Below are 226,519 nucleotides of genomic sequence, written 5' to 3'. Positions count from 1 at the left end.
GGTGGGCGGTCCTTCCGGGCACCGCCCTGATGGCGGTCCGCGTGCGCATTCGGGTGATGCGCCTGCGGCATCGCCGCGTCTGACGTCCCATAGACGGCCCAGAGTCATGAACGTGGCCCCCACCCGCGAAGAAATCGCAGGTGGGGGCCTTGATCACGCGTAGGGCTACTTCTTGCCCTGGTTCTTGACCGCCTCGATGGCCGATGCCGCGGCCTCCGGGTCGAGGTAGGTGCCGCCCGGGTTCAGGGGCTTGAAGTTTTCGTCCAGTTCGTATGCGAGCGGGATGCCCGTCGGGATGTTGAGGCCCGCGATGTCCGCGTCCGAGATGCCGTCCAGGTGCTTCACCAGGGCGCGGAGGCTGTTGCCGTGGGCGGCGACCAGGACCGTGCGGCCGGTGAGGAGGTCCGGGACGATCGCGTCGTACCAGTACGGGAGCATCCGCTCCACGACGTCCTTCAGGCACTCCGTGCGCGGGCGCAGCTCCGGCGGGATCGTCGCGTAGCGCGGGTCGTGCGCCTGCGAGTACTCGCTGTCGTCCGAGAGCGCCGGCGGCGGGGTGTCGTACGAGCGGCGCCACAGCATGAACTGCTCCTCGCCGAACTCGGCGAGCGTCTGCGCCTTGTCCTTGCCCTGGAGCGCGCCGTAGTGGCGCTCGTTGAGGCGCCAGGAGCGGTGGACCGGGATCCAGTGGCGGTCCGCGGACTCCAGCGAGAGCTGGGCGGTGCGGATGGCGCGCTTCTGGAGGGAGGTGTGCAGCACGTCGGGCAGCAGGCCGGCGTCCTTGAGCAGCTCGCCGCCGCGCGTCGCCTCCTTCTCGCCCTTCGCGGTGAGGTTCACGTCCACCCAACCGGTGAACAGATTCTTCTCGTTCCACTCGCTCTCGCCATGGCGGAGGAGGATCAGCTTGTACGGTGCGTCGGCCATGCGTACGAGCCTAATGGACCTCTGACGATTGACGCGCGCAGTCAATTCGCTGGCGTCCGGCACATGAGATGCGTAAGTTACGACTGCCGTCAGTGGGACTTACATATTCAGGGGGCCTGCCACACATGTCCATCGACTCGCTCAGACGATCAGCCCGCGAGACGGTCTCCGGGCTCCCGCAGGGCTTCTGGTGGCTCTGGCTGTCGACCTTGGTCAACAGGACCGGGGCTTTCGTCCTGACTTTCCTCTCCCTCTATCTGACGGTCGAGCTCGGGCACTCCGCCTGGTTCGCCGGACTCGTCGTCGCCCTCCACGGCCTCGGCGGCGTCGCGGGATCCCCGCTCGGCGGCGCGCTCACCGACCGCTGGGGCCGCCGCCCCACCATGATCACCATGCACCTCGCGGCCGCCGCCAGCGCCGCCGCCCTCGCCGTCGTCACCAGCGCCTGGGCCATCGCGACCGTCGTCCTCCTGATGGGCGTCGCCATGCAGGCCGTCCGCCCCTCCATCAACGCCACCATCGCCGACATGGTCCCCGCCCACGAGGTGCGCCGGGCGTACGCCCTCAACTACTGGGCCCTCAACCTCGGCTTCGCCATCGCCTCCATCGGCGGCGGCGCCGCGATCTTCCTCGGCTACCGCACCCTCTTCGTCGTCGACGCCGTCGCCACCACGCTGTGCGCGGTCATCGTCTTCCTCCGGCTCCCCGAGACCCGCCCCGAGGCCCGCACCGACACGGCCGGCGAGCCCGTCGTCGAGGCGAAGGTCAGCATGCTCACCGTGCTGCGCGACGCCCCCTTCCGCACGCTCGTCCTGCTCAACCTCCTCGTCTGCCTCGTCTTCACCGCCCCCTGGATCGGTCTGCCGCTCACCATGGCGGACCAGGGCCTCTCCCCCTCCTCGTACGGCGTCGTCATCGCCGTCAACGGCATCGTGATCGTCGGCTTCCAGCTGCTCGTCAACCGGCTCACCGACAAGCGCTCCCCGGTCGTCCTGCTCACCCTCTCCTCCCTCCTCTTCGCCCTCGGCACCGGCGCCACCGCCCTCGCGGGCTCCTCCGTGGTGGCCTTCGCCGCGACCGTCGTCGTCTGGACCGTCGGCGAGATGATCCACGTCCCCACCAACGCCGCCGCCACCGCCCGGCTCGCCCCCGAGCACGCCCGCGGCCGCTACCAGGGCGTCATGGGGATGTCCTGGGCCGTCGCCGGTTTCGTCGCCCCGATCGGCGCGGGCGCGATCGTCGGCGGTCCCGGCCCGACCGTCCTCTGGGCGGCGACCTTCGCCATCGGCGTCATCGCCGCCGTCGGGTACTCCATCCGACTGCGCAAGGCCCTCTGCGAGGAGACGGCCACCGGAGCCGACACCGTCACCGCCGCTGACACCACCGACGCCACCGGCACCACCACCGCAGACACCACCAGCGCCACCAGCGCCACCAGCGCCGAGCAGCCGGTCGCTCCCGTCAGCGCCTGAGTGCCCGCTGCGCCTCGTACAGGTTCCCCGGCCGTACCGATCCCGGGCTTCCGTACGCCTCCACGCGCGCGTGGAGGTCTCCGGAGAAGTCCGGGACGTCGGTCTGGTCGAATTCGCGGACCTCGCTGATGCCCACCGTCGCGCTGTACGGCGCGACGGTGTCGATCTTCACCAGACCGGCCCTGCCGTTGGTCACCCTCACGTTCCAGTGGACGAACCGGGCCCCGTACAGCGGGCCCGCCGATCCGTCCCCGCCGTGCCGGCCGTTGTTCTCGACCGTGATCTCGGTCCGTACGTTCGCGAACGGCATGCCCCGGTGGGTGTCGAAGGTGCCCATCTCCATCACCCCGCGCGACCACACGTTGTGGCTGGACAGGCCCTCGACGTTGATGCCGTGGAGCTGGGTGCCGGCCGGCGCCGGGACCGTACGGGCGACGACACGGAAGTCCTCGACCAGGTTGTCGTGGGCGCCCTCCCGGCAGAAGTACGGGTGGTGCGAGCCGCGTCCCTCCACCCGCGTCCGGCGCAGGGTGCAGGCGGAGGCGGCGACGAGCCCGAAGCCGTTGTCGACATGCCGGACCACCACGTCCTCCGCCCAGCAGTCGTACGCGCACTGGAAGACGACCCCGTTGTAGCCCTTGTCGAGCAGATGGGGTGACTGCGGGGTCTCGACCGCCTCCAGGGTCAGGCCGACCACCCCGGAGTGGGTGAGCGGTACCACCCCGGAGACGAGTCGGGGGTCCCACTCGGGGCGTACATCGAGGGGCAGCGGACGTTCCAGGGTGACCTTCCCGCCGCGTACGGCGGTGATCCTCACGGGCCACTCGTAGGGGACGTAGCTGGTCAGCTTCGTCTTGTCGTCCCAGGTGTACGCCTCCGCTCCCGGACCGCCGCCCGCCATGTGCTCCAGGAGGGTGTGGCCGGCGTCGTCGGCCAGCCGGAGGACGACCAGTTGACCGCACGTCAGGGCGGAAGGGTCCTCGACGGTCACCGAGCGGTCGCCCCGGCGGGCCGGACGGACGGCGGTGAGCGTGGTCCACTCGTCGCGCCGGTTGCCCGTCCAGCCCTCGAAGGGCCAGGCCCGGTCCCGTACCGCGGCGACCAGGGAGGCGTGCCGGGCCTGCGGCGACAGCCAGATCAGGCCGCCGGCCCAGGACCAGGACGACTTGTCGCCGCCGTACCGGGACCCGTAGGGGCCGATCAGTTCCGTGAGACTGCGGGTGGCGATCAGCCTCGTGCGGCCGGAGCCCGCACCCCGCAGGACGACACCGCTGTGCCCGATCCGCAGGTAGTCGTCGATCCGGTACGTGCCCGGCGGCAGGAGGACCGTGCCGCCGCCGCGCTCCCCGGCCTCCGCGAGGGCCCGGTTGACCGCGGGGGCGGAGTCACCGGAGCCGTCGGGGGTCGCCCCGTAGGTGACGGCGTTCGCCACGACCGGCGGGCGGGGTGCGCGGCGGGCCCCGGCGTGGGCGCCGGCCCGTCCCACGTAGGGGATCTGGGGGTGGGTGCAGGGGGCCGACTCGAACTCCCGCCAGAGGGGGGTAGGGAGGGGGAAGCCGGTGGGGCTGATGCGGCGCGTGGGATCGGTGGGGCCTGTGGGGCCTGTGGGATCGGCGGGGCCTGTGGGGAGGGTGAAACCGGTCGTGCCCGCCGCTCCCGCCACCGCCGCCGCGCCGCCGACGAACTGCCTTCTGCTGAGTGCCATGAACCTGAGCCCTTTCACATGTATGAACGGTGTTCAGATCTGCGTTGGGCGAGAGCATGGCAGCAGAAGCCCCTTGCGGGAAGGGACGCGGAAGAGGGGAGCCGGAAGAGGAGAGCGGGAAGAAGGAGACCCGAAGCGGTCAGCCCCCTGGCTGCTCGGACGGCTCCTGGGACGGCTTCTGGGTCAGGTTCTTGAACGCGTCGAGGTTCCGGGTCGACTCGCCGCGCGAGACCCGCCACTCGTACTCGCGCCGGATCGCCGAAGCGAACCCCAGCTCCAGGAGCGTGTTGAAGTCGCCGTCCGCCGCCTCCAGGACCGAGCCGAGCAGCCGGTCGAGTTCCTCGGGCGTGACGGCGGAGAGCGGCAGCTTGCCGGCGAGGTAGACGTCGCCGAGGCCGTCGACCGCGTAACCCACCCCGTACAGCTTGAGGTTGCGTTCGAGCAGCCAGCGGTGGACGCCCGCCTCGTTCTCGTCCGGGTGGCGGATGACGAAGGCGTTGAGGGAGAGGGAGTGGCGGCCCGCCCGGAGCGAGAGCGTGGTGAACAGCTTGCGCGTGCCCGGGAGCTTCACGACGTACGAGCCGGGCTCCGGGGACTCCCAGTCCAGCTCCGCGTCGTTGAAGGTGTCCTCGATGATCCGCCGAACGTCCTCAGCCATGGTGGGAGCGTACGCGACGGCGGTTCTCCCGCAGCCGATGGTCGTGCATGGCGGCCGTGTACACGTCCGCCGTCCCCGAGGCCGCCGTGTCCCAGCCGAAGGACCCCGCGTGCAGGGCCGCCGCCGCGCCCATCCGGTCCACGAGCGACGGGTCGGCCACGAACCGGCCGAGCGCGCGGGCGTAGTCCGCCGGGTCGTGCCCCTGGACGAGGAAACCGGTCGAGTCGTCCCGTACGGCCACGGGCAGACCGCCGACCGAGGCCGCGACCACCGGGGTGCCGGCCGCCTGCGCCTCGATGGCGACCAGGCCGAAGGACTCGCTGTACGAGGGCATGACGAGGACGCTCGCCGCGCGGAACCAGTCCGCGAGCCGGTCCTGCCCGACCGGCGGGTGGAAGCGCACGACGTCCGCGATGCCGAGCCGGGCGGCCAGCTTCTGCAGGCCCTCCGGCTTCGCGAGGCCGCTGCCGCTCGGACCGCCGACCACCGGCACCACCATGCGCGAGCGCAGCGACGGGTCCTGGTCGACAAGCAGCGCGGCGGCCCGGAGCAGGATGTCCGGCGCCTTCAGCGGCTGTATCCGCCCGGCGAAGACCGGGATGAAGGCGTCCTGCGGCAGCCCGAGCCGGGCACGGGCGGCGGCGCGGCCGTCGGCGGGGCGGAATCGGTCGAGGTTGACGCCCGGGTGGACGACCGCGATCTTGCCGGGGTCGGCCTCGTAGAAACGGGCCAGCTCGTCGGCCTCCTCGGCCGTGTTCGCGATCAGCCGGTCGGCGGCGGAGACGATCTGCGTCTCCCCGATCACCCGGGCCGCGGGCTCGGGGGTGTCGCCCTCGGCGAGCGCCGCGTTCTTGACCTTCGCCATGGTGTGCATGGCGTGGACGAGCGGGACGCCCCAGCGCTCGGCGGCGAGCCAGCCGACGTGGCCGGAGAGCCAGTAGTGGGAGTGGACGAGGTCGTAGTGGCCGGGGCGGTGACCCGCCCACGCCTGCATCACGCCGTGCGTGAAGGCGCAGAGCTGCGCGGGCAGCTCCTCCTTGGCCAGGCCCTCGTAGGGGCCGGCGTCGACGTGCCGGACGAGGACGCCGGGGGTCAGCTCGACGACCGGGGGCAGCCCGCCGGTCGTGGCCCGGGTGAAGATCTCGACCTCGATGTCGATGGCGGCGAGTCGTTTCGCCAGTTCGACGATGTAGACGTTCATGCCGCCCGCGTCGCCCGTGCCCGGCTGGTGCAGCGGGGAGGTGTGGACGCTGAGCATGGCCACGCGGCGCGGGGTGCGGTTCCGGCCGGGGAGCCGGAGCCGGGTCGGCGCCGGATGCCGGTGCCGGGTTCCGGCGAACCGGGACACGTACTGGCTCACGTCGGCGGTCCTTCCGCTCGGGGGCTGAACATGTCGGCCTCTCTGAGGCCGAACACGTCGTCCTTGACATGTCGGGGCGGTGCTCGGGCGCCGCGGGCATGACGGCGGGAGGGCGTAGTACGCCCTCCGGCCCCTTCAACACCGGAATGGGTCCCTTCATTTCCTCCACCGGTGCCGCTTTGCCAATTAATTACCGGGGTGCGCCGCCCCCGACCCCCACCCCGTAACCTTTTCGGCATGGCCCCGCGCACCACCCGCCCCGTCGGCAACCCGACCCGCGGGACCACCAACCCCAACCGGCTGCGCCGCATGGACCGCTGGATCGCCGCCGTCCACGGCCCCGCCCTGCGCCGCTCCCCCGAGCCGCCGCTCGCCGTCGACCTCGGTTACGGGGCCGCCCCCTGGACCGCCGTCGAACTCCTGGCCCGGCTGCGCACCGCCGAACCCCGTACCCGCCTCTACGGCATCGAGATCGAACCCGCCCGGGTCGAGGCCGCGAAGCCGTACGAGCACGAGGGCCTCTCCTTCCTGCACGGCGGCTTCGAGGTGCCGGTGCCCGGCCGGGTCGCCCTGATCCGGGCGGCGAACGTGCTGCGCCAGTACGACGAGGAGCAGGTCGCGGCCGTCTGGCGGCGGCTGTGCGGGCGGCTCGCGCCCGGCGGACTCCTCGTCGAGGGGACCTGCGACGAGATCGGGCGCCGGCACGTGTGGGTGGCGCTCGACGCCGACGGACCCCGGACGGTGACCTTCGCGACCCGCCTCGGCTCGCTGGAGCGCCCCTCGGACCTGGCGGAGCGGCTGCCGAAGGCGCTCATCCACCGCAACGTGCCGGGCGAGCCGGTGCACGCGTTCCTGCGGGACTTCGACCGGGCGTGGGCGGCGGCGGCCCCGTACGCCTCGCTCGGCGCGCGGCAACGGTGGATCCGCTCGGTCCGCGACCTGGCGGCGGACTGGCCGCTGACGGACGGGCCGCGGCGGTGGCGGCAGGGAGAGGTGTCGGTGCGGTGGGAGGCGCTGGCGCCTCGGTGACGTCCGCTTTCCCGATCGCGGGTCCGGTGACCCCGGCTCGGGGGCGTTTCCCGTTCGCCGCTCCCTTCCCCTTTCTTTCCCCAACTCCCGCTGAATTCCCCGTACGTCGGGAACGCCACGCGCGCACCACTCGTCCCCCGTGAGGGAAGCAGGCCGACAGGCCCCGGTTTCCCCTGTTGCTTTGCGGTTTCGCATGGCACTATCGCCAAGGTCACCGTCAAGTTACTGACGGTAAATCAGATCTGGTCACTCGAGGGGGAGCTCGTGAACCGACGCCGCCACGCCACCGCCGCGATCACCGTGATCTGCGCCCTGACCGTGCTGGCCTCTCCCGCACTGACTCTCCAGGCCTCGGCCGCACCGCTGCCGCCTCCGCCGCCGAAGAAGAGCCTGGAGGAGGTGCGCAAGGAGATCGAGGTCCTGTACCGGCAGGCCGCCGTCGCCACCGACGCGTACAACCTCGCGGAGGAGAAGACCAGGGAGCAGTCCGCCGAGATCGTCCGGGTCGCCCGGATGATCGTCGAGGGCCGCGAGAAGATCGAGGACCTCAAGGCCAAGGCCGGCGCCGCCGCCCGCGCCCAGTACCGCAACGGCGGGCTCCCCGAGGGCGCGCAGCTCGTCCTCACCAACGACCCGCAGCTCTTCCTCGACACCGCGGGACGGCTCAAGGCCGGGGCGAAGGCCACCACGGACCTCCTCGGCGAGATGGACCGCACCCAGGCCCAGTTGGACGTGTACGCCAAGGACGCGGGCGTCAACTGGACCAAGCTGGAGGCCAACCGCGTCCGGCAGGCCCAGGCCAAGAAGCAGATCAACGACAGGATCGAAGCGGCGAAGAAGCTGGAGTCCACGCTCGCCGCCGAGGAGCGGGAGCGGCTGCGCCGCCTTGAGGAGCAGGCGCAGTACCGGGCCCAGACGACCTGGCTCGGCACGGGCGTCCTCGCCGGCCTGAAGGCCGACACGACGCCGGAGGCCAAGAAGGCGATCGAGTTCGCCACGGCCCAGATCGGCAAGCCGTACGGGTGGGGGGACGAGGGCCCGAGCTCGTACGACTGCTCGGGGCTGACCCAGAGCGCCTGGGGATCGGCCGGCCGGCCGATCCCCCGCACCTCGCAGGAGCAGTGGCGCCTGCTGCCGCACGTGAACATCAAGGACATGCGGCCGGGCGACCTGATCGTCTACTTCAAGGACGCGAGCCACATCGGGATGTACGTCGGCAACGGCGCGATCGTGCACGCACCGCGCCCCGGACGGAACGTGACGATCGCGGGAGCGGGCTCGATGGAGATCCTGGGAGTCGTACGCCCGATGTGACGGACGGGGGCGCGGGCCGATGGACGGGCCGCGCGTGTCGATGGACGGGTGCGCGTGTCGATGGACGGGCGCGCGTGCCGATGGACGGGCGCGCGTGCAGACGGGCGGGGGGCCGACGGCCGGGCGAGGTGACATGCGCCCGGCCGCTGCTGTCGTGGAGCACGCACCCGCCGGGCCGCGTTCGTGGAGCACGTACCCGCCGGGCCGCGTTCGTGGAGCACGTACCCACCGGGCCGCGTTCGTGGAGCCCGTACTCACCCGGCCGCGTTGGCCGAGCCCGTACCCGTCCCGGTCTCCGTCGCAGACCCCGTACCCGCCCCGGCGTGACGTTTCTCATTGGGTTCGGGGTGGCCCGGCGGCCCCGCGGGGGCAAGTACCTCCCCTTCCGCGGCATATGCCAAGCCCGGCCCGGCCGTCGGTCGGCTGGTCACCATTCCGCTGCGCACCGCCCTACCGCTATGGTCCGGGACGGGCGGGGCGCCACCCGGCGCACCGCGCACCTCGGGGGGAGGGAAGGAAACCCGGACCGATGCCCGTATCCGTACCGCGTCAGAGAAACGTCTCTGCCGTTGCGGGACCCGGCGACGTCACCGTCACGGACGCCACCGCCATGGACGCCACCGCTATGACAGGCACAGTCACAGGCACCGACCGCACCGACCTCACTCTCCTGGTCGTCGAGGACGACCCGGCGGGTGCCCTCGCCGTACCCGAACTGCTCGACGCGGCCGACGCCGCCGGCACCCGGGTCCGCATCCGGACCGCGCGCAACCTGACCGAGGCCGAGCGGCTCCTCACCGACGACGTCCACTGCGTGCTGGTCGACCTCTCCCTGCCCGGCCCCCGCGCCGCCGCCGGCGACGACCCGCTCGCCCCGCTGCGGCACATCCTGCGCCTCGCCCCGCGCCACGCCGTGCTCGCGCTCGCGGCCTCCGCCGACGCGGAGCTGGCGGCCGAGGCGGTACGCGTCGGGGCCCAGGACCACCTGTTCCGCGAGGAGCTCGACGGGCGGCTGCTGAGCCGGGCCATCCGGTACGCGGTCGAGCGCAAGCGGGCCGACGCCGTACAGGTCAAGCTGGCCGAGTCACGGCTGCGCGCGCAGGAGAACGCCCGCCTGGAGCGCGGACTGCTCCCGACCCCCCTGCTGGACGGCTCCGACCTGCGGTTCGCCGCCCACTACCGGCCGGGCCGCTCGCGCGCCCTGCTCGGCGGCGACTTCTACGACACCGTGCGCACCCCCGACGGCACCGTCCACGCCATGATCGGCGACGTCTGCGGGCACGGCCCCGACGAGGCCGCGCTCGGCGTCGAGCTGCGCATCGCCTGGCGGGCCCTGACCTTCGCGGGACTGTGCGGGGACGAGCTGCTCTCGACGATGCAGCAGGTCCTGGAGCACGAGCGGGAGAGCGACGAGATCTTCGCGACGCTCTGCACCGTCGACATCGCACCCGACGGACGCCGCGCGGGCCTGTGCCTGGCCGGCCACCCGTCCCCGCTGATCGCCCGGCAGGGGCGGGCCGCCCGGCTGCTCCCGTACGAGGACGGCGGCCCGGCCCTCGGACTGCTGCCGCGCGCCCGCTGGCCGCGCCGGCAGGTCGAGCTGGGCGGGGCGTGGAGCCTGCTGATGTACACGGACGGGCTGATCGAAGGCCGCTCGGCGGGCCCCGGTTCGCCCCGGCTCGGCCAGGACGGGATGGTCGGGATGATCAACCGGCAGCTGGCGGCGGGGCTGCGGGGCGAGGAACTGCTGGAGGCGGCGGTCACGGAGGTCCGCTCGCTGAACGGCGGAGAGCTGACCGACGACGTCGCGGTGCTGGCCCTGGAAAGGGACAGGACCCGGGGGTAGTGATCCCCTCGGGCCCTGTGTCCGGCTGGTTCTGTGTCCGGCCGGCGGTTCTGCGTCCGGCCGGCTGGTTCTGCGTCCGGCTGCTAGCGGCCGCCGTTGTAGGGGCCGTACGGTCCGTCGCTGCTTGAGCCGCCGCCACGGCGGCCACCACGGCCGCCGCCCGAGACCTGCGCGAGCGCGGGACGGACGTCCACCATGAAGACGATGGCGGCGATCAGACCGGCGATCTGCAGGAACAGCATCGGCAGCAGCAGGTTCAGGACGAGGTTGATGCCCAGGATGATCAGCCAGAACTTCTTCGTCTGCTTCTCGGCGGCGCGGTAGGCGTCCTCGCGCGCCATGGCGGCGAAGACGAGCGCGGCGACGGCGAAGCCTGTGAAGACCAGGAAGATCACCAGGGAGAGGAGGGAGTCGAATCCCGCGCGCAACATGCTGAGCACCGCCTAGTGAAGAGGGGAAGAGCGCCTCGCGGTCAAGGTACCCGGTTCAACGCACCGGGTACCCGTAATGGTGCCCGGAGCTACTCCGTCTCGGCGGTGACGCCCGCCTTCTTGGCGGGGGCCTTGCGCGCGGTGGCCTTCTTGGCGGGCGCCTTCCCGGCTGCCACGGGCTCGTCGCCGGCGGCGGCTTCGTCGGCCTCGGCCTTCGTCTCCTCCGGCTCCACGACGACGGCGATCTCGACGATCTCGTCGGCGGCCTCGCCGCGCCAGGCCTTGACGGCCTCCTCGCCGTGGGCGGCGACCTCCTCGTACTTCTCGCGCGCCTTGACCGCGTACTCGGCGGCGACGCCGACCCCGCGCAGAGCGAGGTCCTGAGCGGTCTCACCGAGCTTCTTGAGGTCCGTGTCGAGACCGCCGACGACATCGGCGAACTTCGACTGCACGGTGGCCTGGGCCTCCTTGGCCTGCGTGGTCACCTTCTCCTGCACGGCCTTCGGGTCGGCCTTCCGAACGGCCTCGATCCGCGCGGGCGCCTCGGCGGCGAGCTGCTCGATCAGGCCGGGAACCTTCTTGGCCTGCTGGGCGACGAGGTCGGCGGTGCCGGCGGCGAAGTAGAGAGGGGTACGCAGTTCGTCGATGATGGCCATGCTGGTGGTCCTCCCGGTGGTGACGTACGAGCGAGGGTCTGGGGTCACTGGCTAGCTCTGGGGCGAGGGGGCGTCGGGCGCGGCGGCTTCGGCCGGTGCGGCTGTCGCGTCCGCGTCGGCCTGGGCGGCTATCACTTCCGCTTCCGCTTCCGCCGCCGCTGCGGCTGTTGCGGCGGCGGCCTCGGCGGCGTTCTCCTTGCGGAAGGAGTCGTAGATCTGGAGCAGCACCTGCTTCTGCCGCTCGTTGATCGAGGGGTCGGCCAGGATGACGGCGCGCGTCTCCAGCTCGTCCCGCTCCTTCTCGTCGAGGATTCCGGCCCGTACGTAGAGCGTCTCGGCGGAGATCCGCAGCGCCTTGGCGACCTGCTGCAGCACCTCGGCGCTGGGCTTCCGCAGCCCGCGCTCGATCTGGCTCAGATACGGATTCGACACCCCGGCGGCGTCGGCGAGCTGCCGCAGGGACAACTGCGCGGTCCGCCGCTGCTCGCGGAGGTACTCACCGAGGTTGCCGAGATTGCCGACGTTGAGCGATGCCATGCTCCGACCATGCCAGCCTTTGCTAACTATTGCAAGCAGCCGCTTGCAAGAGTCGCCCTGGTCCCCGCGCGGACCTGTCGGCCGGGACCGGTGTCAGTGGCAGCACGTACGGTCTGCGCATGATCGACAAGTGGGCAGGGGTACGGGAACGGGTCGGGAGGCTGGGCACTCGGCCGGCGCGCGGTCAGGTCTTCGGGGCGTACGGGCACCGGTGGGCCTTGGAGGAGCCGCTCACCGAGGTGGAGCTCGCCGGACTCGAGGACCAGATAGGTGTGCGGCTGCCGGAGGAGTACCGGACCTTCCTCCTCCATGTCGCCGCGGGCGGCGCGGGGCCGGCCTACGGCCTCTTTCCCGTGCGGCGCGTACAGGACCGGTGGCGCTGGGAAGGCGACGGAGCCGACCTGGCGGACCTCTCCAAGCTCGCGGATCCCTTCCCCGCACAGGGACCGGACCCCAAGAGCCTCGACGAGCTTCTCGCCCGGCGCCCCGAGGAAGAGGACTTCGAGGAGATCGAGGAGTTCGACGACGCCATCGAAGCGTGGGACGAGCAGTGGTACGCCCTCGTGTACGCCCCGGAACGCACCGCCGGCGCCATCGCGATCTCTCATCTGGGCTGTGCGCTGCGGGAGTGGCTGGTCCTCAGTGGCGTACACCGGGGCACGATCTGGTCCGACCTCCGGGCGGACGACGGCGACGTGACGCCGCTCCTCGACGGTGACGGGAAGCCGGTGACGTTCGCCCGCTGGTACACCGCCTGGCTGGAGGAAGCCGAGCGTCTCGCGGCGGCGGCTCCGTCGGAGGCCTGAGACCTGATCCGAGGCCTGCGGCGAGCGGGACGGGACCGGTCGGGTCGCGCGCATGTGGGTGGGACTGGACGCGGTCGGCTGGGCCGGGCTGAAGCACAACTACGGGTCCGCCGAGGACATACCCGGTCTGCTCCGCCGGTGCGGCGGGGCGGACGCGGGCGGTGCGGGCGATACGGGCGATACGGGCGACCCTGGCGAGACGGGCGACCCTCGTGAGACAGGCCGCCCCGGCGAGACAGGCCACCCTCGCGAGACGGGCAGCGCGGCCGATACGAGTGCTCCGGGCGATACGGGTTCTCCGAGCGATACGGGTTCTCCCGACGATGCCCACCACGCGGCGTCCGATCTGCTCAACCAGCTCTTCCACCAGGGCGGCTGGATCTGTTCCGCCGCCCCGGCCGCGCTGCCCTTCCTCATGCGCCTGGCCACGACGCCGCAGGTGCCGACCCGCTGCGCGATGCTGGAGCTGGTGGCGATGCTGGCGGCGGAGGCCCGTCGCGTCGAGGTCCGGTTCCTCGATCCCGGCTGGGCGCCCGCGTGGGAACGGGCCCTGCCCGAGGTGCTCGGCCTGCTGGACGATCCCGATCCGCACATCCGGCGGGCCGCCGCCGACGTGCTCGGCGTCTGCGAGAGCCCCGGCGCATCGGTTCTGCCCGGACTGCTGCGGTGCTGGGAGACCGAGGGCGATCCGGCGACCCGCCTTGAGCTGGCCCTCTCCCTGGGCAAGGCCGCCCTGCGCGCGCCCGTCGGCGAGCACGGCACCGAGGCCTTCGCGCTGCTCCACGGTCTGCTCGACTCCCCGCACCCCCAGCTCCGGCTGGCCGCGGTGCACGCGCTCGCCCCGAACGACCCGGGCCTGCCCGCCCGCGAGCTCGGCCCCGTACTCGAAGCGCTCCGCGACCCCACCGTCGAGCTGTGGCGGAACACCAGCTCGGTGTGCACCGGCGTACGGGGTGTCCACCACTGGACCGCAGCGCTGATGACCGGCCCCGCCCCCGCGTTCACGCTCGGACTGCTGGCCGACCACCACGACCCCGAACAGCGCGTCGGCTCCCTGGCCCAGGCGGGCACGCTGCCGAAGTCCGGTTCCGGGCGGCCGAACTGCTGGCCTGCCTCGGCCCGGCCGCCGCCGCCGCCCACGCCGCCCCCCTCGCGGACCGGTTCAGGGCCTTGGCCGCCTCCGACACCCACCCCTGGACCCGTACCGAGGCGGCACACGCCCTCTGGGCGGCGACCGGCGACACCGAGACCGCCGTCCCCGTCCTCGTGGCCTCCGTCCGGGAACTCGCCACCGGCAGCCACCGGCCCGTCATGCTCCCTGCCGTACGCCATCTGGCCCGCATGGGCCGCGCCGCCCGGCCCGCCGCCGACCTGTTGCGCGAGGCACCCGCCCTTGACCAGCGGTTTCGCAGCCGCGGCGGCTGGCGCGGCTTCACCGGCGACGAGGACATCCGCACCGCCGTCGGAGAGCTGCTCATCGCCTGCGGCTGACGTACGGCGCGCCGCCCCGCGTGCCATCCTGGGAGCGTGACGCTGGAGGATCTCGTACGGCTACGCCGGGCGCGGGACGTGATGGACCGCGATTACGCGCTGCCGCTCGACGTGCCCGCGCTCGCCTCCGTCGCCCTGATGTCGACCGGGCACTTCGCCCGCAGCTTCCGGGCGGCTTTCGGCGAGACGCCGTACAGCTATCTGATGACCCGCCGCGTCGAGCGCGCGAAGGCGTTGCTCCGGCGGGGTGATCTGAGCGTGACGGACGTCTGCTTCGCCGTGGGGTGCACCTCGCTCGGGTCCTTCAGTTCCCGTTTCACGGAGCTCGTCGGCGAGTCGCCGTCGGCCTACCGGGCCCGTCGGCACGACGACGGCGCCGCGATCCCGGCCTGCGTCGCGAAGGTCCGTACCCGGCCGGTACGAAAGCCGTGATCCGCGCGCCTCGTACGGCCCCGTAACCCCCTCCCTTCCTCCCCCCATCGGTCAGGATCGGAGAAGCGGAATCTGCTGTTGCGCCGTAGCTTCGATCGCATGAACGTCAAGCTCTCGCAGTGCTTCATCGCCGTCGACGACCATGACAAGGCCCTCGCCTTCTACCGCGACGCCCTCGGTCTGGAGGTGCGCAACGACGTCGGTTTCGAGGGGATGCGCTGGGTGACCGTCGGGTCTCCCGCGCAGCCCGACGTCGAGATCGTCCTCGAACCGCCGCTCGCGGACCCCAACGCCTCCCCCGCCGACCGCCAGGCCGTGGCCGAGCTGCTCGCCAAGGGCATGCTGCGCGGCGTGATCTTCTCCACGGAGGACGTCGACGCGACCTTCGAGCACGTCCGCGCGGCCGGTGGCGAGGTCCTCCAGGAGCCGGTCGACCAGCCGTACGGCGTCCGCGACTGCGCCTTCCGTGACCCCGCCGGCAACATGCTCCGGTTCACGCAGCCCCGCGCGACCTCGTAACCCACCTGCCCGGCGACCCTCCCTCGTGGCAGCATGTGAGCCGGTCCAACAGGGAGGGTCCACATGACAGTTGTACGCATCCGGCGGGGTGCTCCGTACGCCGCCCGGTCCGCCGGCTCCGCCCAGGACCGGTCGTGGTGAGCCCCCCGCCCCGGCGTCGCGCGGATGTCCTCGACGAGGACGAGCCCGGCGGTACGGCGGTCCCGGACCCGCGATTCTCAGGGCCGGCGACCGGGGACGAGCGGCAGATGCTCGCGACGTTCCTGGCGGACCAGCGGACGACCCTGGTCCTGAAGTGCGCGGGCCTCGAAGGGGAGGGGGAGCCGATCGCCCGGCGGGCCGCCGAACCGTCGACGCTCTCGCTGCTCGGCCTCGTCCGGCACCTCACCGACGTCGAACGCCACTGGTTCGGGCAGGTGCTGGCCGGACGGGACGACGCAGGCGCCCTGTACTCCTCGGCCGACGACCCGGACGGCGACTTCGACGGCGCGACGCCCGACCCGTCGGCCGTCACCGACGCCTGGAAGGCCTGGCACGAGGCGGTGGACTTCGCCGAACGCTACGCCGCCGAGGCACCGGACCTCGACGTATCGGGCCACGACTCCTGGCGCGGCCACGTCTCGCTCCGCTGGGTCCTCATCCACATGATCGAGGAGTACGCACGCCACAACGGCCACGCGGACATCCTCCGCGAACGAATCGACGGAACACGGGGTCTGTGACGACGACGCGGGCGGGATGAGAGGGGCGGAAGAGGCGCGACCGGACGGCCACCTCACCCCACCGGGCCCGCCGGACCCACCGGACCCACCGGACCCACCCCACTCACCCACCCCGCAAGCGCCTCGAAGTCCGCCGCCCCGAGCCCCCGGCCGGGGTCCACCCGATGGAGCAGCGCCCGCCCGGGATGGTGGTCGGCGACCCAGGCCCGGTCCGCCGCACCGATCTCGTCGTCCACCCAGGCGAACGGCCGCCCGGCCGCCCACGCCACGAGCGCGGGCGTCTTCCAGTGCAGGCCCGCCCGGCCGGGTGCGGGGTCCTCGTCCGGCCAGGGGACGAGAGGCAGCGCGGGCAGCCCGAGGCGCGGGGCCACCCAGGCGTTCGCCTCCTCCTCCCAGGTCGTCGCCCACACCAGCTCGTACGGCAGCGCCGCGAGCCGAGGCCCCTGCGCGGGATCGAGCCGCGCGAGGAGAGGGCTGACGGAGGCGGGCACCGCGGGCGGGTACGTCGGGTACGTCCCGCCCGCCGCCCCGAAGGGGATCAGCGGTCCGTCCACATCCAGGAACAGCAAGGGCTGAGGCAGAGGCAGCGGGCCCTCGCCACCCGTACCGCGCGCCCTCTCCCCCTCGTACGCCCCCGCCACGTACGCCCCCGGCCCGTACACCTTCGCGCTCGTCATGCCTCCATCCTGACCCCCACCCCTCGGCTACGGAGCCGCCGCGACCGGTCTCGCGATGCTCCCCGCCGCCGCCGTCATCGGCGCCGTCCCGCTCGGCGTCTCGGCCCGCCTCATCGCCCGCTTCGGCGAGCGGAACGTCCTGCTCACCGGCCTGCTGATGCTCGTCGGCGTCCTCGGCCTGCTGGTCCGCGTCCCCGTCCACGCCTCCTACGTGACGGACCTCCTCCCCGTGATGGTGCTCGCCGCCGGCTTCGGCCTGGCGCTCCCCGCCCTCACCTCGCTCGCCATGTCCGGCGCCGAGGAGGCCGACGCGGGCCTCGCCTCCGGGCTCTTCCACACCACCCAGCAGATCGGCATGGCGCTCGGCATCGCCGTCCTCTCCACCCTCGCCGCCTCCCGCACCGAGTCCCTCACCGCCGCCGGCCGGCCCGCCGCCGAGGCCCTGACCAGCGGCTACCACCTCGCCTTCGCCGTCGGCACCGCACTCCTCCTCGCCGCCCTGGCCCTCGCCCTCACCGTCCTGCGCCGCCGCCCCGAACAGGTGTCCGCGCCCCTCACAATGGCGGCATGAGAGCCGATCGACTCGTCGCCGCCCTGCTCTTCCTCCAGACCCGGCAGCGCGTCACCGCCGCCGAACTCGCCGCCGAACTGGCGGTGTCCGAGCGCACCGCACGCCGGGATCTCGAAGCTCTCGCGAGCTCCGGGATCCCGGTGTACTCGCAGGCGGGCCAGGGCGGCGGCTGGTCGCTCGTCGGCGGAGCCCGTACCGACCTGACCGGTCTGACCGCCCCCGAGATCCGCGAACTCTTCCTGCTCACCGGCCCGGACGCCGAGGCGAGCCCGCAGACCCGGACCGCCCTGCGGAAGCTCGTACGGGCCCTCCCCGCGCCCCTCCGGGAGGGCGCCGAGGCCGCCGCCCGCGCGGGGATCTCCGACGCCACCGACTGGTCGGGCGCGGGGACGGAGGAGCCCCGACTCGCCCCGCTCCAGCGGGCGGTGGTCGAGTCGAAGGAGGTCAGGATCGGGTACGCGCGCCCCGGCCGCGAGCCGAGCGAACGGACCGTCCACCCGCTGGGGATCGCCGCGAAGGCCGGGGTCCGCTACCTCGTCGCGGACACCGAGCACGGTCTGCGCACCTTCCGGGTCGGCCGCGTCACCTCCGTGACGGAGACCGGCGCCCCCGCCGTACGGCCCGAGGGCTTCGACCTGGCCACCGCGTGGCGGGCACTCGCCGCCCGGATGGAGGACCGGCTGATCGCCGCGACGGTACGGGGCCGGGCCGCGCCCGGCACGGAACAGGTCCTGGAGGGCCTGCTCAACGGGCGCGTACGGTACGGGGAACGCGCCCCCGACGGCTGGACCCCCATCGAGGCCGACGGCCCCTCACCCGAGGTGATCGCCGCGCGGCTGGCGGGCCTGGGGGCCCGGGTGGAACTCCTGTCCCCACCGGAGGCCCGTACGGCCCTGGCCCGCATCGGCACGGAACTCACGGCGATGTACGGGCGGGCGGAGGCCGAGGAGAGGCCGGGGCCGACGACCGGTCCGCAGACCCCGCCGACCGCTACCCCGTCAGCCACTCCGGCAACTCCTCCTCGTGCACAAGGGTCAGCCGGGACACCGCGCGGGTGAGCACCACGTACAGCCGGTTCGCGCCCCGCGCCTCGGCCGCCACGATCGCGGCCGGTTCGACCGCCACGACGTGGTCGAACTCCAGCCCCTTGACCGCACTCGCCGGCAGCACGGTCACCCGCTCCCCGGCCTTCCCCGCCGCCTGCCCCAGCGCCGCCAGACACTCCGTCACCGCACGCCCCACCTCCTCGACCAGCCCCTCCGCCGTGATCACCCCCACCGAGCCCTCCGCCGCCAGCGCCGCGCGTACCGCCTCGCCGGCCGCCGTGCGGAGGTCCGTCGTCCGGTGGACCGTCACCTCGCCGTCCTTCCTCACCGACCGGCCCGCCGGCACGTCCGCGCCCAGGTGCGGAAGGAGCCGGTTCGCGAGGTCCACGATCGCCGCCGGCACCCGGTAGCCGAGGGTCAGCGGCACCACGGGCGCCCCGGGCCTGCCGAGGTGGGCGAGCTGTTCCCGCCAGTCGCGGGCCGCCCACGGGGTGGTGCCCTGAGCCAGGTCGCCGAGGACGGTGAGCGAGCCGAACTCGGTGCGGCGGGCGATCGCCCGGCACTCCATGGGCGAGAGGTCCTGGGCCTCGTCGACGACGACATGGCCGTAGCTCTCGGGCCGTTCGATCAGGCCCGCGAGCTCGTCGAGGAGGACGAGGTCGGCGGCGGTCCAGCGCGCCGAACGGTACGAGCGCGGCGGCCGCTCCCAGCGGATCGCCGCCCGCTCGGCCTCGGTCAGCGCCGGGTCGGCGGGATCCGCGAGGAGGCCCGCGAGGACCTCCTCGGGCGTGGTCCTCGGCCAGCACGCGTCGAGGAACGCGGTGACCGCCCGCGCCCGTTCGATCCGCCGCGCCCAGGCCGCGCCCATGGGCCCCCAGCGGCGTTCGGCACGCAGCTGGAGATCCCGAACGATCCGGGCGCGGACCCGCTCGCGGCCCGTCGCGTAGGGCGGCGCCTCCTCCCGTACCGCCGCGACGATCTCCGAGAGCCGCGCGGCCGGCAGCCTCCAGTGGTACGAGCCGTCCGGCACCGCGAGGTCGTCCGCCGGAGCCGGGTCGACCCGCCCGTACAGCGCGCGGTGCAGCACCTGCGCCATCCGGGCGTCGTGCTTGACCAGCGCCGCCGCCCCGCCGTCCTCGGCGCGTACCGGATGGCGCGCGATCTCGTCGTCGAGGGTGGCCTGCCGGATGCCGGTCTCGCCGAGCGAGGGCAGCACCTCGGAGATGTACGAGAGGAACGCCCGGTGCGGGCCGAGGACGAGGAGGCCGGAACGGCGGATCCGCTGCGGATGCGTGTAGAGCAGGTACGCGGCCCGGTGCAGCCCCACCGCGGTCTTGCCGGTGCCGGGCGCGCCCTGCACGCACAGGGAGGCGGCCGGGTCGGAGCGTACGAGGTCGTCCTGCTCGGGCTGGATGGTGGCGGTGATGTCCCGCATGGGCCCCACCCGGGGGCGCTCGATCTCCCCGGCGAGGAGGGCGCTCACCGTCACCGCCCCGCCGGCCGTGAGCTGTTCGTCCTCCAGGGCGGTCAGATCCTCCGACGCGCCCCGGCTGTACGGGGCCCAGCCGAAGCGGCGGCGACGGAGGACGCCCTGCGGATCGTGGGCGCCCGCCTGGTAGTAGGCGCGGGAGACGGGGGCGCGCCAGTCGACGACGAGGGGCGGGGCGGCGTGGTCCTCGGCGATGCGGCGGCGGCCGATGTGGTGGGTCTGGCCGTCCTCGCGGTCGAGGCGCGCGAAGAACAGCGGTCCCGGCGGCTGCTCCCGCATCTCCTTGGCGCGGCTGCGGAGGTGACGGCCGAGCGCCTCGGCGTCGGCGCCGGAGGCGGCGGTGTCCTCGCCGGTGACGACCTGCCCGGCGACGTCCTCGGTCATACGGATCAGGGCGGCACGGCAGGCGTCGTGGTGGGAGCGTTCGCGGGCGAGCTCAAGGTCCAGTGACGTCATTCCGACAAGCCTAACGGAAAACGTTACTGGGTTACATTTTTTACTCGTCTATGAATGCTCGCCCGCGGGGATCACCCCGTACGGGCTCTTCAGTACGGGCCCTTCAGTACGGGCCCCTCAGTACGGGCCCTTCAGTACGGGAGCCCCTCCCGCAGCGCCCGGAAGGCCAGCCCGGCGGCGGCCACCGCGTCGGCCTCCACCTGCCCGGCCGTCTCCCCGGCCGCGATCCGGGCCGTGTTCTCCTCGGCCAGGACGCGGAGCACGGCCACGATCTGGCCGGCGGCGAGCCGCGCGCCCAGGGGGTCGCCGCCGAGCGCGCCCGCGAGGACCGCCTCCGACCTCCGCTGGTACGCCTGCATGCGCGCCGCCAGGGCCGGGGTGTCGTACAGGAGCCGGAGGTACGCGAGGACCGCCGGATGGTCGCAGAGTCCGGTGACCGGGTCGCGCCGGGAAAGCCCGTCGAGGAAGTGGGCGTGGAGTGCGTCGAGCGGGGCGGTCCCGGCCCGGCGCCCGGCGGTCACCACCCGGGCCGACTCGTCCTCGTGGTCCGCGAACCGGTGCAGGACCAGGTCTTCCTTGGCGGGGAAGTAGCGGAAGAGGGTCGGCTTGGAGACCTCGGCGGCGGCGGCCACCTCGGCGACGGAGACGGCGTCGAAGCCCCGCTCGAGGAACAGCGCGATGGCGGCCTCCGAAAGGGCCTGCCGGGTCCGCTCCTTCTTCCGCTCACGCAGACCGGGCGCGGACGCACCACCCGAAGCGGACGTATCCGCAGACTCCGAGGTCACGACATACCCCTTTCCACCTGCGGCCATCCTAGTGAGGCGGCCGTACGGGGCTCAGAAGATGTCGGGCGAGAAGGCCCGCAGCGGGGTGCGGAACAGCAGGTCGGCGCGGGCCGCCGCGCCCGCCGTCAGCTCGTCCACGCGCCCCAGCCGGGAGAGCCGTACCGCCGACTCGTCACCGAAGGCGAGCACGCCCAGCTCGGCGATGTCGAAGGCGAGATCGGCGGACTCGGTGGTACGGGCACAGGAGACGCCGTCCGGGGAGGCGTCGAGGCGGTAGCGCCCGCCGGCGAATCCGCCCGCGTCCCGCACGTCGAGCACGAGACCGTCCGTCACCGGGTACGTACGGGTCTCCAGGACGCGGACGACGTCCAGGACGCGGACCCACAGCATGTCCGCATGCGTCACGACCTTCGCGGCGCGCGGGTCCGGCAGCAGCATCGGCAGCGGGTCGTCGGGCGCGCGGAAGCCGGAGCGGACGGTGGTGATCCAGTCGATGGAGCAGACGTAGGTCCAGAGGGCGCGCTCGGCGGCCGGGGTGCAGGCGATCAGGTCGCGCACCTTCGCGGTGTTCACCGGCTGCTTGGCGTCGTCCCACTTCCCGTCGGAGCCGTAGGCCACGTATCCCTCGGCCTCACCGGACTCGTTGCGGTAGAGCGCGTAGTACGGCTCCGTCCAGGGCTCGGTCTGTACGCCGAGGCCGGTGCCGAACTCCCAGTCGCGGGTGCTGCGGTGGGTGACCCCGGCGCGGAGGCCGGCGAGCCGGCGGTGCACCTCGGGGCCGGTCTTGCGGATCTCGTCGGCGTCGGTGAGGTCGATCCGGCCGCCGTCCTCCGGGCGGCCCGAGCGGCGCGGGTCGAGGCCCGCGCGGCGCAGGTCGACGCTCCACTCGGTGGCCCAGCTCGCCGGGCCGAAGCCGAACCGCCCGTAGATCGGGTACTCGGCGGCGATCAGGGTCGCGATGGCGTCGCCGCGCTCCCGGGCGGCGCCGAGGTCGTCGCCCATCATCCGGCCGAGCAGTCCGCGCCTGCGGTGCGTCGGGGAGACGGTGACCTGGGTGATGGCGTCGGCGGTGAGGGTGCCTCCGCCGACCGTGCCGACCTCCTGCCGGAACGACCGGAAGGTGGCGACGACGCGGTCACGGTCGAAGGCGGCGAGCGTCCGCGCGAGGTCGGCGTGGGCCAGCCGGTCGGCGGCCTCCGCGTCGGACACGACGGGCGGGCGGAGGAACCCGGTGCGCAGGGCCCGAAGCCAGTCGGGGAACTCGGACTCCGCCACCGTGCGTACGTCGACAGTCATCCCTCGACCCTATGCACGGCCCGGGCACGACCGCACCCGACTTTTCCGGGGGTACGCGCACGGGGGGGGCGGGCGAACAGGCACTCCGCCCGCGCCCCGTTCCCCACCTCCCGGCCTCCCCGCCCACCGGCCTCCCGGCCTCAGGCCAGCAGGTCGTCGACCTGGGCCTCGCCCTCGCGGTAGCGGCGGGCGATCTCCGCGCTGCATCCGTCGGCGGTCCGCTGGAGGTGCTGGCGGCGCCGCGAGATCTGCTGCTCGTACCCGGCGAGCCGCCCCATCCCCGCGTGCAGCTCGTCGTCCGTGCGGGCCGTCAGGTCCGACAGCTCGACCTCCGACAGCATCTCGGCCGCGAGCCGCCGGTACTCCTCGCTGCGGGGCGTCGACAGGGTCACGTGCCGGGCCGAGCTGCGGTGCCGCGAGGGCACGTCGGCGAGGATCTCGGAGAGCCGGTCGAGGACCGGGGCCTCCGGGTCGGTCCGCCGCGCCAGCTCGGCGCGCAGGATGTCGATCCGGCCCTGGAGCATCCGGCGTACGTAGCTCAGGTCGGCCTCGTCGCTCTGGGCGTCCCGGCGCAGCGCGCGCAGTTCGGGCAGCCGCAGTGCGCCGAAGTCCGGTTCGGCCCGGTCCGGCAGGGCCGGTTCGGCGGTCCGCTGCACGGGTGGGCGTGTGACGGGGCCGGCGCCCGCTCCTCCGCCCCGGGTTCCGGTGCGGATCAGCGGTACGGGGCCGGACGGCGTCGGCCCGGTGCCAGGTGCACTCATGAGAATCGTCCCCTCGACCGGTGCGGAGCCGCACCGCCTGACACGCATGGTGCCACTCCTGTACGCGCACGTGCAGGCGCTCTGCACCCGTTCGGCCCCTCATCCGTCGGACTGGGGGCGGATCGGTAGGTTGGGGCGTATGCGTGCAGTGGTGCAGAGGGTGGACGGCGCGAGCGTCGTCGTCGCAGGGGAGACCGTCGGTGAGATCACCGGGGAGGGCTTGTGCGTGCTCGTCGGGGTGACGCATGACGACACCCCGGAGAAGGCGGCCCAATTGGCCAGAAAGCTCTGGTCCGTCCGGGTACTGGACGGCGAGAAGTCATGCTCGGACGTGAACGCGCCGCTGCTCGTCGTCTCCCAGTTCACCCTCTACGGAGACGCCCGCAAGGGCCGCCGCCCCACCTGGAACGCGGCGGCCCCCGGCCCGGTCGCCGAACCCCTCGTGGACGAGGTGGTGGCAAGACTGCGCGACCTGGGCGCCCACGTGGAAACGGGCCGCTTCGGAGCGGACATGCGCGTCTCACTCACGAACCACGGCCCGTTCACGGTACTGATCGAGGTGTGAGGGCCCGAGCCGCCCGGGGTCCGACAGCCCCGCGCGCGGGGCGCCGGGGCCGTCGTACGGGCGCGGGCCACGCACCCGGAAAGACAGCCCCCGGCGCGGCCACGCCCGACCGCCCTACGGCTCGACCACCGTCTCCTGTGCCGCCGCCGTCGTCCCCGCGATCAGCGGTGCGTCCACCGGGACGTTGCGCTTCACCAGGGCCAGGGCGATCGGGCCCAGTTCGTGGTGGCGGACCGCCGTCGTCACGAAGCCGAGCTGGCGGCCCTCCTCGCCGTCGGACGCCAGGCGGAGCGGGGTGCCGTGGGCCGGGAGCAGGACCTCGCTGCCGTCCAGGTGCAGGAAGACCAGGCGGCGCGGCGGCTTCCCCAGGTTCTGCACCCGGGCGACGGTCTCCTGGCCCCGGTAGCAGCCCTTCTGGAGGTGGACGGCGCTGCCGATGAGGCCGACCTCGTGCGGGATGGTCCGGTGATCGGTCTCGAAGCCGAGCCTCGGGCGGTGCGCCTCGACGCGCAGCGCCTCGTACGCGAGGATGCCGGCGGCCGGCCCGTGGGAGGCGGCGAAGGACTCCAGGTCGGCACGGGGCAGGAACAGTTCGCGGCCGTGCGGGGTCTCCCGTACGACGGCGCCCTCGGGCACCTCGGCGATGGAGCCGGCCGGGAGGTGGACGACGGCGATGTCCTCCGTACGGTCGGCGACCTCGACGCGGTAGTAGAACTTCATCGACTCCAGGTACGCGACGAGTTCCTCCCGCGTCCCCGGCTCGACGTGCGCCCACAGCGTCTCGCCGTCGTCGACGAGGTACAGGGCGTGCTCGATGTGCCCGTTCCCGGACAGGATCAGCGCCTCGGTGGCCCGGCCGGGCGCCAGGTCCGTCATGTACTGGGTGACGAGCAGGTGCAGCCAGCTCAGCCGGTCGTCACCGGTGACGGCGACGACACCGCGGTGCGAGAGGTCGACGAAACCGTGTCCGTCGGCGAGGGAGCGCTGCTCGCGGAACAGGTCGCCGTAGTGCGCGGCGACACCTTCGTCGCGGCCTTCGGCGGCGACGGCACCGGGCAGGGACAGCAGAGGGCTCTTCATGAGAAAAGCCTACGACTCGGAGGCCCGGTCCCTCAGGGCGCGGTCCCCGTCGCCCCGGACGCGGTCTCCTCTTCCTGCCGGGCGCGGTCCTCCGCCGCCTTCTTCGTGCAGTCCGCGCAGCGGCCGAAGATGGCGAAGTGCTTCATGTCCGTCTCGAAGCCGAAGGTCTCCCGGAGCTTCCCGGTGAACTCGGCGGCGACCTCGACGTCCGCCTCGATCACCCCGGAGCAGTCACGGCACACCAGGTGCAGATGGTGGTGCCGGTCGGCGAGGTGGTACGTCGGAGCCCCGTGCCCCAGATGGGCGTGGCTCACCAGCCCGAGCTCCTCAAGGAGCTCCAGGGTCCGGTAGACGGTGGAGATGTTCACCCCGGAGGCCGTCCTGCGGACCTCCACCAGGATGTCGTCGGGCGTCGCGTGCTCCAGCGCGTCGACGGCCTCCAGGACGAGCTGACGCTGCGGCGTCAGCCGGTAACCGCGCTGCCGCAGGTCGCTTTTCCAGTCGGTGCTCACCACGCCCCCCAGTGTAGGAGGGCGCGGCGCGCCGCCCCAGACTTCCTAGCGGAAGAAGGCGATGCCGTCGTCGGGCATGTCGGGAAGGTTGCGGGCCATCTCCGCGACCTCTTCCGGCGTGACGACCTTCTTGAGGTGCGCCGACATGTACGGCCGCAGCGGGACCTCGGGGGTCGCCTTCTCGCCCACCCACATCAGGTCGCTCTTGACGTAGCCGTAGAGGCGCTTGCCGCCGGAGTACGGGCCCGAGGCCGCCGTCCGGGCGACGGCGTCCGTCGCCAGGTCGATCTGCGGCTTCTGGTCGGCGAGCTCGCCGTACCAGATCTCGACGATGCCCTGGTCGCGGACCATGACGATCTCGACCTGGCGGTCCTTGTCGATCCGCCAGTAGCCGCTCTCGCTCTCCAGCGGGCGGACCTTGTTGCCCTCGGCGTTCAGGACCCAGGAGTGGGACGTGTACTCCAGGAAGTCCCGGCCGTCGTGGCTGAACGTCACGGACTGGCCGAAGTTGCACTTCTCGGCGCCGGGGAAGTCGGCGACGCCCGCGCCCTCCCACGTGCCGAGCAGGAACGCGAGGGGGACGAGGCCCGGGTTGAGGTCGGAGGGGATCTCGATCATGAGCGGCTCTGGCGTTCTCTAGGAAGTGGTTGGCGAGAAGGGGGTTAGCGCTGGCCCTGGTACAGCTTCTTCACGGCCAGACCGGTGAAGGCGAGCACGCCCACGCAGACCAGGACCAGCAGTGTTTCGAAGAAAAAGATCACGGGGTGCTCCTCGACTGAGCGGTGAAGGCGGAACGGGCCGGACCCCAGCTTAGTGGGCGGGGGCCCGGCCCACTCGGTGAGGTGGGTCTAGCGGGGTACGGCTACCCGAGCAGCTGGTTCTGCAGCGTGACCGTCTGCTGGAACGGCACGCCGAGCGCCTCGCCCTTGCGGGTCTGGGTGATCAGCGCGAGGGTGTCGCCCGCCTGGACGTAGGCCCAGCGGACCTGCTCGGGTCCGTAGGGCTTCTTCTCCCGGAAGGCGTACGCGCGCGTCTCAGGTACCTCGATGTCGTCCGCGAAGGTCTCCGGGACGACGTTCTCGACTCCGTCCGGCAGCGCCTTCGGGCCGTCCGTGAAGTCGATCTGCAGGGCCTCGTCCTGGTACGCCTCGGCGTACGCGACGGAGCTGAACCGGAGCAGATGGATGGTGGTCCGGGTGCCGTCCGGGGTCGTCCACCCCCGGGCGGCGACATGCCGCAGGGTGGAGTCCGCCAGGCCCTGCCGGAGGGCGCCGCGGAACTCCTTCCCGTAGAGGGAGAGGTACGCCTCCGTGGACACGAACCCGCCGTCCAGCTTCGGGTCGGGCGTCGCCCCGGCCGGCGGGGGCAGCAGCAGTTCGCGCACGTCGGCGTAGTGGATCTCGCCGTCGTTGGCCGCGGTGAACGGGCGGGGCCGGTCGGCCGGCAGCGCCGGGAGGCGGAGCTTCGGGTACTCCCAGCGCCCGTCGCCCTCGGTCGCGAGTCCGGGAACCTCGTCCCGGTCGAGCCCGGTGATCCCCAGGGCCGTACCCGCGCCGACGCCGCCGCACACGACGACGGCGGCCGTCCACCGGGCGACGGCCCACAGGACGCGCCGGGCCCGCCGGGGGGCGGGAGCGGCGGCGGCTTCCACGACAGGGTCCGGGGCGGCGTCGGGGGCGGCTGCCGGGGCGGCGTCGTCCACGACAGGGTGCGGGGCGGGCCGCACCGCTTCCGCGGCAGGCTCCACCACGTCGGCCACCACGTCGGCCTCCGCCTCGGCCGTCTCGGCCGTCTCGGCCGTCTGCTTCGTCGACTGCTCGGTCATATGTACTCCCCCGGGGACTCGATGTGGCGGAGCTGCTTCTCGACGAGGGCCGCCACGGCCTTGGTGCCGAGGGGCGGGACGCCGTACGCCGTGACGGAGACCATGACCTCGCCGTCGTACGCCACGCAGATCACCGCCCGGAGATCGGGGGTCCGCTCCTCGCCGTCGTCCTCGGGCTTCTCGGGTTCGGGGCTCAGGTGGCAGAAGGCGTTCCGCGCGTGGCCCTCGATCTTCGGGCCCTTGTCCAGGTCGAGCAGCTCGGCCAGGTCCTTGCGGATCTCGAAGAACTTCCGGACCGCCTTCTTGTCCTTCATCCGCAGGATGGACACCTCCGCCTGGAGGCTGTTGTCCACCCGGGCGTACGAGCGGACCGCCATGCCCTGGATGCCCAGCGCGTCGACCGCCTTCTCGTACGTCCGGCGCTCCTTGCCGTAGACGCCCTTGCTGCTCTTCTTGAAGAGGGCCGCGGCCTGCTTGGCGCCCAGTTCGTCGTCGTTGCCGTAGCCGGCGAGGTCCGCGCCGAGCACGTAACCGTCGGGTACGGGCAGCAGGAGCTTGCTCATCGACGTGGAGGCGCGGCCCTTGTCGACGGATGCCGCGGGGTCCTCGGGGGTGGCGGTCGCGGAGGGCTCCCGCCACCCGACGGTGGGCGCCGTGCGGTCGGCCCCGTCGACGGTGGTGGCGGTGTACGCGACCCCGCCGCCCACCGCTCCGAGCACGAGCACGGCGGACAGCACGTTCTTCAGGAGGCGGCGAGCGCGGCCCCCGGACTTCTCGGTCACAGGCGCCCCAGCTGCCGCTCGGCCAGGGAACGGATCTCGTCCCCGGAGATCTTCCGCGTGTCGGAGATGATGATGGTGATGGCGATGTCACCGCGCTGGATGAAGGCGCGGGCGTCGTAGTCGTCCAGGTAGCCGGCCCTGCGGTCCACCGGGTAGACGAAGTAGCGCCCGTTCCCCGAGCCCTTCACCGGCTCCCCGATGGAACCGGACTTGCCCTCGCTCATGGCGATGCCCTGTTGCATCCGCACGTGCTCGTACGCGCCCATCCCGGAGTTCGAGCGGTACTGGGTCAGTTCGATCTTGACCCACCGGTGCTCGCCCGACTGCCAGGTGCGCACGGCGGCCCGCCGGAAGCCCTGTTCGAGCTGGAAGTCCAGCGCCGCGTCGGGCCGGGTGAAGTCGTTGGCGTACTCGACCAGCGACTGCCAGCCGTCCTCCTCGGCGGCCCGCGCGCCCGCGGGCCGGGGCAGCAGCAGCTTCCGCAAGTCGCCCTCGGTCTTCAGCTGCCGGTCCTCCTTCGCCGACAGCGCCTCCGGTTCCTGCCCCTTGGGGAGCGGCTTGGCCGGGTAGGCCAGGCCGGGCTGGTTCAGCGGCGGGAGCGCGACCGGCTCGCGGTCGGCCTGGACGCGGTAGCCGACGGCCGTGCCGCCGACGAGGCCGAGGACGGCGGCGACGGCGATCAGTCCGACGGTACGGAGGACACGGCGGCGCGGTCGTACGGGCGACGGCTCCGTCGGCGGTGTGTCCGGGGACACAGCCGGTGCCGCGTCCGGCAAAGCGACCGGAGGCGCGGTTTCCGTCGCCGCCTCCGGGTCCGGCGGTGGTGCCGTATCCGTATTTTGGATACTTTCTTCGATGCTCAAGAGTCCCCCCACGAGACCTGAAGCGCGGATTCCGTCACCCGCGCACACAGCTGACACATGAGGGGCGCGGGGGGTTGCACCGCCGCGCATTACAGTTCGGCATATGGCGAAGAAGCTCGTGATCAAGGTGACCGCGGGGGCCGACGCCCCCGAACGCTGCTCCCAGGCCTTCACGGTGGCCGCCGTCGCCGTCGCCAGCGGCGTCGAGGTGTCGCTCTGGCTGACCGGCGAGTCCTCGTGGTTCGGGCTCCCGGGCCGGGCGGCGGAGTTCGAGCTTCCGCACGCCGCGCCGCTGCCGGACCTGATCGACTCGATCCTGGCGTCCGGGGGCCTCATCACGGTGTGCACCCAGTGCGCGGCCCGCCGTGAGATCGAGGAGAAGGACCTGCTGGAGGGCGTCCGCATCGCCGGCGCGCAGGTCTTCGTCCAGGAGGCCATGGCCGACGAGACCCAGGCCCTCGTCTACTGACCCCTGACGGCCTCCGGCCCACCCCTGGCCGGCCTCCGGCGCCTCAGCGCTCCCTGGGGCGCTTCTTGCCGTCGAGTTCGTCCCACCACTCGTCCGACTTCGGGTCCCCCGAGGGGTCGTCCCACCAGCGGTCCTCGGGGCCCCGCCGGTTCGCGACCATCGCGGCGACCGGGGGGATGACCATGGCCACCACGCACATGCCGATCGCCACCGGCATCGAGAAGAGCCGCACGACGGCCCAGGCGCCCACGAAGAGGACCAGGCAGGCGCCCATCATCCAGAAGTAGACGTGCCTACGGCGTGCGTACACACCTCCAGCGTACGACCGGGGGCGCCGCCCGTCACCGGCACGGGAGCGGGAGCGGGCAGACCGAAGGGCCGTGCCTCTAGTCCTGGAAATGGCGTCCAACCCCCCAGGAGGCACGGCCCTTCGGCCGGTTCAGCGGTGCGGGATCACACCGCGATGGCGACCTCGGCGAGGCCACCCTGCTGCGCGACGACCTGGCGGTCGGCGGTGCCGCCGGGGACCAGGGCGCGGACGGTCCACGTGCCCTCGGCCGCGTAGAAACGGAACTGGCCGGTGGCGGAGGTCGGGACCTCGGCCGTGAACTCGCCGGTCGAGTCCAGGAGGCGGACGTAACCGGTGACGGGCTGGCCGTCCTTGGTCACGAAGCCCTGGATGGTGGTCTCACCGGGCTTGATCGTCGAGGCGTCGGGGCCGCCGGGCTGCGCTCCACACATGTCGTTCTGTCCTTACGGTCGAGGGGTCCGGAGGAGGGAGGGTCCGGGGTTACTTGTTGGCGCCGAGCTCGATCGGCACGCCGACGAGGGAGCCGTACTCGGTCCACGAGCCGTCGTAGTTCTTGACGTTCGTGACCTCGAGCAGCTCGTGCAGGACGAACCAGGTGAGCGCGGAGCGCTCGCCGATGCGGCAGTAGGCGATGGTGTCCTTCGCCAGGTCGACCTGCTCGGCCTCGTAGAGGGCCTTGAGCTCGTCGTCCGACTTGAAGGTGCCGTCGTCGTTGGCGTTCTTCGACCACGGGATGTTGCGGGCGCTCGGCACGTGGCCGGGGCGCTGCGACTGCTCCTGCGGGAGGTGCGCCGGGGCGAGCAGCTTGCCGGAGAACTCGTCGGGCGAGCGGACGTCGACCAGGTTCTGGGCGCCGATCGCGGCCACGACGTCGTCGCGGAAGGCGCGGATCGAGTTGTCCAGGGCCTGGGCCTTGTACGCGGTGGCCGGGCGGGCCGGGATCTCGGAGCCGTCGACCAGGTCGCGGGAGTCGAGCTCCCACTTCTTGCGGCCGCCGTCGAGGAGCTTCACGTCCTGGTGGCCGTAGAGCTTGAAGTACCAGTAGGCGTACGAGGCGAACCAGTTGTTGTTGCCGCCGTAGAGGACGACCGTGGTGTCGTTCGCGATGCCCTTGGCCGAGAGGAGCTTCTCGAAGCCCTCCTGGTCGATGAAGTCGCGGCGGACCGGGTCCTGGAGGTCCTTGGTCCAGTCGATCCGGATGGCGTTGCGGATGTGGTTCTTCTCGTAGGCCGAGGTGTCCTCGTCGACCTCGACGAGGGCGACCTGCGGGTTGTCGAGGTTGGCCTCGACCCAGTCCGCGTCGACCAGGACGTCGCTGCGAGCCATGCTGTTCTCCTCCGGGGCAGTGTGCGGCGGTGTGGTGCGGGTGTGGCTGCGTACGCGCCATCGCGTGCATGAGGGACGTGCGTGACGGACATGCGTACGGCTTGCACGGGCGGCCCCGACCTCGGTCGGAGGGCCTGAGGAATACGGGAGTGGTGGGTCCCGCTCAGACGGAACGACAGAGCATGGCGGCGACGCGGCACAGGTCCACTGCCCGCCGCTTCGTGAGATCCGCCTGTCGCTTCATGCCCTCGATCGTAGGGACGGACAGGCGGCCGTGTCACCGGTGTGTCGTATTTTGAGACGCGATCGTCCGAGATGCGAGACGCGATCACCGTACGGGTCGGCTCCGGACGCCTCCGTACCGAGGCGTCCGGTTCTGTTTCTGCGGATCGGACAGCTGTGTCTCAGCATGTGACCAACGAGTACGTTCGGGGGTGTCCGGGCCCCCAAAAAGCGCCGGGCCTCAGCCCGCCAGGACTATGTTCTTGCCGGTCACCGTCACGGCCAGGCCCTCGGGGCGCGGCTCGACCTTCTCCACCTTCATGCCGGCGATGTCGCCGATCGGGCGCTCGAAGTCGGTGCGGGCGCGGACCAGGCCCTCGATGCCGGGGATGCCCTCGCCGGGCACCTCGTCGGCCCGGACCTTGAGGGTGTCGCCGTTCACCACGGTCACCGTCGAGAGGACGGTGCGGGTCAGGGTGCGGCCCATGACCTTCACTCCGCCGGTGACCTTCACCTTGCCGTTCCCGCCGTAGGCGACGGTGGCCTGCCGGTCGGAGGCGGCCGTGAGGTCCGCGTACGAGACGAGGGCCGTCCCGCTCGCGGAACCCGCCTTCGCGCCCGCCCAGTCGCCGGTCACGGTGACGTCCCGCAGCGCCACGGTCAGCTCGCCGACCCGGATGCGCTTGTCGCCCGCCGTCGCCCGGACGCCGGACGCCTTCACCTCGACCTCGTCGAGGTGCTTGCCCGCGACCTGGGTGAGGAAGGGGAAGCCCTTGATGTCGACCTCTATGGAGTCGCTGTCCACGGCGGCGAGCTTCACCCGGCCCGCCGCCTCGTCCTCGGCCCACGCCACGGCCAGCCGGTCGATCCCCACCAGGACCCCGCCCAGCACGACGGCCACGATCAACAGAATCCGCAGTGCTCGCATGGGTTGTGCGTCCCCCCGATGGAAGTGGATATGCGTTCGGCCCCCCGACACGAAGATCGACGTGCCGAGGGGCCGGTTGGTTCCCGTGCCCCGCCCGGATCAGGGTCCGGTCAGGGCCGTGTCAGGGCGGCGTCGGGGTCAGGCCAGGGCCCGGCCCAGCAGGTAGACGGCGGGCGCCGCGGCCGTCAGCGGCAGCGCGACCCCGGCCGTCATGTGCACGAAGCGCGACGGGTAGTCGTAGCTCGCCACCCGCAGGCCGATCAGGGCGCACCCCCCGGCCCCGAGGCCGAGCAGCGCCCCCGAACCGCCCAGGCCGGTGAGGCCGCCGGCCGCGATCCCCGCGCCCGCCGAGGCGAGCAGGGCGACGACCGCGGAGACGGCGCCGGGCAGCGGCAGCGCCCGCGCGAGGACGGCGGCGGCGACCGCGACCCCGCCGACGACCACCGCGTCCGGATCGGCGCCGAGGTGCCCGGTGGCGACGACGGTGAGCGCCGCCGAGGCGATGGTGGCCATCAGGCCGTACATCCGCTCGTCCGGGTCGGCGTGGCTGCGGAGCTGGAGGACCAGGCAGAGCAGCACCCAGACGCCGAGCGTGCCGAGGATCGCGGCGGCGGCGTGCTCCCGGCCGGTGGCGAGCAGGGCCGCGTCGGCGGCGAGACCGCCGGCGAAGGCCAGCGCGATGCCCTGCCGGGCGGGCCACATGCCGTTGAGCCGGAACCAGCCGGCGGCGGTGACCGCCTGGAGCAGCACGAGCGGCACGAGCAGCCCGTACGTGCCGAGCGCGGCGCCACCGGCGAGCAGCAGCCCGAGCAGGGCGGTCAGCGCGGCGGGCCGCATGCCGGGCTCGATGATCGGGGACCGGCCCTCGGCACGCGCGCGCTGGGCGTCGGTGATCCGGGTGTTCCCGGAGGTGGTGGGCGAGGACCAGCCGGGACCGGCCTCGGCCTCGACGGCGGGAGCCTGCACCGGAGCGTGCGCGGGAGCGGGAGCGGAGACCGGGGCCTGCGCGTGCGCCGGGGCTTGCGGCTCGGCGTAGTACGCCTGCTGCGGCTCGTACCCCTGGTGCTGCTGGTGCTGCTGGTACGCCTGAGGCTCGGCGTACGGCTGCTGCTGAGGCTCGGCGTAAGGCTGCGGCTGCGGCTGCGGTTCCGCGTAGGACTGCTGGTACCCGTCCTGCGGCGCGTTTCCCTGCTGCGGCGCGTATCCCTGCTGCTGCCCGCCCCCCGCCCGTGCCGCCCGCGCCTGGTCGTACGTGACGGCCGGCTGGTACGTGGTGTCCCAGGTCTGGCCCTCCCACGTCTGCGTGACGTCGGCGGCCTGCGGCGACTGCGGTACCTGCTGTCCCTGCCCGTTCGCGTACGGGTCGTACTGCTGACCGCCGTAGTACTGGTCATTGCTCATGCTCTGGGGTTCACCCTCCTGCGAACGGGGGGAGCACCTCGACGGTGCCGCCCTCGGCAAGCCGTACCGTCTCATGGCTCCGGGTCCCGACGGGGTCGCCGTCGACCAGGAACGAGCACCGCCGGAGGACCTGGACCAGCTCGCCCGGGTGCTCCGCGCGGACCGCGTCGAGCGCCTCCGCCAGGTGCTCGGCGGTGTACGGCTCCTCCGCGACACCGGCGGCGGCCTTGGCCGCGGCCCAGTAGCGGATGGTTCCCGCTGCCATAGCGGCGCTCCCTTCGTTCGTGTGCGCGCCGCCCCCCATGATGGGCTATGCGCGCGTGAGCCAGTCCCCGAGCCGGGCGAGCAGCTCGGCCCCGGCCGCGTTCTCGGCGTGGCCCATGCCCCGCTCCAGCCACAGTTCCGCGTCCGAGGCCCCGGCGAGCATCCGCGGGTGGTCGAGCGGGAAGTACGGGTCCCGGTCGCCGTGCACGATCAGCAGCGGTGTCGGCGCGATCAGCGGCACCGCGGCCACCGGCGAGAGCGGTACGGGGTCCCAGGCGCGGCTCTCGATCCGGGTGCGGAGCCCGTACCGCCCGACGAGGCGGCCCGCCGGGCGGGTGACCACCCAGTGGAGGCGGCGCATCGGGGCAGTCCCCCGGTAGTACCAGCGGGCCGGCGCGGAGACGGCGGCCACCCGGTCGGCGTACCCCGCTCCTTCCCGGTCGAGGGCCGCGTGGCGCAGGACCACGGACCCGCCCATGGAGAAGCCGACCGTCGCCACGCGCGCGTGGCCGAGCTCACGGGCCCAGCGGACGGCGGCGGACAGGTCGAGGACCTCCCGGTCGCCGACGGTCGAGCGGCCCCCGGAGCCGCCGTGGCCGCGGAAGGAGAAGGTCACGACGGCGGCGGCGCCGCGCTCCGCGAAGGCGCGGGCGGCGCGCCGGACGGCGGGCCGGTCGGCCGACCCGGTGAACCCGTGCGCGACGACCACGGCCGTATCGGTGACACTTGCCTTGGACGGTTCGTAAACCGCCTCGATCCGGACATCGTCATCCGTACGCAACATGGCCCGCCGGGAGCCGGAAGTGATCAGAGAGACATCCGCCATATGAAATCCGCCCTCTCCCTCTGAACTCATGTGGGCTATTCTCCTGTGCAGAGGATCCGGGCGACGCAGCCCCCGGGTCCTTTTGCGTTTTCCGACCGTTGTTACGGACGGATGAACAAAAGCTCTCAGGGCGCGAGAGCCGGCAGTGAGCTGTACGGAACGACGTACGAAGCAGTGCCACGTCCTCGCAGGGACCGAGGAGGAACCGAACGATGAGCGAGCGAACGAAGCACGACCGACCGGTGGCAGGAGGAGCACGATGAGCTCCCTGCTGCTCCTGACCAACGCCCTCCAGCCTTCCACCGAGGTGCTTCCCGCCCTCGGTCTGCTGCTCCACAGCGTCCGGGTCGCCCCGGCGGAGGGCCCCGCCCTCGTGGACACCCCCGGCGCGGACGTCATCCTCGTGGACGGGCGGCGCGACCTCCCCCAGGTGCGCTCGCTCTGTCAGCTGCTGCGCTCCACCGGGCTCGGCAGTCCGCTGATCCTCGTCGTCACCGAGGGCGGCCTCGCGGCCGTCACCGCCGACTGGGGCATCGACGACGTCCTCCTCGACACCGCCGGTCCGGCCGAGGTCGAGGCGCGGCTGCGGCTCGCGACCGGCCGCCGGCAGATCGTCGCGGACGACTCCCCCATGGAGATCCGCAACGGCGACCTGTCGGTCGACGAGGCGACGTACAGCGCGAAGCTCAAGGGCCGGGTCCTGGACCTGACCTTCAAGGAGTTCGAGCTCCTGAAGTACCTGGCGCAGCACCCCGGGCGGGTGTTCACCCGCGCGCAGCTCCTCCAGGAGGTGTGGGGGTACGACTACTTCGGCGGCACCCGGACGGTCGACGTCCATGTGCGGCGGCTGCGGGCCAAGCTGGGCCCGGAGCACGAGTCGCTCATCGGAACCGTCCGTAACGTCGGCTACCGCTTCGTCACCCCCGAGAAGGTCGAGCGGGCCGCCGAGGAGGCCCGCGCGAAGGAGGAGGCCCGCGCCCAGGCGGCCAGGGACGGCGCCGACGTCAAGGACGCCACGAGGGATGTCACCCACCTGGAGGACAGGAACGTGGCGGATGCCACAGTGCGACCTGCCGGTAGGTAGGTCACCCCGCGTAGACTGCCGCGCGTGGCCAAGGTGACGCGGGATGACGTAGCTCGACTGGCGGGTACATCGACCGCGGTCGTGAGCTACGTCATCAACAACGGACCCCGGCCGGTCGCCCCGGCCACGCGCGAGCGTGTCCTCGCCGCGATCAAGGAACTGGGCTACCGCCCGGACCGGGTCGCCCAGGCGATGGCGTCGCGGCGCACGGACCTCATAGGCATGATCGTCCCCGACGCCCGGCAGCCGTTCTTCGCCGAGATGGCGCACGCCGTCGAACAGGCCGCCGCCGAGCGCGGGAAAATGGTCCTCGTCGGCAACTCCGACTACCGGACCGAGCGCGAGGTCCACTACCTGCGCGCGTTCCTCGGCATGCGGGTCTCGGGACTGATCCTGGTCAGCCAGGGCATGAGCGAGCAGGCCGCGAGCGAGATCGAGGCCTGGGACGCGCGCGTGGTGCTGCTCCACGAGCGGCCCGAGGCGATGGACGACGTCGCCGTCGTCACCGACGACATCGGCGGCGCCCAGCTCGCCACCCGGCACCTCCTGGAGCACGGCCACCCGTACGTGGCGTGCCTCGGCGGCGTGCCGAACACCCCGGCCGTCGGCGACCCCGTCGCCGACCACGTCGAGGGCTGGCGGCGCGCCATGCTGGAGGCGGGCCGGCCGGTCGAGGGACGCCTCTTCGAGGCCCCGTACAACCGTTACGACGCCTACCAGGTGGCCCTGAAGCTGCTCGCCGGGCCCGACCGCCCGCCGGCCATCTTCTGCTCCACCGACGACCAGGCCTTCGGTGTGCTCAGGGCGGCGCGCGAGCTGCGCATCGAGGTGCCCTCCGAGCTGGCGGTCGCGGGCTTCGACGACGTCAAGGAGGCGGCGCTCACCGACCCGCCGCTGACGACGATCTCCTCGGACCGGCCGGCGATGGCGCGGGCGGCCGTGGACCTGGTCCTCGACGACTCGCTCCGGGTGACGGGCTCGCGCCGCGAGCGCGTGAAGCTCTTCCCTTCGGGCCTGGTCGTCCGCCGCTCGTGCGGCTGCCACGAGTAGCAGCGCGGGACCACTGCCCTGAGGAGCGGCGCGGGACCTCTGCCCTGAAGAGCAGCGCGGGATCGCCGCCCTGAGGAGCAGCGCGGGACCTCTGCCCTGAGGAGCCGCGCAGGACCCGCCCTTATATCGGGCATACAGGCTTCTGTCGGGCTTCTCAGCCGGTCCTCAGACGGTTCTCATGTACGGCTCCGAGAGTCGTACCCATGACGGACTTCCAGCAGCAGCCGCAGCAGCCTCACCACCCGCCGAGGCCGCCGTACGACCCGGCGCAGCCGATCACCACCGAGCCCGGCACCACGGTCTGGCCGTCCGGTGGGCAGGTGCCGCCGCCGGCCGGACCCCCCGTCGCCGCCCCGGCCGGCGGCGCCCCCGGCGCCCGGCACCGTGCCAAGCGCGGGGTCGGTCTCCTGGTCGCCGTGGCCATCGCCGCCGCCGCGGTCGGCGGCGGTACGGCGACGCTGGTCCAGCAGCTCGGCTCCGACACCCCCGCCGCCGCCTCCTCCGCCGTGAGCGGCACCAACGTCTCCGCCGGCAACACGGGCACGGTCGCCGGGGTCGCCCAGGCGGTCTCCCCCTCGATCGTCGAGATCTCCGCGAGCTCGAACGCCGGCAAGTCCACCGGCTCGGGCGTGATCATCACCTCCGACGGCGAGATCGTCACCAACAACCACGTGGTGTCCGGCGCCTCCGAGATCACCGTGCAGCTCAGCGACGGGAAGTCCTACCCGGCCTCGGTGGTCGGCACCGACCCCGACAAGGACCTGGCGCTCATCAAACTGCGGGGCGCCTCCGGCCTCAAGGCCGCCACCCTCGGCTCCTCGAAGGACGTCAGGGTCGGCGACCAGGTCGTCGCCATCGGCTCCCCCGAGGGCCTGACCGGGACCGTCACCAGCGGCATCGTCTCCGCGCTCGACCGGGACGTGACCGTCGCCAAGGACGGGAACGGCCAGGACCAGCAGCAGGGGCAGGGGCAGGGGCAGCAGTACGACCCGCGGCAGGGCTGGCCGTTCGAGTTCGGCGGTCAGCAGTTCAACGGCGACACCGGCTCGTCGAAGACGACGTACAAGGCGATCCAGACCGACGCCTCGCTCAATCCGGGGAATTCCGGCGGCGCGCTGATCAATATGAACGGCGAGATCATCGGAATCAATTCGGCCATGTATTCGCCCAGTTCTTCGAGCGGTTCGACGGCCGGCAGCGTCGGTCTCGGATTCGCGATCCCGGTCGACACCGTGAAGGCCGACCTGGACGGTCTGCGGGCGGGCGGCGGCAACTGAACGCCGTACCCGCCGTCGAACGGGCCGCGTGCGACGCTGAGCCCATGACCGACCAGCGACACGAAGCCGAACGCATCCTGATCGTCGACGACGAGCCCGCCGTACGGGAGGCCCTGCGCCGCAGCCTCGCCTTCGAGGGGTACGGGACGCAGGACGCCGTCGACGGCCTGGACGCGCTCGCCCGGATGGAGTCGTACGCCCCCGACCTCGTCGTCCTCGACGTCCAGATGCCCCGGATGGACGGGCTGACCGCGGCCCGCCGCATCCGGGCCTCCGGCTCCACCGTGCCGATCCTGATGCTGACCGCCCGCGACACCGTCGGCGACCGCGTCACCGGACTCGACGCGGGCGCGGACGACTACCTCGTGAAGCCCTTCGAGCTGGACGAGCTGTTCGCCCGGATCAGGGCGCTGCTGCGGCGCAGCTCGTACGCCTCCGCCCGGTCCGGCGGCCCGGCCGACGCCGACGTGCTGTCCTTCGAGGACCTGCGGATGGACCTGGCCACCCGCGAGGTGACCCGGGGCGGGCGGACCGTGGAGCTGACGCGGACCGAGTTCACGCTCCTGGAGATGTTCCTCGCGCACCCGCGCCAGGTGCTCACCCGCGAGCAGATCCTCAAGGCCGTGTGGGGCTTCGACTTCGAACCGAGCTCGAACTCACTGGACGTGTACGTGATGTACCTGCGGCGCAAGACGGAGGCCGGCGGCGAGCCGCGCCTCGTGCACACGGTGCGGGGCGTCGGGTACGCGCTGCGCGGAGGAGGCGGGGAGTGACCGGTCCCCTGACGTGGTTCCGTTCCCGGCCGCTGCGCTCGCGGCTCGCGCTGCTCACGGCGGTCGCGGTGGCCGTCGCGGTGGCGGCGGTGTCGCTGGCCTGCTGGTTCGTCACCCGGGCGCAGCTGGAGGCCGAGATGGACTCCTCGCTGCGCGGCACCCGGCTCGACCCGAACGGGGTGCAGAGCCTGCTCGCGCTGTGCCGGCAGGGCACCACGCCGCCGCCGGTGGCGGGCTCGTACACCGTGCAGGTGATCCTCGCCGACGGCAGCGTGTGCACCTCGGGGAAGGCCGCGATCCCGGCCGGGGCCGGTGACCTGGCGGTGGCGCGGGGGCAGCTGGGGTACGTGCTGCACACCGTCAAGGACGACGCCGGACGGGAGATGCGGGTCTACACCTACCCGCAGGAGGGCCCGATCGGGCTCGCGGTCTCCGTGGCCCGCCCCCTCGACGAGATCGACAACTCGATGTCCACCCTGCGCTGGGTGCTGTTCCTGGTCTCCGGGATCGGGGTCGTCGGCGCGGGCGCGGCCGGGCTCTGGGTGGCGCGGACCGGTCTGGAGCCGGTGAACCGGCTCACCGGGGCCGTCGAGCACGTGGCCGCGACCGAGGACCTGACCGTCCGCATCCCGGTGGAGGGCGAGGACGAGATCGCCCGGCTCTCGCGCTCCTTCAACGCGATGACGGCGGCGCTCGCGACCTCCCGGGACCGGCAGGCCCAGCTCATCGCGGACGCCGGCCACGAACTCCGTACGCCCCTGACCTCCCTGCGCACCAACGTCGAGCTGCTCGCGCGCAGCGAGGAGACCGGCCGGGCCATCCCGCCGGAGGACCGGCGGGCCCTGATGGCCTCGGTGAAGGCGCAGATGACGGAGCTGGCCGCGCTGATCGGCGACCTCCAGGAACTGGCCCGCCCGGACACGGCCGAGCCGGGGCCGCTCGCGGTGGTCCCCTTCCACACGATCCTGCGGACGGCCCTGGACCGCGCGCGGCTGCGCGGCCCTGAGCTCACCTTCGTCACGGACCTGGCGCCGTGGTACGTACGGGCGGACGCGGCGGCGCTGGAACGGGCCCTGGTCAACGTCCTGGACAACGCGGTGAAGTTCTCGCCGCCCCGGGGCACGGTCGAGGTGACCCTGATGCGCGGCGAACTGACGGTCCGCGACCAGGGCCCCGGCATCCCCCCGGACGAACTCCCGCACGTCTTCGAACGCTTCTGGCGCTCCCCGTCGGCCCGCAGCCTCCCGGGCTCGGGCCTGGGCCTGTCGATCGTGGCCCGCACGATCGACCACGCGGGCGGCACGGTGACCCTGGCCCCGGCACAGGGCGGCGGGACGGTGGCGACGGTACGACTGCCGGGGGCGCCCACACCGCCGCCGGAGTACTGAGGGGTCGGCGGGCATCGGGGTCCCACGGCCGCGGATGTCCCGGGAGCCACCGACCTGAGCCGGGCGGCCGGCCCGAGGCGAAGGCCCGAGCAGCCGTCCTGAGCCGTGCGGGCAGCCGGTCGCGCCCGCCCCGAGCCGCTAGTTGTGCCGGAGGAGGGCCTCCACGAGGCCCGTGCGGGTGTTGGGGAAGTCCATCGGGACGATTCCCAGGCCCGTCCGGCCGGCCATCTCGGCGCCGTCGAGGAAGCCGTGCACGCGCGGGTTGAGGCGGTCGGAGTTCCAGCGGGGCGGCAGGGAGGCGGAGGTGCTGACGAAGTTCACGTAGAGCCGGCCGGGCTGTGCGACGGCCGTGTGGAAGTGCGCCTCGATCTTCGGGTACTTGGCGTCGGGCAGCGCGTTCCAGTCGTCCTGGATGGCGAGGGTGGAGCCGTCGCCCCAGCGCAGTCCGCCGGGAAGCCCGCCGTTGTCGGCGATCAGGACGACCTTGCCGCGGGCCTCGCCGAGCAGCGGCACCCCGTTGCCGATCCGGAAGAGGGAGCGCCAGCCGCGTCCGTCGAGGTAGTCGTCGAAGACCGCGCGGAAGGTGGCGTCGGACTCCTCCGAGTACTCCTGCTTGACCCGCATGAGGACGGTCTCGGAGGGGTGGGCGGCGAGGAAGTCCCGGCAGGCGACGAGGACGTCGCCGAACATCATGTTCTGGTACGAGGGGCCGTGGTGGATGGCGAAGGAGCCGCCGGTCACCCGGCACCGGACGTCCAGGAACCGGATGCCGCTGTCCAGCTGCTGGCCGATGGTGGTGTTCTGGCACTCCGACCAGGGTCCGCCGAACCGGGCGCCGGAGTCGTGCGTACCGGGGATGGTGAGCCGCTGGAGGGGGGTGCCGTCTCCGTGCGCCCCCATCCACGCGCGTACATCCACGGCCGAGGCGGCGGGCGCCCCGAGCATCACTCCGGCCCCCGCGGCGAGGGCCCCCACGAGAAAACTTCGTCGCTCCATGCGCCGCAGCATGACAGGTCCAGATCAAAACAGGGAAGGGGGCGACGGCCCGCCGAATCCGGCGGTCCGCCACCCCCCTTCCCCGGGGTGCCCCTCGGTCCTTGACCGGGAGGGCTACTTCACGACCGTGATGCGGTCCGCCGCCGGGACCGGCAGCGGGGCGGTCGCCGAGGAACGGCCCGCCAGGTAGGCGTTGAAGACATCCAGGTCCGAGGCGCCGACCAGCTTGTTCGTGCCGGTGGCCAGGGCCCCGAAGCCGTCGCCGCCGCCCGCGAGGAACTCGTTCATCGCGACGCGGTAGGTCTTCGACGGGTCGATCGCCTCACCGTTCAGCTTGATCGTGCCGTCGACGACGCGGTCCGCGCCCGTCTTCGTCATGTCGAGCGTGTAGGTGAGGCCCTTCGAGATCTGGAGGATCTTGACGGAGTTCAGGTTCGAACCGCTGACCTGCTGCTTCAGCGCGGTGATCAGGTTCGCGCCGGTCAGGTCGACCACGTTCATCATGTTGGTGAAGGGCTGCACGGTGAAGGACTCGCCGTACGTCACCACACCGTCGCCCTCGGCGCCGGACGCCTTGAAGACGAGGTCGGAGCGGATGCCGCCCGGGTTCATCAGGGCCAGCTGCGCGCCGCCCTTGTCCGCCGGGGCCAGGCCCTCCAGCTGCGCGTCGGCGATCAGGTCGCCGAGCGGCTTCTCGTACGCCGTGGAGCCGCGGCCGTTGATGTCGGCGGCGATGAAGCCCTGCGGACGGTTCGCGACCGGGGCGGCGATCGTCTGCCAGTCCTGGATCAGCTTCGTGACGTCCGCGGCCTTCGGCACGTCACGCGTGACGACGTGGTTGGCCGAGGCGACGGCGGTCCGCACGATGTCCTTGGTGGCGCGGTCGTACGTCAGCGTCGTGTCGGTGTACAGCTTGCCGAACGAGGACGCCGAGGTGACCAGGCGCGGCTTGCCCGCCGGGTCCGGGATGCTGCACACGTACGCCTGGTGGGTGTGGCCGGTGACCAGCGCGTCGACCTGCGGCGAGACGTTCTTCGCGATGTCGACGATCGCGCCGGAGACGCCCTCGCCCGCACCGTCGCCGTCACCGTCGCAGTCGTAGTTGTACGAGCCGGAGGCCGGCATGCCGCCCTCGTGGACCAGGGCGACGATGGACTTGACGCCCTTGCGCTCCAGGACCTTCGTGTACTTGTTGATCGTCTCGACCTCGTCGCCGAACTTGAGGCCCTTGACGCCCTCGGCGGTGACGACGTTCGGGGTGCCCTCCAGGGTCACGCCGATGAAGCCGATCCGGACGCCGTCCTTCTCCCAGATGAAGTACGGGTCGAGCACCGGCTTGCCGGTCTTCTCGTTCGTCACGTTGGCCGCGAGGTACGGGAAGTCGGCGCCCTCGAACTCCTTGCCCTTGACGAAGCAGCCGGCGGTCGGGTGACAGCCGCCGTTCTGCATCCGGGCCAGCTCGACGGCACCTTCGTCGAACTCGTGGTTGCCCACCGAGGTGACGTCCAGGTCCAGCTTGTTCAGGGCGCCGATGGTCGGCTCATCGTGGAAGAGCCCGGAGAGCAGGGGCGAGGCACCGATGAGGTCACCGGCCGCCGCCGTCACGGAGTAACGATTCCCCTCACGCGCCTGGCGCAGGTGCGTGGCCAGGTACTCGACGCCGCCCGCGTCGATCTTCTCGGTGGTGCCGTCCTCCTTGGTCCGGGTGACCTGGCCGGACGAACCGGCCGGCGGCTCCAGGTTGCCGTGCAGGTCGTTGAAGGACAGCAGCTGGACGTCGACCATCCGGCCCCAGCCCTTGCCGTTGCCGTGCCCGGCGGCGAAGGCGTCGCCGGCGGCTCCGGCCGACGGCATCGTGGCGACGAGCGCCCCGACCGTCGCAAGTCCCGCCCCAGCGGCCAGAACACGCCGCACGGTCTTGTTCTTCCTCGGTGTCGCCATCTCTCCCACTCGCCCCTTGCCCCTTTTGTGGCGTTGACATACTCCCCCGTCTGCCGGTGCAGCCTAGAGTCAACGCGCGTAGCGCAACAGGGGTAGCGGGTTACAAGACAGTTGCCGCCGCCTTTCCCCGGGGCGGCGACGTGTCGCCGTAAGGTCGTGCCCATGACTTCCGACGCGGCGCCGGCCCTCGAACCGGGACGGCAGATCCACACGTATGACGAGCTCACGCCCGAGCAGATCCAGGACGTACTGGACCTGCTGGAGGCCTCGGACAGCGCCGACGGCGTCCACGCGGTCTCCGAACAGGGGCGGCTCTACCTCCGTCACGGCAGCCGCGAAGGCGTCCGCCACTTCCTGCTCACCGTCGGCACCCACCTCTACGGCTACGCCCAGCTGGAGGAGACCGACCCCATCGAGGCCCCCGCCGCCGAGCTGGTCGTCCACCCGTCGCACCGCGGCCGCGGCCACGGCCGGGCGCTCGGCACCGCCCTGCTCGCCGCCTCCGGCAAGCGGCTGCGCGTCTGGGCGCACGGCGGGAAGTCGGCGGCCCGGCACCTCGCGCAGGTGCTCGGCCTGACGCTCTTCCGCGAACTGCGGCAGCTGCGGAGGCCACTGGCCCCGCTCGACATCCCGGAGCCGGCGCTTCCCGAGGGCGTCACCGTCCGCACCTTCGTGCCCGGCCAGGACGACACGGCCTGGCTCGCGGTCAACGCCACCGCGTTCGCCCACCACCCGGAGCAGGGCTCGCTCACCCAGCGGGACCTGGCCGACCGGATGGCGGAGCCCTGGTTCGACCCGAAGGGCTTCTTCCTGGCGGAGAAGGACGACAAGCTGGTCGGCTTCCACTGGACGAAGACGCACGGCGAGGAGCAGCTCGGGGAGGTGTACGTGGTCGGCATCCTGCCGTCCGCCCAGGGCGGCGGCCTCGGCAAGGCGCTCACGGCGATCGGGCTGCGGTACCTGGCGGCGCAGGGGCTGCCGACGGCGATGCTGTACGTGGACGCGGACAACACGGCGGCGGTGACGGTGTACGAACGGCTCGGCTTCGTCACGCACGAGGTGGACCTGATGTACCGCACGGAGTCGTAGACCCGTAAGTCCGGTTCGCAGGGGGGCGGTTGACACCGCCCCCTTCTTTCCACCACCATTCCACTACTTGATTAGTGAAAGGGTGGTGGAAGGGATCGTGGTCGAGTTCCGCATCGACCGGCGCAGTGGCGTCGCCACCTACCTCCAGATCGTCCAGCAGACGAAACAGGCCCTCCGGATGGGCCTCCTGGAGCCCGGCGACCGACTGCCCACCGCACGCGAGGTCGTCGAAGCGACGGCCATCAACCCCAACACGGTCCTCAAGGCCTACCGCGAACTCGAACGCGAAGGCCTGGTCGAGGCCCGCCGAGGCCTCGGCACCTTCGTCCGCGCCACGCTCGGCACGAACCCGGCCGACTCGCCCCTACGCGGCGAACTCACGGCCTGGGCCCACCGGGCACGAGCGGCGGGACTGGAGCGGGAGGACGTGGCCGCGCTCTTCACATCCGTACTGAGGGAACAATTCGAGGGGGACGAATGACGAGAGACGGCATCGCACTGGAGGCCGGCCTCCTGGGCAAGAAATACGGGGGGAGAGGCCGCGGCTGGGCCCTCAGGGAGTGCGACTTCGCCCTCCCCGCCGGGCGGATCTGCGCCCTCGTCGGCCCCAACGGCGCCGGCAAGTCCACCCTCCTCGCCCTCGCCGCGGGGCTCCTTCGCCCCACCGAGGGCACCATCCAGGCCCCCGCGCGCGAACACCTCGCGTACGTCGCCCAGGACAAGCCGCTCCACCCCCGGCTCAGCATCGCCGACACCCTGCGCATGGGCCGCGAGCTCAACCCCGGCCGCTGGGACGAGAGCGCCGCCCTGCGGGTCATCGCCGACGAACTCGACCCGCGCGCCCTCGTACGCGACCTCTCCGGCGGCCAGCGCACCCGCGTCGCCCTCGCGCTCGCCCTCGGGAAGCGCGCCGAACTGCTCCTCCTCGACGAGCCGATGGCCGACCTCGACCCGCTCGCCCGGCACCAGTTGATGGGCCTGCTCATGGCCGATGCCGCCGAGCGCGGCACGACCGTCGTCCTGTCCTCCCACATCCTCACCGAGCTGGAGGGCGCCTGCGACCACCTCCTCCTGCTGCACGGCGGCCGGATCCGGCTCGACGGACCCGTCGACGAACTCCTCGCCGCCCACACCCTGCTCACCGGCCCGGTCGCCGACCTCGCCCCGCACACGGTCGTCGAGTCCCGCACGACAGGCCGTCAGCTCACCGCCCTGATCCGCCACGAAGGCGCGGTCGAAGGCCCCTGGGAGACGACGGAACCCTCCCTGGAGGAACTCCTCCTGGCCCACCTCCGCGCCCCCGAAGGAGCCCCGGCATGAGCACCCTCGCACTGAAGGGCCCCTACTGGGTGACGGTCCGCCAGTACAGGCGGACGCTGTGGCTGGCAGGGGTCCTGGTAATCCTGGCCCTGGCGGCGATCGGCGGGCTGCGGATCTGGGACGCGCAGACCCCGGACACGTACGTACAGGGCGGGTACGTGGTCCCCTCCGACGAGAACCACGGCTACGGGATGCTCCGCTGGGCCATGGAGTACTTCTCCATCGGCATGGTCTTCCTGCCACTCCTCGTCGGGGCCTTCGTGGCCGGCCCTCTGGTCGCCCGCGAGCTGGAATCGGGGACGTACAAGCTCTCCCTCACCCAGTCGATCAGCCCGGCCCGCTGGCTCGGCTCGAAGCTGGTGACCGCGGGGGCCGCGGCCCTCGCGACCATGCTCGCGCTGACGGCGATCTTCTGGGTCGGCTGGGCCCGTGTCGGCGGCCACTCCCAGCTCCACTGGGCAGACCGAGGGGTCTACGAGGTCGTCGGTACGGCGCTCACCGCGTATGTCCTCCTCGGCGTCGCGGTCGGCGCCCTCGTCGGCCAGCTGATCCGCCGCACGCTCGTGGCCATGGCGGCGACGGGCGGCATCGTCGGCATCGTCCTGCTCGCGCTCGGCGCCCTCCGCTGGGACTTCCTCTCGGTCGTGACGATCACCGGCCCCGCCCAGGTGAACGCCTCCGTCCCGCACATGCCGGACCACGACCTGATCATGGGGGCCGGGCTCCTCACCGACACGGGACAGAGGCTGCCCGGCTGGTTCTGCGCCCCCGACGGCCCCCGGGCCGACTGCGGCACCGACGAGAAGATCGTCGGCCGGTACCTCGACTACCACCCCCAGTCCCACTTCTGGCCCACCCAGCTCATCGAGTCCGGCATCGTCCTCGCCCTCGCCGCCCTCGCGCTGTTCCTCGCCTTCCGCGTCCTGCGCACCCGGCACCCGTAGAAAACCCGTACGAATCCAAGGGCCGCGGGGCCCGCACACGGCCCCGCCCCCGATTCCCGTACGACATGTCGTCGTTACCGGCCATTCAGACGCGCTTGCGACGCTCACGCAATGAAGCGCTCCGTGTCCGCCCTCCCCAAGGGGAGACTTCCCTCCCCCACGGCCCGCTCCGACGCGCCCGACCACCCCTTCGCGCGGAAGAATGGGGCCATGAGCCAGCAGCCCGCCGAGGTCCCGGTCCAGTCCTCCGCCACGTCGTCCGCCCCGTCGTCCGGAACGGCCTCCGCGCCGTCCCTGGGTTCCATAACCGCGCATCGCGCGCAGATCGTGAACGGCACCGTCGTCACCGATCTCGACGCCGACCTCGACGCGGATCCCGACACCTACAAGGACGACGGCGCCCTCGGCGACGAGCTGCCGCAGGGGCGTTTCCTCGACCGCGAGCGCAGCTGGCTCGCCTTCAACGAGCGCGTCCTCGAACTCGCCGAGGACCCGACGACCCCCCTCCTCGAACGGGCGAACTTCCTCGCGATCTTCGCCTCGAACCTCGACGAGTTCTTCATGGTCCGGGTCGCCGGCCTCAAGCGCCGCATCGCCACCGGCGTCGCCACCCGCTCCGCCTCCGGCCTCCAGCCCCGCGAGGTCCTGGAGCTGATCTGGACGCGTTCGCGCGAGCTCATGGCCCGGCACGCCGCCTGCTACCAGCAGGACGTCTCCCCGGCCCTGGCCGACGAGGGCATCCACCTCATCCGCTGGCCCGAGCTCACCGAGAAGGAGCAGGCGCGGCTCTTCACCCTGTTCCGGCAGCAGATCTTCCCGGTGCTCACCCCGCTGGCCGTGGACCCGGCGCACCCCTTCCCGTACATCTCCGGCCTGAGCCTCAACCTCGCCGTGGTCGTACGCAATCCGGTCAGCGGCCACCGCCACTTCGCGCGCGTGAAGGTGCCCCCGCTGCTCTCCCGCTTCCTGGAGGCCTCCCCTCAGCGGTACGTCCCCCTGGAGGACGTGATCGCGGCGCACCTGGAGGAGCTGTTCCCCGGCATGGAGGTGCTGGCGCACCACATGTTCCGGGTGACCAGGAACGAGGACCTTGAGGTCGAGGAGGACGACGCCGAGAACCTGCTCCAGGCCCTGGAGAAGGAGCTGATGCGGCGCCGCTTCGGCCCGCCGGTGCGTCTGGAGGTCGAGGAGTCCATCGACCCCTACGTCCTCGACCTGCTGGTCCGCGAGCTGAAGATCTCCGACGCCGAGGTCTACCCGCTGCCCGGCCCGCTGGACCTGACCGGGCTCTTCGGGATCTCCGGACAGGACCGGCCGGAACTGAAGTACCCGAAGTTCGTGGCCGGCACCCACCGCGACCTCGCCGAGGTCGAGTCCGCGTCCGCGCCGGACATCTTCGCGGCGCTGCGCGAGCGGGACGTCCTGCTCCACCACCCGTACGACTCGTTCTCGACGTCCGTGCAGGCCTTCCTGGAGCAGGCCGCCGCCGACCCGGACGTCCTCGCGATCAAGCAGACGCTGTACCGGACCTCCGGCGACTCCCCGATAGTGGACGCCCTCATCGACGCCGCCGAGTCCGGCAAGCAGGTCCTCGTCCTCGTCGAGCTCAAGGCCCGCTTCGACGAGCAGGCCAACATCAAGTGGGCCCGCAAGCTGGAGGAGGCCGGCTGCCACGTCGTGTACGGCCTCGTCGGCCTGAAGACCCACTGCAAGCTGTCGCTGGTCGTCCGGCAGGAGGGCGAGCTGCTGCGCCGCTACTCCCACGTCGGCACCGGCAACTACCACCCGAAGACGGCCCGCCTCTACGAGGACCTGGGCCTGCTGACCGCCGACCCGCAGGTCGGCGCGGACCTGTCCGACCTGTTCAACCGGCTCTCCGGCTACTCCCGCCGCGAGACGTACCGGCGTCTGCTCACCGCGCCGAAGTCGCTGCGGGACGGGCTGGTCTCCCGGATCACCAAGGAGATCGCCCACCACCGCGCCGGCCGGCCCGCGTATGTGCGGATCAAGGTCAACTCGATGGTCGACGAAGCGATCATCGACGCCTGCTACCAGGCCTCCCGGGCCGGAGTCCCCGTCGACATCTGGGTCCGCGGCATCTGCGCCGTACGCCCCGGCGTCACCGGGCTCTCGGAGAACATCCGGGTCCGCTCGATCCTCGGCCGCTTCCTGGAGCACTCCCGGGTCTTCGCCTTCGGCAACGGCGGCGAACCCGAGGTCTGGTTCGGCAGCGCCGACATGATGCACCGCAATCTGGACCGCCGGATCGAGGCCCTCGTACGGGTCTCCGACCCGGCGCACCGGGCGGCGCTCACCCGGCTCCTGGAGACCGGGATGTCCGACACCACCTCCTCCTGGCACCTCGGCCCCGACGGGAACTGGACGCGGCACGCGACCGACCCCGAGGGCCGCCCCCTACGGCACGTCCAGGAGATGCTCATCGACGCGCGGAGGCGCCGGCGTGCACAACCCTGACCACTCGCAGGACGTCTCGGCGGGCGAGGTCCTGGCCCCCTACCTGCACGCCCGTGCCGCGGACTTCCTCCGCGGCCTGCGGCTCCACGGCGAGAGCGGCTCGGACACGGCCGGGGCCGAGGAGGCGGCCCGCACCCTGCGCGGCGCCGCCCGCCGGATCAGCGGCACCCTCCACACGTTCCGGCCGCTGCTGGACACGGCCTGGGCGGACCAGCTCCGCACCGAGCTGGTCTGGCTGTCGGGCACGCTGGCCGTGGAGCAGGCCTGCACGTCCCGGCTGTTCCGCCTGGTGGACGCGCTGTCCCGCCTGTCGAACGGCACGGGAGGCCCGTCACCGGTCATCGGTACGACCTCGGGCAGGGGCGCGTCCAAGGGGGCGGGCGGCGGCGGCACCGTCACCCGCCCCGCCAGCGGCGCCATCGGCGCCCCCGGCGCGGGCCCCGCCCCCGGCCCCGTCCCCGCCGCCCGCGGCAGCGAGTCCGCCGGGCTCACCGTGGGCGCGGCACGGGCCGGCGCCCTCCTGGAGCGCCAGCTCACCCTGGCCCGGACGCGCGCCCACTCGGCGTCCCTCCAGGCGCTGGGCTCGGCCCGGTTCCACGCCGTCGCCGACGCCGTCGCGCTCCTCGCCTCCGAGGTGCCGCTCGGCCCCGTCGGCACCGCGCCCGCCGTCGAGGTCCTGGACGGGCCCGCCGAGCTCGCGGAGCGGCGCCTCCTGGACGCGGTGGCCGCGCTGCCCCTGACCCGCGCGGCCCACCCGTACAACGCGGAGGCGCTCGCGCTCGCCGCCGGGGAGGGCCAGGACGCGCCCTGGCACCACACCCGGCTCCTGCTCCGGCTGCACCGGTACGCCACCGAGGCCCTGCACACCGGCGGCGAACCCGACTCGGTCCTGTACGAGGCCGCCCGCGCCCTGGACCGGCACCGCGACGCCGCGGAAGCCGCCTCGGCCGCCGCCGCCGCGGCCCGCACCCCGCGCATCGCCCCGGCGACCGCGTACGCCCTGGGAGTCCTCCACGCCGACCAGCGCCACGAGGTCGAAGCGGCCCGCTTCGCCTTCCAGCGCGCCTGGCGAAGAACAACGGCACCGGTCCCGTGACGCAGCCGCGCCGGGAACCGGTCCTTGCCGCCGGGTGCGTGCTCTGGCGCCCGGCGCCCACCGGTCACGGCATCGAGATCGCGCTCGTACACCGGCCGAAGTACGACGACTGGTCGCACCCCAAGGGGAAGCGGAAGCGCGCCGAGACGGCGGAGGCGTGCGCGCTGCGCGAGGTGTACGAGGAGACGGGGCAGCGCTGTGCCCTGGGCCCCCGGCTGCCGACGGCCCACTACATGGTGGACGGCCGCCCCAAGGAGGTCGACTACTGGGCGGCCCGTACCCTCGGCGGCGCCTTCGTCCCGAGCCACGAGGTCGACGCCCTCGTCTGGCTGCCCCCGGTCCAGGCCCGCACCCGCCTCACCCAGCCCCGGGACCGCGAACTCCTGGACGCGGCGATCGCGACGAACCACCGCTGGGCCGGGCGCGACCCCCACCACTGAGCAAGGCTCGACGCCCACCACCGAACCGGCACGGCGCCCACAGCCGCGCCCGCCCGACGCGTACCCTCGCTGAGCCCCGCCGGCCCCGCCCACCACTGGGCCCCACCGGCGTGCCCGCCCACCGCCGCCCCGGCCTGATCCATCCCCTCGAAGCCCTCCCTCGGCCCCCTCCCGCCGCCCGCCCGAGGGCCCCGCACCCGGGCTTCCGGCACGGTTCACTTTCCGTTCACTCTCCTCGGTCGACCGCTTCACCTGATCTGCCTAATTTCGGCCTTACACGGTGCACAGAGCACAGCGACGCACCACCAACCGACACACGCCGCCGTAGAACGTTCAGGACACTCGGTCCGCGACAGGGCGGCTTCTGGAAGGAACACCCGAAAGTGAAGCTTTCGCGCAAGAACGGGCTTCGCGCCTCCGCGATCGGTGCCCTCGTCGTCTCCGGCGCCTTCGTCCTCTCGGCGTGTGGCTCGGACAACAACGCGGAGACGCCGGCCAAGGAAAACGGCACCAAGACCTCCGCCGCGGCGTCGAACATCAAGTGCGACGGCGCCAAGGGCCAGCTGCTCGCCGCGGGCTCCAGCGCCCAGGAGAACGCGGTCGACCTCTGGGTCAAGAACTTCCAGGCGGCCTGCTCGGGCGTCGAGGTCAACTACCAGGGCATCGGCTCCGGTGGCGGCATCACCAAGTTCAACCAGGGCCAGGTCGCCTTCGCGGGCTCCGACTCCGCCCTGAAGGACGAAGAGGTCGCCGAGTCCAAGAAGATCTGCAAGGGCGGCACCGGCATCAACCTGCCCATGGTCGGCGGCCCCATCGCCATCGGCTACAAGCTGGACGGCGTGGACAACCTGGTCCTGGACGCCCCCACCATCGCCAAGATCTTCGACACGAAGATCACCAAGTGGAACGACCCGGCGATCGCCAAGCTGAACCCGGGCGCCAAGCTTCCCGACTCCACCATCCAGGCGTTCCACCGCTCGGACGAGTCCGGCACCACCCAGAACCTGGGCAAGTACCTCTCGACCGCCGCCGCGGCCGACTGGAAGTACGACCCGAAGACCAAGTCGTGGCCCGCCCCGGGTGGCCAGGCCGCCAACGGCTCCTCCGGTGTCGCCCAGGCGGTCAAGAACGCCGAGGGCTCCATCGGCTACTTCGAGCTCTCCCACGCCACCGCTAACAAGATCTCCACGGTCAGCGTCAACACCGGCGCCTCCGCCCCGGTCGCCGCCACCTCGGAGAACGCCTCCAAGGCCATCGCCGCCGCCAAGATCAAGGGCACCGGCAACGACGTCGCCCTCTCCCTCGACTACACCACCAAGGCCGAGGGCGCCTACCCGCTGGTCCTCGTCACCTACGAGATCGCCTGCGACAAGGGCAACAAGGCGGAGACCCTGCCGACCCTGAAGGCGTTCCTCAACTACGCGATCAGCGAGGAGGGCCAGAAGGTCCTCACCGACGCCGACTACGCGCCGATGCCGGCCGAGATCGCGGCCAAGGTCCGCGCCATCGTCCCGACCCTGTCCTGACCCCCGACCGGGGGCGGCCCCTCACCTCCCGCGGAGGAGGCCGCCCCCGGCATCCGGTGCACCGCCGCCAGGAGCCGCAAGGCTCCGCAGACCGGAGAAACCGATGGTTACCACGACACCACCCGCCATAGAGAAGGACAGGAGCCGGCGCGCCAAGAGCGCGGCCCGCCCCGGGGACCGCATCTTCAGCGGCCTCTCCAAGGGCTCCGGCATCACCCTGCTCGTCATCATGGCCGCGATCGCGGCCTTCCTGACCTACCGCGCCGTCCTCGCCATCTCGAAGGACGAGGCCAACTTCTTCACCACCTTCGAGTGGAACCCGGCCGGCCACCCGCCGGTCTTCGGCATCGCCGTCCTCGCCTTCGGCACGATCGTGTCCTCGGTCATCGCCATGGCGATCGCCGTACCGGTCGCGATCGGCATCGCGCTGTTCATCTCGCACTACGCCCCGCGCAAGCTGGCCAAGCCGCTCGCGTACGTGGTCGACCTGCTCGCCGCCGTGCCCAGCATCATCTACGGCCTCTGGGGCGCGATCTTCCTGGTCCCGTACCTGGACGGCCTCAACCAGTGGCTCGACCAGTACATGGGCTGGACGTACATCTTCGACAAGTCCGCCGACGGCGTCGCCCGCAACCTCTTCACCGTGGGCATCCTGCTGGCGATCATGATCCTTCCGATCATCACCAACGTCACCCGCGAGGTCTTCCTCCAGGCCCCGAAGATGCACGAGGAAGCCGCCCTCGCCCTCGGCGCCACGCGCTGGGAGGTCATCCGCATGTCGGTGCTGCCCTTCGGCCGCTCCGGCATCATCTCCGCCTCCATGCTGGGCCTCGGCCGCGCACTCGGCGAGACCATGGCCGTCGCCGTGGTCCTCTCCCCCAGCTTCGTCCTCTCGGGCCACCTGCTCGACCCGGGCGGCGGCACCTTCGCGCAGAACATCGCCGCCAAGTTCAACGAGGCCAACGAGTTCGGCCGGGACGCGCTGATCGCCTCCGGTCTCGTCCTCTTCGTCATCACCCTGCTGGTCAACGGCGCCGCCCGCTGGATCATCGGCCGGCGCAAGGAGTACTCGGGGGCCGCGGCATGAGCCACGCCATACAGGAACGTCCGACCGCGGTGGCCGCACGCCCCGGGTCCCTCTCCCACGCCAGGCTCCCGCGCTGGACCCCGCTCGCCGTCGCCGCCGGATCCGTCGCCGCGGGCGCCGGGATCGGCCTCGCCGCCGGCTGGCACAGCAAGGTCCAGTGGGGTCTGATCGCCGCGCTGCTCTTCGTCCTCGTCACCTTCACCGTGACCACCAAGGTCGAGGGCCGCCGCCAGGCCAAGGACCGCGTCGCCACCAGCCTCGTCTGGGTGTGCTTCGTCCTCGCCGTCATCCCGCTGCTCTCCCTCGGCTGGGTCACGATCAGCAAGGGCGCGCAGGTCCTCGACGTCTACTTCCTGACCCACTCGATGAACGGCGTCCTCGACACCGAGGCCGGCGGCGGTGTCTACCACGCGCTGCTCGGCACCATCGAGCAGGTCGCCATCGCGACCGTGATCGCCGCGCCGATCGGCCTCCTCACCGCCGTCTACCTCGTCGAGTACGGCGGCGGCAAGCTCGCCCAGGCCGTCACCTTCTTCGTCGACGTCATGACGGGCATCCCGTCGATCGTCGCCGGCCTCTTCGTCCTCGCCACCTGGAACCTGATGCTGGGCTTCGGCCCCTCCGGTTTCGCCGGCGCGATGGCCCTCGCCATCCTGATGATGCCGGTCGTGGTCCGCTCCACCGAGGAGATGCTCAAGCTCGTCCCGAACGAGCTCCGCGAGGCCTCCCTCGCCCTCGGCATCCCCAAGTGGCGCACCATCCTGAAGGTGGTCCTGCCCACCGCGATCGGCGGCATCACCACGGGCGTCATGCTCGCGGTCGCCCGTATCACCGGTGAGACGGCCCCGGTCCTGCTCCTCGTGTTCGGTACGAAGCTCATCAACCCGAACCCCTTCGAAGGCGCTCAGTCCTCCCTGCCGCTCTACGTGTACGAGCAGTACGCGGTCGGCACCGACGCAGCCGTGGCCCGCGCCTGGGCCGCAGCGCTCGTCCTGATCGCCTTCGTCATGATCCTCAACATGGTGGCCCGCGGCATCGCCCGCTGGAAGGCCCCCAAGACCGGCCGCTAGGCCTCGACATTCGGCTCCGCCGAGCGGGGCCACCCGGGAAGTGAATTGATATGGCCAAGCGAATCGACGTCAGCGGCCTCTCCGCCTACTACGGCGCCCACAAGGCGATCGACGACATCTCGATGACCGTCGAGCCCCGCTCCGTGACGGCCTTCATCGGCCCCTCCGGCTGCGGCAAGTCCACCTTCCTCCGCACCCTCAACCGGATGCACGAGGTCACCCCCGGCGGCCGTGTCGAGGGCAAGGTGATGCTGGACGACGAGAACCTGTACGGCACCAACGTCGACCCCGTCGCCGTGCGCCGCACGGTCGGCATGGTCTTCCAGCGCCCCAACCCCTTCCCCACCATGTCGATCTTCGACAACGTGGCGGCGGGCCTGCGGCTCAACGGCAAGTACAAGAAGTCCCAGCTCAACGAGATCGTCGAGAAGTCCCTCAAGGGCGCCAACCTCTGGAACGAGGTCAAGGACCGCCTCAACAAGCCGGGCTCCGGCCTCTCCGGCGGTCAGCAGCAGCGTCTGTGCATCGCCCGCGCCATCGCGGTCGAGCCCGACGTCCTGCTGATGGACGAGCCCTGCTCGGCCCTCGACCCGATCTCGACGCTGGCGATCGAGGACCTGATCGGCGAGCTGAAGGAGCGCTTCACGATCGTCATCGTGACGCACAACATGCAGCAGGCCGCCCGCGTCTCGGACCGTACGGCCTTCTTCAACCTGGCGGCCGTCGGCCAGCCCGGCAAGCTGATCGAGCTCGACGACACCGAGCGGATCTTCTCCAACCCGAGCGTCCAGGCGACCGAGGACTACATCTCCGGCCGCTTCGGATAAAGACTCGTCTGCGGTGCTGCATGGCGGTGCCACCGTACGACGAAGGGCCCGGCTCCCCCACAGGGGAGCCGGGCCCGACCATTTGCCTCAGCCGCTCAGCCGAAGAACAGCTGCACCACGTAGTAGCTCGCGGCGGCGACGATCGCCGCCGCCGGCATCGTGATGAACCAGCCCATCACGATGTTCTTGGCGACGCCCCAGCGGACCGCGTTGACGCGCTTCGTCGCGCCCACGCCCATGATCGCGGAGGTGATGACATGAGTCGTGGAGATCGGCGCGCCGAACATCAGGCCGGCGCCGAACATGATCGACGCACCGGTGGTCTCCGCCGCGAAACCCTGCGGCGGGTCCAGCTCGATGATCTTGCGGCCGAGGGTCCGCATGATGCGCCAGCCGCCCGCGTACGTACCCAGCGAGAGCATCATGGCGCAGACGATCTTCACCCACACCGGGATCGGGGCGTCGGCCCCCTGGACGTCCGCGATGACCAGGGCCATCACCACGATGCCCATCGTCTTCTGCGCGTCCTGGAGACCGTGGCCGAGGGCCATGCCGGCCGCGGACACGGTCTGCGCGATACGGAAGCCGCGCTTGGCCTTGTGCGGGTTGGACTTGCGGAAGAGCCACAGGATCGCGCACATGACCAGGTAACCGACGATCAGACCGATGACCGGCGAGACGAACATCGGGATGACGACCTTGTCGAGGACACCCGACCAGATGACCTCCGTGCCACCCGCGAGCGCCGCGCCCACCATGCCGCCGAACAGGGCGTGCGAGGAGGACGAGGGAAGACCGAAGTACCAGGTGACCAGGTTCCAGACGATCGCGCCGAGCAGTGCGGCGAAGAGGATGCCCATCCCCTTGTCGCCGGTGGGCGTCTCGATGATGCCCTTGCTGACGGTGTGCGCGACCCCCTGGCCCATGAAGGCACCCGCGAGGTTCATCACCGCCGCCATGGCGAGCGCCGCCCGCGGGGTCAGCGCACGCGTCGACACCGAGGTGGCGATGGCGTTGGCGGAGTCGTGAAAGCCGTTCGTATATGTGAAGCCGAGCGCGACACCGATGGTCACGATCAGAGCAAAGGTGTCCACGAAGCCTCAGGACTCCTTGACCGCGATGGTCTCCACCGTGTTGGCCACCTTCTCGAAGGCGTCGGCCGCCTCTTCCAGCACATCCACGATCTGCTTGAGCTTCAGCACCTCGATGGCGTCGTACTTGCCGTTGAAGAGCGTCGCGAGCAGCTTGCGGTGGATCTGGTCCGCCTGGTTCTCCAGCCGGTTGACCTCGATCCAGTACTCGGTGAGGTTGGCCATGGTCCGCAGGTTCGGCATGGCCTCGGCGGTCAGCTCCGCCGCCCGCGCCAGCACCTCGATCTGCTGCTCGACACCCTTGGGGAGCTCCTCGACGTTGTAGAGGACGACCAGGTCGACGGCCTCCTCCATGAAGTCCATGATGTCGTCGAGGGAGGACGCCAGGTTGTAGATGTCCTCACGGTCGAACGGCGTGATGAAGGAGGAGTTCAGCTGGTGGAAGATGGCATGGGTCGCGTCGTCGCCGGCGTGCTCCGCTGCCCGCATCCGCTCCGCGATCTCGGCCCGGGCGGAAGGCTCCGCTCCGAGCAGTTCCATCAGGAGCTTGGAGCCCGTGACGATGTTGTCCGCGGACGCGGCAAACATGTCGTAGAAGCTCGTCTCCCTGGGGGTCAGACGAAATCGCACGTGAGGTCCTCGGGGTGCTGGGTTTCGGTCAGGCTGATGCTAGGCGCATCATCCGGCCACGGCTAACCGGCGTCTCTCAGTGTCGCGCATCAGGCACAGTGAACAGCACGGACCCCCGCCCGGATCGGCGGGGATCGGTACCATATACCCACGAGGGGTATACACCCCCTTAATGGACAACGGGAGGACGCGATGACGACCACCGAGGCGGACCAGGTCACCCCCGAGACCGTCGAGGCCGTCGAGGCGGCCGACCACGGGCACGGTGTGCACGGCTACCACAAGCAGAAGGACGAGCACCTCAAGCGGCTCCGCCGGATCGAGGGCCAGATCCGCGGTCTCCAGCGGATGGTCGACGAGGACGTCTACTGCATCGACATACTCACGCAGGTCTCCGCCTCGACGAAGGCGCTCCAGTCCTTCGCGCTCCAGCTCCTGGAGGAGCACCTGCGGCACTGCGTCGCGGACGCCGCGACCAAGGGCGGCGAGGGCATCGACGCCAAGGTCGAGGAGGCCACCAAGGCCATCGCCCGCATGATGCGCACCTGAGCCGTTCCCCGTGCCGGCCGGCGTGGGCGGGGCCGTACCGTCAGTGGTCCTCCGCGGCCCGCTCCGCCGCCACCCGCAGCACCTCGTCGATGCGGTCGGCACTGAGCCGCTCCCCGTCCGCGGCCGAGGCCGCGATGATCAGCTCGCCGCACAGTTCTATCTCGGCGAGGGCGACGCGGTCCGGGTCTGCTGGCACGGTCGCTGTACCGGGCGGGGCCACGCGCATCCACCTCTTCCTGCCGGCGTCGGTCTCCCAGCGGTCTCCCAGCGTAGGGACGGCGACACACACCGCGCATGACACGTCCGGACCATTTGCCGATGGTCCCGGCGGCGGCGGCCCAGGTCAGGCCTTGATCTTCCCGGCGTAGATGTCACGGCGGTCCGGCAGCGTCACCTCGACGGGGATGCCGAAGCCGTAGAGCAGGGTGGTCGACGCGACCGCGACCGTACGCCCCCGGTTGCTGAAGCTGAACTGGTGGCGCACCTTCCGCAGCCGCCCCTCCCCGTCGAAGTACGCGTCGAAGGGCACGGTGTCCTCGGCGAACCCTTTCGCCGCCGCGGCGAGCGCCCCCCGCAGCTGCGGCGAGGCGAACCGGGCGGCACGGGCGATGTCCGTGACCCCCCGGTAGTGGCTGACTTTCACCCCTGCCAGATCGACCTCGCCGAGGTACGCGACCTCCCGGACGCCCCGCAGCAGCTCGGCGGCGGCGGCCGGATCGGTGGCCCCGCCGGTGACCAGGTTCCCGTCGTCGAGGGTCGTGGTGTCCACCCGGACCCACTTGTCGGCGGGCACCCCCGCCCCCCGGTTCTTCATGTAGAGGGCGCCGGGGGTGAGCAGTTCGGTGATCGGCCGGTGCTCGCTCGTCCCTGCCGCGTCCTTCGGCAGCACCACCTGGAGCCGGCCGGTACGGCGCCGGAAGTCGTAGCCGCCCTCGCCCCGGATGGTGACCCGGGTCCCGCCCGCGGCCATCTCCATGGAGGTGCTGGCCTTGGAGGTGCCGGCCCTCGTCAGCACCTCTGCCGCGTTCCGTACGACGAGGGCGGGGTCGCCCGTCGGCTTCGGGTCCTCGGGGGCCGCGCACCCCGTGACCGCCCCGGCCCCCACCAGGGAACCGACCAGGACGGCGGTGACGGCGAACGCCCCGCTGCCACGACCGTGCGGACGCCCGTACCGATGCACCACCATCGTCTGCCAACCCCCAACGCCTCACCGCTGTTTGGCCGGGACCCCCCTCCCCACGGGCCCCGCGGGTCCGGGGGCACCCGATCCCATAACGACGGTCCGGGCGCACCGTCACGCGCAGTACGGTGGTGGGGTGCACGCGCAGTCCTCCCTCCACCAAACGACGACGACGGAACGCGGCTCGTTCGCGCTGGCACGCTGCAGCTGCGGCTGGACGGGTCCGGCGCGAAGATCCAGGGACCGCGCCCGCACGGACGCGGCGGACCACCTGCGCACGACGGCGGGCGACGAGGTCTGAGCGGGGCGCGCGGGCGACGAGGTCCGAGCCTGCCCGCGCGGGCGACGAGGTCCGGGGCGGCGGCGGGCGACGAGGTCCGGGCGGGGCGGCGGGCGACGACGCCCGATCCGGGACCCGCTACCTACGCCGCGAGGTCGTTCCGGCCGTTGTCCGGCCCCGCGGCCGGGCCGTTGACGCGCGGCTCCGGGATGCCGACCGTCTCCGGGCGCCGCGGCCCCTCGGCCCGGCGGGAGCGGACCAGCCGGGCGCCGCGCCCCGAGCGGGCGACGGCGGAGAGCAGCGGGTTGAGCAGCGCCAGGGCGAGCGGCGCGAGGAGCAGCGCCACCGCCGTACCCAGGGCGAGGCCGCCGATGACGTCGGTCGGGTAGTGCACCCCCATGTAGACACGCGCGAAGCCCTCGGCGAGGGCCAGGCCGATGGCGACGAGCCCGAACCTGCGGTGGGCGACGAAGACCCCGACGCCGAGGGCCATCGCGAGGGTGGCGTGGTCGCTGACGAAGGAGAAGTCGGTCTTCCCCTCGACGAGGACCTCAAGGCCCTGGTGTTCCCTGAACGGCCGGGGGCGCTCGACGAAGCCGCGGATGGGGATGTTGACCAGGAGCGCGATGCCGGCGGCCAGCGGGGCCCAGACGAGGCCGGCGACGGCGGAGACGGAGTCGGCGAGGGTGCCGCGCCGACGGACGCTCCACCAGCACCACAGCATCACGAGCACCATCGCGAGCATGATCCCGTACTCGCCGACGAACTCCATGACACGGTCGAACCAGGGCGGGGCGGCCTTCGCCAGCCCGTTGATGTCGTAGAGCAGGCCGACATCGGGGTTCGAACCGTCCGATGCGAGTCCAGCCATCTGCTGCGGCCCCTTGCTCTCGTGTCTGTGTGTCTGGTTTCCAACCCCCGTGGCCAGAGCGCTCGGATCAGGGAACGAGTCGCCCGAGGCGCACGTTCCGTCTCTCCGGTGGATCATGACGACGTTATCGAAGAGTGACGGTTCTCCGCAGCTCAGGGCCCGTGCATGACGGAGAGTTCCGGCCATGTCCGGTACGGCCCCGACGGTCCGTCTCCTCCGCTCAGGCCTCCGGGAGATGGGTCGACAGCGCCGCCGCACCCTCCTTGGTGACCCGGGTCGCCCCGAAGTAGTCCGGGGTGTCGATCCGGTCGAAGCGGATCACCGCCCCGGTGCGCGGCGCGTCGATCATGTACCCGCCGCCGACGTAGATGCCGACGTGCCGGATGGCCCGCGAGTCGGTCAGGTCGTCGGAGAAGAAGACCAGGTCGCCGGGGAGCAGTTCGTCACGCGAGGGGTGCGGCCCGGCGTTGTACTGGTCGTTGGCGACGCGCGGCAGCTGGACGCCGACGCTGTCGAACGCGGCCAGGGTGAGGCCGGAGCAGTCGAACCGGCCGTTCTGCGAGGCCGTCCCGGTGCCGCCCCAGAGGTACGGGGTGCCGAGCTTCTGCTGCGCGTAGTGGATCGCGCCCGCCGCCTGCCGGGACGGATCGACCCGGCCCAGCGGCCGGGCGAAGCTCTTCTCCAGGGACCGGATGATCCGCACGTAGTTCTGGGTCTCGCTGATGGGCGGGACCCCGCCGTTCCTGATGACCCGGTACGCGCCCGCGTTGTACGCCGCCAGCATGTTGTTCGCCGGGTCCCCGGGCACGTCCTTCACATAGCCGGCCAGCTCGCAGTCGTACGAGGCCGCCGAAGGAATCGCGTCCTTGGGGTCCCAGATGTCCCGGTCCCCGTCCCCGTCGCCGTCCACGCCGTGACCGGCCCAGGTGCTGGGGATGAACTGGGCGATGCCCCGGGCGTCCGCCGAGGAGACGGCCCGCGGGTTCCAGCCGCTCTCCTGGTACAGCTGGGCGGCGAGCAGCGCCGGGTTGATGGCGGGGCAGAGATTCCCCCACCGCTGCACGAGCCCCTGGTAGAGCGCCGGTACGGAACCCTTGGCGAGGGCCACGGTCCCGTTCTTCGTACCTCCGGCGCCGCCGACGAGACCGGCGGCCGCCGAGTACGTACCGACGACGATCAGGACGACGAAGCCGAGACAGACCCCGAACGCCCCACCGCCCACCAGCCACGCCTTGCCGGCCCTACGCACCGTCAACCACCCCTCGGCTCATGGCAGTACGCCCCCGAGGGACAGTCTAGGCCGCGCGGCGCCCGCCGGGGCCGCTTGCGCGACACCCCCCGGTCACCCCGCCCCCTGACGCCGCCCCAAGAGTGCAACAACGACAATCATTGCCCGGAGTCACTCTCCGTGATACACAGAGTGACCATACGCTTCCTTGCGTAGAAACCGGCCGCACCACCGCAGGTCAAGACGGTCAAGTCGGTCAGATGTGCGGGGATCGGGTAAAGAGAGCCGCCAAGCCGTCACACGCGGGCGGTTTCATCAGCGAAGATAGGGCGATGACCCATGCCGTCCGGCAGGGCCAACCAACTACCCCACAGGGGCGGTGAGTTACATGTACCTGGCGGCTGAAAAAGGCGACATCACCACCATCATCGGTGGAATCGCCCCGAACTGGGGGCCTTTCGGGAGCCTGGGCAACGAGGCCAAGGTGATGATCGAGGTCGTGATGGCCGTGGCCATCCTGCTCTGCCTCGGCATCGCCATCTGGGGAGCGGCCAAGCAGCGCATCGGCGCGACCGCCCTCCGGGACACGTTCAGCGCGGAACAGGGCAAGGGCCTGATCGTGGCCGGCCTGACCGGAGTCTTCATCATCGGCTCACTGGGGACGCTGTTCACCATCGTGTACGGGATGGCCGTCTGATTCCCCGTCGGACCCCGCCCTCCTGAGAATGCGTTCCTGATGTCCAGTCATGTTGCAGCACTGCCCGTACCGCGAACCAGTGAGGGGGCGTACCCGGCATGAGTCCCGGTGACGAGCACGACAGCTTCGGCGGCGTGGGCGGCTCGGGCCAGACCCGGACCCGCCTGCCCGAGGGCAACAGCGGCGACGTCTACGGCGGCGCCCGCCGCCCCGTCCGCAGCTCCCGTTCACTCATCACGGTCGTGGGCGTGGTCGTCGTCCTCGTCGCGGCCATCGCCTTCGCCAACCGCGGCGGCGGCGACCCGGCCGACGCGGCGGGCCCCTCCGGCACCACCAACGCCAAAGCGGCCCCCACGGCGGCGACGGGCGTCCGCCCGGTCACCGGCAAGAACGGCCGAATCCCCACGGGCTACCCCCACGACGACCAGGGCGCCCAGAGCGCGGCGACGAACTACGCGGTGGCGCTGGGGTCGGCGGAGATGTTCACGACCGCCGGCCGGAACGAGATCGTGCGCGCCACCCACGACCCCGCCGTCACCGACGACCTGGTGAAGCGCCTCGACGCCTCCTACACGGCCGGCTTCCTGACCGGCATCGGACTCGAGGCGAACGGAACCGCGCCCTCCGGCCTGACCTTCGTCTCCCGCACCATCCCGGTCGGCGCCAAGGTCCGGGACTACACCGACACCTCCGCGACGGTCGACGTCTGGTGCACCGGCCTGGTCGGCCTGGCCGGCGCCGGCTCGACCAAGCCCGTCACGTCCACCTGGTTCACCCTCACGCAGAAGCTCACCTGGGTCGGCGGCGACTGGCGCATCAGCTCGTCCAGCCAGACCGAGGGCCCGACCCCGGTCAACGGGGACAACCGCGCGTCCATGGCCGACGAGATCGCCGAGGCCGTCGAGGGATACGGAGGCTTCACCTATGCCCGCTAGCCGCAGCCTGGCGGGCCGTGCGACGGCCACGCTCACCGCCACGTTCCTCGCCGCGCCGTTCCTCTTCTCCTCGTACGCCCAGGCGGCACCCACGCCGACCCCGTCGGGGCCCACACCGAGCCCGAGCGCCACGGACAACGGCTGCGGCCTCATCGTGGGCCAGGCCAGGGAGCTGTGCGAGCGAGGCCAGCCCGGCGGCGCCGACAAGGCCCCCGCCACCGACCCCACCGCCGCCCTCGACCCCCTCTCCTCCCTCGCCCGCGGCTGCGCCGACGCCGCCATCGAGATCGTCGACAAGCTCTCCCAGGCCGTCAAAGCGACCGCCGACGTCGACTTCACCAACCCCGAGTTCCTCGGCCGCTACGCCATCGTCTTCGCCGCCTCGACCTTCCTCACGCTCCTCCTCTGGCTCCTCGCCGTCGCGAAGCGCGCCATCCGGGGCGTGCCCCTCACCACCGCCTTCTCCGAGGCCATCGGCTTCCTCTGGCTGACGGTCCTCGCCTCCGCGTTCACCCCGCTGATCCTCTACACCGTGGTCAACGCCACCGACGCCGTCACCGAGGTCGTCGCCTCCGGCACCGGGCAGCAGACCGACGTCTTCTTCGGCAGCTTCAAGCAGGCCCTCCAGAAGGGCGACAGCATCGGTGGCGGCCCCATCATGCTGATCATCGTGTCGCTGGTGACCGTCCTCGCCGCCGGCGTTCTCTACCTGGAGCTGTTCCTCCGCGCCGTGATGCTGTACGTCGGCGCCCTCCTCGGCGTCGTCGTCTACTCGGGGCTCGTCGACAAGAACATGTGGGGCCACGTCCGCCGCTGGGCGGGCATCATGATCGCGATCATTATGGTCAAACCGGTCATCGTCATCGTCCTCGGACTGGCCGGCGCACTCTCCTCCGGCACCGGCCCCGACTCGTTCTCCGCCGTCGTGTCCGGCCTCGCGATCATCCTGCTCGCGATCTTCGCCTCCGGGATGATCTACCGCTTCGTCCCCGGTTTCGGCGACGAGATCGCCGCCTCCCGCAACAACCGCCTGCACCGCGCCGGCGAGAACGCGGCCGCGGCCGTCATCTCCTCCCCCGCGTCCCTCGTCTCCCAGGGCATCAAGACGCACAGCTCCCGCGGCGACGGCGGCGGCCAGTCCTCCCAGCCCGCCCGCGCCGCGAACCCGATGTCCGGCGGCATGGCCGCCCACAGCAGCCGCGGCGGCAGCGGTGGCGGCGGCGGCGCGACTCCCCCGCCCCCGCCCCGTAGCAGCAGTCCCACCGCGGGTACCCCGCACAGCAACCGCAAGAACTCTGGAGGTGCAGGGCGTTGACGACCCAGTCCCAGCCGGTCGCGCCCCGCCGTACGTATCTCGTGGGCCGCGCCCGGCCGAACGCGATCGTCGGCAAGAACCGCGAGACCGGCGAGATCGCCCTGATCATCGCCGGCGCCTTCCTCGGCATGATGAGCGGACTCCTCGTCCCCCTCCTCCCCCTGCGGATCGCACTCCTCGCCGGCCTGCCCATGGTCGCGATCGCCGCCGTGTACCTGCCGTACAAGCACCGCACGTTCTACAAATGGTTCGAGATCAACCGCAGCTACAAGCGGATGCTCAAGCGCGGCACCGCCTACCGCTCCGTCGTCACCGAGGCCGGCACCCGCCTCGACGGCCGCGAGGTCGAGGTCGGCCCGCCGCCCGGCATCGGCCGCGTCGGCTGGCTCGCCGCCCCCTTCGGCCCCGACGAGATCGCGGTCCTCCTGCACGCCGACCGCCGCACCGTCACCGCCGCCATCGAGATCGAGGGCCCCGGCGTCGGCCTGCGCGACAGCGAGGACCAGGAGGCCCTGGTCGACCGCTTCGGCACCCTCCTCAAGCACGTCGCCAACGGCGACGGTTTCGTGACCCGCCTCCAGATGCTGGCCCGTACGCTCCCCGCCGACCCCGACGCGCACGCCAAGGACGTCGGCCAGCGCGGCGACCCGCACGCGCCCGTGTGGCTCATGGAGTCGTACGACCAGCTCCAGTCGATGGTCTCCACCTCCAGCGAGCAGCACCGCGCCTACCTCGTCGCCTGCATGCACTACACGCGCGAACTCGCCGCCGAGGCCAACGCCATGGCCCGCGCCGCCCGGCACGCCTCCGGCGCCCGCAAGCTCGACCGCGACGCCGGCCTCGCCGTCGTCATGGCCCGCGAGCTCACCGACATCTGCGCCCGTCTCGCCGAGGCCGACATCCGCGTCCGCCAGCCCCTCGGCCAGTCCCGGCTGTCCTCCCTCGTGCACTCCATGTACGACCCGGACCACCCCATCGACCACATCCAGGCCATGACGAAACGAAACGCTTGGCCGGCCGAACTCGACGCGATGGAAGCGACGTACCTCCAGGCCAAGACCCGCGAGTCCTCCACCCGCGCCCCCTGGTGCCACGCCACGGCCTGGGTGAAGGAGTGGCCGATGACCCCGGTAGGCGTCAACTTCCTCGCCCCGCTCCTCGTCCACACCCCGGACGTCATCCGCACGGTCGCCGTGACCATGGACCTGGAGCCCACCGAGGTCGCCATCGAGCGGATGCTCACCGAGAAGACCAACGACGAGGCCGACGCCAGCCGCGCCGCCAAGATGAACCGCACGGTCGACCCGCGCGACATCGCCGCCCACGGCCGGCTCGACCAGCGGGGTGAAGATCTCGCCAGTGGCGCGGCAGGGGTGAACCTCGTCGGGTACATCACGGTGTCGTCGCGTTCGCCCGAGGCCCTGGCCCGGGACAAGCGCACGATCAGGGCCTCCGCCGGCAAGTCGTATCTGAAGCTGGAGTGGTGCGACCGCGAGCACCACCGGGCCTTTGTGAACACCTTGCCGTTCGCGACCGGCATCCGCCGCTAGGGCCGAAGGGGCACAGACCGATGCGAGATCCGCTGTCCGTCCTCACCGATGCCTTCACCTCCTTCGTCCTCGGGAAGGTGGAGACGACCCGCCTGCCCGTCCGCACCTCCACCGGGCAGGCCCAGGCCGTCTACCTGCCGACGGCCGCACCCGGCCTCGGCGACTCCGGCGTCATCATCGGCCGCGAGGTCTACAGCGGGAAGGGGTACATCTACGACCCCTTCCAGCTGTACGGGCAGCAACTGCCCGCCCCGCACTGGCTGGTCCTCGGCGAGTCCGGCAACGGCAAGTCGGCGCTGGAGAAGACGTACGTGCTCCGCCAGCTCCGCTTCCGCGACCGGCAGGTCGTGGTCCTCGACGCGCAGGGCGAGGACGGCGTCGGCGAATGGAACCTCATCGCCCAGGAGCTGGGGATAACCCCCATCCGCCTGGACCCGATGGTCGCCAACGACTCCGGTATCCGTCTGAACCCGCTCGACCCGTCGATCACGACCACGGGTCAGCTCGCGCTGCTCCGTACGATCATCGAGGTGGCGATGGGCCACGGCCTCGACGAGCGCTCCGGCTTCGCGCTCAAGGTCGCCCATGCCTACGTCATCGAGCACACCACCGACCGGCAGCCGATCCTCACCGACATCGTCGAGCGCCTGCGCCACCCCGAGGCCGAGTCCGCCGAGGCGATGAACGTCGACATAGACGACGTACGGGCCTGGGGCCTGGACGTCGCCCTCGTCCTGGACCGGCTGGTCGACGGTGACCTCCGGGGCATGTTCGACGGCCCGACGACCGTCGGCATCGACCTCGACGCACCCCTGATCGTCTTCGACCTGTCCCATATCGACCGCAACTCCATCGCCATGCCGATCCTGATGGCGATCGTCGGCGTCTGGCTGGAGCACACCTGGATCCGCCCCGACCGGAAGAAGCGCATCTTCCTGGTCGAGGAGGCCTGGCACATCATCAACAGCCCGTTCGTGGCCCAGCTGTTCCAGCGGCTGCTGAAGTTCGGCCGCCGCCTCGGCCTGTCCTTCGTCGCCGTCGTCCACCACCTCTCCGACGTCGTCGACGGAGCGGCGGCCAAGGAGGCGGCGGCGATCCTCAAGATGGCCTCCACCCGGACCATCTACGCCCAGAAGGCCGACGAGGCACGCAACACCGGCCGGGTCCTCGGCCTGCCACGGTGGGCGGTCGAGATCATCCCGACCCTCACCCCCGGCATCGCGGTCTGGGACGTCAACGGCAATGTGCAGGTGGTCAAACACCTCATCACCGAACGGGAACGCCCGCTGGTCTACACGGACCGCGCCATGACCGAGTCCTCCGTCTCCGATCCGGAACTGGAGTGGGAGACGGAGCAGCGCGCGATCCTCATCGAGCAGCAGGTGAACGGCACTTCGCAGTCGACGGTGGCATAAATGGAATCGGCACGAAAGGGAGGGGGCGGAGGCGGAGGAATCTCCGACGGGCTGCTGCTCAGCCTCTTCGCCCTCCTCCTCTGCTTCACGGTCCTGGTGTGGACGGCGACCGGGCTCTCGGGGCTCTTCTCCCACGGGGCCTGGCCGCAGGGCGTCGCCTTCACGGGCACCCCTTCGGCACTGCGCTCCCTGGCGACGGCCCCGACGGACCTCCAGGCGGCCTGGCCGTCCACCCCGCCGGGCCATCTGTCGGGGTACGGCCTGTTCTGGGGCCTGCTGATCGGCGAGGCGATGATCCTCCTCGTCCTGGCGGTCTTCGCCCTGGGCACGGTGACCCGCTGGCGAGCGGTCCGCGCCAACAGGAAGGCGGGGGCGTACGGGACGACCCGGCAGCCGGCACGGGCGGAGCCCGTAAGGGAGTTCTCGGAGCCCGTACGGGAGTCTCCGGGGCCCGCACCCGAGGACCCCCTGAGGAAGCCTCAGGCACCCCTACGGAAGCCCGAGGAGCCCGAGGAGCCCGAGGAGCCCGTACGGGAAGAACAGCCCCTACGGGAGCCCGCACCCCCGGCCCCACGCCGCCCGGCGGCAGAGCACCCCCCGACCCCGACTCAGGCCCCGGCCCCCACGGGAACCCCCCGCACCCTCTACGGCCCCCCGGAAGCCCGTCGCCCCGCCGCCGTGCAGGCCATCCGGGACGCCGAGGGCGCGGTCCTGGTCGTCACCTCCGACCCCACCGTCTGGTCCGCCACCAAGGACGCGCGCGGCAAGCTCGGCCCGGTCCTCGTCCACGACCCCGGCCACCTCTGCGACACCCCGGCCCGGCTCCACTGGTCGCCGTCCGAGCACTGCGAGGACCCGGCCGTGGCCAAGGAACGGGCGGTCGCCCTGCTGGCCCCCGTACGGCCCCACGCCCGCCTGGACGCGGCCACCGCCGACACCGCCGAAACGCTCCTGCACTGCTGGCTGCACGCCGCCGCCGTCGACGGACGCCCCTTCCGCCAGGTCCACCGCTGGGCACAGGGCGCCGGCGCCCACGAGCCGGTACGCATCCTCCGCAGCCACCCGAAGGCGGCCTCGGGCCACGCGGGCCTGCTCGAATCGGCGCTCACCGCGCACCCGGAAAGCCGCCGCCTGGCGCAGGAACTGACGGCCCGTGCACTGGGGGCACTCTCCTCGATCCACATCAGGGAAGCCTGCACCCCGAACCGAACGGATTCGCTGGCCCTGGCATCTTTCCTCCCCGAAGGGGGCACCCTCTACGTGGTGGGGGAACCGATCGAGGATCCCCGCACCCACCCCGGCGCGATGCCGCTCCTCACCGCGCTCGCCGCAAGCGTGGTCGAGCACGGCCGCCGCATGGCCGCACGGTCATCCGACGGTCGGCTCGACCCACCAATGACGCTCGTCCTCGACGACGTCGCCGCCGTGGCCCCGCTCCCCCAGCTCCCCGAGCTGCTCGCCACCGGCCACACCCAGGGCCTCCCGACCCTGGCCCTGCTCCGCTCCCGCGAACAGGCCCGGTCCCGCTGGCCGGAGTACGCGCCGAACACCGTCTGAGAAACCGGGCCGGCCGAGCCGCGCGAGCGGCCGGCCCGGCACGACACCCGCCGGCCTCAGACCGGCCGCCGCAGCTCGTGCTCCAGTTCCCGCGGCTCGCCCGAGCCCAGCGTGTCCGCCCGGCCGCCCGTCGGCACGAACCCGAACCGGCGGTAGACGGCCGCCGCCCGCGCGTTCTCCTCGTGCACGAACAGCCGGACCCGCTCCACCAGCGGCGCCGGCCGCGCCCACGACCACTCCACGGCCACCCGCAGCAGCGCGTCCACCAGACCGTCGCCACGCGCCTCCGGACGCACATACACACCCACGACATCGGTCTGCGGCACCGTCACCACATCGCCGAAGAGCGTCCGCCCGTCCTCCGGCCGCTCCACCAGCACCGTCACCGTGCCGGCCCAGCGCCCGTCGGCCGCCTCGGCCACGAACTGCCGGATCCACGTGCCCCGGTCCACCGAACCGCCCTCGGCCCGCTCCTGCCAGAAGGCGTCCGGCCGGGCCTCCGCCTCCTCGTACGACTCCACGAACGCCACGGCCGCCACCGGGTCCCGCAGGGCCGCGAGCCGCAGTTCCCGCACCCGCTCCCACTCGTCGGAACGGATCGCCCGCAGCGCGTACTCCCCGTGCCGGGCGACCGGCCGCCACAGCTCGTACTCGACCTCCATCACCCTGTCCTGCCCCGGCACCGGCACCCGCACGCCCGAGGCCGTGAACCCGAACCGCCGGTAGAAGGCGTCCGCCCGCGCGTTGTCCTCGTGCACGTACAGCCGCACCCGCTCGACCGGCTCCGGCAGCGCCCAGGACCACTCCACCGCCGTCCGGAACAGCTCGTCGATCACACCCGTCCCACGGACCTCAGGACGTACGTAGACCCCGACGATGTGCGTCTGGTCGGCATTCGGCAGCGGCCCGAACGGCAGCTCGGCCCCGGTCCGTTCCACCAGGACCGATACGGTGCCGACCCAGCGCCCGTCCGGGGTCTCGGCCACGAACTGCCGCACCTTCCCGTCGCCGTCCTCCGACGCGCCCACGGCCCGCTCCCGCCAGAACTCGTCCGGGCGCTCGACGGCCGCCTCGTACGTGTCGAGGAACGCGAGATGGGCGACCGGATCCCGCAGGGCCGCCAGGCGGATTTCACGGGTCCGCTCCCACTCGTCGGCGCGGATGACACGTATCGAAAGATCCATGGCCAGATCCTCCGACGCCCCCACCCCCACCGACAAGGCCTTTTCCCCGTGGTACCCCGGTACTACGCCCGCCGCCCCGCTCCCGCCTCCGGTCGGACGCCCGGCCGCCGCCCGCTCCCTAGCGTCGAAGGCATGATCCGAGCAGAGAACCTCACCAAGAGGTACGGCGACACCACCGTCGTCCGGGACCTCAGCTTCACCGTCCACCCCGGCACCGTCACCGGCTTCCTCGGCCCCAACGGCGCCGGAAAGTCCACCACCCTCCGCATGATCCTCGGCCTCGACGCCCCCACCCGCGGCCACGCCACCGTCGACGGCCTCCCCTACGCCCGGCACGGCGCCCCGCTCACCCGTGTCGGCGCCCTCCTCGAAGCCCGCTCCGTGCACCCCGGCCGCACCGCCCACCACCACCTCACCGCCCTCGCCCACACCCACGGCATCCCCGGGGCGCGAGTCGAGCGGGTGCTCGCCCTGACCGGCCTCACCCAGGTCGCCCACAAGCGCGTGAAGGGCTTCTCGCTCGGCATGGGCCAGCGCCTCGGCATCGCCGCCGCCCTCCTCGGCGACCCGGCCACCGTCGTCCTCGACGAACCGGTCAACGGCCTCGACCCCGAGGGCGTCCTCTGGATCCGCACCCTCCTCAGGTCGCTGGCCGCCGAGGGCCGTACCGTCCTCGTCTCCTCGCACCTGATGAGCGAAATGGCCCTGACCGCCGACCACCTGATCGTCATCGGCAAGGGCCGGCTCCTCGCCGACACCACGGTCGACGCACTCGTCCGCACCTCCGGCGGCACCTCCGTCAGGGTCGTCACCCCCGAGGCCGACCGGCTGCGCGCCCTGCTGCCGGGCGCCGGAATCACCGTCGATGCCCCCGACACCCTTCTCGTCACCGGCCCGGACGCCCCGGAGATCGGCCGCACGGCCGCCGCCCACGGCGTCCCCCTCCATGAACTCACCCCGCAGGCACCGTCCCTGGAGCAGGCGTTCATGGCCCTCACCCACGACTCCGTCGAGTACCAGGGAGCCCCCGCATGACGACCACCGCCAACCCCGAGGTCACCCCCGGAACCACCCCGACGTCCCCCGGCACCGGGACCGGGACCGTCACGCTCGCCCGCGTCGTCCACTCCGAGTGGCACAAACTCCGGACCCTCCGCTCCACCTGGATCACGGTCCTCACCGCCGCCGCCCTCGTCCTCGGCGTCGGCATCCTCATGGGCACCACCTACACCTCAGACGGCGGCGACTCCGACGTCGACACCGTCGTCCTCACCCTCTACGGCTCCCAGCTCGGCGCCATCGCCCTCGCCGTCCTCGGCATCCTCGTCACGGCCGGCGAGTACGCGACCGGCACGATCCGCGCCACCCTCACCGCCGTCCCCACCCGGCTGCCCGTCCTGTGGGCGAAGGCCGCCGTCTTCACCGGCGCCGTCCTCACCGTCACCTTCGTCACCAACCTGCTGACCTTCCTCACCGCACAGCTCTTCCTCTCCGACACCGACCAGGCCGCCTCCCTCACCGACGACGGCGTCCTCGCCGCCCTCGCGGGCAACGCCGCAGGCCTCACCCTCCTCGGCATCGTCGCCCTCGGCCTCGGCGCGGCCCTCCGCTCGGTCCCGGGCGCGATCGGCGCCTTCGTCGGCGGGGTCCTGATCGTCCCCGAGATCCTCGGGATGCTCCCCTACGGGGCGATGGAGACGGCCGTCCGGTACTTCCCCACCCAGGCGGCCGGCGTCCTCGGCTCCGCCACCCCGCTGCCGGACGCCCCCTCCCCCGGCGCCGCACTCCTCGCCCTGCTCCTGTGGGCGGCGGCGGCACTCGCGGTCCCCGCGCTGTTGCTCAAGCGCCGCGACGTATGAGGATGATGACGGGGTGACCACGCACACCACGGGAGCCACGGGCCTCAGCGGACGCGTCCAGCACCTGCTCACCCGGGTCCGCGCCGCCGACGCCCGCCGCCCCTGGGTCTGGGACGCCGCCCTGACCCTCTTCTGGACAGGGGCGGCGCTCGTGGACGCGTCCGGCGGCTGGCGGAACACCGCCCCCGACCCGACCGTCCCCGCCTGGCAGGTGGTCGTCCTCAGTCTGGGGCTCGCCCTCCCCCTCTGCCTGCGCCGCCGCCGGCCCATGGCCGCCCTCACCGTGATGGCCTGCGCGGCCCTCGGCAGCGCCGTCTCGGGCGCCTTCCTCCAGGCCGTGTACCTCCAGCTGATTCCGCTCTTCCACCTCGCGCTGGTACGCCGGCCCCGCACCCTGCTCCGGGCCCTGGCCCTGCTCCTGCCGCCGCTCGTGACGGGCGCCCTCCTGTACCCGCGCGGCAGCTGGGACCAGCACGTCGTCCCCACCCTGTCGACCTACGCGCTCGTCTCCCTCCTCGGCATCGTCGTCCGCTCCCGCAGGGACCACAACGCCGGTCTCGTCGACCGGGCCCGCCGTCTGGAGATCGAACGCGACCAGGAGGTCCGGCTCGCGGCGGCGGCCGAACGCACCCGTATCGCCCGCGAGATGCACGACATCATCGGCCACAACCTCTCGGTCATCACCGGCCTCGCGGACGGCGGCCGCTACGCGGCGGCCAAGAACCCCGAGCGTGCTGCCCAGGCCCTCGACGCCATCGGCACGACGAGCCGCGAGGCCCTCGCCGAACTCCGCCGCCTGCTCGGCGTCCTGCGCGACGACGAGCAGGAGGCGGCCCGCGACCCCCAGCCGACCCTCGCCGCCCTCGACACCCTGATCACGGGCGTACGCAAGGCAGGCCTGCCGGTCCGGTACGAGGTCCACGACGACGAGCCGACCGCCCGACTCCTCACACCAGGCGCCCAGCTGACGGTCTACCGGGTCGTCCAGGAGGCCCTGACCAATACTCTGAAACACGCGGGCGGTGGCGCGAGGGCGACCGTTCTGCTGACGTACACCGCACGGGAGGCAAGGGTGGAGATCACGAACACGGGCACGCACCCGACCACTCCGGCAGCCGCGGTCTCCTCACCGGGCCAGGGGCTCACGGGCATGCGGGAACGCGCGGCCCTCTACGACGGCACACTCGACAGCGGCCCGCTGCCGACCGGCGGCTGGCAGGTCAGACTCCGGCTCCCCCGGGAGGAATCCCCCTCGTGACGACCGTTCTCATCGCCGACGACCAGCCGATGCAGCGCTTCGGCTTCCGCATGCTGCTGGAGAGCCAGGACGACATGACGGTCGTCGGGGAGGCCTCGAACGGCACCGAGGCGATCCGTCTGGTCGACCGGCACCACCCCGACGTCGTCCTCATGGACGTCCGGATGCCCGGCCTCGACGGCATCGAGGCCACCCGCCGCATCATCGCGACCGGCGCCCGCAGCCGAATCCTGATCGTCACGACCTTCGACCTCGACGAGTACGCCTACGACGGCCTGCGCGCCGGCGCCAGCGGCTTCCTGGTGAAGGACGCCGAGCCGGAAGAGCTGCTGGCCGGCATCCGCGCGGTGGCGAGCGGGGACGCGGTCGTCGCCCCGAGCCTCACCCGGCGCCTCCTGGACGCGTACATCCACCACCTGCCGCAGTCCCCCACGGCGGATCCCCGCCCGGAGGACCCCCGTCTCGTCTCCCTGACGGAGCGGGAACGCGAGATCCTCACGGTCATCGGCCAGGGCTGGACGAACACGGAGATCGCCGAACGTCTCCATCTCGCGGAATCGACGGTGAAGACCCATGTGGGCCGCATCCTGTCGAAGACGGGCGCCCGGGACCGGGTCCAAGCGGTGATCCTGGCCTACGACACCGAGCTGGTCACGCCGGCCTGACCCGATGGGGTTCCGGCCCGTAAACGCAGAAAAGCCCCGCACCATAAGGTGCGGGGCTTTCCCACAATGATTGTTCGGCGGCGTCCTACTCTCCCACAGGGTCCCCCCTGCAGTACCATCGGCGCTGAAAGGCTTAGCTTCCGGGTTCGGAATGTAACCGGGCGTTTCCCTAACGCTATGACCACCGAAACTCTATGAAGTTAACCAACCGGATATCGGCACAGTTCGTTACTTCAGAACTAACACAGTGGACGCGAGCAACTGAGGACAAGCCCTCGGCCTATTAGTACCGGTCAGCTCCACCCATTACTGGGCTTCCACATCCGGCCTATCAACCCAGTCGTCTACTGGGAGCCTTACCCTCTCAAGGAGGTGGGAATACTCATCTCGAAGCAGGCTTCCCGCTTAGATGCTTTCAGCGGTTATCCCTCCCGAACGTAGCCAACCAGCCATGCCCTTGGCAGGACAACTGGCACACCAGAGGTTCGTCCGTCCCGGTCCTCTCGTACTAGGGACAGCCCTTCTCAATATTCCTACGCGCGCAGCGGATAGGGACCGAACTGTCTCACGACGTTCTAAACCCAGCTCGCGTACCGCTTTAATGGGCGAACAGCCCAACCCTTGGGACCGACTCCAGCCCCAGGATGCGACGAGCCGACATCGAGGTGCCAAACCATCCCGTCGATATGGACTCTTGGGGAAGATCAGCCTGTTATCCCCGGGGTACCTTTTATCCGTTGAGCGACGGCGCTTCCACAAGCCACCGCCGGATCACTAGTCCCGACTTTCGTCCCTGCTCGACCCGTCGGTCTCACAGTCAAGCTCCCTTGTGCACTTACACTCAACACCTGATTGCCAACCAGGCTGAGGGAACCTTTGGGCGCCTCCGTTACCCTTTGGGAGGCAACCGCCCCAGTTAAACTACCCATCAGACACTGTCCCTGATCCGGATCACGGACCGAGGTTAGACATCCAGCACGACCAGAGTGGTATTTCAACGGCGACTCCACAACCACTGGCGTGGCTGCTTCAAAGTCTCCCACCTATCCTACACAAGCCGAACCGAACACCAATATCAAACTGTAGTAAAGGTCCCGGGGTCTTTCCGTCCTGCTGCGCGAAACGAGCATCTTTACTCGTAGTGCAATTTCACCGGGCCTATGGTTGAGACAGTCGAGAAGTCGTTACGCCATTCGTGCAGGTCGGAACTTACCCGACAAGGAATTTCGCTACCTTAGGATGGTTATAGTTACCACCGCCGTTTACTGGCGCTTAAGTTCTCAGCTTCGCCACACCGAAATGTGACTAACCGGTCCCCTTAACGTTCCAGCACCGGGCAGGCGTCAGTCCGTATACATCGCCTTACGGCTTCGCACGGACCTGTGTTTTTAGTAAACAGTCGCTTCTCGCTGGTCTCTGCGGCCACCCCCAGCTCAGAGTGCAAGACTCATCACCAGACGTGGCCCCCCTTCTCCCGAAGTTACGGGGGCATTTTGCCGAGTTCCTTAACCATAGTTCACCCGAACGCCTCGGTATTCTCTACCTGACCACCTGAGTCGGTTTAGGGTACGGGCCGCCATGAAACTCGCTAGAGGCTTTTCTCGACAGCATAGGATCATCCACTTCACCACAATCGGCTCGGCATCAGGTCTCAGGCTATGTGCTGTCCGGATTTACCTGGACAACGCCCTACACCCTTACCCCGGGACTACCACCGCCCGGGCTGGACTACCTTCCTGCGTCACCCCATCGCTTACCTACTACCACCTTGGATCAGCGGCTCCACCACTTTCCTTTCCCCGAAGGGTCCGGAACGGCTTCACGGCCTTAGCATTAATGGATTCGATACTGGGCGTTTCAAAGCGGGTACCGGAATATCAACCGGTTGTCCATCGACTACGCCTGTCGGCCTCGCCTTAGGTCCCGACTTACCCTGGGCAGATCAGCTTGACCCAGGAACCCTTAGTCAATCGGCGCACACGTTTCTCACGTGTGTATCGCTACTCATGCCTGCATTCTCACTCGTGAACCGTCCACAACTCGCTTCCGCGGCTGCTTCACCCGGCACACGACGCTCCCCTACCCATCACAGCGCCCGTTGGGGCTCATGCTGCAATGACACGACTTCGGCGGTACGCTTGAGCCCCGCTACATTGTCGGCGCGGAATCACTTGACCAGTGAGCTATTACGCACTCTTTCAAGGGTGGCTGCTTCTAAGCCAACCTCCTGGTTGTCTCTGCGACTCCACATCCTTTCCCACTTAGCGTACGCTTAGGGGCCTTAGTCGATGCTCTGGGCTGTTTCCCTCTCGACCATGGAGCTTATCCCCCACAGTCTCACTGCCGTGCTCTCACTTACCGGCATTCGGAGTTTGGCTAAGGTCAGTAACCCGGTAGGGCCCATCGCCTATCCAGTGCTCTACCTCCGGCAAGAAACACACGACGCTGCACCTAAATGCATTTCGGGGAGAACCAGCTATCACGGAGTTTGATTGGCCTTTCACCCCTAACCACAGGTCATCCCCCAGGTTTTCAACCCTGGTGGGTTCGGTCCTCCACGAAGTCTTACCTCCGCTTCAACCTGCCCATGGCTAGATCACTCCGCTTCGGGTCTTGAGCGCGCTACTGAATCGCCCTGTTCGGACTCGCTTTCGCTACGGCTTCCCCACACGGGTTAACCTCGCAACGCACCGCAAACTCGCAGGCTCATTCTTCAAAAGGCACGCAGTCACGACCCATTGAGTAAACTCAATGAGCGACGCTCCCACGGCTTGTAGGCACACGGTTTCAGGTACTATTTCACTCCGCTCCCGCGGTACTTTTCACCATTCCCTCACGGTACTATCCGCTATCGGTCACCAGGGAATATTTAGGCTTAGCGGGTGGTCCCGCCAGATTCACACGGGATTTCTCGGGCCCCGTGCTACTTGGGTGTCTCTCAAACGAGCCGTTAATGTTTCAGCTACGGGGGTCTTACCCTCTACGCCGGACCTTTCGCATGTCCTTCGCCTACATCAACGGTTTCTGACTCGTCTCACAGCCGGCAGACTGTGAAAGAGAGATCCCACAACCCCGCATGCGCAACCCCTGCCGGGTATCACACGCATACGGTTTGGCCTCATCCGGTTTCGCTCGCCACTACTCCCGGAATCACGGTTGTTTTCTCTTCCTGAGGGTACTGAGATGTTTCACTTCCCCTCGTTCCCTCCACATGCCCTATGTGTTCAGGCATGGGTGACAGCCCATGACGACTGCCGGGTTTCCCCATTCGGAAACCCCCGGATCAAAGCCTGGTTGACGGCTCCCCGGGGACTATCGTGGCCTCCCACGTCCTTCATCGGTTCCTGGTGCCAAGGCATCCACCGTGCGCCCTTAAAAACTTGGCCACAGATGCTCGCGTCCACTGTGTAGTTCTCAAGCAACGACCAGCCACCCATCACCCTGATCCATAAGAACCAAGTTCACTGGGGCCGGCATCGCGAAGATACAAACCTTACGGCCGTACCCTCAGATACCCAACAACGTGCCAAGCACGACCCGTCGCATCATCATCACGTTCCACGCCGAAGCAGTACTTGTGAGGTGATCCTCGAGATCGTGCCAACTAATCAACGTTCCACCCATGAGCTGACCGTGCAGAACGTTTGTCTGCAATCGGTACTGTGCTCCTTAGAAAGGAGGTGATCCAGCCGCACCTTCCGGTACGGCTACCTTGTTACGACTTCGTCCCAATCGCCAGTCCCACCTTCGACAGCTCCCTCCCACAAGGGGTTGGGCCACCGGCTTCGGGTGTTACCGACTTTCGTGACGTGACGGGCGGTGTGTACAAGGCCCGGGAACGTATTCACCGCAGCAATGCTGATCTGCGATTACTAGCAACTCCGACTTCATGGGGTCGAGTTGCAGACCCCAATCCGAACTGAGACCGGCTTTTTGAGATTCGCTCCGCCTCGCGGCATCGCAGCTCTTTGTACCGGCCATTGTAGCACGTGTGCAGCCCAAGACATAAGGGGCATGATGACTTGACGTCGTCCCCACCTTCCTCCGAGTTGACCCCGGCGGTCTCCTGTGAGTCCCCATCACCCCGAAGGGCATGCTGGCAACACAGGACAAGGGTTGCGCTCGTTGCGGGACTTAACCCAACATCTCACGACACGAGCTGACGACAGCCATGCACCACCTGTATACCGACCACAAGGGGGGCACTATCTCTAATGCTTTCCGGTATATGTCAAGCCTTGGTAAGGTTCTTCGCGTTGCGTCGAATTAAGCCACATGCTCCGCTGCTTGTGCGGGCCCCCGTCAATTCCTTTGAGTTTTAGCCTTGCGGCCGTACTCCCCAGGCGGGGAACTTAATGCGTTAGCTGCGGCACCGACGACGTGGAATGTCGCCAACACCTAGTTCCCAACGTTTACGGCGTGGACTACCAGGGTATCTAATCCTGTTCGCTCCCCACGCTTTCGCTCCTCAGCGTCAGTAATGGCCCAGAGATCCGCCTTCGCCACCGGTGTTCCTCCTGATATCTGCGCATTTCACCGCTACACCAGGAATTCCGATCTCCCCTACCACACTCTAGCCTGCCCGTATCGGATGCAGACCCGGGGTTAAGCCCCGGGCTTTCACACCCGACGTGACAAGCCGCCTACGAGCTCTTTACGCCCAATAATTCCGGACAACGCTTGCGCCCTACGTATTACCGCGGCTGCTGGCACGTAGTTAGCCGGCGCTTCTTCTGCAGGTACCGTCACTTTCGCTTCTTCCCTGCTGAAAGAGGTTTACAACCCGAAGGCCGTCATCCCTCACGCGGCGTCGCTGCATCAGGCTTTCGCCCATTGTGCAATATTCCCCACTGCTGCCTCCCGTAGGAGTCTGGGCCGTGTCTCAGTCCCAGTGTGGCCGGTCGCCCTCTCAGGCCGGCTACCCGTCGTCGCCTTGGTAGGCCATTACCCCACCAACAAGCTGATAGGCCGCGGGCTCATCCTTCACCGCCGGAGCTTTTAACCAGCTCCCATGCAGGAGCCGGTGTTATCCGGTATTAGACCCCGTTTCCAGGGCTTGTCCCAGAGTGAAGGGCAGATTGCCCACGTGTTACTCACCCGTTCGCCACTAATCCACCCCGAAGGGCTTCATCGTTCGACTTGCATGTGTTAAGCACGCCGCCAGCGTTCGTCCTGAGCCAGGATCAAACTCTCCGTGAATGTTTACCCGTAATCGGGTCACACTCGCGTTGAGCGGGACAGTCAGGCCGGAATAAGGCCGACTGTCCACAGCGTCCTCGCTGTGTATGTTGCCTGCTGACCACGAGGGCCGGCAGGACTTTCAAAGGAACCCTGCCATCCGAAGATGGACGGGGTATCAACTAATCTGGCGTTGATTTTTGGCACGCTGTTGAGTTCTCAAGGAACGGACGCTTCCTTTGTACTCACCCTCGCGGGCTTTCCTCCGGGCTTCCCTTCGGTCTTGCGTTTCCGACTCTATCAGATCTTTCCGATCCGATTTCCTCGGTGCTTTCCGGTCCCTTTTGCTTTCGCTCCGGGCCCTTCCGGCGGTTCCGACTCTATCAGATCCTTTCGGCGTCTGATTCCCAGTCAGCGGGGTTTGTCTTTCCGGCTGTTGGGCCGTTCCGACGTCTCAAACTCTAGCGGATTTCCCCGGCGACTCATAATCGAGCCATTCGAAATGAATTTCGGCATGCCGAAATTCGTCCCGGTGGGGAGATCGTGCGGAGTAGAGGTGCCGCTATCAGCGGCGGAGTGGTTGTCGAAGAACCGTTCCGGCTCTGTGACAACTCGGAGAACACTACGCATCCGGCAGGGGTGTGTCAACCCCCTGCCGGTGAGGGCCCGAGGGCTCAGTCCAGGTCGGTCAGCCGGCCGCCGGCGTCCGGCTGCGTCAGCTCCACGCGGCGGAGGAGACGGATGAGGACTTCGCCGAGGACTGCCTTCTCCTCGCCCGTGAGGTCCTGGAGCAGGTCCTCCTCGAAGTCCGTGGCCATGCGCATGGCCTCCAGCCACTTCGAGCGGCCCTCGTCGGTCAGCTCGACGATCACGCGGACGCGGTTGTTCTCGTCGCGGTCGCGGGTGACCAGGCCTTCGCCCGCCATCCGGTCGATGCGGTGGGTCATCGCGGCCGGGGTGAGGCCCAGCCGCTTGGCCAGCTCGCCGGGGCCGAGCCGATAGGGCTCGCCGGCCAGGACCAGGGTCTTGAGGACTTCCCACTCCGCGTTGCTGATGCCGAGGTCGACGAGCTGGCGTCCGTACGCCACGTTCATCCGCCGGTTCAGCCGCCCGAGGGCGGAGACGACCTTCTCGACCTGGGGGTCGAGGTCGCGGAACTCGCGCTGATAGGCGGCGATCTGCTCGTCGAGGCTCGGCTCCTGGAGGGCCTGCGGGCCGGACCGCTCGGGGTTGTCGGACATGCAGGCGAGTATCCCACGGGCCCCGTTGGCATTGAAGTCCTTCGGTGTGTACTGTTAAGGGTCGAACTTTAGTGTTGAAGTCTTCAAGGTTCAGGGGTACACCTCTGAACCTGCGACCGAAGTGGGTGAGTGTGACCAAGGCGAGGGGCGCAGCGATGCGCCGTATTCAGGCAGGCAGCGCGCTGAGCGCGTTCGGACTCGGCTTCACCGTGCCGTACCTCTATGTGTACGTGGCGCAGGTGCGGGATCTGGGCGCCGCGACGGCGGGCATCGTCCTGGCCGTCTTCGCCATGGCCGCCCTGGTGGTGCTGCCCTTCAGCGGGCGGACCATCGACCGGCGCGGGCCCGTTCCGGTGCTGCTGGTGGCCTCGGTGGTCGCCGCCGTCGGCGCGGTGGCGATGGGCTTCGCGTCCAGCGTGCCCGCGGCCGTGGGTGCGGCGGCGCTGCTCGGTGCCGGTACGGCCGTGCTCCAGCCGGCCCTCGCCACGATGATCGTCTGGTGCTCGACGCCCGTCGGCCGCACCCGGGCGTTCGCCATGCAGTTCTTCCTGCAGAACCTGGGGCTCGGTGTCGGTGGTCTGATCGGCGGTCTGCTGGTCGACACGAGCCGGCCGGGCAGCTTCATCCTGCTGTTCTCGATCGAGGCGGCGATGTTCCTGGTCCTGGCGGCGATCGTCGGGACCGTGCGGATGCCGGGGTCCCCCGCGCTCCAGGGCGCCCGTCCCGCCGAGGGCGGCAAGGGCGGCGGCGTCCGCGCGCTGCTCCAGCACAAGGCGATGGTGCAGCTCTGCGTCCTCGGCTTCGTCCTCTTCTTCGCCTGTTACGGACAGTTCGAGTCGGGTCTCGCCGCTTACGGCACCGAGGCCGCCGGCATCCAGCCGTCGACGCTCGGGATCGCGCTCGCCGCCAACACCGCGGTGATCGTCGCCGCCCAGTTCCTGGTGCTGAAGTTCGTCGAGCGCAGGAAGCGGAGCCGGGTGATCGCGGCCGTGGGTCTGATCTGGACCGTGGCCTGGCTGATCGCCGGGTACGCGGGTCTCGGGCACGGCAGCCAGGCCATGGCGACGGCGGCCTTCGTCTCCACGTACGCCCTCTTCGGGCTCGGTGAGGCGATGCTGTCGCCGACCGTCGCGCCGCTGGTGGCCGATCTGGCGCCGGAGTCGATGGTCGGGCAGTACAACTCGGCGTTCGCGCTGGTCAAGCAGCTGGCGCTGGCCGTCGGTCCGGCGGTGGGCGGGCCCATGGGGGCCGCGCTGCACGGTCCGTACATCGTGACCTTCGTGCTCTTCTCGCTCGGCATCACGTTCCTCGCCGTGCGGCTGGGCAAGCAGCTGACCCCGGAGCAGAACCAGCCCTCGCTGGCCCTCAAGCCGTCGAAGGTGGTCGCCCGGCACGAGCCGGTCCGCGAGAGCGAGACCGCCTCCGCCTAGGGCCTGATCCCGAGGACCGGCCCTAGGCCTGGGCCGGCTGGGCCGGCAGGGCGAACTCGCACCAGACCGCTTTGCCGCCGCCCGGTGTGCGGCGGCTCCCCCAGGACGAGGCGATCGTCGCGATGATCGAGATCCCGCGACCCGCCTCGTCCTCCGTTTCCGCCCTGCGGCGGCGCGGCAGGTGGTCGTCGCCGTCCGTCACCTCGATGATCAGGCGGCGGTCGGTGCGGCGCAGCCGCAGCCGCATCGGCGGGGTGCCGTGCTGGAGTGAGTTCGCCACCAGCTCGCTGGTGGCGAGGACGCCCAGGTCACGCAGTTCCACGGGGAAGCGCCAGGACGACAGGACCCCGGAGGCGAAGGCACGCGCGCGTGGCGCGGCCTCGACCCCGCCGAGGAGTTCCAGGGCGGCGTTGTGGAAGAGCTCCGCGTCCGCTCCCTCTCGGGAGGGGTGCTGGACCACCAGGACGGCCACGTCGTCGTCGTGCTCGGCGGTGACCCCCAGCGAGCGCAGCAGCCGGTCGCAGACCACCTGCGGGGTGCCGCTGGCGCCCGAGAGGGCGCGGGCGAGCGCGGCGACGCCCTCGTCGATGTCCTCGTGGCGCCGCTCCACCAGGCCGTCGGTGTAGAGGACGGCGGTCGAGCCGGGCGGCAGGGCGATCGAGCCCGAGGCGTGCAGCCAGCCGCCGGTACCGAGCGGCGGGCCGGTCGGGTCCTCGGCGCGGCGGACGCTGCCGTCCTCGTCCCTGACGAGGAACGGGAGGTGGCCGGCGGAGGCGTAGACCAGCTTTCCCTCGCTGGGGTCGTGGATCGCGTACACACAGGTGGCGATCTGGCTGGCGTCGATCTCGGCGGCCAGGCCGTCGAGGAGCTGGAGCACCTCGTGCGGGGGCAGGTCCAGGCGCGCGTAGGCCCGGACGGCGGTGCGGAGCTGGCCCATGACGGCGGCGGCGCGCACCCCTCGGCCCATCACGTCCCCGATGACGAGCGCGGTGCGTCCCGCGCCGAGGGTGATCACGTCGTACCAGTCGCCGCCGACGGCCGCGTCGGTGCCGCCGGGCTGGTAGGTGGCGGCGATCCGCAGGTCGTCGGGCTGTTCGAGTTCCTGCGGGAGCAGGGAGCGCTGGAGGGTGACCGCGGTCTCGCGGTGGCGGCGCTCGCTGGTCCGCAGCCGCTCGGCGGCCTCGGCGTGGTCGGTGACGTCGGCGGCGTGGACGAGGACCCCTCCGCCGTCGAGGTGGGGGCTCTCCACGGGCAGGCACGTGACCGTGTACGAGCCGCCTTCCTGGGTGCGGCGGGACTTCACCGTGCGGGGCTTGCCGCTGCGCAGCACCTGGTCCATGAGGGGCAGCAGGCCGAGCTCCTCCGCCTCCGGGCAGGTGTCGGCGACGACGGCGCCCGCGGGGCGCGGGCCGAAGGCCGCGGCGTAGGCGTCGTTCACGTACGCGATGCGGTGCTCCGGGCCGTACACCAGGGCGACCAGGCCGGGGAGGCGGCCGAGCAGCTCCCGTACGGAGAAGTCCTCCAGGGCGGGGACGCCGACGGCCCCGTCGGGGTCGGCGGCCTCGCCCAACTCGGCGGTCCCGCCGGTCCCGGCCGCGTCGGCGGCGTCGCTGATGAGTCGCCCCAGCTGCCGCGCGTACTCACCGCGGGCGGCGGGCACTGAGCCTTCGGTCGCCCGCGCCGCGCGGCGCTGTGTGCCGGGGAGCCGGGCGCTCCAACGGGTGAAGTTCACGGATCTCTATGCCTCGTGGTGTCGGTGCCGTGCAGAGTCACGCTGTGCAGGTATGAGCCCACCTATGGTCACACGTCCAGTGGGGACGAGTGCACTGACAGTGATGTCAGGACGACGGCTTGTCGCCGGGGCCCGGTGGTGGTGCAGCGGCGAGTTCGAATTCGGCGCGGGGGTGTTCCAGCGAGCCGAGGGAGACGATCTCCCGTTTGAACAGGCCGGACAGGGTCCATTCGGCGAGCACCCGGGCCTTGCGGTTGAAGGTGGGCACCCGGCTGAGGTGATAGGCGCGGTGTATGAGCCAGGCCGGATATCCCTTGAGTTTCCGTCCGTAGACGTGGGCGACGCCCTTGTGCAGGCCGAGGGAGGCGACGGAGCCGGCGTACGCGTGCGCGTACTCCTTGGCCGGGCGGCCTCTCAGCGAGGCGGCGACGTTCTCGGCGAGGGCCTTGGCCTGGCGGACGGCGTGCTGGGCGTTGGGGGCGCACTCCCTGCCGGCCACGTCCGAGGTGAGGTCGGGGACGGCGGCGGCGTCGCCGGCCGCCCAGGCGTGCTCGACGCCCTCGACGGAGAGCCGGGCGGTGCAGCGGAGCCGGCCGCGCTCGTTCAGCGGGAGGTCGGTCGCGGCGAGGACGGGGGCGGGCCTGACCCCGGCGGTCCACACGACGGTTCGGGTGGGCAGGCGGGTGCCGTCGCTGAGGACGGCGACCCGGTCCTCGCAGGATTCGAGGCGGGTCTCCAGGCGTACGTCGATGTTGCGGCCCCGCAGCTCGCGCACGGCGTACCGGCCCATCTCCTCGCCCACCTCGGGCAGGATGCGGTCCGAGGCCTCGACGAGGATCCATCGCAGGTCCTCGGGCTTGACGTTGTGGTGGTACCGCGCCGTGTACCGGGCCATGTCCTCCAACTCGGCGAGCGCCTCCACGCCCGCGTACCCCCCGCCGACGAAGACGAAGGTGAGGGCGGCGTCGCGGAGCGCGGGGTCCCGGGTCGAGGAGGCGATGTCCATCTGTTCGATGACGTGGTTGCGCAGCCCGATGGCCTCCTCGACGGTCTTGAACCCGATGCCGTGGTCGAGGAGGCCGGGGACCGGGAGGGTGCGGGAGACCGAGCCGGGCGCGAGGACCAGCTCGTCGTACGTGAGGTCGATGGTGCCGGTGCCCTCCTCGGCGCTCGCGAGGGTGGTGAGGGTCGCGGTGCGCTTGGCGTGGTCGACGGACAGGACCTCGCCGATGACGATCCGGCAGCGGTCCAGGACCCGGCGGAGCGGCACCACGACATGGCGCGGGGAGATCGAGCCGGCCGCGGCCTCGGGCAGGAACGGCTGGTACGTCATGTACGGCTCGGGGGTGACCACCACGATCTCGACGGCGGCGGCTCTGAGCTCGGCCCTGAGCTGCCGCTGGAGGCGCAGCGCGGTGTACATGCCGACGTAGCCACCGCCGACCACGAGAATGCGCGCAGGTTCGGTCACTGTCCCATGACGCACCTCCGTCCGTTGTTTGTCCACAGGCTCGGCAAATTGTGTGACCGGAGAGGTACGGAGGCGTGGGGTGGCGCGCGAACCGGGTGCGGAGACAACCCCGCAGGTCACAGCGGGTGCGGGGGTCCGGGTGGGGGGTCGGAATCGGGAGTGATCCGGTCCTTGCTCCGATCGGGGGGCGCACCGTACGGAACTTCCCCTTCTGAATTGACTCCGACTCAACTATGTTCGTACTTCGTCGGGGTGTCGGATGGGAGCGCGTGGACCGCTGCGCTCGTCGGCCGAAAAACCCCGTTTTCAGGGCGGGGAGTCTCCGGGGGGAGACATCATGAGCGGGGGAACGCTTATGCAGATTCAGGATTCACGCTGGCAGTCGGGCGCCGGGACGGCGACCGTCGACGACGGGCTCCACGCGGGCACCGGCGGCGCCGAGGCGCGCAACGGCGCGGTGCTCGGCAGTCGGTCGGCGCCGCTGCGGGTGGACGCCCAGCGCAATCTGGAGCACGTCCTGCGCGCCGCCCGCGAGGTGTTCGGCGAGCTGGGCTACGGGGCTCCGATGGAGGACGTGGCGCGCCGCGCCCGTGTCGGCGTCGGCACCGTCTACCGGCGCTTCCCCAGCAAGGACGTGCTGGTGCGACGGATAGCCGAGGAGGAGACCTCCCGGCTGACCGAGCAGGCGCGGGCCGCGCTGGGCCAGGAGGACGAGCCGTGGTCGGCGCTCTCCCGGTTCCTGCGGACCTCGGTGGCCTCGGGCGCGGGGCGTCTCCTGCCGCCGCAGGTACTGCGGGTGCGCGTGGACGACGCCGTGGTGCTGCCCTTCGGTGAGGACCAGGACGACGCCGCGCGGGTTCCGTCCCAGCGGGGTCTCGCCGAGCAGGCCGACGCGCGCGTGGTCGCGCCGCGGGCCGTACCGGCCGAGGAGCGGGACGACGCGGGCGCCTCGGAACTCCTGGAGGTCGTGGGCCGGCTCGTCGACCGGGCGCGTGAGGCGGGTGAGCTGCGGGCCGATGTGACCGTGGCGGACGTCCTCCTCGTCATCGCCACCGCCGCGCCGGCGCTGCCGGACGCGGTGCAGCAGGCGGCGGCCTCGACGCGACTCCTCGATATCCTTCTCGAGGGGCTGCGCTCCCGGTAGGCACCTGTGGCCCGGGCTTCGGCTCGGGGCCGCGGCTTCGGCCCGTGACCCCGGCTTCGCCCGGGGCCGCGCTCCCCTGGTCCGGGCGAACCAACGAGCATGACACGAACGTGTGAGCGGTTACGCCCGGATACACGAAGTCGCCCCGGACGAGTGGTAAGTGCACGCGGCGCTTCGGCGTGCCCGCGCTCTGTGGCAGGCTTGGCCAGTGTTCGGGTCTGGGCGTGCGTACGGGGGCTTCCGCGATGAGCGGTGACGGGCGGGACGATCCGCTGGGCAGCGGCGGCGGCGCGGAGACCGGAGGCCTGCCTTCCCGGCAGGTGCCGAGCCAGGGCGGTCCGGGCGGTTCGCCCGGGCAGGTCGAGGCGCCCGATCCCAGCGTGCCCCCGCAGCGTGAGGGCAAGGCCGGCGGGTTGGCCGCCGGACGTGGAGCGGGCCTCGGGGCCGACACCGCGTACGGGAGCGAGAACGCTCCCGGGGGCGATGCCTTCCCCGTGGATGCCGAGGGCGACGAGCCCGACACGGTGCTTCCGCCGCCCGTCGAGCTGCCGCCCTCCGACTCCGAGCTCGTCCAGCTCATGCGGGACGGCGACGACTCCGCGTACGAGGAACTGTTCCGGCGCCACTCCGACGCCGTACGCCGGTACGCCAAGACCTGCTGCCGGGACGCGCACACCGCCGACGACCTGACCGCCGAGGTCTTCGCCCGCACCCTCCAGGCCGTCCGGGGCGGAGCCGGGCCCGAACAGGCCGTCCGCGCCTATCTGATGACCACCGTCCGGCGGGTCGCCGCGAACTGGGCCAGGACCCAGAAGCGGGAACACCTCGTCGAGGACTTCGCCGTGTTCGCCGCGGACGCCGCCCGCTCCTCCGAGGTCTCCGACCAGACCGCGTCCTTCGGGGCCGGCCTCGACCTCGGCGCCGACGTCCTGGCCATGCACGAGGCCGAGCAGTCGCTCGCCATGCAGGCCTTCCGCTCCCTGCCCGAGCGCTGGCAGGCCGTGCTGTGGCACACCACCGTCGAGGAGGAGTCGCCCAGCGAGGTCGCCCCGCTCTTCGGCCTCACCGCCAACGCCACGGCCGTACTCGCCAGCCGGGCCCGCGAAGGCCTCAAGCAGGCCTACCTCCAGGCCCATGTCAGCCAGTCCCTGACCGCCGGCGGCGACTGCGCCCGGTACGCGGACCGGCTCGGCGCCTACTCCCGCGGCGGCCTGCGGATGCGGGCCGAGCGCGGCCTGCGCAAGCACCTGGACGAGTGCGCCAAGTGCCGGCTCGCCGCGGGTGAACTGGCCCACGTCAACGCCGGCATCCCCGCGCTGCTGCCGGTCGCCGTCATCGGCTGGTTCGCCGCCGGGTACTCCCTCAAGGCGGCCGGTGTCGTCGCGGGTGGGACCGTCGCCGCGGCCGGTGCGGGCGCGGCGGCAGCCGCCACCGGCTCCTCCGGGGGCGCCGCGTCGGGCGGCGCCGCCGCCGAGGGGCTCGGGGTGCCCGCGAAGGCCGGCATCGCGGCGGCCATCGCGGTCGCCGCCGCCGCCGGGCTCGTCTGGGCCATGGCCGGCGACCCGCAGCCCGTCGCCGCGCCCCGGCCCACCCAGCCGGTCGTCACCCCCGTCGCACCGGCGGAGCCCCCGCCGCCGCCGAAGGCCTCGCCGAAGCCCGTACCGCCGCCCCCGCCCGCACCGTCGGAGCCGCCCGCGCCCACGCCGACGCCGAGCCCGGAGAAGCCGTCCCCGAAGCCGAAGCCGACGCCGCCCCCGCCGAAGCCGACACCGCCGCCGCCCAGCCCCACGCCGCCGCCTCCGCCCAAGCCGACGCCGACCCCGACGCCGACCCCGACTCCCGAGAAGCCCTCGCCGAAGCCGACACCGCCGCCGCCCGCGCCTCCGAGCGTCTACCAGGTCAACGAGCTGGAGTACGGCATCTTCGGCGACGGCACCAAGCCGGAGGTCGACCTCTCCGACAGCAGCTGGATGTGGCAGCGCGGCGGACTCTCCATCGGCGACACCCCGTACGCGCACGGGGTCAGCGTCCACGCGCCGTCGTCCCTGCTCATCAACCTCAACCGGCAGTGCACGAACTACGACGCGATCGTCGGCATCGACGACCTGAGCGCCCTGCTCGGCGTCGGCGGCGTCCGCTTCTCCGTGTACGGGGACGACGAGCGGCTCTGGCGCTCCGACGTGGTCCGGCCCGGCGACCCGCCGCTCCCGGTGCACGTCGACATCTCCGGCCGCAGCACGATCCGGCTCGTGGTCGAGGAACACACGCCGTTCGGGCGGGCCGCGGTCGCCGACTGGGCGGAGTCCCGGATCAGCTGCTCCTGAGGGCGGGCCCGCCGGGGGCCGGGTCCGGGTCCGTCGTGGTGACGGCGTCGGGGTCCGGCCCGGCGGCCCCGGGCTCCGGGCTCGCCGTCGGTGTCGGTGTCGACGTCGCCGTGGGTACGGTCGCCTCCGCCACGGTCAGTACATCGTCGATCCCGAGGCCCCTCCCCGCCGCCTGCTCGGCGGCCACGCCCGGTGCGCCGAGTTCCGCGAGCGCCCGGGACGCCACCTCCTCGGCGTCCCGGATACCCGGCACCGAGCGCGGCACCCGGCCCGGCCAGCCTTCGACGGCCGCCATGATCCGTACCGCCAGGGCCGGTTTCCCCGCCTCCGACAGGACGACCGCGAGGCCCTCCGCCAGGCTCGTGGTGACGAAGTCCGCGCACTGCGCGTCCCGCGCGGTGCGCAGCGCGGACACGGCCGTCACGACGGCGTCGGCGCTCCGGCCCTCCTGCGACTCCACGCGCGCGATGAGCCCGACCATCACCGCCGCGAAGTGCGGCGGGGGCGCGCCGGTGGCGACCGTGGTGCCCGCCTTCTCCAACTGGGCGCGGGCCTCCGCCGTCTCACCCCGGTACAGGGCGAGGCAGGCCCGCAGGAAGCAGACGTACACGCTGCTGTCGCGCACGTGGTAGCGCTCCGCCTCCCGTGAGGCCTCGTCGATCCCCTTCTCGGCGGCCTCCATGTCGCCCGCGCGGAAGGAGAGTTCGGCCAGGCGGGCGACGAGGAACGGGGACTCCGCGTGCGCGCCGACCTCGCGGGCCAGGGCGAGGGCCTCCTCGTACGCCGCTCCGGCCTCCTCCCGTCGGCCGCGCATCATATGGGCCTCGGCCGCCGCGCTCGCGATCTGCGCGCCCATCCAGCGGTCGCCCACGCGCCGGGCGAGGAGGCGGAGTTCGGCCAGGTCCTCGTCGATGCCGGGCAGGCCGCCGGGCATGTCGACGACCATGTGCGTACGGAACATCAGGCTGACGCCGATCTCCCAGTCGCCTCCGTACCGACGGCAGTTCGCGACGGCGACGTCGAGGAGTGTCCGGACCACGGCCGGCTCCTCGGTGAGGTACGAGGTGAACGGCCACAGCAGGCCGGGGAAGCGGGCTGCCTCGGGGCCCGGGTCCGTGCCGAACGCCTCCCGTACGCGCCGGACGAGCGCGATCGTCTCCGGCTGCTGGAAGTCGCTCATCGTGTGGCTCTCGACGGAGAGGAAGAACTGCAGCATGCGCAGACGCATGCGCGGCCAGTAGCGGGGGTCCCCGGAGTCCTCCGGGTCCTCGCCGAGCGCCACCGCGCGCTCGACCCAGGCCAGGCCCTCGGGGCGGTAGTTGCGCAGCCACCAGAACCAGCCCATGGCGAAGACCAGCCGGTGGGCGCCGGGCTCGTCGGGGTCTGTGACGAGGGTGCGGTGCAGGGCGGCGCGGATGTTGTCGAGGTCGCGCTCGATCCGCTCGATCCACGGCAGCTGGTCCGCGGAACGGAGCCGCGGCTCCGCGGCCTCCGCGAGGGCCGTGAAGTGGGCGGTGTGGACGGCCTCGGCGGCGGCCGGCGTCGCCGGGGTCTCGGCGGCGCGCTCGACCGCGTACTCGTGGATCGTCTCCAGGAGCCGGTAGCGCATCTCCCCGCCCTCGGTGGGGGTGGCGACCACGAGGGACTTGTCGACCAGGGCGCCGAGGGATTCGGCGGCGCGCGGGGAGAGCGCCTCGGCCGCGGCCAGGTCCCAGCCTCCGGCGAAGACCGAGACCTGGCGGAGCAGGGTGCGCTCGTCGGGGTCGAGCAGGTCCCAGGACCAGTCGACGACCGCGCGCAGGGTCTGCTGGCGGGGCAGCACCGTGCGGGAACCGGAGGTGAGGAGACGGAAGCGGTCGTCGAGGCGGTCGGCGATCTGGCGCGGCGTGAGCAGGCGCAGCCGGGCCGCGGCCAGTTCGATCGCGAGCGGCAGGCCGTCGAGGCGGCGGCAGATCTCGTCGACGGCCTCCCCGCCGTCCCGGGCGAGGTCGAAGGAGGGGCGTACGGCACGGGCGCGCTCGACGAACAGGCGGTGCGCGGGGTCGGGCGGCAGGGGTTCGACGGGGCGGACCGACTCGCCGGGGACGCCGAGGGGTTCGCGGCTGGTGGCGAGGACGCGGAGCTGCGGGCAGTGGGTGAGGAGAGTCTCGGCGAGGGCGGCGGCGGCGTCGATCACGTGCTCGCAGTTGTCGAGGACGAGGAGGAACGGGCGGCGGGCGAGGTGCTCGACGAGGTGGGCGGTGGGGTCGCCCTGGGGAGGCGCGCCGTCGCGGGTGATCAGGGTGACCTCGCGGAGGCGGAGCGCCGAGAGGACGGCGCCGGGGAGGGCGTCGGGGTCGTCGAGCGGGGCGAGCTCGGCGATCCAGGCGGCCGGGCCCTCGGCCCGCAGCGCGGCCTCCTCCGCGAGCCGCGTCTTGCCGGAGCCGCCGGGGCCGGTGAGCGTGACGAGCCGGGAGCCGGTCAGGTCCGTGCGGAGCGCGGCGAGCTCGGGCTCACGGCCGACGAAGGAGGTGAGACGGGGGCGGATGTTGCCGGGCTCGGGGGTGGGGGGCGCGGGCGGGGACGCGGCGGGGGCCGCCCCGGGCGCGTGGGTGGCCCGGGGCGCGTGGGGCGGCGCGGGCGGGCCCGCGGCCGTGCCCGTGAGGAGTTCGTGGTGGAGGGCGGTGAGTTCGGGGCCCGGGTCGGTGCCGAGCCCGTCCGCGAGGGTACGGCGGGCCGACTCGTACGCGGTGAGGGCGTCGGCGTGGCGGCCCTCGGCCCGCAGGGCCCGGATGAGGTGCGCGCGGAAGGCCTCGTCGTACGGGTACGTGGTGGTCAGCTCGGTCAGTTCCGGTACGAGTCCGTCGGTGGCGCCCCGGCGCAGATCGGCCTCGACGCGCTGCCGGAGCGCCGCGAGCCGCTGCGCCTCGGGCCGGACGCCCGCCGGGTCGGGCAGGTCGGCGAGGGCGGGTCCCCGGAAGAGGCCGAGGGCCTCGCGGAGGAGGGCGGCGGCGGTGTCGGGGTCGCCGGAGTCGAGGCGGGCGGCGCCGTCCCCGGCCTTGCGCTGGAAGACGTACAGGTCGATGTCGTCGGGACCGGCGGCGAGCCGGTAGCCGGGGCCGGGGGTGGAGGCGACGGCCTCCCTGCCGAGGATCCGGCGGAGGCGGCCGACCAGAGCCTGGAGGGCGGCGGGGGCGTCCTGCGGCGGGTCGTCCCCGTACACGTCGTCGGCCAGCTCACCGACGGAGACGGCCCGTCCGCCGCGCAGCGCCAGCGCGGCGAGCAGCGCACGCAGCCGGGCACCGCCGAGGGGAAGCGGGGAGCCGTCGGGACGAAGGGCCTCGGTGGTACCGAGGATGAGATACCGCACCGGCCCATTGTGTCGGGCGGCCGGGGCGTGCGCCTCGGGGTTTACCCCGGTGGATCCCTTGGATCCACCGTCGTCATGGCGGCGTTCCCTTGCCGCCTCGGGGCCTCAGGCCGGCAAGGAGCGCGACGCCGGGATCAGGGGGCCCTGGACCGCGCGGTGGGATCGGGGTTCTGTCGTGTTGGTCCAGCAGGAGCCGCGGCGGGACAGGAGGCGGCGGAGCCAGAGTTCGGTGGAGACGAGGTCGGCCAGGCCGTCGAGGGGGACGGGTGCGCCGTCGGCCGCCGTACGGAGGGCCTCGCGGACGACCCGGGCCTCGATCAGGCCCGCGTCGGCGAGGAGCGGCGCGTCGAAGAGGGAGATCAGGTGCGGGAGCGCCGCGCGCAGGCCCGCGCGCGTGGCGGCGGCCGGGACCGCCGGGTGGGGGGCGCCCCAGCCCGGGGGCAGGTCGTGGACGCCCGCGCCCGCGAGGACCGTGCGGAGCACGCCCGCGCGTGCGTCCGGCTGGACCCGGAGCGATTCGGGCAGGTCGCGGCAGGCCCGTACGACCTGGTTGTCGAGGAACGGCGCGTGCAGACGCTGGCCGCGGATCTCGGCGGCCTGTTCCAGGACCCGGTGGTCGGCCGCCGCTCGGGAGAGGGCGGCACGCGCGCGTGCCTCACCCGGGCGCTGGACGGAGGCCGGCAGGGTCGCCGCCCGGTTGAGGCGAACCGACACTTCGGCCAGCGCCTCCCCGGTCAGCCAGCGCGCCGCGGGACCCGGCCTCGACCAGGCGAGCGCGGACAGCGACGCCTCCAGCGGGCCGAAGCCGTCCGGTGCCGTCCGGTTCGCCTCCAGGACCCGCCGGGCCGCGGCCTCCAGGCCCGTCCGGTACGGGGTACGGGCCAGCTTCCGGGCCGCCCGGTACACGGTCAGCGGCACCAGGAGCGAGCCCGCCGACGGCCCCGCGGCCTTCGCGAGGGCCGCCACGGGCCGGACCAGGGAGCGGCGCCTGCGGTCCATCAGGAGGTCCGCGAGACGGGCCGGGTGCGCGTCGAGGACCTGCTTGGCGCCCATACCGGTGAAGTGGTCGGCGCTGCCGCCCGCGAGCCGCCGCCGGTGCCGCTCGGCGGTGACGAGCGCGGGCCCCGGCTCGTCGGTGAGCGGCCCGTCCAGGGCGGCGTACGGAAGCGCCTCCTCGCCCCCCGCGACGACCACATGGTGCAGCCGCGGGTCGGCCGCGAGTTCCCCTGCCCGCTTCAGTTCCTCCTCGCGGCCCGAACCCGCGCGCGTGGCCAGGTCGTTGAAGGTGACGGCGAGCAGCCGCTCCCCCGCGCCGGTGCCGTGCCCGGTGATCGTGCCCGGCACCCCCGGGAGCCCGGCCGCGAGCAGGGCGAGCGTGCCCGAGGCGCTGCCGCCGGACAGGTCGGCGCCGATGCCGGGCGCCGGGCCCGCGCCCCGGGCCGCGCGCCGGTCGGCGGGCCCCATGCCCGGGACCGGGCCGGGGTCGGCCGGCGGGGTCTCGGGGGCGTGCCGGGGTGCGGTGAGCCGGGCCCGTACGGCTTCCACCAGGGCGTCCCTGACGCCTTCGACGGCCTGTCGGGGGTCCGTCTGGGCCGCCGCGACCGCGAGCGAGGCGACCTGTTCGTACCCGGTGATCTCGCGCGAGCCCTCCCGCAGGATCAGGGCGTGCCCCGGCGGGACCCGCCTGACCCCTTCGTACGGGGTGGAGTCGCGCAGCGCCTCGGGGGTCTCCGGGCAGGCGAGGAGCGCGGCGAGGTGGCCGATGTCGAGCTGGGCCTCGACGAGGTCGGCGAGCGGCAGGGCGGCGGTGGCGTACGCGGTGCCGCCGGCCCACGGGGTGTGGAACACCGGCCGGGCGCCCGCGAGATCACCGGTGACGGTGACCCGGCGGCCGGCCTTGACGACCGCCGTGTAGCTGCCGGGCCAGGCGGTGAGGTGCCGCAACGCGCCCCCGCGCGCGGTGAGCAGGCCGATCCGCAGTTCCTCGTCGCTGGCGGCGCAGCAGCCGAGGACGGCGAGGCGGGTGTGGTCGTCGACGGCCACCACCCGGACCTCGTCGGGCCGCCAGTCGCCGACCGCCCACAGCGGATCGGGGTCGCCCCACAGGAGTTGTGCGCCCACCGGCTGCACCGTGCGCCCCTCGGTGGCGGCGGCCCGGCCGGAGCCGGTGGCCTGGGCGGTGCCGTAGCGGTCGCCTGCGCCGTAACCGTTCCCGTATCCGGTCCCGTTGCCGTTCCCGTAACCGTTCCCGGTCCCGTAGCCGTTTCCGGAGCCGTAACCGCTCCCGTAGGCGCCGCTCACCGAGCCCGCGCGTGCCGCGGCCGTCGTGGCGGTGTTCGCGGCGACACTGCTCCAGCCCACCAGCCATCGCATCGGCGCCTCCACGTCCGTTTCGGTGGGAGACATGCTGCCACGACAACGGCGCACGGGGCGGAGTCCGGGTGCACGCGCGGGAAAGCCGAATGCGCCCCTGGCATGGGCCAGTTGGCCACAGGCGTCATTCGGCCAAATATCGCCCCTGCCCCGGGGGCGTGGACGGCGTCCGGGCAGCCGCCCGCGCGCGTACCGCCGCTCACCCGTCCTCGGCTGTCCGGGAGGCGCTCGCGCCCCCCGGAGCCGTTCGCCGCCCGCGGGGAATGGGGCGGCGGTGTCCCCCGGCCCACTGGTCCGGGACACCCTTCCCGGCCGATCGGGCCGACCCACGCGATACTCATGGAAGCGCCGCTCCGGCCGCCCCGGCGAGAGCGCACGGCCGGGCGCACGGCCACACGGCGGGAGCACGGGCCGGGCGGCCGGGACCGATCGTCGGTCGTTCACACAACAATCTCGCCATACGGAACACCGCCCCTTAACGGTAGGGATGCGGCGAACTACGCTGTGCTTACGAATGCCGCACGCCTATGCCCGGCGTCGTGGCGGCCGTCTGGGTTGTCGAGGGGTGGCGTCATGTCCAGGGAGCAACGCGGGCCGAACGAAAAGCTCGGCACGGTTCTCGCCCTCGCGGGAATCAGCAACGCCGGGCTGGCCCGGCGCGTCAACGACCTCGGTGCGCAGCGGGGTCTGACGCTTCGCTACGACAAGACCTCGGTCGCCCGGTGGGTGGCCAAGGGCATGGTGCCGCAGGGCGCCGCACCGCATCTGATCGCCGCCGCGATCGGCCAGAAGCTCGGCCGGCCCGTGCCGCTGCACGAGATCGGTCTCGCGGACGCCGACCCGGCGCCCGAGGTGGGTCTCGCCTTCCCGCGTGACGTGGGCGAGGCGGTCCGCTCGGCGACCGATCTGTACCGGCTCGATCTCGCCGGCCGACGGGCCGGGGGCGGTGGCATCTGGCAGTCGCTCGCCGGGTCGTTCGCGGTGAGCGCCTACGCGACGCCCGCGTCCCGCTGGCTGATAACCCCCGCCGACCCCTCGGTCGAGCGCGAGGCCCCGCACCCCGCGGGCGCCCCGGGCAGGACGACGGGCGCGGCGGGCCCCACAGGCGCGGGGGCGGCGGCTGTCGCCGCGGAGCACGCGCGCGTGGGGCACAGCGATGTCGCCAAGCTCCGCGAGGCGGCCGAGGACGCGCGGCGCTGGGACTCCAAGTACGGCGGCGGGGACTGGCGTTCGTCCATGGTCCCCGAGTGCTTACGTGTGGACGCGGCCCCGCTGCTCCTCGGTTCGTACTCGGACGAGGTCGGCAGGGCCCTCTTCGGCGCGACCGCCGAGCTGACCCGGCTCGCCGGTTGGATGGCCTTCGACACCGGGCAGCAGGAGGCCGCCCAGCGCTACTACATCCAGGCGCTGCGGCTCGCCCGCGCCGCCGCCGACGTGCCCCTCGGCGGCTACGTCCTGGCGTCCATGTCCCTCCAGGCCACCTACCGGGGCTTCGCCGACGAGGGCGTCGACCTCGCCCAGGCGGCGCTGGAGCGGAACCGGGGGCTCGCCACCGCCCGCACCATGTCCTTCTTCCGGCTCGTCGAGGCACGCGCGCACGCGAAGGCCGGCGACGGGCCGGCCGCGGCGGCGGCGCTCAAGTCCGCCGAGGGCTGGCTGGAGCGTTCCCGGGTCGGCGACGGCGACCCGACCTGGCTGGGCTTCTACTCGTACGACCGGTTCTGCGCCGACGCCGCCGAGTGCTACCGCGATCTGAAGGCGCCCCGCGAGGTGCGCCGCTTCACCGAGCAGGCGCTCTCGCAGCCGACGGAGGAGTTCGTCCGCTCGCACGGGCTGCGGCTCGTGGTCTCCGCCGTCGCGGAGCTGGAGTCGGGCAACCTGGACGCGGCCTGCGCGGCCGGCACGCGCGCGGTGGAGGTGGCCGGGCGGATCTCGTCGGCGCGGACGACGGAGTACGTACGGGACCTGCTGCACCGGCTCGAACCGTACGGGGACGAACCACGCGTGGTGGAGCTGCGGGAGCGGGCCAGACCGCTGCTCGTCGCCCCGGCGTGACACGCGTCCCACGGCGGGGGCGTTTAACGGCGTTGTCAGTGGGCCAGTGCACTATCGGGGGTGGGAGGTGGCTCTGGTGTTTGACTGTGACGTGCTGGTGATCGGCGGCGGGATCGTCGGTCTGTCGACGGCGTACGCGCTGACGCGCGCCGCTCCCGGCACCCGGGTCACGGTCCTGGAGAAGGAGAACGCCCTCGCGCGCCACCAGACCGGGCGCAACAGCGGGGTGATCCACAGCGGGATCTACTACCGGCCGGGCTCGCTCAAGGCCCGGTTCGCCGTCGAGGGCGCGGCCGAAATGGTCAAGTTCTGCGCGGAGTGGGGCATTCCGTACGAGGTGACGGGGAAGCTCGTCGTCGCCACCGCGCGCGAGGAGCTGCCCCGGCTGCACGCGCTCGTGCAGCGCGGCAGGGAGAACGGCATCCCGGTGCGCGAGCTGGGCCCGGCGCAGATCAGCGAGTACGAGCCCCGGGTGCGCGGACTGGCCGCGATCCACGTCGGCACGACCGGCATCTGCGACTACGGAGCGGTGTCCGCCCGGCTCGCCGAGTCCTCCGGTGCCCGCATCCTGTACGGCGCGGAGGTGGTCCAGGTCGACCGGCGGCCGTGGGGCGTCGCCGTGCGCACGGCGGACGGCCGGGTGGTGCGGGCGCGGGTCCTGGTGAACTGCGCGGGGCTGCACTGCGACCGGATCGCCCGGCTCGCTGGCGACGACCCGGGCATGCGGATCGTCCCCTTCCGGGGGGAGTACTACGAGCTGGCCGACCCCTCCCTCGTACAGGGCCTGGTCTATCCGGTCCCGGACCCGGCGTTCCCCTTCCTCGGGGTGCACCTGACCCGGGGCATCGACGGCGGCGTCCACATCGGGCCGAACGCCGTCCCGGCGCTCGCCCGCGAGGGGTACGGCTGGTCGGTCGTCCGCCCGCGCGAGCTGGCCGGCACCCTGGCCTGGCCCGGCTCCTGGGCCATCGCCCGCGCGCACTGGCGGTACGGGGCGGGGGAACTGCGCCGGTCGGTGTCGAAGCGCGCCTTCACCGAGGCCGTACGGCGGCTCCTGCCGGTGGTGGAGGAGTCGGACCTGCGCCGCGCGGCACCGGGCGTACGGGCGCAGGCGGTGCTGCGGGACGGGACGCTCGTCGACGACTTCCTGATCCGCGAGGCGGCCCGCACGGTCCACGTGCTGAACGCGCCTTCGCCCGCGGCGACGGCGTCCCTGCCGATCGGCAGAGAGGTGGCGGGCCGCGCGCTGGCGCTGCTGTAGCCGCGCACATGGCCGGTGGGCGGTCGTAGAATCAGGGCATTGTGTCTGAGCAGCCAGAGAACACCCCGCAGCCCGCCGCCGCGCCCGCCGAAGCCGTACAGCCCGTCGCGCGGCGGGGCAGTCGGATGTTCGCCCCCGGCGAGGGCCCCCTGCCCGATCCCGCCGGGGCGCACCACGAGCGCCGCATCCGGAGCTTCCAGCCGCGCCGCAGCCGCGTCACCTACGGGCAGGCCGAGGCGATGCTCAAGCGGTGGCCCGACTGGGGCCTCGACATCGACGGCAAGCGGATCCTCGACCTCGGCGAGATGTTCGACGGTCTCCCGGTCGTCCTGGAGATCGGCTTCGGCATGGGCGAGGCGACCGCGCAGATGGCCGCCGCCGACCCCGGCACCGGCATCCTCGCCGTCGACGTCCACACTCCCGGCCAGGGCAATCTGCTCGGCCTCGCCGACCGCAACGGCCTGACGAACGTCCGGGTCGCCAACGGCGACGCGATCATCCTGCTCCGCGAGATGCTCGACAAGGACTCCCTCGACGGCTGCCGGGTCTACTTCCCGGACCCGTGGCCCAAGGCCCGCCACCACAAGCGGCGGCTGATCCAGCCCGAGTTCCTCGGCCTCCTCGCGACCCGGCTGAAGCCCGGCGGCGTGCTGCACTGCGCCACGGACTGGGAGGAGTACGCGGAGCAGATGCTGGAGGTGCTCTCCGCGCACCCGGACTTCGAGAACACCCAGGCCGACGGCGGTTACGCGCCCCGGCCCGACTTCCGTCCGGTCACCCGCTTCGAGGGACAGGGCCTGGACAAGGGCCATGTCGTGCACGACCTGCTCTTCCGGAGGAAGTGACCGGGACGACAGGGCGGGGTCCCGGTCACGAACATGACCGGGTCCCGTAACTGCCTCGCCCACTGTCGGTGCGGGTCGTTAGGGTCGCTCACGTGTCGAACCCCGCTCCCGGCGAAACCACAGCCGGCCCCGAGGCCGCTCCCGTCCCCCACCGGGACACCGAGGAGCCGGCCTTCCCTGCCGTCGCCGACCGGTCCCAGTGGCGCTACCGGCCCCGCAGGGACTTCTGGCGCAGCCGGGTCTTCCGGGCCGTCACCCTGATCACCGTGCTCGCGATCTGCGCCCTGGTCATCCTGGCGCTGGTCCGCGAGCAGACCGGCACCGAGGGCTTCCTCGTCGGCCTGGGCCTCGCCGTGTTCCCCGTACCGCTGCTGATGGCCGCGTTCCGCTGGCTCGACCGGGTCGAGCCGGGGCCCTGGAAGAACCTGCTCTTCGCGTTCGCGTGGGGAGCCTTCGCCGCCGCGCTCGTCGCGATCCTGGCGAACTCCTTCGCCGTCCGCTGGATCGCGACGGCCACCGCCGACCCCGCGTCGGCGGACACCCTGGGAGCGACGGTGGTCGCGCCCGTGGTGGAGGAGAGCGCCAAGGCGGCGGCGGTGCTGCTGCTCTTCCTCTTCCGGCGGCGGCACTTCGGCGGGCTCGTCGACGGGGTCGTGATCGCCGGATTCACCGCGACCGGCTTCGCGTTCACCGAGAACATCCTGTACCTCGGCAACGCCTTCGGCGAGGACCAGGAGTTCGGCGCCTCCGGCCTCGGCTCGGTGACCGCCGCGACCTTCTTCGTACGGGTCGTGATGTCGCCGTTCGCGCACCCGCTCTTCACCGTGCTCACCGGTATCGGCTTCGGCCTCGCCGCGCTCGCGCCGCGCGGCAAGCGGCTCCGCAAGGTGCTGCTGCCGATCGCCGGGCTGCTGCTCGCCATGGGGCTGCACGCCGCGTGGAACGGCTCGGCCACGTTCGGCGGCCCGCTGGCCTTCTTCGCGGTGTACGGGGCGCTCATGGTCCCGGCCTTCGGCCTGCTGACCTGGCTCGCGGTGTGGAGCCGGCAGTGGGAGCTGCGCACGATATCCGGGGAGCTCCCGGCGTACGCGGCGGCCGGCTGGATCTCCCCCGCCGAGCCGCTCGCGCTCTCCTCGATGCGCGCTCGCCGGCTGGCCCGGGCCTTCGCCGCGCGCACGTACGGGCCGCCGGCCTCGCGGGCGGTCGGCGAGTACGAGTCCTTCGCGACGACCCTGGCGTTCCTGCGGAACCGGGCCCGGCGCGGCACGGCGGGCCCCGACTTCCCGGCCCGTGAGCAGGAGCTGCTGCACCATCTGTGGCAGCGCAGGGAGGTCGCGTCCCCCGCGCTCACGTACGCGGCGCGGGCGACGGGCCGGGCGTGGGCGCCGCCGCAGTACCTGGACTACGGCGGCTACAACCCGTACCGCAGCTAGGGCCTGTCGTCAGGCCGAGGCCTCGGTCAGGAGGGTCAGCTCGGCCTCCGTGAGGGTGAGGCCGGCGGCGGCGACGAGCGCCGGGACCTGCTCGACCGTACGCGCCGAGGCGATCGGCGCGGCGACCGTCGGGCGGGCGGCGAGCCAGGCGAGGGCGACGGTGGCGAGTTCCGCGCCGTGCGCCTCGGCGACCGTGTCGAGCGCGGAGAGCACGGCCCTGCCCCGCTCGGTGTCCAGGTGCCCGCCGGCCCCGGCGGCGCGGACGCTGTCGACGGTGGTGCCGGGGCGGTACTTGCCGGTGAGGAAACCGGCCGCGAGGCCGTAGTACGGGACGGCGGAGAGCCCGGCCCGCTCGACGGTCTCCAGGAGGGGGCCCTCGTAGGTGTCGCGGGAGACCAGGTTGTAGTGCGGCTGGAGGGCCACATAACGGGCCAGACCCTCGGACTCGGCGAAGTCGAGGGAGGCGCGCAGCCGCTCCGGGGAGATGTTGGAGGCGGCGACGGCGCGCACCTTGCCGTCCTTCACCAGCTGGTCGAGCGCGGTGACGATCTCCTCCACGGGCACCGACTCGTCGTCGAAGTGCGTGTAGTAGAGGTCGATGTGATCGGTGCCGAGGCGGCGCAGCGACTCCTCCGCACCGGCCTTGATGGTGGTGGCGGAGAGCCCCTTGAAGTGGGGGTGGGCGCCGACCTTGGTGGCGACGACGATGTCCTCGCGGTTGCCGCGGGAGGCGAGCCAGCGGCCGATGACCGTCTCGGACTCGCCGCCCTCGTTGCCCTCGGCCCAGGCGGAGTAGACATCGGCGGAGTCGACGAAGTTGCCGCCCGCGGCGGCGTAGGCGTCGAGGACGGCGAAGGACTGCGCCTCGTCGGCGGTCCAGCCGAAGACGTTGCCGCCCAGGGCGAGGGGGAAGACGTGCAGGTCGGAGCTGCCCAGCGGGCGGAGAGAGGTCATGATCGGTCAACCTTCCGCGCCGCCGGGCGTATTCCGTACGGGCTCCGGGGCGCATTCCGTAGGGGATGCGCCCCGGGCCCCTACGGGGTCCCCGACCTCAGAGGGTGAGGCCCTTGGAGCGGAGCCAGTCCGCCGGGTCGATGCCGTCGCCGCCGGGCGTGTGCACCTCCATGTGGAGGTGGGCGCCGGTGACGTTGCCGGTGGCGCCGACGCGGCCGATGGTCTCGCCGGTGCCCACGGTCTGGCCCACGCCGACCGTCATGGACGAGAGGTGGCAGTACCAGACCTCGGTGCCGTCCGACAGCTCCAGGACGATCCGGTAGCCGTACGAGCCGGACCAGCCCGCGGACTTCACGGTCGCGCCGTGCACCGCCTTGAGCGGGGTGCCGGTGGGAGCGGCGAAGTCGAGGCCGGTGTGGTGGCCGGAGGACCACATCGAGCCGGACTGCATGTACGTGGCGGTGAGGGTGTAGGAGGAGACGGGCAGCGAGTAGCTCGCGGCCAGCGCGGCAAGCCGCTCGGCCTCCGCCTTCGCCCTGGCCGCCGCCTCCGCCTTGGCCTTCGCTTCCGCCTCGGCCTTCGCCTTGGCCTCGGCCGCCGCCTTCTCCGCCGCGTCGGCCTTGGCCGCCGCCTCGGCCGCGGCCTTCTCGGCCGCCGCCTTCTCCGCCGCGGCCATGTCGGCCGCGTCGGCGGAGGCCTGCTGCTGCTCGGCCTGCTGGAGGATGCGGGCGCGCAGGGCCTCGCCCGCGTCGCCGGTGCCGACCGCGGTCCTGTCGAGCTGCTCGGCCCCCGCACCCTGCTGGGTGTCGGCGCCCTGCTGCTCGTCGAGGGTGGTGTACGTGGCGGCGGTCAGCGGGTTCGGGTTGGCGCGGGCCGCGCTGACCGTCTCGGGGGTCTCGTCGGGGAGGAGGTCGCCGACGCCCGGGAGGTCGTGGGCGTCCGGGAGTCCGAGGTCCGGGAGGTCGGGAAGGTCCGGAAGCGAGATCGCGACCGGGGGCTTCTCCTGCGCGGTGGCGAGGCCGCCGGCGCCGACGGCGGCGATGACACCGACGCCGAGGACGGTGGAGGAACGGGCGAAGTTGGAGCGCTGCTTGACGACCCGGTGCCGGCCGCCGGCGCGGAGGGATCCCTCGGTGGGGTTCCACTCGGTGTCCGGGGCGGCGGGACCCGCACCACCACCGAAGGCATCGAAGGGGGCTTCGGGTACGGGAGTGTTGGACGCCACGAAGGCGCGCTCCTTTCCTTCCTTCTCGCCTACCGGGTTAGCTGACGGGTTCGGAGCAGGAAGGTCTCCTACGGGCACGCTCGCACAGGTGCGAAAGGCCCGATTCACCCCAAGTAGTGGTTCCCCGGTTCCTCTTCAGGATTCGGCGCGCGCGCACGGTGCCGCCTCTTGCGACGGCTGAAACGACCGCGCTGCGTTATCGAACGTTAATAGACAGGGGCTCCCGATTCCAAGCCGTCCCTCTTGATCATTCATTGAAATGGTAGAGAATGGCCCGAGTTGACCCCGCTTCAGAAAGGGGCCGCGGAAGCCGAGCGATCTGACGTTATGTCAATTGTTATCGCAGCGACACCCCGCGACTACGAGCGGTGACCGGGCCCGCCCGGCGGCACCACCGGCATCGTCCGCCGCCGCCCCTGCTGCCCCTCCGACGGACGGCTCACCGCGAGCAGCGCCATGTCGTCCGTCGACCCGCCGCCCGTGTGCAGCCGTACGTCGTCCGCGAGCGCGTCGAGCAGTTCCTCGGGACCCGGGAAGATCCGGCCGGCGAGCCGCGACACCGGGTCGTAGAAGACGCCCGCAGCGTCCCGCGCCTCGGAGAGGCCGTCGGTGTAGAAGAGCAGCGTCGCGCCCGGCGGGAACGGCCGCGCCTCGGCCCGGTCCGGCCACCCCGCGAGATCGCCCATGCCCAGCGGCAGCGCGGGCTCGCCCGGCTCCAGCGAGTCGAGCCGCCCGTCGCCGTACAGCATCAGCGGGGGCGGGTGGCCGCGGTTGACCACCCGTACGAAACCGCCGAAGGTGCCGCTGCCGTCACCGCGCGGGATCTCGGCGAGGACGGCGGTGGTGAACCCCTCGAAGGCGTCGAGCCCGTCCCTGCGGGTGCCCTCCCGGGTCAGCGCCCGTTCGAGGCGCTGCGCCACGCCCTCCAGGTTCCGTTCCTGCTCGGCCGCCTCCCGGAACGCCCCGATGACGACGGCGACCGCCTCGACCGCCTCCATGCCCTTGCCCCTGACGTCCCCGAGGACGAGCCGCACCCCGTAGGGGGTGTCCTGGACGGCGAACAGGTCGCCGCCGATGAACGCGTCCGCGTGCGCCGCCTCGTAACGCGCCGCGCACTGCAGCCCGCCGATCCGCTCGGCGGGCGTCGGCAGCACCGCCTTCTGCGCGGCCTCGGCGATGACCCGCGCCGAGGCGAGCCGTTCGCCGCTGCGGCGCACGACCCGGTTGATGAGGAGGGCGAGCGCGGAGACGGTGACGACGGTCAGGGTCTCGGTGAGGGCCGGCACATCGTCCGCGGTGCCGTTGGAGAGGTGCAGCCCGACGGAGGCGAGGACGGCGGCGATCCCGGTGAGCAGCGTCGTGAGCATCGAGAAGAAGGGCGCGGCAATCAGCGGGGCGGCGGCGAGCATCGGCGAGGCGGTGTACGGATCCGGCGTCGCCACGTCGAACACGACACCGCCCACGATGAGCAGCGGGGGCAGCGCGCGGATGAACCGCCGGGCACCGCCGTACTCGGGACGGCCCTCGCCGCCCCGCCGCCTGCCGCCCGCCGCTCCTAGGGGGTGCCCCACCTGTGGTCTCCTGCCCGGTCCGTACCCGGCCGCGGTCCGCACCGCGCCCTCCCAGGGTGGCCGCCGCCCCGGAGGGCGGCGACTTCCACGGGGCCGACTGGCGTACGGACGGGGCGGCGGGCGGGCGGGGTGGACGCTCAGACCCTCGGCCCCGCTGCTCAGTCCGCCGGGGCGGGTTCCTCCGCCAGGCGCCCGCCCCGGGCGAGCAGCGCCATCGCCCCCGCGCACCCCAGGCCCACCGCGCACAGCGCGAGCCACGGCAGCGCCGACCACCCGGTCACGTCGAGCAGCGCGCCCGTGCCCAGGTTCCCGAGAGTGATCCCGATCCCGCACACCGTGTTGTAGAGCCCGTAGTGGGTGGCCACCCAGCGCCCCCGGGACAGCGCGACGACGGTGTCCATCTCGTAGGGGTAGAGCACCGCGTTCGCCACCGCCAGGACCGCCGCGCACAGCAGCAGCCCCACCGGCCCCCGGCCGAGCGCGGCCGGGACCAGGAACGCGCCGCCCATCAGGGCGAGCCCGAGGACCAGACACCGTTCCCGGCTCAGCCGCCGCTTGCACCAGGCGGTGATCCGCAGCTGCCCGGCGAGCGCGACCAGCGCCGAGACGACGAAGAGCGCGGTCGTGGGGCCCGTCCCGCCGGCCGCGAGCGGCAGCGCCAGATAGACCTGGAAGGACAGCACGTACGAGCCGGTCATCGCGAGCGAGAACAGCCAGAAGGTGCGGTGGGCGAGGACCGTGCGGAACTGCCCCCGCGCCTCCCCGGCCCGCGCCGCCTTCCCCGCCCTTACGGGCATGTACCGGAGCTGTACGAGGGTCAGCCCGGCGAAGAGGACCGCCGCCACCACGCACGTCAGCCGGAACGACACCCCTGTCAGGGCCACCCCGACGAGCGGCCCGAGGAGGATGCCCGCCTGGTAGTAGACGTTGAACAGCGCGAAGGCCTCCACCCGGCGCTCCTCCCCCGCCTCCGCCGCGAGGCAGGCCCGTACGGCGGGGTTGAACAGCGCCCCGGCGAGCCCGGTCGCCAGCGAGGCGGCGATCAGCATCGGCAGCGACTGCGCGAAGGCGAGCGCCCCGAAGCCGACCGTCCGCAGCGCGCAGCCCGCCACGATGAGCGGTTTGAAGCCGAGCCGGTCGGCGAGCGCCCCGCCGACGAGGAACATGCCCTGCTGGGAGAGGTTGCGGGCGCCGAGCACGAGCCCGACCGCCCAGGCCGCCATGCCGAGCCCGTCCGCGAGGTGCGCGGCCAGATACGGCATCAGCATGTAGAAGCCGAGGTTGATGGTGAGCTGGTTGAGGAAGAGGAGCCGGACGGCCGGCTCGAAGGTACGGCTCTGCTTCCAGACGCCGCCCCTGGACTTCGCGGGTGCGGTCGCCGTCGTCACCGGACACGCTCCATGGCCTTGCGGGTCCAGCCGTCGACCGGCACGCCGGTCTCGTACCCCGCCGGGTCCTCCCGTACGGGCCCGTCGAGAAGACCGTGCGCCGCGCAGAACTCGTCGTTGAAGACGGTGTCGAAGTACCGCTGCGGCCCGTCCGGGAAGACGGCCGCGATCCGCGTCCCGCGCGGCCGGGTGCGGGCCAGCCAGCCGGCGACCAGCGCGACCGCGCCCACGCTCCAGCCACCGGTCGCGAACTGACGCGAGGCCAGGCGGCGGGCCGCCCGTACCGCCTCGGCCGGCCCCACCCAGTGGACCTCGTCGAAGGCCCCGTGGTCCACGTTCCCCGGGTGGATCGAGGAGCCGAGGCCGCGCATCAGCCGCTCCCCGGCGGGCAGTCCGAAGACGGTGGAGCCGATGGAGTCCACGCCGACCAGTTCGAGCGCGGGGCTGCTGGTGGCGCGCAGCGCCCGGGAGATCCCGGCCGAGTGGCCGCCGGTGCCGACCGCGCAGACGAGGACGTCGATCCGGTCGAGCTGCCCGGACAGCTCGGCGGCGAGCCCGGCGTAGGCGTCGGGGTTGTCGGGGTTCCCGTACTGGTTGGGCCACCAGGCCCCGTCGAGGCCCACCAGGAGTTCGGCGACCCGGTCCATCCGGGCCTGCTGCCAGCCGCCGTGCGGGCTGGGCTCCCGTACGACGTGGACCTGGGCGCCGTGGGCGACGAGCATCCGCTCGACGATCGGTTCGAGACCGGGGTCGGTGACGACGTGCACCGGGTGGCCGTGCAGCACCCCGGCGAGGGCGAGACCGAGACCGAGGGTCCCTGAGGTGGACTCGACGATCGGGGCGCCGGGCCGCAGCTCACCGCGCCGGCGGGCCTGCTCGACCATGTAGAGGGCGGCGCGGTCCTTGATGCCGCCGAAGTTGAAGCCTTCGAGCTTGGCCCAGTAACCGTCGTCGGTCCGCAGGACGGGCGTGTTGCCGACGGTCTGCTCGGCGAGCGGCAGCAGGCCCCCGGGGAGGGTCCTGCCGGGCGGGGTCGTGCCGGGCAGCGTCGTGCCGGGCAGCAGGGTGTTCATCGAGGGGTACGTCCTTGGGGTGGCATGCGGAAGGGAACCTGGTCACGCGGGGCATGACCCGGCTCAGTTCCGGTCCACTCCGAGGGCGATCAGCAGCCGGCCCGGCTGCGGTCCGGGTCCCGCCCTGCCCCGGACGCAGCGTGCGCGGGGGTCGTCGCGGAGGTCGGCGGCGTACGGGAGGAGTACGGCCCCGCCGGCGTCCGGCGCGGCGAGGGGCGCGGCGGCGGCCTGTGCGGGGAGGTGGGCGTCGAAGGACCAGGCGTCCCCGGACTGCTCGCAGCCGTGCGGCAGGGCGGGGGCGGAGGCGAGGGCCGTCGCGCCCGAGGGCGGCAGCGCGTGCCCGTGCGAGCCGTGGCAGACGCTCACGAGAAGGGCGAGGAGAGCGAGCAGGACGAGGACGGCGGGCGCCCGCCGTCGTACGTCCGTCACGCGTTCGTCACTCATGGTGCGCGTGACACTACGGTGGGGTACCGCGTGGCCGCAAAGAGGCGGGCACGGTTTTGGCCACCGTTTACTTCTACAGGTTCCGCTCCGCGTAGATCTCCAGCGCGTCCCGGACGAGGACGGCGGTGCCCTCGCCGTGCCTGTCGTAGGTGGCGGTGAAGCGCGGGTCGTCGACGTACATGCGGCCGAGACCGATCACGTACTCCTTGCTCGGGTCCGTCGTGGCCGAGAGCCACGCGACCTGGCGTCGCGCGATGGCCTGCACCTCGTCGCCGCCGGCGGGCAGCCCGTCCTTGAGGGCCCGCCCGAAGTCGCGGGCGATGCCGGCCTGTTCGTCCATGAAGGCCTTCTTCCGCGCGGCGTCGAGCGAGCGCCACCAGCGGTCGCCCTTGGCGTACGCGTCCCGGCCCCAGCGCTCGGTGACCTCCTCCTCGTACGCCGTGTGGTCGAAGCCGTCGAACACTTCATCGGCCATGAGTTCTTCTCCGTTCTCGGTCTTGTGGAGAGTGGTCCGCACGGACGCGATCCGGCGCCCGAGACGCTCCCGCTCCTGTTCGAGGAGGGCGAGATGGGTCCGCAGGGCCGCGGACGTGTCGCGCTGCCCTTCGAGGACCTCGGCGATGGCGGGCAGCGAGAGCCCCAGCTCGCGCAGCAGCAGGATGCGCTGCAGCCGCACGAGCGCCGCCTGGTCGTAGTACCGGTAACCGTTCGCGCCGATCCGGCTCGGCTCCAGCAGTCCGCGCTCCCCGTAGTGGCGGAGGGTGCGACTGGTGGTGCCGGCCTTCTTGGCGATCTCTTGGATCGACCACTCCATACCGAGAACGCTAAATCTTGACGTTGCGTAAAGGTCAAGCGCGATCCGGGGCAGCGGAGCCCCGGGACGCATCCGCGCACACGACGAAGGCCCGGATCCAGTGACTGGATCCGGGCCTTCGTTGCTACTGAGTAGCGGGGACAGGATTTGAACCTGCGACCTCTGGGTTATGAGCCCAGCGAGCTACCGAGCTGCTCCACCCCGCGTCGGTAAACCTGACTCTACGGCATGACCGGGGCGATCACGAAATCGGTTGGCGTCAGCAGCCGCAGTCGTCGGATCCGACCGGCGCGGTGAGGGGGTCCGCGGCCTTCTCCGCGGGCCCTTCCCAGGTCTCGTACGCGAAGCCCTCACGCACCCAGTACTCGAAACCGCCGAGCATCTCCTTCACCTGGAAGCCCAGCTCCGCGAGGGCCAGCGCGGCGCGGGTGGCGCCGTTGCAGCCGGGGCCCCAGCAGTACGTGACGACCGGCACGGACCGGTCGAGCAGCCGCTCGGCCTGCTCGGGGACGAGCGCGGTCGGCAGGTGGACCGCGCCGGGGACGTGCCCCTGGTCCCAGGAGGCGGTCGAACGCGAGTCGATCACCACGAAGCCCGGGTCGGTGCCGTCGGCGGCGGAGGCGGCGAGCACGGAGGCCACGTCGGAGACGTCCGCGTGGAAGGCGAGGCTCGCGGAGAAGTACGCGGCAGCGGCGGCGGGCGGGGCCGGCGGGGTGCGGAGTACGGGGTTGACCTGCGTCGTTGTCGTCGTCATGGTGATCAATCTACGGACGATGACCACCGCGCTGAAGGAGGGATTCACGGCGGCCGGACCCCTCGGCCGGGGAATCCCGGGCGTTCGGCCCGGGGCGGCGTGGATCTCACACACCGGGACGGCACGGGCCACCACCCTCCCTTTTCGGCCATCCGCAGCGTCCGTGTCACATCGTGGGGGTTCGATCCGTCATGACGGCATGACGGCACGCGACGTACGCGAACGGGGAGACCGACGAGTGGAGCAGGACCGGAACGACCAGGCCGACGGCGGCCGGGCCGACGAGGGCGAGAAGCGCGACGGCCGGGGCGGGAACGACCGGACCGGCCACGACCGGGGCCACGGGGCCGGCGACGGCCACGGCAGCGGCCACGGCAGCAGCAGCGGCCACGGCGACGCGGACCTCCTGGCCCGCCGCTTCGAGGCCGACCGCCGCCACCTGAGGGCGGTCGCCTACCGGATGCTGGGCTCGCTCAGCGAGGCCGAGGACGCCGTCCAGGAGGCCTGGTTCAAGCTCAGCCGCAGTGACGTCAGCGCGGTGGAGAACCTCAGCGGCTGGCTGACCACCGTCGTCGGCCGCGTCTGCCTCGACATGCTGCGCTCACGCGGCTCGCGCCGCGAGGACCCGCTGGAGTACTACGTCCCCGACCCGGTCGTCCGGGTCGCCGACACCACCGACCCGGAACACGCCGCCGAGGTCACCGAGTCCGTCGGCCTCGCGCTGCTCGTCGTCCTGGAGACCCTGTCCCCGGCCGAGCGGCTCGCGTTCGTCCTGCACGACATGTTCGCCGTGTCCTTCGACGAGATCGCGCCGATCGTGGACCGCACCCCGGCGGCCACCCGCCAGCTCGCCAGCCGCGCGCGCCGCCGCGTCCAGGACACCACCCCGGCCCCGGGGCCCGACGCCCGGCGGCAGCGGGAGATCGCCGACGCGTTCCTCGCCGCCGCGCACGGCGGCGACTTCGAGGGACTGCTCGCCGTCCTGGACCCGGACGTGGTGCTGCGCGCCGACGGCGGACGGACCCTCGCGGCGGTGTCCAAGGTGGTCCGGGGCGCCGAGGCCGTCATCGCGCAGGCCCTCACGTACGCCAAGTTCCGTACGGGAGCACTGCCGATGGTCGTCAACGGCGCACCCGCGGTCCTGTCGGTCAAGGACGGGCGGCCGGGCGCGCTCATGGCGTTCACGATCGCCGGGGACCGAATCGTCGAGCTGCACATCCTGGCGGACCCGGAGCGGCTGGCAGCGCTGGACCTCACGGAGGAGGAACTGGCCCGCGCGACGTACTGACACCACTTGGCACGGCCTGGCACGGCCTGACCCGACCCGACCCCGGCCTGGCACGGTCCGGCGCGAACGGACACGAACCTCTCTGACGCCCGCTCACTTCCCCTTGGCGGCCGTCAGGGAGGCCCCGACGACCAGCGAGACGACGGCGCTCGCCATGCCGAGGACGGCGCCGGCGGCGACATCGCCCGGGTAGTGGACCCCGGTGTGGACCCGGGAGTAGCCCACGCCCATCGCGAGCACCTGGAGGGGCACGGCCGCCGGGGGCAGCACGACCCCCACGGCGGTGGCGAAGGCGACCGCCGAGGCGGTGTGCCCGGAGGGGAACGAGGCCGAGTCCGGCATCGGCACGTGCCGGCCCACCACCACCCGGGCCGCCTCCCGGTCCGGCCTCGGCCTGCGCACCAGCCGCTTGCCCAGCAGGTTGGCCGAGGCCGAGGCCACGGCGATGGCCCCGAGCCCGGTGAGCGCGGCCCGGCGCGGCCGGCCGGGGAAGAGGGCGAGGGAGGCCGCCACAGCGAACGAGATCTTGGAGTTGTTCGCGGCGGTGGAGAGCCTGCGGAGCCCGGTGTCGAGCGTGGGCGTGGGCGTGGCGGCGACGGCGGCGTAGACGGCGCCGTCGATCGCGCGGAGATCCTTCAGAACGGCCCGGAGCGGGCTGGTCGTGGTCGTCCCGGTGGTCCCGGTCATGTGCCGCTCCTAGGTGCGGGGTGACGATGGTGGAGGGAGGGGAAGGCGAGCTGGACGACGCGCAGCCAGTCCATGCGCGGCGGGGGGTCCAGGGCGCCGGGCCGGTGCCGGGGCACGAGCACCCGGAGGGCGAGGGGACGGAGGGTGCAGACGACGGGGGTGGGCAGGACGAGGGCCTCACCGTCGACGGCGACGGCGATGGAATCGCTGCCACCGTCACCCCACCCGGGCCCTGAGTCAGCCCCTGGCCCTGAGTCAGACCCCGAGTCAGCCCCTGGCCCCGCCCCGAGCCCTGAGTCCGGCCCCGACCCCGGAGCCCTCCCCAGCTCCGACCCCGGCCCGGGAGCCCTCCCCAGCACCTCGACCCGCGCGGCGGTAAGGACGTTCAGGCCGGCCGCCTGGGTGCCTCGTACGGCCATCTCGGCGGCGTCCGCGGCGCCGTCGACGCGGATGCCGATCACCCCGAGGGCGCCTCCGTCCAGGCGGGGCCGCCGTGCGGTGGCAGCGCCGAAGGGGTCGGGGGTGGCGTACGGGTTGTTGCTGACGAGCAGGGCCTGCTGGGCGGACAGCCGGGTGCCGTCGGCGGTGGCGTCGAGGCGGTCGCCCTCGCCGCCCTGGAGCAGATCGGGCAGGACGGTGAGGGCGGTGCCCGCCTTCGCGTCGCGGTACTCGGGAAGCTGGACGACATCCGCGTACACGCCGAAGGAGACGGTGTTGACGAAGGGCCGGCCGGAGACGGAGCCCAGGTCGACCCGGAGTTCCTCGCCGTCGACGAGGGCGTCCAGACAGGTCGCGGGATCGTCGCGGTCGAGGCCCAGGTCGAGGGCGAAGTGGTTACGGGTCCCGGCGGAGACGACGAGGAAGGGCAGGTCGTGGTCGGCGGCCACGGCGGCGACGAGCGCCTGGGTACCGTCGCCGCCGGCGACCCCGAGCAGGTCGGCACCGTCGGCGACGGCCTGCCGGGCGAGCGCGGTGACGTCGGTGTCGGCGGAGGGGTCGAGCAGGATGACCCGGGCGCCGAGCCGCTCGGCGCGCTCGACGAGCCCGAAGCGGGCGACCTTCCCGCCGCCGGACTTGGGGTTCATGATGAGCACGGGTCGCCGGGGCCGGGGCCGCCGCTCACCCCGGGCGAGGTCGGTCCGGGTGTTCTCCGCGCCGGGGGTCCGGGGGATCCGCAGCGCGGCACGGGCGCAGAGCAGGGCGCCGCCCCACAGCCCGAGGGCCACGAGGGCGGTGAGCCAGAGGCCGCCGACGACGTACAGACAGAGGACGGCGAGGGGCGCGCCGACGGCGAGAAGTGCGCCGAGCACCCGCCGGGCCCCGCGGTGGGCGAGGAACCACCAGATCCCGACGGCCGAACAGGCGAGCCCCACGAGCCCGCTGAACAGGATGACGATCCCGCCCGCGCCGACCCCCGCGAGCAGGAAGACGACGGCGGCGCAGGCAGCGGCCAGCGCACACCGGGCGAACCGCCTGGCCTCCCCCACCGGATCGACGGATCCGCTCACCGCCACCGACTCCACCTCCACGTCCGGCGTCCACATCCCAGATTCCCCCACGGTGCCCCACACTGCGCCCGGGAGGCCCCGGTTGCCAAAACCGTCACCCCGAACGAGTCCGCACACCCCCCCACCCACCTCAACGCAGAAATGCCCCGGCCGGTTGAACGGCCGGGGCGTTTCCTGAAGTCCCGGTCAGGACCGGATGGGTGATGCCGACCGATGTCGCGCCGTCCGAGCCGGCCTGGTCAGCAACGAGCTATGACTTGCACGTGCCCTGCCGGCGAGCTACCCACCACTCATGGACGTGACCACAGCCAGGGTGCCGCCTCCAAGGACAACTTCACATACGCGCGTGCGGCCGCTCCAGCGATCCCGGGTCGGCGGCCTGCCTCGCGGGCGTCGTCCACACCGGCCCGGTGTATCCCGCGTGCGGCTGTCACCCGGGCACGTCGATTGCCACTTTCTGGCCATTCATCCCGTCATGCGCATGACGCGCATCGGCCGTGGACAGGAAACGCCGGACGCCGGGGCAACCGTGAAGCACCATCCGAGTGAAGCATGGGTTCTGACACGTGAATGTCACACACACCAATGAGGTTCGGACGGAGAACTTCGTCGAGGACGGCTTTCTGGTCCTTCCCGGATTCCTGCCGGACGACCTCGTCGACCGTCTCGTGCCGGAGGTCGACACATGGGTGGAGAAAGGCTGGCGTCAAGAGGCCATCGATGCCTGTCTGCGTTCCGGGGCCGAGCCGCCGCAGGTGGTCGAGCTGGACCTGGAGGCGCACGGTGAACTCGCGGTGTACCCGCCGCTCATGGACCTGCTCGGCCACCCCGACCTGCTGGGGGAGTCCTTCGTCTTCCACCACCTGCACAGCGACCGGCGGCCGGCCGGGGGAGCCGGCAAGAGCTGGCATCACGATTACGAGCAAGGGCCTCAGCGAGACCGTCGATTACCGATGATCCACGCCCTGCACTACATCGGCGGACTCAAACCGGAGCTGGGCGGCTTGGCCGTCCTGCCGGGCTCGCACCGGGAAGTCGCGGAGAAGAACGCCCGGAGCCACCTGGGCACGGCGGTCCTGCCGGGCGAGGCACTCATCGACGACTTACCGCCCGGGTCCACCGTCGTACTCCACTCGGCGCTCTTCCACACCCGCCGGGCCCCGTCGGCGCCGCAGACGGAGACCGGGCCGCGCTACATGATCGACGGCTCGTACTGCCGTACGGGCACCCTGTGGCCGCCGGTCAAGCCCTACTGGCGCCAGGTGCTGGCAGTGGCACGCTCGCGCGGTCTGGGCTCAGGACGTCCGGATCTTTTCGCCGAACGGCACTTCCGTGAATACGAAGAGGCGGGAAGGCACATCGGGTGAGGGTTCTGGGAGCGGTCCGATTCGAGACGGTCATCGGCACATTCGCCCAGGAGCACCCCTACGACGCGTCCGACCAGGCCAACACCAACGACGAGGCCGAAGGGCACATCCGCAAAGGGCAGCGGGAGCTGGGCGGCCGCTGGCATCACGTGTTGCTGGAGGGGCCGGAAGTGCGCGGTGTGGTGCTCCCCTGGCACCTGGGCGAGGACGGAGAGGTGGAGCTCGTCCCCAAGGCGGGGCTGACGGTGGCCTCGGCGGCCGAGCGGCTGGCGGGGTTGGGCACCTCGTACGCGCGCTCCAATCCGTTGTGCGCGCTCAAACTCGCCCGGCAGAGCACGGCGCCCCGCCGTCCGCTGTTCCTGAGCACCCGGCCCGTTCCGGGACCCGACTACGAAGACCTGGCCGTCCGCGAGGGGTTGATCCATCTGGACGGACTGCACCGCATGCTCGCCTGGGACCAGGCCGGACGGCTGGTGTCCGGCAACTGGTTCCCCGCCTACGTGGCCGGGCTATCCCCGGCCCACGTACGGCATGGCGCTGGGCATGACCAGGACGGACTGGATGTTCACCCCGAGCGGCAGAGCGGCCATGGTCCGCACCATGTCGACGACGTGCCGCACGTCCATGGTGGGTTCGACCCTCCGTGACCCGTCGGCCTGCAGGACGGCCGGCTGGGGGCGGTCCGCCGGGGTCACGTTGCCGATGTCGATCTGGCCGCAGGAGATGTCATAGCGGCGCCCGTCCAAGGAGAGGGATCGTGTCATCCCCGCGACCGCGTGCTTGGCCGCGGTGAACGCGAGGGAGTCCGGCCGAGGTGCCTGGGCGGAGGGCGCTCCGTTGTTGATGATCCGTCCACCGCGCGGGGTCTGGTCCTTCATGACGCGAAAGGCAGCGCGAGAGCACAGGAACGTCCCGGTGGCGATGGAGTCCATCACGCGGTGCCAGTCCTCGACGCTCACATCCTCCGTCGGGGTGTAGGGCATGACGTCGGCGGCGTTGTTGAACAGCACGTCCACCCGGCCGAACCGTTCCACCACGGCCCCGAACAGGTCATCCACCGCGGCGGCATCGGTGATGTCGGCGGGGAAGGGAACAGCACGCCCGCAGCCGACCGCGGGCGTGAGCGCCGCCGTCTCCTCCAGCGGCTCCTTGCGCCGGCCCACCAGGACCACCGTCCAGCCGTCCGCCAGCAGGCCGAGCGCACATGCCCTACCGATGCCGCTGCCCGCACCGGTGACGACCGCCGTCTTCCCCGTCACGTCCCACCCGTCCTCTCCTCGATCGATCCCCGCGAATGAAGGGCTCTCCGAACGTGCCCAAGCAATCCGCACCCAAACAGGAGGCACATATGACCGGTCCTATCAGGCCGTTGGGCAAGACCGAAGGAAGTCGCGCCTGGTTCGACCGGGCCCAGGCATCCCTGGCCGGCGGCATCAGCTCCTCGTCCAGACTGACCTCTACCGGGCCACATCCCTACCCGCTCTACATCGCCAGTGGCTCCGGCACGCGCATCCGGGACATCGACGGCAACGAATACCTCGACTACCTCATCTCCTACGGCAGTGCGATCCTGGGCCATGCCGCTCCGGAACTCACCGAGGCACTCACCGCCGTCCTGGGCACCGGCACGATGTTCGGCACCTGCAACACCGCTGAAGTGGAACTCGCCGAGCTGATGTGCGAGATGGTGCCCTGCGCGGAACTCGTCCGGTTCGCCAATTCGGGAAGCGAGGCGGTGCAAGGAGCCGTGCGAGCCGCCCGCGGATACACCGGACTCTCGAAGATCCTCAAATTCGAGGGGCACTACCACGGGTGGTCCGACACCCTGGCCATCTCCAACCGCCCCCGTATCTCGGAGGCCGGCCCCTACGCCACGCCGCACCCCGTACCCCACTCCCCGGGCATCCCTGCCGGGATCATCGACGACGTGGTCGTCTGCCCGTGGAACGACCCGGCGGCACTCCGTACCTGCCTGGACGCGCACCAGGGGGAATTCGCGGCGGTCATCTGCGAGCCGATCGTCGCCAACAACGCTTGCACCATGCCCGCCCCGGGCTATCTCGATCTGCTGCGGGAGGAGTGCACGGCACGCGGGATCGTGCTCATCTTCGACGAGGTCTGCACCGGATTCCGCACCGGCCCCGGAGGAGCACAGGCGCTGTTCGACGTCGAGCCCGACCTCGCCGTCTTCTCCAAGGCGCTGGGCGGCGGCCTGCCGATCGCCGCGTTCGCCGGTAAGCGCCACGTGATGGAACCTCTCGCGCGAGGTGACGTCAAGCATGGTGGCACCTACAACGCCTCGCCCCTGTGCGCGACGTCCGCGCTGGTCACCCTGCGTCGCCTCAACCAGCCGGGGGTCACCAAGCACATCGAGGACAGCGGCCAACGGCTCATGGAGACGATCCGCCGTGCCGCCCACGACCGCCGCGTCCCCTGCGCGGTCCAGGGCGTCGGCGCCATGTTCCAGACCGTCTTCACCCCGGACGGCACTCCCACACGCCAGTACCGCGAGCTGCTCCGCGCCGACCAGGCCCGCTACCACGCCTTTCGCCACGAGCTCCTCACACGCGGCGTCCACGCCAACGCCTTCGCCCTGGCCTGCTGGTTCATCCCCTCCGCGGTCACCGACGACGACCTGGACGCCACGTGCGAGGCCGTGGAGGAAGCCTTCAAGGCCTTGTGACGGGTACGGCTCCCCCGCTTCCGCTCACGCAAGCGCCCCTGAACGACGGAGCGCCCCGACCGGTCGAAACCGGTCGGGGCGCTCCACAGCAGGTCAGAGGGTCACCCCTCGCCCGCCCTCGGTAGGCCGTGTGGGACTCGAACCCACAACCAATGGATTAAAAGTCCACTGCTCTGCCAATTGAGCTAACGGCCCGTGGACAAGCACACCCGTGCAGCATAGCCCGATAGCTCCCCGGAACCGATCGGGTATCCGACACGGGTCGCCGACTCCGATGGCTGTGGTGCGGGCGCTCCCGCCCGTGCCCGGGTACGAAGCAGGGCCCGTGCGTCACCGGAGTGGCGTGCGGGCCCTGGTTCGTCAGGTCAGTTGTGCTCAGCCGTTGCGCTTCCAGCGCGGCTTGTCGTCGCGGCGGCCGAAGGAGCCTCCGGTCGAACCGGTCGAACCGGTCGAACCGGTCGAACCGGTCGAGCCGGTGCCGCGGTGGTCGTCACGGCGGCCGTACGGGCGGTCGCCGCCACCGGTGCGGAAGCCGCCCGCGGGGCGGTCGTCACGACGGTCGCGGTTGAACGGACGGTCGCTGCCACGGTGGCCGCCGGCGGGGCGGTCGTCACGGCGCTCGAAGGAGCGGCCGCCGCGGTCGCCGCCACGGTCGTCGCGGTTGAAGCCGCCCGAGGGGCGGTCGTCACGACGGAAACCACCGGACGGACGGTCGTTGTCACGACGCTCGAACGGACGGCCGCCGCGGTCGTCGCGGTTGAAGCCGCCCGACGGACGGTCGTCACGACGGAAGCCGCCGGACGGACGGTCGTTGTCACGACGGAAGCCGCCACGGTCACCACCGCGGTCGTCGCGGTTGAAGCCACCCGAGGGGCGGTCGTCGCGACGGAAGCCGCCGGACGGACGGTCGTTGTCACGACGGAAGCCGCCACGGTCACCACCGCGGTCATCGCGGTTGAAGCCACCCGAGGGGCGGTCGTCGCGACGGAAGCCGCCGGACGGACGGTCGTTGTCGCGACGGAAGCCGCCACGGTCACCACCGCGGTCGCCGCCACGGAAGCCACCGCGGTCACCGCGGTCGTCGCGGTTGAAGCCGCCACGGTCACGGCGCTCGTAGTTGCCGCGGTCGTCGCGGGCCGGGCGCTCCTCGCGGCGCTGCTCCTCGGCACGCGCGGCACGCTCGGCCTCGACGGCGGCGGCCGCGATCTCGGCCTCGGCGGCCTCGGCCACCTCGGCCACGGCGGCCTCGGGGTCCTCGCCGCGCTCACGGGCGGCACGGGCCACCAGGCGGTCGGCCTCCTCGCGGAGCTCGACGGCACGGCGCTGCAGGCGCTCCAGCTGCTTGGTCAGGTCGACGACCTCGCGCTCGGCCTGCTTGGCGGCGTTGTTCGCGGAGTCCGACTGGACCTCGGTCAGCGAACGCGCGCCGGTGATCTCGGCGACCTCGGGGTCGAAGGCGCCGGCGCTCTGGATGATGTGGCGCGAGGCGTCGACGCCCGCGTCCTCCATCAGCCGGAAGATCTGGCGGCGCTGGTGCGGCAGCGACAGCGAGACGACGACACCGGACTTGCCGGCTCGGGCCGTACGGCCGGAGCGGTGCAGGTAGTCCTTGTGGTCACCGGCCGGGTCCACGTTCAGGACCAGGTCGATGCCGTCGACGTGGATGCCTCGGGCGGCGACGTCGGTGGCGACCAGCGCGTTGACATAGCCGTCCTTGAAGTCGGCGAGCACGCGGGTACGGGCGCCCTGCGTCATGCCGCCGTGCAGCGCGTCGGCCTTCACACCGGACTCGACGAGCTGCTCGGCGATGCGGTCGGCGCCCAGCTGGGTGCGGACGAAGATGATCGTGCGGCCCTTGCGGGCGGCGATGGCGGCCGTGACCGGCGCCTTGTCCTTCGGCTTCACGACGAGGACGTGGTGCGACATGGTCGAGACGTTGCCCTGGGCGCTGTCGACCTCGTGGCTGATCGGGTTGTTCAGGTAGCGCTTGACCAGCGTGCCGATCTCGTTCTCCATGGTGGCGGAGAAGAGCATGCGCTGACCGCCGGCCGGGACCTGGTCGAGCAGCTCGGTGACCTCGGGCAGGAAGCCCAGGTCGGACATCTGGTCGGCCTCGTCGAGGACCGCGATCTGGACGTTCTCCAGGGAGCAGGCGCCACGGTTGATGATGTCGCGCAGACGGCCCGGGGTGGCGACGAGGATGTCGACACCGCGCTCCAGGGCGTAGATCTGGTTGCCCATGGACGTACCGCCGCAGACGACCTTGATCTTCAGGCCGAGCACGTCGCCGTACGGCTGGAGGGCGTCCGCGACCTGCATCGCGAGCTCACGGGTCGGGGTGAGGATGACCGCGCGGGGCTTCTTCTTCTCGGTGTGGCCGCCGGCCAGCTGGGCCAGGGTCGGCAGACCGAAGGAGAGGGTCTTGCCGGAGCCGGTACGGCCGCGGCCGAGGATGTCCTTGCCGGCCAGGGCGTCCGGGATGGTCGCCGCCTGGATCGGGAAGGGGGAGGTGACACCGTTCTGCGCGAGCTTGCGCACGACGCCCTCCGGCAGACCGAGGTCCGCGAAGGTGATGGTGGGCTCGGCGGGCTCCTCGTCGGAGTCCTCCGTGTCGATGCCGGCCTCGGCGTCGATGTCGGTGTCGGTGAGGTCGTCGGCCTCGGCCTCGATGACGGCCGTCGCGGCCTCGACGATCTCGGTGGCCTCTACGGCCTCGACGATCTCGTCGTTCTCGGGCATGACGGCGTGGTCAGAACTGAAAATGGACATGCGAAATGCGAAACCTTCCGGAGTCTCGGCACGCGCCCGTCAACTCCGTGATTTCGCAAACGACCGCCTCAATGCGGTCAGCCACGGCTAGGGAGAGTACGCGCCACACGGCGCTCTTCTGTGTCGGCGCCGGGCAATGGGATCAAACGATCTACCACCATACGCACCCTCCCCCACCTATGGCAAATCGGACTGCGTCACACCGGTCCGACCTGCGGGGAAGCCGCCGGCTCCGGGGGCGCGCCCGGCCCGTCCGCCGCCCGCAGCGCACCCATCTGGGTGTCGGTCCCGGGCGGCGGCGGATCACTCGGGTTGGAGGTCGGTTCCGGCGTCGGCTCGGGGGTCGGCACGGTGGGCTCCGGCGTCGGCTCCGCGGTCGGCTCCGGCGGCTCCGGCGACGGCGTGACCCCGCCGCCCCCGGGACCGCCGGAACCACCGCCGCTGCCGCCGCCGTTCCCGTTCCCGCCGCTGCCGCCCCCGTTCCCGGCGGAGCCGCCCCCGGCGCCGCCCGGATTCTCGTGACCGCCGCCCGACGGCTGCGGCTTCGGCGTACCGCCGGGACCCTCCACCGGCACCACCTCGCCCACGGCGGGCTTCGCGGCGCCCGAGGGCGAGCCGCTGGGCACCGGGGACCCCGTACCGGCGCCGGTGGCGTCGGGGCCGCCCTGGCCCCTCCGGCCGTTCTCCGACGTGCCGTCGCCGCCCCGGTCGCCCTCGCCCCCGGACTCGGACGTCACGCCCCGCTTCCCGTCGGACGCACCGGGCGCCGGCTTCGCCCCCTCGTCACTCACACTCATACAGCCGCTCAGACCGGCACAGGCCGCGACGGCCAGCGCGGTGGCGGCCCATCTCACCGGGGTGGGCAAATGGCGCACGGGGGCACCTCCAGGGACACAACAGGCAGGAACAGAACGCGATGCACTGCCCAACTCCCCGGGCGCCACAAGGGACACGCCCGAAAGCGCCCCGGCGGCTCAGCCGTAGCCCAGCGCGTGCAGCCGCTCGTCGTCGATGCCGAAGTGGTGGGCGATCTCGTGCACCACGGTGATCTCGGTCTCCGCGACCACGTCCTCGCGCGACTCGCACATCCGCAGCGTCGGTCCCCGGTAGATCGTGATCCGGTCCGGCAGGACGCCTGCGTACCACTCACCCCGCTCGGTCAGCGGTGTCCCCTCGTAGAGCCCGAGCAGCTCGGGATCGTCGGGGGCGGGCTCGTCCTCCACGAACACGGCGACATTGTCCATCAGCCGCGTCAGCTCCGGCGGAATCCGGTCCAGGGCCTCGGCGACAAGCTCCTCGAACTCCTCGCGCGTCATCTCCAGCACGGGCCCATTGTCCCCCCGCGGGAAACCGTTTTGGCGATAGCGCCCGGCATCCCATATGCTTCTCACGTCCCCGACGCGCTGAGAAGCGCGCAGGTTGGTCCGTTAGCCCTCATCGTCTAGTGGCCCAGGACGCCGCCCTTTCAAGGCGGTAGCACGGGTTCGAATCCCGTTGGGGGTACGCATTACCGTGTGCGAGACTAGTGATCGCGCACAAACTAGGCTCTGTGGAGCAGTTGGTTAGCTCGCCACCCTGTCAAGGTGGAGGTCGCGGGTTCAAGTCCCGTCAGAGTCGCTGAGGTCAGCAATGCCCTCGTGGCTGGGTAGCTCAGTTGGTACGAGCGATCGCCTGAAAAGCGATAGGTCGCCGGTTCGACCCCGGCCCCAGCCACAAACAGAAGGCCCCGTTCGAAAGAACGGGGCCTTCTTCGTGTGCCGAAAAGCCACGAAACCAGGGCCGTACGGGGAGGCCAGGGCCGTACGGGGAGGCCAGGGCCGTACGGGGAGGCCAGGGCCGTACGGGGGAGGGGCCCGCGCCCCTCCCCCGTACCCCTCACACCTCCTCGCGCTCCCCCGTACGACCTTCCCGGCTCGCCCGCCTGCCCCGCAGCACGAGCACCAGGGCCACCACCGCCACCACCGCGACGAGCAGCGCCCAGTCCGGGACCGCCCGGCCGAGGGCGGACACCCGCTCCTCCACCGCGAACGACTCGTCCACCGACAGCAGACCCGGCAGCGCCGTCGTCCCGTCGAAGACCAGGAACAGCGTGCCGAGAGCCACGAAGAACAGGCCGGAGAGCACCGAGGTCGAGTGGAGCGTGAGCCGGCCCACCCGCAGCGGCCGGCCGCGCAGCCAGGACCGCCCGCCCAGGTCGTACCGCTCCCAGAGCAGGGCAAGCACGAACAGCGGCACCGCCATGCCGAGCGCGTACACCGCGAGGAGCAGCCCCCCGTAGGCCGGGCTGCCGCTCAGCGCCGCCACCGTCAGGACGCTGCCCAGGATCGGGCCCGCGCAGAAGCCGGCGAGGCCGTAGACCAGGCCGAGGGCGTAGACGGAGAGCGCCGACGTGGGCCGGATGCGGCCGCTCGCCTCCGCGACCCGGCGGGAGGCGAAGCCCAGGCCGAGGATCTGGAGCACCCCGAGCCCGACGATCAGCCAGCCACCGACGGTGACCAGCAGGTCCCGGTGGCCGTAGAAGAGGCGACCGGCGAAGGAGCCGGCCGCGCCGAGCGGGACGAGGGTGGTCGCCAGGCCCAGGTAGAGGATGCCGGTCCTGGCCACCAGCTTCGCGCGCGTGTCGATGGAATACGCGAAGAAGGCCGGAAGCAGGAGGGCGCTGCACGGGCTGAGGAGGGCCAGCAGTCCGCCGAGGAAGGCGGCGAAGTAGCCGATGCCCGAGGTCACTGGCCGGCCTTCTTCGGGGCGGTTTTCTTCGGAGCGGCCTTCGCCGCCGCCTCGATGGCCTCCGTGAAGGTCTCCAGGGGCTGGGCTCCGGCGATCGGACGGCCGTTGACCAGGAAGGACGGGGTGGAGGTGGCGCCGAGGGAGTAGCCCTGCTCCTGGTCCTTGCGGACCGCCTCGCGGGCCGCCTCGCCGTCGGTGTCCTTGGCGAACCGGGCCGCGTCGGGGACGCCCGCCTCCTTGCCGAGGGCGGCCAGCCGGTCCTTGCCGAAGCCCTTCTCCTTGGCGCCCTCCGCGTAGGCGGCCTTGTGGAACTCCCAGAACCGGCCCTGCTGCCCGGCCGCCCAGGAGGCGCGGGCGACCGCCTCCGACTCCTCGCCGAAGATCGGGAAGTTCCGCCACTCGATGCGCAGGGTGCCGTTGTCGACGTACTTCTTCACCAGGGCCGGCTCGGTGTCCCGGGCGAACTTCCCGCAGTAGCCGCACTTGAAGTCGGCGTACTCGATGAGCACGACGGGCGCGTCGGCGCGGCCGAGGGCGAGCTTGTCGGAGGCGTCACGGCGGGCGTAGGCCTCCAGTTCGGCGTAGACGCCGGCGGACGGGTCGGCGGAGACCTCCGCGACGGCGGAGGAACCGGAGGCGCCCGGGGACGCGGGCCTGGTGGCGGTGTACGAGACGACGCCGAGCAGCACGGCGGCGACGGCCACCCCGGAGACGATCAGGATCGGCTTGGACTTGGACTTGGACGCGGACTTGGACGCGGGCTTCGAGGCGGGCTTGGGCTTGGACGTGGGCTTGGACGCGGGCTTGGGCTTGGGCGTGGACATGCGGAAGCGCTCCTGGAGGACAGGGGAAGAGAAAGACGGGCTACGGCGGAGGAGGCCGTCCGTCTACACCCTCAGGACCGACAGTTCCACGGGAGACAGGGGTACGCGCGCGGGTGGCTCCCGTCCCGGCGACGCCGCCGGGTCGCCCGGACCGGGCTGCCGGACCCCGCAGGGCGTCCGGTCGGCGGCGAGCGCGGGCAGCAGCTCCGCGAAGCCGTGCGCACGCGGCGGTACGACGGGCCCGGCGGCCCCTTCACCGCCGGCGTGACCGGGATCGCAGCCGGGCACACCGGGCAGACCTGCACGGACCGCGAGCGGGGCGTCGACGGGCGTCGCGGGGGCGGAGGGCTCGACGCCCGCCGTCATCGGCGCCGTCAGCGAGGCCCCGGCCGGGTGCGCCGTCAGTGCCGCCCCCGCCAGGGGTGACGCGCCCGCCGTCCCACAGACCAGGAGTCCGAGCACCAGCGCCGCCAGCACCGCGGCGAGCGCCGCCGGCACGCGGGTGGTGCGGAACATGCGAAACCTCTCCGGTCCTCGTCGACGTGTCCGAAATAGTACGCACCCCCGGCTCGCGCGCCCCGGCTCGCGTCCCCGGGGAAGCCGCCCGTAAATCGGTTCGCCGCTTCTCGGCCGCAGGTGCGATCCTGGGATCCGTATGTCTACTTCCTTCGCCGCCCTCCAGTCCGTCCTGGCCGAGGTCTCGCTGCGGGACTCCCACCGGCTCGGCCGCCGTCTCGAAGGCGCCCGCCGCATCCGCAAGCCCGAGGCCCGCGCGGCCGTCCTGGACGAGATCGCCGTCGAGGCGGCCAAGGCCAAGGAGCGCGTCGACGGGCGCGCCTCCCGCGTGCCCCCGGTCACGTATCCCGAACAGCTGCCCGTCTCGCAGAAGAAGGACGAGATCCTGGAGGCGATACGTGACCACCAGGTCGTGATCGTCGCCGGTGAGACGGGCTCCGGGAAGACCACCCAGATCCCGAAGATCTGTCTGGAGCTGGGCCGGGGCGTCCGGGGCATGATCGGGCACACCCAGCCCCGGCGTATCGCGGCCCGTACGGTCGCCGAGCGCGTCGCGGAGGAGCTGAGGACCCCCCTCGGGGAGGCCGTCGGCTGGAAGGTCCGCTTCACCGACCAGGTGAACCCCGACGCGACCTTCGTGAAGCTGATGACGGACGGCATCCTGCTCGCCGAGATCCAGACGGACCGCGAGCTGCGCGCGTACGACACGATCATCATCGACGAGGCCCACGAGCGGTCCCTCAACATCGACTTCCTGCTCGGCTATCTGGCCCAGCTGCTGCCGAAGCGCCCCGACCTCAAGGTCGTGATCACCTCCGCGACGATCGACCCGGAGCGTTTCTCCCGCCACTTCGGCGAGGCCCCGATCGTCGAGGTCAGCGGCCGTACGTACCCCGTGGAGGTCCGGTACCGGCCCCTCCTCGAAGAGGACTCGGACGACTCCGACCGGGACCAGATCACCGCGATCTGCGAGGCCGTCGACGAGCTCCAGTCCGAGGGCCCCGGCGACGTCCTGGTCTTCCTCTCCGGTGAGCGCGAGATCCGGGACACCGCGGACGCGCTGCTCAAGCGGCAGCTGCGCAACACCGAGGTCCTCCCCCTCTACGCCCGCCTCTCGCACGCCGAGCAGCACCGGGTCTTCCAGGCGCACTCCGGCCGCCGGATCGTCCTGGCGACGAACGTCGCCGAGACCTCCCTGACGGTCCCCGGCATCAAGTACGTGATCGACCCGGGCACCGCCCGCATCTCCCGCTACTCGCACCGGACCAAGGTGCAGCGGCTGCCGATCGAGCCGGTCAGCCAGGCCAGCGCCAACCAGCGCAAGGGCCGCTGCGGCCGTACGTCCGACGGCATCTGCATCCGGCTGTACTCCGAGGACGACTTCCTGACCCGTCCGGAGTTCACGGACGCGGAGATCCTCCGTACGAACCTGGCCTCCGTCATCCTCCAGATGACCGCGGCCGGCCTCGGCGACATCGAGAAGTTCCCCTTCATCGACCCGCCGGACCACCGGAACATCCGGGACGGTGTGCAGCTCCTGCAGGAGCTGGGCGCGATCGACCCGGCGGAGAAGGATCCGAAGAAGCGGCTGACGCAGCAGGGCCGGAAGCTCGCCCAGCTGCCCGTCGACCCGCGCCTCGCGCGCATGGTCCTGGAGGCCGACAGGAACGGCTGTGTCCGCGAGGTCATGGTGATCGCGGCGGCGCTCTCCATCCAGGACCCGCGCGAGCGGCCGGCGGAGAAGCAGGCGCAGGCCGACCAGCAGCACGCCCGGTTCAAGGACGAGACGAGCGACTTCCTCGCCTTCCTGAACATGTGGCGGTACGTCCGTGAGCAGCAGAAGGAGCGGGGTTCCAGCTCCTTCCGCCGGATGTGCAAGCAGGAGTACCTGAACTTCCTGCGCATCCGGGAGTGGCAGGACATCTACACCCAGCTGCGGACGGTCGCGAAGCAGCTGGGCATCCACGTCAACGAGGAGGACGCTCCCGAGCAGTCCGTCCACGTGTCGCTGCTCGCCGGCCTTCTCAGCCACATCGGCATGAAGGACGTGAAGGAGGGCGCGAAGAACGACTACCTGGGTGCCCGAAGCGCCAAGTTCGCGATCTTCCCCGGTTCCGCGCTCTTCAAGAAGCCCCCGCGTTTCGTCATGTCCGCCGAGCTGGTGGAGACCTCGCGCCTCTGGGCCCGGGTCAACGCGCGCGTGGAGCCGGAGTGGATCGAGCCGCTCGCCCAGCATCTGGTGAAGAAGACGTACAGCGAGCCGCACTGGGAGAAGGACCAGGCGGCCGTGATGGCCTTCGAGAAGGTCACGCTGTACGGCGTCCCGATCATCGCCGACCGCAAGGTGAACTACGGCCGGATCGACCCCGAGATCTCCCGCGACCTGTTCATCAGGAACGCGCTGGTCGAGGGCGACTGGCGCACCCACCACAAGTTCTTCGCGGACAACCGCAAGCTCCTGACCGAGGTCGAGGAGCTGGAGCACCGGGCCCGCCGCCGGGACATCCTCGTCGACGACGAGACGCTGTTCGACTTCTACGACAAGCGCGTCCCGGAACACGTCGTGTCCGGTGCCCACTTCGACTCCTGGTGGAAGCACAAGCGCCACGAGGAACCGGAGTTCCTCGACTTCGAGCGCGAGATGCTCATCAACGAGAAGGCGGGGGCGGTCACCAAGGACGACTACCCGGACTCGTGGCGGCAGGGCCCGCTGAAGTTCCGGGTGACGTACCAGTTCGAGCCGGGCGCGGACGCGGACGGCGTGACCGTCCACATCCCGCTCCAGGTGCTGAACCAGGTGACGGACGACGGCTTCGAGTGGCAGATCCCGGGTCTGCGCGGCGAGGTCGTCACCGAGCTGATCCGCTCCCTGCCCAAGCCGATCCGCCGCCACTACGTGCCCGCGCCGAACTTCGCGACCCGCTTCCTGGACGCGGTCGTGCCGGTGCAGGAGCCGCTGGCGGGGGCGCTCGCCCGCGAACTCCAGCGGATGGTCGGCGTCCCGGTCACGGCCGAGGACTTCGACTGGGCGAAGGTGCCCGAGCACCTCAAGGTGACCTTCCGGATCGTCGACGAGCGGCGCCGCAAGCTCGCCGAGGACAAGGACCTGGAGACGCTGCGGCTCCAGCTGCGGCCGAAGGCCCGTAAGGCCCTCTCGCAGGCCGCCGCGGCGGCCACCGGGGGCCCGGACGGCTCCGGGCCGTCCCTGGAGCGCACGGGGCTCACGGACTGGACGATCGGGACGCTCACGAAGGTCTTCGAGACCAAGCGGGGCGGACAGCCGGTCAAGGCGTACCCGGCGCTGGTGGACGAGGGCGCGACCGTCGCCGTACGGCTCTTCGACTCGGAGGCCGAGCAGGAACGGGCGATGTGGCGGGGCACCCGGAAGCTGATCCTGCTGAACATCCCGGTGAACCCGGCGAAGTTCGCCTCGGACAAGCTGACCAACCAGCAGAAGCTGGCCCTGTCCTCGAACCCGCACGGCTCGATCCAGGCCCTCTTCGACGACTGCGCGACCGCCGCCGCCGACCGGCTGATCGCGGACCACGGCGGCCCGGCGTGGGACGAGGAGTCGTTCCGGAAGCTGTACGACAGGGTCCGCGCGGACCTCGTGGACACGACGGTACGGACGGTGGGCCAGGTCCAGCAGATCCTGGCGGCCTGGCAGGCCTGCGAGCGCCGGCTGAAGTCGACGAACAGCCTGGCCCTGATCAACAACCTGACCGACGTGCGGGCGCAGCTGGCCTGGCTGATGCCGGCCGGGTTCGTCACCCGTACGGGGCTGAAGCGGCTGCCGGACCTGATGCGCTATCTGGTGGCGGTGGACCGGCGGCTCCAGCAGATGCCGACCGGGGTGCAGCGGGACACCACCCGGATGGAGAAGGTCCAGGAGATGCAGGACGAGTACGCCTGGCTGCTCGAACAGCTCCCCAAGGGCCGCCCGGTGCCCACCGAGGTGACCGACATCCGCTGGATGATCGAGGAGCTGCGGGTGAGCTACTTCGCCCACGCGCTGGGGACGGCGTATCCGGTCTCGGACAAGCGGATCGTGAAGGCGATCGACGCGGCGGCGCCCTAGGGCCTGTCGTCACACTCCCGCCGTCGCCCGCGGGGCAGGCGGGAGTTTGACGACAGGCCCTAGCCGGGACCTCGCCGTCGGTGAGTTCGACCAGACCCCCTGACCTGCTGTACAGTCTTTCTCGCGGCCACTTACGAGGGGCTGCAAGCAAGGACCTGTGGAGCAGTTGGTTAGCTCGCCACCCTGTCAAGGTGGAGGTCGCGGGTTCAAGTCCCGTCAGGTTCGCTTTTCACGAAGGCCCGCATCGCGAGATGCGGGCCTTCGTCGTGTTCCGTGTCTTGACGGGGCCACGCGCCCGCCGGTACCCCGGACATCAGGGATTCGGGGGCCACACCGGAGGTGGTCGCGCATGGCCGCGGCGTCCGCAGCACGGCACGACACGGGAGCACTGCTGCGCGCCCATCTGGCGGCCGCTTCCCGCTACGGACATCTCACGCGTCACTGTCCGGTCTGCCATCGCCTCCTGCGGCTCGCCATGGAGCTTCCCGAGCCTCCGGAGCCCCCGGAGGGGGCTGAACCGGCCGGGGAGCCGGAGGCGGGGCCCGGGGAGCCGGGAGGCCGGCCGCGGCAGGAGCCGCCGGCCACTGAGGACGAAAGTCCCATCGACCCATGACCAACGGCGGGTTGGGAGCCTTCCTCGCAGTGGGAGGCTGTTCTTTGGCAAGACTTCGCCAGTGTGACGGGTGTCACTGAGGCAGTTTCAGAAACCGCTTCACTTACACCCTCCCTACACCAGCCCGATTTAATATGTGCAATTGCACCGGCCCCCGAGGAGTGGCGCCGGACACAAAAGAAGATCGCGCCAGACCCGGCGGAGTCCAGCGCGATCGATGACGAAGGCCTGTTGGGGCAGGAATCCGTCGGCAGAGCTAGGGGTGGGCCACCGGATTGGGGGATCCGGAGCGGCCCGGTGTTACGGGTACAGCAGGGTGTGTGCGCGACCTCAGGCCTCGCTGCGCTGCTGCGGAATACCCGCCAGCAGCGCGCGAACCTCGGCCTCGCGGTAGCGGCGGTGCCCACCCAGCGTGCGGATGGACGTGAGCTTCCCGGCCTTCGCCCAACGGGTCACCGTCTTCGGGTCCACGCGGAACATCGTGGCAACCTCGGCAGGGGTCAGCAGCGGCTCGGCATCAGGGGTGCGAGCGGTCATGAGCGGCCTCCTCGGGAGAACCGAACCATCTCGGTTCTTTCCTCTAAATTCTGCACCTTGACCCGCGTTGCCCGAAATGGCAGAAGCGGGCCGAGTCGGTTATAGGACGAACGGCTTGTCCTCGGCACTACAACTACACCATCCGTCCAGCCACGTCGGCCAAACCGATGGAATTGCCCTCGCAGGTGTTCATCAGCGGCGGAAGTCGATGGACCATGCCATAACGGACAGTCACACCACTGTGACGATCAGTCACAGGGTGATCAGGAGTCCTCAGACCCCCCATAGAGTGCAATGCTGAGCGTTCCGCCCACAGATGGGCGGAAGGAACCCTCCCCGGACTCCTTGTCCTATTTTGGCACGAGGGTGGGTGATGGGCGCAAGGGTGCGTTAAGTGCTGTCCGTCACGCTTGAGCCAAAGGCCCGGATCAGGACCAACGTCCCCGCCCCAAGGGTGCCGAAAGACCCGCACGACACCGTGCACAGCAAACCGGTCATGCGGTATTCGGACAACCCCGAAGATCATTTACACCCGCCGGACATGTCTTGTCGATACCGACCTGACGAAGATGCCCGACTGATGTCAGTTCGCGAACCGCTGACGTCAGTTCGCGAACCGCAGGTCCCTGACGACCCGCCAGCGCTCCGCGAGCCGCCCGTACGCGTCGCTCGCCGCCTCGCCGTCGCCCGCCCGCAGCGCGGCGATCCCCTCCGCCAGCTGCGCCGCCGACCGGTCCTCGGCCAGCCACTCCTCCGGGACCACGTGCACCAGACCGCCGTAGTCCAGCTCCACCAGCGCCCGCGGATGGAACTCCTCCAGCCAGCGCCCCACCTCGATCAGGCCCTCCGTCATCGGACCGTCGTCGATCGACTCCCGCAGGGCCCGCAGCGCCCGCGCGAGACGCCGGCGCGCCTGCGCCATCGTCGTCCGGTAGCGCAGGACCGGCGCCCGGCCCTCCGCCGTCCCCCTGGGGTCCCCCGGCTCGTACTGCCGGTCCTCGTCCCCGAAGAGCGCGAACCAGCGCAGCGGCACCTGCCAGACCGCCGTACGGATCCACGGGCGCGCGTCCGGGTTCCTTTCGAGCCACCGCTCGTAGTCGCTCGCCACCTGGCCGCGCACCACGGGCGGCAGCATCGCGTCGAGCACCGGCCCGGGGAACTGGCCGTCCAGCTCCTGGAGCGCCAGCCAGCCCCGCAGCCGGGTCCGCCACGGACAGACCACCACCACGCCGTCCAGCCGGGCGACGAAGGCCTCCGCGCTCTCGTGGACCGGCACCGGGACCGGCGGGGTGGGCAGCAGGTCGGCCAGCGACCGCCGCAGCTCCTCCTGCGCCCCCGGCGTACGCGGCCTGCGGGCGTAGCCGGCCCAGTGGGTCCGCTCAGGCTCGGGGAACGCGGCCAGCGGCTCGTACACCCGCAGATAGGACGCGTAGGGGATGAGGACCGAGGAGGCGACCGACATGTCGCGAATCCTTCCACGGAGGTACTCCCCGAGGGGGTGATCCTGAGCACTGGCGCCGATCTACGCCCAGGTAGGACTTACTCTCTTGCCGAACTGGTCCTCCCCCACCCGTAGGGAGGCCGCAAACCGCCGCTTCGTACTTGGGAGTCACCACCGTGACCGATGTGACCGGCGTTCCTGCTGACGTACTGCGCACCTTGTTCCACTCGGAGCAGGGTGGCCACGAGCAAGTCGTGCTCTGCCAGGACCGCGCCACCGGCCTCAAGGCCGTCATCGCCCTCCACTCCACCGCCCTGGGCCCCGCCCTCGGAGGCACCCGCTTCTACCCGTACGCCACCGAGGCCGAGGCCGTCGCCGACGCGCTCAACCTGGCCCGCGGGATGTCGTACAAGAACGCCATGGCCGGTCTCGACCACGGCGGCGGCAAGGCCGTCATCATCGGCGACCCGGAGCAGATCAAGACCGAGGAGCTCCTCCTCGCCTACGGTCGCTTCGTCGCCTCGCTCGGCGGCCGGTACGTCACGGCCTGCGACGTCGGCACCTATGTCGCCGACATGGACGTCGTCGCCCGCGAGAACCAGTGGACCACCGGCCGCTCCCCCGAGAACGGCGGCGCCGGCGACTCCTCCGTCCTCACCGCCTTCGGCGTCTTCCAGGGCATGCGCGCCTCCGCGCAGACCCTGTGGGGCGACCCGACCCTGCGCGGCCGCAAGGTCGGCGTCGCGGGCGTCGGCAAGGTCGGCCACCACCTCGTCGAGCACCTTCTGTCGGACGGCGCCGAGGTCGTGATCACCGATGTGCGCGAGGAGTCGGTGCGCCGGATCACCGACAAGCACCCGCAGGTGACCGTGGTCGCCGACACCGAGGCGCTGATCCGCGTCGAGGGTCTCGACATCTACGCGCCCTGCGCGCTCGGCGGCGCCCTGAACGACGAGACCGTGCCGGTCCTCACCGCGGCCATCGTCTGCGGCGCGGCCAACAACCAGCTCGCCCACCCCGGCGTCGAGAAGGACCTCGCGGACCGCGGGATCCTCTACGCGCCCGACTACGTGGTCAACGCCGGTGGCGTGATCCAGGTCGCCGACGAGCTGCACGGCTTCGACTTCGACCGCTGCAAGGCGAAGGCGACGAAGATCTTCGACACCACCCTCGAAATCTTCGCACGTGCGAAGGCCGACGGAATTCCGCCGGCCGCGGCGGCCGACCGGATCGCCGAGCAGCGGATGGCGGACGCCCGCCGCGCCTGAGCGGCGCACGAGGCCGGCCCGCCGCCGGGGCCCCGTAGGGAGACCGCGGGGCCCACTCGGGGGCCGGCGCGGGGCCGACGCGGGGAGACTTCGCTCACGCCCCTCGGCGGGTCGGACCTCAAGAAGAGGTTAAAATCGCGATTGACCAGCGAGGAACGGGCTCCTCGATGGTTCTGTACCGGGGTATGTGATGCGCGCGGCGTACCGTAGACCCGCGGAAACAGGTACCGTTGAAGCCCTACGGACCGGTCTCTCTGTCGAGAGTCCGTTCCGAATCATGAACGCGTGTCAAGACTCTGGGGCCAACGAGCCCCGTCACCGAGGGGGTCGAGCCATGGGGCGCGGCCGGGCAAAGGCCAAGCAGACCAAGGTCGCCCGCCAGCTGAAGTACAGCAGCGGCGGGACAGACCTGACGCGTCTGGCCAATGAGCTGGGCGCTTCGACTTCGAACCAGCCGCCGAATGGCGAGCCGTTCGAGGACGACGACGAGGAAGACGACCCGTACGCCCAGTACGCGGATCTCTACAACGAGGACGACGAGGACGAGGACGACGAGTCCGGTCCCAGTGCGTCCCCGCGTCGCGCTTGACCTTCTGAATCGCATCGCAGGAACCCGGCCGGGGAACACCCGGCCGGGTTCCTGTGCTGTCCGCGGCCGGGGCGGCCCAGGAGACCCGGACAACGCGAACGGGGCGCCCCTCAGGAGCGCCCCGCCGTACAGGCCTCGTACTGCTTCGCGACGCTTCTAGACCGCGTACGTCCCGACCAGCTCCGCGCCGGTCGTGTGCGCCCCGCGCTCGGTGATCTCGCCCGCGACCCAGGACTCGACGCCCCGGTCCGCCAGCGCCGTCAGGGCCACGTCCACGGACTCGGCCGGCACGACGGCCATCATGCCGACGCCCATGTTCAGCGTCTTCTCCAGCTCCAGGCGCTCCACCTGGCCGGCCTTGCCGACCAGGTCGAAGATCGCGCCCGGCGCCCAGGTCGAACGGTCCACCGTGGCGTGCAGGCCGTCCGGGATCACCCGGGCCAGGTTGGCCGCGAGACCGCCGCCCGTGATGTGGCTGAAGGCGTGGACGTCCGCGGTCCGGGTGAGGGCCAGGCAGTCCAGCGAGTAGATCTTGGTGGGCTCCAGGAGCTCCTCGCCGAGCGTCCGGCCCAGCTCCTCGACCTGCTGGTCCAGGGCCATGCCCGCGCGGTCGAAGAGCACGTGCCGGACGAGCGAGTACCCGTTGGAGTGAAGACCCGAGGAGGCCATGGCGATGACCGCGTCCCCCGTACGGATGCGATCGGCGCCGAGCAGCCGGTCGTACTCCACGACACCCGTGCCCGCGCCGGCCACGTCGAAGTCGTCCGGGCCGAGGAGGCCCGGGTGCTCCGCCGTCTCGCCGCCGACCAGGGCGCAGCCGGCCAGGACACAGCCCTCGGCGATGCCCTTGACGATGGCGGCGACCCGCTCGGGGTGGACCTTGCCGACACAGATGTAGTCGGTCATGAAGAGCGGCTCGGCGCCGCAGACGACGATGTCGTCCATGACCATCGCGACCAGGTCGTGGCCGATCGTGTCGTACACGCCCATCTGGCGGGCGATGTCGACCTTCGTCCCGACGCCGTCGGTGGCGGAGGCGAGCAGCGGACGCTCGTAGCGCTTGAGGGCGGAGGCGTCGAAGAGGCCGGCGAAACCGCCGAGGCCACCGAGGACCTCGGGGCGCTGCGTCTTCTTCACCCACTCCTTCATGAGCTCGACGGCGCGGTCACCCGCTTCGATGTCGACGCCCGCGGACGCATAGGAGGCACCAGTGGTCTGAGACATGGTTCAGAGCTTTCGTGTCGTTACTGCGTTACTGCGGGGGTCTTACGGGCGACGGAGCGCGTCGGAGGCCGCGGTGGCGGCCGGGCCGGCGGCCAGCTCGGTCTCCAGGAGCTGCTTGCCGAGCAGCTCGGGGTCCGGCAGCTCCATCGGGTACTCGCCGTCGAAGCAGGCACGGCAGAGGTTCGGCTTCTGGATCGTGGTCGCCTCGATCATCCCGTCGAGCGAGATGTACGAGAGCGAGTCCGCGCCCAGCGACGTGCCGATCTCGTCGATCGACATGCCGTTGGCGATCAGCTCCGCGCGGGTGGCGAAGTCGATGCCGAAGAAGCAGGGCCACTTCACCGGCGGCGAGGAGATCCGGATGTGGATCTCGGCCGCGCCGGCCTCGCGGAGCATCTTCACCAGGGCGCGCTGGGTGTTGCCGCGGACGATCGAGTCGTCGACGACCACCAGGCGCTTGCCCTTGATGACGTCCTTGAGGGGGTTCAGCTTCAGCCGGATGCCGAGCTGGCGGATGGTCTGGGAGGGCTGGATGAAGGTGCGCCCGACATAGGCGTTCTTCACCAGGCCCGCGCCGAAGGGGATGCCCGAGGCCTCGGCGTAGCCGATGGCGGCCGGGGTGCCGGACTCCGGAGTCGCTATCACCAGGTCGGCCTCGACGGGCGCCTCCTTCGCGAGGCGGCGGCCCATCTCCACACGGGAGAGGTACACGTTCCGGCCGGCGATGTCGGTGTCCGGGCGGGCCAGGTACACGTACTCGAAGACACAGCCCTTGGGCTTCGCTTCCGCGAATCGCGAGGTACGGATGCCGTTCTCGTCGATCGCGATCATCTCGCCCGGCTCGACCTCGCGGACGTAGCTGGCGCCGCAGATGTCGAGGGCGGCGGACTCGGAGGCGACCACCCAGCCGCGCTCCAGACGGCCGAGGACCAGCGGGCGGATGCCCTGCGGGTCACGGGCCGCGTAGAGCGTGTGCTCGTCCATGAAGACGAGGGAGAAGGCGCCCCGGACGTCGGGGAGGACCTTCGCGGCGGCCTGCTCGATGGTGAGCGGCGTGCCGTCCTCGTCCACCTGGGCGGCGAGGAGCGCCGTCAGGAGGTCCGTGTCGTTGGTGGCCGCCACACGGGTGCTGCGGCCTTCCTTCTTGGGCAGGTCCGCGACCATCTCGGCGAGCTGCGCCGTGTTCACCAGGTTGCCGTTGTGGCCGAGCGCGATCGAGCCGTGGGCGGTCGCCCTGAACGTCGGCTGCGCGTTCTCCCACACGGACGCCCCGGTGGTCGAGTAGCGGGCGTGACCGACCGCGATATGACCTTGGAGGGAACCGAGAGAGGTCTCGTCGAAGACCTGGGACACGAGGCCCATGTCCTTGAAGACGAGGATCTGGGAGCCGTTGCTGACCGCGATACCCGCGGATTCCTGGCCCCGATGCTGGAGGGCGTAGAGCCCGAAGTACGTGAGCTTTGCGACCTCTTCACCCGGAGCCCAGACACCGAAGACGCCACAAGCGTCCTGGGGGCCTTTCTCTCCGGGGAGCAAGTCGTGATTGAGTCGACCGTCACCACGTGGCACGTTTCCGAGTGTAGACGGGCTCGACCACTGGTCCGAATTGAGGAATTACGGGGTCGGTCCCGCTCGTACGTTCGCACGAAATGATCAACTCCGGCTTGGAGGGCCCTACGAGGCAGGCGCCGGAAGGGTTCCGGGCTCCGGGACCTCACCGAGCGGACGCTCGTACCAGGCCGGAAACCGCCCCGCGATGTGACGGAGTGCACCTTCCCCACCGGTCCCGGGCCGCGCGCGCCCGGCCCCCGGGGCCCGTCACCCCTGGGAGGTTCCTCCCTATCGTCCGGGTCCGTCCGGGGCCGCCGTGACGGGCGTGTGTACGGGGGATGTCGTACGCCCCGGGGAGCGGGACGGTCGCTGACAGGCCCGCCGGGCGGCCTGGGAACGGACGGACGCGGGGCTGCTCCCCTACTGAGCGGCGGGGCTCTGACCCGCGGTCTTCTCCGCCGTCGCCGTCAGGCCCTCGCCCCTGGTGTCGGTGAGGGTCAGGGTGCGGTGGTCGAGCCGGTAGGTGAGCGGGCCGTCGAGGAGTTCGTACAGCTTCGTCTCCAGCCGCATCTGCGGGCTGGTGCACATCATCCGGGTGGTCGCCGCCGGGCCCTCGATCCTGAGGGTCTTCCCCTCGACCCGGGCCGACGCGGAGAAGTTGTTGCAGCCCAGGTTGCCGGTGACCCGGCCGTCCTCGCCGATGACGAAGCGCGCCTTGGCCTCGCTGCCGGCGGGCAGGGAGGAGGCTGTGTCCCCGGCGAGGAGTCCGTCGATCTTCCAGGTGGTGCCGCGCAGCGGGGCCCCGAGCTCGGTGGTCATTTCGAGGCCGTCGCGGCCGTCGGCCGAGGCGAGGGTGAACCGGGCGTCCGCGATCGTGCCCTTGAGCGGGCCGCCGAGGGCCTTGAACAGCGCCTTCTCGAAGCGCTCCTGGTCGGCCGGGCAGCCGATCCGGGTGATCTCCCGCGGGGTGACCGTGAGGGTGTCGCCGTGCGCGGCGACCGTGGCACCGAAGTGGTTGCAGCCGCTGTTCCCCTCGGCACGGCCGTTCTCCCCGAAGTCGAGGCGGGCGCCGGGCGGGGCGGCGGACCTGCTGCCGTCGGCGGTGACGGCGTCGATCCTCCAGTGCGTACCGGTGACGGGCAGGTCCGGGGAGAGCGTGCCGGAGCCGGAGCCGGCGCCTCCCTCCGTACCGCAGGCGGTGAGGAGCAGGAGCGGGACCAGGGCGGCGAGGGCTCGTGGCTTCGGCATGGAGGTGGGACGGACCTGCCCGCCGTACGGTTCCTTCGGTCACCCCATCAGGGGCAGCAGGTCCTCCAGGTCCGCACGCTCGCCGCTCGCGCTCACGTGGGCCGCGTCCAGCTCCGCCGCCCACTCCGTACGGCCCGTCGCCAGCCTGACCCAGGTCAGCGGGTCCGTCTCGACCACGTTGGGCGGGGTGCCCCGGGTGTGCCGGGGGCCCTCCACGCACTGCACCACCGCGTACGGCGGGATCCGCACCTCGACGGCCCCGCCCGGGGCCTTCGCCGCGAGCGCGTCGGCGAGCAGCCGGGTGCAGGCGGCGAGGGCCTGCCGGTCGTACGGGATGTCCGCGCCGGTCGCCGCAGTCAGGTCGTCGGTGTGGACGACGAGCTCGACGGTCCGGGTGACGAGGAAGTCGGCGAGGGTCATCGCGCCGAAGCGGGTCGGGACGATCCTCTCGTCGAAGGCGGTCGCGAGCGCCTCCTCGTACCGCGCGAGGGTCTCCGCGTACAGCGCCGGGAGGTCGCCCGTGTCGATCGCCCGGGTGTCCGCGTCGATGCCCGCGGCGCCCTCGGCCGTGGCCGTGGGCCAGTCGGCCAGGGCGAGTTCCCGGCCGGCCGGCTCGGGCTCCGCGAGCTTCCGCGTCAGGGACGCGAGGGCCGTCGTGAGGTGCGCCGCCAGGTCCCGTACTGTCCACTCGCCCAGCCGGGTCGGCCCGGCGAGCTGCTCCGGAGTGAGGGCGGCGACGGCCTCCCGCACGTGCGCGAACTGGGCGAGCACGGCGGCCCTGGTCCTGGCGGAGTCGTACTTACGGGCGCGTTTCCTGGCCGGTGGCATGGGCCGAGGCTAGCGCCGAGACTGGAAGCACGGAGCCAATCGCAGCGAAAGCAGGCGACGGGACCATGACCCATCACGAGCACCCCGATGCCGCCTTGGTGCGCCGGGGCTACGAAGCGTTCGGCAACGGCGACATGGCGACGCTGGAATCCATGATGACCAGCGACTGCACCCAGCACGTGCCCGGCGAGAGCCAGATCTCCGGGCACTACAAGGGCCGGGACAACGTCATAGGCGGCTACTACCGCAAGCTCGGCGAGCTGAGCGGCGGCACCATCCGCGTCGCCCTCAAGGGCGTGTACGTGGACGGACGCGGCCACGCCATCACCACACACCGCTTCCACGCCGACCGCGGTGACCGCGGCATCGAGATGGACGGCGGACTGTTCTTCACGCTCGTCGGCGGCAAGATCTCCGACATCGACGAATGCGTCGCCGACATCGTGGAGGCGGACTCCTTCTGGGGAACCGGCTGACAGCACGGAGCCCCCGCCCTTCCCGAGCGGGGGCTCCGTTCCGTACGGATTCGATCCGCGGATCAGGCCAGCAGGCCCGGGATCGTCGCCTCGTGCGCCTCGCGCAGCTCCGTGAGGGAGAGCGCGAACTCGCCCTGCACGTCGACGGCGTCACCGTCGACGACACCGATCCGGGTCGCCGGCAGGCCCCGCGCACCGCACATGTCGGTGAAGCGGAGTTCCTCGCTGCGCGGGACGGCGACGACCGCACGGCCCGCCGACTCCGAGAAGAGGAACGTGAACGCGTCCAGGCCCTCCGGGACGACCAGCCGCGCGCCGTTCCCGCCGCGCAGGCAGGACTCGACGACCGCCTGGACGAGACCGCCGTCGGACAGGTCGTGCGCCGCGTCGATCATGCCGTCGCGGGAGGCCGAGATCAGGATCTCGCCGAGCAGCTTCTCCCGGTCGAGGTCCACGGCCGGCGGCATGCCGCCGAGGTGCTGGTGGATCACCTCGGACCAGGCCGAGCCGCCGAACTCCTCACGCGTGTCGCCGAGCAGGTAGAGGAGCTGGCCCTCTTCCGCGAAGGCGATCGGCGTACGGCGGTTCACGTCGTCGATCACACCGAGCACGGCCACGACCGGCGTCGGGTGGATCGCCGTCTCACCGGTCTGGTTGTACAGCGACACGTTGCCGCCGGTGACCGGGGTGCCCAGCTGGAGGCAGCCGTCCGCGAGACCACGGGTGGCCTCGGCGAACTGCCACATCACGGCCGGGTCCTCGGGCGAACCGAAGTTCAGGCAGTCCGAGATGGCGAGCGGCTTGGCACCGGAGGCGGCGACGTTGCGGTACGCCTCCGCCAGCGCGAGCTGCGCACCCGTGTACGGGTCGAGCTTGGCGTACCGGCCGTTGCCGTCGGTCGCCATGGCCACGCCGAGGTTGGTCTCCTCGTCGATACGGACCATGCCCGCGTCCTCGGGCTGCGCCAGGACCGTGTTGCCCTGCACGAACCGGTCGTACTGGTCCGTGATCCAGGACTTGGAGGCCTGGTTCGGGGAGGAGACGAGCCGGAGGACCTGGTCCTTCAGCTCGGCGCCGTCCTGCGGCCGGGGCAGCTTGCCGGCGTCGTCGGCCTGGAGCGCGTCCTGCCAGTCCGGGCGGGCGAACGGCCGGTGGTAGGTCGGGCCCTCGTGGGCGACGGAGCGCGGCGGGACGTCGACGATCTGCTCGCCGTGCCAGAAGATCTCCAGGCGCTCGCCCTCGGTCACCTCACCGATGACGACGGCGATGACGTCCCACTTCTCGCAGATCTCCAGGAAGCGGTCGACGTGCTGCGGCTCGACGATCGCGCACATGCGCTCCTGCGACTCGCTCATGAGGATTTCCTCGGGCGAGAGCGTCGCGTCGCGCAGGTGGACCTTCTCCAGGTCGACGTGCATGCCGCCGGAGCCCGCGGAGGCCAGCTCGGAGGTGGCGCAGGAGAGCCCGGCGCCGCCGAGGTCCTGGATGCCCGCGACCAGCTTCTCCTTGAAGATCTCCAGGGTGCACTCGATGAGGAGCTTCTCCTGGAAGGGGTCACCGACCTGGACGGCGGGGCGCTTGGTGGGCTTGGTGTCGTCGAAGGTCTCGGACGCGAGGACCGAGACGCCGCCGATGCCGTCGCCACCCGTGCGGGCGCCGTACAGGATGACCTTGTTGCCGGGGCCGGAGGCCTTGGCGAGGTGGATGTCCTCGTGCTTCATCACGCCGATGCAGCCGGCGTTGACCAGGGGGTTGCCCTGGTAGCAGGAGTCGAAGACGACCTCGCCGCCGATGTTCGGCAGGCCGAGGCAGTTGCCGTAGCCACCGATGCCGGCGACGACACCGGGCAGCACGCGCTTGGTGTCGGGGTGGTCGGCCGCGCCGAAGCGCAGCGGGTCGACGACCGCGACCGGGCGGGCACCCATGGCGAGGATGTCGCGGACGATGCCGCCGACCCCGGTGGCCGCGCCCTGGTAGGGCTCGATGTACGAGGGGTGGTTGTGCGACTCGACCTTGAAGGTGACCGCGTATCCCTGACCGACATCGACGACGCCGGCGTTCTCGCCGATGCCGACGAGCATGGCGTCGTTCTCCGGGACCTTCTCGCCGAACTGCTTCAGGTGGACCTTGCTGCTCTTGTAGGAGCAGTGCTCGGACCACATGACGGAGTACATGGCGAGCTCGGCGCCGGTGGGACGGCGGCCCAGGATCTCGCGGATGCGCGCGTACTCGTCCTCCTTGAGGCCGAGCTCCTTCCAGGGCTGCTCGCTGTCCGGCGTCTCGCTCGCGTGCTTGACGGTGTCGAGGCTCATCAGGCGTTGACCAGCTTCTTGAGGATCGAGGTGAAGAAACCGAGGCCGTCCGTCTTGCCGGTGCCGATCAGCGGCTCGACGGCGTGCTCGGGGTGCGGCATGAGGCCGACCACGTTGCCCGCGGCGTTGGTGATGCCGGCGATGTCACGCAGCGAGCCGTTGGGGTTTCCGTATCCGTCAGCGGCTTCGCCGCGGGCCAGGTAGCGGAACGCGACCCGGCCCTCGGCCTCCAGCTCGTCGAGGACACGAGCGTCGGCGACGTACCGGCCGTCCATGTTCTTGAGCGGGACCTCGATCTCCTGGCCCTGGACGTAGTCCGAGGTCCAGGCGGTCTCCGCGTTCTCCACCCGCAGCTTCTGGTCGCGGCAGATGAAGTGGAGGTGGTTGTTGCGCAGCATCGCGCCCGGCAGCAGATGGGCCTCGGTGAGGATCTGGAAGCCGTTGCAGATGCCGAGGACGGGCATGCCCGCCTTGGCCTGCTCGATGATCGTCTCCATCACCGGCGAGAAGCGGGAGATGGCTCCGGCCCGCAGGTAGTCGCCGTAGGAGAAGCCGCCGGCCAGGACCACGGCGTCGACCTGCTTGAGGTCCTTGTCGCGGTGCCAGAGCGAGACGGGCTCGGCGCCCGCCAGGCGGGCGGCACGCAGCGCGTCCCGGTCGTCGAGCGTTCCGGGGAACGTGACGACGCCGATGCGTGCGGTCACGACTCCACCTTCACGACGAAGTCTTCGATCACGGTGTTGGCAAGGAAGGTTTCGGCCATCTCATGGATGCGGGCGAGGGCGGCATCGTCGACCGGCCCCTCCACCTCCAGCTCGAAACGCTTCCCCTGACGGACGTCGGCGATTCCGGCGAATCCCAGGCGGGGCAGTGCACGCTGCACCGCCTGCCCCTGAGGGTCGAGGATCTCCGGCTTGAGCATGACGTCGACTACGACGCGTGCCACTGGCACTCCCGGTGGTGTGTTGCGTGGGCGGTTCCCTCAGCGTACCTGTCTCCAAATTCTACGCGGGTAGAGATCTGAAGGATCCTCCAAAAGCCAGGCCAGAGGGCCGCTCCGCCGACGAACACCACCCATGCCCCCGCCCGAGCACACCCACGCAAAATTCGAGTGAAATATTGCGAACCTCATTGCCCCGGGACACGCTGAAACAATTGCCAGGGCTTCACAATGCGCCGCCCACCGCTGTACAAAGGAATCCAGAAGAAAGCAGCATTGTCCCGGCACAGCCGTACCGTCGACATCGCCGCACGTCAGGGGCGCCACAAGCGCCTCCTCTGCGGCATCGGCCGCAGGAAAGGACCGATATCCGTGGCTCAGCGTGTGGTGGTCACTCTCTCCGACGACATGGACGGCGGAGAAGCGGCTGAAACGGTCGCGTTCGGCCTCGACGGGAAGACGTACGAGATCGACCTGAATGCTGCCAATGCAAAGAAACTCCGCAAGGCGCTCGCGCCGTACCTCGCCGCCGGGCGCAAGCTGCCCGCCAGGGCGACGGCCGGCCGGGGCGCCTCCGTGGAGACGTACACCCACACCTCACTGGCACCCGCCCCGGCGGCGGTCCGCGCCTGGGCCCAGTCCAACAAGATGGACGTGCCGGCCCGCGGCCGGATCCCGAAGCGGGTCTACGAGGCGTTCCGCGCGGCGAGTTGAGGCCGGGCACGAGGCGGGTCCGGGTGGGCCCGGCGGCCGGGCGAGGCAGCCGGGCGACACCGCTCCGAGGGGCGGATTTGCATTCCACCCCCCATGATCGGCTAAAGTCTGGAACACGCCGAGGGGCGAGGCCGACAAGGTCCCACCTCACGCAGCGTGCGGGTGTAGTTCAGTAGTAGAACATCCCCCTTCCAGGGGGAAGGCGCAGTGTGCAATTCCTGTCACCCGCTCTGCATCGCAAGTCCGAAGCACTCCGGTGCATCAGGTAGAGTGGTGCTCGCACCGCCCGGTGAAAGCCGAGCGGCAGCAATGCGGACGTGGCTCAGTTGGTAGAGCATCACCTTGCCAAGGTGAGGGTCGCGAGTTCGAATCTCGTCGTCCGCTCAGGAGTACGAAGGCCCCGGTTCTCAGGAACCGGGGCCTTCGTCGTATCCCCACGCCTCTCACCTCCGCCGCCCCCATGACATTTGTCAGAAGCGGGTGATGACGGCGCGCACTGCCGGACGGCCCCCGCCGCCGGAAGCCTGGACACATGACCCACGCGATCGAAGCGGAAGACCTCCGCCGCGCCTACTCCGGAGGCTTCGAGGCCGTCCGCGGCCTCACCTTCACCGTCCCGCGCGGCGAGATCTTCGCCCTGCTCGGCACCAACGGCGCCGGCAAGACCTCCACCGTCGAACTCCTCGAAGGCCTCGCCGCCCCGAGCGCCGGCACCGCCCGCGTCCTCGGCCACGACCCGTACCGGGAGCGGGCCGCCGTCCGCCCCCGCATCGGCGTGATGCTTCAGGAGGGCGGCTTCCCCAGCGATCTGACGGTGGCCGAAACCGTAAGGATGTGGGCGGGCTGCACCAGCGGAGCCCGGCCCACCGGCGAGGCGCTGGAGGCCGTCGGCCTGGGCACCCACCACCGGCTCCGGATCAAGCAGCTCTCCGGCGGCGAACGGCGCCGCCTCGACCTCGCCCTCGCCCTCCTCGGCCGCCCCGAGGTCCTCTTCCTCGACGAGCCGACCACCGGACTGGACGCCGAAGGGCGGCGCGACACCTGGGAGCTGGTGCGGGCGCTGCGCGACGAGGGCACGACCGTGGTCCTCACCACCCACTACCTGGAGGAGGCCGAGACGCTGGCCGACCGGCTCGCGATCATGCACCAGGGGCGGATCGTGCTCTCCGGAACGCCCGCCCAGGTCACCGCCGCCCGGCCGGCCCGCATCCGCTTCGTCCTGCCCTCCGGAGTGCCCGCCGCCCGGCTCCCGCTGCACCTGCGGGCCGCCGAGGACGGCGGACGGGTCGAGATCCGTACCGCCTCCCTCCAGGACGACCTGGCCGCGCTGCTCGGCTGGGCCCGGGAGAACGACGTACGACTCGAAGGACTCGACGCGCGCGCGGCCTCGCTGGAGGAGGCGTTCCTCTACATCGCGGGGCGGGGTGCGGGGGAGACACGGGGTGCGGGGGAGACGGAGGAGGAGGCGGAGGCGGGGACGTGGTCGGACGCGCTCGGAGCGGGGGGCGTCCGATGAGCAGCCCAGCCCGGCACCTCCCTCCCCGTCACCTGCCCGCCCGGCGCTTCCCCTCCCGTACGCGGCTCCTCGCGCTCGGGCGGGCCGAGCTGACCCTCCTCGGCCGCAACCGCACCGCGCTCGTCGGCGCCCTCCTCGTGCCCCTCCTCATGGTCGAGGCCGTACGCAGCTCCCTCCGGAGCGTCGACCTCGGCGCGGACGGTGTGAGGGTCGCCACAGCGCTGCGGGACGAACTGCCCGGCTGCCGCACCATGATCGTGACCGGTCACGGCCGCCCCGGGCACCTCAAGCGGGCCCTCGCGGCCGGCGTCCGCGGCTTCGTGCCGAAGACCGTCAGCGCCCAGCGGCTCGCCGAGATCATCCGTGCCGTACACGCCGGAAACCGTTATGTGGACCCGGAGTTGGCGGCCGACGCCATCGCCGCGGGGGACTCCCCGCTGACCGCCAGGGAGGCCGAGGTGCTCGAACTCTCCGCCGACGGGGCGCCCGTCGCGGAGATCGCCCGGCGCGCCTCCCTCTCCCCCGGAACCGTCCGGAACTACCTCTCGTCGGCCGCCGCGAAACTCGGTGCGGAGAACCGGCACACGGCGGTGCGTCTCGCACAGGCGAAAGGTTGGGTATAGTTGGCCCCGCGCTACGGCGCATGCGGACGTGGCTCAGTTGGTAGAGCATCACCTTGCCAAGGTGAGGGTCGCGAGTTCGAATCTCGTCGTCCGCTCCATGAAGAAGCCCCCGGTCGAATCGACCGGGGGCTTTCTCGTACCCGTACGGGTGGCCCCGACACCGGCCCCCGACGCGAACGCCGGGGGCCGGGGCCAGGACGGGGGCTCAGAAGCTGTCGGACCAGGCCTTGCCGGTCAGCAGCTCGTACGCCTCCAGGTACTTGGCACGCGTGGCGTCCACGATGTCCTGCGGGAGCGGCGGCGGGGGCTGCTCGCTCTTGCGGTCCCAGCCGGAGGCCGGGGAGGTCAGCCAGTTGCGGACGAACTGCTTGTCGTACGAGGGCTGGGCGCGGCCCGGCTGCCACTGGTCGGCCGGCCAGAAGCGCGAGGAGTCCGGGGTGAGGACCTCGTCGGCGAGGATCAGCGTCTCCCCGTCGAAGCCGAACTCGAACTTGGTGTCCGCGAGGATGATCCCCCGGTCGCGGGCGATGTCCCGGGCCCTGCCGTACACGGCGAGGGTCGTCTGCCGCAGCAGCGCGGCGGTCTCGGCGCCGACCTGGCGGGCGACCTCCTCGTAGGAGACGTTCTCGTCGTGGTCGCCGACGGCGGCCTTCGTCGCCGGGGTGAAGATCGGGGCGGGCAGCTCGGAGCCGTCGCTGAGCCCCTCGGGGAGCGCGAGGCCGCACACCGTACGGGACTCGTCGTACTCCAGGAGCCCGGAGCCGGTGAGGTAGCCGCGGGCCACGCACTCGACGGGGACCATGTCCAGCGACTTGCAGACCGTGGTGCGGCCCGCCCAGTCGGCGGGGGCGCCGGCCGGCAGCTCGGTCGAGAGGACGTGGTGCGGGACCAGGTCGGAGAGCTGGTCGAACCACCACAGGGAGAGCTGGGTGAGGACCCGGCCCTTGTCGGGGATCTCGGTGGGCAGCACCCAGTCGAACGCGGACATGCGGTCGCTCGCCACCATCACGAGGTCACCGGCCTCGTCGCGGTACAGGTCGCGCACCTTGCCCGTGTGGAGATGGGTCAGGCCCGGGACCTGGACGGGCTCGGGCTTTTCTACGAATCCGGACACGGTTCCTCCGCGTAGGTTGATCCAGGAGCGTGTCCGATTCTCTCGCACATCCGGGCGGCCCCGGCCGCCCGGCCCTGTGACCCCCCGCTCAGTCCCTCTTGCAGATCCGGTCGAGGAGGTTCGCGGTGGCGCGCTGGACCCTGGCGTCGACATGGCCGGGCCGGTCCAGCGCCGGCGACCAGGCGAAGGTGCCGGACGCGAAGACCCACGCCCCGGACGGGGCCCGGTAGAGCGAGGTCTCCTGGTGGCGCAGGGCCCCCTCGCCGTCCCGGTAGGGCGAGTGCGCGAGCAGGATACGGCCCTGGTGCTCGGGGAGCGCCGTACGCGGGAAGTAGCGGTCGGCCTCGCCCGCCACCAGGCCCGGCAGCTCGTCGCCGTCGCCGGCCCCGGTGGCCTCCCAGAGCCAGTGGTCGGCGTTCCGTACGACCAGCGGGTGGGGTTCGGGCACCCGGCCCGCGTACTGGATGCCGAGGAGCTGCTGCTCGGGGCGGTCGACCTCGCGCCAGAGCGCGGGGCGGCCGGGGCCGCGCCGCTTGCGGCAGGTGAGCAGCCGGTCCGGCACCCCGGACGGCGAAGGGCCCAGCTCCACCTGCCAGTACATGGTGTTCGCGGAGAGGAAGACCAGCGAGGTGCCCTGGTCGCGGGCGAGCTCGACGGTCCGCCGCATCGGCGCCGACCAGTACTCGTCGTGCCCGGGGAAGACCAGGCCCCGGTAGCGGCTGGGGTCGACCCGGCCCGCGTGCAGATCGCGCGTCTCGGCGTACGCCAGGTCGTAGCCGTAGCGCTCGGCCCAGCGGATGAAGTCGTACGCGTGTCCGACGTGCAGCGGCAGCCCCGCGCCCGCGTACGGGCGGTCGAAGGAGACCGTGACGGCCGCCTCCTCCTCACCGAGCAGCCTGCCGTCCTCGTCCCACGCGTGGTACAGGCTCGCGCCGGTGTGGCCGTCCTCCGGATAGAGGTTGTACGCCTGCCAGGTCACGTCCGGGAGGACCAGGAGCAGATCGGCCGGATGGTCGTCGCGGACCGTGAAGGGGATGTGCGAGCGGTGGCCGTCGGCGGTGGTGAGCACGGCGACGTACGCCCCGATCGACCAGTAGGACGGGACCTGCAGCCGCCAGGACTGCCACCAGTGGTGGCACGACACCGTGCGGTCGGCGGTGAGCGGGGCGGGCTGGACGATCCCGGAGAGACGCGGGCTCGTGGTGATCTTCGCGGCGCCGTCGCCGCCGTAGTGGCCGATCCGGTAGACGTCGACCGAGAACTGCTGCGGCGGGTCCACCGTGATGTGGAAGTCGATCGACTCGCCCGGTGACACGGCGCCGACGGACGCGAAGCCCTTGATCTGGCGCCGGACGTCGTCGGCCGTACGCGGGCCTCCGCAGCCGCCCCTGGCCAGGATCTCGTCCGCGTACCAGGGGACCATCTGGCCGGTGTCGTCGAAGTAGTTCTCGGAACCGCGCAGCCAGGGCAGCGGGCCCTGGCCGAAGGGATCGGTGACGGCGTGCGCGAGCGCGCCCGACTCCCACCGCCTGATCTGGTCAGCCCCCATGCTGCGCCCCTCCCTCGACTCCCCCGGGTCGGTGATCGGCTCGTGGCTGGTCGATGCCGCTGGTCCGTGCCTCTGTCAGTGACGGTCTCCAGCACATCACATAACGCACGCACTCCGTCACCGTTCGTCGTGAATTGACGAGAGTGGAACTCAGGGCTCCGGGAGGGGTGGGGCGGGGCGGGGGCGGGCTCCCGTGGGGCGGGGGTGCGCTCTCGTGGTCCCGGCCGGGCTCAGATCAGGCGCACGGGCTTCTCGGGGCGGACGCCCGTACGCGCCAGCCAGACGCGCAGCGGCTCCGGATCGCCGTCCTCGACGAGAGCGAGGACCCGGGGGCCCAGATCGGCGGCCCGCTCGCCGCCGACCAGGAGGGCGGGCCCGTCGAGCCAGTCGAGGCCGGGGACGGCCTCGGCGGTGTCCACGGCCGCACAGCAGACCATCGCGGTCACATGGTCGGCGAGCAGGTCGCGGCCACTGCGGGGCGGCTGGAGCGGGAACAGCGGCAGGGGCCCGTCGGGGCCGCTGACCACGGGGGGCGGGGAGCCGGTCCGGTCGTCGCTCCCGGCACTCCGGGAGGCCGCTTCCGCGGGGGTGGCGGCCGGGGCGGACGCCGTGGCGGCAGTGGCCACACGGGCTTCCCGGGCGGCCTCCTCGCGGGCGAGGAGAACACTCAGCGCGGCGGCGAGTGCTTCGGCGGCGGGATTGACGGGCTCGCTGTCGATACCGTCACCGATGCCGGTTTCGGGATCGACTTCGACTTCGTCGAGGAGGTGGGCGCCGTCGTCGGTGACGTCGGGGTCGTCGGTCTCCAGGACGTCGGTGTCCGGGCCGTCGGTGTCCGGGCCGCCCGTCTCCTCTGCCCCTGCCTCTGCCTCTGCCCCTGCCTCCGCCGTCTCCGTCACCCCATGCGTCGGCTTCCCCGGAGTCGTGGACAGGTGGGCGATCACCCTGGTCAGCGTCGGGCCGTCGGCGCCCGTCGGCTTCCCGGCCGGGGAGTCGGCGACGCCCAGCCCGTCGAGGACCTCATGGAGCCGGGCCGCGTCGGTACGCCACTTCCGGTCGACGACCTCCTCCGGGTACTCGCTCCACTCCACCGGCGACCAGTCGGGGCCGGGTTCGGCCGGGCCGCCGTGGAAGAGGCGGGCGGCGAGCAGGGAGGTGGCCTCGTCGACCACACCCGGCTCCTCCAGCAGGTCGCAGGCCGGGCGCTCGCTGAGCCGGGACGAGAATCCGTCCGCGAGCCGGTCCCGGCGGGAGAGTTCGCTCAGGGCGGAGACCACGCCCGCGTCGAGCTTGGCGGGCCAGCGGCCCATCCGCCAGGCGGGCAGCGCGACCCGGGTCAGGAGGCGGTCCCAGCCCGCGTAGGCGAGGCCGACCTGCTCCTGGGCGACGATCCGTACGCCGTAGTCCACGGCCTGGGCGCGCTCCGAGCCGGCGGCGGCGACCCCGCGCTCCATCTCGGCGGCGTGCCCGCGACAGGCGCGGAGCAGGACCCGGGCGACCTGCCCGACACCACGCGCGCCGAGCCGGCGGACGGAGTCGAGGCCGGGGTCGCCGGGCACGGCCACGGCGGCGTCCAGACCTCGGACGAAGCGGCGGGCGGCGGCTATGTCGGGGTGTGCGGCGGGGCCCGTACCGGCGACGACGGGGGCGAGGACGGCCCGCAGCTCGCCCACGCGCATCCACCACAGGAAGGGCGAACCTATGACGAGGACGGGAGCACCGTCGGAGCCGCCGCTGCCGCCCGCCCCACCGGACGGCGCGCGCAGCGCGTGGGGGGACCGGTGCGCCCGGTGGGTGCGGTCCTCCAGCCAGCTGTCGCAGTCCGGGGTCAGGGCTATCGCGGCGGGGGCGGGGACGTCGAGCCGGTCGGCGAGGTCCCGGACGAGCCGGTAGAGGTCGGGCGCGGCGGATTCGGAGAGCTCCACCGTCGGTGTCGCGGCCGGGCGGGCCCGTACGACGACGAGGGCGACGGTCGTGGCGGCGACCAGGACGAGCACCGCGAGGACGGTCACCACCCAGCGGGCCGTGTCCCAGCCGGCGCCCGTGAAGTGGCCGGTGACCCCGCCCGCGTACAGCACGACGGCGACGGCGGCGGGGAGGACCGCGAGGCCCAGCGCCCTACCGCGGACCCTGAGGACCGCGAGGGCCCGGGAGTGCGCGGCCCGCGCACCCCACTCCTCGCCGACAACGGAACCGGTACCGGACACGCCGTACATCACCCCCTCCTGCCCACGTCGGGACTGCCTGTGGCGGTGTTGCTCACTCCCCCACTGTGGCACCCGCCACTGACATCGCAATGCCGGTGGGCCAAGTGCCGGAACGCCTTCGCCGCACCCTAGTTGGGGCTGTGGCGGGCGTCACCCGTATGGCCGTGCCGTCACTCGATGGAATGGCTTTGGGCAAAGGTGATGGCGCTCGGGCGGCCGTACGGTGCACTGCTTCTCCACCGCACGGCCACAAGAGGAACCCGGAGATTCCGGTTGATACCGGCCCGAATCAGGCCTCGGCGGCCTTCCGCGCGATGTCCGTACGGTGCTGCGAGCCGTCAAGGCGGATGCGGCCGACCGCCGCGTAGGCGCGCTCGCGGGCCTCCGCCAGGTCCGTACCGACGGCGGTGACCGAGAGGACGCGGCCACCGGCGCTCACGATCGCGTCGCCGTCCCGCTTCGTACCGGCGTGGAGCACGTACGCGTGCGGCGCGTCCTGCTCGGCGATCTCGCCCAGACCCTCGATCGGGTCCCCGGTGCGCGGGGTGTCCGGGTAGTTGTGGGAGGCGACGACCACGGTCACGGCGGCGTCGTCGCTCCAGCTCAGCGGAGCCTGGTCGTCCAGGGTGCCGTTGGCCGAGTTCAGCAGGACGCCCGCGAGCGGGGTACGGAGCCGGGCCAGGACGACCTGGGTCTCGGGGTCGCCGAAGCGGGCGTTGAACTCGATGACCCGCACACCGCGGCCGGTGATCGCCAGACCCGCGTACAGCAGGCCCGAGAACGGCGTGCCACGGCGGCGCAGCTCGTCCACGGTCGGCTGGAGGACGGTCTCCAGGACCTCGTCGACCAGCTTCGGATCGGCCCAGGGCAGCGGCGAGTAGGCGCCCATGCCGCCGGTGTTCGGGCCCTCGTCGCCGTCGAGCGCGCGCTTGAAGTCCTGCGCGGGCCGGAGCGGGAGGACGGTGGTGCCGTCGGTGATCGCGAAGAGCGAGACCTCGGGGCCGTCGAGGTACTCCTCGATGACCACCCGGTCGCACGCGAGCGCGTGGGCCCGGGCCACGGCGAGGTCGTCGGTCACGACGACGCCCTTGCCGGCGGCGAGGCCGTCGTCCTTCACCACGTACGGAGCGCCGAAGGCGTCGAGCGCCTCGTCGATCTCCTCGGGGGTCGTGCAGACGTAGCTGCGGGCGGTGGGCACCCCGGCGCCGGCCATGACGTCCTTGGCGAACGCCTTGGAGCCCTCCAGCTGCGCCGCTTCGCGCGACGGGCCGAAGACGGGGATGCCGGCCGCGCGGACGGCGTCGGCCACACCGGCGACGAGCGGGGCCTCCGGGCCGACGACGACCAGGTCGGCGCCGAGCCCGGTGGCGAGGCGCGCGACGGCCTCGCCGTCCAGCTGGTCGACGGGGTGCAGCTCGGCGACCTCCGCGATTCCGGCGTTGCCGGGCGCGCAGTGCAGAGCGGTGACGTCGGGATCGAGGGAGAGAGAGCGGCACAGGGCGTGTTCGCGGGCGCCGCCGCCGATGACGAGGACCTTCACGCCTGCCAGAGTAGCCCGCTGGCCGGGATGCCCCTTGTGCGGGCCACCGAGCGAGACGCCCCTACTCGTTCGTGTATTCCTCCACAACCGTGGCTCCGAGCTCGCGCACGATCAGGTCGTGCCCGGAGAGCGCCGAGTCGACGAGGTCGGGGTCGTCCTCCTCGGGCACGTCGTCCTCGGGCGCCACGGGCGGCGCGTACGCGGGCGCGGGGGCCTGCGCCGGCGGGGGCGCCGGGGAGAACGCGGGCGCGGCCTGCGCCTGCGGCGGCTGTACGGGGGCGGGCGGCGGGGCCTGCTGGAACGCCGGGGCGGGGGCCTGCGGGCGGCCGAAGCCGCCGGTTCCGCCCGAGCCGCCGAAGCCGGTGGCCGCCGGCGGGGGCGCGGCACCGCCCGAGGGGTCGATGATCGCCTCGACCTTCCAGTTCACGTTGAACTGTTCGGCGAGAGCCTGCTTGAGGACGTCCTCGCTGCCGCTGCTCGCGAAGTTGTCGCGGGCGCCGGCGTTGAGGAAGCCGAGCTGGAGGGTCGTCCCGTCGAAGCCGGCCACCTGCGCGTTCTGGCTGAGCAGGATCCAGGTGAAGCGGCGGCGGTTCTTGACGGCGTCGAGGATCTGCGGCCAGAGGTTGCGCACCTGGGCGGTGTCGCCACCGCCTCCACCGCCGCCGCCTCCGGTGGGGGCGGGGGCCGGGGCCTGCGGCGCGGACGGCTGCGGAGCCGGTACGGGAGCGGGGGCGGCGGGCGCGGACGCACCGGGCCAGGCGCCGGGCGCGCCACCACCGGGAGTGGCGGCACCGGGCCAGGCGCCGGGCCGGGGGGCGGCGGGGGCGGACGGCTGCGTCTGCGCGGGGGGTGCCGCCTCCGACGGGGCCGGGGCGTGGGCGGGCGCCGAGGGGTCTACGGGTGCCGGGGCGGGGGCCGCCTGCGACGGGGCCGGGGCGTGGGACGGCGGGAGCGGCGGCGGGGCCATCGGGGTGTGGGCGTCGGGCCCGGGGACGTACCCCAGCGCGGGGCCGGGCGCGGTCGCGGGCGGCCCCGCGGTGAACACCGGCGCCTGAGCGGCGGCCGGAGCGGCGGCGGCCCCGCGCTCGAGACGGTCCAGGCGCGCCTGGACCGAACGCTCGTCGTCGAAGGCGGCGGGCAGCAGCACGCGCGCGCAGATCAGCTCCAGCTGGAGCCGGGGCGAGGTGGCGCCCCGCATCTCGGTCAGACCGGTGTTGACGAGATCGGCGGCGCGGCTCAGCTCGGCGGCACCGAACACGGACGCCTGGGCCTGCATCCGCTCGATCACGTCGACCGGGGCGTCGATGAGCCCCTTCTCGGCGGCGTCCGGAACGGCGGCCAGGATCACCAGGTCGCGGAGCCGCTCCAGGAGGTCGGCGACGAACCGGCGGGGGTCGTTGCCGCCCTCGATGACGGTGTCGACGACCTCGAACGCGGCCGCGCCGTCCCCGGCCGCGAACGCGTCCACGACCGCGTCGAGCAGCGTCCCGTCCGTGTAGCCGAGCAGCGAGGTGGCCATGGCGTAGGTCACGCCGTCGTCGGCGGCACCGGCCAGGAGCTGGTCCATGACGGACATCGAGTCACGCACGGACCCGGCGCCGGCGCGCACGACCAGCGGCAGCACCCCTTCCGCGACGGGGATGCCCTCGTGCCCGCAGACCTCGCCCAGGTACTCCCGCAGGGTGCCGGGGGGCACGAGCCGGAAGGGGTAGTGGTGGGTCCGGGACCGGATGGTGCCGATGACCTTCTCGGGCTCGGTCGTGGCGAAGATGAACTTCAGGTGCTCCGGCGGCTCCTCGACCACCTTCAGCAGGGCGTTGAAGCCCGCCGAGGTGACCATGTGGGCCTCGTCGATGATGTAGATCTTGTAGCGGCTGGACGCGGGCCCGAAGAAGGCCTTCTCGCGCAGGTCACGGGCGTCGTCCACACCACCGTGGGAAGCGGCGTCGATCTCGATGACGTCGATCGACCCCGGCCCGTTGCGCGCGAGGTCCCGACAGGACTGGCACTCCCCGCACGGCGTGGGCGTGGGCCCCTGCTCACAGTTCAGACACCGCGCGAGAATGCGCGCACTGGTCGTCTTGCCGCACCCACGGGGCCCGCTGAACAGGTACGCGTGATTGACCCGGTTGTTCCGCAGGGCCTGCTGCAACGGGTCGGTGACATGCTCCTGCCCGATGACCTCGGCGAAGGACTCGGGACGATAGCGGCGGTAGAGCGCGAGAGACGACACATGTACGAGGTTATAGGCGTCCACCGACAACCCGGGAAAAACGACCGGAGCGGGGGGGGCGGGTGGGGGTCTCGGCGAGGGCCGGGGGCCGCTGCCCGCAGGGGTCCGACCCGTACCCGTACGGGCACGCGGGGGTCCGAGTCCGGGTCCGTGCCCGGGAACGCAAGCGCCCCCCACGCACCTGCCAGAGCCGACCTACCCTTGCTGCCTTCCGGCCCTGGGGGAGTTCAGTCAGATAGCACCGCGTGAGGGGCTCCGCTCAGCGTACCCGATCCCGAACACCACTCGACCCCGCTCCCCCACCCGGGATCCCTTCACGGACCCCACCTCCGATCGGGTTCGCGAGCACCCCCCGAGGTCATGTAATGTTCCGACCGGAGGATTCGCCTAGTGGCCTAGGGCGCACGCTTGGAAAGCGTGTTGGGGGCAACCCCTCACGAGTTCGAATCTCGTATCCTCCGCCATTGCTCTCACCGGGCAATTCGTTGAAGGGCCCCACCGTTCGCGGTGGGGCCCTTCGACGTTTCCCGTCTCGGTTTCCGTCGGCTATACGGGACAGGGGCGGTACTCGAGGCTGAGCGCGCGGTCGACGGCGTAGCTGGTCCGCATCGACGCGTCGATCACCTGGGGCCAGGACCCGTACTTGGCGTAGAGCTGGTCGGCGGTGGGACCGAGCGGGTTGCCGTACTTGGCGATGTTCCGCTCCTCCAGGATGCGGACCTCCTCGGGACTCATGCCGGCGCGGGTGATCTCCTTCGCCTGGTTCCGCATGTCGACGAGCTCGCGGGCGATCTCCTCGTCGGAGGCGCCGGCCTCGCGCATGGCCGCCTCCGTCCGGTGCATGTCCTCCAGGAGCCCGTGGTAGCGCATCCGGGTCCGCTGGGCCTCGACCTTCTCGTCCATCGGCAGGACGCGGATGCGGCACACGACGGGGTCGGTGCTGGGGCAGGGGTCGTCGTCGGCGACGGGCGGGGCGAGCGGGGCGGTGATGACCGAACCGCACGCTTCGACGGCACCGGCGACGGAGGCCCCGCCGGTACCGAGGAGGGCGACGGTGGCCACGAGGGGAACGAGGGCACGCCTCAGCCGGGAAGAGGAAGAACGCATGCGCGCAACCTTGTCGACGCCACCGCACCCCTTCACGCAGGCGCACCGGTGATCACTCCTACGAGGCGCACGGGCAACCCGCGCGCACGCCAGGAGGACGCGTTCACCGGATCGGGGGGTCCTGGGAGGGAGGGACGTTACTGCGGTATCCGGTGTGTAGTGATGCCGATACTTTCTGTGATGACCAGTCGGCACGACCAAACAGGGGTTATCGATGAGGAAGTTGGCTACGGCGGTGGTGGCCGCGGGGCTGTTCTTCGGGGGGATGGGGGTGGCGATGGCGGACTCGTCCTGGCGTGAGCTGAAGATGTCCACGACCGGCGCCGCGTTCTCCGGTGGGTACAAGTGGGAGCCCAAACTCCAGAACCACGGTGGGTTCCACGTACAGGGAAACCTGTCGGACAGCGACCACGCGGACGGCCACAACACCTACCTTCGCGCAAAGGTGGAGGGCTACGGCTGGAATCGCGTCAAGGGTGTCCAGAGGAAGACCGTCACCGTCGACAAGATCTTCTTCGACGGCGCAGTTCTGCAGACCAACCATGCGGAGATCCAACTGTGCCGCGACCGCGGCTCGCTGCGTCCGGACAACTGCTCGGGACTTCGGAAGTTCCGGCGCTAAAAGTCAACGGCTGAGGCAGCCGCTGACCCAGCGGCTCCCTCCTTTAAGGAGTGCGCACCACGATGGATGTCATCCTCCGCGCCGAGGGCGTGGATCTCTTCTACGGCACCGAGCAGGCTGTCACTGGTGCCGAGTTCACGCTCAAGCGCGGCGAAGTGGCCGCCATCATGGGCAGCAGCGGGTCGGGGAAGTCGTCGCTGCTGTACTGCCTCGCGGGGGTGCTGCCCCCGTCGAGCGGGACCGTGACCTTCGACGGGGTTCAGCTCTCCACCCTCCCCGACAGCGAGTTGAGCGCCTTGCGCCGTACGCGGCTCGGGTTCGTCTTCCAGTACGGGGAACTCCTCCCGGAGTTGACCGTCGAGGAGAACGCGGCACTTCCCCTCCGGCTCGCCGGAATCAGCAAGGATCACGCCCATGTGATGGCCGCCCATGTGTTGCGGCGGCTCGGAATGGGTGAGCTGTTGCGGCGCAGGACCTCGAAGTTGTCGGGTGGCCAGAGTCAGCGCGTCGCGGTTGCGCGGGCTCTGGTCCACCGGCCGGACGTGGTGTTCGCGGACGAGCCGACAGGGGCGCTCGACAGCGCCAACGCGGCCGCCGTGCTGAAGGAGTTCCTCTGGCTGGCGCGGAGCCAGAAGACGGCCGTGATCATAGTGACGCACGATGCCGATGTCGCCGCGAAGGCCGATACGCAGTACACGATGTCGGACGGTGTACTGGCTCAGCGGGTGGCGGTGTGAACCCGTTCCTCCTCGGGCTTCGTCTGCTCTGGGGCAGTGGCCGCCGGGGGCGCGTTCGATTTCTGCTGATGACGCTCGGCTCCGCCCTCGGGGTGGCATGCCTTGCTGCCGTCCTCACCATTCCCACGATCATCGCCGCGCACGATACCCGTACGACGAGCCGCGCGGTGAACCCGGGCTACAACAGGAATGTCGTCTACCAGGAGTTCTTGGATCCGTACGGCTCCCAACCGCTGCGGCGGGTGTTCTTCGGTCGCGTCGGTACCGGTCCCGCGCCGGTCCCTCCTGGGATCGAGCGACTTCCGCAGACAGGCGAAGCCATTGTTTCGCCGAAGCTGGCCGAACTCCTGGCGGCCAATCCGAATGCTGCGGGGCTTGTGCCAGGCCGTGTGATCGGGACGATCGCGCCGGCGGGGTTGGGTGGGCCGGAGGAGCTGTACGCCTACATCGGCATCGATCCCGCCAAGCTTCCGGAAGGAAGAGAACTCGGCGATTTCGGCTCCCCGTACGTACGGGGAGAGCTCATCGACTCCTCCACCCTTGATATTCTGCGGTTTACGCTCGGTTGCATCGTGCTGCTTCCTCTCGTCATCTTTCTTTCCGTCTGCGCACGACTTTCCGGGGAATCTCGAGCCCGTCGCCTCGCCGCTCTACGCCTCATCGGGCTCAGCGTGAAGGACACCCTCCGAGTCAATGCTGGTGAAAGCGTTGCCGCCGCCTCGATCGGGGCCGCGCTCGGAGTCGTGGGGTATCTCGGAGTCAACGAACTCGCCGCACGAGTCGGATTGCCTGGACTGCACTGGTATCCATCAGATGGGCGCCCAGAGGCAACGACCCTTGCCGTGTGCCTAGTGGGATGCCCGGCACTCGCGTGGGCTGTCAGCCAGTTCAGCGCCAAGCAGGCTGCACTGTCACCGATCAGTGTGCGCCGGACCGGGGAACGCAAGCCTCCAAGGAAGTTCGGGACGCTGCTTCTCGTTCCAGGGCTCGGGATCATCGGCGGCTACTGTGCGCTCAGCGTGCTGGGAAGGGACCCATCTGGAGGGTCTGCGAGCTCCCTGCTGGTACCCGGTGCCGTTCTATTGACCGGGGCCGGACTCGTTTTCGGATTGGCGCCGATCACGGCATCGCTGGCGCGGCGAGTTGCCGGAGCGGCGAAATCGTTGCCCGTGGCATTGGCGATGCGGCGTTCTGAGGTTGATCCGGGTTCCTCGCTACGGGTGGTCACCGGCCTCGTGCTGCTGGTGTTCGGCGCGTCTTTGACCCAGGGGGTACTGGTCGAACTGGACCAGGTCAGTCGACGAACAACCCCCATACAGGAATACGCCATCAAGCTGGAAGAGTTGAGCCACGACCAGAGGCAACAACTCGCAGACATCCGCGGCGTTCGGACAGATCTGATTACGTACAACTCGTGGATCCCGCTGGACGGCACCATGCCGAAGTCCGTCACCCTGGTTGTCGCTACTTGCCCCCAACTGATCGCAACTACCCAGTGGGCAGGGGGCTGTGTCGAGGGACAAACCATGCAGTTACACGATGCGAACTCGGCTTTCCGGGAAGACCCTCAACCGGGTGATCGGTTTCCGTTCAAAACACGCGGCAACGGAAGGACCATTCTTACCGTTCCCCACGGCCGCATCCACATGACCGCTTACCAGCCTTCCGCCATCACTACGGGCGCTATTCTCATCCCTCCCTCGCTCTTCCCCGCCAACCTCGCCGATTCCGCCGGCACCCTCACCCTCGTCAGTGACGCCGACCCCGCCACCATCCGCTCCGTTCTCGACGGCATCGGGGCCATCGCCCCCACCGCCTCCGTCGAGCCCGTCGGGATCGTCATCGACTCGCTCGCCCAGCTCGCCGTCATCCGCAGCCTGCTGGCCGTCGGCATGGTTCTCGGGCTTGTCATCGGTGTTGCCGCCTTCGTCGTGTCCGTGGCCGATCGGGCCATGGAGCGGCGTGGGCAGGTTGCCGCGCTCGTGTTGTTGGGGGCTCGGGCCGGGACCCTGCGGGTGGTGCAGGTCGTGCAGGTGTTGTTGCCGCTCGTCGTGGGGCTCGGGGGCGCCATCGTCGCCGGGTGGCTTGCCGAGTCCAGTTACCTGATCACCGGTGGCGGCGCCGTGCACTGGGACTGGGACGGGCTGCCCCTGCTGTTCCTCTGCGCCCTGGGCGTACTGCTCGCCGCCGGTCTCGCCTCCCTGCCCATGGTGCGGCGCCATGTCGATCCCGAGCAGATCCGGCGGGACTGATCCCGTCCCCCGCGATGAGTTTTCCCTTCGGCCCCGGTCATACCCTCAGTCGCACAGTTACTGATCACCGAGGAGATGACCATGGCCGAGAACGTCGTCAAGGGGCCCGCCAGCTACTTCCCCTCCATCGAGAAGAAGTACGGGCGCCCGGTCTCCGAGTGGCAGGAGCTCATCCGTTCCTCGCCCCTCACCAAGCACCTGGAGCTCGTCTCCTGGCTCAAGGACGAGCACGGGCTGGGCCACGGGCATGCCAACGCCCTCGTCGCCCACACCCTCGCCGAGGGCAAGTAGTCCCCCTCCCGTCAGGCCGTCGGCTCCTGCGGCGTGCGCGCCGACGGCTTCCCGACCCGTAAGGGATCATGGAGGGGTGACTCCTTCCTCCGCCCCTTCCCCCTGGTCAGAACGGTTCGTCATACGGGAAGGGGTACGGCTTTCCGCGCGCGACTGGGGCGGCTCCGGCACCGACGTACTCCTGCTCCACGGGCTTGCCGGGCACGCCGGCGAATGGGACGCCACCGCCCGGCTGCTGCGCGAGTCCGGGTACCGGGTCGTCGCCCTCGACCAGCGCGGGCACGGCGCCAGCGAGCGGCACCCCGGTGATGTCACGCGGGCCGCCTACGTCGCCGACGCCCTCGCCGTCATCGAGGAACTCGGCCTGGACCATCCCCTGTTGGTCGGGCAGTCGCTCGGCGGCAGCACCGCCCTTCTCGCCGCCGCCGCCCAACCCGCACTGCTGCGCGCCCTCGTTCTCGTCGAAGCCGGGCCCGGCGGCGGCAACCCCGGCGTACAGGAACAGATCGGCGGCTGGCTGGACGCCTGGCCTGTGCCCTTCCCCTCCCTGGACGTGGCCGCCGCCTACCTCGGCGGCGGGAAGCAACCCGTAGGGGACGGCTGGGCTCGCGGGCTCGAAGAACGCGCCGACGGGCTCTGGCCGCGTTTCGAACCCGATGTCATGGTGCGGTCCCTCGACGAGATCTCCAGCCGCGCGTTCTGGGACGAGTGGGCGGCCATCACCTGCCCCACCCTCGCCGTCCTCGGGCAGGGCGAGCAGGGCGGAATCATCGGCGGCGCCGAGTACGCGGAGATGGTGCGGCTCCAGCCCGGTCTGCGCGGCGCGAGCCTGCCCGCCACCGGGCACGACGTACACCTCGAACAGCCCGCCACCCTGCACCGGCTGATCGTCGGATTCCTCGGGGACCTCACGCCGTCCGAGTCGTCCGAGCCGTCCGAGTCGTCCGAGTCGTCCGAGCCTTAGGCCCTCGGGACCCCTCACCCCTTGCCTTCGAGCGCACTCCAGTTCCTACAGTGCCGCCATGCGCTATCGAGTACTCGGCGGGACCGGGATCGACGTCAGTACGTACTGCCTCGGCACCATGATGTTCGGTGCCGTCGGCAATCCCGACCATCAGGAGTCCGTGCGGATCATCCATGCCGCCCTCGACCACGGCATCAACTTCGTCGACACCGCCGACATGTACTCCGCCGGCGAGTCCGAGGAGATCGTCGGCAAGGCACTGCGCGACCCGCACCGCCGCGACGACACCGTCCTCGCCACCAAGGTGTACTTCCCCGTCGGCGGCGAAGGCCCCAACCGGGGCGGCAGTTCCCGCCGTTGGATCATCCGGGCCGTCGAGGACAGCCTCCGGCGGCTCGGCACCGACTGGATCGACCTCTACCAGGTCCACCGGCCCGACCAGCGCACGGACATCGAGGAGACCCTCGGCGTGCTCGGTGACCTCGTCACCCAGGGCAAGATCCGGGCGTTCGGCTGCTCCACCTTCCCCGCCGAGGACATCGTCGAGGCCCACGCCGTCGCCGAACGCCGCGGCCTGCGCCGCTTCCGCTCCGAGCAGCCGCCGTACTCGCTCCTCGCGCGCGGCATCGAGGCCTCCGTCCTGCCGGTCGCCCAGCGGTACGGGATGGGCGTACTGACCTGGTCGCCCCTCGCCTCCGGCTTCCTCACCGGCAAGTACCGCAAGGGCCGGCCCATCGACCTCGGCAGCGGGCGGGCCGCCCTCACCCCCCACCGCTTCGACCCGGCGCTCCCCGGCAACGCCGCCAAGCTCGACGCCGTCGAGGAGTTCGTCGCCCTCGCCGACGACATCGGCTGCTCCCTGCCCGAACTCGCCATCGCCTTCGCCGCCGCCCACCCGGCCGTCACCTCCGTCATCATCGGGCCGCGCACGATGGACCAGCTGGACGGGCTGCTCAAGGGCGCGCCCGTCCTGCTCACCGACGAGGCCCTCGACCGTATCGACGCGATCGTCCCGCCCGGCACCGACCTCTACCGGCCCGACGGCGTCTGGCGCCCCGCCGCCCTCACCGAACCCGCCCTCAGGCGGCGGCCGTTGGCGGACCGGGCCGCAGCCGAGTAGCACCGGGCCGGTGCGCCTTCCGCTCTCAGGGCCTTGCCGTGAACTGTTCCGCCCCCACCACCCTGAGCAGCGCCAGCCGCTCCCCCGCGTCCGTGCCCGGCGGCGGCGTGAACAGGACCAGCCGCTGCTCTCCCTCCAGCGCGAGCAGCACCTGGCAGTCCAGGTCCACCGCTCCGATCACCGGGTGAGCGACCCTCATCCTGCTGTGCCGCCGGACCGCCACCTCGTGCCGCTCCCACAGCTCCGCGAACTCCTCGCTCGCCCCGCGCAGCCGCTCCACCAGCCGCGTCACGGCCGGGTCGCCCGCGCGCCGGCCGAACGCCGCGCGCAGGTCCGCGACGTGGAGGCGGCTGTGGTACGCGTGCTCCCCGGCCGGGTACGCCGTACGCGCCTCCGGGTCGGCGAACCAGCGCCACACCACGTTCCGTCCGTGCTCCGACACCGTGCACACCCCGCCGAGCAGGGTGCGGGCCATCTCGTTCTGCGCGAGGACATCCCCGAGGTCGCTCAGGACCTGCGCCGGTGTCGACTCCAGCTGTTCGAGGAGGTGCAGCAGGCCGGGCGAGACGTGGTCACCGCCCACCGGCCCGGCGGGCGGACGGTGGCCCGCGAGGAGGTGGAGGTGGTCGCGCCCGTCCGTGTCGAGCCGCAGCGCCCGGGCGAGCGCGGCGAGCATCTGCGGCGAGGGCTGCGGGCCGCGGGCCTGCTCCAGGCGGATGTAGTAGTCGGCGGACATCCCGGCGAGCTGGGCGACCTCCTCGCGGCGCAGTCCGGGCGTACGGCGCCGGGGGCCGGCCGGCAGCCCCACGTCCTGCGGTCGGACCCGGTCGCGGGAGCGGCGCAGGAAGTCGGCGAGTTCGCGTCGGTCGATCGGCGTACGGGGCATCCTGCGGGTCCTCCCTGGGGGGGTGGGGTGGGGTGGGGTGGGGTGGGTGGGGTGGGGTGGGGTGGGTGGGGTAGGTGGGGTAGGTGGGGTAGGTGGGGTAGGTGGGGTAGGTGGGGTAGGTGGGGTAGGTGGGGTAGGTGGGGTGGGTGGGTTCGTGCGGCGGCCATAGTCCCGTAGGGGTGCGGGCTTTGTGTGGCCGTGGTCCCGAAGGGGTGGGCGGTTGGTACGGCGGTGGTCCCGTAGGGCCGGGGGCTTCGTACCGCCATCGTCCCGTAGGGGCAGGCGCTCATCCAGGGACTCGCGGTCCCAGGGTCGGCAGGGCTCTCCCCTCCGCCTCCGGGCGGCGGGAGAGTCCTCGGTGTCAGGCACCCCACCCCGCCCCCAGGAGCAGATCTTGGCCATCGTCACCGTCGGTCCCGCCCGCGTTCACTACGACGTCGAGGGGCCGAGCGCCCGTATCGACCACCCCACCGGTCCACGCTCCGCCCCCGCCTCCGCCCCCGCCCTCCTTCTCGTCCACGGCACCGGGTCCGGTGGCGCCGTCGTCAACTGGGGCCAGACCGCCCCCCGTTTCACCACCGACCGTACGGTCATCACCCTCGACCTCTCCGGCGCCGACCGGACCCTCGACGACGGCAGCCCCCTGACCGTCGAGGCGCTCGCCGCGCAGGTGATCGCGGTCATCGAGGACGCCGGCACCGGGCCCGTCGACCTGCTCGGCTTCTCCATGGGGTCCCCCGTCTCGGCGACCGTCGCCGCGCTCCGCCCCGACCTCGTCAACCGGCTGGTGCTGGTGGCGGGTTGGGCGTACACCGAGGGCGACGAGTACCTGCGGAACCTGTTCACGCTGTGGCAGCGGCTGGGCGAGTTCGATCCCGCGGGGTTCGGGCGGAGCGTGACGATGACCGGGTTCAGCCGTGGCTTCCTCAACGCGATCGGCCGCGAGGGGGTGGAGGCGCTCGTCCCGAACATGCCGCCCACGCCCGGCACGCTGCGGCACGTGGCGCTCGACCTCGCGGTCGACATCCGGGAGCTGCTGCCCCGGATCACGGCGGAGACGCTCGTCGTCGGGTGCGCCCAGGACGCGACCGTGCCCGTGGAGAACAGCCGGGAGCTGCACGAGGCGATCGGCGGGAGCGCGTACGCGGAGATCGACGCCGGGCACGTCGTGTTCTTCGAGAAGGAGGACGAGTTCGTGCGGACGGTGACGGATTTCCTCGGATCGGCGGCGGCCTGAGGCGATGCTTGGCCGCATGGCGGAGACGAGGACGATCGGCGCGGCGGAACGCAGGGCGCGGCTCGGAACGAGGCACCGGCTGGCCGGGAGCGCGCGGGCGGGGTCGGCGGAGGAGGTCGCGGGCGCGCTCGTGGCGCTGCACGGGACGGATCCGGCGAGTGTGTTCCTCGCGGTGGGGGCGAGGTTGGCCGGGGCGGGGGCCGGGTCGCCTTCCGGGGCCGGCCCGCGCCCCGAGACCGGGCCCGTCCCCGAAGTCGAGCGGGCCCTGTACGAGGACCGGTCGCTCGTGCGGATGCACGGCATGCGGCACACGCTCTTCGTCCTTCCCGCCGACCTCGCACCCGCCGTGCAGGTGTCGACGACCCGCCCCGCCGCCGTCCGCGAACGGGCCACCCTCCTCAAGCACCTGGCCTCGGGCAGCACCTTCGACGCGGACTGGCTGGCGGCGACCGAGGCGCGGGTCCTCACCGAGCTGGGCGTACGTGGGGAGGCGACGGGCGCCGAACTCGGCGACGCCGTACCGGAGTTGCGATCGACGTACGTGTACGGGACGGGAACCCGCCAGGAGGGTGCGCAGTCGGTCGCGAGCCGGGTGCTGCGGGTGCTCGGCATGGACGGGCGGATCGTACGGGGCCGGCCGCAGGGGGCGTGGACGTCGAGCCGCTTCCGCTGGGCGCTCGCCGAGGCCCGCCCGGAACCCGATCCGGCGGAGGCGCGGGCGGAGCTGATCGGGCGCTGGCTGGGGGCGGGCGGGCCGGCGACCGAGGCGGATCTGAAGTGGTGGACGGGGTGGAAGGTGACGGAGGTACGGGGGGCGCTGGCGGCCGTCGGGGCGGTGCCGGTGACGCTTGCGGAGGGGGAGGGGACGGGGGCCGGGCGGGCGACCGGCTTCGTCCTGCCGGACGACCTGGAACCCGTACCAGAGACGGAACCCTGGGCGGCGCTCCTGCCCGCGCTCGACCCGACGCCGATGGGCTGGCAGGCCCGTGACTGGTTCCTGGACCCGGAGATGCGGCCCGCGCTGTACGACCGCAGCGGGAACATCGGGCCGACGGTGTGGTGGAACGGCCGGATCGTCGGCGGCTGGGCGCAGCGCCTGGACGGCGCGATCGTCCACCGGCTCCTGACGGACGTGGGCGGAGCGGCGGAGCGGGCGATCGGGGCGGAGGCGGAACGGCTGGCGGGCTGGGTGGGGGAGGTACGGGTGACGCCGCGCTTCCGGACGCCGCTGGAACGGGAACTGAGCGAGAACTGAGCACGACCTGCGCGGGAGCTGAGCGGGAGCTGAGCGCGGTCCGATCGGAAGCGGGCCGGGCCCGGCCGAGCGCGGTCCGGTCGGAAGCCGGGCCGGGCCGATCCCCCCTCCCCTCTCCCCTCTCCCCGCTCCCCGCTCCCCCCTCAATGCCGCAGATACAGCCCCGGAACGCCCAGGTCCGAGAGGCCGTCCAGGAACAGGTCCACGCCGACGGCGGCGAGCAGTAGCCCCAGGAGGCGGCCGAGCAGTTCGATCGTGGCGTGGTGGGTGCGGTGCAGCACGCGGGTGAGCAGCAGGACGCAGACCAGGTCGAGGGCGATGACGGACACGTACGCGCCGACGACGGTGGAGCGCCAGGTGAAGGAGTCGCGGGCGGCCGCCTCGATGAGTACGGCGGTCATGGCGAGCGGGCTCACGACGTACGGCATGAGCAGTTCGCGTACGCCGCTGATCAGGTCGGGGGCGTCCTGGTGGGTGGTGGTGGAGCCGAGGTGGAGGCCGAGGACGAGGCCGACGGCGTAGATGAAGAAGATGACGCCGCCCGCGAGCTGGAGGGCGGGGGTGCTGATGTGGAAGAGGTCGAGCAGCCAGGGGGCGGTGATGCCGGTGAGGAGCCCGACGAGGACGGCGGCGCTGGAGGAGATCAGGGCGATGGTGCGGAGCTGCCCGACGGGGTGGACCTGGGCGAGGCCGGCGAAGGAGAGGAGGACCTTAGGGGGGCCGACGACGGAGAAGAAGGTGATGAAGGCGGCGGAGAAGGTGAAGGCGTTCACACCGGAATCATGGTGCGGCCGGGTGATTTCTCCCGTTTTTTGGGCCGGTGCCCGCGCGGTGTCGAGAACGGGCGGGCGGCTCCGACTGTCCTGCGAAAGGAAGTGACCGGCGAGGAGGCCGGGAACGAGAAGCGCGAAGCGGGAAACGAGGAGGACGTCATGAAGTACCTGGTGATGGTGCAGGGCTCGGATGCCGACTACGAGGCGATGGCGGGCCGCCCCACCGCGAACAGTCCTGCCTGGACCAAGTCGGACCTCAAAGCGATGTTCGACCACATGAACGGGATCAGCGAGAAGCTGGCGGCGTCCGGCGAGATGCTCGAAGCGCAGGGCCTGGCCGCCCCGGCCACGACCCGCTTCGTGACGGTGGACGGCGACGGCAAGCCGGTCGTCACGGACGGCCCGTACGCGGAGACCAAGGAGGTCATCGTCGGCTTCTGGATCCTCGACTGCGCCTCCCTGGACCGCGTGACGGAGATCGCCGCCCAAGTGGCCCGCTGCCCGCAGCCGGCCGGCGCCCCGGAATACCCGGTGGTCATCCGCCCGATCGACGAATCCGGCCCGAGCCAGGACTGAGCGCGGGCGACCGGCGACGGACACCGGAGCGCGGGCCGGCGGGGCCGGCCCGCGCCGAGGGGTGGATGGTCAGTGCATCCCGTGTCCGTGCGGGCCCGTTCGGGTGTGGGGGTGGGATCGGGGGGCCAGGATCAGGGTTGTCAGGGCTGTGATCGCTGCTGTCAGGGTGCAGGCCGTGAAGGCTGTGGTGAAGCCTGACGGGGTGGGGGGTGTCGTGGTCAGGGCCAGGGTGGAGGCGATCGCCACGCCCAGGGAGCCGCCCAGTTCGTGGAAGGTGTTCACGATGCCGGAGGCGAGGCCCGCCTCGTGCGGGGTGATCAGGCCCAGGGCCGTCGTCGTCGCCGTCACGAAGACCGCGCCCAGGCCGAACGCCGCCGTCGCCAGGGACGGCAGGACCGTGGCCCACGGGCCCGACTCGGGGTCCAGTACGGCCAGCGGCAGGCAGCCCAGGGCCGCGACCGCCATGGCGCCGGCCGCGCAGGCGCGCGGGCCCACCGTCATGACCAGGCGGGAGCCCAGGTGGGCGCCGATCGCCGTCGCCAGGGCCACCGGCAGGAACAGGAGGCCGGTGCGGAACGCGTCGAGGCCGTGGACGTACTGGAGCCGCAGCGAGCCCAGGAAGAAGAACGAGATCAGCAGCGCCGTCGCGACCAGCATCAGGAGCGAGCCCGCGACCACCGGTCGCAGGGTGAGCATCCGCAGGTCCATCAGCGGGGTGCGGGTCCGTCGTTCCGCCGCCGCGAAGGCGCCGTAGAGCGCCAGCGCGCCGAGCAGCGGGAGCAGGGTCGCCGCCGCCATCCAGCCGGAGTCGCCCGCCCGGACCAGGCCGTAGACGAGTGCGCCGGTCGCGGTGGTGACGAGGAGGGCTCCGGGGATGTCCAGGCCGCCGGTTCCGGTCCGCTTCCCCGTGGGCAGGGGCCGTGCCGTCGGTCGTACGGCCTTCGGGAGCGCGATCAGCAGCGCCAGGCCGACCGGGACGTTCACGTAGAAGATCCACGGCCATCCCGGGCCCGCCGTCAGCGCGCCGCCCAGCAGCACTCCCACCGCCGATCCCGTACCGCCGATGGCCGCCCAGACGCCCAGCGCCTTCGGGCGTTCCACGCCCCGGAACATCGTGGTGACCAGCGCCAGCGCCGCCGGGGAGAGGAGTGCGGCGCCGACGCCCTGGACCGCGCGGCCCGTGAGCAGGACATCGGCGTTCGGCGCCAGGCCGCAGGCCAGGGACGCGGCCGTGAAGAGGGCCAGCCCGGTGAGGAGGACCCGGCGGGCGCCGAGGGCGTCCGCGAGCCGGCCGCCGAGCAGCATCAGTCCGCCGAAGCAGAGGGTGTACGTGGTGACGACCCAGGTCAGGGCCGTACGCCCGAGGCCCAGATCGGCCGCGACGGCCGGCAGGGCCACGTTCACCACGGTCACGTCGAGGATCAGCATGAACTGCGCCGCGCAGATCAGCGCCAGGGCCGTCCAGCGGCGCGGGTCGGGGTCGGGGTCGAGTTCGGGGTGTGTCGGGGCAGGGGTGGGTACGGCGGAGGACGTGGGCATAACTGAACTGTACGGCACAGTACAGTTGAACTCAAGAGTACAGTTCCGTTGGTAGGGTGGGCCCATGGACGTCCCCTCCGGCGCTGCCGGTCCCTCCGGCGCGGCCACTCCCTCCGGCCCGTCCGGCCCCCGCGCCGCCCGCAAGCGGCAGGCCGTCCTGCGGGCCGCCCGCGACCTCTTCCTCCGCGAGGGCTTCGGCGTCGGCATGGACGCCATCGCCGCCGAGGCCGGCGTCTCCAAGGTGACCGTCTACAACCACTTCGGCAGCAAGGAAGCCCTCTTCACCGCCGTCGTCACCGGCGCCGTCGACGAGCCCCTGTCCGGCGCCGGACGCACGGGCGACGGGCGCACCGAGGACGCCCCCGACCTCGCCCGGCTCGTCGCCGCCGACGGCCCCGAGGAGCTGCGCGCCGCCCTCACCGAGGCCGGCCGCGCCTGGAGCCGCGCCGTACGCGCCGACGACGAGGGCCGCGCCCTGCGCACCCTCGTCGCCACCGAACTCCACCGCTTCCCCGAACTGGGCCGCGCCTGGCGCGCACACGGCCCCACCGGGCACCACCCCGCCGTCGCGGACGCCCTGCGCGCCCTCGCCGACCGGAACCTCCTCGACATCCCCGACCTGGAGGTCGCCGTCCTCCAGCTCTACTCGCTGCTCGTCTTCCCGCAGATGGTGTTCGAGCAGTACGGGACCGAGCTGGCCGACGGGCTGGGCGAGCGGCTGCTCGTCGACGGGGTGGAGATGTTCCTCCGGCGTTACTCCCCCGCCCCCTGACGCAGCCGGGCCAGCGTCGCGTCCATGTCGACCGCGCACGCGCTTCCCCGGTTGTACGGGAGCTTGCCGAGCATCAGCGCCATGCCGCAGGTGTTGGTGAGCGCCGAGAAGACGAGGCCGCCCGCGACGCCCGCCGAGAGCAGCTGGAACGCCGGGTGTATCAGCACCCCGAGCAGCAGGCCGAGCAGCACCAGCGAGCCCGCGACCAGCCGCACCTGGCGGTCCATCGCCCACACCGGCTTCGCCGGGGCGCCCGCCGGACGGTCCAGACCGTGACCGCGCGCCGCCCAGCCGCTCGTACCGCCGTCGAGGTCGTACGCGCTGACGCCTTCCGCCGCGAGCTGCGCGCAGGCCCTGGCCGAGCGGTTGCCCGACTGGCAGACGACCAGCACTCCGCCGCGCGCCGCCGCCTCCCGGAGGGCGGGGACGGCGCGGGCGAGCCGGTCGAGCGGGACGTTGACGGCGCCGGGCACATGGCCGGAGGCGTACTCGCCGGGCGTGCGCACGTCGACGACGGTCAGGCCGGCCAGCCGGGTGCGGGCCTGGTCGGGGTCGAGCAGGAGGGGTGCGTTCATGGCAGGTGTCATCCTTGGTCTTCGACGGGGCCCCGTGCTGGGGAGTAAATTACCCCCTGGGGTATCTGTGGAGGAGTGGCTGTGGAACTGGATCTCGCGGGTGCGGAGCTGAAGGCGGTGCTGAACAGGCTCCGCCGTGCTCAGGGTCAGATCTCCGGCGTGATCCGGATGATCGAGGAGGGCCGGGACTGCGAGGAGGTCGTGACCCAGCTGGCCGCCGCCTCCCGCGCCCTCGACCGGGCCGGGTTCGCGATCATCGCGACCGGGCTCCAGCAGTGCCTGACGGACGTCGAGGACGGCCGCAGGAACGGCGAGGACCGCGACGCGATGCGTGCCCGCCTGGAGAAGCTCTTCCTGTCGCTGGCGTAGGCCCGGGCGGGGCGGGGACGGACGCGGGCAGCGCCGTGGGCATGGGCATGGGCATCGAGATGTGCCGGGGCTCGGGCATCGGCGCTCAGAACACCACCGCGTCCAGCAGCATCAGCCCTGCCACCCCCAGCAGCGCCGCACCGAAGATCCGGCGCAGGGTGTCGCCCGAGACCTTCGACGCGAGGCGCCGGCCGTCCCAGGCGCCGAGGATCGCCGCCCCCGCGAAGGGGGCGATCACCGCCCAGTCCAGGGCGTCCGCCGTGCCCGCCCTGGCCAGCAGCGCGGCCAGCGCGTTCGCGGCGACGACCAGCAGGCTCGTCCCCACCGCCGTACGCATCCGCAGGCCCACGACCTGCACGAGCGCCGGCACGGTGAGGAAGCCGCCGCCCACCCCGAGGACCCCGGTGACCGCGCCGAGCCCGGCGCCCGCGCCCGCGACGGCCGGGGCCGACCTGCGGACGCCCTCGGCGCCGGACGCGGGCCTGAGCATCCGTACCGCCGCGATCCCCGCCACCGCCGCGAACCCGGCGGTGAGCAGCGCCTCCGGGAGCCGGGTCGCGAGGAGGCCGCCGAGCGCGGCCGGGACGAGTCCCGCCGCCGCGAAGAGCGCGCCGGTCCTCCAGCGGACGTTCCCGTCCTTGGCGTGGCCGTAGAGTGCGGTCGCGGAGGTCGCGAGGACGATCAGGAGGCTCGCGGTGGCGGCGGCGGGCGGGGTGAAGCCGAGCAGGTAGATCAGGACCGGGACGGCGAGGACACTGCCTCCGCCGCCGAGCGCCCCGAGCGCGAGCCCGACGACGGCGCCGGCCGCGAGGGCGATCACCATCGGACGGGCCGAGGTGGGTCGGTCAGCGGCACGGGCCTGCCCCTTTCGGAATCCGGAGGGAGGGGTCGAGATTACCCCCGGGGGTATGCATGGTGATGCCAACGACCCTAACAGATGTACCCCCGGGGGTATCCAGGAGGGTGCCCAAGGGGGCGTCCGGGGAGGGCGTCCGGGAGATACCCGGGAGGTGCCCAGAAGGGCGCCCGAAGGGGCGCCCCGACCCGGTCGGCCCGTCACGCTCCCCACCTAACCGGATCGCTATCCGCTTCCCGAAGGCGCCAGGTATGCTCGGGAGCACGAGCGACAGGAAGCGGCCGGGACAGGGGGAGACGGGGCGCGCACGACCGGCAGAGGAGCCGACAGATGAGCACCGAGAACCAGCGGGCCGGAGCCACGCCGGCGGCGGTGACGCCCACCCTGCTCCCCACCGTCGGAACCCCCGCCCCCGAGCGCGCCGACGCCGCCCGCAACCGCCGCAAGATCCTCGACGCCGCCGCCCGGATCGTCGCCGAGGACGGCCCCGACGCCGTCACCATGAACCAGGTCGCCCACGCCAGCGGCATCGGCGTCGGCACCGTCTACCGCCGCTTCGGCGACGTCACCCAGCTCCTGTGGGCCCTCCTCGACGACCGCGAGCGGCAGTTCCAGCAGGCGTACATGAGCGGCCCGCCGCCGCTCGGTCCCGGCGCCCCCGCCGACGAACGGCTCGACGCCTTCCTCGACGCGCTCGTCGACCGGGTCGGCGAGCAGCGCGAGATCCTGCTCGCCGCCCACTCCGCCGCGCCCCGCGCCCGCTACCACGGCGGCGCGTACGGGCTGATGCACACCCACGTGGCCCTGCTCATCGGCCGCCTCAGGCCCGAGGCCGACAGCGCGCTCCTCGCGCACCTGCTGCTCGCACCGTTCTCGCCGGACGTCGTGCACCACCTGACGGTCGAACGCGAACTGTCGGCGGACCACCTGAAGACGGGCCTGCGCGAACTCCTCCGACTCCGCGCCTGAGCCGACGAGCCGCGAGCCGACGAACCGCGAGCCGACGAACCGCGAACCGAAGCGACGCGAACCGCGCAGCTACCGGCGACCGGCTGGTGGACGACGGTGGACCGGGGACGCCCGCCGGTCGCAGGATCCTGCCATGACCACGTATCTGATCCTGCACGGCTACGAGAACCACCGTCCGCCCGGCCACTGGCAGCACTGGCTCGCCGGGGAGCTGCGGGCGCGCGGGCACGAGGTGCGCTACCCGCAGCTCCCCGGGCCCGACGCGCCCGTGCTCGCCGACTGGCTCGCGGCCCTGGAGGAGTACGGGAAGCGGCCCGCCGAGGGGGAGTTCGTGGTCCTCGCGCACAGCCTGTCCGTACTGCTCTGGCTGCGCGCCGGGGAGCGCCGGCCGGACGCCGACCGGGTGCTGCTCGTCGCCCCGCCCTCGCCGCCGGTGACCGCCTCGATCCCGCCGATCGCCGCCTTCGCCGACGGGCTCGACCTCGCCGAGCGGGGGCTCGGCACGGCGCGCCTGGTGTACGCGGACGGGGACCCGTACTGCCCCGAGGGCGCCGACCTGCACTACGGCCTTCCCCTCGGGCTCGACATGGACCACGTGCCGGGCGGGAAGCACCTCAACCCTGATTCGGGGTACGGGGATTGGGCCTCGCTCCTCGCCTGGTGCGAGGACCCGGCGGTGCGGATCGAGGGCCGGTAGGGTCGGCCGGATGCACCCTGAGACCGCACCGTACGAACAGGGCCTGCTCGACGTGGGCGACGGCAACCTCGTCCACTGGGAGGTCTCCGGCAACCCGGAGGGCCGGGCCGCGCTCGTCGTCCACGGCGGGCCCGGCTCCGGCTCCTCCCCGCGCAGCCGTCGGCTCTTCGACCCGGCGGCGTACCGGGTCGTCCTCTTCGACCAGCGCGGCTGCGGGCGCTCCACGCCGCACGCGAGCGACCCGGCCGCCGACATGTCCATGAACACCACCGCGCACCTGGTCGCGGACATGGAGCTGCTGCGCCGGCACCTCGGGATCGAGAAGTGGCTGCTGTACGGCGGCTCCTGGGGCTCCACGCTGATCCTGGCGTACGCGGAGGCGTACCCCGAGCGGGTGTCGGCGATCGTGATCGCGGCCGTGACGACCACCCGCCGCTCCGAGACGGCCTGGCTGTACGAGGGGGTCGGGCGCTTCTTCCCGGAGGCCCACGAGCGCTTCCGGGCCGGGGCCGAGGGGGCCGCCGACCTCGTGGGGGCGTACGCCGAGCTGATGAACCACCCCGACCTCGCCGTACGGGAGAAGGCGGCGGCCGACTGGTGCGCCTGGGAGGACGCGGTGCTCTCGATGGAAGGCATGGGCACTCCGTACACCGACCGCGTCGACGACGCCCGGCTCGGCTTCGTCCGGATCTGCTCGCACTACTTCGCGCACGGCGCCTTCCTGGAGGAGGGCGCGCTGATCCGTGACGCCCACCGGCTGGCCGGCATCCCCGGCGTGCTGGTCCACGGCCGGATCGACATGGGCGGGCCGCTCTCCACCGCCTGGGAGCTGTCCCGCGCGTGGCCGGACGCCGAGCTGCACGTGGTCGAGAGCGCCGGGCACCTGGGCGGCGAGGAGACCCGGAACCTGATCCTGACCGCCCTGGACCGGTTCGCGAAGGGGTGAATCCACCGGGCGGCCGTCACGCGCGCGCGTGATGATCGGTGCATGAGTCCCCAGCCCCCCGAGATCCACCTCGCCCAGCAGCCCGAAGCCGACGCCCTGCTCGGCCGGTCCCCGCTCGCCGCGCTCGTCGGCATGCTCCTCGACCAGCAGGTCCCGATGGAGTGGGCGTTCTCGGGGCCGTACACGATCGCCTCGCGGCTCGGCGCGGACGACCTCGACGCGCACGAGATCGCCTCCCGGGACCCGGAGGAGTTCGCCGCGCTGCTCTCCGAGAAGCCGGCCGTGCACCGCTACCCGGGTTCGATGGCCCAGCGGGTGCAGCAGCTGTGCCGGTTCCTCGTCGAGGAGTACGGGGGCGACGCCGAGGCCGTCTGGTCGGACGCGGCGACCGGGAAGGAACTGCTCGCCCGGCTCGAAGCGCTGCCCGGGTTCGGCAAGCAGAAGGCGCAGATCTTCCTCGCCCTGCTCGGCAAGCAGTACGGGGTCCGGCCGAAGGGCTGGCGGGAGGCGGCGGGCCCGTACGGCGAGCAGGGGTCCCACCGCTCGGCCGCCGACATCACGGGCCCGGAGTCGCTCGCGAGGGTGCGGGCCCACAAGCAGGAGATGAAGGCGGCGGCGAAGGCCGCGAAGGCCGCCAAGTCCCCCAAATAGGCCGGGAATTATCAACTCCACATGGCAATCCTGCTCAATGCGAGAGGAATTGTGGAGAAGGTGTTCACAGAAGGCCCCACAGATCGCTAACTTCCCCTCAACCTCGTCCGTAACGGGAAGGACTTCTGTGAACGCAACCCAGCGCCGGGCCGCGGCCGTTCTCGCCGCCGCCGCACTCGCCACCCCGCTGGTCCTCGCCTCCCCCGCCACCGCGGGGCAGGACCCCGCCGCCGCGCCCGCCCGCGACGCCGCCAAGCTGGCGAAGAAGCTGGTCCGCGAAACCACCGCCAAGGACGCCTTCACGCACCTGCAGAAGTTCCAGGCGATAGCCGACTCGGCCGGCGGCAACCGCGCGGCCGGCACGCTCGGCCACGACGCCTCGGCCGCGTACGTCTACACGCAGCTCAAGAAGGCCGGCTACGAGGTCTCGTACGAGAAGTTCGACTTCTGGTACACGCAGACGCTCGCCGAGAAGGCCTCCGTCGTCTCCCCCGCCCCGCGGGCGCTCGACGTCAAGGCGATGACGTACACCCGGTCCACCCCGGTCGGCGGCGTCACCGCGGCCCTCGCGGCCGTCCCCGTCGACGCCGACGGCTCGACCGGCTGCCAGCCGTCCGACTTCGCCACCGGCACCTACACGGGCAAGATCGCGCTGATCAAGCGCGGCGCCTGCTCCTTCGCGATCAAGCAGCAGAACGCCGCCGCGGCCGGTGCCGTCGCCGCCGTCGTCTACAACAACGTCGAGGGCACGCTCTCCGGCACCCTCGGCGACGTGGCCTCGGGCAAGATCCCGACCGGTGGTCTCAGCCTGGCGCAGGGCACCCAGCTCGCCGCCGACGCCGCCGCGGGCCCGGTCTCGCTGTCGCTGGAGATCCGCGAGTTCCAGGAGAAGCGCACCACCAACAACGTCCTCGCGGAGACCAAGGGCGGCAACGCCGCCAACACCGTGATGCTCGGCTCGCACCTGGACTCCGTCACCGCGGGCCCCGGCATCAACGACAACGGCTCGGGCTCCGCCGGTCTCCTCCAGACCGCCCTGGAGCTGGCCAAGTCGAAGGACAAGGTCCGCAACAAGGTCCGCTTCGCCTGGTGGTCGGCCGAGGAGAACGGCCTCCTCGGCTCCGAGCACTACGTCAACAACCTGACCGCGCTCGACAAGAGCGAGATCAAGCTCTACCTCAACTTCGACATGATCGCCTCGCCGAACTACGGCCTGTTCGTCTACGACGGCGACAACTCGGACGGCGTCGGCGAGGACGCGGGGCCGGAGGGCTCGGCCCAGCTGGAGCGGGACATCACCGACTTCATGGACAAGCGCGGACTCCCGCACGCGGGCACCGACTTCGACGGCCGCTCCGACTACGGCCCGTTCATCGAGGTCGGCATCCCCTCCGGCGGCACCTTCACCGGCGCCGAGGGCATCAAGACCGCCGCGCAGGCGGCCAGGTTCGGCGGCGAGGCGGGTGTCGCGTACGACGTGAACTACCACGCCAAGGGCGACGACCTGAAGAACATCAACATGACGGCCTTCGACGCGAACATCAAGGTCATCGCCAACGCCGTGGGCACCTACGCCCACGACATCTCCTCGCTGCGCAAGCCGGTCGTCTCGGTCCCGACCACCGGCGACGCGGGCAGCGACGGCGGCCTGCACGCCGACCACGACCAGGTCACACAGTAAGCAGGGGGGCTAGGGCCTGTCGTCAAATTCCCGTCGTCGCCCGAAGGGCGGCCCCGCGGCGTCTGGTGCGTGCTCTCGGCGTGCCGGGCGGAAGCCCTCGTACTGGACGTACTCGGGCTTTCGCCCGGTGCGGCGAGAGCGCGTGCCAGGCGTCGCGGGGCAGGCGGGAGTTTGACGACAGGCCCTAGCGCCCGCGGCGGGCGGTCCCGAAGATCGAGCGGCTGATCTCCCGGCCCAGCTGGGTGCCGATCGACCGCGCGAGGGACTTGAACATCCCGCTGCCCACCACCTGTTCGGCGAGCGAGGGTTCCGGCTTCGGAGCCCTCGCTCCCGGCTTCCCGGCCGCCTTCGCGGCCTTCTCCGCCTCCGCGGCGGCAGCGGCCTCCAGCGCCGCCGACTCCGCCGCGTGCTGCTCGGCCGTCAGCTTCTCGTACGCCGACTCCCGGTCCACCGCCTCCGCGTACCGCCCGTGGAGCGGCGAGGCCTTCACCGCCGCGTCCAGGGCCGCCGCGTCGACCGGACCCATCAGCGACTCCGGCGCCCGCAGCCGGGTCGCCGCCACCGGCGTCGGCGCCCCCCGCTCGCTCAGTACGGTGACCACCGCCTCGCCCGTACCGAGCCCGGTCAGCACCTCCTCCAGGTCGTACGGCGAGTTCGGGAAGGTCCGCACGGTCGCCTTCAGCGCCTTCGCGTCGTCGGGGGTGAAGGCGCGCAGCGCGTGCTGCACCCGGTTGCCCAGCTGGGCGAGCACGTCCCCGGGTACGTCCTTCGGCGTCTGCGTCACGAAGAAGACCCCGATGCCCTTCGAGCGGATCAGCCGGACCGTCTGGGTGATCGACTCCAGGAACGCCTTCGAGGCCCCGCTGAACAGCAGATGCGCCTCGTCGAAGAAGAAGACCAGCTTCGGCTTGTCCAGGTCGCCGACCTCCGGCAGGTCGTTGTAGAGGTCCGCCAGCATCCACATCAGGAAGGTCGAGAACAGCTGCGGCTTGTCCTGCACGGCCGGCAGCTCAAGGACCGAGACGATCCCGCGCCCGTCCGGCGCCGTCCGCAGCAGCTCGCCCGTGTCGAACTCCGGCTCCCCGAAGAAGCCGCCCGCGCCCTGCTGTTCGAAGGCCGTGAGCGCCCGCAGGATCACCCCCGCCGTCACCGTCGAGAGCCCGCCGATCCCCTTCAGTTCGGACTTCCCGGTGTCCGAGACCAGGAAGGCCACCACCGCCCGCAGATCCTTGAGGTCCACCAGCTCAAGGCCCTTGGCGTCGGCGTAGTGGAAGATCAGGCCGAGCGACTGCTCCTGCGTCTGGTTGAGCTGGAGCACCTTGGAGAGCAGGACGGGGCCGAAGCTGGTCACCGTGGCGCGCACCGGGATGCCGGGGCCGGTGCCGCCGAGTCCGTAGAACTCGCAGGGGAATCCGGTCGACCGCCACTCCTGCCCGACCTGCCCGGCCCGCTCCCTGACCTTCTCCCCGTCGGCGCCGGGGGCCGAGATGCCGGAGACGTCGCCCTTGATGTCGGCGAGGAAGACGGGCACGCCGTGCGCCGAGAGCTGCTCGGCGATCAGCTGGAGCGTCTTCGTCTTGCCGGTGCCGGTCGCGCCGGCGACCAGACCGTGCCGGTTGAGGACGGTCAGCGGGATGCGGATCGGCGCGTCCGGGTGACAGACGCCGTCCCAGAGCAGGGCCCCCAGATCGAGTGCCGCGCCTTCGAAGGCGTACCCGGCGGCGATCTCGGCGGCCGGCGGCTGCTCACTCACGCTCATGAGGGGACCCCGATTTCGGTCTTGTCACGTTTTGCACCAGCATCCCACTGCCCTCGCGTGGCTGCGCCGGTAGCCGCTCGCCCGGTAGGCTTTCCGTGTGATCTTCAAGCGCATCGGAAACGGAAAGCCGTATCCCGACCACGGCCGGGAAAGCACCCGGCAGTGGGCGGACGTCGCGCCGCGCCCGGTCCGCCTCGACCAGCTGGTCACCACCAAGGGCCAGCTGGACCTCGAGACGCTGCTCGCCGAGGACTCCACCTTCTACGGCGACCTCTTCGCGCACGTCGTGAAGTGGCAGGGCGATCTCTACCTCGAGGACGGACTGCACCGCGCGGTCCGCGCGGCGCTCCAGCAGCGCCAGGTGCTGCACGCCCGCGTCCTGGAAATGGACTGAGCCGGCGCCCCACGGCGCGGCTCCCGCTGACCCTTTCGGGGTCAGTTCGCCCCCATCCGGACGCGATCACATGATCATCAAGTAGGCATCGCCGACGGGCGGCACTACGCTGCGTTCATGAGCATGCTCACTCCCCCCGGAATGGGTGGAAAGTACCGCATCACGGGGGATGTCTATCCCCGGATGCGCCGCCCCCACCGCCGGCGCAGGATCATCCTCGCGGCCACCGCCGCCGTGGTCGTGCTCGGCGCGGCCGGCTGGGGCACGCTCCAGCTCGTCGACGTCTTCTCCGGCGACGAGGGCAAGAAGACGACGGCCGGGAAGCAGGCCGACTGCAAACCCGCCGCCAAGGCCACCACCGCGCCCGCCGCAGCGCTCCCCAAGCCCGCCCAGATCACGGTCAACGTCTACAACGCGACCCCGCGCAGCGGTCTCGCCAAGACGACCGCGGACGAGCTCAAGAAGCGCGGCTTCAAGATCGGCAAGGTGGGCAACGCGCCCACCGCGTACGACAAGAAGGTCACCGGCGCCGGTCTGCTGCTCGGCGCCACGACCGCCACCAAGGGCGCCCTCCCGGTCCTCGGCACCCAGCTCAAGGGCGCCACGACCAGGACGGACACCCGGGCCACGGCGGACGTGGACCTGATCATCGGGACGGCCTTCAAGAACCTGGCCCCGAAAACGACGGCGGACGCGGCCCTGGTCGCCCTGACCAAGCCCGCGCCCGTACCGACCGGGAAGTGCTGAGACCGGCTCCGCCGAGCCGACGGTTTCCCTGCTCGGCGGAGCCGGCAGTGCCCTACTCGGCGGAGCCGGCAGTGCCCTACTCGGCGGAGCCGGCAGTGCCCTATTCGGCGGAGCCGTACATGCGGTCGCCCGCGTCGCCCAGGCCCGGGACGATGTAGCCGTTCTCGTTGAGGCGCTCGTCGACCGAGGCCGTCACGACGGTGACGGGGGTGCCCGCGAGCTCCCGCTCCATGACCTCGACGCCCTCCGGGGCGGCGAGGAGCACCACGGCGGTCACGTCGTCGGCGCCGCGCCTGATCAGCTCCTGGATCGCCGCGACCAGCGTGCCGCCGGTCGCCAGCATCGGGTCCAGGACGTACACCTGGCGGCCCGAGAGGTCCTCCGGCATCCGCGAGGCGTAGGTCGACGCCTCCAGCGTCTCCTCGTTGCGGATCATGCCGAGGAAGCCGACCTCGGCGGTCGGCAGCAGCCGGACCATGCCGTCGAGCATGCCGAGCCCGGCGCGCAGGATCGGCACCACCAGCGGACGCGGGTACGACAGCTTCACGCCGGTCGTCGGGGTGACGGGGGTCTCGATGTCGACCTGCTCGGTCCGGACGTCCCTGGTGGCCTCGTAGGCGAGCAGGGTGACCAGCTCGTCGGCGAGACGGCGGAAGGTCGCGGAGTCCGTGCGCTTGTCGCGCAGGGTGGTGAGCTTGTGGGCGACCAGGGGGTGGTCGACGACGTGGAGACGCATGACTCAACAGTAGCCCGCCGCGCACTGGCGTCGACCCACGCCACTGGGGGAAGGTGGGAGCACGGGGACCCAGCGATGGGGTGGAGTGGCCGATGCCCGACCTGGAAGAACCGGCCGAGGACGCCGCCGAGAGGGCGGCCCGGAAGCCGGCGCCGGAGACGGACGCGGAGCGCCGCAGGCGCCGCGCCCAGTTCCTCCGCGAACTCAACGAGGCGAAGGCGCTGCGCGAGCGCGTACAGCCGAGACGCGCGCGGGCCGCCCGGATGCGCCAGGCCATGCGCATGCGGACCTTCCGCTGGTGAGGGCCCCGCGACGACACGGCGGCGGACCACGGCCGGTCCCGGCCGTGCGCCCCCCGCGCGCGCCGGGGTCGCACGCCCGCCCGATCGCGGGGTCGTTCAGACTGATGCACGACGCAAGAGCCGAAGACCTCTCCTGAGGGCGTCGTTTCTGTCACGATGCCGATTGGGCGGGGCATGGAGCGCACCGCCGGATCGTCACACCTCTGATCAGTGGGAGAGAGTCAGGTGTACTTCGCCGCACTGCTCGCGCGCACCGAAGACGGGTGGGAAGCGAGCGACACGGAGCTCGACGACGTGGAGACCCTGTCGGATCTGACCGAGCTCGCCCGCGAGGCCTCGGACGACGACACGGTGATCGTCTTCATCGAGCAGGAGGACGCGTGGTTCGGGATCGTGCGGATCGAGGGTGAGGAAGACCCTCGTATCTACGTCTCGGACGGCGCCGCCGCCGCCCGTTCCTCGTACGGGGAGATCCTCACCCGGGAGATCCTCGGCGACGACGTCGACGCCCTCGTCGACGAACTGGAGTCGCTGGACCTGGACGGCACGGAGGACGGGGAGCCGCTCGACGGCGACTCGGACGACGACGAGACGACGGGGGTCGCCGCCGAGGCGGTGCCGGCCGCTCCCGTCGGCGACCGGCTGATCCTCGCGGACCTCGGCATGTCCGCCGCCGACCTGCTGGCGCTCGACAGCGACGCGCTCGCGGAGATCGCGGACGCGCTGGGGGCCGCCGAGATCCTGGAGGCCGTGCGCTAGTGGCACGTGCCGTACCCGCCGCACCTGTCCCCGATCCCGTGAGGGACCCCTGGCGGGACGCCATGCGGCTCGCCCTCGCCGAGGCCGACAGGGCCGCGCCGGCCGGTGACGTACCGGTCGGTGCCGTCGTGCTCGGTCCCGACGGCACGGTGATCGCCCGCGGCCACAACGAGCGCGAGGCGGCCGGTGACCCCACCGCGCACGCCGAGGTGCTCGCGCTCCGGCGGGCGGCCGCGGCGACCGGGGAGTGGCGTCTGACGGGGTGCACGCTGGTCGTGACCCTGGAGCCGTGCGTGATGTGCGCGGGCGCCCTCGTCCAGTCGCGGGTCGAGCGGGTGGTGTTCGGCGCCGTGGACGAGAAGGCGGGGGCGGCCGGCTCGCTCTGGGACCTCGTACGGGACCGGCGGCTGAACCACCGTCCCGAGGTGATCCAGGGCGTGCTGGGCGAGGAGTGCGCCGAGCAGCTCACGGCCTTCTTCCGCGACCGCTGACCTGCCCCGGGATACGGATTTCATCGCAGCCCGAGTTTCGGCTAAGCTCTCTCTCGGTAGCGTGTCCGAGCGGCCGAAGGAGCTCGCCTCGAAAGCGAGTGTGGGGAAACTCACCGAGGGTTCAAATCCCTCCGCTACCGCTTCGATCGAAGGGCCTGGTGCATCAGCACCGGGCCCTTCGGCGTATCTCCGGCACGTCCGGTCGGTGCGCGCACGCGAAAGGCCCCGGTCGCGCTCGGGGCGCGTGCCGGGGCCTTCTCCGTGGGGACGGGGGCTGGCGCGGGGGCTAGGACGGGGGGAGCGGCATCGGGGGGACAAGCCGCTCCCCCCGATGAGAACCGGGCCCGACAAGTCCTGCGCCGCAGTCAGGGGGGAAGCTCGCGGCGCGGACCCCGCAGTGCGGGCCGGTTCCAGGAGCCCTTCGGATTCCTGCCAGATCCTCCGGGCTCGACATCCATACTGCTCTGCCGTCACCCGTCCGGGGGTCGGCAAAAGGCCTCGGTCTCAGGGTCCTTGGTCCATAAAGCCTCGGTTAGGCTGGCGCGGTCGTACGGGCGGGGACACAGGCGGGGGAACAGGGGAGCGGGCACATGGCGCAAGCGAAGAAGGTCGTGCTGTACGCGGTCGCGGTCTTTGTGCTGTACACGATCATCAACTCCCCACAGCGGGCCGCCGACCTCGTGGGCGTAGGGTTCGAGGGCATAGCCAGCGCCGCACAGGGTGTCGGCGAGTTCATGACCGAACTCATCAACTAGGAGCCCTTCGTGATCCGCCATCTGGTCCTCTTCAAGCTCAACGACGGCGTCTCGCGCGACGAGCCCCGTGTCGTCGCCGGTGTCGAGGCGTTCCGCGCGCTCGGCGGCCAGATCCCGGAGCTGCGCTTCTGGGAGTGCGACTGGAACATCACCGACCGGCCGATCGCGTACGACTTCGCCATCAACTCGGCCGTCGAGGACACCGACGCGCTCCAGCGCTACCTGGACCACCCCGCGCACCAGGCGGGTGTAGCCCAGTGGCGCGAGTTCGCCACCTGGGTGATCGCGGACTACGCGTTCTAGACCACGGGCGTCCCCAGGACGCCGACCGGGCCCCCTGCCGTCGCGGCGGGGGGCTTTTCCGTGCGTGACCTCCCCTTTTTCCGTCAACATGCCCTCAACACGTCACTATGCGGTGCTTGCACACAGTGGACATGTCTTGTGATGCTATGACCGCTTTTGATGGATGAGTTGACCGTAGTTGACCCAATCGACCAGCAAGACCAGCCAAAGGGGTGGCGTGAACGTGCCGGCCAGTACAGCGCCTCAGGTCCCGCCCCAGCACGAGGCAGGCGGCGCGGAGACCCCTCGCCCCCGCCCCCAGAGCACCCGTGGCGCCGACACCCGTGCTCTCACCCAGGTGCTCTTCGGGCAGCTCAAGAACCTGGAACCGGGCACTCCGGAGCACCACCGGGTGCGCGGGGCCCTCATCGAGGCCAACCTGCCGCTCGTGCGGTACGCGGCGGCCCGCTTCCGCTCGCGCAACGAGCCGATGGAGGACGTCGTCCAGGTCGGCACCATCGGCCTGATCAACGCCATCGACCGCTTCGACCCCGACCGGGGCGTCCAGTTCCCCACCTTCGCCATGCCGACCGTCGTCGGGGAGATCAAGCGGTACTTCCGCGACAACGTCCGCACCGTGCACGTCCCGCGCCGGCTGCACGAGCTGTGGGTGCAGGTGAACGGCGCCACCGAGGACCTGACGACCGCCCACGGGCGCTCCCCCACGACCGCCGAGATCGCCGAGCGGCTGCGGATCGGCGAGGACGAGGTGCTCGCCTGCATCGAGGCCGGCCGCTCCTACCACGCCACCTCCCTGGAGGCGGCGCAGGAGGGCGACGGGCTGCCCGGACTGCTCGACCGGCTCGGCTACGAGGACCCCGCGCTGGCCGGCGTCGAGCACCGCGACCTCGTCCGGCACCTGCTCGTCCAGCTGCCCGAGCGGGAGCAGCGGATCCTGATGCTGCGCTACTACAGCAACCTGACCCAGTCTCAGATCAGCCAGGAACTCGGCGTCTCCCAGATGCATGTGTCAAGGCTCCTCGCCCGGAGCTTCGCGCGTTTGAGATCCGCAAACAGAATCGAGGCGTAACCGGAACGGGTAGACCGGTTCGGAGCAGTTCTGCGGCACCCCAAATGCCGCACACCCCTTGTTTCCTGCGGATATGCACCGTTGCCTTGTCGACAAGTCACTACAGCGTGTTGCCGACATGTGACATTCTGCTGGAACCGAGTTTGCCGCAGCCCCGCCGCCGGTATTCAGGTGGAAGCTGCGTTCCTCAGATGGTCGCGGCCACCGCGACCGTCCGCGACCTCAAGGGGGTGGCATGTCCACAGAACTGGGCAGCTCGAAGGTGCTCACGCTCACGCCCGTTCCCGTGCCCACGCAGACGACGGCGCCGGCCGCGACCGACAGCACGGAGACGGCCACGACCGCGCCGCCGCCGATGGTCGTCACGTCCGGAGCCCTCGACACCCGCACCCTCTCGCGCTCCCTCTTCCTGAGGCTGCGCGCCCTCGACACCGAGGGCGTCACCGCGGACAGCCCGGAGCGGACCTACGTCCGCGACACCCTCATCGAGCTCAACCTGCCGCTCGTGCGGTACGCGGCGGCCCGCTTCCGCTCGCGCAACGAGCCGATGGAGGACATCGTCCAGGTCGGCACCATCGGCCTGATCAAGGCGATCGACCGCTTCGACTGCGAACGCGGCGTGGAGTTCCCGACGTTCGCCATGCCGACCGTCGTGGGCGAGATCAAGCGCTTCTTCCGCGACACCTCGTGGTCGGTGCGCGTCCCGCGCCGGCTCCAGGAGCTGCGTCTCGCCCTCACCAAGGCCAGCGACGAGCTCGCCCAGAAGCTCGACCGCTCCCCCACCGTCCCCGAACTCGCCGCCGTGCTCGGGGTTTCGGAGGAGGACGTCGTCGACGGCCTCGCCGTCGGCAACGCCTACACCGCCTCCTCCCTCGACTCCCCCTCGACCGAGGACGACGGCGGCGAGGGCTCCCTCGCGGACCGCCTCGGCTACGAGGACACGGCGCTCGAAGGCGTCGAGTACCGCGAGTCGCTCAAGCCGCTGCTCGCCAAACTGCCGCCCCGCGAGCGGCAGATCATCATGCTGCGCTTCTTCGCCAACATGACCCAGTCGCAGATCGGCGAGGAGGTCGGCATCTCCCAGATGCACGTCTCCCGGCTGCTCACCCGCACCCTCGCCCAGCTGCGCGAGGGCCTCATCGGCGACTGACTTCCGCAAACACCTGCCCAGTTGACGGTCCGTCAGCCAGACTGGGAGGCATGAGGCGAAGGAAGCCGGTACTCGTGGCGGTGGCGCTCTGCCTCGGCGGGGCGCTGACCGCCTGTGGCGGAGGAGACGGCGAGGGGTACGCGGCGGTCGGCGCCGGCCCCTCCCCCGGCGGCGCGGCCGCCCCCTCGGGCGCGGTCACACTGATCCCCCTGGACGGGCCCACGGCGAGCGGGGACACCTCCAGCACGTCGTCGCCTTCGCCGGAGGCGGGGGCTGGGGCTGGGGCTGGGGCCGGCACAGGGTCGGGCTCAGGGTCCGGTGCGGGCTCGGGGTCGGGGTCCGGTGCGGGCGCGGCCCCGGACGCGGGTGATTCGTCCACGGCCGGGGGCTCCGGTACGGGGTCCGGCGCGGGGTCGGGATCCGGTGCGGGTACGGGGTCCGGGTCGGGTTCGGGTACGGCTCCGGGCTCCGGCGGCGGCACCGGGAGCACGTCCCCGGGTCCCGGTGCGAGCACCCCTCCCCGTACGCCCTCGACGCCGTCCACCCCGCCCGCGCCCGGCACCGGTACGCCCGTGCCGCCCGGTCCCACCCCCGCACCCGGACCCGCCCTGCTCAGCGTCTCCGCGCCCGTCCTCGCCGACGGGGATCAGCGCTGGTGCGAGCGGGTCACCGTCACCATCCGGAACAGCGGGGGCACGGCGGCCCGTTCGGGCACGGTCACCTTCGCCACCCACGTCATCGGCGCCCTCGGCGTCGACTGGGCCACCCTCACCTCCACGCAGCCGCTGACCGCGCCGATCGCCGCCGGGGCGGCGCGGACGGAGACGTACACCGTGTGCGTGGACTCCTGGCGGGTGCCGCTGGGGATGCGGATCGACACCCGGGCCGTCACCGCCGCAGGGCGGTGAGCAGCGCCTCCGCGAACTCCGCCGGGTGCTCCGTGCAGCCCAGGTGACCGCCGGGGAACTCCGTCGTGCCGACACCGGTCAGCTCGGCCGGCCGCGCGGCCGGTCCGACCAGCGGCTCCTGACCGGCGGACGTCACGCCGACGCCCAGGACCAGCTTGTCGGCGGTGGCCCGCAGCCCGTCGGTCTCGGGGGCGGAGGAGGAGAAGGGGCACAGCATGTGCTCCAGGAAGAACGGCATGTTGGCGGTCATTCGCCCAGCCATCTCCCTGATTCTCGGGGGGAGTTCGGTCGGCTCACGGTGACGCTCCTCCTCGGTGGGCCCGCCCCCGCCCTCGGCCCCGCCGCCGAGGCCTTCGGCGAACCGGGCCGTCGCGGGGCCGACCCCGGCCGTCCGGGCCGGCTCGCGCACCTCGGCGAAGAGCGCCTGGTGCGGGGCCGGTTCGGCCAGCAGTCCGAGAAGGGGCGGCTCGTGGGCGACGACCCGCCGCAGCCGCCCGGGGTGGCGGGCGAGCAGGCCGAGCGCCACGATCGCGCCGGAGCTGCTGCCGAAGACGTATGCCTGATCGCGGAATTCCTAGAGCACCTAGGCAGAAAGCTGGCGGTCCCAGGTTCGAGTGGGCCGGGAATTTCCGCCAGGCCGTGGCTCGGGGAATCGGTGGAGGCGGCAGGGCCCGGCCCCGGGCGGCTCAGTGGCCGAGGAAGCGGACCCCGGTCAGCCCCTCCGAGAGCTCCCACAGCCGGCGGCCCGTTCCGGGGTCGGCCGCCGCGTCCGAGAGACGGACGCGGGTCGGGGTGCCGCGCAGCTCCCCCGGGCCGTCCGGGCCGATGAACTCGCCGCCCGCGAGGCCCGGTTCCGTCGCCGCGTACAGCTGCGGCAGCGCGCCCCGCTCCGGGCGCTGGGCGAGCAGCGGGTTGCCGATGCGACCGAAGACCAGTTTGGCGAGGCCGGAGGTGTCCCGGGTCTGGAGCCGGGTCGCGGTGTAGCCGGGGTGCGCGAGCACGCCACGGACCGGGCTGCCGGTCGCGGTCAGACGGCGGTGCAGCTCCTGGCCGAAGACGGCGTTCGCGAACTTGGACTGGTTGTAGAAGGCCATGGGTCCGTAGCCGTGCTCGCCGGTCAGGTCGTCGAAGTGGAGGCTTCCCTGCCGGTGGTTGATCGAGCTGACCGTGACCACCCGGGGGTCCCGTCCGGCGGCGAGCAGATCGAGCAGCAGCCCGGTGAGCGCGAAGTGGCCGAGGTGGTTGGTGGCGAACTGGAGCTCGTGGCCCTGGGGGCTCAGGGTGCGGGGCGGCGCCATCACGCCCGCGTTGTTGATGAGGACGTCGAGGCGCGGGTGCTCCTCGAGCACCCGGCCGGCGAAGGCGCGTACCGAGTCGAGGTCCGCGAGGTCCAGCGGGCGTACGGCGAGGAGGTCCGGCGCGACTCCGTCCGCCGTGAGCCGCTCGACGGCCCGGCGGCCCTTCTCCTCGTCCCGTACGGCGAGGATCACGCGCCCGCCCCGGAGGGCGAGCTCCCGGGTGGTGGCGAGGCCGAGGCCGCTGTTGGCCCCGGTGACGAGGAAGATCCGCCCGGTCTGGTCCGGGATCCGGTCGGCGGTCCAGCGCTGCTTCTTGGTCATGCGGCACACGTTGCCGTCCGTGTCACCGAGTGTCAAGCATGCTACTTGGTGCCGTGCGGGACACCGCGTACCATTCCCGCGTGAACACCCGCCCCGAAAACGGCCCTGTCGCAGACACCGGCACCGGTCCCGCCACCGGCTCCGTCTCCGGTCCCGCCGTCGCTCCCGCGAGCCTGGCCCAGCGCAAGCGTCAGCTGGTCGCGACCGAGCTGACCGAGGCGGCCCTCCAGCTGCTCGCCCTCAAGGGGTTCGACGCGGTCACCGTCGACGAGATCGCGACCACCGCCGGGGTCTCCAAGCGGACCTTCTTCCGGTACTTCGCGTCCAAGGAGGACGTGGTCGTCCAGTTCCTGGCCGGGATGGGCGCCGACATGCGCGCCGGACTCGCCACCCGGCCCGCCGGGGAGCGCCCCTCCGAGGCGCTCCTGCACGCGGTCTCCGTCCCCCTCACCGCCTGCGGGGACCACGCCGAGCGCGCCCTGCCGGTGGTCCGGCTGATCCTGCGGACGCCCGCGCTGCTCGCCCGCCTCCTGGAGCACCAGGCGCGCTGGCGCGAGGAACTGACGGCGGAGCTGGGGGAACGCCTGGGACGCGACCCCCGGACCGATCTCCGCCCCCGGCTGGCGGCGGGCATGGCGCTGGCCGCCTTCGACGCCGTACTGCACCGGTGGAGCGACGGCGAGGAGGCGGAGAGTACGGAGGACCCGGGCGCGCTGATCGCGGAGGCCTTCGCGGTGCTCGCACCGGCCCTGGACCCGGCGGCCCCGTAGACAGAGGGCCGCGGCGGCCCCGTAGGAGGGGCGTGGCGGCCCCGTAGGCGCATCCGAGAAGAAAGAAGGGTGGGCCGGGTCCGCTCGGCGCGGATCCGGCCCACCCCTGGTTCGGGAGCGGACGGGCGGTCAGCCCAGGGCCAGCCAGGCGACGGCCGCCAGGACGACGATGACGGCGACCACGCCCACGATCAGACCGACCTTCGGGCCGCCCGAGGTGGCCACGGCCTGCGGCTGCTGCCGCTGCGGAGCCCCCTCGTCGACGAAGGCGCGGAACATCTGGGTGTTGCCGGCGGGGTCGTAGGAGCCCTCGGGGCCCTGGCCCTGGCCGTACGGTGCTTGGGGGTTGTGTGCCATGGGTCAGGACCCTAGCGAAGTACGGGTGGCGGGCCCAAGCCCCGTACCCCCGCCCCCGCACGAGAGGCCCGAGCCGGCCCGACGCGCCCGCCTTTACCGATTCTTTAGCGCCGTTTGACCGATTTAGTTTGCCTGGAGCAACCATCCATCTCTATGGTTGCCCTAAGCAACAACATCGATGGGGTGTCCGATGGAATCACTGGAACGAGGCAGTCTCTACGAGAACCTCGCCCGCCAAGTGAGCGCCATCGGAGCCGTGAAGCGCGGACTCGCGCGGACCCTGCCCGCCGAATGCCCCGGCGGATCCGCGATCGTCCTCGCCCTCCTGAACCACCACGGCGACATGCGGATGGGCCGGGTGTCCGAGCTGATGGCCGTCGACATGTCGGTCAGCAGCCGCCACGTGGCCCACACCGTGGACCGCGGCTGGGTCGAGCGACTGCCCGACCCCGCCGACAAGCGCTCCCGCATCCTCCACCTGACCGGGGCGGGCGAAGACATGCTCGCCGTCCTCGACCGACGGCTGACCGACATGCTCGCCCGCACCCTCGCGGAGTGGTCCGACGAAGACGTCGAATCGCTCACCACCCTGCTCGCCCGCCTCCGCGATTCCTTCGGGGACTGCCGGGCCCACCACGCTTGAGAACGAAGGAAGTTGATGGCTACCACCACACCGGACACGGGTGTGCGCGGCGGGAGCGCCAAGCAGGGGGACACCGTCTCCGGCGGCGCCCCGATGACACACAAGCAGATCATGGAGGCGCTGTCCGGGCTGCTGCTCGGCATGTTCGTCGCCATCCTGTCCTCGACGATCGTCTCCAACGCCCTCCCCCAGATCATCTCCGACCTGGGCGGCGGCCAGTCCGCCTACACCTGGGTGGTCACCGCCTCCCTCCTGGCGATGACCGCGACCACCCCGCTCTGGGGCAAGCTCGCGGACCTCTTCTCCAAGAAGCTGCTCGTCCAGATAGCCCTGATCATCTACGTGGCGGGCTCGATCGTCGCCGGTCTCTCGCAGAGCACCGGCATGCTGATCGCCTGCCGGGTCGTCCAGGGCATCGGCGTCGGCGGTCTGACCGCCCTCTCCCAGATCATCCTGGCCGCGATGATCGCCCCGCGTGAGCGCGGCCGGTACAGCGGCTACCTCGGCGCGACCTTCGCCGTCGCCACCGTCGGCGGCCCGCTGCTCGGCGGCGTCATCACCGACACCGAGTGGCTCGGCTGGCGCTGGTGCTTCTACGTCGGCGTGCCGTTCGCGATCATCGCGCTGCTCGTCCTGCAGAAGACCCTGAAGCTCCCCGTCGTGAAGCGCCAGGTCAAGGTCGACTGGGCCGGTGCCTTCTTCATCAGCGCCGCCGTCTCCCTGCTGCTCGTCTGGGTCACCTTCGCGGGCGACAAGTACGACTGGATCTCCTGGCAGACGGCCGCCATGGTGCTCGGCTCGATCGCGCTCGGCGGGATCTTCGTGCTCGTCGAGTCGAAGGCGAGCGAGCCGATCATCCCGCTCCGCCTCTTCCGCAACCGCACGATCACCCTCGCCTCGCTCGCCTCGCTCTTCGTGGGTGTAGCGATGTTCGCCGGCACGGTCTTCTTCAGCCAGTACTTCCAGCTGGCGCGGAACGAGTCGCCGACGATGTCCGGCGTCCTCACCATCCCGATGATCGCGGGCCTGTTCGTCTCCTCGACCGTCTCCGGCCTGATCATCACCAAGACCGGCCGGTGGAAGGCCTGGCTGGTCAGCGGTGGCGCCCTCGCCGCCGGCGGCCTCGGCATGCTGGGCACGATCCGCTACGACACGACGTACTGGCACATCGCGCTGTTCATGGCGGTGCTGGGCCTCGGCATCGGCATGATGATGCAGAACCTGGTGCTCTGCACCCAGAACCAGGTGGCCCCCGCCGACCTCGGCGTCGCCTCCTCCGTCGTCACCTTCTTCCGCTCCCTGGGCGGTGCGATCGGTGTCTCGGCGCTCGGCGCGGTCATGGCCCACCGGGTCACGGCCTACGTCAAGGAGGGCCTGACCGAGCTGGGTCCGAAGGCGGCCGGCGCCATGGGCAACGGCGGCGGTGGCGGCATCCCCGACATGGACAAGCTGCCGGCCCCGATCCGCACGGTCATGGAGGACGCGTACGGGCACGGCGTCGCCGATGTCTTCCTCTACTCGGCGCCCTTCGCGCTGCTGGCCTTCGTGGTGACGCTGTTCATCAAGGAGGTCGCGCTCAAGAGCAACTCGGTGAAGCCGGACGAGACGTCCGAGCCGGCCGACGCGAAGCCGGTGACGGCGGAGGCCTAGAGGTCTAGAGGCCGGGAGGCCTGGAGGCCTGGAGGCCGGGTGGTCTAGAGGCCGGGTGGCCTGAAAAAGCTCCCGGCCGCGCTTCGAGCGGAGGCGCGGCCGGGTCCGGTACGGAGCGGCGGGCAGGGGACGGCCCGCCGCTCCGTCATGTCCGCCGTCAGATGTCCCCGGCCTCGCGCGCGACCATCGCCTCGATGCCGGCGACCAGGACGTCCAGGGCGTAGGCGAAGTCCCGGTCCCAGACGGCGGTGACGCTGCCCTGCGAGGCCCGCTCGTCGAGCATCTCCTTCATGCCCCCGGCCTGCTCCACGAACTCCGGGTCGTCCCGGAAGGCCTTGATCGCGTCCACGTAGAACTCGTCCTGCGACATCCCGGCCTCCGCCGCGCGCCGGCCGAACTGGGACTCGATCGTCCCGTAGCCGTACACGAACTGGAAGACCGCCGACATCGCGCTCGGCTGGCGGTCCGGCGAGAGGCCGGTGTTCCGGATCGCCCAGTGGATCTGCTGGCCGACGGCGATCGCGTTCGGGCCGATGTTCAGGTACTGGCCCGCGCACGGCGACATCCACGCGTGCCGGACCAGCATCCGCCGGTATTCAAGGGCGAGTACGCGGATCCGCTCCCGCCAGTCCCCCGCGGCGTCGACGGCCGCGAGGTCGAACTCGCCGTAGACGCTGTCCATGGCGAACTCGATGATGTCGTCCTTGGTGTCCACGTACCAGTAGAGGGACATGGCCGTGACGCCCAGCTCGGTGGCGAGTTTGCGCATTGAGAACTTGGCGAGGCCCTCCTCGTCGAGCATCCGGATCGAGGCGGTGACGATCCGGTCCCGGTCGAGCCCGGCGGGACCGCCACCGCTGCGCGTGGTCCTCCGCTCCAGCCAGACGCTGGAACGCGCCGGGTTCTTGGCCCGATCGGCTGCCTTGACCATCGCGTTCCTCCGTCTGTCAGCGGTCCGACACCATGCTAGGCAGCGACCGGCTGCTCGGGGCGCACGGCCTTCTCCGTACGCTCGGCCCTCCTGAGCAGGGCCGCCGCGACCAGACCGCCCGCGAAGACGGCGGTGGCGCCCACCAGCTGGCTGGTCTGGAGGCCGGAGGCGAAGGCGTCGGCGATCTGCTGCCGCTCGGCGGCGCCGCCGGCGGCGGCCAGGGCGGCGGGGAGCGAGGTCGCGGTGACGGCGACCAGCGCGGCGAAGCGGGCGTTGAGGACGGCGCCGAGGACGGCGACGCCGAGGCCGTTGCCGAACTCGGCGAGGGTGCCGTTGATCCCGGCGCCCACGCCCGCCTTCTCCGGCGGGATCGAGCTCATGATCGCGTTGGCCATGGCCGGGGAGGAGACGGCGATGCCGCCGCCCATCAGGACCAGGCCGAGCAGCATGCCCGCGTAGCTGCCGTCCGTGCCGCCGCCGAGCAGCGCGATCGAGGTGAGGCCGGCGGCCACCAGGGTCATGCCGAGGACGACGGTCGGCGGGGTGCCCAGCTTCATGACGATCTTCGGGCCGATGCCGGTGAGGTTGAGGCCGACGATGGTCAGCGCGAGCGGCGCCATCCGCAGACCGGCTTCCAGGGGCTCGTAGCCGAGCACGAACTGCAGGTGCTGGGTGAGCAGGAAGAGCGAGCCGCCCATGCCGAAGACGACCAGGATCGAGCCGCCGATGGCGCCGATGAACTTCTGGTTCCGGAAGAAGTGCATGTCGAGCATCGGGTACGGGGTGTGCAGCTCCCACAGCGCGAACGCGCCGAGACCGAGCACACCGACCACGGCCGGGACCAGCACCTGGGCGGAGATCCAGCCGTGCTCGGGGCCGCTGATGATCGCGTACACGACGGCGGTCATGCCGATGGTGGAGAGCAGCGCGCCGAGCAGGTCGGGGCGCTCGCCCTGGGGGTTCTTGGACTCCGGTACGAGCTTGAGGACGGCGACGAGGGCCACCACAGCGACCGGGATGTTGATCAGGAAGATCATTCCCCACCAGAAGTGGTTCAGGATCACGCCGCCGATCAGCGGGCCGCCGGCGAAGCCGAGCGAGGCGACCGTGGACCAGAGCGCGATGGCCTTGACCCGCTCCGATTCGTCGAAGATCTGCATCACGACGGCGAGGGTGGTGGTCATCAGGAGCGCGCCGCCGACGCCCATGCCCGCGCGGGCGGCGATCAGCTGGGTGGTGGAGTCGGCGAGGCCGGCGGCGAGCGAGCCGAGGCCGAAGAGCGCCAGACCGGTGGCGAGCAGCTTCTTGCGGCCGTAGCGGTCGGCGGCGTTGCCGGCGGAGAGCAGCAGGCCGGACTGGACGAGCGAGTACGCGTTGATCATCCACTGGATGTCGGTGGTGGTCGCGTGGAGTTCGGAGGTCAGCGAGGGGATGGCGACGCTGAGAACGGTGTTGTCGAGCAGGACGGTGAGCTGGGCGAGACAGATGACGCCGAGGATCAGCCAGCGCTGTGGGTGGCCGCCGGTAGCTGTCATGGAGGGGACTCCTTATACGGTGTACGAGGCCGAGACTCGTACACCGTACAAGGACTCTCTTACGCTGTATAGGGATTTGTTTTCCGGGCTACTTCTCCCGCGTCAGGTCGTAGAAGGTGGCGCCGCCGACCGTGACCTTCTGGAAGGTCTCCGCGACCCAGGTGGAGATCTCCGAGTTGCCGCCGCCGGGACCGCCGCCGCCCGTGCGACCGCCGGTCTCACCGCCGCCGCCCTCACCGCCGCCGATGAAGTAGTGGATCCGGCCCTCGGCGACGTACCGCTTGAACTGAGCGAGCGTCGGGGACGGGTCGCTGCCGTTGAAGCCGCCGATCGCCATGACCGGCTTCTCGGTGGCGAGCTGGTAGCTGGCCGCGTTCTGGGCGCCGACGGTGGCCGCGACCCAGGTGTAGTCGCCGGCGTCCGCGAGGAGCGCGGCCTTCGCCTGCGCACCGACGCTCGCGCCGTTCAGGAGACCGCCCATGCCGCCGGCGCCGGGGCGCTGGTTGCCACCGGGGCCGAAGGCCTCCGGGACGGCGCCACCGGGCGGGGTTCCGGCGGGCATCCCGCGCCCCTGGCCCTGACCTCCGGGCAGCTGGCCGCCGGGCATCTGGCCGCCCTGGCCTCCAGGGATCCGGCCGCCGGGCATACGGCCGCCCTGGAAGCCTGGCGGCATCATCCCGCCGCCTTCGAACATCCGGCCGCCACCCGGGCGGCCGCCCATCGCGGCTCCCGCCGGGCCCGCCGTCACGATCGAGCCCTGGTGCCCGGAGTCCACCGTCGCCAGGGTGTACGCGAACGGCCCCGCGAGCCCCGCCGCCAGGCCCAGGCCCGCGGCCCCGAGCCCGATCCGCCGGTCCACCCGGCCCGCGAACAGCAGCCCGAGCGCGGCCACCGCGCCCGCCGCCAGGACCGCCCAGCGCAGCCACGGCTGCCACTCCGGCGTACGCCCGAGGAGGGCCCAGCCCCAGTACGCGGTCACCGCCACCGTCACCGCGAGGGTCACCGAGGCGAGCGGCCGGGTGCGTTCCTCCCAGAGCACGGCCGCGCCCATGCCGACGAGCGCCGCGAGGTACGGGGCCAGGGCGACGGTGTAGTACTCGTGGAAGATGCCGGCCATGAAGCTGAACACGGCGAGCGTGATCAGCAGCGAGCCGCCCCACACCAGGAACGCCGAGCGGGCCGTGTCCGTACGGGGCGCCCGCCAGGTCACGACGAGCCCCGCGACGAGCAGGATCAGCGCGGCCGGAAGCAGCCAGGAGATCTGGCCGCCGACCGAGTCGTTGAACATCCGGCCGATGCCGGTCTCGCCCCAGCCGCCGCCCTGGCCACCGCCACGACCGCCACCGCCGACGCTGCCGGTCTCGTTGCCGTTGATCCGGCCGAGGCCGTTGTAGCCGAAGGTCAGCTCCAGGAAGCTGTTGTTCTGCGAGCCGCCGACGTACGGGCGGGAGGACGCGGGCCACAGCTCCACCAGGGCCACCCACCAGCCCGCCGACACCAGCATCGCGAGCCCGCCCAGGGCGAGCCGGCCGAGCCGCCGCCCGAAGCCGCCGGGCGCGCACACCAGGTACACGAGGGCGAGCGGCGGCACGATCAGGAACGCCTGGAGCGTCTTCGCGAGGAACGCGAAACCGAACGCCACCCCAGCCCACACCAGCCACTTCGCCGCGCCCCGGTCCCGCTCCAGGGCGCGCAGCACGCAGTACACGGCGACCGTCATGAGCAGCGCGAGCAGCGCGTCCGGGTTGTTGAAGCGGAACATCAGCGCGGCGACGGGCGTCAGCGCGAGCACCGCGCCCGCGAGCAGACCCGCGCCCGCGCCGAACCTCCGCCGGACGGCCGCGTGGAGCACGGCGACCGTGCCCACGCCCATCAGCACCTCGGGCACCAGGATCTGCCAGGAGCCGAGGCCGAAGAGGCGGACCGAGAGCGCCATCGGCCAGAGGGCGGCCGGCGGCTTGTCGACGGTGATGGCGTTGGCCGCGTCGAGCGAGCCGAAGAAGAAGGCCTTCCAGCTCTCGCCGCCCGCCTGGACGGCCGCCGAGTAGAAGGAGTTGGCGTAACCGGAGGCGCTCAGGTTCCAGAGGTAGAACACGGCGGTCACGGCCAGGAGGCCGAGGAAGGCGGGCCGGACCCAGGGCGCGTCGTCGGCGCGACCGCGCAGCAGACGGGCGGCCCGGCCGCTTCCCGGCGCGGCAGAGGCCGGGGCGGGGGTGGACACGATGGTCATCGTTCGTTCCTTGTGGTGTGCCGCTCGGGGAAGACCCAGAGCCGGAAGAGGAGGAAGCGCAGGACGGTCGCGGCGAGGTTGGCGACGACCAGAACGGCGAGTTCGGTCGAGTGCGCGGGGTCGCCCGTCGCGGCGCCGAGGGCCGCAAGCGAACCGCTGGTCAGCGCCAGGCCGATGGCGAAGACGACGAGCCCCTGCGCCTGGTGGCGGACGGCCCGGTCGCGGCCCCGCACGCCGAAGGTGAGCCGCCGGTTGGCCGCCGTGTTGGCGAGGGCGGAGACGAGGAGGGCGCCCGCGTTGGCGAACTGCGGGCCGACACCGAGCCGGAAGGCCGAGTACAGGGCGAGATAGAACAGCGTGGACAGCACCCCGACCACGCAGAAGCCCACCAGCTGCCGGGCGAGCCCGCCCGGCACCCCGCTGAGTTCACGGTCCCGGGGGTCGTCACCGAAGGGCCTGGCCAGCCGGTCGAGGGGCAGCGAACCCGTCGCGAGGGCCCTCCCCACCCGCCAGACGCCCTTCAGGTCGTCGGTGGCCGTGCTGACGATGTGCACGGTCGAGTCGGGGTCGTCGACCCAGTCGACCGGCACCTCGTGGATGCGGAGCCCGGCCCGCTCGGCGAGGACGAGCAGCTCGGTGTCGAAGAACCAGCCGGTGTCCTCCACCATCGGCAGCAGCCGCTCGGCGACGTCCCGCCGTATCGCCTTGAACCCGCACTGCGCGTCGGAGAACCGGGCGGCGAGCGAGCCGCGCAGGATCAGGTTGTACGCGCGGGAGATGAACTCCCGCTTCGGCCCGCGCACCACCCGCGAGGAGCGGGCCAGACGGGAGCCGATCGCCAGGTCGGAGTGGCCCGAGATGAGCGGGGCGACCAGCGGCAGCAGGGCGTTGAGGTCGGTGGAAAGGTCGACGTCCATATAGGCGAGGACGGGCGCGTCCGAGCCGGACCACACCGTCCGCAGCGCCCGCCCGCGCCCCTTCTGTTCGAGGCGCACGGAGCGCACCTCGGGCAGCTCGTCGGCGAGCCCGGCGGCGACGGCGGGAGTGCTGTCGGTGGAGGCGTTGTCGGCGACGGTGACGCGGAAGCCGTACGGGAAGGTCCGGGAGAGGTGTTCGTGGAGCCGGCGGACGCACGGCTCCAGGTCCTTCTCCTCGTTGTAGACGGGGATCACCACGTCGAGGACGGGCCGCCCGGCGGCGCTCACCGGCAGGTGTTCGCGGGTGGGGAGGGCGCCGGACGTGGGCCCCGCGATCGTTGGGGTTCGCATGGAAGGACCCTCGCCAGGACCGCTGTCACGGCTGTGTGACGAGGCTGTGGGCCGCCTGTGAGTGCGTGTCAGGAACCGCGTTCCACGGAGAAGCGCGCCGGAAGCCCGGTCAGCGGGGATGCGCGCCGGAAGCCCGGTCGGCCGGGAGCCGGACGGTGAACACCGTCCGGCCCGGGGCGCTCTCGACGCTCACCTCGCCGCCGTGCGCGAGCACGACAGCCCGGACGATGGCGAGGCCGAGGCCGGTGGAGCCGGCGTTGCGGGAGCGGGAGGCGTCGCCGCGCGCGAACCGCTCGAAGACGGTGGGCAGCAGGCCGGACGGGATGCCGGGACCGTCGTCCTCGACCTCCACCGTCATGGCGCCCGTTCCCGTACGGACCCTCGCGGTGACCTTCGTGCCGGGCGGGGTGTGCGTACGGGCGTTGGCGAGCAGGTTCACGAGGACCTGGTGGAGCCGGGCGCCGTCCGCCCTTACCGGAGTCCCGCCGTCCTCGGGCAGTTCGAGGCTCCAGTGGTGCTCGGGCCCGGCGGCGCGGGCGTCGCTCACCGCGTCCACCACGAGCGGGACGAGATCCGTGGTCCCGTACGAGAGCGGGCGACCGGCGTCGAGCCGGGCGAGCAGCAGCAGGTCCTCCACCAGGCCCGTCATCCGGGTCGCCTCCGACTCGATCCGGCCGAGCGCGTGCCGGGTGTCGGGCCCGCACTCCTCCCGGCCTCGCCGTGTCAGCTCCGCGTACCCCCGGATCGAGGCGAGCGGGGTGCGCAGCTCATGGCTGGCGTCCGCGACGAACTGCCGGACCCGGGTCTCGCTCTGCTGACGGGCGTCGAGGGCCGAGTGGACGTGGTCGAGCATCCGGTTGATGGCCGCGCCGACCTGTCCGACCTCGGTCCGTGGGTCGGCCTCCGTCTCCGGGACCCGCTGATGGAGCGCCACCTCACCGCTGTGCAGCGGCAGCTTGGCGACCTGACCGGCGGTGGCGGCGACCCGCCGCAGTGGCCGCAGGGCGACCCGGACGAGCACGGTCCCGGCGAGCGAGGCCGCGAAGAGCCCGGCGCCGGTGACGCTCAGCTCGACCAGGACGAGGGTGGAGAGGGCGTCCTCGACCTCGGTGAGCGGGATGCCGGTGAGGAAGGTGCCGTGGCTGCCCTCCGCGTACGCGACCCGGTAGGAGCCGAGGCCGCCGGGCAGCTCGACGGTGTGCGGCTCGCCGTCGCGCGGGACGGCCGCGAGCACGGCCCGCTGGGCCTCGTCGAGCGCCTTGGTGGGGAAGCGGGGCCCCGTCCCACCGCCCCCGCTCTCCTCGGTGGAGTACCCGGCGTAGGAGACGCCGGTGTCGGTGACGACGGCGCCGACGGTGCCGATCGGGACCCCGGGGCCGCCGAGGAAGGCGAGCGGCTCCCGGTCCCGGACCGGATCGGGCAGGGGCAGGACGGCCGGCGGCCCGGCGGCCCGCTGCGAGAGACCGTCGACCTGCTCGTCGGCCTGGTCGTACAGGTACGAGCGGAACGCGATCGTCGTGACCGTGCCGATGACGGCCGCGACGACCGCGATCAGCGCGACCGCCGAGACGACGAGACGGGTCCGCAGCGACCACGGCCGCCGCCCTGCACCTCGGAACACCGGTGGCTACTCCCCCGGCTTGATCAGGTATCCGGCCCCGCGCCGGGTGTGGATCATCGGGGCGCGCCCCGCGTCGATCTTCCGCCGGAGGTAGGAGATGTAGAGCTCGACGACGTTGGCCTGGCCGCCGAAGTCGTACGACCAGACGCGGTCGAGGATCTGCGCCTTGCTGAGCACCCGCCGCGGATTGCGCATGAGATAGCGCAGCAGCTCGAACTCGGTCGCGGTCAGGTGGATGGAGACCCCCTCCCGGGTGACCTCGTGGCTGTCCTCGTCGAGGGTGAGGTCGCCGACGACGAGCAGCGACTCGCTGCGCGCGAGCGCGGCCCCCGACCTGCGGATGAGGCCGCGCAGCCGGGCCACGACCTCCTCCAGGCTGAAGGGCTTGGTGACGTAGTCGTCGCCGCCCGCCGTGAGCCCGGCGATCCGGTCCTCGACGGCGTCCTTCGCGGTCAGGAACAGCACCGGTACGTCGGGCAGCTCGCGCCGGATCCGCCCGAGCAGGCTCAGCCCGTCGACGTCCGGGAGCATGATGTCGAGGATCACGGCATCGGGCCGGAACTCGCGTGCGGTGCGCAGGGCCCCGGCCCCGTCGCCCGCGCTGCGCACCTGCCAGCCCTCGTACCGCAGGGCCATCGAGAGCAGCTCGGCGAGCGAGTCCTCGTCGTCGACGACGAGGACCCGGACGGCGGTTCCGTCGGCCCGGAGCAGCTCGGCGCGGGTGCCAGTACGGGCTCCGGTGCCGGTGCTCGTGCTTGTGCTCGTGCGGTGTGTGGTGACGGTCATGGGCCCACGCTGTCGGGCGCCGCTGAGAGGCCTCTTGCCCTTTCCTGTGAATTCCCTGAGAAAGGCCCGGGGCGGTTCAGGGGTTCCGGGGCTCAGCGGCCTCAGGGGCACGGCGGCCTCAGGGCTCAGCGTTTCACGTGAAACAACGCGGCCCCGTTCTCGTACAGGACCGCCCGGAGCCAGTCGTCCCCGAGCCCGAGGCGTTCCAGGGCGTGGAGCTGGTGTACGTACGGATACGGGATGTTCGGGAAGTCGGAGCCGAGGAGGATCCGGTCTCCGAGCTCCACGAGCCGCTTGAGTTCCCGCTCGGGGAAGGGTGCGAGCCGCTCGCTGAAGTCGGTGAAGGCCATGGTGGTGTCGAGGTGGACGCCCTCGTACCGCTGGGCGAGATCGAGGAACTCCCCGTACTCCGGCATCCCCATATGGGCGACGATCACGCGCAGTCGGGGGTGGCGGGCGAGCACCCGCCCCATCGGCCCGGGGCCGGTGAAGGCACCCGGGGTGGGTCCGGAGCCGCAGTGCACGACGACCGGGGTCCCGCTGTCGGCGAGGGTGCCCCACACGGCGTCCAGCAGGGTTTCGGCCGGGTCGAAGCCGCCGACCTGGAGGTGCACCTTGAAGACCCGGGCACCGGCTGCCAGCGCGTCCCGGACGTATCCGTCGACGCCCGGTTCGGGGAAGAAGGTCGCGGTGTGGAGGCAGTCGGGGGTACGCGCGGCGAAGTCGGCGGCCCAGGAGTTCAGCCAGGCCGCCATGCCGGGCTTGTGCGGGTAGAGCATCGCGGTGAAGGCGACCGCGCCGAACCCGCGCAGGAGGGCGAGCCGACGGTCCTCCTCCTCGCGGTAGGTGATGGGCCACTCCAGGCCGGTCAGGGGACCGACGGCGTCGAAGTAGGCCCAGACCTTGTCGAGGACGTTCTGCGGCATGAAGTGCGTGTGCACGTCGACGAGCCCGGGAATCCCGAGCCGGTCGAGAAGAGCCTTGATGTCACTGCCCTCACTGCTGTGGCCGCTCTGGCTGCTGTCACTCGCGCTCAAAGCTGTAACTCCGCTCGACCTTGCCGATGTGGACGCTGTAGCTGTCGTACCAGTGTTCCCGCCCGTGCGCCTTGGCCGCCTGGTGCCGGGTGTCGAGCCGCCAGGCATCGAGCGCCTCCAGGTCGCGGAAGTAGGCGACGGTGATGCCGATGCCGCCGGGGGTCCGGGCGGACTCGTAGCCGAGGAACCCGGGCACGGCACCGACCACCTCGCGCAGTTCGGCGGCCGTCTCGGCGTATCCCTCGGGGGCATCGGGCCGGACGGAGGTGAACACGGCTGTGTAGTAGGGCGGTTCGAGGCCCGCCACCAGCTGGGGAGTCATGCGATCACCCTCGCGGGACGGGGCCGGGGATGTCCACGGCGCCCGGGGAAAGGGATCCAAGTCTTTACGCGGTGGCGGCGGGGGCACCGCGTCAGAAAAGCTCTCCCTGCGCGCTCGGGTCGACGGCGGGCGCCACGTCCGTCACGGGGACGGAGAAGGCGGCCCCCTCCCCCGCGCTCCGGAGCGCCCACCCGCCCATCAGCCGCGTGTCCAGGGCGAGGCAGCGCCCGTCGGGGGCGAGCAGATGCAGATCGGGCCCGGCGGCGGCGAGCAGCCGCCCGGTGACGACACCCCCGTCGACGAGCTCGGCGACGGTACCGGCGAGCGGCGGCAGCCCGGTGAGCCCGAAGGCCCCGGCGTGGTCCTGCGGTGCGAAGTCCAGCGGTTCCAGGGTCTCGGTCCAGCCGCCGACCGCACGGGCGCGGAGGTACAGCTCCTCGACCTCCCGGGCCCGGTCCCCGGCGGGCGGCAGGGCGTGCCGGGCCGCCCGCTTCCGTTCGTACGCCACCCGGTCGGGGACGCCGAGCGCGTGGCGCAGGACCTCCTCGGTACGGCGGGCGGCCATCAGCGGCCCCCGCCCGAGCCAGCTGAAGGTGACGGCGCCCTGTTCGAGGAGGCGGGCGCCGCCCCGGGCCTCGGCGGTGATGCCGACCTTGGTCATGCCGGGCCCGAACCAGGCCAGGTACACCCGGTAGGGCTGCGGATCGTCCAGGAAGGTGTCGGCGGCGACGGAGTGGGCCCGATCGAGCCGAGCGCACTCGGGGCAGCGCCCGCCGGTGGCCCGTCCGGGGACGGCGGCGTGCACGGGACAGGGGTTCCCCCGGGCGCCGGGGCAGCGCCGGATGCCGACGGCGCGGAAGGCGAGGTCCTGCCCGTAGGTGAGGGCGCTGACCCGGCCGCCCCGCCAGCGCAGCCCGGGGGCACCGCCGGCCCAGGTGATCCCCCGGCACATCCACTCCACGCCCGTACGCCTCCCTGCGCCCACCGGAGGTCCAGTCTCCGCCACGCCCGTACATCTCCCTGCGCCCACCTGCGGTCCGGTCTCCGCCACCTCCGATGCGGTCCCCGGCGCCCCCGCCCCGAACGGTCCGGGCTTCCCCGCCCCGCGGGCTCAGGGCAGGACGTAGATACGGGCGCCGTCCGCGTCGGGGCTGCCGACCTCGCGCATGCAGCCGCGTTCGAGGAGGAGCCGTACGCAGTCCCGGACGCGTTCGCCGGAGAGCCCGGTGCGGCGGGTGACGTCCTGCGGCCGGTAGCGCACGCCGCCCCGGATGAGGGCGGGGGCGAGGCAGCTCGCGACGGTCCGCACGTCCCCGGTGATGGCCCAGGAGTCGACGAGTGCCTGCGGGGTGAGGGCGACGGCGGCGCCGGTGCGCTGACGGGGCACGGCGAGCCTCTCAAGGGAGTCGGCGACCCTTGAGAGGCTGCGCCGGGTCTCGCGGAGCAGTTCGGCGTACTCGTCGCGCTCGGCGCAGGAGGAGGCCTGCTCGTCGAACCGGCCCTCCAGGCGTACGAGGACGTCCAGGAGCTCCGGGGGCAGGACGAACCCGGCGTGGACGGGCGAGGGTTCGAGGTCGTAACGCCCGTCCCGCTGGACGGCGGCCACGACTTCGGCGGTCCAGGCGCGGAAGGGCGCGGCCTCCGGTCTTCCGCAGACCGCGACGAGCTGGACGAGCCCCTGGAGGCTCACCATCCGCGCCGAGGCCCTGATGCCGCACCGGCGGAGGAACTCCTCGTCGCCGGCCAGCTCCCGGGCGGACGCCAGGCAGGCCTCGGGCAGGGCCACCGTGCGCAGCGCCTCGCGGGTCCCGGCGTACCCGAGCTGTTTCGCCACGTCCACCACCGGGAACCAGTGGGCTCCGCCGGGCGCGGTCAACCGCCGCAGGGGCCCGCCGGTGGCGACGTACGCCAAGTCATCGATGTCGATCGCGTCCATCGATCATCACCTCCGCCACGCAAGCTAGGCCGAGGGCATATTCAACTGACATGCAAATCAGACAGGTTCACCCAAAAGGGGAGGCTTGCCGGGGATTCTCCCCCCCCACACACACAAGCCTCCGCCTCCGGCGCGCCCTACTTGGCGACGAACTGCGTGAGGATCGCCTGCACCTCGTAGATGTCGACGCCCTTGGTGAAGGTCTTCTGGACGGGCAGCTGGCTGCCCGAGATCCAGATCTTCAGCTCGGCGTCGAGATCGAAGGTGCCGGCGGTCTCGACGGCGAAGTGCGTGATGCTCCGGTACGGGATCGAGTGGTACTCGACCTTCTTGCCGGTGATGCCCTGCTTGTCGACCAGCACGAGCCGCCGGTCGGTGAAGAAGATCGTGTCGCGGATCAGCAGATACGCGGCGTGCACCTGCTCCCCCGGCCCGAGCAGCCGGGCGAAGTCCTGCTGAGCCTGAGCCGGATCGATCGCGTGCGCGTTCCCGAAGAGCGCCATGCCCCACCCCCACACAGAAGAGAAAGAATGATCATCCGACCCTAACCCCCACAGACCCCCCCCCGAAGGCCCCGCCGCCGCGACAACGACAACGACAGAGGCCCCCAGGATTTCTCCTGGGGGCCTCTGTCCTGCTGTGCACTCGGCAGGATTCGAACCTGCAACCTTCTGATCCGTAGTCAGATGCTCTATCCGTTAAGCTACGAGTGCTTGTTCTTTTGTTTTGTCTTCGCTCCCCGGTCTTTCGACCCGCTCGCGGCGACAGGAAGAACATTACATGACTGCCGCCGCCATGTGAAATCCATTGGCCACACCCCTTGTGACCTGCGAAAACGTCGCGTCGAGGCGTCCCGGGGCAGGAGGCGTCCGAGCGGGGTGCCGGGGCGGAAGACGGGTGAAAGAGACCGGGGTCACACGTTCGGATCGGCAGGGGGAAGAGGCCGGGAACGGGCGAAGCCCCGGCCTTGGGGGCCGGGGCTTCGGGTGTGGCGGAGGCGGAGGGATTTGAACCCTCGATGGGCTTTAAGACCCAAACCGCATTAGCAGTGCGGCGCCATAGACCGGACTAGGCGACGCCTCCATGCACCTCGCGCATACGCGGGTGGTGCGTGCAGATGATGACACAGGCGAACCGCCCGTCACCAATCGATTCTCACCGTACTAGCCCTCCGGGGTCGAGGGCAAAGCCCCACGGCCACGTCGTGCCGTCCACCCGGCGCACCCCGCTTGCGCAACGCCCCGGCTCCCGGAGCGTTAGACGGGGCGGGCACGCCGTGCACCCGCGCCCCTCGCACACCCCCCGTCCCTGGAGATCCGCATGCTGCGCAGCCTCGCCATCGCCACCCTCGCCACCGCCGCCGCCGGTACCGCCGGGCTCGGCCCGCTGCCCCCGCTCCCGCTGCTCTCGACGCCCGACTCGCTGACCGTGACGATCTCCGAGAGCGGCTACCCCGAAGCCGACGGCACCTTCGACCTGACGTGTGACGACCGGGCCGGCGGGAACCACCCCGCCGCCGAGAACGCCTGCAAGCGCCTCGAACAGCTCGCCACCGAGGGCGGGAACCCGTTCAAGCCCGTGCCCGCCGACCAGCTCTGCACCCAGGTCTACGGCGGCCCCGCCCTCGCCCACATCACCGGCACCTGGCAGGGCCGGCGGATCGACGCCCGGTTCTCCCGCGCCAACGGCTGTGAGATCGACCGCTGGGAAAACCTGGAGCCCGTCCTTCCGCTCGTCAGGGGATGAGGAGGCAGTGAGGAGAGCGTGAGAAGGCGGTGACGGGGGGACGAGGCAGGAGTACCGCCCGGCGGCTCCCTTAGACTCCCCTGAGTGACAGGCTGCGGCCCGAGGGGCAAGATGGGCCCGCCGATCGGCAAGCACGTGCAGTGCGTCAGGGAGGAAGCGTCGTCGTGAGCAGCAGGCCATCCCGAGGCGCTGCTCGCCTCGCAGCCATACTCGACGCCCTCCCCGACGGCCTCGTGCTCGTCAACTGCAACGGCACGGTCGTCAACGCCAACACCATCGCCCTCGGCATGTTCGAGACGCCGGGCACCGCGCTCGTCGGGCGCGGTCTGCTCGACCTGCTGCCCGAGTTCGACTCGCGCCTCATCCCCGGCTCCATGCGCCGCCCCGAGGGCACCGACGAGCACGGCCGTACCAAGCCGGCCCGGATGATCGCCCGCCGTACGGACGGCAGCGAGTTCCCCGTCGAGGTGACCAGCGCCAGCCTGGAGGACGGCCGGGAGGCCTACGACTCCTACGGCGGCTACACCGGCGACGAGCTCCTCATGCTGGTCGTCCGCGACCTCACCGGCACCCTCGACACCGAGGCCGAACTCGCCCGCTCGCAGCGCCAGACCGAGATGATCCTGCGCGCCGCCGCCGAGGGCGTCGTCGGCACCGACACCGACGGCCGGGTCGTCCTGGTCAACCCCGCCGCCGCGCAGATCCTCGGCTACCGCGCCGGCGAGCTCGGCGGCCAGGAACTGCACCCGCTGATCCTCGACAAGCGGGCCGACGGCGAGCCCTTCCCGTACGAGGAGTCGCCGCTCGCCGACACCCTCAAGTCCGGCCGCAAGCACCGCGTCCGGGGCCAGGTCCTGTGGGCGAAGAAGGGCGACCGGGTGCCGGTCGACCTGACGACCGCCCCGGTCCGCGACGGCGACCAGCTCGTCGGCGCCGTCATGACCTTCACCGACCGCAGGCCGTACGAGCAGCTCGTCGAGGAACACGCCGCCGAACTCGCCGACCGCGCCGAGCGCAACGCCGCCGAGCGCGAGGTGCAGCAGGAGCGGTACGCCTCCCTCGCCGCCCGGCACGAACAGCTCACCGCCGTGCTCGCCGAGTCGCTGCGCGGCCCCCTGGAGGAGCTGCGCACCCAGCTGGGCACCCTCGCCGCCGACGACGCCGGGCAGCTCTGGCCCGAGGCCAACCAGGTCCTGCACCACCTGGCCGCCGGATACGCCCGGATGACCTCGCTCGTCGACAACGTCCTCGGCTACCAGCGCCTGGACGAGGGCACGGAAACGCTGGACAAGGCCGTCGTGCTGCTCGACTCGGTCGTGGCCGCCGGCATCGACGGGGCCGTCGAGCTGATCGGGCCCGGCCGCGCCCAGTTCGCCGTGCACGCGCCGCCCATCGAGGCGGAGGTCGACGCGGCCCGGCTCGCGACGGCGCTCGCGCATCTCGTCGCCGATGTAGCCGGCGTCGACGCGACCGGCCGGAACCGGGCCACCGCACAGGGCTCCGGACCGGCCGACTCCACCATCGTCGTCGCGGCGGCACAGCGCGGTGACGTCGTACGCATCGAGGTCCGCGGTCCGTACGCGGGCGGCGACCCGGTCCACGGGCCGGTCGTCCGCGGGGTCGTGGCGGCGCACGGCGGCGTCGTGCAGACCCACGAGGTGCCGGGGACGAGCGGCGGCGCGTACGTCCTCGAAGTCCCGCTGGGCGCCGGACGGGGCACGGTCCCGCCCTCGGAGACCGGGACGAGTACGGGTACGGGTACGGGTACGGGTACGGGTACGGGTACGGGTACGGGTACGGGTACGGGTACGGGTACGGGTACGGGGGCTGGAAGCGCTGGGGGCCGTGGCGGGCGGGAGGCGCTCGCGCTGCCCGCGCAGGCGTCCCCGCAGCCGTCCCCCCAGCCGTCCCCGCAAATGTCCCCGCAGCCGTCCTCACCGGCCCGTCCGGAAGGTTCCGCCCCGCAGCTCCCTCCGGCGGGCTCCGCGTCCGTCGTCGCTCCTGACACGGTTTCCGGTACGGGGCCGGGCCCAGGGCTCGCACCCGCTCCCGGCGCGTTCGCCGACGGGGCCGACGAGACCTCCGGTGGGGGGCGGCGGCGGGCCCGGCGCGCCTCCACGGACGCGTTCCTCGAGAGCCCGATCGCGCCCGAGGGCGGTGCCGCCGAGCCCAGTGGCCGCCGCCGTGGCCGTACGGGAGACACGGCCGGCGCCGCGAGTGCCGCCGAGCTGATTCCGGCCCAGCAGAACTCCGCCGCCGACTCCGCCCTCGCGGTCGCGGTCGCCGATCACTCCGACCCGTCCGTCTCGGGCGCCCCGTCCGCCTCCGGTGCCTCCGTCGTCGAGCCCACCGGGCGTCGGCGCGGGCGGCCCGCCGAAGGGGCCGTGGTCACCGCCGCCGAGGGCGCGCAGGGGCGGGCCGCGCTCGGCGCCGCCGTGCCGCCGCAGGGTGTCGCCGTCGAGCCTTCGGGCATGCCCGCCCTGGCCCGTGCCCTGCCCGCCGTCGCCTCCGCCGAGGCCGCTCCCGAGGCGCGGCCGAGCGGGCGCCGGCGCCGCGCCCTCGCCGCCGCGCAGGAACGGGCGGCCGCGGCCGAGGCCGGGCCCCGGACGCCGTTCGCGCTCCCGCCCGCCGACGCCGACCGCGCCGACGAGCCGTTCGGGCCGCTGCCGGTTTCCGACGAGGGGCAGCACGAGGCCGTACGGGGTGTCCCCGGCGCCGACCACACGCCTCCGCAGCCGCATCCCCTCCCGCACGTCCAGCCGCAGGGCCGGCCTCAGGACCCCGTCCCGGCCGCCGAGCCGACCGGGCGCCGTCGGGCCGTCACGCCTCCGCCGGAAGCAGGGGGCACCACCGGAACCGCAACCACGACCGGCACCGGCTCCGTACCGCTGCCTCCCGAGCTACCGATGTCGAGGCCGCAGCCGCAGCACCCATCGGTCTCGCAGGACTCCACCCAGGGGCGGGCGTTCAGCGTCCGGACCCTCGGGCAGGGCGTTCCCTTCGTCCCGCCGGGCTCGACCGCACCGGCCGCCGCACCGGCCGCCACACCGGCCCCGGTCGCCCCGGCGGCCCCCGTCGTACCCCCCGCCACCGTCGTACCCTCCGCCACCTCCGTACCTGGCGCCCCCGCTGCACCCGGCGCCCCCTCCAACGGCTCGGGACGGCGGCGCAAGCTCGCCACCCCGCCCGGGGGCGACCTTCCGGTCCCGGCGGTTCCCTCGCTCCCTGCGGCGCTCCCCGTACCGGCCGCCGGTGAGGCCCGGCCCCACCCGCAGGGGCCGTCGCCCGAGGCCGCCCTCGGGCTCGCCCCCGCCGCGTCCGAAGGGCGCGCCTACGCCATAGGGGCGCCCGCCGAGGGTTCCGCCGAGGGCCCCGAGCCGCTCGACGGGCCCGGCGGTGCCGTCGAGGTCGCCAACCGGCCCGCGCCGCGTCCCGTCGACGACGAGCTGCCCCCGGAGCCCCTCGACAACCCGCGCCGGCTGCTCGTCTGGCCCGCGCCCGACGTCTCCACCCAGCAGGCGCTGAGCGACCGGGGCTACCGGCCGGTGATCGTGCACTCCCGCGAGGAGGTCGACGCCCAGATCGCCGCCTTCCCGGCCGCGCTCTTCGTCGACCCGCTGACCGGCCCCATCACCCGTACCGCCCTCCAGTCGCTGCGCCGGGCGGCCGTCGCCGCCGAGGTGCCCGTACTGCTGGCGGCGGGGCTCGGGCAGGCGACCCGGGAGGCGGCGTACGGCGCCGACCCGGCCGTACTCCTCAAGGCGCTCGCGCCGCGCGACAGCGAGCAGCACCCGTCCAGGGTCCTGCTGATCGAGGAGAACGAGGACATCGCGGAGGCGCTCGCGGCCACCCTGGAGCGGCGCGGGATGCAGGTGGCGCGGGCGGCCACGGACACCGAGGCGGTCACGCTGGCCACCCGGACGCAGCCGAACCTCGTGGTGATGGACCTGATGCAGGTACGCCGCCGCCGGGCCGGGATCATCGACTGGCTGCGGGCGAACGGGCAGCTCAACCGCACCCCGCTCGTCGTCTACACCTCGGCCGGCCTCGCCGCGGAGGAGCTGCCGAAGCTGTCCTCCGGCGAGACGGTCCTCTTCCTCGCCGAACGGGCGAACAGCGCCGAGGTCCAGGCCCGGATCGTCGACCTGCTCGCGAAGATCGGCACCAACTAGCGCGGCGGCGAAGAGAGCACGGGAAAGCGGTACGGGGAGGGCAGGCGCCCTCCCCGTACCGCATTCCCGTCTCCGCCGACTACAGCTGCGTGACGTCCAGCTCGCCCTCCGCGTACTGCCTGCGGATGACCTTCTTGTCGAACTTGCCCACACTCGTCTTCGGCACCGCCGGGACGATCGCCCAGCGCTCCGGCAGCTGCCACTTGGCGATGCCGGCCCGGTCGGCGAGGAAGGCCCTCAGCGACTCGTAGTCCGCCGTCGCACCCTCCTTGAGGACGACGGTCGCCAGCGGGCGTTCGCCCCACTTCTCGTCCGGTACGGCCACGACGGCGGCCTCGGCGACCGCCGGGTGCCCCATGATCGCGTTCTCCAGGTCGACGCTGGAGATCCACTCGCCGCCCGACTTGATGACGTCCTTGGCGCGGTCGGTGAGGGTGAGGTAGCCATCCGGGCTGATCACGCCGACGTCGCCGGTCTTGAGCCAGCCGTCCTCGCTGAACTTGTCGTCCGGACGGACGGCCTCCGCGTCGACGCCGCCGAAGTACGCGCCCGCTATCCAGGTGCCGCGCACCTCGAGCTCACCGGCGGACTCGCCGTCCCAGGGCAGGTGGTCGCCGCCGGGGCCGACGAGCCGCGCCTCGACACCGGCCGGGAAGCGGCCCTGCGTGACCCGGTACGGCCACTCCTCCTCGGTGCTCAGACCGGCCGGCGGGTGCGCCATCGTGCCCAGCGGGGAGGTCTCGGTCATGCCCCAGGCGTGGCAGAGGCGGACGCCGAGCCGGTCGTACGCCTCCATCAGGGAGGGCGGACAGGCCGCGCCGCCGATGGTGACCTGCTTCATGGAGGAGAGGTCGCGCGGGTTCGCGGTGACCTCGGCGAGCAGGCCCTGCCAGATGGTGGGGACGGCTGCCGCGTGCGTCGGCTTCTCGCGCTCGATCATGTCGGCGAGCGGGGCCGGCTGGAGGAAACGATCCGGCATGAGCATGTTGATGCCGGTCATGAAGGTGGCGTGCGGCAGGCCCCAGGCGTTCACATGGAACTGCGGGACCACCACGAGGGTCGTGTCCTGGTCGGTCAGCGCCATCGACTCGGCCATGTTCACCTGCATCGAGTGCAGGTAGATCGAGCGGTGGGAGTAGACCACGCCCTTGGGGTCGCCGGTGGTGCCGGAGGTGTAGCACATGGCGGCGGCGGTGCGCTCGTCCAGATCCGGCCAGTCGTACGTGGTCGGGCGGCCGGCGATCAGCTCGTCGTAGTCGTGCACGCGCGGGGCGACGCCGTCCAGGACCGACCGGTCCCCGGGGCCCGCGACCACCACGTGCTCGACCGTCGGCAGGTGCGGGAGCAGCGGGGCGAGGAGGGGGAGCAGCGAGCCGTTGACGAGCACGACCCGGTCGGCGGCGTGGTTGACGATCCACACCAGCTGCTCGGGGGGCAGGCGGAGGTTGAGCGTGTGGAGGACCGCGCCCATGGAGGGAATCGCGAAGTACGCCTCGACATGCTCGGAGTTGTTCCACATGAGCGTGGCGACCCGCTGGTCGCCGGTGACGCCGAGTTCGTCGCGCAGGGCGTTGGCCAGCTGATGCGCGCGTGCTCCCGCCTCCGCGAACGTGCGGCGCTGCGGCTCGGGCTCGCCCGTCCAGGTGGTGATGGTGGACTTCCCGTGGATCGTCATCCCGTGCTTGAGGATGCGGCTCACGGTCAGCTGTACGTCCTGCATGGTGCTGTACACGGGGCGTCCTCCCGGTGGGCGCTACGTGGCAGTAAGGGGGTGTGGAGATTCTGCGCACGTACCGCTCGGTATGTCACTACCCAAGAGTACGGAAATTGCCAGTGATCACTGGCGGAAGTCGGCGGGGGACGCGTGCGCCCGCTGTTCGGGACACCGTACGGGTCACGATCCGGGGCACCGTACGGGTCATCCGGGGTCACCGTACGGGTCATCCGGGGTCACCGTACGGGGGTCAGCTCCGGGTCCTCGCGGAGCTTGCCGAGCGCCCGGGACACGGCGCTCTTGACCGTCCCCACCGACACCCCGAGCACCTCGGCGGTCTGGGCCTCGCTGAGGTCCTCGTAGTACCTGAGGACCACCATCTGCCGCTGCCGCTCCGGCAGCTTCAGCACCGCGCGCCACATCGCGTCGTGCAGCACCTGGCGCTCGGCCGGGTCCGGCTCCGGCTGCCCGACGGGCTCGGGCAGCTCCTCGCAGGCGAACTCGTCGACCTTGCGCTTGCGCCACTGGGAGGTACGGGTGTTCAGCAGCGCCCGGCGTACGTAGCCGTCCAGGGCGCGGTGGTCCTCGATGCGCTCCCAGGCCATGAAGGTCTTGGCGAGCGCGGTCTGGAGCAGGTCCTCCGCGTCGCAGGGGTTGGCGGTCAGGGAGCGCGCGGTGCGCAGGAGCACGGGCCCACGCGCCCGTACGTACGAGGAGAAGGTCGGGTACGACGCGTACTGCGAGGCACCGGCGCAGACGGGGCCAGAGGGTGGCGGAGTCATGACTCCACGCTAGGAGGGGAGGGGTGCCCGGCGGATCGGCCCCAGGTCCCGACCCGCCGTCCGCCTCAGGTTGTAGGGGTGGGGACGCCTCCACCTCCTCTGGGTGGAGACCGCTCGGGGGCACGTCAGGGTCGGGGGCCTTCGGAGTCGGGGGTGGGGGGAGCGGCGGGCGCGGTGAGGGTGCCGGGGGCGGTGAGGGTGCCGGGGGCGTCAGGGATGTCGGGGGGCGAGGTCCGGGTGGTGGTGGGGACGACCCGGGCGACGGGGGCGTCCACCGCGTTCCGGTCGACGAGGATGCGGTGCCCGCCGTACGACTCCGAGACGTTGCCCGCGTACTGGTGGATCCGCGCGTGCGGCGTCCACGCCTCGGGCCGCAGCACGCTCTCCTCGTACAGCGAGGGCCGTCCCCGCCACCGCGCGAACCACATCACCGCCGGCATGTCCTTCGTCCCCGCCCGCCGCTGTGCCTCGATGTCCCGCACCCCCGTGTCGGCGCTGCTGTAGAACCCGGGCAGGTACCCGAGCCGCCGCACCTCCCGGTTCCAGGCGCGGACGAAGGAGAGCGTCGTCGCGGCGCAGCCGGCGTCGCCGTCCCGGTACGCCTCGATGTCGAGGTACAGCGGGCTGCCCGCGCCCAGCCCCAGCGCCCCCGCGGCCCGTACCGCGTCGCCCGCCTCCCGGGTGCCCTGGTCCCACGGGTTGCTGCCGAGGGCGAAGGGCCGCTTGGCGGCGGAGACGACGCAGGGCGCCTGGGAACCGACGTACAGCGGCAGCAGCCGCCACCCCATGGTGTGGACGGCGGAGACCCATGCGCGGTTCAGCTCCCGCTGGCCGGGGCAGCCCCGCCCCCGGCCGCCGAAGTAGACCCCGACGGCCCCGTACGGGGACCCGCGCCAGGCCCTCATCTCCGCGAGCCCGGGAGCCTCACAGGTGTCGAAGGCCCCGCCGGTGAAGCGCACGGGAGGATCGAGGGCCTGGGGGGCGAGCGCGGGCGCGGCGGGGGTGGTGTGGGCGGCGGGCGAGGCTTCGGGGGGCGGGGCGAGGGAGAGGGCCGCCCCGATCAGTACGGTCGCCAGGGCGGCGAGAACCGCCCTGGGCCTCACCCGTGACGACGGCGAGGGCGACAGTGAGGGTGGGGACGACGGCGCGGACGACAGTGAGGGTGGGGACGACGGCGAGGGCGACGGCGAAGACGGACCATCAGCAGCCCGTGCGTAGGTGCTCATGGCGCGAGTGAAGGACCACGCGCCCCGCCCGGCCACCCCAGGGGCCGTCTCCTCAGCCGTCCGTGCCCAGGATCAACCCGGACGTGGGAACCCCCGTCCCCGCCGTGACCAGACTCCGCGCCGCCCCGGGTACCTGGTTCACCGAGGTGCCGCGCAGCTGCCGTACCGCCTCCGCGATGCCGTTCATGCCGTGCAGATACGCCTCGCCGAGCTGCCCCCCGTGGGTGTTCAGCGGCAGCGCGTCCGCCGCGACGAAGTCGGCCGCCTCCCCGGGCCCGCAGAAGCCGAACTCCTCCAGCTGCATCAGCACGAACGGCGTGAAGTGGTCGTACAGGATGCCCACGTCGATGTCGGACGGTGCGAGCCCCGACGTCCGCCACAGCTGACGGGCCACCACACCCATCTCCGGGAGCCCGGTCAGGTCGTCCCGGTAGAAGCTGGTCATCGCCTCCTGCTTGCGCCCGGCGCCCTGCGCCGCCGCCACGATCACGGCGGGCGGGTTCGGCAGGTCGCGGGCGCGCTCGACGGAGGTGACGACGATCGCCTGCCCGCCGTCGGTCTCCTGGCAGCAGTCGAGGAGCCGCAGCGGTTCGGCGATCCAGCGCGAGGCGGCGTGGTCGGCGAGGGTGATCGGCTTCCCGTGGAAGTACGCGGCGGGGTTGCGGGCCGCGTGGCGCCGGTCGGTGACGGCGACATGTCCGAAGGCGTCCGGCGTCAGCCCGTAGGCGTGCAGATAGCGCTGGGCGATCATGGCGACCCAGGAGGCCGGGGTGAGCAGCCCGAAGGGCAGCTGCCAGCCGAGCGCCGCGCCCTCGGCGGAGGGCTCGCGCTGCTGGACCCCGGAGCCGAAGCGGCGCCCGGAGCGCTCGTTGAAGGCCCGGTAGCAGACGACGACCTCGGCGATCCCGGTGGCGACGGCGAGGGCGGCCTGCTGCACGGTGGCGCAGGCGGCCCCGCCGCCGTAGTGCACGCGGGAGAAGAACGACAGCTCGCCGATGCCGGACGCCTGGGCGACGGTGATCTCGGGGTTGGTGTCCATGGTGAAGGTGACGAGCCCGTCGACGTCGGCGGGGGTCAGCCCGGCGTCGTCGAGGGCCGCCCGCACCGCCTCGGCGGCGAGGGAGAGCTCGCTGCGGCCGGAGTCCTTGGAGAACTCCGTCGCCCCGATGCCGACGACGGCCGCCCGGCCGCCGAGGCCGTCCCGTTGGCGGACGCTCATGGCGTCACCTCCACGGCGACGGTGCCGGTGACATGGTGGCCGAGCCCGTTGGCCCCGACCACCCTGACGTGCGCGGTGTTCCCGTCGACCTCGGTGACCGTGCCGGTGAGGACCATGGTGTCGCCGGGGTGGTTGGGGGCCCCGAGCCGGATGGTGACCTTGCGGAGGACGGCGCGGGGGCCGAAGTGGTCGGTGACGTACCGGCCGACGAGCCCGTTGGTCGTGAGGATGTTCATGAAGATGTCCGGGGAGCCCTTCTCCCGGGCCAGTTCGGCGTCGTGGTGCACGTCCTGGTAGTCGCGGGAGGCGACGGCCCCGGCGACGATCAGGGTGCGGGTGATCGGCACCGCCAGCGGCGGCAGTTCGTCCCCGGCCTTCATGACGGGTCTCCTTCCGCGAGCAGGTCGCCGAGTTCGGCGAGGAGTTCGGTACCGCAGCCCAGATAGGCGTCGAGCTGGCGGCCCCAGAGGAAGTGCCGGTGGACGGGGTGGTCGAGGTCCGCGCCCATGCCGCCGTGCAGATGCTGCCCGGCGTGCACGACCCGCTTGCCCGCCTCGGAGGCCCACCAGGCGGTCGTCAGAGCCGCCTCGCCGATGTCCAGGCCCTCGTCGAAACGCCAGGCCGCCTCGTAGGCGGTGACCCGGATGGCCTCGGTGTCCATGTACGCGTCGGCTGCCCGCAGTTGTACGGCCTGGTGGGTGGAGAGCGGGCGGCCGAACTGCTCCCGTACGGAGGTGTACTCCACGGCCCTGGCGAGCGACCCCGCGCAGACCCCCGCCTGGAGCCCGGCGAAGGCGACCCGGGCGGCGGCGAGAACGTCGGCGTAGGGGTCCGGGTGCGGGTCCAGGTGCGGGTCCAGGTGCGAGTCCGGGTGCGAGTCCGGTTGTGCGTCCCCACCGCGCCTCCCGAGCCGCTCCCCCGTCGCCCCGTCGAGGACGAGCCGGCCGGCGGACCAGGGTGCGGTGAGTTCGACGGGGTCGACCCGGGCCGCGTCCTCGGTACGGACCAGCCACAGGGTCCGCTCCTCGTCCGGTACGAGCACGTGGGTGGCGTCCCTGAGCCAGGGCACCCACTCCACGGCCCCACTGAGCCGCCCGTCGCGCGAGGTGACGCCGCCGGCCGCCGGGAACGCCCCCGTCACCACCGTCGTACCGTCGCGGAGGCCGGGCAGCAGACGGCCGCGCTGCTCGTCCGTACCGTGCCGGGCGACGGCGAGGATCCCGTACGCACAGCTGGCGGCGAGCGGCACCTGCGCCGTCACCCGCCCCTGTTCCTCCAGGAGCATGACCAGGCCGAGCAGCCCGGTCTCCTCGACGGCGCCGGGGAGTCCGGCGGCGCAGAGCGCCTTCCACAGCTCGGCGTCCGTGCCGGTGCCGGCCGCCCCGAGCCGATCGTGGGTGCTGAGGTCGGCGAAGATCCGGGCGGCCAGCTCCCGGACGGCCGCCTGCTCCTCGCTGGGGGTGAAGTCCATGTCAGGCCTCGCCTTCGGCGCGGAAGACGGGAAGCACGAGGTCCTCGTCGGCCCGCAGGAACTCCAGCCGCACCGGCATCCCGATCCGGACCTTGTCGTACGGCACACCCACCACGTTGCTGACCATCCGTACGCCCTCGGCGAGTTCGATCAGTCCGACCGCGTACGGCGGGTCGAAGGCGGGGAAGGGCGGGTGGTGCATCACCACGTACGAGAACACCGTCCCGGTGCCGCTCGCCTCGACCGTGTCCCAGTCCGGCGAGCCGCAGTCGGCGCACCCCGGGAGCCAGGGGATGCGCAGGGCCGCGCAGTCGCCGCAGCGCTGGATGAGGAGCCGGTGGTCGGCCACGCCCTCCCAGAACCCGGCGTTGTCCCGGTTGACGACGGGTCGGGGGCGGCGGGGCGCGGGCTTCGCTTCGGGCGGGGACTCGGCCTTCCGGGGCGGCCGGGCGGCGGGCGCGTACTTGAGGATGCGGAAGCGATGGGTGCCCGCGAGTTCGCCGTCCGCGCGGACGTCCGTCCGGGTGGTGACGAAGTGCCCCGCCCCGAGCTTGGTGGTCTTGAGCTCCGAGACGGACTCGATGACGGTGTCGAAGGTGATCGCGTCGCCGGGCCGCAGCGGCCGCAGGTACTCCTGCTCGCAGTCGGTCGCGACGACCGAGGTGTATCCGGCCCCGTCGAGAAGGCCGAACAGCTCCTCGTACGCCGATGAGCGGTCCGTGTGCCCCGAGAGGCCGCCCATCGTCCAGGCCTGGAGCATGGTGGGCGGCGCGACGGCGTCCGGCCCCCGGTAGGCGGGGTGGGTGTCGCCCATGGCCTCGCACCAGTGCCTGATCATGGGCAGGTTGACGGGGTCCTTGCCGGTGCCGGCGGTGGCGGCGGGCCGCCCCTCGTAGGCCACGAGCCGTTCGTACAGCGCGGGCGGCTGCTCGGCACCACTCTCCGCAGACCGTTGCGCACCGCTCATCGCAGGCTGTTCCGCACCGCTCACCACGGCCCGTTCCTCGCCGCTCATCGCCGCCCCCTCCCCTTCATGCCGAGCCGCATCCTCGCGACGATCTCGCGCTGCACCTCGCTCACGCCTCCCCCGAAGGTGTTGATCTGCGCGGCCCGGTTCATGCGCTCCAGCTCACCGCCGTCGAACTCCCCCGGCGACCCCGTCCGCACCGTCCCCGCACCGCCCGCGATCTCCTGGCAGATGCGGTACACCTCCACCGCCGACTCGGTTCCCGCGAACTTCACGCCGCTCGCGTCCCCGGGGGCCAGCCGGCCCGCCCCCACGTCCCCGACCAAACGCCAGTTCAGCAGGCGTGTCGCGGCCAGCCGGGCGTGCGCTTCGGCGGCTCGGATCCGGATCCACGGCTCGTCGGCGCGACGCCGCCCGGTCACCGGATCGGGGGTACGCGCCCGGTCGAGCGCGGCGGCGAAGAAGTCCTCGGCCTGCATGCCGATCGCGGCGAGCGCGACCCGCTCGTGGTTGAGCTGGTTGGTGATGAGCCCCCAGCCGCCGTGCTCGGGCCCCACGAGGTTGCCCGCGGGGACCCGTATCCCGTCGTAGTAGGTGGAGGTCGTCGTCAGCCCGCCCACGGTCGCGATCGGGGTCCAGGAGAAGCCGGGGGCGTCGGTGGGGACGAGGACGATCGAGATGCCCTTGTGCGGGGGCGCGTCGGGGTCGGTGCGGCAGGCGAGCCAGATCCAGTCCGCGTTCTGGGCGTTGGAGGTGAAGATCTTCTGGCCGTCGATCAGCCAGGACCCACCGTCCCGGACCGCCCGCGTCCGGAGGGAGGCGAGGTCCGTGCCGGCCTCGGGCTCGCTGTAGCCGATGGCGAAGACCGTCTCGCCGCGCAGGATCCGGGGCAGGAAGTAGGCCTTCTGCTCCTCGGTCCCGTAGGTCATCAGGGTGGGTCCGACGGTGTTCAGGGTGACCATCGAGACGGGGGCGCCCGCGCGGTACGCCTCGTCGAAGAAGACGAACTGCTCGTCGGGGCCGCGGCCCTGCCCTCCGTACTCCTCCGGCCAGCCGAGGCCGAGGAACCCGTCGGCGCCGATCCGGCGGAGCAGCCGGCGCTGGGCGGCGGTGTCGGTGACGGGCGGCGGACCGTCGGGCATCAGGTCCCGGAAGTACGCACGGAGTTCGGCGCGCAGCCGCAGCTGCCGCTCGGTCGGGGCGAGGTGCACGGAGACGGCCTCCCGTGGGACGACGAGGTTTCTGACTGTCCGTCAGATTCCATCTCCCTGTCAAGGTCGACGACCGAGCGCGCACCCTCGCGGAAGGCGGGCACACGACACGACGGCCCGCACGCCGGTACCGAAGTACCGGCGCACAGGCCGTCGTTCACACCGCGGTCACGCCCCCCGTCGGGCCGGCTGCCGTGCTTCCGGCTACCACCACGGGTTGTTGAAGTTGACCACCGCGTTGTCCTGGCTGATGTGGGTGAAGGCGGAGCCGTTCACGCTGGCGGTGTTGTTCTGGTTGGAGGCGCCGGAACCGGTCGCCACCTGCTGCGTCGTCGTCGAGTTGCCGAAGTTGTCCCCACCCACGCCGCTGCCGATGATCGTGGCGACGCCCGTGTTCGATCCGTTGTCCGCGAATCCTCCGTTGTCGGCCTGGGCCACCCCGGTGAAGAGCGCGGCGGCGAGGGGCAGGGCGGCGGTGGCGGCGAGGATGCGGGCGGTACGGATGCTTGCCATGTGTGTTCCTCCGGGAACTGAAAACTGGTGCTGTCGCACAAAACTGCTCTGCGGTTCTCTGTACTGCTCGGGCACTGCTCTGAATCTTTAGAAGTACGGCTATGTCCAAGGCAGTTGGCCGACCGCCCCGGTCGTTTCGTGCTCGACGTCGCGAGTCCAGAGTTGCCCACCGAATCCCCGGCGAACCACCCCGGAGCGCCTTGTTCCCCCGCAAGCGTGAGAACAAGTCGATAAACCCGGTCAGCACGAGAAAAGCCCAGCTCACCGGGGTGGAACGCATTCAGGACAGGCAGGGGCGGGGCGCCGCAAGGGAGGAAGCGTTCCGGCAGATTTCCCGCCAATCGCCGTCGCCCCGGAACGCGACGGCGAGTCGCCCGCACCACGGAATCGAACAAACGACCCCGGCCAGAACGTGAGCCCTACGGACCCAACAGCTACCGCCTGCTCTGCAGATCCCACGTGCCTTACGGGTCCCACGCCCTCTACGGGTCCCACGCGCTCTATGGGTCCCACGCGCCCTACGGATCCCACGCGCTCCACGGGTCCTACGAAATGTCCCGCTGTCCCACGGCCGCCTCGAAGGCGGCGTACGCGCGCGCGTCGAAGAGCACGAAGCGCACCTCCTCCACCTCGGTACGCGCCTCCCGGACCGTCTCCACGGCGATGCGGGCGCCGTCCTCCATGGGCCAGCCGTAGATCCCGGTGGAGATGGCGGGGAAGGCGACGGTGCGGGCACCCGACTCGTCCGCGATCCGGAGGGATTCGCGGTAGCAGGAGGCGAGCAGCTCCGAGCGGTCCACCTCGGCCGACCAGACGGGGCCGACCGTATGGATGACGTGCCGGGCCGGCAGCCGCCCCGCCGTGGTGGCCACGGCCTGCCCGGTCGCGAGGCCCTTGCCGTAGTGCGAGCGCCGCAGCCGCTGACAGGCGGCGAGGATCTCGGGCCCGCCCTTGCGGTGGATGGCGCCGTCGACTCCTCCGCCGCCGAGGAGCGAGGAGTTGGCGGCGTTGACGATCGCGTCCACCGCCTCGGCGGTGATGTCCCCCTGCACCAGCACGATCCGCACCACGACAGAACTCTCTTTCTCAGGCGACGCCCTTCGGACGGGTCCATTGAAAGACGTCGGGGGCGCCGCGGTCGCGTGGAATACGTCGGGCACCCCGGACATCTGAAAGACGTCGGGGGCGCCCCGGACTCGTGTCCGGGGCGCCCCCGACGTTCGGTTCGCGCCGTCGCGCTATTGCCGGGGCGGAGTGTCCGGCCCCTGCCCCGTACCGCCCAGCTGATCCTTGAGCTTGTCCTGGGCGGTGTCGACCTGTCCGCTGTACTTGCCCTGCGTCTTCTCGTCGACGAAGTCGCCGGCCTTGTCGACGCCATGGGAGGCCTGATCCTCGTGGCCCTTGAGCATCCCCTTGAGCTTGTCGAACACAGACATCCTTGCCCTCCTAGCAGCTGATGCGGCCCCTCCAGCATCGCGGCACCACCCCCGCACCGCATCCGCAGACCGACTCACAGCACCGGGAACGCCGGGCCGTCACCCGGCACGGACATGCGAACGGCCCCCGACCTGACTGCAGGCCGGGGGCCGTTCCTCTGCGGTGGGTGTGGGATTTGAACCCACGGAGACATCGCTGCCTCGACGGTTTTCAAGAGGGTGCTGCGGGAAGCCTGCCGCACGTGCCTGACCTGCTCGTTCCCCGCCCGCCGGGGCCCTCGCCATCCCGGCGGTCCACACCTGGTCCACTGGGTCGACTCAGTCGCCGGAGAAGCCCCAGAAATAGATCTCCTGCGGCTCCCCCTGGTCGTCGTGGAGCACGGCACACCGCCCGTACCAACGCCAGTGGTCGAACTCCTCGAACCTCGGCACGTGATCTCGGGTGAGCTTCCGCGTGCCCAGGACACGCAGCGCTTCTGCCGTTCTTCCTCCGGCCGCCAGTCACCGCCCGGACCCCAGTAGTACTCCCGCTCCTCGAAGACCTTCCGCCGCAGCGCATCGAACGCCCCGACGAGATCCTCCTGATACGGCACCGAGTAGTCCCACCCCGACGCGCCCATATGCCAGCCCCTCCCCTCACAGCTCTTCCAGAACGGCCGGACGCTAACAGCGGCCACTGACAACCACCTGGCTCCGTGGCCACCTCCTTGCCACGTGGGGAACCGGTTGGTGCAGACGCGGTGCTATTCGTCAGCCTGACGTGAATCCTGGTCGAACCTAGTCCTAGTTAGCCCTAGTTAGCCGCTGCTCTGCGATGCTGGAGGTCGATCGAGAGGGGCCGCAGCGATGCAGTGGAAGATCCACGGGGAACGTCCGATCTACGAGAACAGCTGGGTGAACCTGTGGCTCACCGACGTCGAGACGCCGGACGGGAACCGCTGGGAGCACCACGTCGTCAAGCTCCGGCACCTGGCCGTGGCCGCCGTGGTCAACGAGCGGCGCGAGGTCCTGATGATGTGGCGCCACCGCTTCATCACAGACGCCTGGGCGTGGGAGCTGCCCATGGGGCTGGTCGAAGAGGGCGAGACGCCGGCCGATGCGGCTGCCCGTGAGGTGCTGGAGGAAACCGGCTGGCGTCCCGGCCCGGTCAAGCCTCTGATCTACGCCGAGCCGGCCAACGGCATCACCGACTCGCAGCACCACATCTTCCGCGCCGACGGGGCGACGTACGAGGGTCCGCCGACCGAGAAGAACGAGTCGGACCGGATCGAGTGGATCCCGCTGGCCGACGTGCGGGGCATGATCGACCGTCGCGAGATCGTCAGCAGTGGCTCCCTGGTCGGGCTGCTCTACGTGCTCATGGACGAGGCGATCGGCTGATCTGACGGGGCAGCACTTCCCGGAGCCGGGACTCGAACGCCACCGCGGCCGGTTCGCGGCGGAAGGGCTCCAGCTGCTCGTAGAACTCCCGAAGGTGGCCGGCGACTCGTTGCGAGCTGACGGCCGCCGCTGGGGCCAGTGCATCCATGGCCGTGTGGCACGCCTCGTCGAGTTTGCCGCGTTGGAGCTGGGTGCGGGCGAGCCAGAAGGCGTGGAAGGCGCGGCCTCGGTGGTTCGATGCGTGTTCGCGGCGGAGGGCGTCCGCGATGAGGGGTTCGGCGAGGGCGGCTTCGCCCAGGCGGCCGTGTGCGATGCCAGTGTCCACGATGAGCTTGGGCTCGTCGAAGTAGGCGACCCAGGCCGGGTCCGGATCACCGGTGCCGATCCGTCCGAACTGGGTGTGAGCTTCCGAGATCGCGGTATGGGTCGCGCCGTGGTTGCCGAGGGTGGCGTGGGCGAAGGCTTCGCGCATCGCGAGCATGGCCAGCACGCGCGGTGTCGTCCCCGCAGCCGCTCCGGCCTGGTCCTGGGCAGCCGTGACGAGTGCGAGGGCATCGCCGGGCTTGTCCTGGTAGGTGGCCTGGAGGCTCATGCAGGCGAGGACGTTGGCCATGAACTGGCGGTCGTCGATGGCCTTGGCCAGTCCGAGGGACTCGGTGAAGTAGGCGCGTGCCTGGTTGTACTGGCGGGCGTCGAAGTAGGTCCATCCGGTGAGCCGGGCCAGCTCGGCCGCGATGCTGTGCAGGCCGTCTCGCAGAGGGGCTGGCCGCTGTTCCTTGAGGAGATCGACGACGTAGCGGAGCTGTCCGACGACGGCCGGCCGTAAGGTCTCGCCGCCGTGCTCGTCGTCCCGGCGCCAGTAGTCCGCGATAGACGAGTGCAACGCGTCCAGCGTCGATGCGCTGAGATCCCGCTTGGCCGCCAGGGCGAGGATGCTGTCGACGTCCGCCCCCGGTAGTCCGGCGACCAGCGGCTCGGCAGCTGAGGCCGGTACCTCGGCCGGTTCGCGAGGCGTGACCGTCAGGCTGGGCGGTGTCTCCCAGGAGCGTCGGGCAAGTCCGAGCATGTGCCCGGGGATGCGCAGTCCGTCCGAGATCCGTTCGATCACGTCCATGTGCAGCAACTGCCGCCGTCCGGCGATCACCTCGCCCACGCGGCTCGGGGTCAGGTCGCAGCGGCGCGCGATCATCGACGGATAGATGCCTGCTCGTGCTTTGACCAGCTGAAAGATGCGGCCGAAGTCTCTGGCCTGGCATGCCTCGATCATCACTGGGTCCGTGAGCAGGCTGACCGGAAGTTCCTTCGAGCGAGATGGCTCGGGCATCGGGCACGCTCCGGCATGAGGACTACGGATCGCTGCGCTTGGTCAACCGAGGGTGATGTTACCCAAGTTGGGTAATCCGCTTGGCCTTTCTGGCCGGGCCCGCGGATCGCGATGCTCCTGACCATGGCGAACGGACAGGACGACGTACGGATGACGTTGCGGTTCTCCCGCGACTCCGGCCAGACGTGGGGGCCTCGTACAGAGGTACGCGTGGGCGAGGACCCGGTGGTCCCGGAGAACCCGGGCCGCTACCCGCCGTGCGTCTGCCCCCGGTGCTCGCAGCAGGCCCGGAATGCCGTCGCATCCTTCCGGATGGTGTCGTGATGCGGTGCATGCACTGGCGCCGGGTGCCCCTCGACCTGGCACGGGAAGCGCGGGAGAAGTCGGCCGCTTCCTGCATCAACCGGGCGGTGCAGTGCCAGCTGTCCGCGCACGACGAGGGTGAGCACTTCGGTCTCCTCACGGACGCCGGGGCGTACGGGACCGCGCTGTGTCTCCGCTGGCGCGGGCCGGACGAGACGGAACTCGTCGTGCTGCCGGACTGCCCAGTGACCGCCCCGGAGCCCGACGGCGAGGGCTGCTGTCTGTTCGCCGACCACGCCAAGCAGCACACCTGGGAAGACGCCCTGGAGGAGGTCTCATGCACCAGCTGGTCGCGAGCCTGAACAAGCCCCGGCGCTCTCGCTCGCCTCGCAACGAACGGTGCGGGGACTGCGGTGGCAGCGGCGCCGACTCGTCCGGCAAGACCTGCGGCACCTGTAACGGGCTGGGCGAGATCCACTGCCGCGCCGACCACCAGGAGTCCCGTGTGCTGCCCCGCTCCGTGATCCGGAAGGAGGGCCACCGATGGCCCACGCTCTGATCGTCTCCCCGTTCCTCGACGGACACCTTCTCCTCAAGCCGGGAGCAAGGGCCGGCGCCCGAATCTCCGCCGACCACTACGAGGGCCTGCGCCAGGCCGCCTCCGACGGTGAGTCGCTTCCCGCCTGGGCGGTGCAGACCGCCGCCGACATGTGGGGCCTGGACCTGGGCGGCCAGACCGCGCAGGGCACCGTTCTGGTACGCGAGCCGTCCCCGTACGGCTACTGCCGGGCGTCCTGGGAGATCAACCTCGGCTGCAACTTCGGCTGCAAGCACTGCTACCTCGGCGAGCGCCCCTTCTCCGGCCTCGGCTGGGACGGCAAGGTGCGACTGCTCGACATCATGCGCGAGGCCGGCGTCCTCTGGCTCCAGATCACCGGCGGCGAGCCCACCATGGACCCCCACTTCCAGGGCGCCTACCGGTACGCCTGGCAGGCCGGGATGATGCTCACCATCTCCACCAACGGCTCGCTGCTCTGGCGGCCGGACCTCCTCAAGCTCTTCCGAGACTGCCCGCCCTACCGCCTGGTGGTCAGCATGTACGGGGCGAGCGAGGAGTCCTTCGACACGCTCACCCAGCGCCGCGGGGCGTGGAAGGCGTTCCGGCGCGGCATGGACGCCGCACGTGAGGCTGGCCTGCCGCTGCGCATCAACGTCGTGGTGACCGAGGACAACGCCTCCGAGGCCGACGAGATGGCCGCCCTCGCCGACGAGTGGAACGTCGAGAACCACGCGTACACGAACATGACGCCCACGATCTACGGCGGCGGTGAGCCGCTCCTCGCCCAGTCCGCCGCCCACCTGCGGCAGCGCAAGCCGTTCGCCGGCTGCAACGCGGGACACACCTTCTTCCACGCCGACCCGCACGCCAAGGCCTCGATCTGCAAGGTCGGCCGCGACGACCAGATCGACCTCATGGCCGAAGGCATCGACGGCCTCACCCGGCTCGGCGCCATCGCCGACCGCCTCATGCTTCGCACCGGTGGGTGCGAAGGCTGCGCCCTGTCCGGCACCTGCCGGGTCTGCCGCCCCCTGGCCAAGCACTACCAGGAGGCGAAGGCGCCGCTGCACAGCTACTGCCAACACGGAGACAAGGAGACCGCCTCATGACCCTGCCCGTACCGGTGACCATCCTTCCCGGCCCGCCGACCTCGGCACGCCGCGCGGCCCCGCCCGTCGCGACCGCGTCGATCACCACCGTCCAGGACCTCGACGTGATCGTGGAGAGCGCGGAGTGCTCCTGCGACGCCGGTGACGACAACCCCCACTGACCGACACGATCCGGTCAACTCCGTTCAGGCCCCGGCGTACTCGCGTCGGGGCCTGAGCCCTGCCCGTCCCACCGCTAGGGTGCCGCTCATGTTCTTCCGCTGGGACTGGCTCCGGCCCCAACTGACCGCGCCGATCGTGCCCACTCTCGGTCCCGTCCATCCCGACGCCCTGACCGTCGGCCTCTTCGAGGACACACTGCGAGCGGCCGAAACCGGGGACTTCCTGCCCTACGACAAGGACCGGCGCTGGGGCGGCGAGAAGGACGAGAAAGTCCTACGTGACGACGTGGTGCACCAGCGCGAGCACACCCTCATCCCCACCCTGAGTCGGCGTGGACGCGGCACTGCCAAGGTCTTCGCCTACGGGCTCCGCGACAGCGTCGTGGAGGAGGCTGCCGAACTGGCCGCGAAACTCGCGACCGTGCACGACGTGGTCAGCGCCCGGGTCGTACGCCCCCTCGGTCCCGAGACCACGCACCCGCGCGGCACCCGCATCCAGCTGAAGGACTTCACCGCCGGCCCCTGCCCCGCCCCGGGTGGTCCGGTCCGGCCCGTCACCGCCTGGCCGATCACTGTTCAGGAGACCTTCGCCCCGTTCGCCGAGGCCATGGCGGGCGATGGCCTGGCCTTCCTCCATACCCAGACGCAGGCCGACCGGTGCGGCCCGGTCCTCGCCACCGCCGTCGAGGACCGCATCGTGGGCGCGATCGGCCCCATGGAGGTGCTCCCCGATGCCATCGGGCGCCCCCAACTCATGCCCCAGTACTTCGCTGTCCTGCCCGAGACCCGAGGACAGGGCCTCGGACGCATCCTGTGGCGGGCCGCGATGCACTGGGGCCAGTCCCACGGCGCTGCCTACCAACTCCTCCAGACCGAGGTCGACGGCCCCTCTGACCGACTGTGCCAGGCCGAAGGACTTACCTCCCTTGGCTTCACCCACACCACAGCGGCGTAACCGCCGGATCTGGGACGCCACGAGGTCACAACCTGTCCAGTGCCTCTCGGGTGACCCACCGCATCACCGTGCCTCGTCACCATCGATGCGTGTGTTGTAGGCATGCATGATGTCCGTCGTCGCGGCCTGAGAGATGATCTCCGGCATGACGAACGGGGCGGCGGGTGCAGGGTCGGGTGGCGACGAGGCCAACGCCTGGCGCGCACGATTGGGCTGGGCGTTCAGCCTCATAGCCGACGATCCCACTGAGCGAGAGGCGGCACTCGCGCATCTGGATGGGGCCCGGAGGAATGCCTGGGCGGCTCTCGACCGGTGGAACGAGCTGTGGCATCTCACGAGGCCGCTGGGGCCGGAGGAGCAGTATCAGGAGCCGGCCTTCAAGCGGGCGCGCGAGGTGTACGCAGACATGTGTAGCCGTACCCTGCCCGAAGGACTGTGGATGGGCGAGGGCGCCTGCGGGCCGAGCCTGCCCTATGCGCTTCTCTTTCTGGAGTGGGAAGCGCGGTTCCCCCGCGAGTGGACAGAGTATGCAAAGGCGTGGGGCACGAAACAGTCGCTCATCCGCCGCATGGCCGTTGCCGACCAGGATCAGCCGACCAGGGCGAAGCTCATCGACCTCGTCGAGATCGTCGTCCAGCGGGCCTACCGCTGCAAGGACCGCGAGTATGTTCGCGTCGCACGAGCAGTCGACGGTGAGGATCTCCGCCACAGGCTCGGTACGGCCGCCGCCTCGGACAACCCATGGGCACGCCTTCACGCCGGCTACGTCCTCTGGCTTCTCGATCGCCCCGAGGTACCGAACACGCGCCACGTCTGGCGAACGTGGGTCGCGGAAGCGTCCGGAAGGCAGCGTGGCTCCTCCGGTCCCTGCGGATAGTTCCGGGCTCCCGCACGCACCCGTCCCCGTGCCCCCGGCGCCCGCCCTGAGTGTCGGAGTCTTCACGCGCCAACCACCACCCACGCTCTGGCCGTTCGCTCATGCAGGCGCGGGTTTCCACGCGGTCGGCCGGAGCGGCTTTGGCCGGTGTCCTGTTCGGGTTGGGGTCGGGCATGTTCAGGGGGGCCGTACGCTGGCCCGGCAACTCGGGCAGGCTTTGCCCCTGCCCGGAATTTGAACGAGTGGCCCCCTGGACTTGCCCGACGCGGGCCCCGGCCCGAACAGGTGGGTAAAGCCGTGGAGGCCGGCCGCCCCAGCCACGACTGGTTGAACGGCAATCCGCGGTGAGCGGGCAGGGCACAGCCTCACCGTGCTCTTCCGGTTCTACGCCAAGATCCTCAAGGGCCAGCAGTCCCGTGCGAACGCGCTCATCGAGAAGGGGCTCAACGGCGGCTGAGTCCGCGATCCTGGCCCACACATGGCCCATACGCACTGGTCAGAACCGGGATATGGGCGATCCAGGGTGAGACAGGGTGAGCACAGAGGGCGGGCCCCGGATTCCGGGGCCCGCCCTCTGACCTGCTACTTCTCTGACCTGCGCGGTGGGTGTGGGATTTGAACCCACGGAGACATCGCTGCCTCGACGGTTTTCAAGACCGTTCCCTTAGGCCGCTCGGGCAACCCACCCTTGCCCCGGGCCACCTGGGGCGGAGCGGCTACAGCGTACCGGCTCAGGGGGTGGGGGTGCGATGGGTCGGCTTGGGGTGGAACGGGGGGAGAGCTGGGTTAAAGTCCCTTGTTCACAAGATCTCCACATGCGCCCTTTCTCCCGGCGCGTGCGCAATTCCGAAGGTTCAGAGGGCAACACGGCGCACGGCACGATCGACGGCTTCAGCTACGGCATGGTCACCCCCTTGGTGGGGTACGTGATGGCCTGCCTGGGCAGCGCCCTGGGGCTGCGCTGCACAGTCCGCTCCCTCAGCACCGACCGAGCGCGGAAGCCGGGCTGGCTGGCGCTCGGGGCGGCGTCCATCGGGTGCGGCATCTGGACGATGCACTTCATCGCCATGCTCGGCTTCCGCGTGGCGGAGACGCCCATCTCGTACGACGCGTCCCTGACGTTCCTGAGCCTCGTCGTCGCCGTGGTCGTCGTGGGCATCGGGGTCTTCATCGTCGGCTACCACGGCGCCCGGCCGGCCCCGCTGCTCCTCGCGGGCACCCTCACCGGGCTCGGCGTCGCCGGCATGCACCACCTGGGCATGGCCGCGATGCGGATGAACGGACAGCTCGGCTACGACCCCCTCGTCGTCGCCCTCTCCGTCGTCATCGCCGTCGTGGCCGCCACCGCCGCCCTGTGGGCCGCGGTCTCCATCCGCGGCTTCCTGGCCAGCCTCGGCGCCAGCGTGATCATGGGCATCGCCGTGACCGGCATGCACTACACCGGCATGGTCGCGGTCAGCGTCCACGTCGTCGAGGCCTCGCACGCCGCCGAGGGTTCCTCGCTCCTCAACGTGCTCCCGATGCTGGTCGGGCCGCTGATCTTCCTCGTACTCGCCGCGGCCGTCGTGATGTTCGACCCGCTGCTGATCATGGGCGACGACGAGCCCCGGCGCCCCGATCGCCGGAGGCCCCGTACGGCACGCACGGCCTCCATGTGACGCCGTCGCAGAACGGGGGGAGGGGAGTACCGGCGATCCGGTACTCCCCTCCCCCCGTATGCGGGACTCCCTCGCGTACGACGACCCGTCAGCTGTCGCCCGTGCGCTCGCCCAGCGTCACCGTGGCCGTCTCCGTCTTGCCGTCCCGCTCGTACGTGATCTTGACCTGGTCGCCCGGCTTGTGGGTCCAGATCTCGCTGATCAGCGTCGGGCCGCTGTCGATCTGGTGGTCGCCGAAGCCCGTGATCACGTCGCCCGCCTTCAGACCGGCCTTCGCCGCCGGGCCGCTCGGGGTGACCGGGGGAGTGCCGCCGGTGCCCTGGGAGGCGATCGTGGCGCCGTCGCCCTTCTCGTTCATGTTCACCGTCGCGCCGATCACCGGGTACACCGGCTTGCCCGTCTTGATCAGCTGCTGGGCCACGTTCTTCGCCTGGTTGACCGGGATCGCGAAGCCGAGGCCGATCGAGCCCGCCTGGGACTGGCCGAAGCCGCTGCCGGTGGACTGGATCGCCGAGTTGATGCCGATCACCGCGCCGCTCGCGTCGAGCAGCGGGCCGCCGGAGTTGCCCGGGTTGATCGACGCGTCCGTCTGCAGCGCGCTCATGTACGAGCTGCTGCCGCCGGAGCCGTCACCGGAGGCCACCGGGCGGTTCTTGGCGCTGATGATGCCGGTCGTCACCGTGTTCGACAGGCCGAACGGCGCGCCGATCGCGATCGTCGAGTCGCCGACCGCCACCTTGTCCGAGTCGCCCAGCGGCAGCGGCTTCAGCTTCTTCGGCGCGTTCGTGAGCTTCAGTACGGCCACGTCGTAGCCCTCGGCCCGGCCCACGACCTCCGCGTCGTACGACTTGCCGTCCGCGAAGGTCACGGAGAGCGTGCCGCCGTCCGCCGCCGACGCCACCACGTGGTTGTTGGTGACGATGTGGCCCTCCTGGTCGTACACGAAGCCCGTGCCCGTACCGCCCTCGCCCTGCGACCCGCCGGACTTCGCCTGGATCGTGACCACGCTCGGCAGCGCCTGCGCCGCGACCGCCGCGACCGTCCCCGGCTCCCGCTTGAAGGAAGCCGGCGCCTCGCCCGAGGAGACCGTCGTCGAGCTCACGCCGTCGTCGCCGCGCTGCGCCGCCCAGTAGCCGATGCCGCCGCCGACACCGCCCGCCACGAGCGCCGCGACCAGGACCGCCGCCACGACGCCACCGGTCCGCCTGCGCGGTGCGCCGGGAGCGGCGGGCGCGGGCTGCTGCGAGGCACCCCAGGCCGGGACGGCCGGCGGGGGCGGCGGCCAGCCACCCGCCGCTCCGGCCGCGACCGGCTCGGGGGCGGCCGGAGCGGGGTGGCCGGGGGCCTGGGGCTGGGCCGGGGGCGGGTTGTACGCCGGAGCCGCAGGCAGCGGCTGGGTCTGCGCCGGGGCCGGGGCGGGCGTCGCCTCCGGCGCCTGCGTCGGCTCGTGCGCCGGTTCGTGTCTCGGTTCGTGCGTCGGCTCCTGCGCCGCCTGCGCCGGTTCGTGCGTCGGCTCCTGCGCCGCCGGCGCGGGAGGCGTCCCCGGCGTCGGAGGCGTCGCCGGCGAGGGAGGCGTCGCAGGTGCGGACGAGGCGGACTGGTCCGCCGGAACCGCCGTGCCCTCGTTCTCGGTGCTCACAGCTCGCTCTCCTCGTTGACTGCGCGGGGTGGTGGTACCTACGTGGTCCCCTGCTGGCCCCTACTGGTCCCGTACCGGTCCCTGAGGCTCCAGGGTGCTGCACCAGCTTTTCCCACAGGACGTCGGGCCGCCGTAAGGCGGAGCTGTGCGTTCGCACCCCCACCTTTATATAGGGACAGAACGGACTCCTTCCGATGCGCCCGCGCCGCCTCGCCAATGGCACCATGACGCCGTGACTCACGCACGGCAGCACCCGCACCGCGTCCCCCTCCAGGTCGTCGCCCACCGTGGAGCATCCGAGGACGCACCGGAACACACCCTGGCCGCCTATGTGAAGGCCATCGAGGACGGCGCCGACGCCCTGGAGTGCGACGTCCGGCTCACCGCCGACGGCCATCTCGTCTGCGTCCACGACCGGCGCGTCGACCGCACCTCGAACGGCCGCGGCGCCGTCTCCGCCCTCGAACTCGCCGACCTCGCCGCGCTCGACTTCGGCACCTGGAAGGGCCGCGACGACTCCGGCGAGAGCCCCGACCGGCGGGACCCCGGGTCCACCTCCGTCCTCACCCTGGAGCGCCTCCTGGAGCTGGTCTCCGACGCCGGGCGCAGGGTCGATCTGGCCATCGAGACCAAGCACCCCACCCGCTGGGCGGGCCAGGTCGAGGAGCGGCTCCTCCACCTCCTCAAGCGTTTCGGCCTCGACGCGCCCGCGTCCCCCGCCGACTCCCCCGTACGCGTCATGAGCTTCTCGGCCCGCTCCCTCGCCCGGATCGCCACCGCCGCGCCGACGCTGCCCACCGTCTCGCTCGCCCAGTTCGTCTCGCCGCGGCTGCGCGACGGACGGCTCCCCGCGGGCGCGCGCATCGCGGGGCCCTCGATCCGGATCGTGCGGCACCACCCCGCCGTGATCCTGCGGCTCCAGAAGGCCGGGCACCAGGTACACGTCTGGACGGTGGACGAGGAGGAGGACGTGGAACTCTGCGAGCGGCTCGGCGTGGATGCGATCATCACGAACCGTCCCAAGCAGGTCCTCTCCCAGCTCGGCCGCGACTGATCCCCGCACCCCCCTGAACCCCTCCTTTCCCTTGTGCCACAAGGGCCCACATGACGTAGGGGGTGTGCCCCGGCGCATTCCGTGCGTACGCGATCGTCACGAGTGCCTCATCGAACGCGGATTGGCCGGTTTCCGGTCCAGTCCATTGGGGCATCCACACGGTGGCGTGGGGCAAAGGAGGTCTCGGGGGTGGCGTTGGTGGTGGCACAGGAGGTGCCCACGTCGTCGAGCATGGCCGTACCCCATGGCCCTGCGGGCGTGGGTGAGGCGCGACACCGGATGCGGGACGAGCTGTACCGCAGCGGGGTGTCCGATTCGGTCGTCGACGACGCGGTGCTGATCCTTTCCGAGCTGCTCAGCAATGCCTGTCGGTACGGCAGGCCGCTGGGACGGGCGGATCGGGGCGACGGGGACGTACGGGCGGCCTGGCGGGTGGACCCGGCGGGCGGACTCAGGGTCGAGGTCACCGACGGCGGGGGTCCGACGCGACCCGTCCCGTCGACGCCCTCGGTCACCGCACGGGGCGGTCGCGGGCTGAACATCATCAGCGCGCTGGCCCAGGACTGGGGCGTACGGGACAGCGCGACCGGCGAGGTCACGGTCTGGGTGGTGGTCACCGAAGGACACCGCCGCGAGGACTTCGCGACCCGCGTCGGAGGCGGCTCGGGCTTCGACTTCCTGGACGCGTACGACGATCTGGACTGACCACGGGGCGGAACCGACCGCGGGGCCGGCCTGACCGCACCACGCACGGCCCCGACCGCCCGCCGCGGCCCGCCTGAGGGGCGGTGGTGTCCCGTGCGACTAGGCTCGCGGCCGAAACAGACACCGCACGCCGCGATCGGGAGAAAGCCACACCATGGCCAAGAAGCGCCCCCAGACGAAGGCCGGCAAGGCCGGCCAGGCACAGGTCACCAGCGGGGAGATCCCGGTCGTCGGCGCGCGCGAGCCGTGCCCGTGCGGTTCGGGCCGCCGCTACAAGGCGTGTCACGGCCGGGCCGCCGCGCACGCCGTGACCGAGCTCGTCCAGCGCCCCTTCGAGGGCCTGCCCGGCGAGTGCGACTGGGTCGCGCTGCGCGAGCTGGTGCCCGCCGCCACCGTGCCGCTCACCCTGAAGGGCGGCCTCCCGGAGGGCGTACCGTCCGTGACGCTCGCGACCGTGCTGCCGATGGCGTGGCCGGCGCTCCGCCGCGACGACGGCTCCGTGCTGCTCGCCCTGCAGAACGACTCCACCTCCGGCGACCTCGCCCGCGACCTCGCCGACACGCTCCAGCGCGCCCTCGAGGTCGAGCCGGGCACCCCGGTCCCCGCCCGCCGCGTCCCCGCCGAGGGCCCGCGCCTCCAGGACCTGCTGGACGCCGACGCCGCGTTCGCCCCGGAGGTCCACACCGGGTTCGAGTTCTGGATCCCGAAGTCCGCGGACGGCGCCGACCCGGAGGTCGCCGCCTCCCTGGAGCGGGCCAACGCCGCCGCGATCCCGACCGTGAAGCTGGACAGCGTCGACTCGGCGTACTGGTGCGAGACCCCGGACAAGAACCACCTGCGCTGGGTCATGCCGTACCCGGAGGAGAAGCTGCTCGACGCCCTCGCCCGCCTCCAGGCCGGCGAAGGCACCTCCCTCGGCACGGACACCCGGCTCGTCGGTTCGTTCCGCGCCCACGGCCTGATGGTTCCGGTGTGGGACCTGCCGACCTCGATGACGGCGGAGGAGTGCGAGAAGCCGGCCGCCGAGTTCGCCGAGCGGCTCGCCGGGGCGCTCGCCTCGGACGCCCCGCTGACGGCGGAGGAGCGGCGCGCGCGGGGCGGTCTCACGAACCGTCAGGTCACTCTCAGCTGATACCCCAGGTGGTATCGGTGACTGACAGACCGACCAGTCGGTGACTTCCGCCACAACCCGGTCTGCGGACGGGTAAATCCCTGTCCGAATAACCGAGATCGAATTTGCGAACAGCAGATCTCTTGTTACCGTTCTGGAAGCCCGGTCGCTGGTGCATCCCCCGTCGCCAGCGACCGGGCCTTTCCATGTCCGCTTCCGGCAGGGCCGAAGCGTCGACGCTC

General features: G+C 71.8%; 205 protein-coding genes, 14 tRNA genes, 3 rRNA genes, 1 other RNA gene, 5 pseudogenes and 1 riboswitch (1 of these 229 only partly in view). Of the genes and pseudogenes, 111 read left to right on the top strand and 117 right to left on the bottom strand.

Annotation, left to right across the window (positions count from 1 at the left end; all coding sequences use genetic code 11):
- Window positions 1–165: 165 nt before the first annotated feature.
- Complete coding sequence (locus tag V4Y03_RS18310) at window positions 166–924, bottom strand: phosphoglyceromutase (protein WP_317873249.1); 759 nt, start codon at window positions 922–924, stop codon at window positions 166–168.
- A gap of 125 nt (window positions 925–1,049) precedes the next feature.
- Here V4Y03_RS18310 and V4Y03_RS18305 point away from each other — a divergent pair, with 125 nt between their 5' ends.
- Window positions 1,050–2,396 (top strand): MDR family MFS transporter, encoded by a 1,347-nt coding sequence (locus tag V4Y03_RS18305; protein WP_332435592.1) that lies wholly within the window; start codon window positions 1,050–1,052, stop codon window positions 2,394–2,396.
- Here V4Y03_RS18305 and V4Y03_RS18300 read toward each other — a convergent pair.
- From V4Y03_RS18300 to mshA, 3 genes are all read right to left on the bottom strand, one after another.
- Window positions 2,386–4,101 carry a glycosyl hydrolase family 28-related protein gene (locus V4Y03_RS18300; protein WP_332435591.1) on the bottom strand — a complete coding sequence of 572 codons (1,716 nt, stop codon included), beginning with the start codon at window positions 4,099–4,101 and terminating at the stop codon, window positions 2,386–2,388. The two genes, V4Y03_RS18305 and V4Y03_RS18300, sit on opposite strands and share 11 nt — an antisense overlap.
- 139 nt (window positions 4,102–4,240) lie before the next feature.
- Window positions 4,241–4,759 carry a YbjN domain-containing protein gene (locus tag V4Y03_RS18295; RefSeq protein ID WP_332435590.1) on the bottom strand — a complete coding sequence of 173 codons (519 nt, stop codon included), beginning with the start codon at window positions 4,757–4,759 and terminating at the stop codon, window positions 4,241–4,243.
- Window positions 4,752–6,119 carry a D-inositol-3-phosphate glycosyltransferase gene (gene mshA / locus V4Y03_RS18290; RefSeq protein ID WP_332435589.1) on the bottom strand — a complete coding sequence of 456 codons (1,368 nt, stop codon included), beginning with the start codon at window positions 6,117–6,119 and terminating at the stop codon, window positions 4,752–4,754. Before mshA ends, V4Y03_RS18295 begins: the two co-directional genes overlap by 8 nt.
- A 237-nt stretch (window positions 6,120–6,356) precedes the next feature.
- Between mshA and V4Y03_RS18285 the strand changes: the two genes are divergently transcribed.
- The 3 genes from V4Y03_RS18285 to V4Y03_RS18275 all read left to right on the top strand — a co-directional run bounded on the left by V4Y03_RS18285 (window position 6,357) and on the right by V4Y03_RS18275 (window position 10,308).
- A complete protein-coding gene (locus V4Y03_RS18285) occupies window positions 6,357–7,148 on the top strand; it encodes a class I SAM-dependent methyltransferase (protein ID WP_317873254.1) in 792 nt (263 codons plus the stop codon).
- Between the two features lie 264 nt (window positions 7,149–7,412).
- Entirely contained in the window at window positions 7,413–8,462 is a 1,050-nt protein-coding gene (locus V4Y03_RS18280; RefSeq protein WP_332435588.1) for a C40 family peptidase, read from the top strand.
- A gap of 610 nt (window positions 8,463–9,072) precedes the next feature.
- On the top strand, window positions 9,073–10,308 hold the full coding sequence (locus tag V4Y03_RS18275; protein WP_332435587.1) for a PP2C family protein-serine/threonine phosphatase: 1,236 nt from the start codon (window positions 9,073–9,075) through the stop codon (window positions 10,306–10,308).
- 83 nt (window positions 10,309–10,391) lie between these two features.
- Here V4Y03_RS18275 and V4Y03_RS18270 read toward each other — a convergent pair whose 3' ends face one another.
- The 3 genes from V4Y03_RS18270 to V4Y03_RS18260 form a co-directional block, all read right to left on the bottom strand.
- On the bottom strand, window positions 10,392–10,739 hold the full coding sequence (locus V4Y03_RS18270) for a DUF2516 family protein (RefSeq protein ID WP_317873257.1): 348 nt from the start codon (window positions 10,737–10,739) through the stop codon (window positions 10,392–10,394).
- A gap of 89 nt (window positions 10,740–10,828) precedes the next feature.
- Window positions 10,829–11,395 carry a hypothetical protein gene (locus V4Y03_RS18265; RefSeq protein ID WP_332435586.1) on the bottom strand — a complete coding sequence of 189 codons (567 nt, stop codon included), beginning with the start codon at window positions 11,393–11,395 and terminating at the stop codon, window positions 10,829–10,831.
- A 51-nt stretch (window positions 11,396–11,446) separates the two neighbouring features.
- A complete protein-coding gene (locus tag V4Y03_RS18260) occupies window positions 11,447–11,932 on the bottom strand; it encodes a helix-turn-helix domain-containing protein (RefSeq protein WP_332435585.1) in 486 nt (161 codons plus the stop codon).
- Window positions 11,933–12,051: 119 nt separating this feature from the next.
- Between V4Y03_RS18260 and V4Y03_RS18255 the strand changes: the two genes are divergently transcribed.
- The 5 genes from V4Y03_RS18255 to V4Y03_RS18235 all read left to right on the top strand — a co-directional run bounded on the left by V4Y03_RS18255 (window position 12,052) and on the right by V4Y03_RS18235 (window position 15,902).
- Window positions 12,052–12,738 carry an SMI1/KNR4 family protein gene (locus V4Y03_RS18255; RefSeq protein WP_332435584.1) on the top strand — a complete coding sequence of 229 codons (687 nt, stop codon included), beginning with the start codon at window positions 12,052–12,054 and terminating at the stop codon, window positions 12,736–12,738.
- A 52-nt stretch (window positions 12,739–12,790) separates the two neighbouring features.
- Complete coding sequence (locus V4Y03_RS18250; protein ID WP_332435583.1) at window positions 12,791–14,269, top strand: HEAT repeat domain-containing protein; 1,479 nt, start codon at window positions 12,791–12,793, stop codon at window positions 14,267–14,269.
- On the top strand, window positions 14,266–14,661 hold the full coding sequence (locus tag V4Y03_RS18245) for a helix-turn-helix transcriptional regulator (protein ID WP_332435582.1): 396 nt from the start codon (window positions 14,266–14,268) through the stop codon (window positions 14,659–14,661). The genes V4Y03_RS18250 and V4Y03_RS18245 overlap by 4 nt, the downstream gene beginning before the upstream one ends.
- A gap of 99 nt (window positions 14,662–14,760) precedes the next feature.
- Entirely contained in the window at window positions 14,761–15,180 is a 420-nt protein-coding gene (locus tag V4Y03_RS18240) for a VOC family protein (RefSeq protein WP_332435581.1), read from the top strand.
- A gap of 137 nt (window positions 15,181–15,317) precedes the next feature.
- Entirely contained in the window at window positions 15,318–15,902 is a 585-nt protein-coding gene (locus V4Y03_RS18235) for a DinB family protein (RefSeq protein WP_443079799.1), read from the top strand.
- Window positions 15,903–15,955: 53 nt separating this feature from the next.
- Here the strand turns inward: V4Y03_RS18235 and V4Y03_RS18230 are convergent, their stop codons facing one another.
- Complete coding sequence (locus tag V4Y03_RS18230) at window positions 15,956–16,579, bottom strand: hypothetical protein (protein ID WP_332435580.1); 624 nt, start codon at window positions 16,577–16,579, stop codon at window positions 15,956–15,958.
- Between the two features lie 22 nt (window positions 16,580–16,601).
- Here V4Y03_RS18230 and V4Y03_RS18225 point away from each other — a divergent pair.
- Both V4Y03_RS18225 and V4Y03_RS18220 read left to right on the top strand, forming a co-directional pair.
- Window positions 16,602–17,150: pseudogene (locus V4Y03_RS18225) on the top strand (MFS transporter); the annotation flags it as partial.
- Window positions 17,147–18,208, top strand: a complete 1,062-nt coding sequence (locus V4Y03_RS18220) for a helix-turn-helix transcriptional regulator (protein WP_332435579.1) — start codon at window positions 17,147–17,149, stop codon at window positions 18,206–18,208. The pseudogene V4Y03_RS18225 and the gene V4Y03_RS18220, both read left to right, overlap by 4 nt.
- Here V4Y03_RS18220 and V4Y03_RS18215 read toward each other — a convergent pair.
- The 4 genes from V4Y03_RS18215 to V4Y03_RS18200 form a co-directional block, all read right to left on the bottom strand.
- Window positions 18,141–20,141 (bottom strand): HelD family protein, encoded by a 2,001-nt coding sequence (locus V4Y03_RS18215; RefSeq protein WP_332435578.1) that lies wholly within the window; start codon window positions 20,139–20,141, stop codon window positions 18,141–18,143. The genes V4Y03_RS18220 and V4Y03_RS18215 overlap by 68 nt on opposite strands.
- Before the next feature lie 131 nt (window positions 20,142–20,272).
- Window positions 20,273–20,926, bottom strand: a complete 654-nt coding sequence (locus V4Y03_RS18210; protein WP_317873267.1) for a TetR/AcrR family transcriptional regulator — start codon at window positions 20,924–20,926, stop codon at window positions 20,273–20,275.
- Window positions 20,927–20,977: 51 nt separating this feature from the next.
- On the bottom strand, window positions 20,978–22,222 hold the full coding sequence (locus V4Y03_RS18205) for a GNAT family N-acetyltransferase (RefSeq protein WP_317873268.1): 1,245 nt from the start codon (window positions 22,220–22,222) through the stop codon (window positions 20,978–20,980).
- Window positions 22,223–22,362: 140 nt separating this feature from the next.
- Entirely contained in the window at window positions 22,363–22,983 is a 621-nt protein-coding gene (locus V4Y03_RS18200) for an RsiG family protein (RefSeq protein ID WP_317873269.1), read from the bottom strand.
- Between the two features lie 139 nt (window positions 22,984–23,122).
- On the opposite strand from V4Y03_RS18200, the gene dtd reads away from it, so the two are divergent.
- Entirely contained in the window at window positions 23,123–23,548 is a 426-nt protein-coding gene (dtd, locus tag V4Y03_RS18195) for a D-aminoacyl-tRNA deacylase (RefSeq protein ID WP_317873270.1), read from the top strand.
- Window positions 23,549–23,662: 114 nt separating this feature from the next.
- Here the strand turns inward: dtd and ygfZ are convergent, their stop codons facing one another.
- From ygfZ to V4Y03_RS18165, 6 genes are all read right to left on the bottom strand, one after another.
- Window positions 23,663–24,628 carry a CAF17-like 4Fe-4S cluster assembly/insertion protein YgfZ gene (gene ygfZ, locus V4Y03_RS18190; RefSeq protein ID WP_317873271.1) on the bottom strand — a complete coding sequence of 322 codons (966 nt, stop codon included), beginning with the start codon at window positions 24,626–24,628 and terminating at the stop codon, window positions 23,663–23,665.
- 32 nt (window positions 24,629–24,660) lie between these two features.
- Window positions 24,661–25,143, bottom strand: coding sequence for a Fur family transcriptional regulator (locus V4Y03_RS18185; protein ID WP_317873272.1), 483 nt, complete (start codon window positions 25,141–25,143; stop codon window positions 24,661–24,663).
- 42 nt (window positions 25,144–25,185) lie between these two features.
- Window positions 25,186–25,758, bottom strand: a complete 573-nt coding sequence (locus tag V4Y03_RS18180) for an FABP family protein (RefSeq protein WP_317873273.1) — start codon at window positions 25,756–25,758, stop codon at window positions 25,186–25,188.
- A gap of 244 nt (window positions 25,759–26,002) precedes the next feature.
- Entirely contained in the window at window positions 26,003–26,965 is a 963-nt protein-coding gene (locus V4Y03_RS18175) for a hypothetical protein (protein ID WP_332435577.1), read from the bottom strand.
- Window positions 26,962–27,747, bottom strand: coding sequence for a hypothetical protein (locus V4Y03_RS18170; protein WP_332435576.1), 786 nt, complete (start codon window positions 27,745–27,747; stop codon window positions 26,962–26,964). Before V4Y03_RS18170 ends, V4Y03_RS18175 begins: the two co-directional genes overlap by 4 nt.
- The gene (locus V4Y03_RS18165) at window positions 27,744–28,502 is read right to left on the bottom strand and encodes a hypothetical protein (RefSeq protein ID WP_332435575.1); all 759 of its coding nucleotides are present in this window, start codon (window positions 28,500–28,502) and stop codon (window positions 27,744–27,746) included. Before V4Y03_RS18165 ends, V4Y03_RS18170 begins: the two co-directional genes overlap by 4 nt.
- Before the next feature lie 211 nt (window positions 28,503–28,713).
- Here V4Y03_RS18165 and V4Y03_RS18160 point away from each other — a divergent pair, with 211 nt between their 5' ends.
- Window positions 28,714–29,079: a DsrE family protein gene (locus tag V4Y03_RS18160; protein ID WP_317878097.1), complete on the top strand. Its 366-nt coding sequence runs from the start codon at window positions 28,714–28,716 to the stop codon at window positions 29,077–29,079.
- A gap of 43 nt (window positions 29,080–29,122) precedes the next feature.
- Here V4Y03_RS18160 and V4Y03_RS18155 read toward each other — a convergent pair whose 3' ends face one another.
- From V4Y03_RS18155 to V4Y03_RS18125, 8 genes are all read right to left on the bottom strand, one after another.
- A complete protein-coding gene (locus V4Y03_RS18155; RefSeq protein WP_056553539.1) occupies window positions 29,123–29,389 on the bottom strand; it encodes a DUF3099 domain-containing protein in 267 nt (88 codons plus the stop codon).
- A gap of 143 nt (window positions 29,390–29,532) precedes the next feature.
- Window positions 29,533–29,820, bottom strand: coding sequence for a DUF1416 domain-containing protein (locus V4Y03_RS18150; RefSeq protein WP_073819964.1), 288 nt, complete (start codon window positions 29,818–29,820; stop codon window positions 29,533–29,535).
- Window positions 29,821–29,869: 49 nt separating this feature from the next.
- Window positions 29,870–30,715, bottom strand: a complete 846-nt coding sequence (locus V4Y03_RS18145; protein ID WP_056553542.1) for a sulfurtransferase — start codon at window positions 30,713–30,715, stop codon at window positions 29,870–29,872.
- A gap of 163 nt (window positions 30,716–30,878) precedes the next feature.
- Window positions 30,879–30,959 (bottom strand): putative leader peptide, encoded by an 81-nt coding sequence (locus V4Y03_RS33915; protein ID WP_350497993.1) that lies wholly within the window; start codon window positions 30,957–30,959, stop codon window positions 30,879–30,881.
- Window positions 30,960–31,178: 219 nt separating this feature from the next.
- Window positions 31,179–31,865 (bottom strand): LmeA family phospholipid-binding protein, encoded by a 687-nt coding sequence (locus tag V4Y03_RS18140; RefSeq protein ID WP_317878098.1) that lies wholly within the window; start codon window positions 31,863–31,865, stop codon window positions 31,179–31,181.
- A 138-nt stretch (window positions 31,866–32,003) separates the two neighbouring features.
- Window positions 32,004–33,266: a hypothetical protein gene (locus V4Y03_RS18135; RefSeq protein ID WP_332435574.1), complete on the bottom strand. Its 1,263-nt coding sequence runs from the start codon at window positions 33,264–33,266 to the stop codon at window positions 32,004–32,006.
- Between the two features lie 10 nt (window positions 33,267–33,276).
- Window positions 33,277–33,531, bottom strand: coding sequence for a MoaD/ThiS family protein (locus V4Y03_RS18130; protein WP_317878389.1), 255 nt, complete (start codon window positions 33,529–33,531; stop codon window positions 33,277–33,279).
- A 45-nt stretch (window positions 33,532–33,576) separates the two neighbouring features.
- Window positions 33,577–34,386, bottom strand: a complete 810-nt coding sequence (locus tag V4Y03_RS18125) for an alpha/beta fold hydrolase (protein ID WP_332435573.1) — start codon at window positions 34,384–34,386, stop codon at window positions 33,577–33,579.
- A 229-nt stretch (window positions 34,387–34,615) separates the two neighbouring features.
- Between V4Y03_RS18125 and V4Y03_RS18120 the strand changes: the two genes are divergently transcribed.
- The 5 genes from V4Y03_RS18120 (at window position 34,616) to V4Y03_RS18100 (ending at window position 39,928) form a co-directional block, all read left to right on the top strand.
- Complete coding sequence (locus V4Y03_RS18120) at window positions 34,616–35,440, top strand: winged helix-turn-helix transcriptional regulator (protein ID WP_332435572.1); 825 nt, start codon at window positions 34,616–34,618, stop codon at window positions 35,438–35,440.
- 24 nt (window positions 35,441–35,464) lie between these two features.
- Window positions 35,465–36,490: a LacI family DNA-binding transcriptional regulator gene (locus tag V4Y03_RS18115; RefSeq protein WP_332435571.1), complete on the top strand. Its 1,026-nt coding sequence runs from the start codon at window positions 35,465–35,467 to the stop codon at window positions 36,488–36,490.
- 203 nt (window positions 36,491–36,693) lie between these two features.
- Window positions 36,694–37,767 carry a S1C family serine protease gene (locus V4Y03_RS18110; protein WP_332435570.1) on the top strand — a complete coding sequence of 358 codons (1,074 nt, stop codon included), beginning with the start codon at window positions 36,694–36,696 and terminating at the stop codon, window positions 37,765–37,767.
- 44 nt (window positions 37,768–37,811) lie between these two features.
- Window positions 37,812–38,540 (top strand): response regulator transcription factor, encoded by a 729-nt coding sequence (locus V4Y03_RS18105; protein WP_056553567.1) that lies wholly within the window; start codon window positions 37,812–37,814, stop codon window positions 38,538–38,540.
- Window positions 38,537–39,928 carry a sensor histidine kinase gene (locus V4Y03_RS18100; protein WP_317876431.1) on the top strand — a complete coding sequence of 464 codons (1,392 nt, stop codon included), beginning with the start codon at window positions 38,537–38,539 and terminating at the stop codon, window positions 39,926–39,928. Before V4Y03_RS18105 ends, V4Y03_RS18100 begins: the two co-directional genes overlap by 4 nt.
- Before the next feature lie 138 nt (window positions 39,929–40,066).
- On the opposite strand, the gene V4Y03_RS18095 is transcribed toward V4Y03_RS18100, so the two are convergent.
- Both V4Y03_RS18095 and V4Y03_RS18090 read right to left on the bottom strand, forming a co-directional pair.
- On the bottom strand, window positions 40,067–40,924 hold the full coding sequence (locus V4Y03_RS18095) for a phosphatidylinositol-specific phospholipase C domain-containing protein (protein ID WP_332435569.1): 858 nt from the start codon (window positions 40,922–40,924) through the stop codon (window positions 40,067–40,069).
- Window positions 40,925–41,038: 114 nt separating this feature from the next.
- Window positions 41,039–42,865: a bifunctional metallophosphatase/5'-nucleotidase gene (locus V4Y03_RS18090; RefSeq protein ID WP_332435568.1), complete on the bottom strand. Its 1,827-nt coding sequence runs from the start codon at window positions 42,863–42,865 to the stop codon at window positions 41,039–41,041.
- Between the two features lie 162 nt (window positions 42,866–43,027).
- Here V4Y03_RS18090 and mshD point away from each other — a divergent pair, with 162 nt between their 5' ends.
- The 11 genes from mshD (at window position 43,028) to pstB (ending at window position 54,739) form a co-directional block, all read left to right on the top strand.
- Entirely contained in the window at window positions 43,028–43,954 is a 927-nt protein-coding gene (gene mshD, locus V4Y03_RS18085; RefSeq protein WP_317876434.1) for a mycothiol synthase, read from the top strand.
- A 97-nt stretch (window positions 43,955–44,051) separates the two neighbouring features.
- Window positions 44,052–44,435, top strand: a complete 384-nt coding sequence (locus V4Y03_RS18080) for a GntR family transcriptional regulator (protein ID WP_332437214.1) — start codon at window positions 44,052–44,054, stop codon at window positions 44,433–44,435.
- A complete protein-coding gene (locus V4Y03_RS18075; RefSeq protein WP_317876436.1) occupies window positions 44,432–45,274 on the top strand; it encodes an ABC transporter ATP-binding protein in 843 nt (280 codons plus the stop codon). Before V4Y03_RS18080 ends, V4Y03_RS18075 begins: the two co-directional genes overlap by 4 nt.
- Window positions 45,271–46,218 (top strand): ABC transporter permease, encoded by a 948-nt coding sequence (locus V4Y03_RS18070; RefSeq protein WP_332435567.1) that lies wholly within the window; start codon window positions 45,271–45,273, stop codon window positions 46,216–46,218. The genes V4Y03_RS18075 and V4Y03_RS18070 overlap by 4 nt, the downstream gene beginning before the upstream one ends.
- A gap of 210 nt (window positions 46,219–46,428) precedes the next feature.
- On the top strand, window positions 46,429–48,693 hold the full coding sequence (locus tag V4Y03_RS18065) for an RNA degradosome polyphosphate kinase (protein ID WP_332435566.1): 2,265 nt from the start codon (window positions 46,429–46,431) through the stop codon (window positions 48,691–48,693).
- Window positions 48,680–49,789, top strand: coding sequence for a CHAD domain-containing protein (locus V4Y03_RS18060; protein ID WP_332435565.1), 1,110 nt, complete (start codon window positions 48,680–48,682; stop codon window positions 49,787–49,789). The genes V4Y03_RS18065 and V4Y03_RS18060 overlap by 14 nt, the downstream gene beginning before the upstream one ends.
- Window positions 49,786–50,229: an NUDIX hydrolase gene (locus tag V4Y03_RS18055; RefSeq protein WP_332435564.1), complete on the top strand. Its 444-nt coding sequence runs from the start codon at window positions 49,786–49,788 to the stop codon at window positions 50,227–50,229. Before V4Y03_RS18060 ends, V4Y03_RS18055 begins: the two co-directional genes overlap by 4 nt.
- Window positions 50,230–50,612: 383 nt before the next feature.
- The gene (pstS, locus tag V4Y03_RS18050; RefSeq protein WP_317877264.1) at window positions 50,613–51,755 is read left to right on the top strand and encodes a phosphate ABC transporter substrate-binding protein PstS; all 1,143 of its coding nucleotides are present in this window, start codon (window positions 50,613–50,615) and stop codon (window positions 51,753–51,755) included.
- A gap of 103 nt (window positions 51,756–51,858) precedes the next feature.
- Entirely contained in the window at window positions 51,859–52,842 is a 984-nt protein-coding gene (pstC, locus tag V4Y03_RS18045; protein WP_317877263.1) for a phosphate ABC transporter permease subunit PstC, read from the top strand.
- The gene (pstA, locus tag V4Y03_RS18040) at window positions 52,839–53,912 is read left to right on the top strand and encodes a phosphate ABC transporter permease PstA (protein WP_317877262.1); all 1,074 of its coding nucleotides are present in this window, start codon (window positions 52,839–52,841) and stop codon (window positions 53,910–53,912) included. Before pstC ends, pstA begins: the two co-directional genes overlap by 4 nt.
- Before the next feature lie 50 nt (window positions 53,913–53,962).
- Window positions 53,963–54,739: a phosphate ABC transporter ATP-binding protein PstB gene (gene pstB, locus V4Y03_RS18035; protein WP_189834428.1), complete on the top strand. Its 777-nt coding sequence runs from the start codon at window positions 53,963–53,965 to the stop codon at window positions 54,737–54,739.
- 95 nt (window positions 54,740–54,834) lie between these two features.
- Here pstB and V4Y03_RS18030 read toward each other — a convergent pair whose 3' ends face one another.
- Window positions 54,835–55,833, bottom strand: a complete 999-nt coding sequence (locus V4Y03_RS18030; RefSeq protein ID WP_317877261.1) for an inorganic phosphate transporter — start codon at window positions 55,831–55,833, stop codon at window positions 54,835–54,837.
- A 6-nt stretch (window positions 55,834–55,839) separates the two neighbouring features.
- The gene (locus V4Y03_RS18025; protein WP_317877260.1) at window positions 55,840–56,460 is read right to left on the bottom strand and encodes a DUF47 domain-containing protein; all 621 of its coding nucleotides are present in this window, start codon (window positions 56,458–56,460) and stop codon (window positions 55,840–55,842) included.
- 192 nt (window positions 56,461–56,652) lie between these two features.
- On the opposite strand from V4Y03_RS18025, the gene V4Y03_RS18020 reads away from it, so the two are divergent.
- Complete coding sequence (locus V4Y03_RS18020) at window positions 56,653–57,009, top strand: metal-sensitive transcriptional regulator (protein ID WP_317877259.1); 357 nt, start codon at window positions 56,653–56,655, stop codon at window positions 57,007–57,009.
- 40 nt (window positions 57,010–57,049) lie between these two features.
- Here the strand turns inward: V4Y03_RS18020 and V4Y03_RS18015 are convergent, their stop codons facing one another.
- Together V4Y03_RS18015 and V4Y03_RS18010 are read right to left on the bottom strand one after the other, a co-directional pair.
- A complete protein-coding gene (locus V4Y03_RS18015; RefSeq protein WP_317877258.1) occupies window positions 57,050–57,235 on the bottom strand; it encodes a hypothetical protein in 186 nt (61 codons plus the stop codon).
- A 117-nt stretch (window positions 57,236–57,352) separates the two neighbouring features.
- On the bottom strand, window positions 57,353–58,195 hold the full coding sequence (locus tag V4Y03_RS18010; RefSeq protein ID WP_332435563.1) for a hypothetical protein: 843 nt from the start codon (window positions 58,193–58,195) through the stop codon (window positions 57,353–57,355).
- Window positions 58,196–58,325: 130 nt separating this feature from the next.
- On the opposite strand from V4Y03_RS18010, the gene V4Y03_RS18005 reads away from it, so the two are divergent.
- A complete protein-coding gene (locus V4Y03_RS18005) occupies window positions 58,326–58,490 on the top strand; it encodes a hypothetical protein (RefSeq protein WP_332435562.1) in 165 nt (54 codons plus the stop codon).
- A 121-nt stretch (window positions 58,491–58,611) separates the two neighbouring features.
- Here the strand turns inward: V4Y03_RS18005 and V4Y03_RS18000 are convergent, their stop codons facing one another.
- Together V4Y03_RS18000 and V4Y03_RS17995 are read right to left on the bottom strand one after the other, a co-directional pair.
- Window positions 58,612–59,340, bottom strand: a complete 729-nt coding sequence (locus V4Y03_RS18000; protein ID WP_332435561.1) for a phosphatase PAP2 family protein — start codon at window positions 59,338–59,340, stop codon at window positions 58,612–58,614.
- A gap of 220 nt (window positions 59,341–59,560) precedes the next feature.
- Window positions 59,561–60,595, bottom strand: coding sequence for a C40 family peptidase (locus tag V4Y03_RS17995; protein ID WP_442809743.1), 1,035 nt, complete (start codon window positions 60,593–60,595; stop codon window positions 59,561–59,563).
- 361 nt (window positions 60,596–60,956) lie between these two features.
- On the opposite strand from V4Y03_RS17995, the gene V4Y03_RS17990 reads away from it, so the two are divergent.
- The 6 genes from V4Y03_RS17990 to V4Y03_RS17965 all read left to right on the top strand — a co-directional run bounded on the left by V4Y03_RS17990 (window position 60,957) and on the right by V4Y03_RS17965 (window position 68,037).
- Window positions 60,957–61,265, top strand: coding sequence for a hypothetical protein (locus tag V4Y03_RS17990; RefSeq protein ID WP_024757447.1), 309 nt, complete (start codon window positions 60,957–60,959; stop codon window positions 61,263–61,265).
- A 98-nt stretch (window positions 61,266–61,363) separates the two neighbouring features.
- Entirely contained in the window at window positions 61,364–62,200 is an 837-nt protein-coding gene (locus V4Y03_RS17985; RefSeq protein ID WP_317875896.1) for a hypothetical protein, read from the top strand.
- A complete protein-coding gene (locus V4Y03_RS17980) occupies window positions 62,190–63,515 on the top strand; it encodes a hypothetical protein (protein ID WP_332435560.1) in 1,326 nt (441 codons plus the stop codon). The genes V4Y03_RS17985 and V4Y03_RS17980 overlap by 11 nt, the downstream gene beginning before the upstream one ends.
- A complete protein-coding gene (locus V4Y03_RS17975) occupies window positions 63,512–65,065 on the top strand; it encodes an SCO6880 family protein (RefSeq protein WP_317875894.1) in 1,554 nt (517 codons plus the stop codon). Before V4Y03_RS17980 ends, V4Y03_RS17975 begins: the two co-directional genes overlap by 4 nt.
- A gap of 20 nt (window positions 65,066–65,085) precedes the next feature.
- Window positions 65,086–66,480, top strand: coding sequence for an ATP-binding protein (locus tag V4Y03_RS17970; protein WP_317875893.1), 1,395 nt, complete (start codon window positions 65,086–65,088; stop codon window positions 66,478–66,480).
- Complete coding sequence (locus V4Y03_RS17965; protein WP_332435559.1) at window positions 66,481–68,037, top strand: type IV secretory system conjugative DNA transfer family protein; 1,557 nt, start codon at window positions 66,481–66,483, stop codon at window positions 68,035–68,037.
- 56 nt (window positions 68,038–68,093) lie between these two features.
- Here V4Y03_RS17965 and V4Y03_RS17960 read toward each other — a convergent pair.
- Window positions 68,094–68,633: pseudogene (locus tag V4Y03_RS17960) on the bottom strand (GNAT family N-acetyltransferase); the annotation flags it as partial.
- 36 nt (window positions 68,634–68,669) lie between these two features.
- A pseudogene (locus V4Y03_RS17955) lies at window positions 68,670–69,221 on the bottom strand (GNAT family N-acetyltransferase); the annotation flags it as partial.
- Window positions 69,222–69,353: 132 nt separating this feature from the next.
- Between V4Y03_RS17955 and V4Y03_RS17950 the strand changes: the two are divergent.
- From V4Y03_RS17950 to V4Y03_RS17935, 4 genes are read left to right on the top strand one after another with little or no spacing between them, the layout of a single operon-like run.
- A complete protein-coding gene (locus tag V4Y03_RS17950; protein ID WP_317875891.1) occupies window positions 69,354–70,256 on the top strand; it encodes an ABC transporter ATP-binding protein in 903 nt (300 codons plus the stop codon).
- Window positions 70,253–71,080, top strand: coding sequence for an ABC transporter permease (locus V4Y03_RS17945; RefSeq protein WP_332435558.1), 828 nt, complete (start codon window positions 70,253–70,255; stop codon window positions 71,078–71,080). The genes V4Y03_RS17950 and V4Y03_RS17945 overlap by 4 nt, the downstream gene beginning before the upstream one ends.
- A 13-nt stretch (window positions 71,081–71,093) precedes the next feature.
- A complete protein-coding gene (locus tag V4Y03_RS17940; RefSeq protein WP_332435557.1) occupies window positions 71,094–72,338 on the top strand; it encodes a sensor histidine kinase in 1,245 nt (414 codons plus the stop codon).
- Window positions 72,335–73,003 (top strand): response regulator transcription factor, encoded by a 669-nt coding sequence (locus V4Y03_RS17935; protein ID WP_317875888.1) that lies wholly within the window; start codon window positions 72,335–72,337, stop codon window positions 73,001–73,003. Before V4Y03_RS17940 ends, V4Y03_RS17935 begins: the two co-directional genes overlap by 4 nt.
- A 72-nt stretch (window positions 73,004–73,075) precedes the next feature.
- On the opposite strand, the gene rrf is transcribed toward V4Y03_RS17935, so the two are convergent.
- From rrf to V4Y03_RS17915, 4 genes are all read right to left on the bottom strand, one after another.
- A 5S ribosomal RNA gene (gene rrf / locus V4Y03_RS17930) occupies window positions 73,076–73,192 on the bottom strand.
- Window positions 73,193–73,266: 74 nt separating this feature from the next.
- A 23S ribosomal RNA gene (locus V4Y03_RS17925) occupies window positions 73,267–76,389 on the bottom strand.
- Window positions 76,390–76,676: 287 nt separating this feature from the next.
- Window positions 76,677–78,202: ribosomal RNA gene (locus V4Y03_RS17920) — 16S ribosomal RNA — on the bottom strand.
- The 16S, 23S and 5S rRNA genes sit together here, the layout of an rRNA operon.
- A 653-nt stretch (window positions 78,203–78,855) precedes the next feature.
- The gene (locus tag V4Y03_RS17915; protein ID WP_317877372.1) at window positions 78,856–79,422 is read right to left on the bottom strand and encodes a MarR family winged helix-turn-helix transcriptional regulator; all 567 of its coding nucleotides are present in this window, start codon (window positions 79,420–79,422) and stop codon (window positions 78,856–78,858) included.
- A 155-nt stretch (window positions 79,423–79,577) separates the two neighbouring features.
- On the opposite strand from V4Y03_RS17915, the gene V4Y03_RS17910 reads away from it, so the two are divergent.
- Window positions 79,578–80,852: an MFS transporter gene (locus V4Y03_RS17910; protein WP_317877373.1), complete on the top strand. Its 1,275-nt coding sequence runs from the start codon at window positions 79,578–79,580 to the stop codon at window positions 80,850–80,852.
- A 22-nt stretch (window positions 80,853–80,874) separates the two neighbouring features.
- On the opposite strand, the gene V4Y03_RS17905 is transcribed toward V4Y03_RS17910, so the two are convergent.
- Both V4Y03_RS17905 and V4Y03_RS17900 read right to left on the bottom strand, forming a co-directional pair.
- A complete protein-coding gene (locus V4Y03_RS17905) occupies window positions 80,875–82,584 on the bottom strand; it encodes an ATP-binding SpoIIE family protein phosphatase (protein WP_332435556.1) in 1,710 nt (569 codons plus the stop codon).
- A gap of 106 nt (window positions 82,585–82,690) precedes the next feature.
- The gene (locus V4Y03_RS17900; protein ID WP_332435555.1) at window positions 82,691–84,055 is read right to left on the bottom strand and encodes an NAD(P)/FAD-dependent oxidoreductase; all 1,365 of its coding nucleotides are present in this window, start codon (window positions 84,053–84,055) and stop codon (window positions 82,691–82,693) included.
- A 355-nt stretch (window positions 84,056–84,410) separates the two neighbouring features.
- Here V4Y03_RS17900 and V4Y03_RS17895 point away from each other — a divergent pair, with 355 nt between their 5' ends.
- Both V4Y03_RS17895 and V4Y03_RS17890 read left to right on the top strand, forming a co-directional pair.
- Window positions 84,411–85,199 (top strand): TetR/AcrR family transcriptional regulator, encoded by a 789-nt coding sequence (locus V4Y03_RS17895; RefSeq protein WP_332435554.1) that lies wholly within the window; start codon window positions 84,411–84,413, stop codon window positions 85,197–85,199.
- A gap of 245 nt (window positions 85,200–85,444) precedes the next feature.
- Window positions 85,445–87,523 (top strand): sigma-70 family RNA polymerase sigma factor, encoded by a 2,079-nt coding sequence (locus tag V4Y03_RS17890; RefSeq protein ID WP_332437212.1) that lies wholly within the window; start codon window positions 85,445–85,447, stop codon window positions 87,521–87,523.
- Here V4Y03_RS17890 and V4Y03_RS17885 read toward each other — a convergent pair.
- Both V4Y03_RS17885 and V4Y03_RS17880 read right to left on the bottom strand, forming a co-directional pair.
- The gene (locus tag V4Y03_RS17885) at window positions 87,510–90,872 is read right to left on the bottom strand and encodes an ATP-binding protein (RefSeq protein WP_332435553.1); all 3,363 of its coding nucleotides are present in this window, start codon (window positions 90,870–90,872) and stop codon (window positions 87,510–87,512) included. The genes V4Y03_RS17890 and V4Y03_RS17885 overlap by 14 nt on opposite strands.
- 105 nt (window positions 90,873–90,977) lie before the next feature.
- Window positions 90,978–93,245: an asparagine synthase-related protein gene (locus V4Y03_RS17880; protein ID WP_443079876.1), complete on the bottom strand. Its 2,268-nt coding sequence runs from the start codon at window positions 93,243–93,245 to the stop codon at window positions 90,978–90,980.
- A 573-nt stretch (window positions 93,246–93,818) separates the two neighbouring features.
- Here V4Y03_RS17880 and V4Y03_RS17875 point away from each other — a divergent pair.
- From V4Y03_RS17875 to V4Y03_RS17860, 4 genes are all read left to right on the top strand, one after another.
- Window positions 93,819–95,300 (top strand): MFS transporter, encoded by a 1,482-nt coding sequence (locus tag V4Y03_RS17875; RefSeq protein WP_332435551.1) that lies wholly within the window; start codon window positions 93,819–93,821, stop codon window positions 95,298–95,300.
- Between the two features lie 76 nt (window positions 95,301–95,376).
- Complete coding sequence (gene lhgO, locus V4Y03_RS17870) at window positions 95,377–96,561, top strand: L-2-hydroxyglutarate oxidase (RefSeq protein WP_317874597.1); 1,185 nt, start codon at window positions 95,377–95,379, stop codon at window positions 96,559–96,561.
- Between the two features lie 125 nt (window positions 96,562–96,686).
- A complete protein-coding gene (trmB, locus tag V4Y03_RS17865) occupies window positions 96,687–97,406 on the top strand; it encodes a tRNA (guanosine(46)-N7)-methyltransferase TrmB (RefSeq protein ID WP_317874614.1) in 720 nt (239 codons plus the stop codon).
- Window positions 97,407–97,498: 92 nt separating this feature from the next.
- The gene (locus tag V4Y03_RS17860; protein ID WP_317874598.1) at window positions 97,499–98,839 is read left to right on the top strand and encodes a PrsW family intramembrane metalloprotease; all 1,341 of its coding nucleotides are present in this window, start codon (window positions 97,499–97,501) and stop codon (window positions 98,837–98,839) included.
- Between the two features lie 9 nt (window positions 98,840–98,848).
- Here the strand turns inward: V4Y03_RS17860 and V4Y03_RS17855 are convergent, their stop codons facing one another.
- The 9 genes from V4Y03_RS17855 to V4Y03_RS17815 all read right to left on the bottom strand — a co-directional run bounded on the left by V4Y03_RS17855 (window position 98,849) and on the right by V4Y03_RS17815 (window position 107,062).
- Window positions 98,849–99,793, bottom strand: a complete 945-nt coding sequence (locus V4Y03_RS17855; protein WP_317874599.1) for an aldo/keto reductase — start codon at window positions 99,791–99,793, stop codon at window positions 98,849–98,851.
- A gap of 97 nt (window positions 99,794–99,890) precedes the next feature.
- Window positions 99,891–101,018 (bottom strand): M23 family metallopeptidase, encoded by a 1,128-nt coding sequence (locus V4Y03_RS17850; protein ID WP_332435550.1) that lies wholly within the window; start codon window positions 101,016–101,018, stop codon window positions 99,891–99,893.
- 11 nt (window positions 101,019–101,029) lie between these two features.
- Window positions 101,030–101,176, bottom strand: a riboswitch (cyclic di-AMP (ydaO/yuaA leader).
- A gap of 201 nt (window positions 101,177–101,377) precedes the next feature.
- Window positions 101,378–102,589: a PP2C family protein-serine/threonine phosphatase gene (locus V4Y03_RS17845; protein WP_332435549.1), complete on the bottom strand. Its 1,212-nt coding sequence runs from the start codon at window positions 102,587–102,589 to the stop codon at window positions 101,378–101,380.
- Between the two features lie 158 nt (window positions 102,590–102,747).
- Window positions 102,748–103,977, bottom strand: a complete 1,230-nt coding sequence (locus V4Y03_RS17840) for an MFS transporter (protein ID WP_332435548.1) — start codon at window positions 103,975–103,977, stop codon at window positions 102,748–102,750.
- On the bottom strand, window positions 103,974–105,050 hold the full coding sequence (locus V4Y03_RS17835) for a PLP-dependent cysteine synthase family protein (protein WP_332435547.1): 1,077 nt from the start codon (window positions 105,048–105,050) through the stop codon (window positions 103,974–103,976). Before V4Y03_RS17835 ends, V4Y03_RS17840 begins: the two co-directional genes overlap by 4 nt.
- A 63-nt stretch (window positions 105,051–105,113) precedes the next feature.
- Complete coding sequence (locus V4Y03_RS17830) at window positions 105,114–105,494, bottom strand: hypothetical protein (protein ID WP_317874604.1); 381 nt, start codon at window positions 105,492–105,494, stop codon at window positions 105,114–105,116.
- Between the two features lie 73 nt (window positions 105,495–105,567).
- The gene (locus V4Y03_RS17825) at window positions 105,568–106,308 is read right to left on the bottom strand and encodes a MerR family transcriptional regulator (RefSeq protein ID WP_332435546.1); all 741 of its coding nucleotides are present in this window, start codon (window positions 106,306–106,308) and stop codon (window positions 105,568–105,570) included.
- 132 nt (window positions 106,309–106,440) lie between these two features.
- A tRNA-Met gene (locus tag V4Y03_RS17820) sits at window positions 106,441–106,514 on the bottom strand.
- Between the two features lie 53 nt (window positions 106,515–106,567).
- A complete protein-coding gene (locus V4Y03_RS17815; RefSeq protein ID WP_317874606.1) occupies window positions 106,568–107,062 on the bottom strand; it encodes a rhodanese-like domain-containing protein in 495 nt (164 codons plus the stop codon).
- A gap of 406 nt (window positions 107,063–107,468) precedes the next feature.
- Between V4Y03_RS17815 and sigJ the strand changes: the two genes are divergently transcribed.
- Window positions 107,469–108,350, top strand: a complete 882-nt coding sequence (gene sigJ / locus V4Y03_RS17810; protein WP_332437211.1) for an RNA polymerase sigma factor SigJ — start codon at window positions 107,469–107,471, stop codon at window positions 108,348–108,350.
- Window positions 108,351–108,443: 93 nt separating this feature from the next.
- On the opposite strand, the gene V4Y03_RS17805 is transcribed toward sigJ, so the two are convergent.
- Complete coding sequence (locus V4Y03_RS17805; protein ID WP_317874608.1) at window positions 108,444–109,037, bottom strand: phosphatase PAP2 family protein; 594 nt, start codon at window positions 109,035–109,037, stop codon at window positions 108,444–108,446.
- Window positions 109,034–110,581 carry a diacylglycerol/lipid kinase family protein gene (locus tag V4Y03_RS17800; protein WP_332435545.1) on the bottom strand — a complete coding sequence of 516 codons (1,548 nt, stop codon included), beginning with the start codon at window positions 110,579–110,581 and terminating at the stop codon, window positions 109,034–109,036. Before V4Y03_RS17800 ends, V4Y03_RS17805 begins: the two co-directional genes overlap by 4 nt.
- 530 nt (window positions 110,582–111,111) lie before the next feature.
- Here V4Y03_RS17800 and V4Y03_RS17795 point away from each other — a divergent pair.
- Together V4Y03_RS17795 and V4Y03_RS17790 are read left to right on the top strand one after the other, a co-directional pair.
- The gene (locus V4Y03_RS17795; protein WP_332435544.1) at window positions 111,112–111,912 is read left to right on the top strand and encodes a phytanoyl-CoA dioxygenase family protein; all 801 of its coding nucleotides are present in this window, start codon (window positions 111,112–111,114) and stop codon (window positions 111,910–111,912) included.
- Window positions 111,909–112,385 (top strand): annotated as a pseudogene (locus V4Y03_RS17790) (DUF6309 family protein); the annotation flags it as partial. The gene V4Y03_RS17795 and the pseudogene V4Y03_RS17790, both read left to right, overlap by 4 nt.
- Before the next feature lie 36 nt (window positions 112,386–112,421).
- Here the strand turns inward: V4Y03_RS17790 and V4Y03_RS17785 are convergent.
- A complete protein-coding gene (locus V4Y03_RS17785) occupies window positions 112,422–113,171 on the bottom strand; it encodes an SDR family oxidoreductase (protein ID WP_332435543.1) in 750 nt (249 codons plus the stop codon).
- Between the two features lie 89 nt (window positions 113,172–113,260).
- Here V4Y03_RS17785 and V4Y03_RS17780 point away from each other — a divergent pair, with 89 nt between their 5' ends.
- Complete coding sequence (locus V4Y03_RS17780) at window positions 113,261–114,595, top strand: aspartate aminotransferase family protein (protein ID WP_332435542.1); 1,335 nt, start codon at window positions 113,261–113,263, stop codon at window positions 114,593–114,595.
- Between the two features lie 122 nt (window positions 114,596–114,717).
- On the opposite strand, the gene V4Y03_RS17775 is transcribed toward V4Y03_RS17780, so the two are convergent.
- From V4Y03_RS17775 to V4Y03_RS17760, 4 genes are all read right to left on the bottom strand, one after another.
- Window positions 114,718–114,790 (bottom strand) — tRNA-Lys (locus V4Y03_RS17775).
- A 180-nt stretch (window positions 114,791–114,970) separates the two neighbouring features.
- On the bottom strand, window positions 114,971–117,364 hold the full coding sequence (locus tag V4Y03_RS17770) for a DEAD/DEAH box helicase (RefSeq protein ID WP_332435541.1): 2,394 nt from the start codon (window positions 117,362–117,364) through the stop codon (window positions 114,971–114,973).
- Between the two features lie 197 nt (window positions 117,365–117,561).
- Complete coding sequence (locus tag V4Y03_RS17765; protein WP_332435540.1) at window positions 117,562–118,101, bottom strand: hypothetical protein; 540 nt, start codon at window positions 118,099–118,101, stop codon at window positions 117,562–117,564.
- A 237-nt stretch (window positions 118,102–118,338) separates the two neighbouring features.
- Window positions 118,339–118,689, bottom strand: coding sequence for a metallopeptidase family protein (locus V4Y03_RS17760; protein ID WP_033208941.1), 351 nt, complete (start codon window positions 118,687–118,689; stop codon window positions 118,339–118,341).
- A gap of 105 nt (window positions 118,690–118,794) precedes the next feature.
- Here V4Y03_RS17760 and V4Y03_RS17755 point away from each other — a divergent pair.
- The 3 genes from V4Y03_RS17755 (at window position 118,795) to V4Y03_RS17745 (ending at window position 119,077) form a co-directional block, all read left to right on the top strand.
- Window positions 118,795–118,867 (top strand) — tRNA-Glu (locus V4Y03_RS17755).
- A 40-nt stretch (window positions 118,868–118,907) separates the two neighbouring features.
- Window positions 118,908–118,981 (top strand) — tRNA-Asp (locus V4Y03_RS17750).
- 22 nt (window positions 118,982–119,003) lie between these two features.
- Window positions 119,004–119,077 (top strand) — tRNA-Phe (locus V4Y03_RS17745).
- A gap of 162 nt (window positions 119,078–119,239) precedes the next feature.
- On the opposite strand, the gene V4Y03_RS17740 is transcribed toward V4Y03_RS17745, so the two are convergent.
- The 3 genes from V4Y03_RS17740 to V4Y03_RS17730 form a co-directional block, all read right to left on the bottom strand.
- Window positions 119,240–120,091 carry a cytochrome c biogenesis CcdA family protein gene (locus V4Y03_RS17740; RefSeq protein WP_317878768.1) on the bottom strand — a complete coding sequence of 284 codons (852 nt, stop codon included), beginning with the start codon at window positions 120,089–120,091 and terminating at the stop codon, window positions 119,240–119,242.
- Window positions 120,088–120,915, bottom strand: a complete 828-nt coding sequence (locus V4Y03_RS17735) for a DsbA family protein (protein ID WP_332435539.1) — start codon at window positions 120,913–120,915, stop codon at window positions 120,088–120,090. Before V4Y03_RS17735 ends, V4Y03_RS17740 begins: the two co-directional genes overlap by 4 nt.
- A gap of 63 nt (window positions 120,916–120,978) precedes the next feature.
- Window positions 120,979–121,431, bottom strand: coding sequence for a hypothetical protein (locus V4Y03_RS17730; RefSeq protein ID WP_332435538.1), 453 nt, complete (start codon window positions 121,429–121,431; stop codon window positions 120,979–120,981).
- A 139-nt stretch (window positions 121,432–121,570) separates the two neighbouring features.
- On the opposite strand from V4Y03_RS17730, the gene hrpA reads away from it, so the two are divergent.
- The 3 genes from hrpA to V4Y03_RS33910 all read left to right on the top strand — a co-directional run bounded on the left by hrpA (window position 121,571) and on the right by V4Y03_RS33910 (window position 126,122).
- Window positions 121,571–125,509 carry an ATP-dependent RNA helicase HrpA gene (gene hrpA / locus V4Y03_RS17725; protein WP_332435537.1) on the top strand — a complete coding sequence of 1,313 codons (3,939 nt, stop codon included), beginning with the start codon at window positions 121,571–121,573 and terminating at the stop codon, window positions 125,507–125,509.
- 151 nt (window positions 125,510–125,660) lie between these two features.
- Window positions 125,661–125,734, top strand: a tRNA-Asp gene (locus tag V4Y03_RS17720).
- Between the two features lie 124 nt (window positions 125,735–125,858).
- Window positions 125,859–126,122, top strand: coding sequence for a DUF6274 family protein (locus V4Y03_RS33910; RefSeq protein ID WP_443079798.1), 264 nt, complete (start codon window positions 125,859–125,861; stop codon window positions 126,120–126,122).
- Window positions 126,123–126,452: 330 nt separating this feature from the next.
- Here V4Y03_RS33910 and bldC read toward each other — a convergent pair whose 3' ends face one another.
- Window positions 126,453–126,659: a developmental transcriptional regulator BldC gene (gene bldC, locus V4Y03_RS17715; RefSeq protein WP_003949541.1), complete on the bottom strand. Its 207-nt coding sequence runs from the start codon at window positions 126,657–126,659 to the stop codon at window positions 126,453–126,455.
- 604 nt (window positions 126,660–127,263) lie between these two features.
- Window positions 127,264–128,121, bottom strand: coding sequence for a hypothetical protein (locus V4Y03_RS17710; protein WP_332435536.1), 858 nt, complete (start codon window positions 128,119–128,121; stop codon window positions 127,264–127,266).
- Window positions 128,122–128,276: 155 nt separating this feature from the next.
- On the opposite strand from V4Y03_RS17710, the gene V4Y03_RS17705 reads away from it, so the two are divergent.
- Entirely contained in the window at window positions 128,277–129,368 is a 1,092-nt protein-coding gene (locus V4Y03_RS17705) for a Leu/Phe/Val dehydrogenase (protein WP_332435535.1), read from the top strand.
- A 334-nt stretch (window positions 129,369–129,702) separates the two neighbouring features.
- Window positions 129,703–129,957, top strand: a complete 255-nt coding sequence (locus tag V4Y03_RS17700; protein ID WP_030318267.1) for a DUF3073 domain-containing protein — start codon at window positions 129,703–129,705, stop codon at window positions 129,955–129,957.
- A 156-nt stretch (window positions 129,958–130,113) separates the two neighbouring features.
- Here V4Y03_RS17700 and purM read toward each other — a convergent pair whose 3' ends face one another.
- The 4 genes from purM to V4Y03_RS17680 all read right to left on the bottom strand — a co-directional run bounded on the left by purM (window position 130,114) and on the right by V4Y03_RS17680 (window position 134,808).
- A complete protein-coding gene (gene purM / locus V4Y03_RS17695; RefSeq protein WP_317874673.1) occupies window positions 130,114–131,181 on the bottom strand; it encodes a phosphoribosylformylglycinamidine cyclo-ligase in 1,068 nt (355 codons plus the stop codon).
- Between the two features lie 42 nt (window positions 131,182–131,223).
- The gene (gene purF, locus V4Y03_RS17690) at window positions 131,224–132,750 is read right to left on the bottom strand and encodes an amidophosphoribosyltransferase (RefSeq protein WP_317874674.1); all 1,527 of its coding nucleotides are present in this window, start codon (window positions 132,748–132,750) and stop codon (window positions 131,224–131,226) included.
- 402 nt (window positions 132,751–133,152) lie between these two features.
- On the bottom strand, window positions 133,153–133,980 hold the full coding sequence (locus tag V4Y03_RS17685; RefSeq protein WP_332435534.1) for an META domain-containing protein: 828 nt from the start codon (window positions 133,978–133,980) through the stop codon (window positions 133,153–133,155).
- A 39-nt stretch (window positions 133,981–134,019) separates the two neighbouring features.
- Window positions 134,020–134,808 carry a maleylpyruvate isomerase family mycothiol-dependent enzyme gene (locus V4Y03_RS17680; RefSeq protein ID WP_332435533.1) on the bottom strand — a complete coding sequence of 263 codons (789 nt, stop codon included), beginning with the start codon at window positions 134,806–134,808 and terminating at the stop codon, window positions 134,020–134,022.
- A 65-nt stretch (window positions 134,809–134,873) separates the two neighbouring features.
- On the opposite strand from V4Y03_RS17680, the gene V4Y03_RS17675 reads away from it, so the two are divergent.
- Window positions 134,874–135,284 (top strand): nuclear transport factor 2 family protein, encoded by a 411-nt coding sequence (locus V4Y03_RS17675; RefSeq protein ID WP_317874677.1) that lies wholly within the window; start codon window positions 134,874–134,876, stop codon window positions 135,282–135,284.
- Between the two features lie 62 nt (window positions 135,285–135,346).
- Here V4Y03_RS17675 and purL read toward each other — a convergent pair whose 3' ends face one another.
- Genes purL through purS form a run of 3 tightly spaced genes read right to left on the bottom strand, consistent with a single transcriptional unit; the run spans window position 135,347 to window position 138,542 of the window.
- Window positions 135,347–137,596 carry a phosphoribosylformylglycinamidine synthase subunit PurL gene (purL, locus tag V4Y03_RS17670; RefSeq protein WP_317874678.1) on the bottom strand — a complete coding sequence of 750 codons (2,250 nt, stop codon included), beginning with the start codon at window positions 137,594–137,596 and terminating at the stop codon, window positions 135,347–135,349.
- Window positions 137,596–138,300 carry a phosphoribosylformylglycinamidine synthase subunit PurQ gene (purQ, locus tag V4Y03_RS17665; RefSeq protein ID WP_317874679.1) on the bottom strand — a complete coding sequence of 235 codons (705 nt, stop codon included), beginning with the start codon at window positions 138,298–138,300 and terminating at the stop codon, window positions 137,596–137,598. Before purQ ends, purL begins: the two co-directional genes overlap by 1 nt.
- On the bottom strand, window positions 138,297–138,542 hold the full coding sequence (gene purS / locus V4Y03_RS17660) for a phosphoribosylformylglycinamidine synthase subunit PurS (protein ID WP_015035032.1): 246 nt from the start codon (window positions 138,540–138,542) through the stop codon (window positions 138,297–138,299). The genes purQ and purS overlap by 4 nt, the downstream gene beginning before the upstream one ends.
- A 366-nt stretch (window positions 138,543–138,908) precedes the next feature.
- Between purS and V4Y03_RS17655 the strand changes: the two genes are divergently transcribed.
- From V4Y03_RS17655 to V4Y03_RS17630, 6 genes are all read left to right on the top strand, one after another.
- A complete protein-coding gene (locus V4Y03_RS17655; RefSeq protein WP_317874680.1) occupies window positions 138,909–139,250 on the top strand; it encodes a histone-like nucleoid-structuring protein Lsr2 in 342 nt (113 codons plus the stop codon).
- Window positions 139,251–139,408: 158 nt separating this feature from the next.
- Window positions 139,409–139,480 (top strand) — tRNA-Gly (locus V4Y03_RS17650).
- Between the two features lie 81 nt (window positions 139,481–139,561).
- Window positions 139,562–139,634: transfer RNA gene (locus V4Y03_RS17645), tRNA-Gly, on the top strand.
- 148 nt (window positions 139,635–139,782) lie between these two features.
- Window positions 139,783–140,766: an ABC transporter ATP-binding protein gene (locus tag V4Y03_RS17640; protein ID WP_332435532.1), complete on the top strand. Its 984-nt coding sequence runs from the start codon at window positions 139,783–139,785 to the stop codon at window positions 140,764–140,766.
- A complete protein-coding gene (locus tag V4Y03_RS17635) occupies window positions 140,763–141,389 on the top strand; it encodes a response regulator transcription factor (RefSeq protein WP_332435531.1) in 627 nt (208 codons plus the stop codon). The genes V4Y03_RS17640 and V4Y03_RS17635 overlap by 4 nt, the downstream gene beginning before the upstream one ends.
- 22 nt (window positions 141,390–141,411) lie before the next feature.
- Window positions 141,412–141,487 (top strand) — tRNA-Gly (locus V4Y03_RS17630).
- Between the two features lie 107 nt (window positions 141,488–141,594).
- Here the strand turns inward: V4Y03_RS17630 and V4Y03_RS17625 are convergent.
- The 6 genes from V4Y03_RS17625 to ffs all read right to left on the bottom strand — a co-directional run bounded on the left by V4Y03_RS17625 (window position 141,595) and on the right by ffs (window position 150,290).
- Window positions 141,595–142,503, bottom strand: a complete 909-nt coding sequence (locus tag V4Y03_RS17625) for a phosphoribosylaminoimidazolesuccinocarboxamide synthase (protein WP_317874685.1) — start codon at window positions 142,501–142,503, stop codon at window positions 141,595–141,597.
- An 88-nt stretch (window positions 142,504–142,591) separates the two neighbouring features.
- Window positions 142,592–144,052, bottom strand: coding sequence for a N,N-dimethylformamidase beta subunit family domain-containing protein (locus V4Y03_RS17620; RefSeq protein ID WP_317874686.1), 1,461 nt, complete (start codon window positions 144,050–144,052; stop codon window positions 142,592–142,594).
- 230 nt (window positions 144,053–144,282) lie between these two features.
- On the bottom strand, window positions 144,283–146,268 hold the full coding sequence (locus V4Y03_RS17615; RefSeq protein WP_332435530.1) for a hypothetical protein: 1,986 nt from the start codon (window positions 146,266–146,268) through the stop codon (window positions 144,283–144,285).
- A gap of 280 nt (window positions 146,269–146,548) precedes the next feature.
- Window positions 146,549–147,799: a phosphoribosylamine--glycine ligase gene (gene purD / locus V4Y03_RS17610; RefSeq protein WP_332435529.1), complete on the bottom strand. Its 1,251-nt coding sequence runs from the start codon at window positions 147,797–147,799 to the stop codon at window positions 146,549–146,551.
- Between the two features lie 61 nt (window positions 147,800–147,860).
- Complete coding sequence (locus V4Y03_RS17605) at window positions 147,861–150,032, bottom strand: DNA polymerase III subunit gamma and tau (protein WP_332435528.1); 2,172 nt, start codon at window positions 150,030–150,032, stop codon at window positions 147,861–147,863.
- 159 nt (window positions 150,033–150,191) lie between these two features.
- Window positions 150,192–150,290, bottom strand: an RNA gene (gene ffs / locus V4Y03_RS17600) — signal recognition particle sRNA small type.
- Window positions 150,291–150,408: 118 nt separating this feature from the next.
- Here ffs and V4Y03_RS17595 point away from each other — a divergent pair.
- Window positions 150,409–150,496 (top strand) — tRNA-Ser (locus V4Y03_RS17595).
- A gap of 82 nt (window positions 150,497–150,578) precedes the next feature.
- Here the strand turns inward: V4Y03_RS17595 and V4Y03_RS17590 are convergent.
- Window positions 150,579–151,139, bottom strand: coding sequence for a hypothetical protein (locus V4Y03_RS17590; protein WP_317875811.1), 561 nt, complete (start codon window positions 151,137–151,139; stop codon window positions 150,579–150,581).
- Window positions 151,140–151,353: 214 nt separating this feature from the next.
- Between V4Y03_RS17590 and V4Y03_RS17585 the strand changes: the two genes are divergently transcribed.
- From V4Y03_RS17585 to V4Y03_RS17560, 6 genes are all read left to right on the top strand, one after another.
- Window positions 151,354–151,761: a hypothetical protein gene (locus V4Y03_RS17585; RefSeq protein WP_332435527.1), complete on the top strand. Its 408-nt coding sequence runs from the start codon at window positions 151,354–151,356 to the stop codon at window positions 151,759–151,761.
- Window positions 151,762–151,823: 62 nt separating this feature from the next.
- Window positions 151,824–152,498 (top strand): ABC transporter ATP-binding protein, encoded by a 675-nt coding sequence (locus V4Y03_RS17580; protein WP_332435526.1) that lies wholly within the window; start codon window positions 151,824–151,826, stop codon window positions 152,496–152,498.
- Window positions 152,495–154,750, top strand: coding sequence for an FtsX-like permease family protein (locus tag V4Y03_RS17575; protein WP_332435525.1), 2,256 nt, complete (start codon window positions 152,495–152,497; stop codon window positions 154,748–154,750). The genes V4Y03_RS17580 and V4Y03_RS17575 overlap by 4 nt, the downstream gene beginning before the upstream one ends.
- A gap of 81 nt (window positions 154,751–154,831) precedes the next feature.
- Window positions 154,832–155,041: a DUF4287 domain-containing protein gene (locus V4Y03_RS17570; RefSeq protein ID WP_317875807.1), complete on the top strand. Its 210-nt coding sequence runs from the start codon at window positions 154,832–154,834 to the stop codon at window positions 155,039–155,041.
- Between the two features lie 76 nt (window positions 155,042–155,117).
- On the top strand, window positions 155,118–156,005 hold the full coding sequence (locus tag V4Y03_RS17565) for an alpha/beta fold hydrolase (protein WP_332435524.1): 888 nt from the start codon (window positions 155,118–155,120) through the stop codon (window positions 156,003–156,005).
- Window positions 156,006–156,063: 58 nt separating this feature from the next.
- Window positions 156,064–157,125, top strand: a complete 1,062-nt coding sequence (locus tag V4Y03_RS17560; protein ID WP_317875805.1) for an aldo/keto reductase — start codon at window positions 156,064–156,066, stop codon at window positions 157,123–157,125.
- A 25-nt stretch (window positions 157,126–157,150) separates the two neighbouring features.
- On the opposite strand, the gene V4Y03_RS17555 is transcribed toward V4Y03_RS17560, so the two are convergent.
- Window positions 157,151–158,011 carry a helix-turn-helix transcriptional regulator gene (locus tag V4Y03_RS17555; RefSeq protein WP_332435523.1) on the bottom strand — a complete coding sequence of 287 codons (861 nt, stop codon included), beginning with the start codon at window positions 158,009–158,011 and terminating at the stop codon, window positions 157,151–157,153.
- Window positions 158,012–158,405: 394 nt separating this feature from the next.
- On the opposite strand from V4Y03_RS17555, the gene V4Y03_RS17550 reads away from it, so the two are divergent.
- On the top strand, window positions 158,406–159,248 hold the full coding sequence (locus V4Y03_RS17550; protein WP_332435522.1) for an alpha/beta fold hydrolase: 843 nt from the start codon (window positions 158,406–158,408) through the stop codon (window positions 159,246–159,248).
- 4 nt (window positions 159,249–159,252) lie between these two features.
- Complete coding sequence (locus V4Y03_RS17545; RefSeq protein WP_443079797.1) at window positions 159,253–160,503, top strand: winged helix DNA-binding domain-containing protein; 1,251 nt, start codon at window positions 159,253–159,255, stop codon at window positions 160,501–160,503.
- A gap of 143 nt (window positions 160,504–160,646) precedes the next feature.
- Here the strand turns inward: V4Y03_RS17545 and V4Y03_RS17540 are convergent, their stop codons facing one another.
- Entirely contained in the window at window positions 160,647–161,276 is a 630-nt protein-coding gene (locus V4Y03_RS17540) for a MarC family protein (RefSeq protein WP_332435520.1), read from the bottom strand.
- Between the two features lie 159 nt (window positions 161,277–161,435).
- Between V4Y03_RS17540 and V4Y03_RS17535 the strand changes: the two genes are divergently transcribed.
- On the top strand, window positions 161,436–161,852 hold the full coding sequence (locus V4Y03_RS17535) for a YciI family protein (protein ID WP_332437210.1): 417 nt from the start codon (window positions 161,436–161,438) through the stop codon (window positions 161,850–161,852).
- 69 nt (window positions 161,853–161,921) lie between these two features.
- Here the strand turns inward: V4Y03_RS17535 and V4Y03_RS17530 are convergent, their stop codons facing one another.
- Window positions 161,922–163,391 carry a DHA2 family efflux MFS transporter permease subunit gene (locus tag V4Y03_RS17530; protein WP_332435519.1) on the bottom strand — a complete coding sequence of 490 codons (1,470 nt, stop codon included), beginning with the start codon at window positions 163,389–163,391 and terminating at the stop codon, window positions 161,922–161,924.
- A 64-nt stretch (window positions 163,392–163,455) separates the two neighbouring features.
- On the opposite strand from V4Y03_RS17530, the gene V4Y03_RS17525 reads away from it, so the two are divergent.
- Complete coding sequence (locus V4Y03_RS17525; protein ID WP_332435518.1) at window positions 163,456–164,163, top strand: TetR/AcrR family transcriptional regulator; 708 nt, start codon at window positions 163,456–163,458, stop codon at window positions 164,161–164,163.
- Here V4Y03_RS17525 and V4Y03_RS17520 read toward each other — a convergent pair.
- Window positions 164,145–164,738, bottom strand: a complete 594-nt coding sequence (locus tag V4Y03_RS17520) for a rhodanese-like domain-containing protein (RefSeq protein WP_332435517.1) — start codon at window positions 164,736–164,738, stop codon at window positions 164,145–164,147. The genes V4Y03_RS17525 and V4Y03_RS17520 overlap by 19 nt on opposite strands.
- An 81-nt stretch (window positions 164,739–164,819) precedes the next feature.
- Between V4Y03_RS17520 and V4Y03_RS17515 the strand changes: the two genes are divergently transcribed.
- Window positions 164,820–165,107 (top strand): metal-sensitive transcriptional regulator, encoded by a 288-nt coding sequence (locus V4Y03_RS17515; protein WP_317879144.1) that lies wholly within the window; start codon window positions 164,820–164,822, stop codon window positions 165,105–165,107.
- Between the two features lie 85 nt (window positions 165,108–165,192).
- Here the strand turns inward: V4Y03_RS17515 and V4Y03_RS17510 are convergent, their stop codons facing one another.
- Entirely contained in the window at window positions 165,193–165,930 is a 738-nt protein-coding gene (locus tag V4Y03_RS17510) for a sulfite exporter TauE/SafE family protein (protein ID WP_332435516.1), read from the bottom strand.
- A gap of 363 nt (window positions 165,931–166,293) precedes the next feature.
- Between V4Y03_RS17510 and V4Y03_RS17505 the strand changes: the two genes are divergently transcribed.
- The 5 genes from V4Y03_RS17505 (at window position 166,294) to V4Y03_RS17485 (ending at window position 170,907) form a co-directional block, all read left to right on the top strand.
- Window positions 166,294–166,932 carry a TetR/AcrR family transcriptional regulator gene (locus V4Y03_RS17505; RefSeq protein ID WP_332435515.1) on the top strand — a complete coding sequence of 213 codons (639 nt, stop codon included), beginning with the start codon at window positions 166,294–166,296 and terminating at the stop codon, window positions 166,930–166,932.
- 133 nt (window positions 166,933–167,065) lie between these two features.
- Complete coding sequence (locus V4Y03_RS17500) at window positions 167,066–167,629, top strand: RBBP9/YdeN family alpha/beta hydrolase (protein WP_332435514.1); 564 nt, start codon at window positions 167,066–167,068, stop codon at window positions 167,627–167,629.
- A 10-nt stretch (window positions 167,630–167,639) separates the two neighbouring features.
- Window positions 167,640–168,575, top strand: a complete 936-nt coding sequence (pip, locus tag V4Y03_RS17495) for a prolyl aminopeptidase (protein WP_332435513.1) — start codon at window positions 167,640–167,642, stop codon at window positions 168,573–168,575.
- A 42-nt stretch (window positions 168,576–168,617) separates the two neighbouring features.
- Window positions 168,618–169,226 (top strand): HhH-GPD-type base excision DNA repair protein, encoded by a 609-nt coding sequence (locus V4Y03_RS17490; RefSeq protein ID WP_317874722.1) that lies wholly within the window; start codon window positions 168,618–168,620, stop codon window positions 169,224–169,226.
- Window positions 169,227–169,353: 127 nt separating this feature from the next.
- Complete coding sequence (locus tag V4Y03_RS17485) at window positions 169,354–170,907, top strand: M28 family metallopeptidase (protein ID WP_317874721.1); 1,554 nt, start codon at window positions 169,354–169,356, stop codon at window positions 170,905–170,907.
- A 184-nt stretch (window positions 170,908–171,091) separates the two neighbouring features.
- On the opposite strand, the gene V4Y03_RS17480 is transcribed toward V4Y03_RS17485, so the two are convergent.
- On the bottom strand, window positions 171,092–172,666 hold the full coding sequence (locus V4Y03_RS17480; RefSeq protein ID WP_332435512.1) for a helicase HerA-like domain-containing protein: 1,575 nt from the start codon (window positions 172,664–172,666) through the stop codon (window positions 171,092–171,094).
- 97 nt (window positions 172,667–172,763) lie between these two features.
- Between V4Y03_RS17480 and V4Y03_RS17475 the strand changes: the two genes are divergently transcribed.
- Both V4Y03_RS17475 and V4Y03_RS17470 read left to right on the top strand, forming a co-directional pair.
- Window positions 172,764–173,060, top strand: coding sequence for a type II toxin-antitoxin system VapB family antitoxin (locus V4Y03_RS17475; RefSeq protein WP_015034993.1), 297 nt, complete (start codon window positions 172,764–172,766; stop codon window positions 173,058–173,060).
- A 117-nt stretch (window positions 173,061–173,177) separates the two neighbouring features.
- Window positions 173,178–173,807 (top strand): LytR C-terminal domain-containing protein, encoded by a 630-nt coding sequence (locus V4Y03_RS17470; RefSeq protein ID WP_332435511.1) that lies wholly within the window; start codon window positions 173,178–173,180, stop codon window positions 173,805–173,807.
- Between the two features lie 100 nt (window positions 173,808–173,907).
- Here V4Y03_RS17470 and upp read toward each other — a convergent pair whose 3' ends face one another.
- On the bottom strand, window positions 173,908–174,543 hold the full coding sequence (upp, locus tag V4Y03_RS17465; protein WP_317874718.1) for a uracil phosphoribosyltransferase: 636 nt from the start codon (window positions 174,541–174,543) through the stop codon (window positions 173,908–173,910).
- A 92-nt stretch (window positions 174,544–174,635) separates the two neighbouring features.
- On the opposite strand from upp, the gene V4Y03_RS17460 reads away from it, so the two are divergent.
- The 9 genes from V4Y03_RS17460 (at window position 174,636) to V4Y03_RS17420 (ending at window position 180,280) form a co-directional block, all read left to right on the top strand.
- A complete protein-coding gene (locus V4Y03_RS17460; RefSeq protein WP_317874717.1) occupies window positions 174,636–174,845 on the top strand; it encodes a hypothetical protein in 210 nt (69 codons plus the stop codon).
- 225 nt (window positions 174,846–175,070) lie between these two features.
- Window positions 175,071–175,604 carry a tRNA adenosine deaminase-associated protein gene (locus tag V4Y03_RS17455; RefSeq protein ID WP_317874730.1) on the top strand — a complete coding sequence of 178 codons (534 nt, stop codon included), beginning with the start codon at window positions 175,071–175,073 and terminating at the stop codon, window positions 175,602–175,604.
- A gap of 62 nt (window positions 175,605–175,666) precedes the next feature.
- Window positions 175,667–176,095, top strand: coding sequence for a tRNA adenosine(34) deaminase TadA (gene tadA / locus V4Y03_RS17450; RefSeq protein WP_332437209.1), 429 nt, complete (start codon window positions 175,667–175,669; stop codon window positions 176,093–176,095).
- 55 nt (window positions 176,096–176,150) lie between these two features.
- Window positions 176,151–176,235: transfer RNA gene (locus tag V4Y03_RS17445), tRNA-Ser, on the top strand.
- A gap of 450 nt (window positions 176,236–176,685) precedes the next feature.
- Window positions 176,686–176,850 (top strand): hypothetical protein, encoded by a 165-nt coding sequence (locus tag V4Y03_RS17440; protein WP_317874716.1) that lies wholly within the window; start codon window positions 176,686–176,688, stop codon window positions 176,848–176,850.
- A gap of 9 nt (window positions 176,851–176,859) precedes the next feature.
- On the top strand, window positions 176,860–177,153 hold the full coding sequence (locus V4Y03_RS17435; protein ID WP_056564863.1) for a Dabb family protein: 294 nt from the start codon (window positions 176,860–176,862) through the stop codon (window positions 177,151–177,153).
- Window positions 177,154–177,376: 223 nt separating this feature from the next.
- The gene (locus tag V4Y03_RS17430; RefSeq protein ID WP_030318136.1) at window positions 177,377–178,222 is read left to right on the top strand and encodes an RNA polymerase sigma factor SigF; all 846 of its coding nucleotides are present in this window, start codon (window positions 177,377–177,379) and stop codon (window positions 178,220–178,222) included.
- Window positions 178,223–178,457: 235 nt separating this feature from the next.
- Entirely contained in the window at window positions 178,458–179,372 is a 915-nt protein-coding gene (locus tag V4Y03_RS17425; protein ID WP_332435510.1) for an RNA polymerase sigma factor SigF, read from the top strand.
- Window positions 179,373–179,944: 572 nt separating this feature from the next.
- Window positions 179,945–180,280, top strand: a complete 336-nt coding sequence (locus V4Y03_RS17420) for a hypothetical protein (protein WP_332435509.1) — start codon at window positions 179,945–179,947, stop codon at window positions 180,278–180,280.
- On the opposite strand, the gene V4Y03_RS17415 is transcribed toward V4Y03_RS17420, so the two are convergent.
- Together V4Y03_RS17415 and V4Y03_RS17410 are read right to left on the bottom strand one after the other, a co-directional pair.
- Entirely contained in the window at window positions 180,261–180,806 is a 546-nt protein-coding gene (locus tag V4Y03_RS17415; protein ID WP_332435508.1) for an alpha/beta hydrolase, read from the bottom strand. The two genes, V4Y03_RS17420 and V4Y03_RS17415, sit on opposite strands and share 20 nt — an antisense overlap.
- 160 nt (window positions 180,807–180,966) lie before the next feature.
- Complete coding sequence (locus V4Y03_RS17410) at window positions 180,967–181,899, bottom strand: oxidoreductase (RefSeq protein ID WP_332435507.1); 933 nt, start codon at window positions 181,897–181,899, stop codon at window positions 180,967–180,969.
- A gap of 173 nt (window positions 181,900–182,072) precedes the next feature.
- Between V4Y03_RS17410 and V4Y03_RS17405 the strand changes: the two genes are divergently transcribed.
- Window positions 182,073–182,669: a TetR family transcriptional regulator gene (locus V4Y03_RS17405; RefSeq protein ID WP_332437208.1), complete on the top strand. Its 597-nt coding sequence runs from the start codon at window positions 182,073–182,075 to the stop codon at window positions 182,667–182,669.
- Window positions 182,670–182,798: 129 nt separating this feature from the next.
- Here the strand turns inward: V4Y03_RS17405 and V4Y03_RS17400 are convergent, their stop codons facing one another.
- On the bottom strand, window positions 182,799–183,026 hold the full coding sequence (locus V4Y03_RS17400) for a hypothetical protein (RefSeq protein ID WP_317874711.1): 228 nt from the start codon (window positions 183,024–183,026) through the stop codon (window positions 182,799–182,801).
- Window positions 183,027–183,216: 190 nt separating this feature from the next.
- On the opposite strand from V4Y03_RS17400, the gene V4Y03_RS17395 reads away from it, so the two are divergent.
- Together V4Y03_RS17395 and V4Y03_RS17390 are read left to right on the top strand one after the other, a co-directional pair.
- Complete coding sequence (locus V4Y03_RS17395; RefSeq protein WP_442809600.1) at window positions 183,217–183,669, top strand: MarR family winged helix-turn-helix transcriptional regulator; 453 nt, start codon at window positions 183,217–183,219, stop codon at window positions 183,667–183,669.
- 15 nt (window positions 183,670–183,684) lie between these two features.
- A pseudogene (locus V4Y03_RS17390) lies at window positions 183,685–185,313 on the top strand (MDR family MFS transporter); the annotation flags it as partial.
- A 163-nt stretch (window positions 185,314–185,476) separates the two neighbouring features.
- On the opposite strand, the gene V4Y03_RS17385 reads toward V4Y03_RS17390, so the two are convergent.
- The 13 genes from V4Y03_RS17385 to V4Y03_RS17325 form a co-directional block, all read right to left on the bottom strand.
- Entirely contained in the window at window positions 185,477–186,250 is a 774-nt protein-coding gene (locus tag V4Y03_RS17385) for a TetR/AcrR family transcriptional regulator (RefSeq protein WP_317874710.1), read from the bottom strand.
- A gap of 35 nt (window positions 186,251–186,285) precedes the next feature.
- Window positions 186,286–187,785, bottom strand: coding sequence for an MFS transporter (locus tag V4Y03_RS17380; RefSeq protein ID WP_317878917.1), 1,500 nt, complete (start codon window positions 187,783–187,785; stop codon window positions 186,286–186,288).
- Window positions 187,786–187,873: 88 nt separating this feature from the next.
- Window positions 187,874–190,015: an ArnT family glycosyltransferase gene (locus V4Y03_RS17375; RefSeq protein ID WP_332435506.1), complete on the bottom strand. Its 2,142-nt coding sequence runs from the start codon at window positions 190,013–190,015 to the stop codon at window positions 187,874–187,876.
- Window positions 190,012–191,283 (bottom strand): bifunctional glycosyltransferase family 2/GtrA family protein, encoded by a 1,272-nt coding sequence (locus V4Y03_RS17370; protein ID WP_332435505.1) that lies wholly within the window; start codon window positions 191,281–191,283, stop codon window positions 190,012–190,014. Before V4Y03_RS17370 ends, V4Y03_RS17375 begins: the two co-directional genes overlap by 4 nt.
- A 109-nt stretch (window positions 191,284–191,392) precedes the next feature.
- Window positions 191,393–192,904: a sensor histidine kinase gene (locus V4Y03_RS17365; RefSeq protein WP_332435504.1), complete on the bottom strand. Its 1,512-nt coding sequence runs from the start codon at window positions 192,902–192,904 to the stop codon at window positions 191,393–191,395.
- Window positions 192,905–192,910: 6 nt separating this feature from the next.
- Window positions 192,911–193,690 carry a response regulator transcription factor gene (locus V4Y03_RS17360; protein WP_332435503.1) on the bottom strand — a complete coding sequence of 260 codons (780 nt, stop codon included), beginning with the start codon at window positions 193,688–193,690 and terminating at the stop codon, window positions 192,911–192,913.
- A 125-nt stretch (window positions 193,691–193,815) separates the two neighbouring features.
- Window positions 193,816–194,676 carry an amidohydrolase family protein gene (locus tag V4Y03_RS17355; RefSeq protein WP_332437207.1) on the bottom strand — a complete coding sequence of 287 codons (861 nt, stop codon included), beginning with the start codon at window positions 194,674–194,676 and terminating at the stop codon, window positions 193,816–193,818.
- Window positions 194,677–194,713: 37 nt separating this feature from the next.
- Window positions 194,714–195,049 carry an antibiotic biosynthesis monooxygenase family protein gene (locus V4Y03_RS17350; protein WP_332435502.1) on the bottom strand — a complete coding sequence of 112 codons (336 nt, stop codon included), beginning with the start codon at window positions 195,047–195,049 and terminating at the stop codon, window positions 194,714–194,716.
- Window positions 195,050–195,140: 91 nt separating this feature from the next.
- Window positions 195,141–196,001: a DUF2797 domain-containing protein gene (locus V4Y03_RS17345; protein ID WP_332437206.1), complete on the bottom strand. Its 861-nt coding sequence runs from the start codon at window positions 195,999–196,001 to the stop codon at window positions 195,141–195,143.
- A gap of 159 nt (window positions 196,002–196,160) precedes the next feature.
- Window positions 196,161–196,985, bottom strand: coding sequence for a BRO family protein (locus V4Y03_RS17340; protein WP_332435501.1), 825 nt, complete (start codon window positions 196,983–196,985; stop codon window positions 196,161–196,163).
- Window positions 196,986–197,122: 137 nt separating this feature from the next.
- On the bottom strand, window positions 197,123–197,488 hold the full coding sequence (locus tag V4Y03_RS17335) for a PH domain-containing protein (RefSeq protein WP_030204774.1): 366 nt from the start codon (window positions 197,486–197,488) through the stop codon (window positions 197,123–197,125).
- A 137-nt stretch (window positions 197,489–197,625) separates the two neighbouring features.
- Window positions 197,626–197,698: transfer RNA gene (locus V4Y03_RS17330), tRNA-Arg, on the bottom strand.
- Window positions 197,699–197,974: 276 nt separating this feature from the next.
- Window positions 197,975–198,068: transfer RNA gene (locus V4Y03_RS17325), tRNA-Ser, on the bottom strand.
- Window positions 198,069–198,305: 237 nt separating this feature from the next.
- Here V4Y03_RS17325 and V4Y03_RS17320 point away from each other — a divergent pair.
- Both V4Y03_RS17320 and V4Y03_RS17315 read left to right on the top strand, forming a co-directional pair.
- Window positions 198,306–198,731, top strand: coding sequence for an SSI family serine proteinase inhibitor (locus tag V4Y03_RS17320; RefSeq protein ID WP_317876389.1), 426 nt, complete (start codon window positions 198,306–198,308; stop codon window positions 198,729–198,731).
- A 164-nt stretch (window positions 198,732–198,895) separates the two neighbouring features.
- Window positions 198,896–202,903 carry a PAS domain-containing protein gene (locus V4Y03_RS17315; protein WP_332435500.1) on the top strand — a complete coding sequence of 1,336 codons (4,008 nt, stop codon included), beginning with the start codon at window positions 198,896–198,898 and terminating at the stop codon, window positions 202,901–202,903.
- A gap of 79 nt (window positions 202,904–202,982) precedes the next feature.
- Here the strand turns inward: V4Y03_RS17315 and V4Y03_RS17310 are convergent, their stop codons facing one another.
- From V4Y03_RS17310 to V4Y03_RS17260, 11 genes are all read right to left on the bottom strand, one after another.
- A complete protein-coding gene (locus V4Y03_RS17310) occupies window positions 202,983–204,635 on the bottom strand; it encodes a long-chain fatty acid--CoA ligase (RefSeq protein ID WP_317874937.1) in 1,653 nt (550 codons plus the stop codon).
- Window positions 204,636–204,853: 218 nt separating this feature from the next.
- Entirely contained in the window at window positions 204,854–205,399 is a 546-nt protein-coding gene (locus V4Y03_RS17305) for a SigE family RNA polymerase sigma factor (RefSeq protein WP_317874936.1), read from the bottom strand.
- 125 nt (window positions 205,400–205,524) lie between these two features.
- Window positions 205,525–206,502, bottom strand: coding sequence for a DUF1906 domain-containing protein (locus V4Y03_RS17300; protein ID WP_332435499.1), 978 nt, complete (start codon window positions 206,500–206,502; stop codon window positions 205,525–205,527).
- A 175-nt stretch (window positions 206,503–206,677) separates the two neighbouring features.
- Complete coding sequence (locus tag V4Y03_RS17295; RefSeq protein WP_317874934.1) at window positions 206,678–207,844, bottom strand: lipid-transfer protein; 1,167 nt, start codon at window positions 207,842–207,844, stop codon at window positions 206,678–206,680.
- The gene (locus V4Y03_RS17290; RefSeq protein ID WP_317874933.1) at window positions 207,841–208,224 is read right to left on the bottom strand and encodes a MaoC/PaaZ C-terminal domain-containing protein; all 384 of its coding nucleotides are present in this window, start codon (window positions 208,222–208,224) and stop codon (window positions 207,841–207,843) included. Before V4Y03_RS17290 ends, V4Y03_RS17295 begins: the two co-directional genes overlap by 4 nt.
- Window positions 208,221–209,315, bottom strand: a complete 1,095-nt coding sequence (locus V4Y03_RS17285) for an acyl-CoA dehydrogenase family protein (RefSeq protein ID WP_332435498.1) — start codon at window positions 209,313–209,315, stop codon at window positions 208,221–208,223. The genes V4Y03_RS17290 and V4Y03_RS17285 overlap by 4 nt, the downstream gene beginning before the upstream one ends.
- Window position 209,316: 1 nt before the next feature.
- On the bottom strand, window positions 209,317–210,282 hold the full coding sequence (locus V4Y03_RS17280; RefSeq protein WP_332437205.1) for a bifunctional MaoC family dehydratase N-terminal/OB-fold nucleic acid binding domain-containing protein: 966 nt from the start codon (window positions 210,280–210,282) through the stop codon (window positions 209,317–209,319).
- 44 nt (window positions 210,283–210,326) lie between these two features.
- Window positions 210,327–211,493, bottom strand: coding sequence for an acyl-CoA dehydrogenase family protein (locus V4Y03_RS17275; RefSeq protein ID WP_332435497.1), 1,167 nt, complete (start codon window positions 211,491–211,493; stop codon window positions 210,327–210,329).
- Window positions 211,494–211,697: 204 nt separating this feature from the next.
- On the bottom strand, window positions 211,698–212,006 hold the full coding sequence (locus V4Y03_RS17270; protein WP_332435496.1) for a hypothetical protein: 309 nt from the start codon (window positions 212,004–212,006) through the stop codon (window positions 211,698–211,700).
- A 545-nt stretch (window positions 212,007–212,551) separates the two neighbouring features.
- Entirely contained in the window at window positions 212,552–213,076 is a 525-nt protein-coding gene (locus tag V4Y03_RS17265; RefSeq protein ID WP_317874929.1) for an O-acetyl-ADP-ribose deacetylase, read from the bottom strand.
- A gap of 168 nt (window positions 213,077–213,244) precedes the next feature.
- Window positions 213,245–213,442 carry an antitoxin gene (locus V4Y03_RS17260; RefSeq protein WP_317874928.1) on the bottom strand — a complete coding sequence of 66 codons (198 nt, stop codon included), beginning with the start codon at window positions 213,440–213,442 and terminating at the stop codon, window positions 213,245–213,247.
- Between the two features lie 846 nt (window positions 213,443–214,288).
- Here V4Y03_RS17260 and V4Y03_RS17255 point away from each other — a divergent pair.
- Window positions 214,289–214,822, top strand: a complete 534-nt coding sequence (locus V4Y03_RS17255; RefSeq protein ID WP_332435495.1) for an NUDIX hydrolase — start codon at window positions 214,289–214,291, stop codon at window positions 214,820–214,822.
- Here V4Y03_RS17255 and V4Y03_RS17250 read toward each other — a convergent pair.
- Window positions 214,800–216,146: a hypothetical protein gene (locus V4Y03_RS17250; protein ID WP_332435494.1), complete on the bottom strand. Its 1,347-nt coding sequence runs from the start codon at window positions 216,144–216,146 to the stop codon at window positions 214,800–214,802. The genes V4Y03_RS17255 and V4Y03_RS17250 overlap by 23 nt on opposite strands.
- A gap of 323 nt (window positions 216,147–216,469) precedes the next feature.
- Between V4Y03_RS17250 and V4Y03_RS17245 the strand changes: the two genes are divergently transcribed.
- From V4Y03_RS17245 to V4Y03_RS17220, 6 genes are all read left to right on the top strand, one after another.
- A complete protein-coding gene (locus V4Y03_RS17245; RefSeq protein WP_332435493.1) occupies window positions 216,470–216,811 on the top strand; it encodes a hypothetical protein in 342 nt (113 codons plus the stop codon).
- Window positions 216,787–217,008 (top strand): hypothetical protein, encoded by a 222-nt coding sequence (locus V4Y03_RS17240; RefSeq protein ID WP_332435492.1) that lies wholly within the window; start codon window positions 216,787–216,789, stop codon window positions 217,006–217,008. The genes V4Y03_RS17245 and V4Y03_RS17240 overlap by 25 nt, the downstream gene beginning before the upstream one ends.
- A complete protein-coding gene (locus V4Y03_RS17235; RefSeq protein WP_332435491.1) occupies window positions 216,993–218,117 on the top strand; it encodes a radical SAM protein in 1,125 nt (374 codons plus the stop codon). The genes V4Y03_RS17240 and V4Y03_RS17235 overlap by 16 nt, the downstream gene beginning before the upstream one ends.
- A complete protein-coding gene (locus V4Y03_RS17230) occupies window positions 218,114–218,278 on the top strand; it encodes a hypothetical protein (protein ID WP_332435490.1) in 165 nt (54 codons plus the stop codon). Before V4Y03_RS17235 ends, V4Y03_RS17230 begins: the two co-directional genes overlap by 4 nt.
- An 88-nt stretch (window positions 218,279–218,366) precedes the next feature.
- A complete protein-coding gene (locus V4Y03_RS17225; protein WP_332435489.1) occupies window positions 218,367–219,233 on the top strand; it encodes a GNAT family N-acetyltransferase in 867 nt (288 codons plus the stop codon).
- Window positions 219,234–219,378: 145 nt separating this feature from the next.
- Window positions 219,379–220,110: a hypothetical protein gene (locus V4Y03_RS17220; protein WP_317874924.1), complete on the top strand. Its 732-nt coding sequence runs from the start codon at window positions 219,379–219,381 to the stop codon at window positions 220,108–220,110.
- A 600-nt stretch (window positions 220,111–220,710) separates the two neighbouring features.
- Here V4Y03_RS17220 and V4Y03_RS17215 read toward each other — a convergent pair.
- Window positions 220,711–220,797: transfer RNA gene (locus tag V4Y03_RS17215), tRNA-Ser, on the bottom strand.
- 215 nt (window positions 220,798–221,012) lie between these two features.
- On the opposite strand from V4Y03_RS17215, the gene V4Y03_RS17210 reads away from it, so the two are divergent.
- Window positions 221,013–221,768, top strand: coding sequence for an MHYT domain-containing protein (locus V4Y03_RS17210; protein WP_332437204.1), 756 nt, complete (start codon window positions 221,013–221,015; stop codon window positions 221,766–221,768).
- An 88-nt stretch (window positions 221,769–221,856) separates the two neighbouring features.
- Here V4Y03_RS17210 and V4Y03_RS17205 read toward each other — a convergent pair whose 3' ends face one another.
- Window positions 221,857–223,407, bottom strand: a complete 1,551-nt coding sequence (locus tag V4Y03_RS17205; RefSeq protein ID WP_332435488.1) for a S1C family serine protease — start codon at window positions 223,405–223,407, stop codon at window positions 221,857–221,859.
- 232 nt (window positions 223,408–223,639) lie between these two features.
- On the opposite strand from V4Y03_RS17205, the gene V4Y03_RS17200 reads away from it, so the two are divergent.
- From V4Y03_RS17200 to V4Y03_RS17190, 3 genes are all read left to right on the top strand, one after another.
- Window positions 223,640–224,461, top strand: a complete 822-nt coding sequence (locus V4Y03_RS17200) for a glycerophosphodiester phosphodiesterase (protein WP_332435487.1) — start codon at window positions 223,640–223,642, stop codon at window positions 224,459–224,461.
- Window positions 224,462–224,563: 102 nt separating this feature from the next.
- Window positions 224,564–225,166 (top strand): ATP-binding protein, encoded by a 603-nt coding sequence (locus V4Y03_RS17195; protein ID WP_079045012.1) that lies wholly within the window; start codon window positions 224,564–224,566, stop codon window positions 225,164–225,166.
- 154 nt (window positions 225,167–225,320) lie between these two features.
- Window positions 225,321–226,298, top strand: coding sequence for a DUF5926 family protein (locus V4Y03_RS17190; protein ID WP_332435486.1), 978 nt, complete (start codon window positions 225,321–225,323; stop codon window positions 226,296–226,298).
- Between the two features lie 219 nt (window positions 226,299–226,517).
- Here the strand turns inward: V4Y03_RS17190 and V4Y03_RS17185 are convergent, their stop codons facing one another.
- Window positions 226,518–226,519 carry a 2-nt sliver of a hypothetical protein gene (locus V4Y03_RS17185; protein ID WP_332435485.1) on the bottom strand. It continues 607 nt past the right edge of the window, so only 2 of the gene's 609 nt are visible here; its start codon lies beyond the right edge, outside the window — the gene reads right to left on this strand; the stop codon is cut by the window's right edge — 2 of its three bases fall inside, at window positions 226,518–226,519.

Source organism: Streptomyces sp. P9-A4 (assembly GCF_036634195.1).
Lineage (GTDB): Bacteria > Actinomycetota > Actinomycetes > Streptomycetales > Streptomycetaceae > Streptomyces.
This window is presented reverse-complemented; position numbering and strand designations above follow the sequence as displayed.

Coding starts and splice junctions, on each gene's coding strand:
- V4Y03_RS17270 (WP_332435496.1), bottom strand. CDS start 212,006: ATGGCAAGCATCCGTACCGCCCGCATCCTCGCCGCCACCGCCGCCCTG.
- V4Y03_RS18310 (WP_317873249.1), bottom strand. CDS start 924: ATGGCCGACGCACCGTACAAGCTGATCCTCCTCCGCCATGGCGAGAGC.
- V4Y03_RS17245 (WP_332435493.1), top strand. CDS start 216,470: ATGCGGTGCATGCACTGGCGCCGGGTGCCCCTCGACCTGGCACGGGAA.
- V4Y03_RS17640 (WP_332435532.1), top strand. CDS start 139,783: ATGACCCACGCGATCGAAGCGGAAGACCTCCGCCGCGCCTACTCCGGA.
- V4Y03_RS17970 (WP_317875893.1), top strand. CDS start 65,086: ATGCGAGATCCGCTGTCCGTCCTCACCGATGCCTTCACCTCCTTCGTC.
- V4Y03_RS17675 (WP_317874677.1), top strand. CDS start 134,874: ATGACCCATCACGAGCACCCCGATGCCGCCTTGGTGCGCCGGGGCTAC.
- V4Y03_RS17380 (WP_317878917.1), bottom strand. CDS start 187,785: ATGACAGCTACCGGCGGCCACCCACAGCGCTGGCTGATCCTCGGCGTC.
- V4Y03_RS17525 (WP_332435518.1), top strand. CDS start 163,456: ATGGACGTCCCCTCCGGCGCTGCCGGTCCCTCCGGCGCGGCCACTCCC.
- V4Y03_RS17305 (WP_317874936.1), bottom strand. CDS start 205,399: ATGACTCCGCCACCCTCTGGCCCCGTCTGCGCCGGTGCCTCGCAGTAC.
- V4Y03_RS17835 (WP_332435547.1), bottom strand. CDS start 105,050: ATGAACACCCTGCTGCCCGGCACGACGCTGCCCGGCACGACCCCGCCC.
- V4Y03_RS17615 (WP_332435530.1), bottom strand. CDS start 146,268: ATGTACGGCGTGTCCGGTACCGGTTCCGTTGTCGGCGAGGAGTGGGGT.
- V4Y03_RS17295 (WP_317874934.1), bottom strand. CDS start 207,844: ATGAGCGTCCGCCAACGGGACGGCCTCGGCGGCCGGGCGGCCGTCGTC.
- V4Y03_RS18300 (WP_332435591.1), bottom strand. CDS start 4,101: ATGGCACTCAGCAGAAGGCAGTTCGTCGGCGGCGCGGCGGCGGTGGCG.
- V4Y03_RS17685 (WP_332435534.1), bottom strand. CDS start 133,980: ATGCCGAAGCCACGAGCCCTCGCCGCCCTGGTCCCGCTCCTGCTCCTC.
- V4Y03_RS18305 (WP_332435592.1), top strand. CDS start 1,050: ATGTCCATCGACTCGCTCAGACGATCAGCCCGCGAGACGGTCTCCGGG.
- V4Y03_RS33915 (WP_350497993.1), bottom strand. CDS start 30,959: ATGAAGCGACAGGCGGATCTCACGAAGCGGCGGGCAGTGGACCTGTGC.
- V4Y03_RS17535 (WP_332437210.1), top strand. CDS start 161,436: ATGAAGTACCTGGTGATGGTGCAGGGCTCGGATGCCGACTACGAGGCG.
- V4Y03_RS17395 (WP_442809600.1), top strand. CDS start 183,217: ATGGAATCACTGGAACGAGGCAGTCTCTACGAGAACCTCGCCCGCCAA.
- V4Y03_RS17825 (WP_332435546.1), bottom strand. CDS start 106,308: ATGGAGTGGTCGATCCAAGAGATCGCCAAGAAGGCCGGCACCACCAGT.
- V4Y03_RS17190 (WP_332435486.1), top strand. CDS start 225,321: ATGGCCAAGAAGCGCCCCCAGACGAAGGCCGGCAAGGCCGGCCAGGCA.
- V4Y03_RS17780 (WP_332435542.1), top strand. CDS start 113,261: ATGACCGGTCCTATCAGGCCGTTGGGCAAGACCGAAGGAAGTCGCGCC.
- V4Y03_RS18020 (WP_317877259.1), top strand. CDS start 56,653: ATGACGACCACCGAGGCGGACCAGGTCACCCCCGAGACCGTCGAGGCC.
- V4Y03_RS17945 (WP_332435558.1), top strand. CDS start 70,253: ATGACGACCACCGCCAACCCCGAGGTCACCCCCGGAACCACCCCGACG.
- upp (WP_317874718.1), bottom strand. CDS start 174,543: ATGCGTCTCCACGTCGTCGACCACCCCCTGGTCGCCCACAAGCTCACC.
- V4Y03_RS17225 (WP_332435489.1), top strand. CDS start 218,367: ATGTTCTTCCGCTGGGACTGGCTCCGGCCCCAACTGACCGCGCCGATC.
- V4Y03_RS17890 (WP_332437212.1), top strand. CDS start 85,445: ATGAGCGGTGACGGGCGGGACGATCCGCTGGGCAGCGGCGGCGGCGCG.
- dtd (WP_317873270.1), top strand. CDS start 23,123: ATGCGTGCAGTGGTGCAGAGGGTGGACGGCGCGAGCGTCGTCGTCGCA.
- V4Y03_RS17375 (WP_332435506.1), bottom strand. CDS start 190,015: ATGACCATCGTGTCCACCCCCGCCCCGGCCTCTGCCGCGCCGGGAAGC.
- pstC (WP_317877263.1), top strand. CDS start 51,859: ATGGTTACCACGACACCACCCGCCATAGAGAAGGACAGGAGCCGGCGC.
- V4Y03_RS17360 (WP_332435503.1), bottom strand. CDS start 193,690: ATGACCGTCACCACACACCGCACGAGCACAAGCACGAGCACCGGCACC.
- V4Y03_RS17280 (WP_332437205.1), bottom strand. CDS start 210,282: ATGAGCGGTGCGCAACGGTCTGCGGAGAGTGGTGCCGAGCAGCCGCCC.
- V4Y03_RS17730 (WP_332435538.1), bottom strand. CDS start 121,431: ATGTTCCGCACCACCCGCGTGCCGGCGGCGCTCGCCGCGGTGCTGGCG.
- V4Y03_RS17585 (WP_332435527.1), top strand. CDS start 151,354: ATGAGGAAGTTGGCTACGGCGGTGGTGGCCGCGGGGCTGTTCTTCGGG.
- V4Y03_RS17350 (WP_332435502.1), bottom strand. CDS start 195,049: ATGACTCCCCAGCTGGTGGCGGGCCTCGAACCGCCCTACTACACAGCC.
- V4Y03_RS17480 (WP_332435512.1), bottom strand. CDS start 172,666: ATGAGCGTGAGTGAGCAGCCGCCGGCCGCCGAGATCGCCGCCGGGTAC.
- V4Y03_RS17965 (WP_332435559.1), top strand. CDS start 66,481: ATGGAATCGGCACGAAAGGGAGGGGGCGGAGGCGGAGGAATCTCCGAC.
- V4Y03_RS17895 (WP_332435554.1), top strand. CDS start 84,411: ATGCAGATTCAGGATTCACGCTGGCAGTCGGGCGCCGGGACGGCGACC.
- V4Y03_RS17710 (WP_332435536.1), bottom strand. CDS start 128,121: ATGTCGGTCGCCTCCTCGGTCCTCATCCCCTACGCGTCCTATCTGCGG.
- V4Y03_RS17880 (WP_443079876.1), bottom strand. CDS start 93,245: ATGCGATGGCTGGTGGGCTGGAGCAGTGTCGCCGCGAACACCGCCACG.
- V4Y03_RS17505 (WP_332435515.1), top strand. CDS start 166,294: ATGAGCACCGAGAACCAGCGGGCCGGAGCCACGCCGGCGGCGGTGACG.
- V4Y03_RS17570 (WP_317875807.1), top strand. CDS start 154,832: ATGGCCGAGAACGTCGTCAAGGGGCCCGCCAGCTACTTCCCCTCCATC.
- V4Y03_RS18095 (WP_332435569.1), bottom strand. CDS start 40,924: ATGGAGCGACGAAGTTTTCTCGTGGGGGCCCTCGCCGCGGGGGCCGGA.
- V4Y03_RS17520 (WP_332435517.1), bottom strand. CDS start 164,738: ATGAACGCACCCCTCCTGCTCGACCCCGACCAGGCCCGCACCCGGCTG.
- V4Y03_RS18205 (WP_317873268.1), bottom strand. CDS start 22,222: ATGACTGTCGACGTACGCACGGTGGCGGAGTCCGAGTTCCCCGACTGG.
- V4Y03_RS17770 (WP_332435541.1), bottom strand. CDS start 117,364: ATGTCCATTTTCAGTTCTGACCACGCCGTCATGCCCGAGAACGACGAG.
- V4Y03_RS17250 (WP_332435494.1), bottom strand. CDS start 216,146: ATGCCCGAGCCATCTCGCTCGAAGGAACTTCCGGTCAGCCTGCTCACG.
- V4Y03_RS18105 (WP_056553567.1), top strand. CDS start 37,812: ATGACCGACCAGCGACACGAAGCCGAACGCATCCTGATCGTCGACGAC.
- V4Y03_RS17340 (WP_332435501.1), bottom strand. CDS start 196,985: ATGGACGCGATCGACATCGATGACTTGGCGTACGTCGCCACCGGCGGG.
- V4Y03_RS17990 (WP_024757447.1), top strand. CDS start 60,957: ATGTACCTGGCGGCTGAAAAAGGCGACATCACCACCATCATCGGTGGA.
- V4Y03_RS18250 (WP_332435583.1), top strand. CDS start 12,791: ATGTGGGTGGGACTGGACGCGGTCGGCTGGGCCGGGCTGAAGCACAAC.
- V4Y03_RS18110 (WP_332435570.1), top strand. CDS start 36,694: ATGACGGACTTCCAGCAGCAGCCGCAGCAGCCTCACCACCCGCCGAGG.
- V4Y03_RS18175 (WP_332435577.1), bottom strand. CDS start 26,965: ATGACCGAGCAGTCGACGAAGCAGACGGCCGAGACGGCCGAGACGGCC.
- V4Y03_RS18090 (WP_332435568.1), bottom strand. CDS start 42,865: ATGGCGACACCGAGGAAGAACAAGACCGTGCGGCGTGTTCTGGCCGCT.
- V4Y03_RS18135 (WP_332435574.1), bottom strand. CDS start 33,266: ATGAGCAATGACCAGTACTACGGCGGTCAGCAGTACGACCCGTACGCG.
- V4Y03_RS17285 (WP_332435498.1), bottom strand. CDS start 209,315: ATGGACTTCACCCCCAGCGAGGAGCAGGCGGCCGTCCGGGAGCTGGCC.
- V4Y03_RS18070 (WP_332435567.1), top strand. CDS start 45,271: ATGAGCACCCTCGCACTGAAGGGCCCCTACTGGGTGACGGTCCGCCAG.
- V4Y03_RS17830 (WP_317874604.1), bottom strand. CDS start 105,494: ATGAGTGACGAACGCGTGACGGACGTACGACGGCGGGCGCCCGCCGTC.
- V4Y03_RS17410 (WP_332435507.1), bottom strand. CDS start 181,899: ATGACCAAGAAGCAGCGCTGGACCGCCGACCGGATCCCGGACCAGACC.
- V4Y03_RS18065 (WP_332435566.1), top strand. CDS start 46,429: ATGAGCCAGCAGCCCGCCGAGGTCCCGGTCCAGTCCTCCGCCACGTCG.
- V4Y03_RS18215 (WP_332435578.1), bottom strand. CDS start 20,141: ATGACGTCACTGGACCTTGAGCTCGCCCGCGAACGCTCCCACCACGAC.
- V4Y03_RS18180 (WP_317873273.1), bottom strand. CDS start 25,758: ATGATCGAGATCCCCTCCGACCTCAACCCGGGCCTCGTCCCCCTCGCG.
- V4Y03_RS17510 (WP_332435516.1), bottom strand. CDS start 165,930: ATGGTGATCGCCCTCGCGGCCGGCGCCGTCGTCGGGCTCGCGCTCGGG.
- V4Y03_RS18140 (WP_317878098.1), bottom strand. CDS start 31,865: ATGCGAGCACTGCGGATTCTGTTGATCGTGGCCGTCGTGCTGGGCGGG.
- V4Y03_RS17240 (WP_332435492.1), top strand. CDS start 216,787: ATGCACCAGCTGGTCGCGAGCCTGAACAAGCCCCGGCGCTCTCGCTCG.
- pstA (WP_317877262.1), top strand. CDS start 52,839: ATGAGCCACGCCATACAGGAACGTCCGACCGCGGTGGCCGCACGCCCC.
- V4Y03_RS18010 (WP_332435563.1), bottom strand. CDS start 58,195: ATGGTGGTGCATCGGTACGGGCGTCCGCACGGTCGTGGCAGCGGGGCG.
- V4Y03_RS18125 (WP_332435573.1), bottom strand. CDS start 34,386: ATGAGTTCAGAGGGAGAGGGCGGATTTCATATGGCGGATGTCTCTCTG.
- V4Y03_RS17400 (WP_317874711.1), bottom strand. CDS start 183,026: ATGGCACACAACCCCCAAGCACCGTACGGCCAGGGCCAGGGCCCCGAG.
- V4Y03_RS17555 (WP_332435523.1), bottom strand. CDS start 158,011: ATGCCCCGTACGCCGATCGACCGACGCGAACTCGCCGACTTCCTGCGC.
- V4Y03_RS17370 (WP_332435505.1), bottom strand. CDS start 191,283: ATGCGAACCCCAACGATCGCGGGGCCCACGTCCGGCGCCCTCCCCACC.
- V4Y03_RS17620 (WP_317874686.1), bottom strand. CDS start 144,052: ATGGGGGCTGACCAGATCAGGCGGTGGGAGTCGGGCGCGCTCGCGCAC.
- pip (WP_332435513.1), top strand. CDS start 167,640: ATGCACCCTGAGACCGCACCGTACGAACAGGGCCTGCTCGACGTGGGC.
- V4Y03_RS17260 (WP_317874928.1), bottom strand. CDS start 213,442: ATGTCTGTGTTCGACAAGCTCAAGGGGATGCTCAAGGGCCACGAGGAT.
- V4Y03_RS18260 (WP_332435585.1), bottom strand. CDS start 11,932: ATGGCATCGCTCAACGTCGGCAATCTCGGCAACCTCGGTGAGTACCTC.
- ygfZ (WP_317873271.1), bottom strand. CDS start 24,628: ATGAAGAGCCCTCTGCTGTCCCTGCCCGGTGCCGTCGCCGCCGAAGGC.
- V4Y03_RS17255 (WP_332435495.1), top strand. CDS start 214,289: ATGCAGTGGAAGATCCACGGGGAACGTCCGATCTACGAGAACAGCTGG.
- V4Y03_RS17985 (WP_317875896.1), top strand. CDS start 61,364: ATGAGTCCCGGTGACGAGCACGACAGCTTCGGCGGCGTGGGCGGCTCG.
- V4Y03_RS17500 (WP_332435514.1), top strand. CDS start 167,066: ATGACCACGTATCTGATCCTGCACGGCTACGAGAACCACCGTCCGCCC.
- V4Y03_RS17875 (WP_332435551.1), top strand. CDS start 93,819: ATGTCCAGGGAGCAACGCGGGCCGAACGAAAAGCTCGGCACGGTTCTC.
- V4Y03_RS17915 (WP_317877372.1), bottom strand. CDS start 79,422: ATGTCCGACAACCCCGAGCGGTCCGGCCCGCAGGCCCTCCAGGAGCCG.
- V4Y03_RS17980 (WP_332435560.1), top strand. CDS start 62,190: ATGCCCGCTAGCCGCAGCCTGGCGGGCCGTGCGACGGCCACGCTCACC.
- V4Y03_RS17735 (WP_332435539.1), bottom strand. CDS start 120,915: ATGTCCACGCCCAAGCCCAAGCCCGCGTCCAAGCCCACGTCCAAGCCC.
- pstB (WP_189834428.1), top strand. CDS start 53,963: ATGGCCAAGCGAATCGACGTCAGCGGCCTCTCCGCCTACTACGGCGCC.
- V4Y03_RS17950 (WP_317875891.1), top strand. CDS start 69,354: ATGATCCGAGCAGAGAACCTCACCAAGAGGTACGGCGACACCACCGTC.
- V4Y03_RS17530 (WP_332435519.1), bottom strand. CDS start 163,391: ATGCCCACGTCCTCCGCCGTACCCACCCCTGCCCCGACACACCCCGAA.
- V4Y03_RS17805 (WP_317874608.1), bottom strand. CDS start 109,037: ATGACCGGGACCACCGGGACGACCACGACCAGCCCGCTCCGGGCCGTT.
- V4Y03_RS17815 (WP_317874606.1), bottom strand. CDS start 107,062: ATGACGACGACAACGACGCAGGTCAACCCCGTACTCCGCACCCCGCCG.
- V4Y03_RS18240 (WP_332435581.1), top strand. CDS start 14,761: ATGAACGTCAAGCTCTCGCAGTGCTTCATCGCCGTCGACGACCATGAC.
- purM (WP_317874673.1), bottom strand. CDS start 131,181: ATGTCTCAGACCACTGGTGCCTCCTATGCGTCCGCGGGCGTCGACATC.
- tadA (WP_332437209.1), top strand. CDS start 175,667: ATGCGGCTCGCCCTCGCCGAGGCCGACAGGGCCGCGCCGGCCGGTGAC.
- V4Y03_RS18130 (WP_317878389.1), bottom strand. CDS start 33,531: ATGGCAGCGGGAACCATCCGCTACTGGGCCGCGGCCAAGGCCGCCGCC.
- V4Y03_RS18150 (WP_073819964.1), bottom strand. CDS start 29,820: ATGTGTGGAGCGCAGCCCGGCGGCCCCGACGCCTCGACGATCAAGCCC.
- trmB (WP_317874614.1), top strand. CDS start 96,687: ATGTTCGCCCCCGGCGAGGGCCCCCTGCCCGATCCCGCCGGGGCGCAC.
- V4Y03_RS17235 (WP_332435491.1), top strand. CDS start 216,993: ATGGCCCACGCTCTGATCGTCTCCCCGTTCCTCGACGGACACCTTCTC.
- V4Y03_RS17680 (WP_332435533.1), bottom strand. CDS start 134,808: ATGCCACCGGCCAGGAAACGCGCCCGTAAGTACGACTCCGCCAGGACC.
- purL (WP_317874678.1), bottom strand. CDS start 137,596: ATGAGCCTCGACACCGTCAAGCACGCGAGCGAGACGCCGGACAGCGAG.
- mshD (WP_317876434.1), top strand. CDS start 43,028: ATGACTTCCGACGCGGCGCCGGCCCTCGAACCGGGACGGCAGATCCAC.
- V4Y03_RS17580 (WP_332435526.1), top strand. CDS start 151,824: ATGGATGTCATCCTCCGCGCCGAGGGCGTGGATCTCTTCTACGGCACC.
- V4Y03_RS18015 (WP_317877258.1), bottom strand. CDS start 57,235: ATGCGCGTGGCCCCGCCCGGTACAGCGACCGTGCCAGCAGACCCGGAC.
- bldC (WP_003949541.1), bottom strand. CDS start 126,659: ATGACCGCTCGCACCCCTGATGCCGAGCCGCTGCTGACCCCTGCCGAG.
- V4Y03_RS17425 (WP_332435510.1), top strand. CDS start 178,458: ATGTCCACAGAACTGGGCAGCTCGAAGGTGCTCACGCTCACGCCCGTT.
- V4Y03_RS18000 (WP_332435561.1), bottom strand. CDS start 59,340: ATGGCTGGACTCGCATCGGACGGTTCGAACCCCGATGTCGGCCTGCTC.
- V4Y03_RS17210 (WP_332437204.1), top strand. CDS start 221,013: ATGGTCACCCCCTTGGTGGGGTACGTGATGGCCTGCCTGGGCAGCGCC.
- V4Y03_RS17220 (WP_317874924.1), top strand. CDS start 219,379: ATGACGAACGGGGCGGCGGGTGCAGGGTCGGGTGGCGACGAGGCCAAC.
- hrpA (WP_332435537.1), top strand. CDS start 121,571: ATGTCTACTTCCTTCGCCGCCCTCCAGTCCGTCCTGGCCGAGGTCTCG.
- V4Y03_RS17460 (WP_317874717.1), top strand. CDS start 174,636: ATGCCCGACCTGGAAGAACCGGCCGAGGACGCCGCCGAGAGGGCGGCC.
- V4Y03_RS17635 (WP_332435531.1), top strand. CDS start 140,763: ATGAGCAGCCCAGCCCGGCACCTCCCTCCCCGTCACCTGCCCGCCCGG.
- V4Y03_RS17490 (WP_317874722.1), top strand. CDS start 168,618: ATGAGTCCCCAGCCCCCCGAGATCCACCTCGCCCAGCAGCCCGAAGCC.
- V4Y03_RS17335 (WP_030204774.1), bottom strand. CDS start 197,488: ATGGCGCTCTTCGGGAACGCGCACGCGATCGATCCGGCTCAGGCTCAG.
- V4Y03_RS17700 (WP_030318267.1), top strand. CDS start 129,703: ATGGGGCGCGGCCGGGCAAAGGCCAAGCAGACCAAGGTCGCCCGCCAG.
- V4Y03_RS17440 (WP_317874716.1), top strand. CDS start 176,686: ATGGCGCAAGCGAAGAAGGTCGTGCTGTACGCGGTCGCGGTCTTTGTG.
- V4Y03_RS18285 (WP_317873254.1), top strand. CDS start 6,357: ATGGCCCCGCGCACCACCCGCCCCGTCGGCAACCCGACCCGCGGGACC.
- V4Y03_RS18120 (WP_332435572.1), top strand. CDS start 34,616: ATGAGCTCCCTGCTGCTCCTGACCAACGCCCTCCAGCCTTCCACCGAG.
- V4Y03_RS18265 (WP_332435586.1), bottom strand. CDS start 11,395: ATGGCCATCATCGACGAACTGCGTACCCCTCTCTACTTCGCCGCCGGC.
- V4Y03_RS17320 (WP_317876389.1), top strand. CDS start 198,306: ATGCTGCGCAGCCTCGCCATCGCCACCCTCGCCACCGCCGCCGCCGGT.
- V4Y03_RS18255 (WP_332435584.1), top strand. CDS start 12,052: ATGATCGACAAGTGGGCAGGGGTACGGGAACGGGTCGGGAGGCTGGGC.
- V4Y03_RS17590 (WP_317875811.1), bottom strand. CDS start 151,139: ATGCGTTCTTCCTCTTCCCGGCTGAGGCGTGCCCTCGTTCCCCTCGTG.
- V4Y03_RS18200 (WP_317873269.1), bottom strand. CDS start 22,983: ATGAGTGCACCTGGCACCGGGCCGACGCCGTCCGGCCCCGTACCGCTG.
- V4Y03_RS17800 (WP_332435545.1), bottom strand. CDS start 110,581: ATGTGGACGCCGGACGTGGAGGTGGAGTCGGTGGCGGTGAGCGGATCC.
- V4Y03_RS17855 (WP_317874599.1), bottom strand. CDS start 99,793: ATGACCTCTCTCCGCCCGCTGGGCAGCTCCGACCTGCACGTCTTCCCC.
- V4Y03_RS17545 (WP_443079797.1), top strand. CDS start 159,253: ATGCTTGGCCGCATGGCGGAGACGAGGACGATCGGCGCGGCGGAACGC.
- V4Y03_RS18160 (WP_317878097.1), top strand. CDS start 28,714: ATGGCGAAGAAGCTCGTGATCAAGGTGACCGCGGGGGCCGACGCCCCC.
- V4Y03_RS17290 (WP_317874933.1), bottom strand. CDS start 208,224: ATGAAGGCCGGGGACGAACTGCCGCCGCTGGCGGTGCCGATCACCCGC.
- V4Y03_RS18275 (WP_332435587.1), top strand. CDS start 9,073: ATGGACGCCACCGCTATGACAGGCACAGTCACAGGCACCGACCGCACC.
- V4Y03_RS17470 (WP_332435511.1), top strand. CDS start 173,178: ATGAGCATGCTCACTCCCCCCGGAATGGGTGGAAAGTACCGCATCACG.
- V4Y03_RS17230 (WP_332435490.1), top strand. CDS start 218,114: ATGACCCTGCCCGTACCGGTGACCATCCTTCCCGGCCCGCCGACCTCG.
- V4Y03_RS18220 (WP_332435579.1), top strand. CDS start 17,147: ATGAGAGCCGATCGACTCGTCGCCGCCCTGCTCTTCCTCCAGACCCGG.
- V4Y03_RS17385 (WP_317874710.1), bottom strand. CDS start 186,250: ATGGTCAAGGCAGCCGATCGGGCCAAGAACCCGGCGCGTTCCAGCGTC.
- V4Y03_RS17910 (WP_317877373.1), top strand. CDS start 79,578: ATGCGCCGTATTCAGGCAGGCAGCGCGCTGAGCGCGTTCGGACTCGGC.
- V4Y03_RS33910 (WP_443079798.1), top strand. CDS start 125,859: ATGGCCGCGGCGTCCGCAGCACGGCACGACACGGGAGCACTGCTGCGC.
- V4Y03_RS17345 (WP_332437206.1), bottom strand. CDS start 196,001: ATGTGCCGGGGGATCACCTGGGCCGGCGGTGCCCCCGGGCTGCGCTGG.
- V4Y03_RS18230 (WP_332435580.1), bottom strand. CDS start 16,579: ATGACGAGCGCGAAGGTGTACGGGCCGGGGGCGTACGTGGCGGGGGCG.
- V4Y03_RS18075 (WP_317876436.1), top strand. CDS start 44,432: ATGACGAGAGACGGCATCGCACTGGAGGCCGGCCTCCTGGGCAAGAAA.
- V4Y03_RS18270 (WP_317873257.1), bottom strand. CDS start 10,739: ATGTTGCGCGCGGGATTCGACTCCCTCCTCTCCCTGGTGATCTTCCTG.
- V4Y03_RS18295 (WP_332435590.1), bottom strand. CDS start 4,759: ATGGCTGAGGACGTTCGGCGGATCATCGAGGACACCTTCAACGACGCG.
- V4Y03_RS17560 (WP_317875805.1), top strand. CDS start 156,064: ATGCGCTATCGAGTACTCGGCGGGACCGGGATCGACGTCAGTACGTAC.
- V4Y03_RS18145 (WP_056553542.1), bottom strand. CDS start 30,715: ATGGCTCGCAGCGACGTCCTGGTCGACGCGGACTGGGTCGAGGCCAAC.